Consider the following 222,405-nt stretch of genomic DNA (forward strand, 5'->3'; position numbering starts at 1 on the left):
GGGGCGCTGGCCGGCGCGATCATCGAAGGCGGTGCGCTCGGGTGGGATCATCCGGTCGTGGTCGCAGCCTTCGTCGGGGCCGCCGGTCTCGCCGCGCTCTTCATCTGGCGCGAGAGCCGCGCGGCGCAGCCGCCGCTGTCGCTGTTCGGCCACCGGCTGTTCGCGCTGACCTCGCTGGTCGGCCTGCTCGTCAACATCGCGATCTACGGCCTGATCTTCGTGCTCAGCCTGTACTTCCAGCGGATCAACGGGCTGTCGGCGTGGTGGACCGGGCTCGCCTTCGTGCCGATGATGGCGGCGGTGCTGCCGGTCAATCTGCTGGCGCCGCGCCTCGCCGAGCGCATCGGCCCGTGCCCGACCATCGTCGTCGGTGCCAGCGTGTCTGCGGTCGGCTGTCTCGGCCTGCTGTGGATCGAAGCCGACACCAGCTATTGGGCGATCTGCGCGCAGATGATCGCGATCAGTGGCGGACTTGGGCTGCTGGTTCCGCCGCTGACCTCGACCTTGCTGGGCAGCGTCGACAAAGCGCGCTCCGGCATCGCGGCGGGCGTTCTGAACGCGACGCGGCAGACCGGCAGCGTGCTCGGCGTCGCGCTGTTCGGCTCACTGGTGGCCGCGGAGGGGGCGTTCATGGCGGGCCTGCATCTAGCGCTGGTCGTGTCCGCGTCCGTCCTGCTGCTCGCCGCCGTCGCGATCGGCCTCGGTGCGCCGGCGCGAGGATGAACAATCCGAGTGAATGAACACATCTTCCGTTCACCATTGCCGCAACAGGCGCGTAGCCGGTTACCACCTGTCCATATTGATCGGGTCAAGTGCGGGTCCATCAGAGGCCTGCGATGCATCAAATTCTCTACTGTCTCACCGAACAGCACGATTGGCGGCTCGTCGCGCTTGGCGGCGCGGTGTGTCTGCTCGCCAGCGCGGCGGCCATCAGCCTGTTCCACCGGGCGCGCGCGACGCACGGCGTCGGCCGTCTGGCCTGGCTCGGCCTCGATGCCGCCGTCAGCGGCTGCGGCATCTGGGCGACGCATTTCATCGCGATGCTGGCCTATGGACCGGGAGGCGCGGGCGCCTACAACATCCCGGTGACGATCCTGTCGTTGGTCTTTGCGATCTCCGTGACCTTCGTGGGGCTGAGCATCGCCGTGTCGTCCTCGCGGGCGGTCGGGATCGTCCTCGGCGGCGCCATCGTCGGCACCGGTGTCGCGGCGATGCATTACACCGGCATGGCGGCGCTGGAGATACCGGCGCGCGTGGACTGGATCGGAAGCACGGTCGCCGCCTCGGTGTTGTCAGGAATTGTCTTTGCGGCACTTGCACTGTTCGTGGCCGCGCGGCGCGACGACCTCTTCCATGCGCTGACGGCGACGGTCCTGCTGACCGTCGCTATCGTCGCGCATCATTTCACCGCAATGGGCGCGGTGCTGCTGACGCCGGATCCGACGCTCGCGATCGGCGGTCTGTCGATCCCGCCGGCCTCGCTGTCCTTCCTCACGGCCAGTGCGGCGGTTGCGATCATCGCGATCGCGCTCGTGGCCGCGCTGCTCGACCGCCGCGCCAGGAGTGAATTGGGCGCCCAGCAAATGGTGCTGGATACGGCGCTCGAGAACATGTCGCAGGGTCTGTGCATGTTCGACGCGGACGGCAAGGTCATGCTGTTCAACGAGCGCTATGCCGCCATGCTCCGCCGCACCGACATTGCGCTGACTGGCCGCCTGTTGGTCGACGTGCTCAGGGACGAGCAGGCCAAGGGCCAGTGGCAGGGCGACGCGGATGAATTCTTCGCCCGCCTCGTGGCCGACGCGCGCGAGGGGCGCACCACGACCGACATCGTCAGCCGGTTCGGCCGCTCCATCCGGGTCGTCAACCAGCCGATGCAGGGCGGCGGCTGGGTCGCGACCTTCGAGGACATCACCGAATGGCTGGAGGCGCAGGCCAAGATCTCGCACATGGCGCGCCATGACGCGCTGACCAGCCTGCCGAACCGCGTGCTGTTCCACGAGCAGCTCGAGCAGGGACTGCGCCGCACCAGGTCGGGCGATCAGCTCGCGGTGCTTTGTCTCGATCTCGACCACTTCAAGGACATCAACGACTCGCTCGGTCATCCCATCGGCGACGCGCTGTTGAGGGAGGTCGGCCGCAGGCTGAAGGCGACGGTCGGCGAGAGCGACACGGTGGCGCGACTGGGCGGCGACGAGTTCGCCGTGGTCCAGATCGGTCGTTCCGAGGAAACCGCTGCGAGATCGCTTGCCGGCCGCCTCGTCGAGGTCATCTCGGCGCCCTACGAGATCGAAGACCATCAGATCGTGATCGGCGTCTCGATCGGCATCTCGCTGTCTCCGCAGGACGGCAGCGATCCGAGCGAACTGCTGAAGAACGCCGACCTCGCGCTCTACCGCGCCAAGGCGGACGGCCGCGGCACCTATCGCTTCTTCGAGACCGGCATGGATGCCCGCGCGCAGGCGCGGCGCCTCCTGGAAATGGACCTGCGCGCGGCGGTGCAGCGCGACGAGTTCGAGGCGTATTATCAGCCGATCCGCGACGTCGCCAGCGGCCGCGTCGTTGCCTTCGAGGCGCTGCTGCGCTGGAACCATCCGCAGCGTGGCCTGATCGCACCCATCGACTTCATCCCGCTGGCCGAAGAGACCGGACTGATCGTCCAGCTCGGCGAATTCGTGCTGCGCTCGGCCTGCACCGATGCCGCCACATGGCCGGACGATGTCGACCTCGCCGTCAATTTGTCGCCGGTGCAGTTCAAGAATCCGAACCTGATCGCATCCGTGATCGCGGCGCTCGCAGCTTCGGGACTTGACGCGCGCCGCCTCGAGCTCGAGATCACCGAATCCGTGCTGCTGCAGAACAGCGAGGCGACGCTGACCACGCTGCATGATCTGCGCGCCATGGGCGTGCGCATCTCGCTGGACGATTTCGGCACCGGCTATTCGTCGCTGAGCTATCTGCGCAGCTTCCCGTTCGACAAGATCAAGATCGACCGCTCCTTCGTGTCGGAGCTGGCGACGCGCGAGGATTCCATGGCGATCATCCGCGCCGTGACCGGTCTCGGCCGCAGCCTCGGCATCGTCACCACCGCGGAAGGCGTCGAGAACGACGCGCAGCTCGAACTGCTCAGGCGCGAGGGCTGCACCCAGGCGCAGGGCTATCTGTTCAGCAAGCCGCGGCCCGCCTCCGACGTGGCGATCATGCTGAACCGCCCGCGGCTGCTTGCATCGGCTTGAGGACCCTATCGTTTGGGCATGATCTATTCGGAAAACCGCTTCGCACTTTTCCGGATCATGCTCTAGCCGCGGCGCAGGGCGAAATGGGCGCCGCAGAATGCCATGACCGCGCCGAGGCACAGCGCGGCGAGCCCGGCCAGCACGCCCGAGACGGTCGGGACCGGGCTCGGCGCCGAGGCCACCTGGCCCGCACCGGCGAGCAGCAGCACGCCGACCGCGATCAGGAACTGCCGCATCCGTTGCGGGATCTGGCCGTTGGCGGCGCTCTGCATCAATGTCGCCGTGAAATAGCCGCCGGAGAAGCCGACCGTCGCGATCAGCCACCACGCGATCGCCGCGCCCGCGGGTATGAACTCGTGCGTGTCGGAGCGCCAGAGACCGCCGAGGTCGAGCCCATAGCGCGCGCCCAGCATGTGCACCGCGAGCGCGAGCAGCACGCCTGATATCACGGCGGCGCCGAGAATCAGGCGGCGCGGAAAAAAGGTCGTCTCAGCCATGCCTCGCTTGTAGGATGGGCGAGGGCGATCGCGCAAGCGGATCGCGGGCGGGATTGATGAATCGAGATGCAGGTCTTGGAAGCCGAGGTCACGTCAGTCACGAGCTATGCCTATAAGGCGTCGCTGATCGGCTCGGCGCATCGCTTCGAGCTGACGGAGCAGGGGCTGTCCTGGCACATCGGCGGCCGCACCTCACTGTGGCCTTATGACGAGATCAGCGCGATCCGGCTGTCGTTCCGCCCGGTGTCGATGCAACAGCACCGCTTTCGCGCCGATGTCACTCACAGCAGCGGCCGCCGCATCGCGATCCTGTCGACGAGCTGGCAGACCGCGGCACTGATGGCGCCGCAGGACAACGGCTTTCGCGCGTTCATCCTCGCGCTGCACGCTCGGATGGCGAAGGCGGGCAGCCGTGCGGTGCTGACGGCGGGGCTCGGCCGCACGGCCTATGCGGCGGTGCTGGCGTTCCTGGCGGTGCTGACGGTGGCGATGGCGGGCCTGTTGATCCGCGCCCTCGTGAGCGGCGAGTTCGCCGGCGCGCTGTTCATCCTCGGCTTTGCCGCGCTGTTCGCCTGGCAGGTCGGCGGCTTCGTCCGGCGCAACCAGCCGCAGAGATACAGCTTCGATCAGGTGCCGAAGGCCCTGCTGCCTTAGACCGATCGCTACTCCGTGGAGTCGAAATCCTCTTCCTTGGTGCCGAGCAGCGAGACGATCGTGCGCAGGCCGGAATCGAGCTGCTCGAAGGTGGGCGGCGCGAGGGCGAGGCGCACCGCGTTCGGTGCATGGCCATGGGCGATCGCGAAGGTGGAGGACGGCGTCAGCGCGATGCCGCGCCTCGCTGCTGCTCCGACGAAGGTCTGGGAGCGCCAGTGCGGCGGCAGCGTCAGCCAGAGATGATAGGAGCGCGGATCGGCCGCGTGCTGGTAGCCGGCCAGCAGCCTTGCGGCGGTCTGCTGCCGCCGCGCGGCGTCGATGCGCTTCAGCCGCGTCAGCTCGGCGACGGTGCCGTCGGCCATCAGCCGCTGCCCGGCCGCCAGCGCATGGCCGGAGGCGATCCAGCCGCCGGTGCGCACCGCGCTCATCACGCTCTCGCGCAGGTGAGGCGGCGCGACGAGGATGCCGAGCGCAAGGCCCGGCGCGACCTTCTTGGACAGGCTGTCGATCACGATGCAGCGGTCCGGGCCGAGCGCGGCGAGCGGCGTGTCGTCGGCGAGGAAGCCGTAGACGGTGTCCTCGATGATGGTGAGGTCGAGCTTTTCGGCGACGCGCATGATGTCGGCGCGCCGCGTCGCGTTCATGGTGACGCCGAGCGGGTTCTGAATGATGGGCTGCAGATACAGCGCCGACAGATGCGCCTCGCGATGCGCTTTCTGGATCGCATCGGGACGTGCGCCGAATTCGTCCATGGGAATCGGGACCAGCGTGATGCCGAGCCGCGCCGCGATGCTCTTGACGTAAGGGTAGGTCAGCGCTTCGACGCCGCAGCGGCCGCCGGTGGGGACGAGCGCCGCGAGCGCGGCGGCGAGCGATTGCTTGCCGTTGGCGGTGAAGACGATCTGCTCGGCCTGCGGCGCGAAGTCCTTGCGCGCGAGATAGGCGGCGGCCGCGTTGCGCGCGCTCTTGGTGCCGGTGCTGGTCGAGACGCGCAGCGCGGATTCGAGCGCGTCGACGCGCTCGAGCCCCGCAAGGCTCTTGGCGATCATCGCCCATTGCTGCGGCAATAGCGGATAATTGACCTCGAAATCGATCCGCGCATCGCGCGGCTCGCTCAATGCTTCGACCTCGCGCCTGATGTCGCCGGAGATGAAGGTGCCGCGGCCGACCTCGCCGACGACGAGCCCGCGACGAAGCAGCTCCGTATAAACCCGGCTCGCGGTCGAGACCGCGATGCCACGGTCATAGGCAAAATTGCGCTGCGGCGGCAGCCGATCGCCGGGCCTTAACGTGCCGTTAGAGATATCCGAGGCAATGGCATCGGCAAGCTTCACGTACTCGAACTTTGACATTATTGCACCGAGAGCAATGTTTTACTTGCTCCGAGCAGTGTACTGGAGCATTTAAGTTCCATCAAGTTCCACGATTGAGCCGAGGAGAGCGAGAGCAATCCGACGGCAAATGAGGTGCAGACGCTGACGGCGTCGGCGCCAACGGCACCTGCTTCGCCGCGCGGGACAACAGGCCGGAGAAGAAACATGACCACGATCTCGCAAACTGCCGGGCGGAGTTTACGCCCATCCTCAACGGGCGGATTTTTTGCAACGCTCGCCCAGGGCGCCTATGCGCTGTTCAACCGCCTCGAGCGCCGCTCGGCGGTGAAGACATTGAACGAGCTCGACGACCGCGCCCTGCGCGACATCGGGATCACGCGCAGCCAGATCGAGGACGCCGTCTACGGGCAGGTCAAGGCCGAACTGACGCGGTATCTGTGAGGCGAACTCTCTCGTGTCCCGGACGCGCTGCAACGCGTAAGCGTTGCTGCGCAGAGCCGGGACCCAGAGGGCCACAACGCGTGCTGCCACATGGGCCCCGGCTCTGCAGCGCACCGCCGAAGAGGCGCTGCGCTGCGTCCGGGGCACGAGACCTTTGTTCAACGATAGACATGGTTCGTCATCCTCGCGGCGCAGCTCGCCCGAGCTTTGCTTCATCTCTTCACCCTCATAATTGAAAGAGGGCGCAGGGAAGGCCGGGAGCCGGCTGGCACCCGCGGTCCACTGTGCGATGTTGCAGTAAGGAAATCTGCACAGCGGCATACAGGTGTAGCCAGGACATCCCGGCCTTCCCTGCGCAGTGGCTTTACGGCTTATGTCGTGCTCTCCCCGGGGAGCGTTGCACTATTGCCCCCGTCGCCTTGCGGATGGCTGACGGATGCGTCCGGTTGGACGACACCCATCACCGCAACACTTGACGCACAGACCCCGGGCGTCAGGACCACACGGTTTTGCCGTACGCCGATCACACCGGTCGTGTGCGCGAGGTCTTCGCTCACGGTTACCCGCCCTGCAAAACCCTTCGCGCCGATGTGACCCACGTCCACCGCCGCCCGGCCCGCGTTCGTGACGATCGCGATACGCCCCTCTTCCTTGGGCCGGGTTGTCGCGACACATACGTGATTTCCGAATTTCGGTAAAGTGGAATATTTTGGCCACCGCACGTTGACCGATAGACGGTGTGTTTTGCCCGTCGGGCAACGCAAGGTCTGGTAGCTCGCGTGTCCCGGACGCGCTGCAACGCCCTTCGCGTTGCTGCGCAGAGCCGGGACCTAGCAGGCCACGCAATCCGCCGATGCATGGGCCCCGGCTCTGCAGCGCACCGCTGAAGTAGCGCTGCGCTGCGTCCGGGGCACGAGAGCGGAGTTTCCGACGCACACCAGCATCGTCACACTCGCAATGACGGGAATAGGTCAGAGCCTAGTGCCTCACCACCAGCACCGAGCACTTGGCGTAGCGCACGACGTGTCCGGCGTTGGAGCCGAGGAAGTAGGTGCGCATTGCCGGCCGGTGCGAGGTCATCACGATCAGATCGGCCTTCATGTGCACGGCTTCCTCCAGGATCTCGTGGTAGATGCCGCCCTGGCGCACCACGCTGGAGATGCGGGAAGCCTCGATGCCGGATTCGCGTGCGACGATGGCGAGGGCTTCTTCCGAGGTCTGGCGCTGCTGCTCGTCGAAATCGGCCGGCACGTATTCGGCCAGCATCACCGGCGTCATCGGCAGCACGTGGAGCAGGCGCACCTGGCCGCTCCAGGTCTGCGACAGCGTTGCCGCGGTCGCGATCGCCGGCTTGGCGAGGTCGGTGTCGGCGAGGTCGATGGGCACGAGGATGGACTTGAACATCTGCGCCTCCAAATCTTCCAGTCAGCAACTTTTGCCGGTCGTCGCGATCATCCCGATCGAAGCAGCTTGGGGCTGGTGAACAGCACCAGCTTGCCGCGGCGGTAGGCCACGTCACCCCAATCCTTGACGTCAAAATCGAAGATCGCAAGCCCCGCGGTGGGCAGATTGTCAGCGAGCGCCCTGGCGCCATCAGGATCGCCGCCGCCCATCAGCATCAAGGCGGCCTCGTGCATGCCGGGATTGTGGGCGACCAGCAGCAATTGCTTCGGGTCGGCCGGGGCGGTTGCGGTGCGAATGGACTCCAGGATCTGCGCGGGATCGGCGCCGTAGAGCTCCGGCAGGATCTCGACCTGCGGCGTCGGGACGCGGTCCTTCATCGCCTCCCAGGCGATGTCCCAGGTCTGCCGGGCCCGGACGGCGTGCGACACCAGCACGGTCTCGGGGAAGGGCGGGTGGGCGGCGATCCAGTCGCCGATCCGGGCGGCATCCTTGTGGCCGCGATCATCGAGCCGTCGGTCCTGGTCACGGCCGCTCGGCGCGTCGGTCTCGGTCTTGGCGTGACGCAGCAGCATCAAACGGCGCATGGCATTCTCGAATCGTTACGGTCGCTGATAATGTACAGACGCGGGTGAGGACAAGGTGACAAGCGCCCGCTCAGTCCTCTAAGAAAACGGCATGAGCGAGACTTTCACAAGCGTGTCCCAGGAAGAAGCCGGCTTTCGCGACCGTGTGCGGCTGTCGTTCGATCTCGACGCCGACATCTGCGTCATCGGTGCCGGGCTTGCCGGGCTCTCCATCGCGCTGGAGGCGGCCCGGCTCGGGGCCAGCGTCGCGGTGCTCGAAGGCCGTCATATCGGCTGGAACGCCTCCGGCAACCAGCTCGGCACTGTGCTGCCGGGCTTTGCGCTGCCGCTCACCGACCTGATCGAGCGCATCGGCTTCGAGGACGCGCGTGAATTGTGGACGCTGTCCAAGGAGGGGGCCGAGTTCGTCCGCGCCAACGCCACGGAAGAGAACATGCCGGGGATCGCCCCGAGCAATGGCGTGCTGGAGGTCTCCAACGTCGACGCCGGCGACCGTCTGATCAGCCGGTTGCAGATGCTGAACGAGGATTTCGACACCGAGGTCGAAGGCTGGCAGGTCGATCGCGTCCGCGAGGTGCTCAGGACCGATCGCTATTTCCACGGCGTGTATTATCCCAAAGCGTTCCAGGTCGACGGCCGCAAATATGTGCACGGCCTTGCGGCGCTGGCGCGGCGGGCAGGCGCCCGCATCTTCGAGGACACGCCGGTCGTCAGCATCGATCATTCCGGCATCCGCAAACGCATCGTCACGCCGTCGGCGCGTATGCGCGCGACCCACATCGTGCTTGCCGGCAACATCCATCTCGGCGCGCCCTTGCGGCGCCTGTCGGAGACGCTGCTGCCGGTCTGGCGCTATGCCGGCATCACCGCGCCGCTCGGCGAGCGCGTGCACGAGATCATCGCCTTCAAGGGAGCGGTGATGGATTCCGACGGTGTCGACCATTTCCGCATCGTCGACGGCGACCGGCTGATGTGGGAGAGCCCGGAGACCACCTGGGCCGCGCGTCCGCAGCGCTTTGCAGGCAGCGTCAGGCGGCGGATACGTACGATCTTTCCGGAGCTCGGCAATGTCGAGGTCACTGATATGTTCGGTGGCGCCACCGGCCAGACCGTGCACGGCATGCCGCAGATCGGCCAGTTGCGCAAAGGCCTGTGGGTGGCGAGCGGGTTCGGCCGCCAGGGCATGAACACCTCCGCCATGGCCGGGCAGATGATCGCGCGCAGCATCCTGTGGGGGGATGAGCGCTGGAAGCTGTTCTCGCCGTTCGAGCTGGTCTGGGCGGGCGGCGCCACGGGGCGGGTCGCGGGCCAGCTGGTCGGGATCTGGGGCAGGGCGAGTTCCGCCGCCGCAGGCTCGCTCGCCCGCTACCGCGAGCGTGCCAGGGTCAAGGACAGGGAGCGCGAGGCGCGGCTTGCCGAGGCCAACCGGGCCGCCGGCACTGGTCCGCGCCGCCCACCGTCCGGCGTCAGGCCGCGACCGGCCCCGCCGCCGAAACGCCCGGCCCGGGAGGCAGAGCAGGTTGTGGAACCGGCCTCGCATGATGGCGCCGTCTCCCAATAAGTTGAGAGAAATTCCGCCCGGACGTGTAACTTCGGCCGACAGAAGCCCGTATCTCAGGGCGTGGATTGCCCGCGCACGGAGAATGAGATGTTTGACCGCCGCATCCTGTTGACGACTGCCGCCGGCCTGTTCGGCCTTGGGGCCTTCCGCTGGCTGAGAGCAACGCCCGCCGAGGCTGGCGAGAAAGCCGCGGAAAAGTTCGAGATCACGAAGACGGAGGCTGAATGGCGCGCCCAGCTCACGCCGCAGCAATATGAGATTCTGCGCAACCACGGCACCGAGCGGCCCGGCTCCAGTCCGCTCTTGAAGGAGCACCGCAAGGGGACCTTCGCCTGCGCCGGCTGCGACCTGCCGCTGTTCGCGTCCGAGACCAAGTTCGAGAGCGGTACGGGCTGGCCGAGCTTCTACCAGCCGATCGAGGGCAATGTCGGCAAGACCGAAGACCGGGCCTACGGCATGGTTCGCACCGAGGTGCATTGCCGGCGCTGCGGCGGCCATCTCGGCCACGTCTTCGACGACGGTCCGAAGCCGACGGGATTGCGCTATTGCATTGACGGTTTCGGGCTGGTTTTCCACCCCGCGGCGGCGTCAGCGACGTAGAGTTCACCTTGTCATTCCGGGGCGGTCCGCAGGACCGCAGGACCGAACTATGGTGCGCGCTTGCGCACCTGAGAATCTCGAGGTTCTCAGGTACGCAATTGCGCACCAGAATTCGATGCTGACGCTCGCTCCGGAACGACAATTTCTCCCGGCAATTGTTGCCGGTCCCGGCAAATGTGCCCCGGTCATCAGGCCGGGGCTTTTTTGTTAAGTCATTGATTTTCTGAAGATACCCGCATTGGCATAGCCCTTGCGACTGTCTCCTTCGACTGCGGCCATGTCGACCCGCCGCCGAGATCGGATTTGGAGACAAAGTTATGGGTATCTTCGATGCAATGAACACCTCGGTGGGTGGCCTGCAGGCGCAGTCCTACGCGCTGCAGAACATCTCCGGCAACATCGCGAACTCATCCACCACCGGTTACAAGGGCATCGGCACCAGCTTCGTCGATCTCATCCCCGACTCCTCGGTCCCGAGCAAGCAGGTCGCGGGCGGCGTGACGGCCAACGCCAAGGCCACCATCACCACGCAGGGCACGATCTCGGGCTCCACCGTCGCCACCAACATGGCGATCACCGGCGACGGCTTCTTCTCGATCCAGAAGGCGAGCGGCGTCGTCGACAACGTGCCGGTCTTCACCGGCGTCACCTATTACACGCGGCGCGGCGACTTCCAGCTCAATGCCAACGGCAATCTGGTCAACGGCGCCGGTTATTACCTGATGGGCGTCACGGTCGATCCGAAGACCGGTAACCCGACCGGCAGCGTGGCAAACGTGCTGCAATTCCAGAACAACTTCATTCCGGCGCAGGCGACCACCTCGATCCAGTACGCTGCGAACCTGCCGACCCAGCCGAACACGGTGGCGAAAACGACCGCGTCGAGCGGCACGCTGCTGGCGGCCGGCGGGCTGAACCCGTCCGATTTCGCAGCCAACCCGCTGCCGGTCGGCACACCTCCCGCGCCCTATGCCAACGCATTGGTGTCCGGCGCGGCTGCAACCGGCAACGTCCGTTCGGCCTACTCGTCGACGACGGGCACGGGCACGGTCGCACTCCAGAACAATTCGTCGGCGGTGGCCTCGACCACCACATCGCTCGATAACGCGGTCGGCACGCATCTCGCCTCCAGCATCCTCACCGCCTTGAGCGGCCAGACGCTGACCATCAATGGCAACACCATCACGTTCAACGGCGGCACGACGGTCTCGACCGTCGGCAACAACACCACGATCGGTCTCGGCGCGGGCACCACGGCGACGGTCGCGGACATCCTGAACGGGATCCAGACTGCGGGCGGCGCCGGCGTCACGGCCTCGCTCTCCGCCAGCGGCAACATCGTGATCTCCAGCGGCACCGGCACCGACGTGGCGGTCGGCAGCGGTACGGCCGCCACCGCGCTCGGCATCAGCAGCGTAACCCGCGGCGGCAACGTGCTGTCCTCGCCCGCGATCTCGGGTGCAACGGTGCTGAGCGGCAGCGCGACCGCCGGTGGCGCCCAGGTGCTCTCGTCCGGCTTCGCCGCCGGCGATACCATCACCGTCAACGGCCAGACACTGACTTTCGTCTCGCCGCCTACGGTTCCCAGCGCCGCTCAGATCCTCACCACCGACAATGTCACGACTCTGCTCGGCAAGATCGACGCGCTCTCCGGCGCCTCGGGATCGTCGGTCAGCAGCGGCGGCGTCATCACGCTGAACACCGGCACCGTCTCCAACCTCTCGGTGTCCAGCTCCAACAGCGCTGCCTTCTCGGCGCTCGGCTTCACCTCGACCATCACCAAGAACCGCGACGGCGGCGGCACCGCCGGCACCGGTGGCGTGATCGGCAACGACATCGCGACCTTCACCAAGGAATCGATCAGCGGCGGCGCGGTGACCGCCTACAACGCCGCCGGCACGCCGGTGAACCTGCAATTGCGTTGGGCCAAGACCGACAGCGCCTCGCTGGGCGCGGGTCATTCGGATAGCTGGAACCTGTTCTACCAGACCGATCCGAACGCCACCGGCACGACCGTCGGCTGGGTCAATACCGGCCAGACGTTCACCTTTGCCAGCGACGGCTCGCTGACCTCGCCGAGCGGCTCGGGCATCACCATCAACAATGTCAGCGTCAGCGGCCAGTCGCTCGGCTCGGTCGCCTTCAACATCTCCTCAGGCGGACTGACGCAATATGCCAGCACCAGCGGCGCGGTGACCATCAACACCATCACGCAGAATGGCTATGCCGCCGGTCAGCTTCGCTCGGTCGCCGTCAACAACAACGGCATCGTGGTCGGCACCTTCTCCAACGGCCAGAACCTCAACCTCGCTCAGGTTCAGCTGTCGCACTTCAACGGCACCAATTATCTGAAGGCGATGGACGGCGGTGCCTATGCCGCGACCGAGCAGTCGGGTGACGCGATCGACGGCGCTTCGGGCACCATCAGCGGCTCGTCGCTGGAGGGATCCAACACCGACATCGCCGACGAATTCACCAAGCTGATCGTGACCCAGCAGGCCTATTCGGCCAACACCAAGGTGATCACGACTGCGAATTCGATGGTGCAGGACCTCTTGAACGTGTTGCGCTGATCGGCGCGTAACGTAACCAAAGGCGGCAAGTAACATGGGTTTGAGTTCAGCCCTCGCCAGTGCGATGAGCGGTCTGCGTGCCAACCAGGCCGCGCTCTCGATCGTTTCCTCGAACGTCGCCAATGCGCAGACGCCGGGTTACGTCGTCCAGACCCCGAACCAGATCGAGGTCACCACCGGCGATTTCGGCTCGACGGCGATGACGACCGGCGTCAGCCGAGAGCTCGACACCTATGTGCTGAACCAGCTGCGCACCGAGACCGGCGGCAGCGGCTACGCCGATCAGATGGCCAACATCCTGAAGCAGCTTCAGAATGTCTATGGCACGCCGGGCAACAGCGGCACGCTCGAAACCGCGCTGAACAAGTTCACCACGGCGCTGCAGGCGCTGTCGACCAGCTCGGGCGCCTCATCGGCGCAAACCGTGGCGCTCGGTGCGGCGCAGGCGCTGGCCACGCAGCTCAACGTCACCACCAAGGGCATCCAGTCGCTGCGCTCCAATGTCGAGCAGGATCTCGGCAACTCGGCGCAAGCGGCCAACGTCGCCATGCAGCAGATCGCCGACATCAACACCAAGCTGCAGGGCCTGTCGGCCAACGATCCCTCGGCCGCGACGCTGATGGACCAGCGCGACCAGGCCATCAACACGCTGTCGAAATATGTCGACGTCCGCGTCACCACCGACGGTTCGAACCAGGCCAACATCTACACCACGACGGGCATCCAGCTCGTCGGCGCCGGGCTCGCCTCGCAATTCACCTTTGCTTCCGCCGGCGCGCTGTCGGCGACCTCGCTCTACAACATCGATCCGGCCAAGTCCGGCGTCGGCGCGCTCAACATCGTGCTGCCGAACGGCTCGAAGGTCGACGTGGTCGCCAACAACGTGGTCTCCTCGGGCCAGATCGCAGCCGATCTGAAGCTGCGCGACGAGACGCTGGTGCAGGCGCAGAACCAGATCGACCAGCTCGCTGCCACGATGTCGAGCGCGCTGTCGGACAAGACCACCGCCGGCACCACGGTGTCGGGCCCGCCGGCCGGCTTCGACATCGACCTTGCCGGGGCGCTGCCGGGCAACACCGCCACCTTCACCTACACCGACACGGCGACCAACACGAAGCGCCAGGTCACCCTCGTCAACGTCACCGATCCGGCGGCGCTGCCGCTGCAGAACGCCACCAACGCCAATCCGATGCAGATCGGCGTGAACTTCTCCGGCGGCATGGGCGCGATCGCTTCGGCGCTCAACACGGCGCTCCCCACCTCGCATTTGACGTTCTCCGCCGCGCTGCCGCCGGCGAGCGCCACGACGCTGCGGATCACGGACGACAACAGCGGCCTTGCCAAGGTCAATTCGTCCTCGATCACCAAGACGATCTCGTCGCTGACCTCGGGCAATCCACAACTGCCGCTGTTCACCGACGGCGGACAGGCGCTCTACACCGGCGCGATCACCGCCTCGGGCTCGCAGATGACCGGCCTTGCCGGACGCATCGCCGTGAACACGCAGCTGGTCAACGACCCGACCAGGATGTCGGTGTACAACACCTCGCCGGTGACGCCTTCGGGTGACACCGCGCGTTCGGACTATCTCTACTCGCAGCTCACCTCGGCGGTGTTCTCCTATTCGCCAACGAGCGGTCTCGGCTCGGCGAGCCAGCCCTTCACCGGCAGCGTTTCGAATTATCTGCAGCAGTTCCTGAGCGTCCAGGCCAATTCCGCGACCCAGGCCACCCAGCTCCAGCAGGGCCAGAGCGTCGTGGTCTCGACGCTCCAGGCCAAGTTCGATTCGACCTCCAAGGTCAATCTGGACTCGGAGATGTCGAACCTGATCCAGCTGCAGAATGCCTATGCCGCCAACGCCCACGTCATGTCGGTGGTGCAGAGCATGATGAATACGTTGCTCCAGGCTCAAGTGTAACAAGTAACAGGGCTCTGAAACATGTCGATCAGCAGCATCAACTACTCTTCGTCGATTCTCGGCTCGCAGATCCGCAACATCAATCAGCAGCTCACCGACCTGTCGACGCAGCTCTCGACCGGCAAGCTGTCGCAGAACTATTCCGGGATGGGCACCAACGAGGGCTTTGCGATCGCCGGGCGCGCGCAGCTCTCCAACATCGCCGCCTATACCGACACGATCACCAACGTCAATGTCAGCATCAACCTCGCCAACACCGCGCTGCAGTCGCTGACCAAGATCCGCAGCACGGTGCAGACGGGCGCGGCCAACACCGCGCAGGATCTCAACGTCAACGGCCAGACCATCGCGCAGAACACCGCCGCCGCCCAGTTCGGCTCGATGGTCGGCGTGCTCAACACGCAGACGGGCAACCGCTATCTGTTCTCGGGGACCGCCGTCAGCACGCAGTCGGTCGCGGATGCCGGCGACATCATCAACGGCACCACGACGCAGGCGGGGTTCAAGACCGTGATGGCGGAGCGCCAGGCCGCCGACCTCGGCGACGGGATGGGTCGTCTGGTGCAGTCGACGCTGCCGTCGGGCGCGATACAGGTGTCCGAGGACGTTGCCGGTTCGCCGTTCGGTCTGAAGGTCTCGGCGGTCTCCTCGACACTGACGGGCGCCACCATCACCGGTCCGAGCGGCTCGCCGGTGTCGTTCTCGGTCAATCTCAACGGCGTCAATCCGAACAACGGCGACAAGCTCAGCGTTCAGTTCACCTTGCCGGACGGCTCGACCGAGCAGATCGACCTGACCGCCTCGACGGCTACGCCGACCCCGGTGGGCAGCTTCGCGATCGACGCAAGCACCCCCGTCAACCCGGCCAACACCGCGACGAATCTCAACACGGCGCTGAACACCGCGATCAAGAAGCTCGCGGGCACCTCGCTGGTGGCGGCATCCGCGGTCACGGCGGGCGACAATTTCTTCAACACCGCCAGCTCTGCGATCGGCACGCCCAAGACCAGCCAGGCGGGCCCACTCGTACCGATCAGCGGAGCGACAGCGCTGTCCGGTGCGAGCCCCACGGACTCGATCTCGCCGGGTTTCGTCGCCGGCGACACCATCACCGTCAACGGCACCACGCTGACCTTCGTGGCCTCGGGCGCGACCGGCAATCAGCTCAACGTCGGCGACAGCGTCCAGACGCTGATGGGCAAGATCGACGCGATCACGGGGACGTCGAAGCCGTCGACAATCCATGGCGGTTCGATCACGATCAACACGGACGATGCGGCGAGCCTGAACATCACGAGCTCGAATACCGGCGCGCTCGGTTCGCTCGGTTTCAGCGCGACGCCGGTGACCGCGACGCAGCCGCCGCTGCGCGTCGGCTCCTCGCCCGCGAGCTCGGCGACGACGCTGGTCAACGGCTCGGCCAACACCGTGAAGTGGTACACCGGCAATGACGGGCCCGGCCCGGCGCGCTCCACCGCGATGGCGCGGGTCGACGATTCCGTCACGGTGCAGTACGGCGCCCAGGCGAACGAGGACGCGATCCGCCGGCAGCTGCAGGCAATCGCGGTGTTCGGGACCTTCTCGACCTCGCCGACCGGGCAGTATTCGGGCGGGCAGGTCGCCGCGCTGAGCCTGCGCACCACCCAGGCGCTGACCCAGCAGCCCGGCCAGCAGCGCATCGAGGACATCCAGACCGACATCGCGATGGCCCAGAACACGATGAAGGACGCGAGCACGCGCCAGACCCAGGCCAAGGCGCAGCTCCAGACCATCATCGACCAGGCGGAATCGGCCTCGCCGGACGAGGTCGCGAGCCAGCTGCTGGCGCTGCAGAACGCGCTCCAGGCGTCCTACCAGGTGACCTCGAACCTCGCGCAGCTGTCGCTCGTCAAGTTCCTGTAAGGATGCGTTAAGGCGCCGTTAACCATGCCTCTTTACCTCTTGGTGAGGATTGGAGCGGGGCGGAGCTGCCGATGTCGGACAGGATGCAATTGGTAGTGGCAACGCCGTGCTTCGGCGGGCAGGTGTCGAGCATCTATGCGAGCTCGATCTTCGCGCTGCAGCGGGCCGTGCACGGCATGTCCAATCTCGAGCTCAAGGTGCTGCTGCGCGACGGCGATGCGCTGATCACCCGCGCGCGGGCCAATCTGGTCGCGATGTTCCTGGACGATCCCAGGGCGACGCATTTCCTGTTCATCGATGCCGATATCGGCTTCAAGCCGGAGCAGGTGTTCAGGCTGATCGAATGCGGCGCGGACGTCGTCGCCGGCTGCTATCCGATCAAGCGGGTCAATTGGGATAAGGCAAAGCGTGCGATTGACGCCGGCCGCACCGACGTGCCGGCCGCCTCGCTCGATTACGTGCTCGAGATCGAGGACCCCGATCGCATCGTCGTGGTCAACGGCTTCACCCGGGTGCGTTATGCGGGCACCGGCTTCCTGATGATCCGGCGCCAGGCGCTGGAGGCGATGTGCCGCCATCCGGACTATGCGGCCTTGCAGTTCTTCCGCGAGCATTCGCACGATACGCTGGCGGCGAGCCAGAACCGTTTCGCGCTGTTCGAATGCATGATCGATCCGGCGACCGGCACGTATCTTTCCGAGGACTTCGCCTTCTGCAAGCGCTGGACCGATATCGGCGGCGAGATCTGGGCCGATATCCAGAGCTCGCTCGATCACGTCGGGCCGTCGGTATTCCACGGCGACATCGCCTCGCAATTCGCGCCGGCGCCCGCGGCGGCGGCCGATGCGGCGTGAGCCTTCCGGGATGAGCGCCGGCGCATCCCGTCTGTCAGGTCAGGAGCGCGCCCCCGACGGCGGCTCGCGTTATCGCCTGCGCGATCTCTTCACGCCACTGGACACGCTGCTCGTCTCCGGCGGTGATCCGCGGCTGGCGCTCGACGCCAGCGATCGCGTCAACGGCTATGGCTGCGCGGCTTCGCCGGAGCCGGAGATCTGGAATTTCGCCTCCTCGACCGCATCGACGATCTCGCAAATGGCCTACGACCGTGCCGCGCTGGCGCGCGAAGAGCTGATGCACAAGTGCCTGTTCGACGAGGTCGAGGTCGCCTTCGATGCGCGCTGCGAGGACATGCGGGACGAGCTGCGCGGCCATCTCCAGCTCTCGCCGCGCGTCGACGTCGTGTTCTCGCCCTCCGGCACCGACTCCCAGCTCCACGCCCTGTTCCTGGCGCGCGCGGTGCTCGGCGCGCCGCCGGTGACGATCGTGGTCGGCGCCGACCAGACCGGAAGCGGGACGATCCACACCGCCCGCGGGCACCATTTCAGCTCCATGACGGCGAGCGGCCTCGCGGTTCGCAAGGACGGTGCGGTTGCGGGGCTCGCCGGCGCCAGTCTCGCATTGCCGCTGCTCGGGACCGCGCCGGGGATTGCGATGCGCGCGGACGCGGATGCCGCGGTGCTGCATGCGATCGAGGCCACGATCGCGCAAGGCGCGCCCGTGCTGCTCCACATCATGGACGCATCGAAGCTCGGCTGGCGCGCACCGAGCGCGGCCTGTCTCGACGAGATGGCGCGCCGCTGGCCGCGCAAGGTCCAGATCGTCGTTGACGCCTGCCAGGCCCGGCTCGGCCGCCGCCGGCTGCGCTCTTATCTCGACCGCGGCTATATGGTGCTGATGACAGGCTCGAAATTCTTCGGTGGGCCCGCCTTCAGCGGCGCGGTGCTGGTGCCGAAGGGCCTTTCGCGGTCGCTCGACCGGGTCGAGGGGTTTGCGCCTGGTATCTTCGACTATGCCGGCCGTTGCGATTGGCCGGTGGCCTGGACGGCGCTGCGTTCGCGCTTCGAACGCCGTCCGAATTTCGGTCAATGGCTGCGCTGGGAAGCGGCGCTGGCCGAGATCGGCCGCTACTACGCCGTATCAGGGGCTTTCCGCGCCGAGATGCTCGCCGAGCTCGCCGCCGGCATCGACAGCATGATCGCGCTGTCGCCCTCGCTTCGCCCCGTCCCATCCGCGATCGGGACCGCCGGCGTGGATGATGAGGAATTTGCACAAACCACGATCTTTCCGTTCATTCTGCTGCGCGACGGCAAGCCGGTCTCGATCGCCGAGACCGCGGCCGTTCATCGGGCGCTGGCGCGTGACATGAACGAGGCGATCGGCGGCAGTGCGGCGGACCGGCAGGTCGCCGTGCAGCGCTGCCTGATCGGCCAGCCGGTCCGGCTGGAGCGGCAGGACGAGGCACCGCAGGCCGTGCTGCGCCTCTGCGTCGGCGCACGGCTCGTGACCGAGGCCTGGTCGCCGGACATGGCGCAGGCGCAACGCAACGTGCAGCAGATTCTCGATCGCATCGCCCATGTCCTGGTAAAGATCGAGCTGCTGCTCGACCGTGGCGCGGTTGCGGCCGTGCCGGTAAACTCCGCGTTCGAGGTGTGAGATGCAGCATCCGGTTTCCGCGCCGCTTCGCATGACGGCGGCGAACTACGCCGATCGCATCGGCTTTGCGCAGCTGACGCGCCAGGCCTTCGAAGGCGTCGACCTGCATCCGTTGCGCGACCAGCTGCTGGCGCGGATCGCGGCGGGGACCGCACTGGCGGGCGAAGGGCTGGATCTGTCGTTGATCACCCAGCTACTCGGCGACAAGGATCAGGGGCTTGCGATCCAGTCGGAGGTGCTGAGCTTCCACCAATTGTTTCGCACGCCGGGCGCTGCTCCGAAGCCGGGCTTGCGCGTGCTCGCGCTGGCAGCCGACATCGACATGGGCGGCAACACGCCGATCGATTTTCTGCTCGAAGACTCCGACATCGAGCTGTTGACGCTCTACGTGGTCAAGGGCGTCGGTCTGCCGGAGAATTTGCCCGAGCATGACGTCGCCATCGTGGTCGCCTCCGATTCCGAGGAGTGCCGAGATGCGCTCGCCTCGATCGAGAAGGCCGCGCCGCACTGGCCGCGGCCGCTGCTCAATCGTCCCGATCGCATCGGCAATCTCGATCGCGACAAGCTGCATCGGCTGCTGGCCGGCGTGCCGGGTCTCGACATTCCCGCGACCATCCACGCGACGCGCGCGCAATTGTCCGAGCTTTCGCGAGGGCAGATCGCCTGCCGGGACATCGCGGCCGAACTGCGCTTTCCGATGATCGCGCGGCCGCGCGGATCGCATGCCGGCGTCGGACTCGCGAAGCTCCACGATGCGGCCGCGCTCGCAGCCTACCTTGCCGAGCGTGATGAGCAGGATTTCTTCGTCGCGCGCTTCGTCGACTATGTGAATCCCGACGGGCTCTACCGCAAATATCGTCTCGCGATGGTCGACGGCAAACCCTACGCCTGCCACATGGCGATCGCCGACCGCTGGGACATCTGGTATCTCAACGCCTACATGGCGTTCAGCGAGGAGAAGCGGGCAGAAGAAGCGATCTTCATGCGCGACTTCGATCACGCCTTCGCCGCGCGCCACGGACGCGCGCTCGACGAGATGAGCAGGCGTGTCGGCCTCGATTATTTCATCGTCGATTGCGCCGAGAACCAGGACGGCGAGCTCCTGGTGTTCGAGGCCGACAACACCGCCGTCGTGCACAACATGGATTCGCCGGTCGTGTTTCCCTACAAGCCGCCACAGATGCGAAAGATCTTTGCGGCGTTCTCGGCGATGCTGTCGCGGCATGCAGGAGCCGGCGAGGGGAGTGCAGCATGAACGAGATCATCCGCAACGCGCAAAGCTCCGTCGCGCACGCCTCGCTCGACCCGCAGGACTGGAGCGAATTTCGCGCGCTCGCCCATCGCATGCTCGACGATGCGATCGACGGCATCGCCAACGTTCGGGCGCGTCCGGTCTGGCAGCCGATTCCCGATGCGACCCGCGCGGCCTTCAAGGCCGACGTGCCGCGCGAGGCGAGCGACCTCGCCGAGGTCTACCGCGAATTCGCCGATCACGTCGCGCCGTATGCGACCGGCAACGTCCATCCCGGCTTCATGGGCTGGGTGCATGGCGGCGGCACCGCGGTCGGCATGATCGCGGACATGCTCGCAGCCGGCCTCAACGCCAATCTCGGCGGACGCGACCACATGCCGATCGAGGTCGAGCGCCAGATCGTCGACTGGATGCGCCGCCTGTTCGCCTTTCCGGACAGTGCGAGCGGCATCTTCGTCACGGGCACGTCGATGGCCAATCTGATGGCGGTGCTGGTGGCGCGTAACGCTGCGCTCGGCACGCTGGCGCGGCAATACGGCATCGGCAATGACGGCGCGCTGCTGACGGCCTATACGTCGCAGGCCGCGCATGGCTGCGTCTCCAGGGCGATGGACATCGCCGGGCTCGGCACCGACGCGCTGCGCAAGATCGGCGTCGATGCCGATCATCGCATCGACGTAGCCGCGCTGCGCGCGCAGATCACAATCGATCGTGAGGTCGGTTTCAAGCCGTTCCTGGTCGTTGCCTCTGCCGGCACCGTCGACATCGGCGCGATCGACGACCTCGAGGCGATCGCGGAGCTGTGCCGCGAGGAGGGAATCTGGTTTCACGTCGACGGCGCTTTCGGCGCGCTCGCGATCTTCTCGCCCGAGCTCGCGCCGCTGCTCGGCGGCATCGAGCTCGCAGATTCCATTGCACTCGACTTTCACAAATGGGGGCAGGTGCCCTACGACGCTGGCTTCCTCCTGGTGCGCGACGGCGAGCTGCATCGGCAGGCCTTCGCGCAGCCCGCGGCCTATCTGCGCCGCGAGGCGAGGGGGCTTGCGGCGGGCGCGGTCTGGCCCTGCGATCTCGGCCCCGATCTTTCGCGCGGCTTCCGTGCGCTGAAGACGTGGTTCACGCTGAAGACATTCGGCACCGATCGGCTGGGTGCGACGATCACGAGAAGCTGCGCGCTGGCGAAATATCTGGAGGCCCGCGTAATGGCTGAACCGCGGCTGGAATTGCTGGCGCCGGTCAACCTCAACATCGTCTGCTTCCGCTATCGTGCCGATGATGCGGTCAATCGCGAGATTGTCGCCGACATCCAGGAGTCCGGAATAGCAGCTCCCTCGAGCACGACGCTGGGCGGCAGGTTTGCGATCCGCGCCGCGATCGTCAATCACCGCACCGAGGAGGCGGACATCGATGCGCTGGTCGCGGCTGTGCTGGAGTTCGGCGGCCGGCGGTGCGGCGACGGGATGATCGAGGTCGAGGCACCGCCGCTCGCGGCGCAATAGCACTGGTGCATGGCTGAAACGACAACGGCCCCGGAGACGATCCGGGGCCGTTGTCGTTTGCGGACTGGGTCGTTCGCGTGGCGCGGCCGCGCGAACGCGCGCGGTCAGGCGGCGGAGCTCACGTCCTTGGCCGCTTCCGTCTGGGGGTGGGTGGCCTCGAATTGGCTCCGCAGCTTCTCTTCATAGGCGATCAGCTTGCGGGCATCCTTCAGCGCCCGGTAGAGGTCGCCGTTCAGGATGTTATTGTTGATGCCCTCGATGATCGGCCAGGCGCTCGGCACCGCGGTGACGATGTCGCGCACCAGGTTGAAATAGGTGCCGTGCTGGCTCTGCGGATCCGGCGAGATGTACATGAGCTGGACCGCCAGATAGACGAGCTTCGCCGGCGAATCCGCGGTCTCCGGCGTGAGGATGTCGCGCTCGCGCAGGATCGGCACGTTGTCGCCGTCGATCAGGAGGCGCGCGCGCTGGTCCGTGTTGGTAATCACGCAGTTGCCGACGATGATGCGTTCGTGCGGTCTGAGCTCGACCTTGAGGGCCATTGCCTGTTCTCCATCAACGCTTTCGTAACCGAGCGCTCGTTGCGGCCTATTAAGACGTGATTCTCGCTCGGAATTAGTTAACGACCTGTAAATTCCCGCCGTTCACGCGGGAAACCGCAATATTTTCAAGCTCGTACCCTTGCGGCTGCGCGGCGATCTTGCGCGGCGTCCCCGGCCGAATCACGCGAAACCCGGCAAAGGCACGGATTTCATTTCATGTTTCGTTAGAGGTCTCGGCGCCACGGTCCGCCGGTCGCTGGGTCACTCTCGATCCAAGCAGACGAGTAACAGTTGCGTCGTTTACCAGAAAGGTAACAGAGTTATGTCAGGCATCGTCCTCTCCGCGTCGGTTCGCCAGAACCTCCTCTCCCTCCAGTCCACTGCTGATCTTCTCGCCACCACGCAGAACCGTCTGTCGACCGGCAAGAGTGTCAATTCGGCCCTGGACAATCCCACCAACTTCTTCACCGCCCAGTCGCTCGACAACCGCGCCAGCGACATCAACAATCTGCTCGATGGCATCGCCAACGGCGTGCAGGTGCTGCAGGCTGCCAACACCGGCATCACCTCGCTGCAGAAGCTGATCGACTCTGCGAAGTCGATCGCCAACCAGGCGCTGCAGACCACGGTCGGCTACTCCACCAAGTCGAACGTCTCCGCCACCATCGCCGGTGCGACGGCGGCCGACCTGCGCGGCACGACGAGCTTCGCCAGCGCGACCGCTAGCAGCAACGTTGTGTTTAGCGGCGCGGCCGGCGGCACCACGGCGGCGAGCGGCACCACGACCCTCGGCGCCACCATCGGTTCCTTCACGGGCACTGCGGGCACGGCCGGCGACGGCACCACGGCCCTGACCGGCGCCATCACCCTGATCGCGACCAACGGCACCACCGCCACCGGCCTGGCCAGCAACGCCCAGCCCGCCGACGGCGACACGCTGACCGTGAACGGCAAGACCATCACCTTCCGCTCGGGCTCTGCTCCGGCCTCGACTGGCGTTGCGTCCGGCTCGGGCGTCAGCGGCAACCTCGTCACCGACGGCAGCGGCAACACCACTGTCTACCTCGGCACGGCGGGCACGCCGGCTGCGACCGTCAGCGATCTGTTGACCGCGGTCGATCTGGCCAGCGGCGTCAAAACGGCATCCATCACCGCGGGTGCTGCGACGCTCGCCACCAGCTTCAACCAGACCGCTTCGAGCGTTGGTGCGGGCGCCGTCACGCTGAAGAGCTCGACGGGTGCGGATCTGAGCGTCACCGGCAAGGCTGACCTGCTCAAGTCTCTCGGCCTGACCTCGTCTGTGGGCGGCGGCAACGCCACCGTGAGCGTCAACCGGACCACGAGTTCGGGCTCGCTCGGTGCGACGATCACGGACGGCTCGACGCTGAACGTCGACGGTCACGTCATCACCTTCAAGAACGCGCCGATCCCGGGTTCGACCGGTGCTCCGAGCGTTCCGAGCGGGTATGGTGCGAACGGCAACGTTCTCACTGACGGCGCCGGCAACTCGACGGTCTATCTGCAGGGCGGCACGATCAACGACGTCTTGAAGGCGATCGACCTTGCCACCGGCGTGCAGACCGCGACGGTCAATGCCAACGGCACCGCGACGCTTGCGACCGCCACCGGCCAGACCAACTCGTCGATCAACGCCTCCGGCCAGCTCAAGCTCTCCACCGGCGTCAATGCTGACCTGTCCGTCACCGGCACCGGCAACGCGCTGAACGCGCTCGGCCTCGCCGGCAACACCGGGACTGCGACCGCCTTCACCGCGGCCCGCACCTCGGGCGTCGGCGGCATCAGCGGCAAGACCTTGACCTTCTCGTCCTTCAACGGCGGCACGGCGGTCAACGTCACCTTCGGCGACGGCACCAACGGCACGGTCAAGACGCTCGATCAGCTCAACACGAAGCTTCAGGCCAACAACCTGACGGCGACGATCGACGCCAACGGCCTGCTGACGGTCTCGACCACCAACGACTATGCGTCCTCGACCATCGGTTCGAGCGCCGCGGGTGGTGCGATCGGCGGCACGCTGACCTCGTCGCTGACGTTCTCGACGGCTTCCACCCCCGTCCAGGATACGGTTGCGCAGACCTCGCGCGCCAATCTGGTGTCTCAGTACAACAACATCCTGAACCAGATCGACACCACCTCGCAGGACTCCTCGTTCAACGGCGTCAACCTGTTGAACGGCGACCAGCTCAAGCTGGTGTTCGACGAGACCGGCAAGTCGAACCTCAGCATCACCGGCGTGACCTACAACTCCAAGGGTCTGGGTCTTGCCGCGTTGACCAGCGGTGTCGACTTCATCGACAACTCCGCGACCAACAAGGTGCTGTCGAACCTGAACGCCGCGTCGAGCACGCTGCGCTCGGAAGCCTCGAGCCTCGGTTCGAACCTCTCGGTGGTGCAGGTTCGTCAGGACTTCAACAAGAGCCTGATCAACGTGCTGCAGACCGGTTCGTCCAACCTCACGCTGGCCGACACCAACACCGAGGCGGCCAACAGCCAGGCGCTGTCGACCCGCCAGTCGATCGCGGTCTCCGCGCTGTCGCTGGCCAACCAGTCGCAGCAGAGCGTGCTGCAGCTGCTCCGCTAACAAGCGGACGACATCGCAAGCAAGATCCGGCGGCGGGGCTTCGGCCCCGCCGCTTTCTTTTTGGGTCGGCATCAGAACGCCGCTTGGCAAGTCGGGACGATGCGTTCGAGTCCAGCGAATTGCTCACTCTGAGTTATGGTTGACAAGTGGCAAACGCGTCGCCGCTGCACCAAAAAGCATCATGTGATCATGATGATACGACGAAGCGCGGTCCGGCTCCGATCGCGCACATGGTGAATCCGCGGAAGGACTGGAGCGACACGCTTCATGCTTTGTTAGCCGTCTGCGTTCACCGTCCCGGCATCGATTAATCCTAATCGAAGTTTGTTTGTTGCGTTGCGTACCAGAAGGGTAACACTCAATGTCCGGTATCGTCCTCTCTTCGTCGGTTCGTCAGAACCTGCTCTCCCTCCAGTCCACCGCTGATCTTCTCGCCACCACGCAGAGCCGTCTGTCGACCGGCAAGAGCGTCAACTCGGCCCTGGACAATCCCACCAACTTCTTCACCGCACAGTCGCTCGACAACCGCGCCAGCGACATCAACAATCTGCTCGACGGCATCGCCAACGGTGTGCAAGTGCTGCAGGCTGCCAACACCGGCATCACCTCGCTGCAGAAGCTGATCGACAGCGCCAAGTCGATCGCCAATCAGGCGCTGCAGACCACGGTCGGCTACTCCACCAAGTCCAATGTCTCCACCAGCATCTCGGGCGCAACGGCGGCCGACCTGCGTGGCACGACTTCGTTCGCCAGCGCGACGGCGAGCAGCAACGTGGTGTATAACGGCGCGGCGGGCGGCACCACGGCGGCGAGCGGCACCACGACCCTCGGCGCCACCATCGGTTCCTTCACGGGCACTGCGGGCACGGCCGGCGACGGCACCACGGCCCTGACCGGCGCCATCACCCTGATCGCCACCAACGGCACCACCGCCACCGGCCTGGCCAGCAACGCCCAGCCCGCCGACGGCGACACGCTGACCGTGAACGGCAAGACCATCACCTTCCGCTCCGGCTCTGCTCCGGCCTCGACTGGCGTTGCGTCCGGCTCGGGCGTCAGCGGCAACCTCGTCACCGACGGCAGCGGCAACACCACTGTCTATCTCGGCACGGCGGGCACGCCGGCTGCGACCGTCAGCGATCTGTTGACCGCGGTCGATCTGGCCAGCGGCGTCAAGACGGCATCCATCACCGCGGGTGCTGCGACGCTCGCCACCAGCTTCAACCAGACCGCTTCGAGCGTTGGTGCCGGCGCCGTCACGCTGAAGAGCTCGACGGGTGCGGATCTGAGCGTCACCGGCAAGGCCGACCTGCTCAAGTCTCTCGGCCTGACCACGTCTGTGGGCGGCGGCAACGCCACCGTGAGCGTCAACCGGACCACGAGCTCGGGCTCGCTCGGTGCGACGATCGCGGACGGTTCGACGCTGAACGTCGACGGTCACGTCATCACCTTCAAGAACGCGCCGATCCCGGGTTCGACCGGTGCTCCGAGCGTTCCGAGCGGGTATGGTGCGAACGGCAACGTTCTCACTGACGGCGCCGGCAACTCGACGGTCTATCTGCAGGGCGGCACGATCAACGACGTGCTGAAGGCGATCGACCTTGCCACCGGCGTGCAGACCGCGACGGTCAATGCCAACGGCACCGCGACGCTTGCGACCGCCACCGGCCAGTCGAACTCGTTGATCAATGCTTCGGGTCAGCTCAAGATCTCGACCGGTGTCAATGCCGATCTGTCGATCACCGGCACCGGCAACGCGTTAAATGCGCTTGGCTTCGCCGGCAACACCGGGACCTCGACCGCCTTCACCGCGGCGCGCACCTCGGGCGTCGGCGGCATCACCGGCAAGACCTTGACCTTCTCGTCCTTCAACGGCGGCACGGCGGTCAGCGCCACCTTCGGCGACGGCACCAACGGCACGGTCAAGACGCTCGATCAGCTCAACACGAAGCTTCAGGCCAACAACCTGACGGCGACGATCGACGCCAACGGCCTGCTGACGGTCTCGACCACCAACGACTACGCGTCCTCGACCATCGGTTCGAACGCCGCGGGTGGTGCGATCGGCGGCACGCTGACCACGGCGCTGACGTTCTCGACGGCTTCCAGCCCCGTCCAGGATACGGTTGCGCAGACCTCGCGTGCGAATCTCGTCAACCAGTACAACAACATCCTCCAGCAGATCGATTCGACTGCTCAGGACTCCTCGTTCAACGGTGTCAACCTCTTGAACGGCGACCAGCTCAAGCTGGTGTTCGACGAGACCGCCAAGTCGAGCCTGAGCATCACGGGCGTGACCTACAACTCCAAGGGTCTGGGCCTCGCTGCGTTGACCAGCGGTGTCGACTTCATCGACAACGCTGCCACCAACAAGGTGCTCACGAACCTGAACTCCGCCTCGAGCACGCTCCGTTCGGAAGCCTCGGCTCTGGGCTCGAACCTGACCATCGTGCAGGTTCGTCAGGACTTCAACAAGAACCTGATCAACGTGCTGCAGACCGGTTCGTCCAACCTCACGCTGGCCGACACCAACGTCGAGGCGGCCAACAGCCAGGCGCTGTCGACCCGCCAGTCGATCGCGGTCTCCGCGCTGTCGCTGGCCAACCAGTCGCAGCAGAGCGTGCTGCAGCTGCTCCGCTAACAAGCGGACGACATCGCAAGACGTTAGGGCGGCGGGGCCTCGGCCCCGCCGCTTTTTTGTTGATCGCCCGAGGTTTTGAGAGGGCAGATGACGCTCCGAAAAGTAACCAGCGGTTATGGTTAATGGAGCGTAAGCGCAAAGAATTGCCAATGATTTCAGGCTGATTGCCATCTCGCTCCGCGCGTCCCGCCCGCTCATGGTGAACCGGCGCTTACGCAGGCGATGCTCGTTTCACCCTTTGTTAGCCATGTCGCGGCACGCTGGCCCCGTCACTCGATCCGAAGCGATCGAACGAAGACGCGTAAGCCAGAAGGGTAAGAGTCATGTCAGGTATTGTTCTCTCTGCGTCGGTTCGTCAGAACCTCCTCTCTCTCCAGTCCACCGCCGACCTCCTCGCCACCACACAGAACCGTCTGTCGACCGGCAAGAGCGTCAATTCGGCCCTGGACAATCCCACCAACTTCTTCACGGCACAGTCGCTCGACAACCGCGCCAGCGACATCAACAATCTGCTCGACGGCATCGCCAACGGCGTGCAGGTGCTTCAGGCCGCCAACACCGGCCTGACCTCGCTGCAGAAGCTGATCGACAGCGCCAAGTCGATCGCCAATCAGGCGCTGCAGACCACGGTCGGCTACTCCACCAAGTCCAACGTCTCCACCACGATCGCCGGCGCGACGGCGGCCGACCTGCGCGGCACGACGAGCTTCGCCAGCGCGACCGCGAGCAGCAACGTGCTGTATAACGGCACGGCCGGCGGCACCACGGCGGCGAACGGCACCACGACGCTCGGCGCCACCATCGGCACCTTCACGGGCACTGCGGGAACGGCCGGCGACGGCACCACGGCCCTGACCGGCGCCATCACCCTGATCGCCACCAACGGCACGACCGCCACCGGCCTGCTCGGCAACGCCCAGCCCGCCGACGGCGACACGCTGACCGTGAACGGCAAGACCATCACCTTCCGCTCCGGCTCTGCTCCGGCGTCGACTGGCGTTCCGTCCGGCTCGGGCGTCAGCGGCAACCTCGTCACCGACGGCAACGGCAACACCACGGTCTATCTCGGCACGGCGGGCACGCCGGCTGCGACCGTCAGCGATCTGTTGACCGCGGTCGATCTGGCCAGCGGCGTCAAGACGGCATCCATCACCGCGGGTGCTGCGACGCTCGCCACCAGCTTCAACCAGACCGCTTCGAGCGTTGGTGCCGGCGCCGTCACGCTGAAGAGCTCGACGGGCGCGGATCTGAGCGTCACCGGCAAGGCCGACCTGCTCAAGTCTCTCGGCCTGACCACATCTTCGGGTGCAGGCAATGCCAGCTTGAACGTCAACCGGACTACGACCGCGGGCTCGCTGGGTGCGACCATCGCGGATGGTTCGACGCTGAACGTCGACGGCCACGTCATCATCTTCAAGAACGCGCCGACCCCGGGCACGACCGGAGCTCCGAGCGTTCCGAGCGGGTATGGTGCGAACGGCAACGTCGTCACGGACGGCAACGGCAACTCGACGGTCTATCTGCAGGGCGGTACGGTCAATGACGTGCTGAAGGCGATCGACCTTGCCACAGGCGTGCAGACCGCGACGATCAACGCCAGCGGCGTCGCGGCGCTTTCGACCGCCACCGGCCAGTCGAACTCGACGATCAACACGTCCGGCCAGCTCAAGATCTCGACCGGCATCAACGCCGACCTGTCGATCACCGGCACCGGCAACGCGCTGAACGTGTTCGGCCTCGCCGGCAACACCGGAAACGCAACGGCCTTCTCCGCCGCCCGCACCTCCGGTATCGGCGGCCTCAGCGGCAAGACCTTGACCTTCTCCTCCTTCAATGGTGGCACGGCGGTCAACGTCACCTTCGGCGACGGTACCAACGGCACGGTCAAGACGCTCGATCAGCTCAACACGAAGCTTCAGGCCAACAACCTCGCGGCGACGATCGACGCCAACGGCCTGCTGACGATCACGGCGTCCAATGACTACGCCTCATCCACGCTCGGCTCCACGGCCGCCGGCGGTGCGATCGGCGGCACGCTCACTTCAGCGCTGACGTTCTCGACGGCTTCCACCCCCGTGCAGGATGCGGTCGCACAGACGGCGCGTGCCAATCTGGTGTCTCAGTACAACAACATCCTGAACCAGATCGACACGACCTCGCAGGACTCCTCGTTCAACGGCGTCAACCTCCTGAACGGCGACCAGCTCAAGCTGGTGTTCGACGAGACCGGCAAGTCGAGCCTGAACATCACCGGCGTGACCTACAACTCCAAGGGTCTGGGCCTCGCCGCGCTGACCGTCGGTGTCGACTTCATCGACAACGCGGCGTCCAACCGGGTGCTGACCAATCTGAACGCGGCGTCGAGCACGCTGCGCTCGGAAGCCTCGAGCCTCGGTTCGAACCTCTCGGTCGTGCAGATCCGTCAGGACTTCAACAAGAACCTGATCAACGTGCTGCAGACCGGCTCGTCCAACCTGACCCTGGCCGACACCAACGTCGAGGCGGCCAACAGCCAGGCGCTGTCGACCCGCCAGTCCATCGCGGTCTCCGCGCTGTCGCTGGCCAACACCTCGCAGCAGAGCGTGCTCCAGCTGCTTCGCTAATAAGCGACTGAAATCACTAAGTAAATTGGGCGGCGGGGCTATCTGTCCCGCCGCTCTTTTTTGCGTCCGGAGACGGGCAGGGGCGTTCATCGGCCATTAACCCTATCCCTTAAACCGGCGTTAACCATACTTTAAAGGAGACCCCCTAAGACTGGACAAAAGCCCGCTTTGCAGACCGCGCGGCCGATTCGTATCCGGTTCAAGAGGAAGACTCGCCAATGTCCAACATCGTTCTCTCGGCGTCCGTTCGCCAGAACCTGTTGTCGCTGCAGTCGACGGCCGACTTGCTGGCCACGACGCAGGAGCGGCTGTCGACCGGCAAGAAGGTCAACACCGCGCTCGACAATCCCACCAACTTCTTCACGGCGCAGGGGCTCGACAACCGGGCGAGCGACATCAGCAACCTGCTCGATGGCATCAACAACGGTGTCCAGGTGCTGCAGGCCGCCAACACCGGCATCACCTCGCTGCAGAAGCTGATCGACAGCGCGAAATCGATCGCCAACCAGGCGCTGCAGACCACGGTCGGCTATTCCACCAAGTCGAACGTCTCCACCACCATTCCCGGTGCGACGCCGGCCGACCTGCGCGGCACGACCTCCTATGCGAGCGCGACCGCCAAGAGCAACGTGCTTTATACCGGTGCTGCCGGTGGCACGACCCCGGTCACCGGGACTGCGGCGCTCGGCGCGTCGCTGGGTTCAAGCGCGGGTACGGTGGTCGGGTTCGCCGCGACGGCGGCCGACGGCACCACCGCACTCTCCGGCACCGCCACACTGGTCGGCACCACCGCATCCACCACATTCGGGAGTGCGCCTGCGGATGGCGACACCATCACGGTGAACGGCAAGACCATCACCTTCCGCACCGGCATCGCTCCGAGCACGCAACCGACCGGCTGGGGCCTCGACGCCAGCGGGCATATCGCCACCGACGGCAACGGCAATTCGATCGTCTATGAGGGAACGGCGGCTGCGCCCGGTGCGACCATCAACGACGTCCTCAGCGCGATCGACCTCGCCAGCGGCGTCAAGACCGCCACGATCAGCGCGAGCGCGGCGACCATCGCGGTCAGCGGTTCGGCGGGTCCCGTCGGTACGCTTCAGGTGGCATCGTCCATCACGGCGGGCGCTGTTACATTGAAGAGCTCGACCGGCGCCGATCTGAGCGTGACGGGCAAGGCCGACTTCCTCAACAAGCTCGGTCTGACCGCGGCGACCGGCGCAGGCAATGCGAGCGTGACCGCGAACCGGTCGACGACCGCCGGCTCGCTCGGCTCTCTCGTTCAGGACGGCTCGACGCTCAATATCGACGGTCACACCATCACGTTCAAGAACGCGCAGACGCCGCAATCGGCGGCGAGCGTCACGTCGGGTGGCGTCAGCGGCAACATCGTCACCGACGGCAACGGCAACTCGACGGTCTATATCCAGAGCGCGACGCTGACCGACCTGCTCAACGCGGTCGACCTTGCCACTGGCGTCAAGACCGCGAGCATCTTCAACGGCGCGGCGGCGCTGTCGACCACCGCGGGCCAGATCCCGTCGTCGGTCAACAGCAGCGGTCAGCTTGCGCTCTCCACCGGCATCAACGCCGATCTCTCGATCACCGGCACGGGCAACGCGCTCAGCGCGTTCGGTCTCAGCGGCAACACGGGAACGGCGACCGCCTTCACCGCTGCGCGGACCTCCGGTGTTGGCGGTGTCAGCGGCAAGACTCTGACCTTCTCCTCCTTCAACGGCGGTACGCCGGTGAACGTCACCTTCGGCGACGGCACCAACGGTACGGTCAAGACGCTCGACCAGCTCAATGTGCAGCTGCAGGCCAACCACCTGACGGCGACGATCGACGCCAACGGCGTGCTGACGGTCACCACCGTCAACGAATACGCCTCCTCGACCCTTGGCTCGACTGCCGCGGGCGGCGCGGTCGGTGGTACGCTCACCGGCGTGCTCGCCTTTACCACTGCACAGCCGCCGGTTCAGGATCCCGTCGCGCAGACGGCGCGTTCGAGCCTGGTCAGCCAGTTCAACAACATCCTGGCGCAGATCGACACGACGTCGCAGGACTCGTCCTTCAACGGCATCAACCTGCTCAACGGCGACACGCTGAAGCTGGTCTTCAACGAAACCGGCAGCTCCACGCTCGGCATCAACGGCGTCGTGTTCAACGCGGCCGGCCTCGGCCTCAGCAATCTCGTTCCCGGCACGGACTTCATCGACAACGGCGCCACCAACAAGGTGCTGGCCAGCCTGAATGCCGCCTCGAGCAGGCTGCGCTCGGAAGGATCTTCGCTCGGTTCGAACCTCTCGATCGTGCAGGTGCGTCAGGACTTCTCCAAGAACCTGATCAACGTGCTGCAGACCGGCTCGTCGAATCTGACCCTCGCCGACACCAACGAGGAAGCGGCCAACAGCCAGGCGCTGTCGACCCGCCAGTCGATCGCGGTGTCCGCGCTGTCGCTGGCCAACCAGTCGCAACAGAGCGTGCTGCAGCTGCTCCGCTAATCTCGCAGCGCAAGATCGCCACACGATATATCGCGGCGGGGCTAACGCTCCGCCGTTCTTTTGAGGGAGATCGCTAGGACAAGATTAGCTGAGATCGACACGCATCACGCGAGCGAGTTTACATCGTGCGTGCGTGGATCTAGCGTTGCGCTGACGAAGAGCTCCGCGACCCGTAATTATCCGGAGTGCTTCCAAGCACACATGTAAGCAAATCTTAAGCGGTGCTGCCTAGGGTTGGGAAAGAAATCCTTAAGCGCGTCCAACGCGCTAGGTAACCTCCAGGGTGTGATTGATGTCGAATTCCGCTGCCTCGGCTTACGCGCGCGTTGCAACGACCACTGCATCTCCTCGCGACATCGAGGCGCAGACCCTGCTCAAGGCCGCGAACAAGCTCCAGGATGCGGTGAACAACGCCGATCCGCTCAGCGAGCAGACCATGCAGGCGCTGATGTTCAACCGCAAGCTCTGGACCATCTTCCTGAGCGAGGCGATGCGCGACAACAATCCGCAGCCGATCGACGTCCGGCAGAAGATCGCCAACATCAGCGTGTTCGTGCTGAGCCAGACCGCCGCGCTGCAGATGAGCCCGCAGTTCGATCACTTCCGTCCGCTGATCGAGATCAACCGCAATATCGCCGCGGGCCTGTCCGGGCGACCGTGACGGCGACTCGTGATGGCCGCATCACGAGAATCCCAGACTAACTGTCCTTCGGAAACACGAATTTCGCGCTGACCGGTGCCGTCAGACGCAGAGCGTCGTTGCCGATCTCCCGATCGTCAGGCGCTGACGTCCGTGCTGAGCGGACGCGAGGGCTCGGACTTCATATCCAATGCATGGAAATAGGCCCGCCGGCGCAGCATCGCTTCGTCAGGGAACTGGTTGACCACCGCTTCGGTCTTGTCGTTGACGACCTGGAAGACCATGGATGCCGACGCCTGGTCGAATACGACCTGGCGCGAGACGTTCTCGTGGTTCGGCAGATCGTTGCGCACGGGTGCGCTCGTATCCGTCGCGGCGACCGTCTGGTTCACCGGAAGATCGGTTTGCACAGCCTCGTTCGCCGCCGCATTGGACGTCGTTACGATCTGCACGGGTGCCGGGATCCCCACCGGCCTGATGCTGAAATCTGTACTCATGGCAGCCTCCTGGTTGCCTAACGTGAGTCAAATCCCAACCCCTCTAATAACGCAACCATGGAACACCAGGACTGAAGACCCGGTAAGGAAACGTGACTAACCGCGCGACGATTTCGCCGCGCGGTTTTTCGTAAAATTGTCGGTTGTTTTTGTGCGCGCCCAGCTCAGAGCGAGCGGCTGACCGCGAGCGGCGTGATGTGACGCGGACCAGGAGCTGCGCGGCGACCTGCGGCAGTATAGGTGTTCGGCACGTTGCGCTTCTGGATCTCGGCATTGACGCCGCGCACGACGCTTTCGGAGACGGCGTGCGCGGTCGCGAGCACGGTGAGATTGACCTGCAGCATCGCGCGGAACGCATCGTGATGCCGGTGCAGCGTCGAGAGCAGCTCCGGCGCGGATTTCGCGAGCTGTGCCTGGTTCGCCTTCAACTGGCTGACGGCGCCGACATAGTTTCGCGACAGCTCCTGCTTCTTGCTCTCGAGCGTCATCGCCTCGCGGACCTTGCCGGCGCGAACGAGCTCGGTCTCGCGCTCGATCAGTCCGAGCAGGGCGCTCATCGCGTCCATCAGGTCTTCGGCGAGCTTGCGCGCCTCGGCGCTGCCGGGCGCGGTGTTCGGGCGCTGTTGCAGCTGCTGACGTGAGGCGTTGAAATGGTTCATCTCGTTTGACCTTATGCCGTGCGGATCGTTTTCGCCTGCTGCATGATGAGGGTGCGGTAGACTTCGGTGGCGACGCCGACGCCGCCGGCCTTGGCGAAGTTCTTGGAATATTGCTCGGTCAGCATCGAGCGCCACACGCCGGTGCCGGGCGTGTCGCCGAACGGGCCTTCGCCCTTCAGGCCCGAGGTCATCTGCGAGAACATGCTGTTGAGGAACATCGCCTCGAAGTCGGTGGCGGTCTTCTGCGCCCTGGCCTGCTGCTTCGGCGAGACCTTTTGTAGGGCGGCGGCGAGCTCGAAATCGGGCCGGCCGTTGCGGCTCTCGACCGAGAAGGCCGACGAGGTGGCAAGGCGCGGTGTGTTGATCGTGCCGGTCTGCATCACATCACCTCGATGTCGGCTTCGATGGCACCGGCGGCCTTGATCGCCTGGAGGATGCTGATCATGTCGCGCGGACCGATGCCGAGGCCGTTGAGGCCGTCGACGAGCTGCTGGAGCGAGACGCCGTCCTTGACGACGGCCAGCTTCTTGCCGTCCTCGGTGACGGTGACGCTGCTGCGCGGCGCGACCACGGTGCGGCCGCGCGACAGCGGGTTGGGCTGGCTCACCTGCGGGCTCTCGGAGATGGTGACGGTGAGGTTGCCCTGCGCGACCGCGACGGTGGCGACGCGGACGTCGCGCCCCATCACGATGATGCCGCTGCGTTCGTCGATGACGATCTTTGCGGCGAGATCGGGGTCGACCTGGAGCTGCTCGATCTCGGTAAGGAAGGCGACGACGTTGCCCTTGAACTCGGGCGGGACCGAAAGCTGCACCGTGGAGGGATCGATCGGTTCGGCGGTCTTGACGCCGAGATAGTCATTGACCGCGGCCGCGATCCGTTTGGCCGTGGTGAAATCGGCGTTGCGCAGCGCCAGGCGCACGTTCGGCAACCGATTGAGCGCGAACTCGATCTCGCGCTCGATGATGGCGCCGTTGGCGATGCGTCCCACGGTGGGAACGCCGCGCACGATCTTGGCCGCCTCGCCCTCGGCCTGGAATCCGGAGATCGCGAGCGAGCCTTGCGCCACCGCGTAGACATTGCCGTCGGCACCCAACAGGGGGGTGACGAGCAGGGTGCCGCCCTGGAGGTTCTTGGCATCGCCGAGCGCGGAGACGGTGACGTCCATGCGCGTGCCTTGCGTGGCGAAGGCCGGCAGATTGCCGGTCACCATGACGGCTGCGACGTTGCCGGTGCGGATGGTGGCGCCGCGGATGTTGACGCCCATGCGCTCGAGCATCGCCTGCAGCGACTGCTTGGTGAAGGGGATGTTGTTGAGCGTGTCGCCGGTGCCGTTGAGGCCGACGACGAGGCCGTAGCCGATCAGCTGGTTCTGCCGCACGCCTTCGATATTGGCGAGATCCTTGATGCGCGAGGTCGCAGCCGCCGGCGCGAACGACAGCACCAGCGCCGACAGCGCCGCGCAGGCCACCCCAACAATCCTCACCCAACGAACGCTTGGCATCCTCTGCTCCCCAAGGATCCTCAAAAGGCTCCTCAAATCGGAAGGACCTGCACGACACTCCCATGACGAGCTGGTCCGGCGCTGTCCTTGCGAGGGCTGTGCCAACCCGGGGCGGCGGGGATAGGCCGCTGAATAGGTTGAATAAATCTGTTTCGACCGGTGTCAGCCGGCGTTGTCCCTGAGGAGCGAAACTGCCGCCCGTCGGCAGATTTTGCCGGGCCGTTTACGCGCCGTTAACCATAAGACGGCGAAGGTGACCGCATCGATCACCCGGATTCCCTCCGATGCGCATCTACGGACCGAACGGCACGACGCTTGGAACGCCGGCCAACCAGGCCAGGCGGACCGGCTCCGGCACCTTCGTGTTGCCTGACACCTCGTCGGCGCAGGAGACCCGGAGCGCTGCCGCACCGAAGGCCGCCACCAACATCGACGGGTTGCTGGCGCTGCAGGGCGTCGAGGAGGACCCGGTCGAGCGCCGCAAGCGCTCGGTCACCCGCGGCAGGACCGCGCTCGACGTGCTCGACGATCTCAAGATGGGGCTCTTGGCCGGCAATCTCGACGCCTCGACCGTGATGCGCCTGCGCGATGCTGCGGCGAACCTGAAATCATCCTCCGGCGACCCTGGTCTCGATGCGGTGCTCTCCGAGATCGAGCTGCGCGTCGAGGTTGAGCTCGCCAAGGCCGGACGGGCCTAGCAGGCTGTCGTCGCCCTGGCTTGACCGGGCGACAGTCGTTTTCGAATCGAGAAGCCGCAGCGTACTCGATGCCCCGGTCGAGCCGGGGCATGACAGCGGAATTTAGAATGAGCGTGCGGCACTACCAAGAAAGCGCCCCTTACGCCGCTTCCTCCTTCTGCTGCGCGTCGTAGCGGCGCTGGGCGGCGAGAACGTCTTTCAGATTCTGCTCGGCCCAATCGCGCAGCGGATCGACTGCGCCGGCGAGCGTCAGCCCGAGCTGCGTGATCGAATACTCCACCGTGACGGGAACGGTCGCGATCGCATGGCGCCTGATCAGGCCGTCACGTTCGAGCGATTTGAGAACCTGGCTCAGCATCTTCTGCGAAATGCCTTCGATCGTGCGGCGCAACTGATTGAAGCGCATCGGCTCCTCGCGCAGCAGCAGCAGGATCAGCACCGCCCATTTGTCGCCGATGCGATCGAGAATCTGGCGGGTGGGGCAGTTCGCTGCATAGACGTCGGGTTTCATCGTCGGTCCTCGGAATCCGTTTTCGTCGCTCGCGGTGCGTGGCGGTTACCCTTGCGTAATCAGGTAAGCACAAAGTGCTCTCTTAACACCAGCATTCTTTGCGATATCTAGTCACTGTTAGTTACCACAGAAGCAAAGGAGCCTTCCATGAAAATCGCAGTTGCCGGCGCCTCGGGTCGGGCCGGGTCGGAAATCACCAAGGAACTGTCCTGCCGCGGCCATGCGGTCACGGCCATCGCCCGGAACCCCGAGAAGATCGCGGCCCTGCCCAACGTCACGCCGACCAAGGGCGACGTGCTCGACCAGGCGGGGCTTGCCAAGCTGTGGACCGGGCATGACGTCGCCGTGAGTTCCGTGCACTTCCTGGCCAGCGATGCGCGCAAGCTGATCGGCGCGGCGAAGGACGCCAAGGTTGGTCGCTACCTCGTCGTCGGCGGCGCCGGCAGCCTCGAAGTCGCGCCGGGCGTGAAACTGGTCACGACTCCCAATTTTCCGGCCCAATACAAGGCGGAAGCGGAAGCGGGCTCGGTCTTCCTCGACCTGCTGCGGCAGGAAAAGGATCTGAACTGGACCTTCATTTCGCCGTCGGCGCTGTTCATCGAGGGGGAGCGCACGGGGAAGTTCCGGCTTGGCACCGATCAGCTTCTCGCAGATGCGAACGGGAAGAGCTGGATCACCTTCGCCGACTACGCCGTTGCGCTCGCCGATGAGATCGAAAAGCCGGCCTATCTGAGGCAGCGTTTCACGGTCGGCTACTAGGCCTTCGGCCGCCCCCGGGCCCTCCAGGATAAACCTTCCTGTGCAAGGGCTTGGGGGCGCTAACCGGTTGCTCAGGGAAACATTGTCTGTCACAGGTGGCCGCTATATAAGGCCCCGCTCAACGGACCCCGTTCCGTTTGCGAGTCGTTGATTAGACAGATAGGCCGCCCTTGGAAAAGTTGAAAAACTACCGACCGACCGAAAAAGAGCCTTTCATGAACGACCGGCAGAAGGAGTACTTCCGCTTGAAGCTCCTCGCCTGGAAGGATGAGATCCTCAAAGAGTCCAAGCTCACCCTGCAAGCCCTGCAGGAGGAGAACGTCAACCACCCCGATCTCGCCGATCGGGCATCGTCCGAAACCGACCGTGCCATCGAGCTCCGCGCCCGCGACCGCCAGCGCAAGTTGATCGCCAAGATCGACGCCGCGCTCCAGCGTATCGAGGACAACACCTACGGCTATTGCGAGGACACCGGCGAGCCGATCTCGTTGAAGCGGCTCGAGGCCCGGCCCATCGCGACGCTCTCGGTGGAAGCGCAGGAGCGCCACGAGAAGCGCGAGAAGGTCTATCGCGACGAATAGAGCCCGAGCCGCCGCGTGCGGCTCTTTTGTTTTTGGCTCACGGCGTCGCTTGAACGCCGCTGGTCCGGCGCGTAGATTCGCGCCGTCATGATGATTTGCACTCTCAACATCGCATCGGTCTTCTTCCTGGGCTGAGAGCAGGCGCCTCCGTCGCGGAGGCATTGCGTCCCGCAAGTTCGACTTGCGGCCTCCCAACCGATTGAGCCAGCCGGTTCCGCAGCGAGCGGACGATGAGGGCTGGCGAGCCTTCGAGAGATCATCATGACTGCCAATCCGCGCGCGTTCGACGACGCGCAAATAGCTAAATTCATCCGCGACGGCTTTGTCCGGATCGACAATGCTTTCCCCCGTGAGCTCGCCGAGGCGGCCCGCGTCATCATCTGGCGCGATCTGCCATGCAGCGAGCACGATCCCGCGAGCTGGACCCGGCCCGTGGTGCGGCTGCCCTATTATGGCGGCCCGCCGTTCCGGGATGCCATCAACACCGGAGTGCTCCATGCCGCCTTCGACCAGATCGTCGGGCAGGGGCGATGGCGGCCGCGACGCGATATCGGCACCTTTCCGGTGCGGTTTCCGCATCCGGACGATCCGGGCGACGACGGCTGGCATGTCGATCTCAGCTTTCCCGGCGAGGCCAGCAACCCGAACGAGACGCAGGATTTCTCGGCCTGGCGCGTCAACATCACCTCGCGGGGGCGAGCGCTGCTGCTGCTGTTCCTGTTCTCCGATGTCGGTGACGACGATGCGCCGACGCGGATCCGGGTCGGCTCGCATCTGCCGATGGCGCGCTACCTGGCGCCAGCCGGCGATGCGGGCCGGGCGCACATGCTGCTGGAGCAGATGGGGGCCGATTGTCCGGTGGCGCTCGCGACCGGTGCGGCCGGCACTGTCTATCTCTGTCATCCCTTCCTGGTTCATGCCGCGCAGAAGCATCGGGGAACGCGACCGCGCTTCCTGGCGCAACCACCGCTGCATCTCGCCGAGCCGTACCGGCTGGAGCGGAGCGAGGGCGACTACTCGCCGGTCGAGGTCGCCATTCGCCTCGCGCTTGGACGCATTTGACGGAAGCGTTGTCATTGCACGCGGCGTTGTGGCGGGTTCCTCCGCCACAACGCCGCTGTCGTCCGATGCCAATTGCCGCGATCGCGAAAAATGAATCGCGATCAATGGGCTAGAGTCGAATCCTGCATGCTCACGTGAGTTCGCATGAGAAAAAGCCTTCACTTCAGGTGCGGGAAGTTTTGCGAGTCGCATCAAGGAGATCGACCGGCATCTTGAGACGACGGCGCAGCGGCTTCACGCATCGCTGCAATCAGGGTCTCGTTCCGCGCGGGCCGGGTGGGCCTGGCGCGTGGCTCCATAAAGACCGGACCAACTCAATATTTCCTTAAGCGGCGGGAGCCCCCCGGTATTCGGCCCGGCTGAGCGCCGACCAGCGCTTGTCAGGCGCGGACGGGGATGCTGAACTGAGCGGCAATGTTGCGTAGCGTGGGAGGCGGCGCCGATGGATAAGATTCTCGAAGCCGCAAAGGCGATCGCGCTGGCGCGCCGCAACCATGCGCCGCTCGCGGCGCTGGAACGTCCCCCCATGGATGAGGCCGAGGGCTACCAGGTCCAGCGCGCGCTGCACGATCTGCTGCTGCCGCATCTCGGGCCGCTGGTCGGCTACAAGATCGGCTGCACCAGCCAGGTGATGCAGGACTATATCGGCATCCCGCATCCCTGCGGCGGCGGCGTGTTCCAGAAGGGCGTGCACGACACCGGCGCCAAGCTCGCCGCCTCCAACTATGTCCGGGTCGGGGTCGAATGCGAGATCGCGGTGCGGCTGAAGCGCGACCTTGCCGCCGGCGAGGCGCCGTTCACGGCCGAATGGGTCGGCGAGGCGGTCGAAGCCTATCATCCCGCCATCGAGATCGTCGACGACCGCTACGTGAAGTGGGAGGCGATGGGCGCCCCGACGCTGATCGCCGACGATTTCTTCGCCGCCGGCTGCGTGCTCGCCCCGGCGGTTCCGCGCTCGTCGGTGCCGGACCTGAAGGCGGTCAAGGGTCGCGCCATCCTCAACGGCGAGGAGGTCAGCCACGGCACTGGCGCCGACGTGCTCGGTCATCCCCACAACGCGCTCGCCTGGCTCGCCAACCATCTCGCCGCCGAAGGCAAGGGTCTACACGCGGGACAGCTCGTGCTCACCGGTAGCTTGGTCAAGACGCTGTGGCTGAAGGCCGGCGACAAGGTGCGGATGGAACTGGACGGGCTGGGGGCGGTAGAGGTGAAGTTTACCTGAGGGTGCGTTGCGATCTCCGTGCCCCGGACGCAGCGCAGCGCAGCCCTGGCGATGCGAAGCATCGTCCAGGGAGCGGTGCGCTGCAGAGCCGGGGCCCATGCAGCAGCGTGTTGCGCGGCTATCTGGGTCCCGGCTCTGCGCCGCATCGCTGACGCGCTGCGTCTTGTCCGGACAGGCGAGGGATGAGTGTCCGGCAACAATCTCGGCTTTTCCATTAAGACCACAATCACGGACACGCCTCCGCATCCTCGCGGCATCTTCCGCCCGAGTTTTGCTGTCGGCTTGCCCTCCTGAAGATCAAGAAGGCGCAGGGAAGGCCGGGCGCCGGCTGGCACCCGCAATCCCGTGTGCGAAGGATACGCGCACGGGTGGATCACAGGTGACGCCGGGACATCCCGGCCTTCCCTGCGCGATGGTTTTCACGGTGTCCTTCGTGCTCTCCTCGGGGAGCGATGCACTATTGCCCCCGTCGCCTTGCGGATGATCGATGCGCGCACCGGTTGGCCGCCACATCACCGCAAGCTTGACGCACAGACCCCGGGCGTCAGGACCACACGACTTCTCCGTCCGCGCACATCTTCGCCGGCCCCTCGATGGCTGGCGTGCGCTCGCCATCGAGACCAAGCGTAAGACGTTGTCAGCGCCGTGTCGTATCGCGCCTGCCGCTGCTCACGGTTTCCCGCCCTGCAGCGAACATCGCGCGCCGACGCCGTCGCGGCCACCGCATTCCATCCCGCGCTTCGTGACGATCGCGATACGCCCTCTTGTGGAATGGAACGAAACGAGAACATAATGAGGTGGTCGGAGCGTGTCAACAAGAATTTCTAAAATCCGAAAATTCTGAAATTGAAAATTGGTAACGTGTGTGGTACCAAATGATCAGGATCGAAGAATATATCGTCAACGATCGTAGCCCGTTCCGCGATTGGCTCGAACGACTTGATCCGCAGGCACGTGTGATGATTGCGGTCGCGATCGAGCGGTTGGCCGACGGCAACACATCGAACGTCAAGTCCATTGGGGAGGGGGCCGCCGAGCTGAAGATCAATCGCGGCCCTGGCTATCGGGTGTATTTCGGCTGGAATGGCAATTTGCTGGTCATTCTGTTGGGAGGCGGCACCAAGCAGAGACAGCAAAACGACATCGATGCGGCGCTGCGACGATGGCGGGATTACAAGTCAAGAGCAGGACAGGGGAATAGGTGATGCCATTGACCCGGAGTTTTCGTGACACCGTCCGCGCGATGGCCGAGCGCGATCCCGCCTTTCGCGAGGCGCTGTTCCTGGAGGCGATGCAGGGCCTGTTGCAGGGGGATGTCGACTATGGCCGCACCGCGCTGCGGACCTACATCAATGCCACCATCGGTTTCGAGCGGCTCAGCGAGGTGCTCGACCGTCCGCAAAAGAGCCTGATGCGGATGTTTGGGCCGCGCGGCAATCCTACGGCCGAGAACCTGATGGCGGTGATCCACGCGCTCCAGAAGGAGACCGGTGTGCATCTGGAAATACGCGCCGTCGCCGATGCGGCGTGAGGTGACGCTAGCGTTCACCGCCATTGTTGCGAGCGCAGCGACTTGTCCGCCGAAGCCTGAGCGAAGGCGGAAGCAATCCAGAGTCTTTCCACGGAGGCAGTCTGGATTGCTTCGTCGCGAAGGGCTCCTCGCAATGACGTGGATGGGACATCGCTCTTATGGGACCATCCGACGCGCAGCTGCTTCCATCCCCAAAATACATGCGGCCTCCGGCAGGGGAGCTACCGGAGGCCGCGTAGTACATCGTCGTTCGCGCCTAGGTTCGCGAACACGATGTGGGAGCTCTTGAAGAGGGTTAGAAGGGCAGCAGCACGTCCATCACCTGCTGGCCGTAGCGCGGCTGCTGCACGTCCATGATCTGGCCGCGGCCGCCATAGGCGATGCGGGCCTGCGCGATCTTGGTTGAATCGATGGTGTTGTCGCTCTGGATGTCTTCGGGGCGGACGATGCCCGCGACCACGAGCTCGCGGATCTCGTAATTGACGCGGATCTCCTGCTTGCCCTCAACCACGAGGTTGCCGTTCGGCAGCACCTGGGTGACGACCGCGGCGACGTTGGTCTGCAAGGCTTCCGTGCGGTTGACGGAGCCCTTGCCGTCGCTGGACGCGGTGGAGTCGGCGGTGAGGATGCGGCCGGGCAGCACCTTCTGGGCCTGCGCGCCGAGCGTCTTCGCGCCGATGAAGTCGGTGATGCCTGAGTCTTCCGAATTGGTGCGGCTGCGCTGGGTCTCGTTGGCGATGTTGGCCTTGTCGGTGATGTTGACGGCCACGGTGAGGAGGTCGCCGACCTGGCGGGCGCGCTGGTCCTTGAAGAACGCGCGGCTGCCGTTGCGCCACAGCGAGTTCGGATTGTAGGAGGCGACTTCCGGCTTCGGCATCGGCATCTGCACCGGCTTGTAGCCGGGCTGCGTCGTCGGATTGTCGATCGCGGACAATTTCGGCTGCTCGCCGATCTGCGACAGGCGGTCGATCGAGGAGCAACCGCCCAGCGCGCAAGAGGCCAGCAGCAGGGCAGAGATCGCGATGCGACGAAGGCGGAAAGCCGAACTGAACGGGGACATGACGAACTCTTACTTGGCTTGAGCTTGCGAGACGCGAGCTTGCGGGATCTGGGCTTCTGCGATCTGGGCCGGCGACGCGGGGGCCTGCACCAGGTTCCGGAGGAGGGCTGCAGTGTCGACGGGGGCGGGCGCCTCATCGCGCTTGAGTGAGGAGGTCTGCTCGACCGCGGGCGCCATCGGCGCGGATTGGCTCGCGCCATGGATCGTCACCTGGCCGCGGCCGGTGACCACCCCGGTCAGCGTGCGCTTGGATTGCAGATTGAGCACGCTGACGGTGTCGCCCTCGGCGCCGCTCTCGACCGCCTTGCCGCGCGTGGTGAGATAGAGGCCGGGCGCCTGGAAGATGACGGTCACGGCCTGGTCGCGCACCACGAAATCAGGCTTGACGATGTCGGCGGCCCGAAGCGGCGTGCCCGCCCGCATCGCGCGGCGCAGCTGCATGCCGACGCTGCGCTCGCGCGAGGCCGGCTCGCCGGTGACCTCGGCCTTCGGCCGGCGCTCCAGCGCGACGTCGGAGGACTTCAGCGTATCGGCACGATCGATGTCGCGCGTCAGCACGGCCACTTCCACCGTCTCGATCGCGGTCCCGGTGAAGCGCAGCTTGGTCGCGGTCGGATTGCTGTCGTTGGCGATCTCGAAGGCGATGTCGAACCGGCCGCTGCGGGCGTCGTAGCGGGTTGCGACCGGCTGGAGCGCGCCGGAGTTGGAGGCATCCAGCCGCATCTCGGCGACGCCGCGGTCGAAGGTGACGGTGATGTTGGCGGCGTCCCCGAGGCCGAAGCGGCGCTCGAGCGCCGAGGCGACGGCGGTTTCGAGATCCTTGTTCGCGAGCGTGCGGGCAAGGCGGGTGACCTGGACCTCCTTGAGGTCGCCGGTCATCACGCCGATCACCTGCTTTGCGCGGAGCACTGACAGCACCTGCGCGACCGTCAGCGTGCCGGTGGTGCCGAGATCGGGCGAGCGGTAGACCGGGATCAGCGCGGCCGATCCGGCATTGTCGATGAGATCGCCGACCCGCACCACGTCCGAGGTCACGGTGACGCTCGCGCGCAGTGTCGGCGAGGCGATGAAATCGTCCGCGGCCGCTGCCGGCAGGGCCAGCGCGAGCAGGGCGGAGATGGTGGCGAGGGTGGTGCGGATCATCGTCATTGCCTCAGCGGAACAGCGCCGTGGTCGATTGCATCATCTGGTCGGCGGCGCTGATCACCTTGGCGTTCATCTCGTAGGCGCGCTGGGCGGCGATCAGGTCGCTCATCTCCGAGACGACGTCGACATTGGCCTGCTCGAGGCTGCCCTGGGTGATCTTGCCGTAGCCCTCGGAGTTCGCGGTGCCGTCCTGCGGCGGGCCGGACGACGGGGTCTCGGTGAACTGGTTGCTGCCGACCGGCTGCAGGCCCGCCTTGTTGATGAAGCGGGTCACGCCGATCTGGCCGACGATCGAAGAGGTCGACGAGCCCGGCAGCGTCACCGAGACCTGGCCCTGTTCGCTCACGCTGATGCCGGACGCGTTTTGCGGGATCGTGATGCTCGGCTGCACCGGGTTGCCCTGGGCGGTGACGACGCGGCCCTGATTGTCCATCTGGAAGGTGCCGTCGCGGGTGTACTGGTAGGTGCCGTCGGGCATCAGGATCTTGAAGAAGCCTTCGCCGGACATCGCGAGGTCGAGATCGTTGCCGGTCTGCGACAGCGTGCCCTGCGTCATGCTGCGCGGCGTGCCGACGGTCTTGACGCCGCCGCCGATGTCGACGCCGACGGGCAGGATGGTGCCCTGGTCCGAGGCCTGCGCGCCGACGCGGCGGACGTGCTCGTAGATCAGGTCCTGGAACGCCGCGGTCTGCTTCTTGAAGCCGGTGGTGCGCAGGTTGGCGATGTTGTTGGAGATCACCTGAACGTTGAGTTCCTGTGCCGCCATTCCGGTCGCTGCGGTGTGAAGCGCCTGCATGTCAGTTCTCCCTCAATCAGGCCGGAACGTCGGCGAGCTTCTCGATCGCCGATTTGTGGAGGTCGCTCTGCTGCTGGAGCAGATTGGCGATGGCGGTGTAGCTGCGCATGACTTCGACCATGCGGGTCATCTCGCCGACCGAATTCACGTTCGACTTCTCGACATAGCCCTGGCGCACGCTGCTGGATTTGGCATCGGGCTGCAGGGTGGCGGAGCCGGCGGCATAGAGATTGGCGCCGAGCTTGGTCAGCTTGGTCGGATCGTCGAACGAGGCCATGCGGATCTTGCCGCGGATCGAGTCGGTCTTGGCGGTGCCCTCGAGCACCGTGATGGTGCCGTCGGGCGCGACGTTGATGTCGTGATCGGTCGGCTGGAAGGTGATCGGGCCGCCGGTGCCGAGCACCAGATTGCCGTCGGGGGTGACGAGCTGGCCAGTGGCGTTGAGCGAGAACTTGCCGTCGCGGGTGAACATCTCGCCGCCATTGGCCTGCACCGCGAAATAGGCGTTGCCGTCGATCGCCATGTCGAGCGGGTTGTTGGTCGGCTCCATCGGCCCCTGGCCGATGTCGCGGTAGGTGCCGCGGTCCTGCACATAGGAGACCCGGCGGTCCGCGCCGATGAAATTGTCCTCACGCGCGTTCGAGTTGAGGTACTCCTCGAACAGCGAATGGTCGGCCTTGAAGCCGTTGGTGTTGGCATTGGCGACGTTGTTGGCGATGACATCCATCTGCCGTTCCAACGTCATCTGCCGTGACAAGCCGATCAGAAGCGCGTTCTGCATCGGAAATCTCCCCTGAGCGGATCTGCCATTTCGCTCTCCCAAGCGCCTTGGCGGACCCCGTGAACGAGACCGTCGGGTTCTCCCAAACCGTCGGGTCTCGGTCCTTTCTCAGCGAAAGCCGTGCCAACCTGGAAAACTTCGTAATTTCAGTGGCTTGCTGATTTTGAAGGGGCGCTGGAGGGCGGCAGAAAGGTTCTGTTAGCCATGTCTGCCCGGCAGATTTTTCCTAGTGGAGGCCCAATCGAAAGATTCCGTTAACCATTATTACCGTAGCGTTTGCCATGAAGAGGAGCGCATTGCGCCGGGGCATTTGTATCGCGTCCTTGTCTTAAGGCTTCGCTCTTTCGACCCCTTTGAGAGATCCGGGCGCGGCGACCATGGCAGAGAATGAAGCGGAAGGCGGCGCAGCCACTGAGGGCGCGGAAGCCGCTCCGCCGAAGAACAAGCTGAAGCTCATCATCATGGCCGTCGGCCTGCTCGCCGTTCTCGGCGGCGGTGCTGCGACCTGGTTCTTCTTCTTCCGGCACGGCGACGACGAGCATCATGCCGAGGCCGCGCCTCCGCCGAAGCCGCCGTCCTTCGTCGACGTTCCCGACATCATGGTCAACCTCGCCGGTGCGCCCGGCGAGCGCGTGCAATATCTGCGGCTGAAGATCGTGCTGGAGCTGAAGGAAGAGAAGCAGATCGAGGCGATCAAGCCGACGATGCCGCGCGTCACCGACATCTTCCAGACCTATGTGCGCGAGCTGCGCCCCTCCGACCTCAACGGTTCCGCCGGCATCTTCCGCCTCAAGGAGGAGCTGACCAAGCGCGTCAACGCGGCGGTCGCTCCGGTCCAGGTCAGCGCGGTGCTGTTCAAGGAAGTCGTGATCCAGTGAGGACGCTGCGGAAGGTGATGGGCTAGCGTCATGGCCGGCAACGAGCAAATGGACCAGGATGCGATTGCCGCCCAATGGGAGGCATCGCTCGATTCCGAGGATCCCGCCGAGGCCGCGAAGGCTGCGGCCGAGAACGAGCTGTCGGAGACCATGGCCCTGCAATGGGCCGCCATGGTCGAGGACGGCAGCCGCGATCTCGGCAGCGGCAAGAATTCCGGCGAGCGGGTGCTGTCGCAGGAGGAGATCGACAATCTCCTCGGCTTCACCGTCGGCGACGTCACCCTCGACGACCATTCCGGCATCCGCGCGATCATCGATTCGGCGATGGTCTCCTACGAGCGTCTGCCGATGCTCGAAATCGTCTTCGACCGCCTGGTGCGGCTGATGACGACGTCCCTGCGCAATTTCACCTCCGACAACGTCGAAGTCTCGCTCGACCGCATCACCTCGGTGCGTTTCGGCGACTACATGAACTCGATCCCGCTGCCCGCCGTCCTCACCGTCTTCAAGGCCGAGGAATGGGAAAACTTCGGCATGGCGACGGTCGATTCCAACCTGATCTATTCGATGATCGACGTGCTGCTCGGTGGCCGCCGCGGCACCAGCCAGCTCCGCATCGAGGGCCGGCCCTACACCACGATCGAGACCGAGCTGGTCAAGCGGCTGGTCGAGGTGGTGCTCGCCGACGCCGAGCAGGCATTCCGGCCGCTGTCGCCGGTGACCTTCACGATCGACCGGCTCGAGACCAACCCGCGTTTCGCCGCGATCAGCCGTCCCGCCAATGCCGCGATCCTGGTGCGCCTGCGCATCGACATGGAAGACCGCGGCGGCAACATCGAGCTGCTGCTGCCTTATGCGACCATCGAGCCGATCCGGGGCGTCCTGCTCCAGATGTTCATGGGCGAAAAGTTCGGCCGCGACCCGGTCTGGGAAGGCCATTTCGCCACCGAGATCGTGCAGGCCGAGATCGCCGTCGATGCCGTGCTCTACGAGGCCGACATCCCGCTCAAGCAGCTGATGCGGCTCAAGGTCGGCGACACCCTGCCGCTGGACATGCGCGCCGACGCCAACGTCACCGTGCGCTGCGGCGACGTCACGCTGACCGAGGGGCGGATGGGCCGGGTCGGCGACCGCGTCGCGATTCGCGTGACGAAACCCTTGCGCAAGCCAAGTACGACACTTGCGATGTTCGAGAAGGTGGACGAGCAGAACAAGATGATGGAGGCCCCATGAACCACTCCCTGGGAATGGCGATCGAGACGCTGGTGGCTATCCTGCTGATGCTGACGATCGTTTATTGCGTCATGCTCAACAAGCGGCTGACGCGGCTGAAGGCGGACGAGCATTCGCTGAAGGCGGTGATCGGCGAGCTGATCACCGCGACCGAGATCGCCGAGCGCGCGATCGGCGGGCTGAAGCTGGCGGTGCGCGACGTCAACGAGAATCTCGGCAGCCAGCTCGCGGCGGCGACGCAGATGTCGGACCAGCTCTACAAGCAGCTCGGCGAGGCCGACAACGTGGTGCGCCGGCTGTCCAAGATCGCGATCGCCGCGCGCCCCATGACCGGTCCGGAAACGGTCGTCGCACCCGCAGCCAAGCCATCGACGGCGAAGGCGGTGGCGGCTGCGGCCGAAGCCTTCTCCGAGCGCCGACGATCCAACGGCCTTGCCGCATGAAGTCAGGGGTATGAAGTCCTTTCGTAACATCCGTGTCATCCCGGTCGTCCTGGTTGCCGTCGCAGGCCTCGCCACGCTGAAGGTGGCGGGTCTCGTGATCAATGGCGGCTATGTGTTCGACTACAAGCCGAACCAGACCAGGAAATCCTGGGCGCAGGAGAATCTGAACTTCCCGACCGGCCGCGAGGAGCCGGAGATCATCACCGGCTCGACCCATGGCGCGCCGAAGGAGGCGCCCAAGCCGGCCGCGCCGGAGACCAAGCCGGAAGGCACCGTGGTCAAGGTCGACGAAGCCCAGCCGCAGGTCTCGGCCTCCGAGCGCGCGATCCTCGAGCGGTTGCAGGCGCGCCGCCAGGAGATCGAGGCCCGCCAGCGCGAGATCGACATCCGCGAGAGCCTGCTCAAGTCGGCCGAGAAGCGCATCGAAGGCAAGGTCGAGGAGATGAAGGCGGTGGAAACCCGCATCTCCGCGACGCAGGCCGAGCAGAAGGCCGCCGAAGCCCAGCGCATGAAGGGCCTCGTGACCATGTACGAGGGCATGAAGCCCAAGGACGCCGCACGGGTGTTCGACCGGCTGGAGATGGGCGTGCTGATCGAGATCGCCTCGGCGATCGCGCCGCGGAAGATGTCGGACATCATGGGACTGATGTCGCCGGAGGCCGCCGAGAAGCTGACGGTCGAGATGGCCCGCCGTGCCAATGGCGGCGGCGATCAGTCGGCCTCGGCCGGCGAGCTGCCCAAGATCGACGGCAAGCCGACGCAAAAGCCGAATTGAGGGCGCGAGGCGAAGAGGGCTATCGCGACCTGGCGCGTTGTCGCGTGGCCAGTTCGACCGGCGCCCAGCGAGAGGCCTTGCGGGTCTAGTTCGCGAAGACCTGTTGCACCCTGCGAACAGGCGCCTGCTTCTCCAGCCGAGGAAGAGTATCGACCTGCTGCTTGATTAGCGCTGCCTTCGTGACGCGAGTCACGAGCTGCAGGGTGCTATGGCAACAGGAGCACTCATATATTTTCAGGGCATATCCTCTGGCGATCGGAACGATCGCTACGACCGCTCTTGCCCTGCTACACACAATGCAACCGGCTTCTCCGCTCATTGATTACCCCCAAAGCTAACCAATGCGATTCGCATCGCCGAGGTCACATCTGATTCAGAGTCGCGCGCGAACCGCAACGCTCCGAAGGTTGTGAGTGCGCGCGCTCAGCAACTCCTCAAGGCGGCAGATCAAGCTCCCGCGGCGGATGCAGTCGAAGCTGGCGGCATCTTCTGAGACTGCGATGAGTTGACGCGCGCAGGTGTGAAGTGGCGTACAGTGGCGCCCAAGGCCCGGTCCTACGCTTTGGCCAGTCGCAATCGGCAGCGCAGGAGGAGGCCATGAACTACTCGTCCGCAGCAGAACGCGTCATCGAGGCCCTCAACCGGCTGCTCATAGCGGCGATGACATCGGCGTGGACATCCGCCCTCAGCCATCAGCATGCAGCGCCGCCAGAAGACGACGACGGCAACGATGATGAATCTTCTCTCGACGAAGACAGCTCCTCGGCACCGGAAGGTGCCGGCAAGCAACATTGAAGCCGCAATCGGCTTAAGGCCGTCACACGATCAGATCGTGCGACACATGGCCGTGAACGGTACCTGCCGAGAAAGGTGGATCGACATCGGACGGCGATGTTTCAGGCATGAATGCCGGCTCGGATCCATGGAATTCCCCAGCGTGCCCGTGATGACCGACGAAGTCCGAGAGCTGATCCAGCATCGCGCTATGCAGCGAGCCCTGCGACGCGTCATCCCGGAACTGGAACGAGTCGCCGAGCTGCTGCGGATCGGCAGGCTTTGATCCAGACGCTCCCCCGGACGGGTTGTGCTGGTCCGCCCCGCTTGAGAGCGAATGGTTGGCACCGCCGGTCGATGACTTCAGAAGGCTGGGGTTGAGCGAAGTGTCTGCCGCTTCGTGGGAATGAGCCGCCTGGGCGGCGCCTCTTGGTGATGAGACGCCGTCATTCCCAGCGTCGCTTCCGAGCGCAAGCCCGCTACCGGCGTGCTGTCCGGCAGCGCCATGGGCAAAATTCAGCATGGCGATGTCGGGCACCTGGCCGCTTGCGGCAATCGCGCCATTCTTGCCAGCCAATGAGGCTGCGTCGAGCCCGGCCGGGTTGGTGAAGACAAAGCTGGCCTCGGTGAGCGGGACCACGTGTTGCACGATCACAGACAGTCCGCCGGCTGAGGGAGTTGCCGCGTCGCCGCGGGGCGTTTCGGTCGCGAGCGTTTGCACTTCGTCTGAACTGGACAAGCTGGAATATCCGGTCTGTCCGATCTGGTCCCAGTTCGAATCGAGGCTGGTGGTCGCCTCGGTCGATTGGATTGTCGAACTTCCCGCAGCGAGAAGCGTGCCGTCGCCGCTGCCGGACTCGGACAAGCCTTCGGAAGTGATCGTCATCACGGCGGTCGCGTCACCCTGCGAGGTTGCGATGGGGTCGAGCAGCTCGCCGGCAGCCGCCGTCACAGGTGCCGCTGCCGGCGCCGTGATGAAGTCCGACGCGTCGATGGTTGCGATGCCCTGCAAATGGATTTCGAGCAGACTGGAATCGCCGACGTGCAGGGTCTGGTCCGTTGAATTGACGTACACGATCGTTTCATTCGCCGCGCTGTCATAGAGCCAGGCGATCGTATGTGCCGGCACGGCCGTGCTGGTCGAGCTCAAGGCCAATATGGCGAACCCAAGCGCGCCCATGGCAGTCAAGTCGATCTTGTCCGCTCCCGATGCAAAGTCGGTGATGGTGTCGAACTGGCTTGCGTTGGAGTCGGCTACGAACAAGTAAGCGAAACGGTCGTTCCCATTGCTGCCGGTGAGCTGATCCGCACCAAATCCGCCCGTTATGGTGTCGGCGCCGTTGTTGCCGTTGATGGTATCGCTGCCCGAGCCGCCGTAGATGGTGTCATCCCCATCATTGCCTTTGATCGTGTCATTGCCCGAGCCGCCATAGAGAACGTCGGCCTTTCCGGTCCCATTGACCGTGTCGCTGCTGGCCCCCGCGTAGATGATCTGACCTGTGTTGCCGCCACCGGCAATCGTTTCGCTCCCCGGCGTTCCATACACGTTGGGGGGATCTGAGATCACGGCAGATCCGGTGGCCAGGTTATCGAAATCGTTCGGGTCTGCGTCGCTGGCACCATGAATGGCGACGGTCACCGTCTGCGTCGTACCGTCGATGGCAGTTATCGAGAAGGTGTCCGTCAGGGTTTCGCCGGCCTCGAGCGCCTGAACCACGGTGTTGTTGTTATCGAGGGTGTAAGTCCATACGCCGGCTGCGGTCATCGTGAAGGTGCCGTATCCGCCGTCGCTAGCAGCCGGCGAAGAGACTGCGGTGAACGTGTTCGGAGCGTTGTCGACGTCCGTATCGGTGAGCGTGCCGGTCGTGACGGGAATGCCGGGCGAGAAAGTTCCTGCCTCTGTCACTGAGCCGGTCGTGGTGCCGGAAATAAGGGCGGCGTCGTTGCTGCCCTGAATGGTGATCGTCACCACCTGCGGCGTACCGTCGAGGGCGTTGACGGTGAAACTGTCGGTGAGCGTGCCGCCGACATTGAGCGCCTGCACCGCGCCGCTGGCGTTGTCCAAGGTGTAGGTCCACACGCCGGCGGCGGTTATCGTAAAGGTGCCATAACCATTCGTGCTTGCCTTGGGCGAACTCACCGCGCTGAAGGTATTGGACGGATTGTCGACGTCGGAGGCAAAGAGCGTGCCCGTTGTGCTCGGGCTGCCGGGTGTCGCGTTGGCAACGCCTCCGGCCTCGGTCACCGAGGCGGTCGTGGTGCCGGAAACGACGGCCGCATCGTTGGCGCCATGGATGGTGATCGTTACCACTTGGGCCGTTCCGTCCAGAGTGGTCACTGTGAACGTGTCGGTCAGTGTCTCGCCGGTATTGAGCCCCTGCACCGCGCCGTTGGCATTGTCGAGCGTGTAGGTCCACACGCCCGCTGCCGTCATGGTGAAGGTGCCATAGCCGGCGGCGCTCACCGTCGGCGATCCGACGGCCGTGAAAGCATTGGCGGTCGTGTCGACGTCGGCGTCGGTGAGGGTGCCGGTCGCGGTGGGTGTGCCGGGGTTTGCGTTGGCGACGTCGCCAGCCTCGATCACGTCGCCGGTCGTCGCGCCGGAAATGATCGCAGCGTCACTGGTCCCGTGGATGGTGATCGTCACCACCTGTGGGGTGCCTCCGATCGAGGTCACCGTAAAGCTGTCGGTCAGCGTCTCGCCGGCATTGAGTGCCTGCACTGCGAGGTTGGCATTGTCCAAGGTGTAGGTCCACACGCCGGCCGCCGTCATCGTGAAGGTGCCATAGCCACCGGCGCTCGCGGTTGGCGAACTCACGGCGGTGAACGTATTGGGCGGATCGTCGACATCGATGTCGGTGAGGGTGCCGGTCGCAAGCGGCGTGCCGGGCGTTCCGTTGGCGATGCCGCCAGCCTCGATGATCGAACCGGTCGTGGTGCCGGAGATGATTGCAGCGTCATTGACACCGTTGATGGTGATCGTGAAGGTCTGGGTGACGGAGGTGAGTCCGTCGGAGACGGTGATAACGAAACCGTCGGTCGTAGGCGCCTTCAGCGCGTTGATTGCGGCATTGTCGGGCACGAACGTATAAGCGCCGCTCGTGCTGTTGACGTAGAGAATCCCGTAGGAACTTGTCTTCGACAGATCGTACGTCACTCCATCCAGAACCGTACTGCCGGCGCTGGCCCCGATGATGCCGAAGGTCAGATTGCCGCCGCCGCTGGTGCTACTGGCACTGAAGGTTCCCGTCGTCGCCGTGAATGTGTCAAACACGACCGTATCGAGCTCGATTGGCCCAGCCCCGGTGCTGAGAGTCGGCGGTACAGGGTCCAAGAGCGCGAAAGTGATGAGTGGCAACGTCGTCGGCAAGATCTGCAGCGTGGGCGCATCCGGCTGAATGAAATTGATCGGCTGCAGTGGCTGGGGTTTGACGAAGAAAGGCGTGCTCGAGCCACGGGGCCCTTGTTCTCCTAGATTGGCGAGCACATCCTGTTGGGCGGCGCGCAACTCCTCCATGCGAGCCGCCGTGTTCGCGACGTGATTGACGCTGATGGTGGATCCCACCTTCTTGATGACGATCGTCTCGCCGGGATCTTCGACGATGATGCGTCGCGGGACCCGCTCCTTGGTCACGAGCTCAAATGCGCCGTGCGCAAGGTCCTTGTAGGTAATGGAGTCGTCATCCAGGAATGTGACATCCGGGTCCGCGGCCTCGGCATGCTGCGCGGCCGAGAAGGTCAATGCTGCAAGTGTCAGCATCCCGAAACCGCCCGCGTGGCCCCGGGCGCGAATGCCTGCAATGGGCGTATTCAGCTGGAGCGCCCCGGTTTCCGCCAGCCGGCCCGGTACGAAACTGAAGCTCCCTCGGGTCACGTCGAACAAGGCTGCAGGTGGCATGCCTTCGACGTCGAAGACAAACTCGCTCAGCACAACGTGAGTGCTGCAGGCGATGTTGAAGAAAGTACCGTCGATGAAGCAGATTGTGATCTGCCCGTCGGCGTCGGTCTCCAGCACGTCGCCCCGGTAGATGGGCGCACCAGCTACGGCCTGTGTGGCGACGCAGCTCGCTCGCGTAAGCGCACAGCAACCGATCACTCTATGAATATGGCCGATGAGTTCGACGGGCAGGGCCATGGCGGCCCCGCTGTCAACCTGGATGCCGGATGCAACTAACATGGCTAGACCTCGCCCGGGTGATCGATTCAGGCTCGGCGTGCTGCCAAAACCTTGCTGGGGCCCTCGCCAAGGGACAAAATTTCCTGGGCGCTGGCAGCCCCGAAGGCTTGCCCGCCGAAAAAATCAAGTCGATCGAGAGAGATGCATTGCGCGGGAGAGAGCGACGCGTACCGCCATTCCCGCCGTGCCCCCTCCCGCCAATGTGATTAAATTGACAAACGAGACGTATTTAATTTGTGGCGCTCGTGTAGCGCTGGAGATAAATTAGGCTAGTTAATAAAATTAAACAACAATTATAGTTATTCTGGCAGCGCTGCGCGGTTCAAGAATGGGCCGCCGATAGCGACGAGATCTTCTCAGAAAGGGGGGATCATGTGCAGACCTGCGATAGCCGCTTTGACGACCGGCCTGGTTTTGGCCCTTGCCAATTTCTTGCCGAGTGAGGCTCGAGCGCAAATCGATTCCGCCAAGCCCGCCGTCGCTGCCTCGTCATCGAAACCGATTGGGAAGGTGGTGGTGGCCACAGGCTCGGTCACGATCGAACATGCGGGCGCCGTGGTCGTTCAGGCGAATGTCTCGAGTGACCCTGGCCGGGCCAACACGGGTGATCCCGTATATCTTGGTGACGTGGTGCAGACGGGGGCCGACGGCCGCGTCGGCATCAATTTTACCGACGGCAGCTCGTTCAATTTATCGAGCAACGCCCGCATGGTGTTGGATCACTATGTGTATGAGCCGGCCGGCAAGTCCAATGCGACCCTATTCAATCTCGCCAGGGGAACGTTCACTTTTGTTGCGGGCGGTGTCGCGAAGACCGGCGACATGAAGGTCGATACTCCCGTCGCCACGCTGGGGATCCGAGGCACGACGCCGCATGTCGAGATTTCGGACGATGGGTCGGTCAAAATTTCGACCCTGATCGAAGAGGGCAAGAGTAAGCTCTTGAAGAAACCGCCGACATCGGCGGCGCCGGAGCCCGATCGAACCAGCAATCGGAGGCTCAACATCTGCCGGGGATGCTGAGAAACTTGCTAGGCCCGAAGCCGCCGTGATGCCGCAGTGCCGGCCGGGCAGGGAGACCAGGATTGGCGCTTCGTTCGCTGTCGGAGCCGGACACTTGGTGTGGAAATGATTGCAAGAGCCAGTTTCATCAAGGCCGTGATGCTCATTCTTGTCCTTGTGCTGTCCAGTTCGTCGGGCTGGGCGCAGAAGAAGGGCAGCTCCCTCAAGAATGTTGAACTGTGTAACGGCTCAGACCGCGTGTCACCCGAAGCTCGGATCGATGGCTGCAAGGCGTTTATCGATGCGGGCGAGGGAGCGGTGAACGGCTTCGTTGTCGCCTACAACAACAGGGGGAATGCCTATAGCGCCAAAGCCGACTACGAACGCGCGATCAAGGATTTCGTTGAAGCGACCAGGCTTGATCCGAATTATGCGAAAGCGTTCAACAACCTCGGCGTGGCCTATCTGAGAACGGGGGCGCGCGATCTGGCGATCGGCGCCTTCGACGAGGCGCTCAGGCTCAACCCGAACTACGGCTCCGCTTTTGCCAACCGTGCGGCGGCCCACCTGCAAGGGAACGCGTACGACCGCGCAGCGCGGGACTATGACGAGGCAATTCGCCTTGATCCGAAGCTGGAGGCGGTGCGGAGCGGACGCTGTTGGACCCGAGCCGTCCTTGGCGATTTGCAGGCTGCGCTGGAAGACTGCGATATTGCGCTTCGATCGGGAGCAAACAACGCGGCAACATACGATTCGCGCGCTCTCATAAATCTGAAAATGGGGCAATTCTCCGCGGCGATGCATGACTACAACTCAGCGCTGCGGTTCGCGCCCAAGCTTGCGAGCGCGCTCTACGGCCGAGGGATTGCCAAATTCAAGCTCGGCGACACAGATGGTAGCCATAGCGATATCTCGGCGGCCAGAAAAATCGACGCTGGAATCGACCAAGCCTTTGACCGCTATGGGGTGCCCGTGAAGGGACAGGTCAACCGCGACGGCACCGTTTTGCAGGTGTTAACGAGGCCTTAACCATCGGCGTCTCAAATTCAGACGCCCGCCCACGCTCGATGCGGCACGGCGTGCTGCCTCCAAAGCAAATCAAGATATAGCATTAACAAGTCCTTAATTGGCGAGACCTACAGTCGACGGCATGGGCCGGCCTTAGTGCCGGCATGGACCGCCGAACCGGAAGAAATGCCGCCAATGGCGCGAAAGGCTGCCGCTGGATTTGTGACGCGAGCCCGCGCCTTGGCGTCGGGGCTGTTGCGTCATGTCCGAACAGCGGGCGTGCTGGCGGCCTGCCTGCTGACCGGTCTCGGTGCGCCTGCCCGGGCGGCCGATCCGATCAGGGGCGAGGCGAGCTTTTCGGCCGGTGGCGGCTTTGCCCGTCTCGTCATCAAGCTCGGCGAGGACGTTCCCTCCGAGGTGACGACCGCAGGCTCCATCCTCATCATCCGGTTCGACCGGGCGGTCGACGTTCCCGTCGACCGCGTTCCCGAAGGCGCGCCCGATTACGTCAACTCCGCGCGCCGCGATCCTGACGGCGGTGCCATCCGCCTGTCGCTGGCGCGGCGCGTCACCGTCAACACCATGAATGCCGGCGAGCGCACCTTCGTCGACCTGTTGCCCGAGGGCTGGAAGGGACCGCCGCCGAGCCTGCCGATGGACGTGGTCAAGGAGCTCGCCGAGCGCGCCCGCGTGGCCGAGCGCGCGTTGCGTGCCCAGCGCGCCGCGGCGGAGACCAAGAAGCGTCCGCAGATCCGCGTGCGGGCCTCGGTGCAGCCGACCTTCGTGCGCTTCGTGTTCGAGATGCCCGACGGCGTCGGCGTCTCCTCCGTGCTCAACGAGCAGAAGCTCACACTCGCTTTCAACGCCAACCTCAATTTCGATCTGGCGGACGCGGTCGTCGCGGCGCCGCCGAACGTCGCCTCGATCAAGCAGAAGGCCGACATCGATCAGACCAATGTCGAGATCGCGCTGATCGGCGATTCCGACGTGCATTCGTTCCGCGACGAGAAGAACTACGTCGTCGACGTCTCTTTCCAGCCCGACAAGGGCAAGACCGCCGCGACGCCCGAGGCGGCGATCGCGCAGATGAAGCCTGTCGGTCACGGACCGGCCCCCGACAAGCCCGCGGCCGAGAAGCCGAAGGACGCCCATCGCGAGATCGCGCCGCCGACCTCCGAGACGATCGCGCGCGAAGCCAAGATCGAGGTCAAGCCCGAGGTGAAGCCCGAAGCGCCCGCCGCGATGCCGCCCGCTGAAGCGCCGAAACCGGCGCCGGCCGCCGCGACTGAGGCTGTGCACGCTCCGGAAGCGCCCAAGGAAACTGCCAAGGAAACTGCGAAGGAAACTGCGAAGCCCGCGCCGCCGGTTTCCGAAGCGGCGGCCACGCCTGCCAAGCCGGCGCCTGCCGAAGCGCCCAAAGAGGCCGTGAAGGAAGCCGCCAAGGCTGCGCCCGTTGAGGCGCCGGCCGCGCCGCAGCCCACGATCGCCAGCGTCGATGCGCGCCGCGACAGCGACGGCCTGCGCGTGACGTTCCCAATTCAGGTCGCAACACCGGCGGCCGCGTTCCGCCGCGGCGACACGGTGTGGCTGGTGTTCGATACGCCGAAGCCGATCGACGTCGAGGCGATCCGCGCCAGGGGCGGGGCGATGATCGGCGAGGTCGGCCGCATCCCGCTCGACAAGGGGCAGGCGGTGCGGATCCGTCTCACCCGCCCGCTGGTCTACTCGCTGGCGAGCGAGGAGGTCGGCAAGGAGACCAACTGGCTGCTGACGCTCGCCGACAAGATCCAGTCGACGCCGCTGCCGCTGATGATGTCGCGCAACATCACCGACCCCGCGCTCGCCAACATCGCCATCCCCTTCGCCAATCCCGGCCTGCTGCACAAGCTCACCGACCCCGATGCCGGCGACGCGCTCTATGTCGTCACCGCGCAGCGGCCGGTGCGCGGCTTCATCAAGCGGCAGGATCTCGTCGATCTCTCGCTGCTGGAATCCGCGCACGGCATCGCGATCCGGCCGAACTCCGACGAGGTCGGCGTCGAGGTCGGCGCCGACAAGGTGATCCTCGGCAAGAAGGGCGGACTGACGCTGTCGCCGGTCGACATCTCGGCCGAGCGCGCGCCGACCGCGGTGCGCCCGATCTTCAGCCCCGAAGGCTGGCGCAAGGGCCAGTCGGACAACTTCATGGCGCGCCAGGCCGAGCTGATGACGGCGATCTCGGCCGTCGAACCGGCGCTGCGTTCCCTGCCGCGGCTCGATCTCGCGCAGTTCTACATGTCGCGCGCGATGTATCACGAGGCCAAGGCCGTGACCGAGCTGATGCTGAGCGATCCGCTCAACAAGGAGGAGAGCGGCGCGCTGATCATGCATGCGATCGCCAGCATCCTGATCGGCCGGCCGGCGCAGGGCCTGAAGGACCTCGCCAATCCCGTGATCGGCAACAGCCACGATTCCCAGCTCTGGAAGGCGCTCGCCTATGCTCGCCAGGGCAAATGGGCTGACGCGCGCGAAAAATTCAAGAACGTCGAATTCGCCATTGCCTCGCTGCCGCTCGACATCCAGCGCATCGTGACGATGGACGCGATGCGCGCCTCACTCGAGGTGAAGGACTACGCCGGCGCCTCCAAGCGCCGCAGCGAGCTCGAGGTGGTCGGCGTCTCGCCCGAGGCCGCGCCCGGCTTCGCCGTGCTGCGCGGCCGGCTCGCCGAGGCGCTCGGCCACGACAAGGACGCGCTCGACGACTACAGGTTCGCGGCGGCCTCGGCCGATCGGCCGGCTGCGGCCGAGGCCAAGCAGCTCGAGGTTGCGCTGCGGCAGAAGCGCGACGAGATCAGCAAGGAAGACGCGCTGCGCGAGCTCGAGACCCTGTCCATGACCTGGCGCGGCGACGCGATCGAGGTCAAGACGCTGCAGATGCTGTCGCAGATGTTTGCCGAGAACGGGCGCTACCGCGATGCGCTCACCGCGGCGCGCACCGCGACCAGGCTGCAGCCGAACGCCGAAGCCTCGCGCCAGGCGCAGGATCTCGCCTCGGACCTGTTCACCAAGATCTTCCTGGGACCGAAGGGCGACGAGCTGCCGCCGGTCGAGGCGCTCGGGATGTTCTACGAATTCCGCGAGCTGACGCCGATCGGCCGGCGCGGCGACGAGTTGATCCGCCGTCTCGCCGACCGTCTCGCCTCGATCGACCTGCTCGACCAGGCCGCCGAGCTGCTGCAATACCAGGTCGATCACCGCCTCGAAGGCGCCGCGCGCGCCCAGGTCGCCGCGCGCCTGTCCATGATCTATCTCGCCAACCGCAAGCCCGACATGGCGATCACCGCGCTGCGCGCGAGCCGCATCAGCGATCTCTCCGGCGAGCTCAGGCAGCAGCGCCTGCTGCTGGAGGCGCGCGCCCAGAGCGACGTCGGCCGTCACGATCTCGCGCTCGACATCGTCTCCAACGTCTCCGGGCGCGAGGTGCTGCGCCTGCGTTCCGACATCTTCTGGGCGGCACGGCGCTGGCGCGAGTCCGCCGAGCAGATCGAGCTCTATTACGGCGAGCGCTTCCGCGACTTCAAGCCGCTCAACGCGGTGGAGAAGAGCGACATCATCCGCGCCGCCGTCGGCTATGCGCTCGCCGACGACTCGATCGGCCTGTCGCGCTTCCGCGAGAAATACGCGCCGCTGATGAGCGAAAGCGCCGACCGTCTCGCCTTCGACATCGCCAGCAAGCCGGCCGCGGCCTCCAGTGCCGAATTCGCCGAGATCGCCAAGCTGGCTGCCAGCGTCGACACGCTCGACGGCTTCCTGCGCGAGATGAAGCAGCGCTTCCCCGACGCCACCGCCCGCGCCCCTGGCTCACCGCAGGCCAAGGAACAAGTCGACCACACCGGCTCGCTGCCGACGATCCCCGTCGTGCGTCAGATCAAGATGACGCGGTAGGAAGGCTGCCGCGCCAAGCGCGGCCCGCGACGGCTCCACGTTCTCGTCGATGACGAGAGGGAGCGGAGGCGGTCGCTGAGGGCGGAGGGGGCGCATCGCCCGATGCCTGCCTCACCCTCCGTAACTCTGCACCAGGCTCCCCGCCACCAGCGACCAGCCGTCGACCAGCACGAAGAAGATCAGCTTGAACGGCAGCGAGATCGTTGCCGGGGGCAGCATCATCATGCCCATCGACATCAGCACCGAGGCAACGACGAGGTCGATGATCAGGAAGGGCAGGAACAGCAGGAAGCCGATCTCGAAGGCGCGCTTCAGCTCGGAGATCATGAAGGCGGGGACGAGGATGCGCAGTGCGAGGTCGTCGGGGGTGGCCGGCGGCGCCTCGCCCGAGAGATCCAGGAACAGCTTGAGGTCCTTCTCGCGCACGTTCTTCTGCATGAAGCCGCGCAAGGGAACGGAGGCGCGCTGCAGCGCGTCCTCGACGCCGATCTGGTTGGCGACCAGCGGGCGGATGCCGTCGTCGTAGGATTTTTGCAGGACCGGCCCCATCACGAAGAAGGTGAGGAACATCGCCAGCGCGATGATCACCGAGTTCGGCGGCGCGGTCGCCGTGCCCAACGCGGTGCGCAGCAGCGACAGCACCACCACGATGCGCGTGAACGACGTCATCATGATCAGGATCGACGGCGCGATCGACAGCACGGTGAGCAGCGCGATCAGCTGGATCGCGCGCTCGGTGACGCCGCCGCCGCCAGCGCCGCCGCCGAGATTGATGCTGATGTCCTGCGCATGCGCCGGCATCGCTGCCGATGCCGCGCCGATCAGGACAGAAAGGAAAACAACTCTACGCGGGAGGGACGGCAGCCTCACGAAGACGGCTTCGGACGGCCGAGCAGAGAGGCCATCTCGTCTTCGAGATTCTCAAAGCTGGTCTTTTCCGCGGCAGGCTTTGCGGGCGGGGCCGGTGGTGCCGGCGGCTCGCTGCGGGCGGCGCGGGGTGGCGGCGGCGCAGGCGGTTCGGGCGCAACCGGAGGCGCGACCGTCTCGCCGGCCGGGCGACGCAAGGCTGCCTCCAGCCGCTGCGCCATTTCGGCGAGATTCTGCTCGGCGCTGGAGGGGGCCGCGGCGGGAGCCGGCGGCGGAACGGGGGGAGCCTGCGGCACCGGCGGAGGCGGCGGCGGCGCAGCGGCGCGCTCGGCGCGCACCGGCGGCATCTTCGGCGGCTCACTCTGGCGCGGCGGCCGCGGCATCAGTGGCGGCTCGCTGCGCGGAACGCGCGGGGGCAGCGGCTCGGGCCGGGGTTCGCGCTCGGGGCGCGGCGCGTTCGGCTCGGCCGTAAAGCCGGCGAGGGGATCGCTGCGGCGTTCGGCCAGCGCGGGAGCGGGCCGGCGCACCTCGTCGGCGAAGGACGGGCGCGCGGGCCGCGGCGGCGGCTCGGGCATCTGCGGCTCGGGATGATCGAGGAGTTCGGGCCGCGGTGCTTCGTCGGCCCAGCTGCTGGTATCCGGCATGGGCGCGAGCCGCGGCGGTTCCGCGGCGTTCGGACGCTGCGGAAGCTGGTCGCGGCCGGGCGCGGCGCGAACGATATTGGGCTCGACGACGATATCGGTCGGCCCGCCGATCATCAGGAGATGCTCGACATTGTCACGCCGGACCAGCACCAGGCGGCGCCGACCGTCGACCGCGGCAGCGTCGATCACCGCGAGCCGGGGCATCCTGCCGCGCTGGGTGTTGGCGCCGACCCGGCTGCCGGCGAATCGGCGAACCAGCCAGGCAGCGACGCCGATCAACGCCAGAACGACGATGAACGCGACGATGAAGGTGATAGGGCTGCCTTGCATACTTGTCCCCGACAAATGGCGCTGTTCTCGTGCCCGTGGTCAGACGCGCACCACCGGCTTAACGATGCCCCAAACTGCGATCTCTTAACGTCCCACGGCAAGTTTTGCCGTCCCCAACTCTTAATAACCTATGAATCGCTCGATCCAAAACGACTTCTTGGCCCGTGAATGCGCCGCCAAATGGTTGGGTTAATGCCATTTTTGGAGGCGTAGAATCACGGGGCGCAAAATAGTGTCCCGCCCGGGGACACGCCTCGAGGGCGTCCTTAACCAGCCGTTAACCATACACGCGGCAAATTCTGCCTAGTTGCGGACCTCAAGGTTCGCAAGAGGCGGAAGGAGCCGCGACGATGTCCATCAACGACCTCCCGGTGCTGTCGGCGCTTCGGACCAAGATGCAGTGGCACCAGGAACGCCAGCGCGTCCTGTCCGAGAACGTCTCCAATTCCGACACGCCTAAATTCCGGCCGCGCGACCTGGTCGAGCCGAAGCTCGACAAGTCCGGGGCCGTCACAGGCTCGATGGGCCCCCTCGCGCTCGCCCGCACCAGCGGTTCTCACATGACGCCGTCAGGGGCTGCTTCGGGATTCGACCAGAACAAGAATGCGGGGTTCGAGACCCGCCCCGCGGGCAACGCCGTCAATCTCGAAGAGGAGATGATGAAGGCGGCCGGCAACCAGATGGACTACGCGGCGGCGACCTCGCTCTATTCGAAGAGCCTGCATCTGCTCAAGACCGCGATCGGCAAGGGCTAGCCGCATGATCCGGGAACAGAAGAGCTAGAGGAGGCGCATCATGGCCAATGACAGCAGCGACTTTGCCCGCTCGATGGCGATCGCGACCTCCGGTCTGCGGGCGCAAGCCGGCCGCATGCGGGTGATCTCGGAAAACATCGCGAACGCGGATTCGACCTCGCAGACCGCAGGCGGAGATCCCTACCGGCGCAAGGTTCCGACCTTCTCCTCCGCGCTCGACCGCACGCTCGACGCGCAGGTCGTCACCCTCGGCAGGATCAAGCCGGACCAGTCGAACTTCCGCGTCAAATACGAGCCGAACAATCCGGTCGCTGACGCCAGCGGCAACGTCAAATATCCCAACGTGAACTCGGTGGTCGAGATGACCGACATGCGCGACGCGCAGCGGTCCTACGAGGCCAATCTCAACATCATCAGTGCGACGCGCCGGATGATCCAGCGCACGCTCGACATCCTCAAGAGCTGAACAGGACAATTGAGCCATGGCATCACCGACAATCGCGGCCAACGCTTATGCCAACCTCGCCCGGGTGCTGGAGAACAGCGGTGCCGGCAAAGCCACCGAGGCAGGCGGGCAATCCTTTGCCTCGATGCTGAAGGACGCCGTCGGCAGCGTCATGGAGTCCGGCCGCAAGTCGGATGCGCAGACCGTGGCGATGGCCTCCGGCAAGGCCAACGTGATGGACGTGGTGACGGCGGTGGCGGACACCGACGTCGCGGTGTCCACGCTCGTCTCGGTCCGCGACCGCGTGATCGCGGCGTATGAAGACATCATGAAGATGCCGATCTGACGCGCACTGTCATTCCGGGGCGCGACGAAGTCGCGAGCCCGGAATCCATGGTGCGACCAACGCTGCGGCCCGATGGATTCCGGGTTCTCGCTTCGCGAGCCCCGGAATGACGACAAACAATTCAGAGTAGGAATTCAAATGACCGGACCCGAAACCCTCGACGTTGCGCGCGATGCGATCTGGACGATCGTGATCGTGTCCTCCCCCCTGATGGTGGTCGGTCTGGTGGTCGGCGTCATCGTGTCGCTGTTCCAGGCGCTGACGCAGATCCAGGAGCAGACGCTGATCTACGTGCCGAAGATCCTCGCCATCTTTGCCACGATGCTGCTGGCGCTGCCGTTCATGGCGGACGCGCTCCACGCCCACATGCTGCGGATCTCGTCGCGAATCATCGGCGGCTGAGGCAAGATGCGTCAATCATGCGCATCGACGTCTCGCTACTGCCGGCGCTCGCCGCTTCCTTCATGCTCGCCTTCGCCCGGGTCGGCGCGATGGTGATGCTGTTGCCGGGGCTGGGCGAGACCAACATTCCGACGCGGATCAAGCTGTCGATCGCGCTGGTGCTGACGCTGATCATCCTGCCGCTGCATCGTAACGCCTACCAGGTCGACATGGGATCGCTCGCGCCGCTCCTGGTCCTGATGCTGCATGAGATCGCGATCGGAATCGTGCTGGGCGCGACCGCGCGCGTGACGCTCTCGGCGCTCCAGGTCGCGGGATCCGTGATCGCACAGCAGATGGGACTCGGTTTCGTCACCTCGGTCGACCCGACGCAGGGCCAGCAGGGCGTGCTGGTCGGCAACTTCCTGACCATCCTCGGGGTAACGCTGCTGTTCGCCACCGACAGCCATCATCTGGTGATCGCGGCGCTGAACGACAGTTACACGATCTTCTCGCCGGGCGAGACCGTATCGAGCGGCGATGTGGCCTCGCTCGCAACGCGCGCCTTTGCCGCCGCGTTCCGCCTCGGCCTGCAGCTGTCGGGGCCGTTTCTGGTGTTCGGCCTGGTCTTCAACATCGGCCTTGGCGTGCTGGCGCGGCTGATGCCGCAGATGCAGGTCTATTTCGTCGGTGTGCCGCTCTCGATCTTCGCGGGCTTCCTGGTGCTCGCCGTGGTGCTCACGGCGATGATGGGCACCTATCTGGATTACTTCATCGGTGTCATGCACCAGTTGATGCCGCTGAGGTCACGGTAGATCGATGTCAGAAGACAAGGACCCAGAGAGTCAAACCGAAGACCCGACGCAAAAGCGTCTGGACGACGCGCTCGAACGCGGCGACGTCGCCAAGAGCCAGGAGATCAACACCTGGTTCATGATGGCGGGCGGCACGCTCGTGGTCTCGACCTTCTCGGGCTCGGTGGGCAGCGGGCTGCTGGCGCCGATGCGGGGCCTGCTCGCCAATTCCTGGATGATCAAGACCGACGGCAAGGCCCTGCTCGCGCTGATGCAGCAGATCGAATTCGCCCTGCTTGCGGCGATCGGCGTGCCTCTCTTGATGCTGATGCTGGCGGCGATCGCCGGAAACATGCTCCAGCACCGCCTGGTCTGGTCGACCGAATCCCTGACGCCGAAGTTCAGCAAGATCTCGCCCGGCGCCGGCTTCAAGCGCATCTTCGGTAAGCAGGCGGCGGCCAATTTTCTCAAGGGCATCGGCAAGCTCGTGCTGCTCGGCGTGGTCATGACCATGATCCTCTGGCCGGAGCGGCACCGCATGGAAGCGATGGTCAGGCTCGATCCGGCTGCCATGCTCGGCGCCAGCACCAGCATGACGATCCATCTGCTGGGTGCGGTGGTCGCAGCGCTCGCGATCGTCGCCATTGCCGACTATTTTTTCCAGTACCGCAGCTGGTTCCAGCGGCAGAAGATGTCGCTCCAGGAGATCAAGGAAGAGTTCAAGCAGTCCGAAGGCGATCCGCACATCAAGGGCAAGCTCAGGCAGTTGCGGCAGCAGCGCGCCAAGAAGCGCATGATGGCGGCGGTTCCCAAGGCCTCGGTGATCATCACCAACCCGACCCACTATTCGGTGGCGCTGTCCTACGAGCGCGGCATGACGGCTCCGATCTGCGTCGCCAAGGGCGTCGACAATCTCGCCTTCAAGATCAGGGAGATCGCGCGCGAGCACGACATCCCGATCGTGGAGAACGTGCCGCTCGCCCGCGCGCTCTACGCCACCGTCGAGATCGACCAGGAAATCCCGACCGAGCACTACCATGCGGTCGCCGAAGTCATCGGCTACGTCATGCGGCTGAAGCGCGGATTCAGCGCCGGGCGAGAATAAAACACCCGAAAAGTACCGGAAATGGCCGTAATCTGGGAATCAGCGTACCTTTCGCCCCTGCTGCCCTTGCACCTCAGGGTCCGATTCAGGCAGGGAGGACCCCACGCGCCCCGTAGCGCGTTGATTCTCTGCCGACAGGCTGCGCCAGCTCGAGAATGACCGCCGAGACCGACCACGACCTCACCCGCGAGCCCGTTGCGACGCACGAGCCGTCGCCGCGCTCGGGTAGCATTGCGTTGGTGCTGCTGGTGGCCGCCGGCCTCGTCGCCGTCGCCGTCGGGCTGATGACGCTCGGGCGCGCGCAGGCGCAGCCCTATATCCTCGGCATCCTCGCCGTGCTGGCCATGGTCGGCCTGTTCAACCTGTTCGCCTTCGCCGCCGGGATCATCCGCTTCGCCGACCGCAGTCTCGATGATCCGGTCGTGGGCCGCATCGCCGATCATGGATTCGACGGGCTCGCGGTCACCGATGCCCGCGGCCACGTGGTCTATTCCAACGCCGCCTATCTGACGCTGACGGGCGCGACCGGGCCGCAGGACGTGCGCCCGGTCGAGCGTGTCTTCATCGGCAACCCCGACGTCTCCGAAGCCGTGTTCCGCCTGCTCAAGGCCGCGCGCGAAGGCAAACGGCAGCAGGAAGAGGTCCGCATCTCCGGCCAGGACGGCAGCCAGGGCCGTTGGTTGCGCATGCGGGTGCGCCCGCTCGGCACCGGCAAGCGCGAGGCGAAATACGCGGTGTGGTCGATCGCCGACATCACCCGCGACCGCGAGCGCCAGGAGGACGTGTTCCAGGAGCTCCAGCACGCGATCGAATATCTCGACCACGCGCCGTGCGGCTTCTTCTCGGTCAATCCGGCCGGCGAGCTCGCTTATGTCAACGCGACGCTGGCGAACTGGCTCGACTACGACCTCGCCGAGATCGGCTCGGGCGGCCTGAAGCTGACCGACATCGTCTCCGGCGACGGCGCCTCGCTGCTGACGTCGATCGTGGCGGTGCCGGGCGAGGTGAAGACCGAGGTCTTCGACATCGACCTGCGCATGCGCACCGGCAAGACCATGCCCGTGCGGCTCTATCACAAGCTCGCCTTCGGCGCTGACGGCGCGCCGGGGCCGTCGCGCACGCTCGTCATCAGCCGCGCCCGCGACGAGCGCAGCGATCCCGATCGCGCCGCCGAAGTGCGCTTCATGCGCTTCTTCGACCATACGCCGATGGCGATCGCGACCGTGGACCGCGCCGGCAACGTGGTGCGCGCCAACGCGCGCTATGCCAAGCTCGGGCAGGCGCTCGGGCTCGACAGCTCCTCCAAGTCGATCTTCCGCGCGGTGAATTCGCGCGACCGTCACCTCCTGATCGCGGCCATCAACCAGGCCGCCGATGGTCAGGCCGACGTCGCGCCGGTGGAAGTAGCGCTGGAAGGGCCGAGGGAGCGCTGGGGTCAGTTCTTCGTCACGCCGGTCGATGCCGCCGAGAATGAGGCGGAAGCCGCCATCGTGCACATGCTCGAGACCACCGAGCGGCGCGCGCTGGAGAACCAGATCAACCAGTCGCAGAAGATGGAGACGGTCGGCCAGCTCGCCGGCGGCATTGCCCACGACTTCAACAACGTGCTCTCCGCCATCATGATGGCGAACGACTTCCTGCTGAACGCGCACAAGCCGACCGACCCGTCGTTCCAGGACATCATGCAGATCAAGCAGAACGCGACGCGGGCCGCGACCCTGGTGCGGCAGCTGCTGGCGTTCTCGCGGCGGCAGACGCTGCGGCCGCAGGTGCTCGATCTCGGCGACGCGCTGTCCGATCTCGCCATGCTGCTGCGCCGCCTGATCGGCGAGAAGGTCAAGCACGAGACCATCCACGGCCGCGATCTCTGGCCGGTCAAGGTCGACGTCTCCCAGTTCGAGCAGGTGATCGTCAATCTCGCGGTGAACGCGCGCGATGCCATGCCCGACGGCGGCAAGCTGATCATCCGCACCGCCAACGTCACCGCGGAACAAGCGGCCAAGCTCGCCTACAAGGGCATGCCGGCCGCGGATTATGTCCGGATCGAGGTCGCCGACACCGGCACCGGCATTCCCGCCGACATCCGCGACAAGATTTTCGAGCCGTTCTTCTCGACCAAGGAAGTCGGCAAAGGTACGGGTCTTGGCCTTTCCACGGTCTACGGCATCGTCAAGCAGACCGGCGGCTTCATCTACGTCGATTCCGAGCCGGGCCAGGGCACCTCGTTCCACATCTTCCTGCCGCGTCACCACGCCGAGCCTGAAGCGCAGGTCGAGCAGCCGGCGGCTGTGGTGAGCGCGACCAGCGGCGCCGGGAAGGACGCCGCGGCGGCCGAGGCCAAGCCGCGCACCGATCTCACGGGGCAGGGCACCATCCTGCTGGTCGAGGACGAAGAGGGCCTGCGTGCGCTGAACGCACGCGGCCTGCGCTCGCGCGGCTACACCGTGGTCGAGGCCGAGAACGGCGTCGAGGCCATGGAAATGCTGGAAGAGCAGAGCGGCGCGATCGATCTCGTCGTCTCAGACGTCGTCATGCCCGAGATGGACGGCCCGACGCTTTTGAAGGCGATGCGGGAGAAAAATCCCGACATCAAGTTCATCTTCGTCTCCGGCTATGCCGAGGACGCCTTCGAGAAGAGCCTGCCCGAAGGCCAGCAGTTCGACTTCCTGCCGAAGCCGTTCACGCTCAGCCAGCTCGTGGCGGCGGTCAAGGAGACGATGGCGAAGCAGGGGTGAGGATAGGCGGCGCACGCCGTTCGCCCCTCCGTCATTGCGAGGAGCCCGCGACAAAATTGCGTAGCAGTTTTGCGCTGGTGCGACGAAGCAATCCAGAGTCTTTCCGCTGAGGCAGTCTGGATTGCTTCCGCCTTCGCCGAGGCTTCGGCGGACAAGTCGCTACGCTCGCATGACGGGGAAAGAGCGGAAATCTCGGCCCAAACCGCCGGTATCCCGCGACCACGGTTCCCCGGCGCGTCCGGCCAAGCCCCCGCCAAATATGGGCTTTTGCCACATCCCCGCGACTGAGGGCCGCAGCCATAGGTTCCGAAACCGGCTTCACTTTTCGGGAAGTCTGCCCATCTTAGGCGCACGTCCCCATGCCGGGGATTTGGGAAACGCACATGAATTTCTCGCTACGCTCCCGCAGTCTCTTCAAGACCATCGCTGTCGTGCTGGCGCTTGCGCTGCCGACTGCGCTGGCGATCTCGTCTGCCGACGCGCGCGTCGGCGGTGGCGGCTCGTCGGGTTCACGCGGCTCGCGCACCTATTCGGCCCCGCCCTCGACCACGACGGCGCCCGGCTCGGCCTCGCAGTTCAACCGCACCTACACCCAGCCGGGTCCAGGCATGAACTCGGCTGCTTCCGCGCCCGCGCGCGGCGGCCTGTTCGGCCGCGCCGGCGGCTTCATGGGCGGCCTTGCGGCCGGCTTCCTCGGCGCCGGCCTGCTCGGCATGCTGTTCGGCGGCGGCCTGTTCGGCGGCCTCGGCGGCCTGTCCTCGATCCTGGGCCTGATCATCCAGATCGCGCTCGTGGTGCTGGTGGTGCGGCTGGCGATGTCTTGGTGGCAGCGCCGTCACACGCCGCAGGCGGCCTATGCCAATGCGGAGGCGGGCGCAGGTTCCGGACCGCAGCCGAACCAGCGCGGCGGCCTTGGTGGCGGTCTTGGCGGCTTCGGCTTCGGCGCGAACGCCAACAACGCGCCGCTCGAGATCAAGCCGGACGATTACGAGGCGTTCGAGCGCCTGCTCGGCGATGTCCAGACCGCCTGGTCGAACGAGGACGTGGCCAAGCTGCACACGCTCGCGACACCGGAGATGGTCTCCTATTTCGAGCAGGACCTCGCCCAGAACCGCGCGCGCAACGTCATCAACAAGGTGACTGGCGTCAAGCTGCTGCAGGGCGATCTCGCGGAAGCCTGGCGCGAAGGCGAGACCGACTACGCCACGGTGGCGCTGCGCTTCGCGCTCACCGACAAGACGCTGGATCGCAACAGCGGCACGGTCGTCGCCGGCAGCGAGCAGCCGGGCGAAGTCACCGAAGTCTGGACCTTTGCCCGACGGCCCGGCAGCGGCTGGGAATTGTCGGCGATCCAGCAGACCAACTGATCGCAAAGCGATGGAGAACAAAGGGCGTCGTGCTTAGGCACGACGCCCTTTTCTTTTGTGCCCCATTCATCGCGGCACCGGAATAAGTGGCGGCGCATCGGGTTGAAATCAGGCGGCCAACGACAAACACAACGGGAGGACAAGATGATCCGTATCAAGAGATCCGTGACGATTTCAGCGCTCGCTGCGGCCTCGCTTGCATTGCTTGGGGCGCCAGCCGTGCAGGCGCAGTCGGCCGACATGACGTTCTTCGTGACGTCCAACGGCCCGGGCAAGGGCGCCGATCTCGGCGGCCTGGAGGGAGCCGATGCGCAGTGCGCGAGGCTCGCACAGACCGCCGGCGCCGGTGCCAAGACCTGGCGCGCCTACCTCTCGACGCAGGCCGCCGACGGCAAGCCGGCCGTCAACGCGCGCGATCGCATCGGCAAGGGACCGTGGCAGAATGCAAAGGGCGCGGTCATTGCCAAGGATGTTGCCGAGCTGCACGGCTCCGCCAACAACCTCACCAAGCAGACGGCGCTCAGCGAGAAGGGCGAGGGTATCAACGGTATGGGTGACCAGCCGAACCGGCACGACGTCCTCACGGGATCGCAACCAGACGGCACCGCGTTTGCCGGTCCGGACGATCGCACCTGCAAGAACTGGACGTCGAGCACGCAAGGCACCGCGATGGTCGGCCATTTCGATCGCAAGGGCCTGCGCGATGACGAGCCGTCAAAATCCTGGAATAGCTCGCACCCCTCGCGCGGTCCCGATGGTGGCTGCTCGCAGGCCGATCTGAAGAGCACGGGCGGCGACGGCCTGCTGTATTGTTTCGCTGCGAATTGAGAGGCCGAGCTCCCTCGGCTCGTCATTGCGAGCGTAGCAATCCAGACTATCTCCGCGGAAAGGCTCTGGATTGCTTCGCTAACGCCCGCAATGACGTGTGGGGCCGACGTTCCGCCTCATCACGACGGAACTTGCGCCGCATGCTAGGCTTGTCCTGCCTGCGTCTCAAAGGACCTCTCCCATGAAATACGAGCTCTACTACTGGCCCGAGATCCAGGGCCGCGGCGAATATGTGCGGTTGGCGCTGGAGGAGGCGGGGGCCGCTTATGTCGACGTCGCGCGCGGACCACGCGGCACAGCTGCGATGATGAAGATGATGGATGCACAGAAAGGCACGCCGCCCTTTGCGCCGCCGTTCCTGAAAGCCGGCAAGCTCGTCATCGGCCAGACCGCCAATATCCTGCTCTATCTCGGTAGCCGCCATGCGCTCGCGCCGAAGACGGAAGCCGGCAGACTCTGGGTGCACCAGCTTCAGCTCACCGTCACCGACCTCGTGGTCGAGATCCACGACACCCATCATCCGCTCGGACCCTCGCTCTATTACGAGGACCAGAAGCCGCCGGCGAAGAAACGCACGGCCGATTTCTGGGAGGAGCGGGTGCCGAAATATCTCGGCTATTTCGAGCAGCTTCTCACCGGGAATGGTGGCGCCTATGTCACCGGCCGGCGGCTGACTTACGTCGATCTCTCGCTGTTCCAGATCGTCGCGGGGCTGCGCTATGCCTTCCCCAGGCGCATGAAGGCGTTCGAGACAGACATTCCGGGCCTCGTTTCCCTGCACGACCGCATCGCCGCGCGGCCGAACATCGAGGCCTATCTGGCAAGCGAGCGCCGCATTCCCTTCAACGAGCAGGGCATCTTCCGCCGCTATCGCGAGCTGGATGGCTAGTCTAGTCCATCCGCTCGAGCGAGCCCGCAGCCAGCGCTTCCCGCAGGCGGAACTTCTGAACCTTACCGGAGGCCGTCAACGGAAATTCGGAGCAGGCGAACCACAATATCGGCGTTTTATGTGGGGCCATTGCGTCGCGGCAATGCGCAGTCAGTCGCTCGGCGCATCCTGAAGCGCTTGACGACAGGCGAACGGCTGCTGCGACGACTTCGCCCCATTTCTCGTCCGGCGCCCCGAACACGGCGACGTCGGCGACCTCCGGATGGCGCAAGAGGCAGGCTTCGATCTCGACGGGATAGATGTTCTCTCCACCGCGGATGATCATGTCCTTGAGGCGACCGGTAACGCGGATATAGCCGCCCTCGTCGATCGTTCCCAGATCGCCGGTACGCAGCCATCCGTCGGACGTGATAGCCTGTTGGGTGTCGTCCGGTGCGTCGAAATAGCCGATCATCGTCTGGTACCCGCGGACTTGAATTTCGCCCTCTGTACCCGTCGGCAAGACACGAAAATCGCCGGGATCCGCGATGCGCACCTCGACGTTCCATAGCGGCTTTCCTACCGTATGAAGCCGTTCAAACTCCGGATCGTCGTCGCTCGTCTGCGCGACGATCGGGCTGAGCTCGGTCTGACCGAAGACGGTGACGACCGGAAGACCAAGCGCATCTTTCACGCGACGGTGTATCTCCGGCGAGACCGGAGCGCCCCCGGACAGCGCCACACGCAAGGACGACAGATCGTGCGGGGTGGCCTTCATCGCCTCGATCAGCGCGAGCAGCATCGTAGGAACGCCGAAGAGGACCTGCGCCCTGGACGCTTCGATGGCCTGCAGGACCGTTGGCGGATCGAAAAAGAGCGGGAGCACCAGTGTCGCGCGTGAGGTCATGCAGCCGAGCACGCTCATGACCGACCCGGCGGTGTGAAAGAGCGGCATCGGACTCAGCAGTACGCTGTCTTCTAGACCTGCTCTGGCCGCCACATAGCTCGCGTTCGTCACCAAGCCGCGGTGATGGAGGAGCGCCCCTTTAGGCTTGCCCGTGGTCCCGGAAGTGTACTGGATCTGCGCCGGATGCTGCGAATCGATCTCCGGCAACGCCGCTTCCGGCGTGTTGCGGATCTCGTCAAGCCAGCCTTCGAAGCAATAGCGGTGGATGCCGAGACCTTCCAACTCGCGGGCGATGGCACCTGTATCGACTTCGCGGAAACTCGATAGATGAAAGAGAGCTGATGATCTGGACTGCCGAAGAACGAATTCGAGCTCGCTCGGCTTGAACGCGGGATTGGCGGTGACCAGGATCACGCCGGCAAGCGCCGCCCCGTACTGCAAGACAACCCACTCCGGCACGTTCGGGGCCCAGACGCAGATGCGGTCTCCGCTCTCGACCCGTTGTAGCAGCCAACTCGCGCAACGCTGCGCATCGTTGTACAATTGAGCGTACGTCCACCGACGGTCAGTGCGTGAGGCCCCGACTGGGGAGGCCATCGATGACGGAACGACTTCGACCAGCGCTTCGCGATCAGGCACGGTGCCGGCAGCGGACGTGAGAGCACGACCGATGCTGACGTCGAGGATCGGCCGCGACGGATCGGCGGGATAGTAGGAATTGCGAAGCCTCGTTTCGTCCATGTCTAAGCCCCCTGACTCTTTTGTCTGTTTCGGACGTTGGATTTCGTCTCGAGAACCGTCCGCATCGCTTCTGCCCAGGCGGCGATGAGGCGCTCGCGCTTTCGCGCCGAGCTTCGGAGGTTGTCCGAGATCGCCAACCCCCTGATGAAATGGAGCGTCAGCGCCACGAATTCATCGTAGGCTTCCGATTCCGTCCATTTGCCAAAGAGCTGCAAATAGACTCGTTCGAGATCACGACGCGCGCCGCGCTCGGCCGCGATGAGCGCCTGCTTCAAAGCCGCGTCCGTGCGTGCGACGGCCCAGAGTTCAAGCTCGGCGAGATAGGCGGGCTGATGGGCGGCGAAGGCCAAGGCCTCGATGGCCGACTGCAGGGAATCCGACGATGCGCCGCTCGCCGCGCGGGATTGCGACACCGCCCGCTCATTGCGGCGGACAAGCTCCGCGACGGTCGCGGCCAGAAGCGATGCATGGTTGGGGAAATAATGCAGCAGGGCGCCCCGGCTAACTTCTGCCCGATGCTGGACAGCGAGGGTGGTCGTGCCGGCTACGCCGTGTTCGATCAGACATTCGACCGCGGCGTCGAGCACTCTCGATCGCATGGTCTCGGAGCCTTCAGACCCGCGCACGGACTTCGCCGCTCTGGACATGCACTTCCTCCTATCGACAGTCAGCGTTGACTGTAGCATGAGATGTGCTACAGTCAATGATGACTGTTTATGCCCGGAGGATACTATGCCGAATTTTTCGACGCTAAGCATCGTGACCCGCGAGGACGCTCCGCGCATCGCTCGCCTCGTCCTCAACCGCCCGGAACGCTTCAATGCCATCGACGATGCGATGCCGGCCGAAATCCGCGCCGCCGTGGAGTGGGCCGAGAAGAATGACGACGTGCATGTCCTCGTTATCGAGGGCGCCGGCAAGGGCTTCTGCGGCGGGTACGATCTCGTCGCCTATGCGGAAAGCGAGATCGAGCATCCATGCCAGCAGGAGAGCGAGCCTTGGGATCCGCTCGTCGATTACGCAGTCATGAAGAAGAACACCGAAAACTTCATGAGCCTATGGAAATGCTCCAAGCCGACGATCGCAAAAATCCACGGCGCGGCGGTAGCTGGCGGTAGTGATATCGCGCTGTGCTGCGACCTGATCGTAATGGCAGAGGACGCCCGGATCGGCTACATGCCGACGCGGGTCTGGGGATGTCCCACCACCGCAATGTGGACATTCAAGCTCGGCCCGTCGCGCGCGAAAGAGCTCATGTTCACCGGCAACATGATCGACGGCCGGACGGCGGCCGAGTGGGGTCTGGCCAACGCCTGCGTGCCGATGGAGCAGCTCGAGAACGCGACCAGGAAGCTTGCGGACCGGATCGCCGGGGTGCCGAAGAGCCACCTTGCCATGCATAAAATGGTGGTCAACCAAGTCATGCTGAATATGGGATTGGAGCAGACGCAGTCGCTCGCCACCCTGTTCGACGGCATCACGCGTCACAATCCCGAGGGTCTGTGGTTCAGGCGGTACGCCCAGAAGCACGGCTTCAAGGCCGCGATCGAGTGGCGCGACAGCGGACGTCCGATTCCGGAGCGCGACGAGGCACGCAAGCAGATCAGCGAGTTGAAGAGCGGCACCTAGCGTGTTGCGCGAGAAGCGATCGATCGCGGCGCGATTTTCCCTTCTTCGAGAACGTCGCCGAAAGTGGACAGTCCGTCTCAGCCATCGACCCCCTGAACGATGATCGATCGATAGTCCGCGCCCAAAAAGCGGTGTCGGACGGCAGCTTGGTATCGGGGGCTGTCATAGAAGGTGCGCGCGGTCTCCATGGTCGGGAAGCTGACCATCGCCACGCCTTCAGGCGAAGGCCCCTCCAGAACGTCCTGAGCGCCGTAGGCCGCGAGAACCGTCGCTCCCGAATTCCCCAGTAGGGGGGTGACCATTTCGGCATAGGTCTCCAGTTCACCCGCGTTGCGGGTGCGTTCGCGAATGAAGATGGCATAGACGCTCATCGATTAAAATCTCCGTTGAGGGTTCAAGATGAAATCAGTGCTGAACGACGATCTTGCCGAACACTTGGCGTCGACCCAGGTGTTCGATCGCCGCTCGCGCCTCCTCGAAGATGAAGGTACTGTCGATGACGGGTTTCAGGCCAGTTCGAGCGACGAAGCGCGTGAGCTCCTCAAGATCGCGGCGGCTGCCGGTCGTGATCGTCTGGAAGCGAGCAAAGCTAAAAAACATCGCCGTGTAATCGACGCTGCCCGCAAAGCCGCCGAGCACGCCGACCAGCGAAATCTGTCCGCTGGGAGCGATTGCCTTGATGGACTGCGCAAGCGAGGTCGCACCGCCCGTCTCCACGATACGGTCAATCCCACGATCGGTCATTGCGCGTGCCGTGGAGCCCCAGTCCTGATCGGCGCGATAATCGATGACCTCGTCAGCGCCCAGCGCTCGCAGACGATCGGCCTTTTCCGCGCTTGAGGTGGTGGCGATGACACGCGCACCCAACGCTTTGGCCAATTGCACTGCGAAGATTGAAACGCCGCCCGTGCCTTGCGTCAGCACGATGTCGCCCGCCCGGACGCCGGCAAGAGCCGACCAAGCAGTGACGCCCGCGCAGGTCAGAGCAGCGGCCTCTGCGAACGACAAAGTATTGGGCGCGGCGACCAGGGCTTCGGCGTCGACGACCTTATACTCGGTCAGCCAGCCATCCCGTTCGACCGAATATTGCTCTGCACCAGCCTCGAACGCGCCACCGAACCAGGTCGGAAAGAAGCTGCTGACAACGCGGTCGCCGATTGCAAAGCGGGTTACATCCGATCCTACCGCCTCGATTTCACCAGCCGCATCAGACAGCGGAACGACGTCCGCCTTGGCGGGAGCAGGGAATATCCCGGTGAGAAGGGCGAGGTCGCGAAAGTTAAGGGCCGTGGCGCGGACCCTGACCCGAACTTGTCCAGGTCCGGGAACGGGAAGATCCTCCTCGATGATCTTCAGGTCGTCGAGCGATCCAATCTTATTAGCTCTGTAGCTTCGCATGTCCCTCTCCAATCGATGAGGTGGGATAGATAGACTGGCTCGATCGTATGAGTAATGGCCCAAGCGCCTTGATTCCTGACCGATCGTCCGATATCGAATCGGGATGGATCCCTTCGACGACGTTGTGAGCGCGATGAGCGTGGCGAGTTCGCTCTATGTGCGATTCCGCTTTACCGCGCCGTGGGGTGTGGCATTCGATACCGGCTATCAGGCCCGGCTGGTGATGATCGCAGAAGGTGTGGGCTGGTTGCTGTCCGAGGGTGAGGTTCCCCTACCAGTGGCCAAGGGCGATTGTCTCATCGTCAAGGAAGGCACGCGGTTCGCGCTGGCGGATCGGCCCGACAGTGCCCTCGTGGATTGTGTGAACCTGTTTGCGGACCTGCCCGGCTTCTCGGAAGGGACCGGCTTCACCACCATCCCTGACCGCACGGTCAACTATGGCGGTAACGGCGCGCTGATGGAAATGGTATCGGCGCGTCTTTCATTCGATCCGATCGCGGCCGAGCCCTTGCTCGCCTTGTTGCCCGATCTGCTCCACGTTCGCTTGGCGCATGGTGACCTCGATCTGCTCGAGACCACCCTAGGCCTGATTGGCCTGGAAAGCCGCGCAGATGGGCTCGGCGCGGACTTAGTGGTAGAGCGACTGACGGACGTGTTGTTCATTCAAACGATCCGCGCGTGGGTTGCGGCGGACGGGACACGGGCCGGCGGGTGGCTTGCTGCGCTGAGGCACAGATCCTTGGCCAAGGTTATTCGCTCCGTTCATGCGGACATCGCACGCGACTGGACGGTCGAGGAGATGGCTCGTGTCGCAGGCGTCTCGCGCTCCACCTTCGCTCAGAACTTCCGTTCGGTTCTCGGAGAGACGCCGCTGAGCTATGTGACGCGGTGGCGGATGTATCGCGCCAAAACCCTGATGCGGAAGGGCGCGGCCTTGGCGGAAGTGGCGGTCAGGGTCGGGTATGACTCCGATACCGCGCTAAGCCGCGCCTTCCGGCGTGTCGAGGGACTGGCGCCTGGAGAGTGGCGGCGCACCTTGGCTGCGGAGGCGAACAGGCCTGCGTTATGATCCGCGGCGTGCGGCCGGGTCCAGATCTTCGTCAATATTGCGGGCCTCTCAACCCTTCTCGACTGCGCTCCAGCTAGAGCGTTTTCGAGCGAAGTGGATACCGGTTCGCGTCAAGAAACGCGTCAAAAAATAGAAACTTAGCCGGTCCGGAGGGAGGCTGGCGGCAGCCCCCGTTCCGGACCGGCCGCTTCGGGCGCGATCAATCGCCCGAAAACGTCATGGCTGCCGCCGGGCTGCGCGTGCGCCGGACCAGGATGACCGTCTGAAGCATCGGGAGCGGAAGAAAGCTCTGGCTGGTCGGGGCAGGGCGGCTTGCAGAACATCGTCGCGTCTTTCGTTGCGTTGCGTGCCGCCGCTGTCTAGCGAAGTCCGCTTTCGGCGGCGTCAGCCGTTCGGAGGAGGCAGCGCAATGCGCGCTCACCAAACGCCGGGCATCAGGCGATAGCGCACCCGCGCCGCATAATCGGCATAGCCCGGCAGGCCCTCGCGCAAGGTGCGCTCCTCGATTCCGATTCGGATCGCGAACAGGAGGACCAGGAGCGGGACCATCACGAGTCCCCACCACGAGCCCAGCAGCAGCGGCACGCCGGCGAAGAACAGGACCATGCCGCTATACATGGGATGACGCACATGGGCGTAGGGACCGCTCGAGATCACGCGCTGGGCGCGCTCAGCCTGCAGTTTCACCACCGGCGCAGCGAACGAGTTTTCGCGGAACACCCACATCGTGGACAGTGTCGAGGCCAGGAACAGCGCAAGGCCGAACGCCTGGAGTGCGACCGGCATGTCGGACGATTGAAGGCGCCGGTCGACGCCGATCAGCACCAGCCAGGCCAGCATCGCGACGACGAAGACGCTCATGAACAATTTGTCGGCTGCTGGCTGATCCTTCTGCAGCACCGGCCGCAGCCGCTCGGCCAGCAGCGCCGGATCGATCCGGTAGAGCCACCAGCCGCAGAGCGGGCCGAGCAGGGTGCCTGTCGCGAGGAACACCCAGGCCGAAGGCCAGCGCAGCGTCCCTGCGGAGGCGAACAGCAGCGCGCCCATCGCGGCGGTGGTGATCGTGTTCTGCAGCAGCAGTCTGGCGATCATTGGCGATCTTGTTCTGTCCCACGCCGGCGTATTGATAGCCTGCTTTCCGGCAAACATGCGGCGCGAGGCGACAGGGACCGGGTTCAGACCTTGATCGGCGGTGTAAAGGCCGCGATGAGCCGAACCAGATCCGCCTGTCGTTTGGTTCCGGTCTTGGCGAAGATCCGGGCGAGATGGGTCTTGATCGTGGATTCGGCGATGCCCATGCTCCTGGCCACGTCGGGAACCCCGCCGATCTCGACGATGGACAGGAAGACGCGCAGCTCGGTCGGCGTCAGCCTGAACAGCTTGCGGATGAGGTCGGGCGCGACGATCGTATCGAGCGCTGCCTTGCTGACGAACAGGACGGCGCAGGCGTCGTAGCTCGCTGCGAACCTTTGCCGGCGCCCGGCGGTCAGCGGCAGGAGATGCGCGACAAAATGCGCGCCGTCGCGGGCCGTCAGATGCAGCGAGATGCTCGCGCTCGTCATCGCGCGGTCGCCGACAACCGTGCCCGCCAGCGCCTGCCGCAGCACGCGATCGGCATTCGGCTCGGACGTCACCAGCCGGCCACGGACCGAACGAAGCACGTCGGCCTCGTCCAGGATGTCGCGCGCGCTGGCATTGGCGTGCGTGATACGAGCCTCGGCATCGAGCAGCAGGATGGCGGTTCGCAGGGCGTCGAGCGTGCGCATCGACGTCGTCTCCAATGCGTTCTGCTGCTGCAGCTTCTGCCTGACGACCATGGCCCGTTGCAGGTGCGGCGTGAGGTGGGAGATCACCTGGTACATCCTGCGGTCGACGGGGCCGCCGGCCTTCATGATCGAGAGGCGGGATATTCCCTCAGGCGATTTGTCGAGCAGGATATTGGCGGCGTCCTCGAGGCCCTGCGGCCGCGTCCATTCGTTGTAGAACATGGTGGTGCGGAATTCGTCGACGTCGATCCAGTCCCTGATGGTCTGGATCTGGCCGACCGGCGCGTGGAGCACGCTGCGCGACGGATCGAACGGTTCATAGGTTTCGATGTAGGACTGAACATAGGCCGGCTCGACACCAACGGCATGCGCGATCACGGCCTCGCCGTCTGCTCCGATCCGGACCAGACCGCCGCTTTGGCCGCCCGCCAGGTCGACGATGCAACGAAGCGTCGCCGACCATCGGGAATCGTCGAGCGCTGCATCGTAGATGCCCGCCACCAGCGACAGCAGCTCTTCATTCAGTTCCATGGTTTGTCCCATCGACGCATGCTCATTCGGCCTCGCAGATGAGCACGCCGCATGCGGAAATTTGATGAGCCGGATCACACTTGAAGGCCGCGCCGAGCTGGAGCGGTGGTTTTCGGGCCAATCGTGCGCGTAGGGAAAATGGCCGCGGTGGGGCAGGCGGGCCGGGTGCAAGGTTCGCGTGGACGCGAACAATCGCGCGCCCATGGCGGCAACGAGCGTGGTGTCAAGCAACGGCCGTCTTGCGATCATGCGCAGGTCCCGGGGTGGCCGCGCATGATGTTCCCGCTATCCGGCGAAGATGCGCCGGACACGAAACAGGCCCGATCGACCGGATCGGGCGATTCGTCCTTCGAGAAGATCGATCAGGCGAGCTGATCGATCCGCGTGCCCTGACCCGGCGGCAGCGGTGCGGGCGGCTGCGGCTTGTAGGTGGGGTCGGCGTCCTTGGTCTTGGTCTGATCGTCCTGCTGCTTGGTCGTGTCGTAGCTCGGAACCACGATCGCGATCGGCGGCGGCGCAACGGTGGAAACCTTCATCCGCAAATCCTCACACATGGAAACAATTGACCCTGCGCTGCGAGAAGCGAAAATTCCTTCAAGGCAATCGTTAAAATGCGAGCGATTGGTGTGGTAGGAGGCGCTGTTCGTGCCCTGCATCGTGCCTTATGCGAGCGACGACTAAAACCCTCCTCGTCATTGCGAGGAGCTCTTGCGACGAAGCAATCCAGACCGTCACCGGAAGGATTCTGGATTGCTTCCGCCTTCGCCAAGGCTTCGGCGGACAAGTCGCTCCGCTCGCAATGACGGAGTACGAAGCGAGCTGCGTCGCGTCGCAATTGCACCTTGTCCGCAGCAAGTGCGGAAGAGGGCCTCCGCCTATTCGTCCTTGCCGCGCGTGATCGCGATGGACGCGTCCTTCTTGGTGCGGGTGCATTCCATGTTGAGTCGCCGATAGCGCATGCTGATCTTGTCGCCGCGCAGCAGACCCATCCGCTTCAGGCAGCGTGTCGCGCCCGTCGTGGTGTCGTCCTTGGTCACGGTGAAGACGATCGCCGCCATCGACCCCACCAGCGCATAGAATTCCGGCGTCGGCTTGCGATCACCCTTGGCATAGAGCTCGATGGAATATTTGTCGCCGCGGCAACCCACGGACAGCTCCTTGGCCGCCGGGTGCGTCAGGTAGACGGTGTTCGCAGCGCGGAAGTTCACCTTGAGGCGATCGACCTGGTTCGCCAGCTCCTTGGCACTGTCGTCGCAGCGGTCGGCGCGTGCGGGCGAGGTGAGGGTCACAAGGCCGGTGATGGCGGCGGCGACCAGGATCGCGCCGCGGACGTTCAAGTTCAATGTCATGATGAAAAGCCCCTTAGGGCGCGCATTCAAGCGTCGTCGGGCGCGAAGCGCAAGGGTGGGAACGGGCATTTCCCCGTGCGGCTTGGCTGTTCTCTCGCCTGCAATCTGCTATACTTGATTGTATGACCAAGCTCCTGGACGAGGCTATCCGTCAGGTCGTGCAGCTTCCCGAAGGCGAGCAGGATGCCGCCGCGGGGGCGTTGCTCGACTATGTCAAACACATGCGGGACATCCAGCTGACCGAGGAGCAGATCGCCGAAGTGCGCCGTCGCCGAGCCGATCCAAACCGCAAATTCCTCTCCCTGGATGAAGTGCGTGCGCGCGTCGAGCGCTTTGGGTCCTGAGGGGCCATGGAGCTGATCTTCGATGATCAGGCGGTTGCTGATCTCGAAGGCATCTTCAACTGGGTTTCACAGGATAGTCCGGCCGCTGCCCGGAAGGTGACCGATCGGCTGCTCAAGAGTATCGGGCAGTTGACGTCCTTCCCCTTTATGGGGCACGTCGGGCATGATCCCCAGACATTTGAGTGGGTTGTGCCCCGGCTCCCCTATGTCGTGATCTATGAGGTCGATGTGTTACGCGCACGAGTTGTCGTAACTGCAGTATTTCACGGCGCACAGGCCCGAGATTCTTGAGTGGGCGCCTGCCCCCTTGCCGGGAGACAGAATGGGGTCTCTTCCATGCGCTCCGCTCACTTCCCTTTGCAGCAAAAAAGCTTAGAACGCTTCTATGCTGAGAGGCCCGCCAGGGCTCCAAAACCCCGAGATTCGCTCCATGAACGCTCCGACCGCCTTCCCCGACCCGTCAAAGCCCGTTCCGCCCTACAAGCACACCCCGCTATTCCCGCTGGGCAAGGACGAGACGCCCTACAAGAAGATCACGGCCGAGGGTGTCAGGGTCGAGAAGGTCCTGGGCAAGGACATGCTGGTGGTGTCGCGCGAGGCGCTGCGGGCGCTGTCGGAGGCGGCTTTCGGCGACATCAACCATTATTTGCGCCCCGGCCATCTGAAGCAGCTCCGCGCCATCCTGGAGGACGGCGAGGCCAGCCCGAACGACAAGTTCGTCGCGCTGGACTTTTTGAAGAACGCCAACATCGCCGCCGGCGGCGTGCTGCCGATGTGCCAGGACACCGGCACCGCGATCATCATGGGCAAGAAGGGTTGCAACGTCGTCACCGACGGCGACGACGAGGCGGCGCTGTCGGAAGGTGCGCGCGACGCGTATCTGCGCCGCAATCTGCGCTACTCGCAGGTCGCGCCGCTCTCGATGTACGAGGAGAAGAACACCGCCAACAACATGCCGGCGCAGTGCGAGATCTACGCCGAGGGCGATGACGCCTACAAGTTCATGTTCATGGCGAAGGGCGGCGGCAGCGCCAACAAGAGCTTCCTGTTCCAGGCGACGCCCTCGGTGCTGACCAAGGACCGGCTGCTCGCGTTTCTCAAGGAGAAGATCCTGACGCTGGGCACCGCGGCGTGCCCGCCCTACCACCTCGCGATCGTGATCGGCGGCACTTCGGCCGAGCTCTGCATGAAGACGGTGAAGCTCGCTTCCGCCCGCTATCTCGATGCGCTGCCGACCCACGGCTCGCCCGACGGCAACGCCTTCCGCGACGTCGAGATGGAGAAGGAAATCCACAAGATGACGCAATCGCTCGGCGTCGGCGCGCAGTTCGGCGGCAAGTACTTCTGCCACGACGTCCGCGTGATCCGCATGCCGCGTCATGGCGCATCGCTGCCGATCGGGCTCGGCGTTTCGTGTTCTGCCGACCGCCAGGTGCTCGGCAAGATCACCAGGGACGGCGTCTATCTCGAGGAGCTCGAGCACAACCCGGCGCAATATCTGCCGCAGGTCGAGCAGGCGCTCGGCGGCGAGGTCGTCAAGATCGATCTCAACCAGCCGATGAAGGACATCCTGGCGACGTTCTCCAAGCATCCGATCAAGACCCGCGTCTCGATGACCGGCACCATGATCGTCGCGCGCGATAGCGCCCACGCCAAGCTGCGCGAGCGACTGGAGAAGGGCGAGCCGCTGCCGGACTATTTCAAGAACCACCCGGTCTATTACGCCGGCCCGGCCAAGACACCCGAGGGCTACGCCTCCGGCGCGTTCGGTCCGACCACGGCGGGCCGCATGGATTCCTTCGTCGACCAGTTCCAGGCCGCCGGCGGCTCGATGGTGATGGTAGCCAAGGGCAACCGCGCGCCGGCCGTGCGCGAGGCCTGCAAGAAGTATGGCGGCTTCTATCTCGGCTCGATCGGCGGCGCCGCGGCGAACCTTGCCGAGCACTGCATCAAGAAGGTCGAGGTGCTCGAATATCCCGAGCTCGGCATGGAAGCGATCTGGCGCATCGAAGTCGTCGACTTCCCCGCGTTCATCATCATCGATGACAAGGGCAACGACTTCTTCAAGGAGCTGAACCTGGGCTAGCCAGTCCTGCGTCGTCCGCCGGTTCTCGAACCGGCGGACGATTTACGCAGCGCGCGCTCAGCGCTTTATTGTGAACGACATCGCGCCGCCATTTTCGGCGCTGTCGAACATGACAAGCACACGGATGTTGGCTGCGTCTTCCTCGAGGGGAAGCAGAATTTCCGCTTTCGCCTCTTTTGGGGCTGTGCTCAGATCGAGCGTCGCCAGGGATTTGGCAGTCTTGCTGCTGCCGTCCCACAGCCAGACGCTATAGGGAACGTCTTCGTCACGCGTTGGCCCTGCGAGGATCAAGATGCCGTTGTTCACCACGGCAAGGTCGCGGATGCCGGTATTCTCCCCGAGATCGAGCGGCGTCGAGGCGGGTTTGAGATCGTCGTCCTTGGTAAAGAGCGCGCTTGCATCGACGCTGAGCACAAAGGCCTGACGGTTCAGCGATGGACCTCGCAGCCCGAAGTAAATGCGGTCGTTCCTGATTGCAATCCCTTCGACGTTGACACCGCCTTCCGCGAGCGGCTTGTTGAACTTCGATCCGACGTCGTTACTCTTTTCAATCACTTCGCGCAGCCGCGGGCTCGGCTCGACGCCTTCGACCTTCTTGGCGTTGGGTTCGGTCTTGGGTGCGCCGGTTTGCGGATCCACGGCAATCCGAAACACGACGTAGCTCGACAGATTCTCCTTGTCGCTCTTGCGGCTTCGGCCGTGCGAGCCGGTTACATAGAAGAAGCCCTTTTCATACGCGACGCCTTCGGCATCGGGGTCCTTGTCGTCATCCGAAAGCCGGATGAGCTTCCGCGGAACGAGGACGTTGCCTTCGATCGAGAAGAACTGTGCGTATTTCTTCTCATCATTGGCGATCAGGCATGACGTGAACTTCGGCGTGGTGGGCACGCACGCCGCTCCGCTCAAATTCATGCGTGGCTGATCCTTGAACTTGTCGTCCTTGTCGTCTTTCTCGAAGATCGAGGCGGGCTTCCAGGCGGTTGCCTCCGGGGCAATCTTCGGCGGCAATTGTTCGCCGCGCCCGGCCGACATCGCTGCTCCGAGCAGAATGCAAACGAACGCGGCTGTCAGTGATCGATGAAATGCATGCATGATGCTGTACGGCATTCTTCCCTCCCGGGTGCAATGCTCAAATACAATCCTGAATTGTTAAGAAGACAAGAGCGAGAATGTCGCGGAGCGCTCTCTTCTCAGCTGCAATTCGTGACCTGGTTCGAGCAGAGCGCGCGCCACCAGCCGCGGACGCCGTCATGGCTCTCGACCAGACCCCAGAAGCCGCTGCAGGCGAACAGGCGCTTCGGGCCGCCGTCACCATCGATCGGGCCGCCGAGCTCACGCTGCGCCGGCATCCATTTGGCATCGACGAAGGGAGCCTGGAACAGCCCGCCTGCGCGCGTATAGCCATTGGCGTAGCTCGCGCCGACCTTGTTGGACGCAACCCAGCCGCGCCCGGCATAGGGTTTGGGCGCGCTCCGCGGATATCTCTTCTCGTCCTCGTAGTCCTTGCCCGGCGGCTTGGCGCCTTCGATCAGAAACCAGCCGCTCTTGAAGCCGATGATGCGGAATTCGGTGAGCCAGCCGCCGTCGGGCGTGTTCTCAGCGCCGCCTAACTTCAAGCGGTAAGGCGGCGGCAGCGTGCCGAGCACGCGCGCCATCGCCGACGGCTCGGCGCGCACGTTGAGGCCACCGGGGTCCTTGTCGATGGACCAGGCGCCGAGACTGCAGGGCTCGGTGCCATCGGGCAGCTTTGTTCGTCCGGCGGCGAGATCGGCGTGCAGCTTTGAGAAATCGCTGTCGTCATTGTCCGGATCGGGCTCCGCGCGCGGCTTCAACTCGGCTGAAACCGCGCGTGTCGCATCCGGTGTCAGCTTGACCACGAGGGCCTCGCGCGCAGCGAACACGCTTGCCGGTGTTTTTGGATCGTTCGATGGCGCGGGATAGACGGCGAGATATCCCATCGAGCCATCGGTTCGATAAGCGGCGCCGGCGACATAACCTGCCGGGACCAGGGCGAGCGCGCTTGCGCGCCACGCCGGTTCGGTGTCATCCGCGCGCGCCGCTTGTGTCGCGACGCACAGCATCGTCGTCGCGATGAGACGAAGCGCGCGCATGATGCTGCGCGGCCTTACGCGCGGGCGCCCGTGAACGGGAAGCTGCCCATCGGGCCGATGCCCATCTCGCCGTTCATGCTGTCGCCGGAGACGGTGCCGGCGAATTCGAGCGTGAGCGGCATCGGGTTGGTGATCGAGACCTTCCAGGAGACGTTGTCGCCAGCGACGGTGCCGTCGAAGATCTCGGCGGTATTACCTTCCGCGCCTTGCGTGCCCGTGAGCGTGCCGCCGGCGGCCTTGAGGCTCAGCGTCGCCTGGCGCTCGCCCATCGGCGTCGTCATGGTCAGATTCCAGTTGCCGTCTACGGCCATTCCCGTCTCCCCAACAAATCCCGGCGGACCGCGACGATCCGCGGCCAGTCCCGGACGAGCCTATAGCCCAACTCGCAGCTCCTGCCTAACGCTCCATTTGAGGCATGGAAACATGATCCCGAAAAGTGCGTAGCGGTTTTCGGAAAAGATCATGCTCAGACAACAACCTGAAGCGCGATCACATCGCGCTTTAGGCGCGGGCTGCAGCGCGCCTGCGGCTGGTGACGATGAGCCTTAGAACGACATACTGCACGGCAAAGGCGAGGATCTTGGCGCCGCCGGCGACCACCGTGAGGTAGAACGCCCACAGCTTCAGATCGCCCGTGGAGGCGACGAGGATCATGCCGACGCCGATCACGAACATCAGCGCCGCCCAGGCATAGCCTGCAGCCGTCACATATTCCGGAACGGTCTCGACGACGATCGGCGGCATGTAGCGCAGCATCCAGCCGCGCTTGAGCATGATCGCGCCGATGGCGAAATGCGCGATCGAAGGCTTTGCCATCATGAAGCGGGGATCATTGGTCAGCAGAGTGATCCCGCCCAGTCCGACGACGAGCGCGAGGCTCGCATAGGTCATGTAGTTGAGTTGCTGCCCCTTGATGCGGGCGTGGATCACCTGCGCGATCGCGCCGGCGATCGCCACTGACGTCGCCAGGATGACGTTGTCGGTGGCGAGATAGACGACCAGGAAGACGATGGCGGAGAAGAGGTCGGAGCCGAGGCGGGCGAATACGTCCTTCATCGTCAATCCTGTTCAGCGGGCGGTGGGCAATGCGCGGGCGGGCCTACCGTACTTGATCTGGCGATACTCGGGATACCATTTTGTGAAGTAAATCGCGCTGTTGCGGGCGGCGAAGGCGACTGCAAGGCTCGACCAGAGCGGCAGGCCGGGGACGTAGAGCAGCACGAGATTGCCAGCCGCCATCAACAGCGCGGCCACGGTCCAGGCGCCGGTGATGACGTAATTGGCGGTGAGAAAGCCGGGCATCGCCGCGGTCTCGGCCGGCACTGATTCCAGCGCATATTGCAGCGTGAAGGGACGGCGGACCAGCAGCGAACCGAGCGAGATGACGAAGATGCCGATATCGACCGACAGCTTGACGCCGAGCGTTCCGAGCTGCGGGTCGAGCAGCGCCAGGTAGAGGCCGATTGCGGCGAACACGATCGCCGAGCCCGCGGCCAGGGTCTTCACCGAGCGCCCGCGCGCCACATCGATTGCGACGGTGGCGAGGCAGATCGCGGAGGCCACGAACACGCTGATCGCGGCCGACGTTACCAGCATCAGGAAGCTGTAGGCGCCGTAGGGCGCAAGGATCAGGAAAATCGCCATTACCTACCTCGGTCAGGCCGATCTTTACGATGTAAAGATCAATAGGTCAGAGGCGAGACCGGGTCAAGCGAAATCTTTACAGTGTCAAAATGATGTAGGCGGCATGTAAAAGTTGAAGTGCCGCAACGGCTTGGTCGGACGCCTCGTCAGCCAATTCCGCCCAGGGCAGGCGCGACAGAATGGGGAGCGCGCAGGCGATCGCGAGGCCGAGGGCGAGCAGGATGCCGCCGTTGAAGAGGACTTGGCCGCTCCGCCGCAGATGGACCACCTCGAGTGTGAGCGCGGCGCAGACCATGGCGAGGATGGCGAGGAGGTCTGCGGTGATGGAGGGCATCTGCATACGGGCCTCTTTGGTGACACGTCCGTGCTGTGGCTCCGGGCGGGCGCCACGTGGCGCGCCCCGGAATGACGGGAGCTACTGCGCCCCCACCCAATTGCCGTGAAAACCATCCGGCACGCGATGGCCGAGCTGCACCAGCGCGACGGGACCCGCTTCGACATCGGTGGCGTTGAACACGGCGAGGTCGCTGCGGTTCTCCCGCGCCCGCCAGACCACGGCGAGCAGCCAGCCATCGCCCTCAGTCGCATCCTTCGATCGCTCGACGAACACCGGCTCGGAGATGGTGTCGCCGGCGGGCAGCAGGTAATGGCCGAGACGTCTTCCGTTGCCGTCGACATGGACGACGCCGGAGAGCGCGCCGAACATCGGCAGTTTCGGATTGGCGCAGGCGTACCAGCCGTGACGGTTCTTCAGCCCGGCGCGGCGGTCGTCGATGCGCGGAAATTCGCCGGTGAGATCGTCGAGATAGGTCTGCTGGAAGCGATCGGTATTGCCGGAGAGATCGAAGGTCCAGCGGCAGTGCCGGGCGCGCGACTTGTCCGGATCGGTCGGCCGGCCGTCGGGATGCGGAAACAGCGGTGCTTCCTCGAACTGCATGACGTCGGCGATGATGCGGTTCTCGTCCTCCCACGCGTTCATGATGTGGAAGACGTAGCAGGCTTCACCGCGAAACCAGACGATGTCCTTTGCGGTGCCGCTCCGCTTCATCACGCCGACATAGGCGCCCTTGTCCGGCTCCCAGGCGTAGGGCGGCTGCCCGCGCATCGCGCGCTCCATGCTGCCGGTGATCGGCAGGATCGGAAACAGCACATGGTTCGCGGTGACGATGAAGTCGTGCACCATGCTGGCATAGGGCGCCTCGAACCGCTCGAAGCGGGTCGCCTTGCCGGAGGCATCGATCGAGCCGTAGGAGAGGGCAGGGCTCAACGGACCCGCGGCGTTGTAGCCGAAGAACACGAGCTCGCCGGTGACGGGATCGATCTTCGGATGCGCCGTAAAACTGCCGGCGACGCGGCCCTGGTAGTTGTGATAGCCGCGCGTCGCCAGCGTGCCGGGCTCGATCTCGGTCGGCAGATGTGCCTCTTCCAGCGCCAGCAGCTTGCCGGCATGGAAGATGATATTGGTGTTGGCGACGCCGCCGTCGGTGAGATTAGCAGGGGCATCGGGCAGCTTGCGGCCGAAGCCTCCGAACAAGGCGCGGCCGGCGTCGTGCTCGGCGAGCCATTTCGGCGTGCGGACCCAGCGGTTGCGATAGCTGGCGCGCCCATTGTCGAGGTGGAACGCGTGCAGCATGCCGTCGCCGACGAACCAATGGGCGCCGGGGGAATCGAACTGCGGATTGGGACCGTTGCGATAGAGCGTGCCGTTCAGCTCGCGCGGCAATTCGCCGATGATCTTCAGGAATGGCGCGTCCGCTTCGAACGGGATCGGCGCGATGTTGTTGCGGCGCTCGGCGACGGCGTCGTGCTGCACGGCGTATCCCTCTCTATCTTTACATCGTAAAGATCGGATAGCGCCGATTGCCGCATCGGTCAAGCGAAATCTTTACACTGTCAATATTGCGTCATATAGCTTGCAAATGGCCAAGATCGACACCAAGACCGATACCAAGAGCGAAACGGCGCGACGCGCGCGTGCCCCCAGAAAGACGACGTCGACTGCGGCATCGCGCCCAAGGCGCGGTGCGGCGAGCGCGAAGTCCGAGACGCCGTATCACCACGGTGCCTTGCGCGAGGCGTTGCTGCAGGCTGCCGAACGGGTGCTGGAGCGCGACGGACTCGCCGGCCTCACCTTGCGCGCGGTGGCGCGGGAGGCGGGCGTCTCCCATGCCGCACCCACCCACCATTTCGGTGATCTCACCGGCCTGCTCAGCGAGCTCGCGGCCGTCGGCTTCCGCCAGTTCAACGCGGCGATGGCGGCATCCTGCAGTGCCGCCACCACGCCGCTCGAAGCCGCGCTGGCGCGGCCCAAGGCCTACGTCGCCTACGCGCAAGCCCATCCCGGCATGTACAGCATCATGTTCCGTACCGAGCGCCTGGACTATTCCAGGCCCTCGCTGCACGAGGCGGCCGAAGCTTCCTTCGCCGGGCTGGCGAATGCGATCGGCATGATGCGGCAGGAGCAGATCAGCGGTGACGCGCTGACGCTGAGCCAGGGTGCCGCGATCGCACGTGCCTGGTCGATGGTGCATGGCTTCACCATGCTGCTGCTCGACGGACGGCTCGAGGATATCTTGGGACGTCTGCCCGAGGGAACGACGGCCGAGCGGCTAATGGAGGCGATGCTGATGGCGCCGGTGGCCACCAAACACCCCGCATAGCGGTCGTGGGCCGCCAAGGCCTAAAGCATGATCCGGAAAAGTGCGCAGCGGTTTTCCGAAAAGATCATGCTTAAACAACAACCTAAAGCGCGATGACGATTCGTCCTAATCGCATCGCGCCTTAGCGCATCGTCGCAAGCTCGACGGCGCGGCCGCGCGTGCCGATGATCTTCACCTCGTCCTTGCCGCAAGCGAAGCCACGGGCGAAATCGTCCGCGGCCTTGCGCGCAAGCTCGTTGGTGGTGGGGTTTGCGATCGCATCGACATAAGCAACGTGACAGACCGGGCCCGGCGGGAGCCGGGTCACGACCAGCATGGCCTTGGTGTTCGGCCGGCCCTGCTTGTCGGGATCGGCATTGTCGGCGATGTGCCAGCGCTGGATGATCGCGAACGGCTTTGCGCCCACGGCACGCCATTCGATCGTGGTCTCCGACGAATTGAACGGTGCGAACCAGACCTTGGCTGCCGGTTCCTCGGCCGCCTGCTTGCGATTGCGGCCGACCGAGACGATTTCGCGAAGATCGTCCTCGGCGATCAGCACCAGGAGGCCGTCCTTGCCCGGACAGATGCGCGTCGTGCTGCCGTCGAGCTCGCTGGGCTTGCCGATCTGGCGGCAATCCTTGGGCGCGGTCGAGGTGTAGGTGCTGCCCACGGTTTGGGCGGCGGCGCTGTGCAGGCCGATGCAGATCATCAAGACGGCCAGGCCTGTGCAGGTGATGCGGTTCATCATGAGGGCTTCGATCGCAGGGAACTCCGCACCATCAGACGTCTTCATTGTGGGCAAGGTTCAAACAGGGGTGGGATAGACCTGACAGCGGCGCGGAATCGTTCTAGAAGAGCGGCTTCGCTTGGGCTCCTCCAGCCTCGTTCGCGTCCTCCTTTACTTGATCATGCCAGCCATCTCCTCGCAAAAACCCTATCGCGTCGGCCGCTCCAAGACCGGGCTCGGCCTCTTCGCCACCAAGCCGATCAAGAAGGGCACCCGGATCATCCGCTATTTCGGACCGATCCTGGATTCGCGGATTCCCGAGCAGGACGACATCGAGAACAAGTACCTGTTCGAGCTCAACGGCCGCTGGACCATCGACGGCTCGGTCCGCAAGAATCTGGCCCGCTACATCAACCATTCCTGCCGGCCCAACGCCGAGTCCGACGTCCGGCCGCGCGAGCGCAAGGTCTTCATCCGCGCCATCAGGAACATCGAGCCGGGTGACGAGATCAACTATGATTACGGCACCGACTATTTCAAAGCCTATCTGAAGCCGATCGGTTGCAAGTGCGAGTCTTGCGAGAAGAAGCGCAAGAAGCTGCGAGCCGAGGCGCGGGCGGAAGCCGCCAAGGTGAAGGCGCGCACGGAAGCCAAGGCCAAGAAGGCGGGCACGAAAAGCACGGCGAAAAAGAAGAAGCTGAACGGCAAGCACTTCGCCGGCAAGGTCGGCCGGGCGAGGGCGTAGTCGCAGGCGATGGCCGCGATTGGTGCGCGGCCAGGCCGGGCCTCACGCCGCCACCGCGCTCGCACTTCTCCGCAATCCCACATATTGCAGCTCGGCAAACACGCCGGTGGCGATCGCCTGCGCCACGACCATGAGCGCGCCGGCAAGGTTCGGCGACACCGCGCCCGAGAGCAGCAGCGCAATGCTGCCGACCGTCCAGGCCGCATTGCCGACCACGACCAGCAGCACGAGCGCCTTCGCCACCGAGGCGCGTGACGCCAGCCAGCCGACCAGCGCGGCGTAGGCGATCAGGAACAGGCCGGTCTCGCGCAGCAGCGCTTCGGGCAGGTTGAACAGCGCAGCGAACGCGCTCGCGCCGAAAGTGAAGCCGAGGGCGGCGACGCCGCTGAAGATGGCATCGGCGAGCAGCGCGCGGCGCAGGAAGGCGGAAGCGTCGATCATCAGAGGTCTCCATGGTTGGGGTGGGCTCGGGGGTGAAACTCAGTGCCGTCCGCGCCACCAGACGCGAAGCAGGCGGGCGAGGCGGAACGGACAAAGGCTCCTGCCGACGCCGTGCTCGAAGGCCGTGACCTGCGCGAGCACATAGTCGCCGGTCGAATGCACCAGCGGCTCCGGCATGTTGAGGCTGCGCGCCAGCATCCGCGTTGCGAAGGCCATGGCCCAGGGAACAAGGTGGTCTGCGACGGTCCGGTAGAGCAGCAGCGCGATCATGGTCATCTCCTGTCGCCACTGAAGATGCGCGCGCCGGCGCGCCAATTCGATTACCTCGCGGGTAATGGAAGGGCAGAAATCCGCATGCTAGGTTTCTGGTCATGAACGCACATGCATCCACGGCACAGGCCGACCGCAGCCAGCCGGTTCACATCGGCGACCATTTGCGCGAATGGCGGCAGCGCCGCCGCATGAGCCAGCTCGATCTCGCGGGCGAAGCCGAAATCTCGGCGCGTCATCTCAGCTTCGTCGAGACGGGCCGCGCCGCGCCCTCGCGCGACATGGTGCTGCGGCTCGCCGAGCGTCTCGACGTGCCCTTGCGCGAACGCAACGTGCTGCTGGTCGCCGCCGGCTATGCGCCCGCGTTCCAGCAGCGCCCGCTGGAGGATCCCGCCTTGAAATCAGCCCGCCAGGCGATCGATCTCGTGCTGAGGGCGCACGAGCCCAATCCCGCGCTCGCGGTGGACCGGCACTGGAACCTGGTGTCGGCCAACCGCATGGTGGCGCCGCTGCTCGATGGCATTCCGCAGCGGCTGCTTGGCCAGCCCTTCAACGTGCTGCGGCTCGCCTTTCATCCCGAGGCGCTGGCGCCGCGCACGGTCAATCTCGCGGAGTGGTGCGGCCATCTTCTGGAGCGTCTGCACCGGCAATGCGAGGTGACGGCCGATCCTGAGCTGATCAAGCTCTACAACGACCTCAAGAGCTACCCCATCCCGGCGCGCGCGGGGCCGCTGTCGAGCGACAATGTCGCGATCCCGTTCAAGCTGCGCCACGGCGGGGAGATACTAAGTTTCTTCTCCACCACCATGGTGTTCGGCACGCCCGTCGACATCACCCTGTCGGAGCTGGCGCTGGAGACGTTCTTCCCGGCCGACGAGCGCACCGCAGAGCGGCTGAAGCAGATCGCGGCAGCCATGACCTAGAGCCCTTGACCTAGAGCCCTTGGCACCCTTGCCTCCGAGCGGCTTCGGCTTATCTTTGGGCCAACCTTGATCGCCCGAAGGAGGCGCCTGACATGAGCACGCTGAAACCGCTCCAGATCGATGTCGTCTCCGATGTGGTGTGCCCCTGGTGCTATATCGGCAAGCACCGGATCGAGAGTGCGCTGGCGCTCGTGCCGGACGTTCCCGTCAAGCTCAATTTCCGCCCGTTCTTCCTCAATCCCTGGGTGCCGCGCGAGGGCATCAGCCGCGAGGCCTATCTCACCCAGAAGTTCGGCTCGGTCGAAGCCTATAAAGGGATCGCGGGGCGCGTCGTTACGGCCGCAAGCGAGGAGGGCCTCCTCTACAAGCCCGAGCTGGTCGCGCGTCAGCCCAACACCACCGACTGCCATCGCCTCATCCTGTGGGCGGAAGCGATCGGCAAGGCGCCCGAGATGAAGCAGCGCCTGATGGAGCTGTATTTCCGCGACGGCGGCGATCTCACCGATGTGAACGTGCTGGTGCAGGCGGCCGCCGATATCGGCCTCGACGCCGAGGACGTGCGCCGGCGCCTTGCCACCGACGAAGACGTCGCGCGCGTCTCGGCCGATGCGCAGGAGGCCGCCGAGAAGGGCATCTCCGGCGTGCCGACCTACGTGTTCGCGCAGAAATACGCCGTCTCCGGTGCGCAGGACCCGACCCTGCTCGCGCGCGCCATCCGCCAGGTCTCGGAGGAGATCAACGCGCAGGCGGCGGAGTAGCTTTCGCTGATTTGCGGAGCCGGCGGACCACGTGTCGCGCGCCCTCGTGCGCGGCATTGAGTCCGGCCAGTGCTGCGTGAATCAGGGCCACGACCGGATCGTGCCGCCGCAGCGGGATCAGCACGTCGCCGACTGCAAAACGCCCGCGCCAGATCGGGTTGATCATGGGGTGATCGGCGCTCGCGGTGGAATCCGCGCTTGCGATGGCGGGATCGGCGCAGAGATGGCGGGTGAGCTCGATTGTGAGCTGCACGCCCGGCGAATATTTCGCAAAGCGTTCGTCAATGCCGAGCTTGAAGAAGAAAGCGCGGTCCTGATGGCGCAGCACGATGCCGGCGGCGACCGGGGTCGTCCCGGCGCGAAGCGTGATGATTTCGCACTGCGCGGTCTCCGCCAGCGCCGGCACCGCGCGGCGAATGAAGGTCGCATCGCCGACATGCTGCACCAGCGCGGTGCCGCGCTTGCCTTTCCAGCCGCTGGCTTCGAGCTGCAGGAATGTTTCGAGTGCGGGCCCGATCTCGTCAGGCCGGCGTGCGACGTCGAACGTAACAGGGCCGTGCTCTTCGAGGCGATGGCTTTGTCGGCGCAGCTCCTTGAGCTTCTTGGTGCCGAGTGCGTCGCGCAGTAGCGTTTCGTCATCCTGCGTCGCATCGAGGCTGGCGCGGATGTAGGAGGAAAGCACGCGCGGCTTCAGGCCGTCGCGGGCCAGGACCTGCTTAAGCGCAGTCATCGCAGCGCCGTCGAGCGCGACGTCGTTGAGCACGAGCGCATGCGCGCCGGCCTCGCGCGCCCGCCGCAACAGTTGCGTCGCCGCCTCGATCGGGGCGTCGCGGTCGATCAGCGGACTGCACAGGGTGCCGTAGGGATGCGCGCTCACCAGCGCGGGCAGGGGAATCTTCAGGGCGCGCCACAGCGAGATCACCGGCATCAGCCCGATCAGCCGGGTCGACGCGCCGTCGAAAGCGGGCAATGCCGAAGCTGCGGTGCGGCCGCGCGCGGTGGCGCTGACGGCGAGCTCCCAGGCGGGCAGGTAATATCCGTTCGGCTCGATCGCGCGCTGCGCGAGCGCGCGCCATTGGCCGGGATCGATCGCTGTAAGCGGGACGCGCGCCGCCATGGCATCCTTTCTCGATGCCGCATGGATCGCTGCCTGCTGCGCGATGTCGACCACGTCCCCTCGTCCCGTTCACGCGGGCAAATGCCGCGTCACGTGGCCATGCTTAGCCCAAAGATTGGAAAATACCGTTGGGACGCGGCTCCAATTCGACCGGTAATGTTAACGTCTCGTTGAGCATCCGGTGCCGGATGCTCAACGCAGATCCCTATTTGTCGCCGGGCAGGAAGTGATCACGGGCGCTCGCCCGTCCGCCGCTGGCGGTATCGGTGATCGTGACCTCGACATCGCGCGAGCTCTTCGGCAGATCGGCAGGCCCGACCTGCACCGACAGCCTGACCTCGCGGGTCTGGTCCTGCCCGACTTCTACGACGGGCTTGCCATCCGGAGCGACTTCAACGCCTGCGACTCGGATGTTCGCGCCGGGCAGTCCGGAGACCTCGATCGCAAACGATCGCTGTGCGCCCTTGTTGAGAATGCGCACGGTGTAATCGTTGCGGACCCCGCCGTCCGAGAGCTGAACGAACAGCGGATTGCGCTCGTGCAGCACGTTGACGTCCATGGTCGCGCGCGTGGCGAGGGTGTAGACCATGATGGTGCCGACGATGGCAATGGCTGCGGTATAGATCAGCGTGCGCGCGCGGACGATGCGATAGATCGGCGGCTTGCCGTCGCGCCGGCGCTGCATGTTGATATCGGTATCGTAGCCGATCAGGCCCTTGGGCCGGCCGATCTCGCGCATGACGTTGTCGCAGGCATCGATGCAGAGGCCGCACTGGATGCAGCCGAGCTGGATGCCGTGGCGGATGTCGACGCCAGTCGGGCAGACGTTGATGCATTGGTGGCAGTCGACGCAATCGCCGGCGAAATCGCCATGGGCGCGGGCAGCTTCCGCCTTCTTCACCGACATGCGCGGCTCTCCGCGGTCGCGGCGATAGGTGACGTTGAGCGCCCATTCGTCGGTCAAAGCCGCCTGGATGCGCGGCCACGGGCACATGTAGATGCACATCTGCTCGCGGGCGTGGCCGGCAAAGACATAGGTCGTCGCGGTCAGGATGCCGATCCAGAGATAGGCGATGAACGGGGCCTGGAAGGTGGCGAGCTCCTTCACCAGCGTCGGCGCGTCGTCGAAATACAGCACCCAGGCGCCGCCGGTCCACCAGGCGATCATGATCCAGAGAAAGTGCTTCAGCGCCACCTTCCGGATGTGGTCGAACGTCCAGTAGCGCTTGTCGCCCTGCATGCGCTCGCGCCGGTCGCCTTCGACCCAGCGCTCGACGGCGTAGAACAGGTCGGTCCACACCGTCTGCGGGCACAAATAGCCGCACCACAGTCGCCCCGCGACTGCATTCATCAGGAACAGGGCCATCGCCGCGATGATGAGCAGACCGGTGAAGTAATACACCTCCTGCGGCCACAGCTCGATGAAGAAGAAATAGAAGCGGCGATGCGGCAAGTCGATCAGCACGGCCTGGTCGGGCAGGCCGGGTCCGCGATTCCAGCGCATGAATGGCAAGAGATAATAGATCCCGAGCGTGACGCACAGGATCGCCCATTTGATGCGGCGGAACGGGCCGTGGACCGATTGAGGATAGACCTTCCTGCGCTTCTCGTAGAGAGGTCCTTCGATGAAGGTGTCGTCGGTCATGCCGCGCTCCCGCGTTTGCGCCGGCGAAGTCCTAGGGTGCGCAGAAGAGGCGGTACAGCGTCTCCAGCACCGCGCGGACTTCCCGGCTCGCGATGCTGTAGTATATCGTCTGGCCGTCCCGCCTGGGTTTGACCAGGCTCAATGCGCGCATCTTGCCGAGATGCTGCGATAGCGCCGCCGAGGACAGGCCCGCGATCTCGGCGAGTTCGCCGACGGACTTTTCGCCGTCCAGCATGTTGCAGAGAACCAGCAGGCGCTTGGGATTGCCCATAGCGGTGAGGAGGCGGGAGGCCTCTTCGGCCTTCTCCTCCAGAGCGAGCAATTCCTGATTGCGGGGCTTGCGGTTCATGGTCGGCTAGTATATTAGTATATTCGAAAATAAGAAACAACTGAAATAAGGGTATCGCCGCCCGTGAAGGGCACTCTCAGTCCGGAGGGTCGAATGGTTGCAACGTCTTTCACGCCAATGGCTTCGCTCGTGGGCGGCGCGCTGATCGGCCTGCCCGCCGTTCTGCTGATGTGGGCGAAGGGACGGGTCGCCGGCGTCAGCGGCATCGCGGCAAGGTTGTTTCCGCCCTATGAGGACGGCGAGTTCGCCGGACGGCTGGCCTTCGTCGCCGGTCTTGTCGCCGCACCCGTGCTGGTGCGGCTCGCCACCGGAAGCCTGCCGTCGCAGACGATCGAGGCGGGCACGGCAATCCTGGTTGTCGGCGGCCTGCTCACCGGCTTTGGCTCGGTGTGGGGCAGCGGCTGCACCTCGGGCCACGGCGTCTGCGGCCTGTCGCGGCTCTCCACGCGTTCGCTGGTCGCGACCGTGACCTTCATGGCAGCCGGCATGGCGACCGTCTTCGTGATGCGGCATTGGAGCTGACGCCGATGGCCATTCTCGTTCAATTCGTGATCGGCCTGGTCTTCGGTCTCGGCCTAATCGTCTCCGGAATGTCCGACCCGGCGAAGGTTCTGAACTTCCTCGACGTCGGCGGCATTCCGGCGGGGACGTGGGATGCGAGCCTTGCCTTCGTGATGGCCGGCGCGGTGGCCGTGACCTTCATCGGCTTCAATCGCGTCCTGCGGCGCGCGCGTCCGTTCTTTGCCGAACGATTTTTCCTCCCGACGCGAAACGATATCGATCTCAGAATCGTCGCAGGTCCGGCGATCTTCGGTATCGGCTGGGGACTGGCCGGCTTCTGTCCGGGGCCGGCGCTGACCGCGCTCGGGTTCGGGTCTTCTTCGGCCTTCATCTTCGTCGCGGCGATGTGTGCCGGCATGGTGCTCGCACGCTTTGTCGCTCACCTGCCGTCGCTGACGCGCTTCGTCGCGCCGGCCGATCCGCTCGAAACCTGAAGTCACTGCAGAGAGTAAAGACCATGGACAAGAACTATCCCGACATCGTCAGGCAAATCTCCGCCAATATGCGCAAGCTGCGGAGCGACATTCCCGAGACAATGAAGGGATTTTCCGCACTCGCCCAGGCCGCCACGCGGGACGGCGCGCTGGACAAGAAGACCAAGGAGCTGATGGCGCTGGCGCTCGGTGTCGCCGCGCGTTGTGACGGCTGCATCGGCTTTCACACCGAAGCCCTCGTCAAGCTCGGCGCGACGCGTCAGGAGGTCGAGGAGACGCTCGGCATGGCCGTCTACATGGGCGGCGGACCGTCGCTGATGTACGCGGCGGACGCGATCGCGGCCTACGAGCAGTTCCAGCAGCAATCCGTCGCCGCCTGATCCGATTCAATCACGTGACGGGACCGGGCGATTGTCTCGCCCGGTCCCGCCCATGCTGGATCTAGCAACTACCAGCGGTCGCCGACACCGACGCCCACGCTGACACCGGGCGCGCGAATGCCGACGCCGCCGCGCGGCCCGTCATCCCAGTCGCGATAGGTGCGTCGCTCATAATAGCGATCGCGCGGCATGGAATTGTAGGAATCGCGCACGATCACGCGCGAACCACCGCGCGTGCGATAGCAGCGGCCGGCGTCGTCGCAGACAAGCCGGACCTGCTGGACGAGATCCGAATTGGTGTACTCGCTGCTCGTGTAGATATCGGAAGCCTTCGCACTCGACGCCGCCGCCAAAGCACCGACGCCAGCCAAAAGCGCAATCGTAAACGTCTTCATCCTGTCCTCCACCGAAACTGCCCTCGGCGGTAACAAGAAGGGGAGGCGGCGATCGTTCCCGATTGCGATGCTGGTTTTTCCCGGAACCGGAGCTTTGTTGCGCGGATTCGCTGCTAGATCGGCTCGTAGGTCTCCGTTCCGCAGATATCGTCGGCTTCCGCCCGGCGGCGGTCGACCACCTTTCCGCCCGATATCGTCACGATGTAGGTCTGGGCGCCGAGCGAGGTGCCGGTCGCGGAGGTGAGCTGGGCGCGGACGCAGGCGGTCCAGCCGGGCCCTCGTACCTCGCGATGGGGCGAAGCGACGTGCACCTCGCGCGGATAGGAGGTGGCGAGGAAGACGACGTCGATCTGCTCGCGCACCAGGCGCTTGACGTCGGGAGGCGCTTCGGGCGGCGGCTGCTCGGTTTCCTTCATGCGCATGAATTCCGGCACTGGGGCGCGGCTGTCGGCAACGCCGCAGGCGCCGAGCGCGAGCGCGCCGGCGAGCAGCGCCGCATGAGCAATGATCCGCAACATCCGTGAAGGTCCCCTGCGGGCCAACAGATAGGCAGGAATGCGATCCGGCGAAGTCCCCGGCGATCAAGATTTGCTGAAGTCTTTATGGAAGCCTTGATGGAATCCTTGGAACTCGCGGCATTTCATATTCCGGAATTGCAGGCTAAGTTTGTACCCCAGACGAGGGGGATTGCACCAATGAGGATTTTGGTCATCGCGGCCGCGGTCATGGCGCTGACGGTTGCCTCGGCGCAGGGGCAGGGCCGGCGGCCACCCAATGACGGAGCCAAACCGGCGGACAACAAGCCCAAGGTCGACGAGAAAGCCTACAAGGCCGCGCTCGAGCGCATTCCCGAGCCCAAGGACAAGTACGACCCTTGGGGCGGGGCCCGGCCGAGTGAGCCCGCCAAGAAGCCGAAATAGAGCGAGGGAAGCGTTGCGGAGCAGCCTGCGAATTCCGATCGGGCTCGTTGCGCTGCTGCTGATTGCCGTGCGGCCAAGCGCGGCCTGGGAGAGTTGGGGCGGCGATGCCGGCGGCTCGCGCTTCTCGCCACTGCAACAGATCACGCCCGACAATGTCGGCAATCTGGTTCGGGCCTTCGAATTCCGCACCGGCGATCTTGCGGTGCGTCCGCCGGAGGTGATGCGGCGAACCAAATTCCAGGCAACGCCGCTGTTCGTCGAGGACAGCCTGATCTTCTGCTCGCCCTTCAACGAGGTGATTGCGCTCGATCCCGGCACAGGCGCGCAGAAATGGCGTTACGATCCGAAGATCGCGACCAATCAGCGTCCCGCCAATCGTTACGTCTGCCGCGGCGTCACCCACTGGACCGACGATGAGGCGCCCGCGAATGCCGCCTGCCGATCGCGCATCTTCATGGGCACGAACGACGTCCGCCTGATCGCGCTGGACGCGAAGACGGGAATTCCCTGTGCCGGTTTCGGCAATGGCGGCGAGGTGAACCTCGATATCGGCATGGCCCTGGAATGGCCCGGCGAGTTCCAGATCACCTCGCCGCCCGCCGTTGGCCGGGGTGTCGTCGTGGTGGCTCCTCGATCTCCGACAACCGACGCGTCGATGCGCCGAGCGGCGTCGTACGTGCGTTCGACGCGCGCAGCGGCCGGGCGCGCTGGACCTTCGAGCCGCTCAAGCGTGACGGCATCGAAGCCGGGCACGCCAACGTCTGGGCGCCGATGTCGGTCGACGCGGCGCGCGGCCTGGTGTTCCTGCCGACGTCCTCGCCGTCGCCGGATTTCTGGGGCGGCAAGCGGCCGGGCAACAACGAACACGCCAATTCGGTGGTCGCTTTGCGTATCGAGACCGGCGAGCTCGCATGGGCATTCCAGACCGTGCATCACGACGTCTGGGATTACGATCTGGCGGCGCAGCCGACGCTCGCGCGCCTCGATGCCGGTGACGGCCAGCGCGACGTCGTGATCCAGCCGACCAAGCAGGGTTTTGTCTTCGTGCTCGACCGCGATACCGGCAAGCCGGTCTGGCCGGTGGAAGAACGCGCGGTGCCGCAGGGCGGCGCGGACGGGGAGGCGTTGTCGCCGACGCAGCCGTTTCCGACGCATGTGCCGGCGCTGACGTCGCAGACGATCTCGACCGACGACGCGCTCTCGCCGTTGCCGGAACTGCGCCGCTCGTCCTGCGAGCGCCAGTTCACGGAGGCGCGCAACGAGGGTCTGTTCACGCCGCCTTCCGTGCGGGGCACGCTGGAGTTTCCCTTCACCGGCGGCGGCGTGAACTGGGGCGGCGCGGCCTTCGATCCGGTCCGGCAGATTCTCTACGCCAACACCGGGCGCGCCGTTCATCTCATCAGGCTGATCCCGCGCGCGGAGGCCGCCGGATTCAATCCGCCGCCGGGTCATGATTTCGGCCAGCAGCGCGGCGCGCCGTTTGCGATGTCGCGCGCGGTGATGATGTCGCCGCTCGGTCTGCTCTGCAACAAGCCGCCCTGGGGCGAGATGGTTGCGGTCGATCTGAAGGCCGGCAAGATCCTCTGGCGCTCGACGGTCGGCACCACCGAAGATCTGGCGCCGCTCGGCGCGCCGCTGCCCTGGGGTGCGCCTCTCGTCAACGGACTGGCGGTCACGGCGGGCGGTCTCGTCTTCACCGGCGCGATGGATGCTTATCTGCGCGCCTTCGATGCGCGAAGCGGCAAGGAGCTGTGGCAGGGACGGCTGCCGGTGCCCGGCGTCGCCAATCCCATGACCTATCTGTGGAAGGGCGAGCAATATGTCGCGATCGGCGCCGGCGGCCACTCCGAAGCTGGCACCTCGATCGGCGACAGCGTGGTTGCGTTCCGCTTGGCGCGGCCGGGCGAGGCGCCGACATTGTGGTCGCGCACCATCGATCGTCCCGGTGGACGATTTTTTTGGGCATCCGCAGTGATCGGAATCGGGATCGCCGCGCTCGTGATCGCAAGCCTGCGCTGGCGTCGCCGTCGTCGTATCACGCAATCATAATCGTGTTGTGGATGCGATGCGAACGTTCGTTCACATCGAGCGCGCTATTGCACGAAGGCGAGGCCGACGCGCTTGTCACTGCGCCAAACTGTGCGACAATTCCGGACGAAATCGTCGCGCGCGATCGATAGCGTGAACGATTGCGGCAATGTGACGGGGGTGTCGAGGTCGATCGCCGCGCCGCCCGCTGACATGTTTCGCACAGTGCAGGGAATGCCGCTGCTTTCAAAGGTGATCGTTCCACCCTTGAAAACACGGTACCGCTGCGCTTCACGCTTCTCGATCATCCGCATTGGTCCATCATGTTGATTGTGAAGTAGTGCATAGAAATTACGTTGAACTAAACTCAATACTGGCGCTACTTGCACAGCGCTTCAGACTTCGTTTACGACGTTGACGCGGAGAGTCTCTCCGCCGACTTTCCTCACACGTTTTTCTTTTGTGGCGCTACGCGCCAATGGAGATACTGATGAAGACCACGCTTTCGATTTTGCTCGCCGCCGCGTTCTCGCTGTCGTCGATGCCCGCCCACGCCGTCAAGTGGGACCTCTCGACCATGAGCTGCAAGCAGTTCCTCGAGAGCGGCGAAGACAATATCCAGGTCGTGCTGACCTGGATGGACGGCTGGTACAAGGGCGACGAGGACAACGCGATCATCGACACCGACGTGTTCATCGAGAACGCCAAGAAGTTCGGTGCTTATTGCGGAAAGAATCCGACAGCCAGCATCGTCACCGCGGCCGACGAAGTGCTCGGAAAATAATCCCGGCAAGTCATGAAGCGTGCGGACCGAAGCGAGGATGCAATCGCGCTTCGGTCTCTTGCTTCGACACGATCGTGATGGAGAGCCGCGGTGCGCTTTACGCCCACGCGGCTCTCTTCGTTTGAGATGCTGCTCAGCCCGGCAGCATTGCGAACGCGCTCGATACCATCGCGACCGGCTTGTTGTCGGCGGCCGAGAGCAGCGTGACGCGGCCAAAGCTCATGGTGCGCCCGAGCCGCACCACGCGCGCGTCCGCCAGCACGTCCGACGAGGACACCGCGCGCATGAAATGCGTGGTCTGGTCGACCGTGGTCATCGGGCGGTAACCGCGATTGGCAGCCAGGATCGCGATCACCATCGCGGTGTCGGCGAGCGCCATCAGGGCCTGGCCGCAGACCACGCCGCCGTTCCGGCACAGCCGCTCCGAGAACGGCATGCGCAGCAGCGCGCCCGGCTGCCAGTGCGGCGCATCCGCCGGCTGCACGTGCTCGAGGCGCTCGACGGCGAGATTGAGATCCTGGACCCAGGGCGCAAAAACCTCGCCGAGGATGCGTCTGGCGTCGGAGAGGCCGAATTCGGTGTCTGGCTGCATTTGCATTGCTGGCGCGCTCTCCTGTATTGCCGGATGTTTCGGCCCATTGTGCGCGCATCGGCGCGGCAAAGTCACCCGGTCTGGCGCCGGTCCCGTCGGCTTGAAAATGCCTGACTTGGTCCGATATGATGGCTTGCTCGGGGTATGGGTGGATGATGTTGCGTCGGTGTGTCCTCGTCTTTTGTATGGCCGCGCTCGGCCTGGCGCTGAGCGGCTGCACCAAATGCGGTCCGATCTGGGACGACTGGCTGCACGCGCCGAAATCGTGCAGATCGGATCGGCTCTAGCGAGCCCGGACGGCCTCGGCGGTCGCGACCGGCCGCGACAAGGATGACCAGGCGCGGGCGATCCGTGCCTCCATGGATGATCAAGGAGTAGACGATGAAGCTTTTCCGTTTGGCCGCGGTGCTGGCCGTGCTGGCGGGACCTGCCTATGCGCAAATGCCCAATCTGAATTTGCTGCAGGACGCCCCGAGCAAGACCCCCGAGGAAAAGGCCGCGGAAGCCGAGCGTGACAAGGCCTACAAGGAAACGCTGAAGAAGATCCCGGATTCCAAGACCTCCAACGATCCCTGGGGCGGCATGCGCTCCGATCCGCCGAAACAGCCGGCGGCGCCGAAGGCCTCGGCCGCAACCAGCGCGCCGAAGAAGTCCAAGAGCGGCACGGCCGCCAACTGACCCAGCTCCGTTCGGGAGGCGGTGCAACGCTTTTCGGACGGGACTCCTCTTCACCCGGCTCACGCCCTACATTGGGCTGAGCGTAGTGCGTAGAGGAGGAGGACATGGCCGACCGTCCGCGGGATCTCGCCGAGCGGATGGCGCGCCGGCGCAAGATCGCCGGCAAGCCGGGCCAAACGGTTCGGGACGGCTATCTGCGCGAGACCTTCACGCTGCCGCGCGCGGCGGCGCGGGAAAGGGCGCAGGCCTTCTTCGCCCGCTACCCCAAGGCCGGCTATATGAGCGTTGTCGAGAGCTGGCGCGAGCTGCCCGGCGGCGATATCGAATTCACCATGCGGCGGCTGCCCAGCGCGGACTAGAGCATGATCCGGAAAAGTGCCCAGCGGTTTTCCGAAAAGATCATGCTCAAACAACAACCTAAAGCTTGATCCGGAGACCTTGCTAGTCGAGGGTTTCGGCAACGATGCGGATCCGGAACACGGGCTCCTTGGTCTCGTCCAGCAGCTCCATGTGCCATTCGGAATTTTCCTGGAGCTTGCGGGCAATGCCTGCGGTCATGTCGGCGCAGACATTGGTCATCTCTTTCCAGGCCGAATTGCGATCGGCAAATTCCGTCGCCTGATCGGCGCAGCCGGAGTAACTTCCATTCCGGATCCGAAAGAAATACAACGGCATAGCTGGCACCGATCGCGCGCGTGATGGCCTCGCCCCCAAGGCCATGGGCGCGCGCAGTCCAATCCCAAACGACCGTCAGATCAATTCCGGGCGGCTACGGATGATGTTCCGCCGCAACCGCCAGCCGTGGTGCAGCGGGCGCAGAAGGCGCCATCCGATGCCGACTTTCATCCGGCCGGTTCACGCCGCCGGGCCGATCGCTTCAGCTCACGGTCGATACGCAGCTGCACGCGCCGGATCGCCAACAGGTCGATTTTCGTCTCGGTCTTGCCGGTCTTGACCTGCTCGCCAATGCGGAACTGCCACTGCCAGATTCCGGGAATCGCCGTCTTGGCGACGGTGAACTCGATGCCCCTGTGATTCATGGCGACCTCCCACGATTCACTCTCCATGACTGCAAACATGTTCGGCGTCCCAATATTCCGGAGACAAGCAAATTTTGTCGGTAAGCCCTAGATAGTTCGGGGGTATCTCGAAAGCGCGCCTGCGCCGAAACAGGCGAGGCCGGCTCTCGAAAGACGCCGGTCCGTGAGACAGTGAGGCTGTCGCATACCCGTGGTTCTCCGACCATGAACAAAGTTCCTGGGCTGCACCCGGCTGCGTCGGTACGCCGATCGGACGGGCCGCGGGGGGCCCGCCGAGGGGGTTACCGGTTTCCCTGCAAGCGGCGGCATATGCCTTGCTTGGTCTGGCGATGGCAAAAACAGCAAGGGTCGTCATGCTGGGCATTCCCCGCCGCTACAGTCATTTCGTCTTCGGCATCATCCAGTCCGGGCTGACGTCGCTGATCGCGGCGGGGATCGCCAGCCTGCCCGCAGGCAGCGCGATGAGCTTCGTCGGGCACTGGATGGTGTCGTGGCTGATCGCATGGGCCGCGATGTTGCCGATCGTGCTGCTGGCTGCGCCCGCGATCCGCGCCTTCTCGCTGCTCCTGACGCAGGAGGAGCGGGACTCGCGAACCGCCCGACAGGCATGAAAAAGCCCCGCCTGGGGAGAGCCAGACGGGGCAAAAAGTTATTGGAGGCTGAGGTGCTGGGCTGCAACACCATAGCGGCATCATCCTAGCCGGCTCCGCTTACGGCAGCCTGACAGGCGTCAGATTTCCGGACTCAACGCCGAGGCCGCAGACTGGCCCCGCACCGGTCCCAATTTCGACATCCGTTCGCACAACTGCGGACACACCGGTCGGCAAGATTCCACAGCGTTCGGCGCAGCCATGGGGGAAACGTGGCACGCCGACCACGGGGTGGCATCATGGATAACGTAGAGCGGTCATTCGCCGCCGCGACAGCGGCTGGCTTCGTGGTGCTGGTGATCGGCCTCGTGCTGCTGGCGCTGCTTTAAGGACAGGCACGCGAGCGGCAGCCTTTCCCTGGATGACGGGGGTACAGGGCATGCCGCAAAACTGGAAAACAACCCCATGCACAGTAGGCTGCATGGAAGTTCCGTTGTGCTTTCAATGGCTTAAACTTGGCGATACCGTCAACGCGCTACGCTCTCTTGTCGGCTTCGGAAGCCCCCGGTTGGGTCTAGTGGATCTTGATTACATTCAGGGGAAGGTGGAGCTCGGCGGCGCGCTCTTGGCGGTCCTTCTTGCGGAATTCGTTTTCCTGGCGCTCGAACTTCATCAGCTCCTCATGCGCCGCCTCCAGCAGGGGATTGCGCCTGATCGTATCGCGGTTCGTGGTGTCCGTCATGACTGAGGTCCCCAGAGTTGCGGTCCCATCCTGGAGAAGGCTCGAGACCGCGAAAAGGTTCGGTGCCGCAGGATTGCGGAATTCTGACGGCGGCCGGCGGCTGCGTCTTTGATGAACGTCAGCTTCGGCCGGGGAATGACGTTGCGACAGCCCTGCTATTTCGGCGGTTGCAGCCCGGGGGATATGACCCAGTCGTGCAGATGATTGGCGACATCGGCCTGGCGGGCCTTCTTGAGCAGGGCGTCCCGCTCGGGCCCGGGCGGAAGCCTGGCGGCCTCTTCCTGGACCTGCTTCACCCATGCGGAGAGCCGGTCTTGAAGGGTCAACTGCTGCTTGAAACGTCGCCGCTTGAGCATGGCGCGCTCCTTTTCATGCGATGAAGGCGGGAGCGCAATCGGCGTTCTCGTCACCGATAGTGGCCACGGTTGGGGCGGTGATGGCCCATTGAGGACCATTAACGGGAGCCGCGTCTGTCCAGTTGTGTGCACAACGCGAATGGGGAGGGGGACGTGGCGATGCTCACGGACAAAGCCTCAAATCCGCAAAAGAACATATTGCGAACCTAGAACAAATAGGGTACGTTGCTTTTATCGACGAGCCGCCTCGCCAATCGTTTGTCCCTCACGCGAATCCTCGCCATAAGGAGCACGACCCAATGTCCGCCACTGCCCTGCGTATCGTCGAAGGATCTTCCATGGACAAGAGTAAAGCTCTGGCCGCCGCGCTCTCTCAGATCGAGCGCCAGTTCGGCAAGGGCTCGGTGATGAAGCTCGGCAAGAACGACCGGTCCATGGACATCGAGGCGGTGTCGTCAGGCTCGCTCGGGCTCGATATCGCGCTCGGCATCGGCGGCCTGCCGAAGGGGCGCATCGTCGAGATCTACGGGCCGGAATCCTCAGGAAAAACCACGCTGGCGCTGCATACGGTGGCCGAAGCGCAGAAGAAGGGCGGCATCTGCGCCTTCATCGACGCCGAGCACGCGCTCGACCCGGTCTATGCGAGGAAGCTGGGCGTCAACATCGACGAGCTCCTGATCTCGCAGCCCGACACCGGTGAGCAGGCGCTGGAGATCTGCGACACGCTGGTGCGGTCGGGTGCGGTGGACGTGCTGGTGATCGATTCGGTCGCGGCGCTGGTGCCGAAGGCCGAGCTCGAGGGCGAGATGGGCGATGCGCTGCCGGGTCTGCAGGCCCGCCTGATGAGCCAGGCGCTGCGCAAGCTGACGGCCTCCATCAACAAGTCCAACACCATGGTGATCTTCATCAACCAGATCCGCATGAAGATCGGTGTGATGTACGGCTCGCCGGAAACCACCACCGGCGGCAACGCGCTGAAGTTCTATGCCTCGGTCCGCCTCGACATCCGCCGCATCGGCGCGATCAAGGAGCGCGACGAAGTTGTCGGCAACACCACGCGCGTCAAGGTCGTCAAGAACAAGCTGGCGCCGCCCTTCAAGCAGGTCGAGTTCGACATCATGTACGGCGAGGGCGTCTCCAAGATGGGTGAGATCCTCGATCTCGGCGTCAAGGCCGGCATCGTCGAGAAGTCAGGCGCCTGGTTCTCCTATGACAGCCAGCGTCTCGGCCAGGGCCGCGAGAACTCGAAAGCGTTCCTGAAGGCCAACCCCGACATCACCGCCAAGATCGAGACCTCGATCCGCCAGAACTCCGGCCTGATCGCCGAGCAAATTCTCGCCGGCACGCCGGAGCGCGACGCCGACGGCGAGGAGCCGGCGGACGAGTAAGACCTAACGCGAAAGTTTTTCGCGAGGAGCGGGCGCTGAAGACGTTGAGTTGCCGACGTCGTCAGTGCCCGTTTCGTTTTGCGTAAGGGTGAGGTGCGCCGACGATGAAGCGTGTGATCCTGACCAGTTCGGCGGGCGTCGGTCTTGCCCTCGCCGATCGCGCCGACATGGTCATCCCGTTCATCTATCGCTTCGTTTCGGGGCCACTTCCGACGGCTGACCACCTCATCCGCTATCTCGGCTGGCGGGAGTCCAGGACGTGGGTCGACCAAATGCACTGGTCGGATTGCGTCCCCGTGCGTCAGTCGCCCCTCATCAGGCGCCAGGATCGAGCCGGTGCCCTGCTCTGGGTCTGCAAGAATTACGGGGTCGATCTCATTGAACTGTGGTTCGACCCCGAACCCAACAGTCAATTGCAGCTGATCTGGATCCTCGATTACCTGCGTTTCGAGCCGTCACTTACTGAGAGTCTGAGACTACGACTCGTCGATTTCGATCTGCGCGGAGCAGATCCCTCAGAGCTTCGCCATCGTGACGTGAAGCAGTTCGATATCGCGGAAAGCGATCTTGAAAGCGCGACCCTCGCGTGGGAGGCCTATCGCGCGCCGACGCCCGAGCTCTGCGTTGGGCTGCTCGATAGGCCGCTCGGCAAGCTGTCTTTCCTGAAACCGGCCATGGAAGACCTGCTCTCAGAACTGCCGTCGCCGGGGCGACCGAGACGCGGCTTCTCGAACTCATCGCAAGCGGACGCAGTCGCACCGATGAGCTGTTTCGGTCAGGCACCTCTGAGGCTCGTGTGTTCGATCCGTGGGAGTTGGGCGCGCTGCTCGAAGGGCTCGCATTCGGCCCTGCGCCAGCGGTTGCGGGTCTGGACGGCAAGCTGGCGACACTCGATCCGGACAACGCGCGCGGTCGCAACGCCGCCTTTCGCCGGAGCCGGCTGTCGCTGACGGAGTTTGGCAAAGCAGTTCTGGATGGTCGGGAGGATTTTCGCCGTCACAATCCGATTCGGCGCTGGTGGGGCGGTACGTTGCTGACCAATGATCGACTGTGGCGGTGGGAGGCGGAGAGTCGCTCGTTGATCGCGCCTTAGGTCAGGAGCCGTAGGGTGGGCAAAGGCGCGTAAGCGCCGTGCCCACGATCTTTCACATCATGCAGGCGGTGGGCACGCTTCGCTTTGCCCACCCTACGAGACCTCCGTCGCGTCTTACTCTGCCGCCTCCGCGTAATCGCTCACCGGCGGGCAGGAGCATACCAGGTTGCGGTCGCCATAGACGTTGTCGACGCGCCCCACCGGGCTCCAGTATTTGTCGGTGCGCGAGGTGCCCGCGGGGAAGCAGCCTTCGGCGCGGGTATAGGCGCGCTTCCAATCGTCATCCGCGATGTCGTGCACGGTGTGCGGAGCATGGCGCAGCGGTGACGCCTCGATCTTGAAGCGGCTGGCCTCGACCTCGGCGATTTCTTTCCGGATCGCGATCATGGCATCACAAAAACGATCCAGCTCGGCCTTGGATTCCGATTCGGTCGGCTCGATCATCAGCGTGCCCGGCACCGGGAAGCTCATGGTCGGCGCGTGGAAGCCGTAGTCGATCAGGCGCTTGGCGATGTCGTCGACAGTGACGCCGCTCGTATTCTTCAGCGGACGGGGATCGACGATGCACTCATGCGCGACGCGGCCCTTCGCATTCTTGTAGAGCACCGGGAAGTGGGGATCGAGCCGCGCTGCGATGTAGTTGGCGTTGAGGATCGCGATCTCGGTGGCGCGCTTCAGGCCTTCACCGCCCATCATCAGGATGTAGATGTAGGAGATGGTGAGGATCGAGGCCGAACCGAACGGCGCGGCCGAGACCGGGCCGACCGGTGCGTCGCCTTGGGTCGCCGGATGACCCGGCAGGAACGGCGCCAGATGCGCCTTCACGCCGATCGGGCCCATGCCGGGGCCGCCGCCGCCATGCGGGATGCAGAAGGTCTTGTGCAGGTTGAGATGGCTGACATCGGCGCCGTAATCGCCGGGCCTGCTAAGGCCGACCTGCGCGTTGAGGTTGGCGCCGTCCAGATACACCTGGCCGCCATGGCCGTGCACGATGTCGCAGATCTCGCGGATGTGCTCCTCGAACACGCCGTGCGTCGAGGGATAGGTGATCATGACCGCAGCGAGATCATTGGAATGCTTCTCGGCCTTTGCGCGGAGATCATTGACGTCGACGTCGCCGTTCTTCTCGCAGGCGACCACCACCACGTCCATGCCGACCATCGCGGCCGAGGCCGGATTGGTGCCGTGGGCGGAGGAGGGGATCAGGCAGATCTTGCGATGGCTTTCGCCGCGCGCGGCATGGTAGCCACGAATGGCAAGAAGTCCCGCATATTCGCCCTGCGCGCCCGAATTCGGCTGCAGCGAGATGGCGTCATAGCCGGTGATGTCGCACAGCCATTTTTCCAGCCGCGCGAACAGCGCGTGATAGCCCTTGGCCTGCTCGCGCGGGACGAACGGATGCAGCGAGCCGAACTCCGGCCAGGTCAGGGGCATCATCTCGGTGGTCGCGTTCAGCTTCATGGTGCAGGATCCCAGCGGGATCATCGCACGGTCGAGTGCGAGGTCGCGGTCACTGAGCTTGCGCATGTAGCGCAGCATCTCGGTCTCCGAGCGATGCGCGTGGAAGACGGGATGGGTGAGGAATGAGGTCGCGCGCTTCAGCGCCTCCGGCAGCGCCTCGCGCGTGGTCGCCTCTAACTCGGCATAGGCCAGCTTGCCGCCGAAGGCGCGCCAGACCGCTTCGACCGTCGCGGGCGTCGTGGTCTCGTCGAGCGCGATGCGCAAGCTGGTGGCGCCGACGCCGAGATTGATCTTCTCGGCCGCCGCGCGCGCGACGATCTCGGCTCGCCTGGCGCCGGCATCGACGCTGATCGTGTCGAAGAAGTTCTCGCCATCAGGCGCGAAGCCGAGCTTGCGCAAGCCGCTCGCGAGCACGGCGGCGCGGCGATGCACATTGCGGGCGATCTGCGTCAGCCCTTCGGGGCCATGATAGACCGCGTACATCGAGGCGATCACGGCCAGCAGCACCTGCGCGGTGCAGATGTTCGAGGTCGCCTTCTCGCGGCGGATGTGCTGCTCGCGGGTCTGCAACGCGAGGCGATAGGCCGGCATCCCGCGGGAATCCACGGAGAGGCCGACGATGCGGCCGGGCAGCGAGCGCTTCAGCGCATCGCGCACCGCCATATAGGCCGCGTGCGGTCCGCCATAACCCATCGGCACGCCAAAACGCTGCGCCGAGCCGATCGCGATGTCGGCGCCGAGCTCGCCGGGCGAGGCGAGCAGCGTCAGGGCCAGCAGGTCGGCGGCCACGATCGCGAGCGCGCCCTTGGCCTTCAGCGTTGCGATCGCGGGCCTGAGGTCGCGCACCGCGCCCGAAGAGCCCGGATATTGCAGCAGCGCGCCGAGCACGTCGGCCTTGTCGAGATCGGTGAGGGGATCGCCGACGATCAGGGTCCAGCCCAGCGGCTCGGCGCGGGTGCGCATCACAGCGAGCGTCTGCGGATGCACGTCCTTGTCGACGAAGAAGGCTTGCGCCTTGACCTGCGAGTGCCGCTCCGCGAGCGCCATCGCTTCGGCCGCGGCGGTGGCCTCGTCGAGCAGCGAGGCGTTGGCGACGTCGAGCCCGGTGAGGTCGCAGATCATGGTCTGGAAGTTGAGCAGCGCCTCCAGCCGGCCCTGGCTGATCTCGGGCTGGTAGGGCGTGTACGCCGTGTACCAGGCCGGGTTCTCCAGGATGTTGCGCTGGATCACCGCGGGCAAAATCGTGCCGGAATAGCCTTGGCCGATCAGCGAGGTGAAGACCTGGTTCTGGGCTGCGAGTTCGCCCATATGCGCGATCGCCTCGGTCTCGCTGAGCGGCTTGCCGAGATCGAGCGGGGCGGCCTGCCGGATCGAAGCCGGCAGTGTCTCCGCCATCAGGGCGTCGACGCTCTTGGCGCTGACGGTTTCGAGCATGGCGGTGACATCGCGCGCCGACGGGCCGATATGGCGGCGAACGAAGCTGGCGGCGGTGTCGCCGTTGGTCTTGCGGTGCGCGGTCATCGCTTGCTCCATCGTCCTTAAGCCGTGTGCGCCTTGTAGGCGGCTTCGTCCATCAGGCCGCCGAGTTCGCTTCTGTCGGCCATCTTGATCTTGAAGAACCACGCCTTGCCTTGCGCGTCCGAGTTCACCAGCGCCGGCTCGGCTGCGAGCTCGGCGTTGGTCTCGAGCACTTCGCCTGTCACGGGTGCGTACACATCCGAGGCCGCCTTGACGGACTCAACCACGGCGGCGGCTTCCGCCTTCTTCAGCGCGCGGCCGACCTTGGGCAGTTCGACGAACACGACGTCGCCGAGCTGCTGCTGGGCGTAATCGGTGATGCCGACGGTGGCGACGTCGCCCTCGATGGCGAGCCATTCATGGTCGGAGGTGTACAGCGTCGTGGTCATTCTCGAATCCTCAGCGTTTGTAGGTGTTCTTGACGAAGGGCATGGCCGCGACAGCGACCGGCAGACGCTGGCCGCGCACCTCGGCGAAGAGTTGTGTGCCGAGCGCGCTCGATGCGGTGGGCACATAGCCCATCGCGACCGGCGCATTCAGGCTTGGGCCGAAACCGCCCGATGTGACTTGTCCGATCGGCTCGCCGCCCGCGCTGTCAGCAAACAGCAGCGCGCCCTCGCGCACCGGCGCGCGTCCCTGGGCGAGCAGGCCGACGCGGCGGCGGGCCGCGCCGTTGTCGAAATGGGCGAGGATTTTTTCGGCACCGGGAAAGCCGCCGGCGCGCGCGCCGCCGCTGCGGCGGCTCTTCTGCACCGACCATTCCAGCGCGGCCTCGACCGGCGTGGTCGCGGTGTCGATGTCGTGGCCGTAGAGGCAGAGCCCGGCTTCCAGCCGCAGACTGTCGCGGGCGCCCAGGCCGATCGGCAGCACGTCGGGGTTTTCGAGCAGCGCTTTGGCGAGACGTTCGGCATCGGCCGCGGGAACCGAAATTTCAAAACCGTCCTCGCCGGTGTAGCCGGAGCGTGAGACGAAACAGTCGAGGCCGGCAACCTTGCGGGGACCGGAATCCATGAACTTCATGGCGGGCGCCTCTGCACACAATTTCGCCAGCGCCGCCTCGGCCCTCGGCCCCTGCAGCGCGATCAGCGCACGGTCTGTGAGGGAATCGATGCCGCAGTCACCCGAGAGATTCGCGCGCAGATGCGCCTCGTCGGCTTCCTTGCAGGCGGCGTTGACGACCAGGAAGAGGTGATCACCGAAATTGGCGACCATCAGGTCGTCCAGAATTCCGCCATCGGCGTTGGTGAACTGGGCGTAGCGTTGCCGTCCCGGTGCAATCGCCACGATATCCTGTGGCACCAGCCGTTCCAGTGCGCGGGCGGCGTCCTCGACCCTGCCGGATTTCGGCCTGAGCGCGATCTGGCCCATATGGGAGACGTCGAACAGGCCGGCTGCGTTGCGGGTATGGAGGTGCTCCTTCAGGACGCCTGCGGGGTATTGCACGGGCATGTCATAGCCCGCGAACGGCACCATCTTGCCGCCCAGGGAGACATGAAGCCCATGAAGGGGCGTACGTTTCAGGGAATCTTGGTCGTCGCGCGCTAGCATCACAGGGGCCCTCGGCGGTTCCCCCGGGACGATTCCCTGAGGACACCAGTCGAAGCCCCATCTGTCGCTGTGCCTGAGAGTATTATCCCGTCGGCGGGAGCCATCCGGGTCTAAACCCGTCGGCGCCTCTTTCCAGATGCTGTCAAAGCCACGCGGTCCTTTTGCCTGAGAGTTTCCGGGGCGGTTGCTCCTTCGGCGCCGGCTGCCTAAAGCCGGTCTCTCCCGACGTGGCCGTACGATACAGATGGGTACAGACCACAGGGCGGCCAAGCCTGTCAACGCGTCCGCTTGCCCTATCAACGGGATTGCAAAGGGGATTGAGCGCCTGCGGCAACCCTCTGATCTCCTTGCACAGTTTCTGGACAGCGAAGCTGGCCTTGTCTAAAAGCGCTGTGGCCCGCAGATATCAGCCTAAATGTCAGGTTTGGATGGCCTATAGCGGGTCCAAGCACACCCGATTGGATGAACATGAGCGGCGTCAACGAGATCAGGTCGACCTTTCTGAACTTCTTTGCCGAGAACGGCCACGAGATCGTGTCGTCCTCGCCATTGGTGCCGCGCAACGATCCGACGTTGATGTTCACCAATGCCGGCATGGTGCAGTTCAAGAACGTCTTCACCGGCGTCGAGAAGCGGCCCTATCAGCGCGCCACCACGTCGCAGAAATGCGTGCGCGCCGGCGGCAAGCACAACGACCTCGACAATGTCGGCTACACCGCGCGCCATCTCACCTTCTTCGAGATGCTCGGCAACTTCTCCTTCGGCGACTATTTCAAGGAGCGCGCGATCGAGCTCGCCTGGAAGCTGATCACGAAGGACTTCGGGCTCAACAAGGACAAGCTGCTCGTCACCGTCTACCACACCGACGACGAAGCGCACGGGCTCTGGAAGAAGATCGCGGGCTTCTCCGACGACCGCATCATCCGCATTCCGACCTCGGACAATTTCTGGGCGATGGGCGACACCGGCCCGTGCGGCCCGTGCTCGGAGATCTTCATCGACCGCGGTGATCACATCTGGGGCGGACCTCCGGGCTCGCCGGAAGAGGATGGCGACCGCTTCCTCGAATTCTGGAATCTCGTGTTCATGCAGTACGAGCAGGTGACGAAGGAGGAGCGCGTGGATCTGCCGCGTCCCTCGATCGACACCGGCATGGGCCTCGAGCGCATGGCCTGCATCATGCAGGGCGTCGACAGCGTGTTCGAGACCGACCTGTTCCGTCATTTGATCGATGCGACCTCGTCCGCGCTCGGGAGCGGGCCGAATGAGCAGACCGTGGCCTCGTTCCGCGTCATCGCCGACCATTTGCGCTCCTCGGCGTTCCTGGTCGCGGACGGCGTGCTGCCCTCGAACGAGGGCCGCGGCTACGTGCTGCGCCGGATCATGCGCCGCGCGATGCGCCATGCGCAGTTGCTCGGTGCCAAGGAGCCGCTGATGCATCGTCTGGTCTGGGCGCTGGTCCGCGAGATGGGCCAGGCCTATCCCGACCTGATGCGCGCAGAAAACCTGATCGAGGAAACGCTGCGGCTGGAAGAGACCCGGTTCCGCAAGACGCTGTCGCGGGGCCTCGCCATCCTCGACGAGAAGAGCGCGTCCTTGAAAAAGGGCGACATGTTCGATGGCGACATCGCCTTCACGCTGTACGACACCTACGGCTTCCCGCTCGACCTGACGCAGGACGCGCTGAAGTCGCGCGGCATCGGCGTCGACCAGGCTTCCTTCTCCGATGCGATGGAGCGCCAGAAGGCCAAGGCGCGCGAGTCCTGGAAGGGTTCTGGCGAGGCGGCTTCCGAAGCGATCTGGTTCCCGCTGCGCGAAAAGCTCGGCGCTACCGAATTCCTGGGCTACGAGACCGAGAGCGCTGAAGGCGTGGTCTCTGCGCTGGTGAAGGACGGTGCAGAGGTCGCCAGCCTGAAGGCCGGCGACACCGGTGCGATCGTGCTGAACCAGACGCCGTTCTACGCGGAGTCCGGCGGCCAGGTCGGCGACACCGGCGTGCTCACGGGCGAGGGCGGCATCAAGTTCCGCGTCACCGACACGCAGAAGAAGCTCGGCGATTTCTTCGTGCATGTCGGCACGGTGGAGAGCGGGGAGCTCAAGCTCGGCACCGCGCTGCAACTCGAGGTCGATCATTCCAGGCGCTCGTCGATCCGGGCGCATCATTCGGCGACGCATCTCATCCACGAGGCGCTGCGCCAGGTGCTGGGCGACCACATCGCCCAGCGCGGCTCGATGGTTGCGCCAGATCGCCTGCGCTTCGACTTCGTGCATCCGAAGCCGATCTCGGCGGAGGAGCTGGCCCGGGTCGAGGACATCGCCAATGACGTGGTGCTGGAGAACGACGAGGTCACCACGCGTGTAATGGGCGTGGATGAGGCTCGCGAAGCCGGCGCGCGCGCCCTGTTCGGCGAGAAATATGGCGACGAGGTCCGCGTCGTCTCGATGGGCCGGACCGCGCGCGAGCGCGGCGCCAACGCGCTCGGCTGGTCGGTCGAGCTCTGCGGCGGCACGCATGTGCGACGCACCGGCGATATCGGCCTGATCACGCTCACCGGCGAGAGCGCGGTCGCCTCCGGCGTGCGCCGCATCGAGGCGCTGACCGGCAATTATGCGCGCAGGCACGCCAACGAGACCATGGCGCTGGCCAAGACCGCGGCGAACGAGCTGCGCACCTCGCTCGACGACGTCCCGGCGCGCATCAACGCGCTGATGGAGGAGCGCAAGAAGCTCGAGCGCGAGCTTTCCGACGCCCGCAAGAAGCTGGCGATGGGCGGCGGCGCTTCGGCCGGCAGCAATGGCGCAGCCAGCGGCGTGCGCGAGGTCGGCAACGTCAAGCTGATGGCGCGCGCGGTCGAGGGCATCGAGATGAAGGATCTCAAGAGCCTCGCCGACGACGGCAAGAAGCAGATCGGCTCCGGCGTGGTCGCCATCGTCGGCGTCACCGAGGACGGCAAGGCCGGCATCGTGGTCGGCGTCACCGCGGACCTCACCGCGCGCTTCAACGCGGTGAACCTCGTGCGTGTCGCCTCCGAGGCGCTCGGCGGCAAGGGCGGCGGTGGCCGGCCCGACATGGCCCAGGCCGGCGGACCTGACGGAGCCAAGGCGTCCGAGGCGCTGAGCGCGATCGAAAAAGCGATGGCGGGCGCGTGAGGCCGTGCGCCCCGTTCCGCGAGGACGTGGCTCAGCCGATCCGAATTTGAGGGATCGCCTGTACGAATTGCTGGAGCACGATCCGCTGGCCTATTCAGCCGGGTCGCGCTTCATCCAGGTCATCATCGGCGTCATCGTGCTCAATGTGGCCGCGATGATCCTCGCCTCGGTGCCGGAGCTGGACGCGCAGTTCGGCGTCGTGTTCTCCGCGATCACCATTCTGTCGGTGTTCGTGTTCGCGCTGGAATATGCCGCGCGGCTGTGGACGGTGGCGGGCCACACCCAGCGCAAGGGCTCCGCGCTGTCCGACCGGCTCGGCTATGCCTTCTCCGCGCTCGGCATCATCGACCTCATGGCGTTCCTGCCCGCTTCCATCGTGCTCGCCACCGGCCGGCACGCGACGCTGGCGGCGCTCGGCGTGCTGCCGTTCTTCAAGCTGATCCGCTATTCGCCGGCGATGCGCTCGCTGCTCGCCGCCGTGCATGCCGAGCGTCGCGCGCTGATCGGCTGCATCGTCATCCTGATCGGCGCGGTCCTGACGTTCGCCTCGCTGCTCTACGCCATCGAGCGCGACGTGCAGCCGGACAAGCTCGGCACTATCCCGCAGGCGATGTGGTGGGCGATCGTGACGCTCGGCACCGTCGGCTATGGCGACGTCGTGCCGGTGACGCCGCTCGGCAAGCTGGTCTCCACCTTCGCCATCATCAGCGGCTTCGCCATGATCGCGCTGCCGGTCGCGATCATCTCCACCGCCTTTGCCGAAGAGGTGAAGCGGCGCGATTTCGTCGTCACCTGGGGCATGCTGGCGCGGGTGCCGCTGTTCTCGCATCTGTCGGCCGCGGAGATCGCCGACATCATGCGGCTGTTGCGGGCGCGCACCATCGAGCAGGGCGAGATATTGGTCCGCCGCGGCGATGCGGCCTCGTCGATGTATTTCATCACCGCCGGCGAGGTCGAGATTGCGCTGCCGAGCCAGCATGTGCACCTCACGGACGGCACCTTCTTCGGCGAGATCGCGCTGCTGCATAAGACAAAACGCAGCGGCACGGTGACGGCGACGCGCAAGACGCGCCTCCTGGTGCTCGACGCCCAGGATTTTCATGCCTTGATCGCGCGCATGCCGACGCTCGCCGACCACGTCCACACCACCGCCAAGGCGCGGCTCGCCGACAGCGGCGATCTCGCGGCGGCAGAGCTGGCGCAGGCCGAGAAGGACGACACCGACCGCTGAGCGGTCAGCCTTTCTTCAGGAAGACATATTCGGCGGAGTAGGGCGCGCTTCTGAACTCGCCGGCCTTGTCGCACGCACCGTCGAGCTTGCCGCCATGGGTGTTGATGCGCTGGACGGTGGTGACGGGCGTCAGGGTGCCGCTGCCGCGATGGGAGGTGACCTCCAGCTTCAGCCAGGGGATATCGGCAACCGTTGCGCCGGGCGCGTTGCCGATGGCCTTACCGACGACGGCGCTGGTGTCGGCAAGCTCCCAGTTGGGGCCGGCATAGTGGCGGCCGATGGTCTTGCCCTCGGACAGCAGCGTCGCGACCGGCTCGCGGAAGGCCCAGGCGAGCTTGCCGTCGGCGGCGGCCTTGCACTCATAGACTTGCGCGCCCTCGGCGTGAAGGCTCACCACCACGCTCTCGCCAGGTGCTGCGATGGCGTCGGGAAGCGGCTCGGCAGCTCCGGCCGGTCCGATCAGGGCCGCGAGCAGCAGTGTGGGGCCGGCAAGCTTGATGAACATGGTGGTATCTCCGCGCAAGGTCTCAAAAAGAAACGGGCCGCGCTTTGAGCGCGGCCCGCGATGATGTCTGGCCCAGTCGGGCGAAATTGCGGTCGGCTCAGGCCGCCAGCTCCTTGGTCAGGTTCTCGGCGACCTTGTCGAGGAAGCCGGTGGTCGAGAGCCAGCGCTGGTCGGCGCCGACCAGGAGCGCGAGGTCCTTGGTCATGTAGCCGGCCTCGACGGTGTCGACGCAGACCTTCTCCAGCGTGTTGGCGAACTTGGCGAGCTCGGCATTGTTGTCGAGCTTGGCGCGGTGCGACAGGCCACGCGTCCAGGCGAAGATCGACGCGATCGAGTTGGTCGAGGTCTCCTTGCCCTTCTGGTGCTCGCGGTAGTGGCGGGTCACCGTGCCGTGGGCAGCTTCGGCTTCCACGGTCTTGCCGTCGGGGGTGAGCAGCACCGAGGTCATCAGGCCGAGCGAGCCGTAGCCCTGCGCGACCGTGTCGGACTGCACGTCGCCGTCGTAGTTCTTGCAGGCCCAGACATAGCCGCCGGACCATTTCAGCGCCGAGGCCACCATGTCGTCGATCAGGCGGTGCTCGTAGGTCAGGCCCTTGGCCTCGAATTCCTTCTTGAATTCGCGGTCGTAGATGTCCTGGAAGATGTCCTTGAAGCGGCCGTCATAGACCTTCAGAATCGTGTTCTTGGTCGAGAGGTAGACCGGGTAGTTGCGCAGCAGGCCGTAGTTCAGCGAGGCGCGGGCGAAGTCGATGATGGAGTCGTCGAGGTTGTACATTCCCATCGCGACGCCGGCGTCGGGCGCCTTGAACACTTCCTTCTCGATCACGGTGCCGTCCTCGCCGACGAACTTCATCGACAGCGTGCCCTTGCCCGGGAACTTGAAATCGGTGGCGCGGTACTGGTCGCCATAGGCGTGGCGGCCGATGATGATCGGCTTGGTCCAGCCGGGAACCAGGCGCGGCACGTTCTTGCAGATGATCGGCTCGCGGAAGATCACGCCGCCGAGGATGTTGCGGATGGTGCCGTTCGGCGACTTCCACATCTGCTTGAGGTTGAACTCCTTCACCCGGGCCTCGTCCGGGGTGATGGTTGCGCACTTGACGCCGACGCCGACCTTCTTGATCGCCTCGGCGGCGTCGATGGTGACCTGATCGTTGGTGTGGTCGCGGTACTCCATGCCCAGGTCGAAATACATCAGCTCGACATCCAGGAACGGGGTGATCAGCTTGTCCTTGATGTACTGCCAGATGATCCGGGTCATCTCGTCGCCATCGAGTTCGACGACGGGATTGGATACCTTGATTTTTGCCATGATCGGGGAAGCCTCTTGGGAACGGCGCTTTTGGCGCGCCACGGGAATATCCGCCGCCTCTTAGCACCCGGACGCGGCGGGCGAAAGCCAAGGGATTATGCACTTTTAGCTCATCCAGCTTCCCCAGACGTGGGGGCAGGGCCGCCCTGCCGCAGGGCCGGATCCGAGGATCCGGAGGAGATTCAAAAGTCGATTCCAACCCGTTATTTCCCTTGAGAATTTCGTCAGGACAGGCAAACGAGGCGGACAGCGCCGGCCGGCCCAAGGACGACTTGGGAAAGGCCGGCTTGAATCAATTCCTGAGAGTGCCCTGGCAAGGCCTTGAGACGAAGAGTGAAAGCGAAACGAGATGTCGGGGACTGACAAGAGCAAGGCGGGTTTGTCCCTCGACGGTCCCATCGTGATCCTGGTCGAGCCGCAGCTCGGCGAAAACATCGGCATGGCCGCGCGCGCCATGGGGAATTTTGCCCTGGGCGCCTTGCGCATCGTCAACCCCAGGGACGGTTGGCCCAACATCGCAGCCCAGCGCGCCGCGGCCGGCGCCGACCACATTCTGGAAAAGGTCGAATTGTTCGAGACGGTGGAGCAGGCGGTCGCCGACCTCGACCTGCTGTTCGCTACTACCGCACGTCCCCACGACCAGGCCAAGCCGGTGGTCGGGCCGGAGGCGGCGGCCAGCGAGATCGCGGGTCACGTCGCGACCGGCGGCAGGTGCGGTATCCTGTTCGGCCGCGAGCGCTGGGGCCTGACCAACGAGGAGGTCGGGCTCTCCAACCGCATCATCACCTTCCCGGTCAATCCGGGCTTCGCCTCGCTCAACCTCGCCCAGGCCGTGCTGCTGGTCGGCTATGAATGGTTCAAGCGAGCAACGTCCGGCGAACTGCCGCACGCCATGCCGGAGCGCTCCGAGCGCGCCTCGCAGCACCAGATGCAGGCGTTCTTCGACAACCTCATCCGCGAACTCGACAAGGTGGAATTTTTGCGCCCCGCCGAGAAGCGCGACACCATGCTGGTCAACCTGCGCAACATCTTCAGTCGGATGGAGCCGACCAAGCAGGACATGCACACCCTGCACGGCGTGATCATGGCGATCGCCGAGGGACGCAAGGGCCCGGCCAAGGGCGGCGTGCTCGACGGCGAGCAGGCCACGCGGCTACGCGCGCTGCTCGCCGAGCACGGGCAGGGCGGCGGCGTGCCCGACAGCGGCTCGACCGTGCGCGGCCTCGCCCGCCTGCTTCGCCGCAACCCGACCGACGCCGAGCGTCTGCTCTGGCAGGCTTTGACCCGCGACCGTCGCTTCGCCGGCCAGTTCAAGCGCCAGACCCCGGTCGGCCGCCACATCCCGGACTTCGTCTCGTTCCCGCATCGGATCGCGATCGAGCTGGTGAATCCGGGCGAGGGCGAGGCCATCGCGGCGGACCGTGCGTCAAGGCGTGCGTGGCTGGAGGCGCGGGACTATCGCGTGCTGGAGATCCGGGCGGCGGATGTAGAGCGCGATCTTGAGGCGGAGCTGGTGCGGCTGCAGGGGATGATGGAGCAGAGCACGTAGCTGTCGTCGAGCGCCGGTCTCGTAGGGTGGGCAAAGCGGCTTGTCCGCCGTAGCTCGAAGAGCGAAGGCGGAAGCTTGCCCACCTATGTCGATCGACGAAGCTCAGACAGAGGTGGTGGGCACGGCGCTACGCGCCTTTGCCCGCCCTACGAGTTGGGAGTGCCAAGAGCACACGTCGTCTAGGGAAGGCTAGCGTTGGCGTAACCACCACTTCTACCGCCAGTTGACGCAGGCGTGGCGGCCACGCCCAGGCGAGCGAACGGCGCTGCGCCCAAGACCATCCAGCCCCATTGATGCAGGTCAAGGAACATCGAACCCCGCCCGTTACGGTTTTGAGGCAACAGGGAGGGTTCGATATGTCAATCAGCCGTCGCCAAGCACTTGCCGCCTTCAGCGCCGCTGTATCGGCGCTCGCGATTTCCCGCACCGCACGTGCCGAGTTTGACGGTCCTGTTGTCAGGGCCCTGGAGGGCGGCGAAGATTTCTGGCTCGCCCAGGATGCCTATATCTACGGATATCCTCTCGTGACGATGGAGATGACCCGCCGGGTCATGACGAACGTTGCGGCGGTGGAAGGCACACGCGGGCCGATGGGGCAATTCGTCAAGCTCCGTAAGTACCCTGATGCCACCTTCAAGGATGTCACGGCACCCAATGCCGATACGCTCTACACGACGGCCTGGATCGACGTGGGAGACGAGCCCTGGGTCCTGAGCATGCCGGACATGAAGGACCGCTACTTCCTGTTTCCGATGCTGGACGGCTGGACCAATGTCTTCCAGGTGCCTGGCAAGCGCACCACCGGCACCAAGGCGCAGACCTATGCGATCACCGGCCCGGGCTGGAAGGGAACGCTTCCCGCCGGCGTCAAGGAATACAAATCCCCCACGTGCATGGTGTGGATCTTGGGCCGCATCTACTGCACCGGTACGCCGGAGGACTACGCGGCCGTGCACGCCGCGCAGGACCAGTTCAAGCTCGTGCCGCTCAGCGCATACGACAAGTCCTTTACGCCCCCGGCAGGCAAGGTCGATGCGTCGATCGACATGAAGACGGCGGTGCGCGAGCAGGTCAACCGCCTGGACGCCGCGGCCTATTTCACCCTTCTCGCGCAATTGATGAAGCGCAATCCGCCGGCCGCCGTCGACGCAGCTGAGGTCGCCAAATTCGCGAAGATCGGTCTTGTCCCCGGCAAGGATTTTGACGCGAGCAAATTCGATGCTGCCTTCGCCAAGCGCGTCCCGCAGGTGGCATTCGACCGCATCATGCTCCAGTTCAAGGTCAACAAGGCGATCAAGAACATCAACGGCTGGGCCTTCGACAGCGAAGCCGGTATCTACGGCACCAATTATCTCAACCGTGCGCTTGTCACGGCCATCGGCCTTGGCGCCAACCGGATCCAGGATGCGTGCTATCCGACATCCCAGAAGGACGCCGACGGGAAAGAGTACGTCGGCAGCAACAAATACGTGATGCGTTTCCCGAAGGGGCAGCTTCCTCCGGTCGGAGGCTTCTGGTCGATCACGATGTATGACGAGAACTACTTCTTCGTCGCCAATCCGATCAACCGCCAGTCGATCAGCGCCCGCCAGAATCTCAAAGCCAATCCGGACGGTTCGGTCGATCTCTACATCCAGAAGGACAGTCCCGGCCCCGACAAGGAGAGCAATTGGCTTCCCGCGCCGGCGGGCAAGTTCGTCCTGATGTTGCGGATGTACTGGCCGAACGAGAAGTCACCCTCGATCGTCAACGGGACCTGGAAGCCGCCTCCCGTCCGGCAAGTGACGAGCAGCTAGGGAGATATCCTGCTCAGCCGGTGAACGATGGCGCGGGAGGCGAGATGCTGTTTCCGGATACCCCGTGGGTCGAGCAATTGTCGCAGGTGATCGTTCAAGTCACCGCTCCTTCCTTCGTTCTCGGAGCGGTTGCCGGGTTTGTCTCGCTGCTGATCGCCCGCATGAACCGGGTCAGCGACCGGATTCAAGCGCTCAATGCTGTCCTGGATGGTGACGGCGCCAGGTTGAGGCTCAACAAGGATCTGCCTCAGCTGCGGCGTCGTGCCGAATTGCTGAACCGGGCTATCCTGTTCTCCGGAACAAGCGCGATCCTGACATGCCTACTCGTGATCGTGGCGTTCATCAGCGCATACTATCAACTGCGACACGAATACGGTGTCGCGGTGCTTTTCGTCATTGCTCTCGGGTTTTTCACCCTGGCGCTGATAAATCTCGTCCGCGAGATCAGGGTTTCCGTGCACGAGTACGATCTGGGGAACTAGTGCCGCGGAAACCGCCGCCTGCGCATGTCCGTCGGCGGCGAATTACCCGCGCCCGAGCTGCACGTCGCGCTCCACCGCAATCCATGTCGTCCGGGCCAACGCCAGCAATCTGCCGGCTTCATCATGAAGCGCGGCGTCGGCCGTGCGCTTGCGGCCGTCGCGGCCGGTGGGCCAGGCCGTGACGATGCAGAGCTCGCCGGGGCGGGGGCGCGCTTCGATGCGGGCTGACATCCGTCCGAGCAGGAGCGGGGTCTTCTCGAAGCTGCCGCTCTGCTGATCGTAATTGCAGGCAAAGCCGGTGGGGCAGTCGAGCGCGGACCAGAGGAATTCGGGCGCGATGAGGCCATCCCCGGCCGTGAGATTTGGATCGGGTGCCCAGCTCGCGGCGAGAACGGGAGTTTGTGCTTGACGGCGGAGCGGGCCGGCGAAGATGCGCAGGCCGTCGCCCTTCGCCCTTGCGGGACCGCAGACGAAACAGTGTGGCAGCGGATGTTCGTGCGGCCTGGACAGCGCATGCAATTCGGCCGCACGTGCTTCCAGCAAGTCAGCTGTCTCGATCTGCGCAAGCTCGACGCTCACGGCGCGGGCGGTGGCGACGGCTTTGCCGCCATCGCGAAGCTCCCATGTGCCGTCGTCCGTCGCGATGGCATCGAGCGGCGAGTCCAGCGGGGGCGGCGCGCGCAGCGTCACCTCTGCAGCCCCGGGAATGTGACGGGCGAGCCGGCCGCAGACATAGCCGCCGTTGCCGGAGTTCGGAGGACCGCAATAGCGCTTGTCGATGATGATCGAAGCCATGGCGCACTCTATCTGATTTTGAGCACAATTCGTCCCTGAACTGTCCGGTTGGCCACGGCGCGCATGGCGTCGCCGGCCTCCTCCAAAGGGAGGACGCGGTCGATATGCGGGCGGATTTGTCCTTCGGCCAGCAATCGCATCAGCGTGGCGTTCATGCGCGCTGCCTCGTTGGAGAATTTCTCCGCCCAGGCGCCGGCAAAGACGCCGATGATGGAATAGTTCTTCAGCAGCGGCAGGTTCATCGGGATGGAGGGAATCTCGCCGCCGGTGAAGCCGATCGGCATCAGCCGTCCGCCCCATTTCATCAGCCGGGCCATCTGCTCGAAAATCCCACCGCCGACATTGTCGAAGCCGACATCGATGCCGTCTCCTGACGTGATCGACTTGATCCGGTCGCGCAGATCCTCGCTGCGATAGTTGATGACCTCGCTGGCGCCGTAGCTGTGGACCAGCGCCGCCTTGTCGTCAGAGCCGACGCCGGCGACGATGCGCAGGCCGAAATGCCGGCCGAGGTCGACGGCGGCCAGTCCAACCCCGCCGGCAGCGCCGGTGACGAACAGCGTTTCGCCGCGCTCGGCTCGTGCCCGTTCGACCAGCGCATAATAGGCCGTGCCGTAATTGTGCAGGATGGTTGCCGCCGCTTCGAACGCGACGCCGTCCGGCAAGCGAACGCTCTTCGATTCCTTGGCAATCATTCGTTCGGCGTAGCCGCCAGTCCAGCTGCTGCATGCCACGCGATCGCCGGGCGCGAACCTTGTCACCTTGCCGCCGACCGCGACGACGGTTCCGGATGCTTCCGTGCCGGGCACGAAGGGCGTCTGCGGCCGCATCTGGTAGAGGCCCGAGACCAGCAACTGGTCCATGAAGCTGACGGAGGCCGCGTGGACGTCGATGAGGATCTCATCGCCGGCAGGCTTGGGCGCATCGATCTCGCCGAGGCGCAAATCGCCGGGACCAGTGAACGAATGGCACAGAATGGCTTTCATCGGGGCACTCCGATGCTCCGGGCCACGTCATGGTCTTTCGTCCGGGTCCGCGCGAAAAGGCGCGGCACCAGCATCGGAACGCGGCGGCGATATTGCCGGTAGGTTTCCCCGAACTCCGCGATCAGATCGCGCTCTTCGAACTGCAGCGCGGCCAGGATATAGGCGGTGTTCGCGAGCGCGAACAGCAGATGGCCGGCGGTCATCTCGGGCGTGGCCCAGAATGCGAGGAGGAAGCCGAGCATGATCGGATGCCGCACGATCTTGTAGAGCAGCGGCGCCTTGAAGGAGTGATCCTCCGGCTCGGTCCCGCGCAGCGCCGAGAAGGCCTGGCGCAGGCCGAACAGGTCGAAATGATCGATCATGTGGGTCGAGGCGAATGCGATCAGCCAGCCGAGCCAATGGACGCCGGTCAGTAGCCACGCCACGATTCCGCTGGTCTGCCAAACCGGTATCGGGATCGGACGCCACTGCCAGAACAGCAGGAGGAGGATGAGGCTGGAGAGCAGCACGTAGGTGCTGCGCTCGCAGGCCACGGGAAGAACTTTGGTCCACCAGCGTTTGAAAGCCGGGCGCGCCATGACGCTGTGCTGGATCGCAAACAGGCTCATCAGCAGCAGGTTGACGAGGATGGCCTCGGTCAGGCTGCCGACGTCGGTCCCCTGATCGATCGACTTCGGTACGACATAATTGCCGACGAAACCGAGTGCATAGAGGAAGGACACCGTGAATACGGCATAGCTCACGATTGCGTAGAGCAGGATTGCGAGGCGTGAGAACATGGTTTTTTCCTATTGTGCCTGATCCAGCGGTGCCGCATGCAGAGCTCGAGGCGGTCGCTGGCGAGCCGGCTCGAAATGGCTACCGCGGCGCCGTCCCCTGTGCGTCCCCTGGGGGCGTCCCGAGGGGGAGAGAGGATTTCCATGACGGCTTTCTCGCTGGAGACATTCGGGTTCCCGGAGGTCCATGCTGACGGCCGTCCGATCAAGTTGAACCTGCGCAAGGGTCTTGCGCTGCTCGTCTATTTGGCGGAGGCCAAGGCGGCGGTCGCGCGCGACGTCGTTGCCACGCTGCTCTGGCCTGAGACCGATCGCGAGACGGGCCTTGCGCGGCTGCGGCGGCTGCTTCATCGCGTCGAGCTCGCGCTCGGTCAGCCGGTATTCGAGACCGACCGCACCAGCGTGCGGTGGTCTCCGGCGACCGTGCTGAAGGCCGATGCGCATTCATTCGAGAGCGCCTGCGACCGCGGCGACTTTGAAGCGGCCTGCCGGATCTATCGCGGCGACTTCCTTGCGGGCTTCGCTCTCGACGATTGCCCTGAATTCGACGATTGGGCGTTCTTTCGCCGGGAGGCGCTGAGGGGACGGCTCATGCATGCGCTCGAGCGTCTCGTGCAGGACAAGAATGCCGCCGGCGACCATTTTGCCGCGGCCGCGCATGCGGGACGCCTGGCTGAACTCGATCCGCTCAGCGAGGTCTATGGCCGGCATCTGATCCGCAGCCTGTTGCTGGCCGGCGACCGCAGCGCGGCCGAGCGTCAGCATGCTGCCCTGACACAGCGGCTGCGGGACGAACTCGGGGTTGCGCCGGAAGCCGAGACCGAGGCGCTGATGAGTCCCGCAACGGCGCTGCACACTGTTCCAACCACGCGCTATGTGAAGGGTGCCGGCGTGCATCTGGCGTATCAAACCTATGGCAGCGGTCCGCTCGATATCCTGGTGATGCCCGGCTTCGTGTCGCATGTGGAGCGGGCCTGGGAGAGCCCTGCAAGCCGGACGTTCCTGGCGTCGTTGATGAAGCTTGGACGGCTGATCGTGTTCGACCGTCGCGGGATCGGGCTGTCCGACCGGGTCGGATCGGCCCCCGGCATCGACGTCACCGCGGAGGATATCGGCACCGTGCTGCGGGCGGTGGATTCCCGCCGCGTCGTGCTGTTCGGCGCCTCCGAATGCGGGCCGGCCTGCGTCAAATTTGCGGTCGACGAACCGCGCCGCGTGGCCGGGCTCATCCTGTTCGGCGCACTGGCCAAGGGATGTTGGGCGGAGGACTATCCGTACGCGTTGCGCGCCAGCCAGTATGACGCCTGGAGCAGGCAGCTCGTCGCACAATGGGGCGGCCCGGTCGGGATCGAGACCTTTGCGCCGAGTCTGGCCGGTGATCCCCAGGCATGCGCCTGGTGGGCCGGGTTATTGCGCGCGGCGTCCAGTCCCGGCGGTATCTCGGCCGTGCTCGAGGCCTTTCGCGACGCCGACGTCCGGCATCTCCTGGCGCAGATCGCGGTGCCGACGCTGGTGCTGCACCGGCGCGGCGACCAGGCGGTGCGGATCGCGGCCGGCCGCGATATCGCGAGCCGGATCAGCGGTGCGGAGTTCGTCGAGCTCGACGGCGACGATCATTGGTTCTTCGCGGGTGATCAGCAGCCGGTGCTGGCTGCCATCAAGCGATTCACGGATGCGCTGCCGCTTCGGAGGGCGTAACCCACCACTTCCATTGCTCGCTGTTTCGATTTGGTGGATTACGCTTTGCTAATCCACCCTACGAGCTCCGCCTCAGGCCGCGCTTGGGAGAGGGGTTTTCGGGCTCTGCTGGAGCTGGCGCAACGCCGCGAGGTTGGACTCGACCGACGCCAGGCAGCAACGCGATTTGCCGCCCGACTTCGCCTGGTAGAGCGCGGCATCGGCGACCGCCGCAATTCGGCGACGTCGGCGCCATGATCCGGTGACAGCGCGATGCCGACGCTGGCGCCGATGCAGGCGTGCATTTCGCCGCTGAGCTCATAGGACAATGCGACCTCGCTGCAGGAAGATGCGGTTTGGTGCAGGTGTGGCGGTGGAGCGTGGGACCTAAGGCTGCGTCGAATGCAGGCTTCGAAGGGTGGGCAAAGCAAAGCGTGCCCACCATCTCGATCGACGAAGCTGAACGAGTTTGGTGGGCACGGCGCTTTGCGCCCTTGTCCACCTTACGAGATCTACGACACGGGGTGGGAGGCGATCACACCGCCTCCAGCTGATCCGCCGCGCGCTTCTTCTTCGACTTGGATTGGCCGAGCAGGGGGCCGGCCGTCAGCGCCGCCGTATCTGCGACGCCGGGATCACGCGAGATCATCGCGGCGACGATCGCGCCGTCGATCAGGAGGCCGAGCTGATGGGCGAGCACCGCGGGCTCGCTCGAGCCGAGCTCACCGGCGAGCTTCTCGATGTGGCCGAGCACGATCTTCTTGTGCTTCAGTGCGATGTTGCGGAACTGCTTGGCGTCCTTGTCGTGCTCGCCGACCGCGTTGATGAAGGGGCAGCCGTAGAAGCGCTCTTCGGCAAACCAGCTCTTCAGGGCCGGGAAGATGCGCGCCAGCTTGGCCTGCGCATCGCCGCCGCCGTCTTCCATGGCGCCGATGAACCATTCGCGCCATTGCTTGCCTTCGCTCTCCAGCACCGCGTTGACGAGGTTGGTCTTGGAGCCGAACAATTTGTAAAGCGTGGTCTTCGCGGTCCCGGCCTCTTCGATGATCGCATCGATGCCGGTGGCGTTGATTCCGTTCTTGCAGAACAAATGCGAGGCGGCGCTGAGCAGGCGCCCGCGCGCGGATTCGTCATCGCCCGCGCCTGAATGCGGCGCGTTCTTCTTCGACGACATCTTGTTCAGTGAGGGCTTTTTCAGTGAAGGTTTGGCCATGGATTGCAACTTAATCGCAGCCGCGCGGTATCATCAAGCCGCATCTGCTTCGCGCTAAAAAGATTCGCATCGGCCATCTCAGCTGCATCGCCTTTGAGCAGAGCGCGGCTGATCAATCCGCAGGCAGCCATCGCTAAGCGGCTCCAATGCCTCGCATTTCGTTTTCGGCCTCTTCTGGCACGCTCCATGCAAGGAAACAGACCGTTCGGTATCCTGCCGTTTTCCACGGCTGCCAGGGAGAAGATGATGACTGCCGTCGTTCAAAAGACAGTGCTGACGGGGTGCCTTGCGCCCATCGACAAGAATGGCCTCGAGCAACTGATCGCGAGCGGCAAGGCCAATCCGAAGGTCGTCAAGACCTTGAAGTGCAAGACGGTCGCGGAAGGCAAATTCCGTCACGCCAACTACATCCGCAATCTGCCGCCCTATATCGTCGACGAGCCGCCGGGCCTTTTGGGTGACGACACCGCGCCCAATCCGTCGGAAGCCTCGCTTGCCGCGCTCGGCTCGTGCCTCGCCGTCGGCCTGCACGCCAACGCCGTGCATCGCGGCTGGATCGTCAACAAGCTCGAGCTCGAGCTCGAAGGCGACCTCAACATCACCGCGGTCTGGGGCACCGGCGATACCTCGGACAAGCCGGTCGGCTTCACCGACGTGCGGGTCAAGGTCGACATGGCGTGCGAGGGCGTCTCGCAGGACGAGATCAACGCGCTGGTCGCCCATGTGAAGAAATGGTCGCCGGTCGCCAACACCTTCACGCGCCCGGTCAATCTCGAGGTCGGCGTCTAGCTGATCGCAACCAGGACAAGGTGCGGGAGACGATCATGGGTTCACTGGCTTTATCGCGGGCCGAAAGTTTGGATCAGCCCGCACCGTCCATTGCAGGGGAGGTGGCGCGGATCGCGCGCGAAGATCTCGCGCCGCTCGCCGCCGGCATCGACGACGGCTCGGTCTATCCGGCCGAGGTGTTGCGCAAGTTCGGTGCGGTCGGCGCCTGGGGCAGTCACGTGCCGCACGAAGGTCCCGCCGATTTGCGCTGCGCGATCCAGGCGATGGCCGCTATCGGCGAGGTCTGCGGCGCCACGGCTTTCATGGCCTGGTGCCAGAACACGCTGGTCTGGTACGCCGCCAACTCGACCAATCTGAAGCTCGCAAAGCGTTTCGGCGATGCCTTCTCGACCGGCCGCGTGCTCGGCGGCACCGGGCTCTCCAACCCGATGAAGAGCTTTTTCGGCATCGAGAAGCTGAAGCTGAAGGGGCGCAAGGTCGAGGGCGGTTATATCGTGCGCGGCGCGCTGCCCTGGGTCTCCAATCTCGGTCCCAATCATTATTTCGGCACCATCTTCGAGCGTGAGGACAATCAGGGTATCGCAAGCGGCGAGCCCGGCACGGTCATGTTCCTGGCCGATTGCTCCGATCCCGCGATCACGCTGACGCCGTGCAAGCCGTTCATGGCGATGGACGGCACCGGAACCTATGGCGTGCAGTTCCGCGACGTCTTCGTGCCGGATGAGCTGATCCTCGCCGATCCCGCCGGCCCCTTCGTCAAGAAGATCCGCGCCGGCTTCATCCTGCTGCAGGCCGGCATGGCGCTGGGGGTGATCCGCGACTGCATCAACATCATGGACGAGGTCGGTGGTCCGCTCGGCCATATCAACCGCTATCTGCCGCAGCAGCCGGTGCATTTCCGCGACCTCGCCGCCGAGCTCGAGGCCGAGACCATGGCGCTGGCGCGCGATCCCTACAACGAGGACGAGACCTACTGGCGCAAGGTGATCGCGCTGCGCCTGCGCGCAGGCGAGGCCAGTGTCGCGGCGGCGCATGCGGCGATGCTGCATTGTGGCGCGCGCGGCTACCTCAGGAGCCACCGCGCGCAGCGGCGGCTGCGCGAGGCCTATTTCGTCGCGATCGTCACGCCGGCCACCAAGCAGCTGCGCAAGATGCTCGCCGAGTCCTGAGCTTCACGAGTCCACCCCAGACCACCACTTAACCTCAACGGAGAGGCTGCCAATGACGGACGTTCTGATCTCTGCCAGCGAACTTGCCGATCTCTTGAAGCTCGAACCCTGTGTCGTCATCGACACCCGCAATCCCGATGCCTATGGCGCCGGGCATCTGCCGGGCGCGGTGAACGTGCACGAGATCTTCACGTTTCTCGCGACCTCGACGCCGGAAGGCATGAGCGAGCTGAAGACCAAATTCGCCGACGCCTTCGGCGCTGCCGGTCTCTCCGGCAAGGAGACCGCGGTGATCTACGAGCAGTCGATGAATTCCGGCTTCGGCCAGTCCTGCCGCGGCTATTATCTGCTCACCATGCTCGGCTATCCCAAGGTCAAGGTGCTGCATGGCGGCTTCGATGCGTGGTCGGCCGCGGGTCTTCCGGTGACCAAGGATGTCCCGGCGCCGGCGAAGGCCTCGTTCGCGATCGTGCCGGAAGCCGGCGAGATCCTGATCGACGCGAAGACCATGCTTGCCGCGGTCGGCAAGCCCGGCATCGCCATTCTCGACGTGCGCGATGTCGACGAATGGATCGGCGACAGCTCTTCGCCCTATGGCAAGGATTTCTGCCCGCGCAAGGGCCGCATCCCCGGCGCGGTGTGGCTGGAATGGTACCGCATGATGAAGCCGACCGCCGAAGGGCCCCGCTTCAAGTCCAAGGACGAGATTTTGGCCGAATGCGCTACCGTCGGCATCACGCCGACGACGCCAGTCTATCTCTACTGCTTCAAGGGTGCGCGCGCTTCGAACACCTTCCTGGCGCTGAAGAACGCCGGCGTGAAGGACGTGCGGATGTATTTCGGCTCCTGGAACGAATGGTCGCGTGACCCCTCGCTGCCGATCGAGCAGGGGTTGCCCATTGCTGCCCAGGTAACGGGCAAGGCGGCATAGAACCTGCATGTTTTCAATGGCCCGGCTGCGCAAGCGGTAGCCGGGCCACGATGGAATTCTGACCTGACGCGGCGGACAACGGCGTCCGCCGCGCAGTGTGACAAAGGGGCGCAGCAGCATGTCCATGTTCGACGATCCGTTCGATGCCGACCGCAATCTCGGGGCGGGCTGCGTTTGCGGCCAGCACCGTTCGGCGAGGGAGCACGAGCAGGCGGCGCTGCGCTGCGAGCCGGTCGAGAGCGAGGAGAAACGCTACGAGGGCGTGATTGCGTCGGCCGTGATGCGCGCGATGTTCCCGCAGGATGTGGCACGGCGGGCGTTTCTGAAGTCGGTCGGGGCGTCCACCGCACTGGCCGCGCTGTCGCAGTTCTTTCCGCTGCAGACCGCAACCGAAGTATTCGCGCAAGCCGGTGTGCCCGAGAAGAAGGACCTCAAGGTCGGCTTCATCCCGATTACTTGCGCCACGCCCATCATCATGGCGGCGCCGATGGGCTTCTATGCCAAGCACGGTCTCAACGTCGAGGTGGTCAAGACCGCCGGCTGGGCCGTGATCCGCGACAAGACCATCAACAAGGAATACGACGCCGCGCACATGCTGGCACCGATGCCGATCGCGATCTCGCTGGGCCTCGGTGCGAACGCCATTCCCTTTGCCGTGCCGGCGATCGAGAACATCAACGGGCAGGGCATCGTGCTGGCGGCCAAGCACAAGGACAAGCGCGACCCGAAGGACTGGAAGGGCCTGAAATTCGCGATCCCCTTCGACTATTCCATGCACAATTACCTGCTGCGCTATTATCTCGCCGAGCACGGGCTCGATCCCGATACCGACGTGCAGCTGCGCTCGGTGCCGCCGCCGGAGATGGTCGCCAATTTGCGTGCCGACAATATCGACGGCTTCCTCGCCCCCGACAACATCTGCCAGCGCGCGATCTATGACGGCGTCGGCTTCATGCATCTGTTGTCGAAGGAGATCTGGGACGGTCATCCCTGTTGCAGCTTCGCCGCCAGCCGCGAGTTCATCACGTCAGCGCCAAACAGCTTTGCGGCGCTGACCCGCGCCATCGTCGATGCGACCGCCTATGCCTCGAAGGCGGAGAACCGCAAGCAGATCGCGGAAGCCATCGCGCCGGCCAATTACATCAACGCGCCGGTGACGGTGCTGGAGCAGGTCTTGACCGGCACCTATGCCGACGGCCTCGGCGGCGTGAAGACCGATGCGAAGCGCGTCGATTTCGATCCATTCCCCTGGCAGTCCTTTGCGGTGTGGATGCTGACGCAGATGAAGCGCTGGGGCCAGATCAAGGGCGACGTCGACTACAAGGCGGTGGCCGAGCAGGTGTATCTGGCGACCGACACCAAGAAGCTGATGGCCGAGATGGGGCTCACACCGCCTGCGAGCGCGTACAAGTCGTTTGCGGTGATGGGCAAGACTTTCGATCCGGCCAAGCCGGAGGACTATGTCGCGAGCTTCAAGATCAGGAAGTCGTCGTGATGAGATCTCTCTCAGCATCGTCGTCCCGGCGAACGCCGAGACCCATACCGCGGAATCCATCGATTGCTATCGATGGGAGTACCGAACGACGAGTCTTCGCCAAACTTCTCCCTGGGGTTATGGGTCCCGGCGTTCGCCGGGACGACGGGCGGAGAGGTCTCGCGCGATGACTTCTTCTCTCCGCCTCCGCGCCGGTCTCGTCTCCATCGCGCTGCTCGCTGCATTCCTCGGCATCTGGCATCTCGCCACGCGCTCGACAGGCCCCGTCGCCACGATGAGCCCCGAATACGCCAAGCTGATGGGGCTGACCGCGACGCAGGGCAAATCGGCGATGCCCGGGCCGCTCGATGTCGGCGCCAAGTTGTGGGAGCATTTGCGGCGGCCGTTCTACGACAACGGGCCGAACGACAAGGGGCTCGGCATCCAGCTCGGCTACTCGATCGCGCGGGTCGGCACCGGCTATCTGCTGGCGGTGCTGGTCGCGATCCCGCTCGGATTTCTGATCGGCATGTCGCCGCTGCTGAGCAAGGCGCTCGATCCCTTCATCCAGGTGCTGAAGCCGATCTCGCCGTTGGCCTGGATGCCGCTCGCGCTCTACACCATCAAGGATTCCTCGATCTCGGCGATCTTCGTCATCTTCATCTGCTCGATCTGGCCGATGCTGCTCAATACCGTGTTCGGCGTTGCCAGCGTGCGCAAGGAATGGATCAACGTCGCGCGCACGCTCGAGGTCGGCACCATCAGGCGGGCCTTCACCGTGATCCTCCCCGCGGCGGCGCCGACGATCCTGACCGGCATGCGCATCTCGATCGGCATCGCCTGGCTCGTCATCGTCGCCGCCGAAATGCTCGTCGGCGGCACCGGCATCGGCTATTTCGTCTGGAACGAGTGGAATAATCTGTCGATCACCAACGTGATCATCGCGATCCTGCTGATCGGGATCGTCGGCATGCTGCTCGACCAGATCCTGGCGCGCTTCACGCGCATGGTCACGTTTCCGGAGTAGGGGCGATGACCGACAAATTCATCTCCATCGAAGCCATCGCGAAGCGCTATCCCGGCGCCGGCGGCGCCACGACCACCGTGTTCGAGAACCTGTGGCTGTCGATGGCGCGCGGCGAGTTTGCCTGCGTGATCGGGCATTCCGGCTGCGGCAAGACCACGGTGCTCAACATTCTCGCCGGCCTCGATGCGCCGAGCGAGGGCGCCGTCATCGTCGACGGGCAGGCGATTTCGGGCACCAGCCTCGACCGCGCCGTGATCTTCCAGAGCCACGCGCTCTTGCCCTGGCGCACCGTGCTCGGCAACGTCACCTATGCCGTCAGCTCGAAATGGCGGAGCTGGGACCGCGCCAAGGTGAAGGCGCACGCGCAGACCTTCATCGATCTCGTCGGCCTGACCGGCTCCGAGCACAAGCGGCCGTCAGAGCTGTCGGGCGGCATGAAGCAGCGCGTCGGCATCGCGCGTGCGCTCTCGATCACGCCGAAGATCATGCTGATGGACGAGCCGTTCTCGGCGCTGGACGCGCTGACGCGCGGCACGCTGCAGGACGAGGTGCGGCGCATTTGCCTCGAGACCGGGCAGACCGCGTTCATGATCAGCCATGATGTCGACGAGGCGATCTATCTCGCCGACAAGATCTTCCTGATGACCAACGGACCCGGTGCGGTGCTGGCCGAGGTCGTCGAGAACCCGCTGCCGAGGGACCGCGGCCGCACTGATCTGCACCGCCACCCGCTCTACTACGCACTGCGCAACCACATCATCGATTTCCTGGTGACGCGCAGCAAGACGTTTACCGCCGAGACACCCGATCACGATCCGCGTAATGTGCCGCTGGTGCATATCGGCAAGCCCGGACTGACGATCGCATCCAGTGGTGACGAGCAACGCCAGGCCTGGACGCCCGGGACCAGTCCCGGACTGACTGCTTGAAAAAGGAGACCCTGACATGAAACGCGAAGACCTCACTGAGAAGCTGCTCGACATCAAGCGCGAGAAGGGCTGGAGCTGGAAGCACATCTGCGACAAGATCGGGGGGTATTCCGAGGTCCTCATCGTCGGCGCCATCCTCGGCCAGATGAAATTGACGAAACCGCAGGCGGCCAATGTCGGCGAGCTGTTCGGCCTGTCGAAGGCGGAAGTTGCGATGCTCAACGAGGTGCCGATGCGCGGCACCGGCACGCCGATGCCGCCGACCGATCCCCTGATCTATCGCTTCTACGAAATGGTGATGGTGAACGGCCCGGCCTGGAAGGCGCTGATCGAGGAAGAATTCGGCGACGGCATCATGTCGGCGATCGACTTCGACATGGCCATGGAGCGCGTCGCCAACCCGAAGGGCGACCGCGTCAAGATCACCATGAGCGGCAAATTCCTGCCGTACAAATATTACGGCGCCAGCGGCAACGTGCCGGAATACGGCTTCAAGGAGGAGTGACCGACGCAGTTAACCGCTGGTGAAGCGGCGGCCCGGTGTTTGCGGTCCATGGTTTGCCTGACGGCAACCTCTGGAGGCTAGGTAACGGGCCTCGCTTCAACCACAGGTACCCGTGATGAAATTTCGCTCGCGTTTTGTCTTGGCAGGCGTTGGTCTGCTGGTCGTGATAGCTCCCGCCAAGGCCCAGTCCCAGCGTGTCATCGCCGAGCAAGGCGGCGGTGGTCTGCGGCAGGAAGGATCGGTGCGTGTGCAGACTTCGATCAACTTCTTTGTCGCCGGTCCGACCGGGGACAGCGAGGAGGCCCAGAAACTGCGCGACCGCGCGCGCCGCACAGTCTACGAGATGGCGGCGCGCGAATGTGATCTCCTGCGCGAGGTGCTCGCCCGCGATTGCCGGATGGAGTCGGTCAACACCAACATCAACCGGCAGTTCGGACCGCAACAAGCGGAGGGATTCAATATCAGCGGATCGATGGGTTTTCAGATCACGCTGAAATAGAGCCAGACGGCGGGGTCACTTCCCCGCCTTCACCTCGGCGGCCGCCACCGCGAGCAGCTCGCTCATCTTGGCGCGAATCGCCTGCTCGGTGACGGCGACGTTCTTGGCGGTGAAATCGGCCGTTATCTTGCGCAGGACGTCGGCATCGCCGGCCTCCTCGAAATCGGCCGCGACCACCTCCTTGGCATAGGCGGTGGCGGCATCGCCTGACATGCCGAGCTTTTCAGCCGCCCACAGCCCGAGCAGCCGGTTGCGGCGGGCCTCCGCCTTGAATTTCTGCTCCTCGTCGAGGGCGTATTTCTTCTCGAAACCTTCCTGGCGCTTGTCGAACTCGCTCATGCCTTGTTCCAAATCCCCTGCTGAATGGAGCGGGAGCCTTCCGTTGCGGCGACCCGACTGCATGCCTACATAGATAGCACGAATCGGCAAAACAACGGGCCGTTAAGCCGCAGGCAAGATGGTATAAGTTGGCGCCGGACGGCCGGATCGATTGTGCTCGGTCAGCCAATCGGATAGGTTGCCTGAAGGCTTGGTTCCCGTTCTGTTTCCAAGGGTTATGGACGGGGTTCCGGGTCGTTCACGGCAGCTCCGCTGTGGGTCGTAAATCCTAGTAACCGGAGCACACCAAATACATGGATTTCAACAAAACACGGTACATCCCCATGAGCCGGCGGCGTCGCATTTATGAAGGCAAGGCAAAGGTTCTGTATGAAGGCCCGGAGCCCGGTACCCTGATCCAGCACTTCAAGGACGACGCGACCGCGTTCAATGCGAAAAAGCATCAGGTAATCGAGGGCAAGGGCGTCCTCAACAACCGGATCTCGGAGTACCTGTTTCAGCACCTCAACGACATCGGGGTGCCGACCCACTTCATTCGCCGTCTCAACATGCGCGAGCAGTTGATTCGCGAGGTCGAGATCGTGCCGCTCGAGGTGGTGGTGCGGAACGTCGCCGCGGGCTCGCTGTCGCAGCGCCTCGGCATCGAAGAAGGCACCCAGCTGCCCCGTTCAATCATCGAATTCTACTACAAGAACGACCAGCTCAACGACCCCATGGTGTCGGAAGAGCACATCACGGCCTTCGGCTGGGCGACGCCCCAGGAGATCGACGACATCATGGCGCTCGCCATCCGCGTCAACGACTTCCTCACCGGCCTCTTCCTCGGAATCGGCATCCGCCTCGTCGACTTCAAGATGGAATGCGGACGTCTGTTCGAGAACGAGATGATGCGCATCATCGTCGCCGACGAGATCTCGCCGGATAGCTGCCGTCTGTGGGACATCAAGTCGAACGAGAAGCTCGACAAGGACCGTTTCCGCAGGGATCTCGGCGGCCTGCTCGAGGCCTATACTGAAGTTGCAAAACGTCTCGGCATCCTCATGGAGAACGAGCGTCCGCAGGGCTCCGGCCCGGTGCTGGTGAAGAGCTGAGGGGATTTTCGACGTGAAGGCACGTGTCACCGTTACCTTGAAGACGGGCATCCTCGATCCGCAAGGCAAGGCCATCGAAGGCGCGCTGAAGTCGCTCGGCGTCGACGGCGTCGCCAGCGTCCGCCAGGGCAAGGTGTTCGACATCGAGCTCGCCGGCGCCGACAAGACCAAGGCGGAAGCCGCGCTGAAGGAAGCCGCCGACAAGCTGTTGGCGAATACCGTGATCGAGAACTATCGGGTCGAAATCGTCTAGGGCTGTCCGCCATGGTAGCCCGGATCGCGCTTCGATCCATCCGGGCTACGAAGCGATTTCCTCATAGCCATCCGGCGCGACGAAAACGCCAGTACAGCGCGGTGCACGCCGTCAGCATCACGCCGAGCAGCATGTAATAGCCGTAGTCCCATTCCAGCTCCGGCATGTGCTTGAAGTTCATGCCGTAGATGCCGGCAAGCGCGGTCGGGATCGCGATGATCGCGAGCCAGGACGCGAGCTTCTTGGACACCGCCGTCTCCTGCGCCTGGCCGACCAGCAGGCTGGCCTCGAATGCGAAGGCCAGCACCTCGCGCATGGAATCGATGCGCTCCTGGATGTTGCGGACGTGGTCGGTGACGTCGCGAAATAGCGGCTGCATGGCCTGCCGCACCATCGACAGCTCGTCATGCTCCAGCCGGCGGCAGACCTCCACCAGCGGCCCGATCGCGTTGCGCAGCCGCAACAGGTCGCGGCGCAGCATGTAGAGCCGCTCGATCTGGGCTTTGCTGATCGCCTTGGACAGCACGTCGTCCTCGATACCCTCGACTTCGTCGTGAATGCTCTCGAGCACGGGCGAGTAATTGTCGACGATGAAATCGAGGATCGCATAGAGGATGTAATCCTCGCCGCGGGCGAGCGCCCGCGGGCAGCTTTCGCAGCGTTCGCGCACCGGCCTGTAGGACGTCGAGGCGCCGTGGCGCACCGAGACCAGATAACCTTCGCCGACGAAGATGTGGGTTTCGCCGAAGACGATGCGGCCCTCGACCAGCTGCGCCGTCCGCGCCACGATGAACAGGGCTTCGCCATATTGCTCGATCTTGGGCCGCTGATGGGCGTGGTTGGCGTCCTCGATCGCGAGTTCGTGCAGGTCGAATTGCTTCTGCACCGCGCCGAGCAGCGCCATGTCGGGCTCGTGCAGGCCGATCCAGACCACGTGGCCGGGCTTGGCCCGCCAGCTCGAGGCCTCGCTGATGGCGATATTGGCGATACGGCGGCCATCGACATAGGCGCCGGCGGCGACGACGCCCTCGGTGGACACGGGCTCGGAGGGGGACGTGGGCAGCGACGGGACGTTCATGGCTTCAATCCCGGGCAAGATCGTCGGGCAAAAGTGCCTCGGCTATGGCCTGTGTACAAGGCCGTCCGGCAAGGCTAGCACTGGTAAAATCCCCGTCAAATGGCTATGTCTCTTCGCGAATTGGCCCTTTGGCCAGCCCGATTCCCATCACCGTCGGAACTTTTGCCATGAAAGCCGCGATCCTCGTCTTTCCCGGAATCAACCGCGAACGCGACATGGCGCGGGCGCTGAGGATGATCTCGGGCAGCGAGCCGGCGATGGTCTGGCACGCCGAGCCGTCGCTGCCCGCGGGCACGGATCTCGTGGTGGTGCCGGGCGGCTTCTCCTACGGCGACTATTTGCGCTGCGGCGCCATCGCGGCACGCGCGCCGGTGATGGACGCGGTGCGCGACTATGCGGCCAAGGGCGGCCTCGTGCTCGGCGTCTGCAACGGTTTTCAGATCCTCTGCGAATCCGGCCTGTTGCCGGGCGTGTTGATGCGCAACGAGCGGCTGAAATTCATTTGCCATGACGTGCATCTGCGCGTCGAGCGGTCCGACACGCCGTTCACCCGCGGCTACAATGCCGGACAGGTGATCCGCGTGCCGGTCGCCCATGGCGAAGGCAATTACGAGGCGGACGAAGAGACCATCAAGCGGCTCGAAGGCGAGGGGCGGGTGCTCTATCGCTATTGCTCCGCCGAGGGCGTGGTGGACGAAGCTCACAACATCAACGGCGCCGCGCATTCGATCGCCGGCATCGTCAACGACAAGGGCAACGTGCTCGGCATGATGCCGCATCCGGAAAACCACGTCGAAGACATCATGGGCTGCACCGACGGCCGCGGCTTGTTCGCGGGCCTGACCGCGCATCTGGAAAAAGCCGCGTGATTGCGTTCGCGGTGAAGCGGGCTCTCGCTGCGATCGCGGCGCTGGCATTCGCGACGGCCGCGTTCGCGCAGGATTATCCAAAACGTCCGGTTACCATGATCGTGCCGTTCGCGGCCGGCGGCACCTCGGACGTGATCGCGCGCGCGGTGGCCGAGCAGATGGGCATCGCGCTCGGCCAGACCATCGTGATCGAGAACGTCGCCGGGGCCGGCGGCTCGACCGCGCTGGCGCGCGCCTCCCGTGCCGAGCCCGACGGCTACACCATCGCAATCGGCAATGCCGGCACCAATGCCGCGACCTACACGATCTATCCCAAGCTGCCGTTCACGCCTGATTCCTTCGTGCCGATCGCCATGGTGGCGAAGACGTTCGGCATCATCGCGCTGCGCAAGGACTTTCCGGCGAAGGACCTCAAGGAGTTCATCGCCTACGCCAAGGCCAATCCCGGCAAGATCAATCTCGGCCATGCCGGCGTCGGCTCCTCGAACTATCTGATCTGCAAGAGCTTCGTCACCGCCGCCAGCATCGACGCGACGCTGGTCGGCTATCGCGGCGCCGCGCCCGCGCTGACCGATGCCGTCGGCAGCCAGATCGACGGCGTCTGCGATGCGGCGGCCTCGGTCTCGCAATCGATCAACGAGAAGCTGGTGAAGGGGCTCGTGGTCGGCTCGACCGTGCGGCTCGCCACGCTGCCGGACCTGCCGACCTCGACGGAAGCGGGTCTGCCCGAATTCGAGGCGCAAGGCTGGAACGGTCTGTTCGCGCCCAAGGGCACGCCGCCGGCCGTGATTGCCAAGCTGAACGCCGCGGCGCGCACGGCCGTCGAGACCGACGCGGTCAAGAAGCGCTTTGCCGACCTGTCGACCGTTGCGCCCGATGCCAATGAGCATACGCCGGAGCTGCTGCAGCAGCTCGTGACACGGGACGTCGAAAAATATCGGAAAATGCTGGCGGACGACGCCAAGTAGTAGGCCGCTCCTGCCGGCTCCCGCATTGGCGGGAGTCGGCTTTGCGCGACTCAAGGAATCCGCGCGACGACCTTGATCTCGAAGTCGAACCCGGCAAGCCAATTCACGCCAACAGCCGTCCAATTCGGATAGGGCGCGTCGCCGATCTCGGTGCTGCGGACAGCCATCACCGTATCGATCTGTTGGGCAGGATTGGTGTGAAACGTGGTGACATCCACCACATCGTCCGCATTGCCTCGCCTTAATTGTTACCGGATCCTAAGCCGTTGCCTCACGTAAATTGCTCCCCTGGACCGGGAACGAGCGAGGGGCGGAGATGGGGTGGCTAAGCATGGCAACGCGGAAGGAACTGACGGCGGCGGCAGGCGTGCGCTATCGGCGGTCGGATCGCGCGAAGAAGGCGCGGATATTGGACGAGTTCGTCGACATCACCGGATTCCATCGGAAGCATGCGATGCGTCTACTTCGAAACCAGGAAGGCGTACATCCGGGCCGACGGGCGCGACGTCGGATATATAATGAAGCAGAACACACCGCACTCGTGCTGCTTTGGGAGGCGTCAGACCGCATCTGCGGGAAGCGACTGAAAGCATTAATGCCCGCGCTGATTGAGGCGATGGAACGGTACGGGCACCTCGACCTTGCCCCTGAGATTCGCACCAAACTTTTGGCGATGAGCGCTGCGACGATCGACCGCGCCTTGGTGCGGGTTCGAGAAAAATTGGGTCGCAAGCGCCGGCGGCACGCGGGGCATTCCCTGCGTCGCAGTATTCCAATACGGACTTCGGCAGATTGGAATGATCCGGCGCCGGGATTCGTCGAGGCCGACCTTGTAGCGCATAGCGGTCCATCTGCGCGCGGCAGCTTCATCCAGACCCTCGTGCTCACCGACATTGCTACCGGCTGGACAGAGTGCGCACCTCTGATCGTGCGCGAACAGACGCTGGTGAGCACGGTGCTGACGGAATTGCGCAAGCAATTGCCTTTTGCGCTGCTCGGCTTCGACACGGACAATGACACCGTGTTCATGAATGAGACGTTGAAGGCCTACTGCGAGGCGGCCAACATTGTCTTCACGCGTTGCCGTCCCTACCGGAAGAATGACCAGGCGTTCGTCGAGCAAAAGAACGGCGCCGTCGTGCGCAGGATGGTCGGCTATCGTAGGTTCGAAGGCCTGGAGGCGGCCAAGCTACTGGCGGAACTCTATCGGTCAGCGCGGCTGTTCGTAAACTTCTTCCAACCTTCGTTCAAACTGTTAGCCAAGCAGCGCGACGGTGCTCGTGTACGTAAGACATACAGCGCGCCGGCAACACCCCACCAGCGCCTGTCAGCGGACGCCCGCACGCCTGATGCGGTCCGCCACCATCTCCAGGAAATCTATACCGCTCTCGATCCGGTCACGTTGTTGCGCGACATCCGCGACGTGCAGGAGCGCCTCGCGGCGCTCGCGGATATCCAACCATCCGCCCATCCTGCTGCGGCATCACAATCGATTGATCGCTTCCTGGCAAGCCTGCGAACGGCCTGGAAGGACGGCGCCACGCGCCCGACGGATCGGCCAATCGTGAAGGCTAAAAGGGGCCGGCGTCGTCCCGATCCGCTTATCCGGGCAACGTCAGATTTGAGAAAATGGTTTGAAGCCGAGCCTTGGCGGACCGGCAGCGAACTGCTCTCGCGCCTGCAGGTGGAATATCCTGGAGACTATCCGAACAAGCTTCTTCGAACCCTTCAACGTCGGTTGAAATCCTGGCGCAGCGAGCAAGCGAATGCGCTGCTGTTTGCTTCAGAAAAAATGCCGCCAGGGCATGAGGTCACAACACCCCAATGACGTGCGAGGTGCCAGCGGAGGAGGCCGGGCGCTCCGAAACCCCGGCCATCTCCGCACCCGGCCTCCTCCTCAACTCAGGCCAGGAGCAAAATAAATGAGGCAACTGATCGCGCCCGGGAGCATCGATATGTGAGGCAATACGCGTCCAGCGTGCATCCGGCAGCTGCGAGCACCGCGCGCAAATTGGCAAACGCACGCCGGACCTGGTCCTCGAACACGGGCTCGGGTGAGCCGTCCTCGCGGCTGCCGACCTGTCCCGAGACGAACAGCAAGTCGCCGGACCGGATCGCGGCCGAATACCGATGAGCTTCATAAAGTGCGTGACGGTGAGCAGGGAAGATGGCCTCGCGCTGGAGCATGTGACTGTGCCTTTCGAAAGATCAGGGGCAGGGACCGCGAATTGCCTTGCGGCGCCGGTCGTGACATTGTTCATATACGGTTCGTATGTGAGCTTATTGCTCACATACGGGGCGTATGTCAACAGAAAATGGGTCGAGCATGATCGAGGGAAAACGTGCCGCAGCCATGGCGGAAAATCGGGCCAAGCTCATCCGCGCTGCGCGCAAGGCTTTCGCCACGCAGGGTTATGCAGAAGCGTCGATGGATGAGCTGACGGCCTCGGTCGGGCTGACACGGGGCGCGCTCTATCACAATTTCGAGGACAAGAAGGGGCTGCTCTGGGCCGTCGTCGCGCAGATCGATGGCGAAATGGCGGAGCGGCTGCGCGCGATCCGGGAGCAAGCGCCAACCTTGTGGCAGGGCCTGCTTGCAGAGGGCAGTGCCTATATCGAAATGGCGCTCGATCCTGAAATTCAGCGCATCATGCTTCTGGATGGACCTGCCGTACTCGGTGATCCGTCCAAATGGCCCGGCGAGAACGCCTGCCTGGATATCACCATGCGAACGATCCGGTCACTGATCGACGAGAAGGTGGTGAAGCCTTTGGATGTTGAAGCAGCCGGGCGACTGCTGAACGGCGCCGCGCTCAGTGCCGCATTATGGGTCGCCGCAGCCAACGATCCGAAAGTCGTGCTGAACAAGGCCGTGGACGCGTTTCGACAGTTGGCGAGCGGATTGCTGCGCGACTCGAATGGCCGCGCATGATGCAAATTTCGCTCGTGAACCTCCGTCACGCTTGAGGCGACTGACTCCTCGTCGCCATCACGGCGCGTGCGTCCGGGGTCGCTGATTTTCTGCAAGGGGAGCAACTCAAAGTTGTTCCGCCGCTGCAATTGCGATATCACGGAGCGTGCGCTGTCGCTGTGCCCGTGGATGTCACATGCCCGTTGCCCTGATCGTTCTGCTGCTCGATCTCACGCTGATCTATCACGCCTCGCGAACCGGGCGGTTGCGGCCCTGGGCCTTCATTATCCTGCTGGTGCCGATGATGGGCGCGCTCGCCTATATCGCGGTCTAGCTCATTCCCGAATGGTTTTCCAGTCACGGTGCCCGGCAGGCGCGCCAGCGCGTCGCCAACCGGCTCGATCCGGAGAAGCGTATCGCGAATTGTCGGACCGGCTGGCTGACGCCGACACCATCGCCAACCGCGCGGCGCTGGCGGACGAGTGCGCGAATATCGGCCGGTTCGCTGAGGCCGAGCAGCATTATGACCACATCCTGAAGCTGCCGATGGGGCACGATCCCGCCTATGCGTTTCGCAAGGCGCAGGCCGAGTTTTCCGCCAAGCGTCCGGCCGACGCGCTTACGACGCTCGACGATCTCCAGAAACAATGGCCCGACTTCGATTCCGCGGATGCGCATCTGCTCTACGCCCGCGCGCTCGTCGAGGTCGGCCGGACCGACGAGGCGCTGGAGGAATATCACGCTCTCGCCGGCTACTACCCCGGCGCCGAAGCGCGGGTGCGCTACGGCCTGCTGCTGCAGGTGGTCGGCCGCACCGCCGAGGCGCGAATGGTCTTCAACGAGTTGCTGATCCAGATGCGCCGCGCACCGAAATATCTGCGCAACGCGCAGGCGGAATGGCTGTCGATCGCCGAGAAGCAATTGTCGGCGTCGCGCTAGTTGCCTTCGCGCTTTAGAACCAGCGCGAAATTCCGGCAAACGCGACCAGGTCAACGAGGTAATGCGCGAGCACGACCGGCCAAAGGGCGCCTGACCGCCGATACATCACCATGAAAAGGATGCCGAATATTGTGGCGAGAAGGATGTTCCCGACCCCGGACCACCAATGATGGGCACCGAACATGAGAGAACTGATGAGAACGGCAAAGGCGCCGTCACCCAGGTAAGGTCGGGCGGTGTTCCGAAGCAATCGCCTGAAGATGATCTCTTCGCTGGCCGCGATCAGTATCAGGCCAACGACAAGATCGAAGACGTTGAGCCAGCCGATTGGGTGCGGATACTTGCCGACGATGGTCGCCGGAAATGTCGCATTCATGAGACGTAGCGGCCACTGACCCAACCGGTCCAGCAGCACTGACCCAGCAATCCAGACCCCGATTTCGAGTAGAGAGATCCGGCGTTTCTCCCTGCGATAGGCGATAGCGCGTGCTGCCGGAATCGCCGCAAGGATGACCAGAGCGGCGACTCGGCCGGCATAGTCCCAGACGAGCCAGCCCGCGGCACTATGCTGATGCAGTCGCATCAGTTGGGATGCAACGAGCGGGAAGAGCGCGAGCGCAAATCACCAGAGGCTGGGCGCGCGATCGGCCTTTGAATCGCCAATGGCGTCCGGTGAACGACTTTCCATGCTGGGCCCTGAGGGAGGGATGCGTCACGACAGGCTTGCGCCCGACTACCTCATATTCGTCCCGCGTGTGTCAATCGAGCTATGCCCGCGCTGGCGCTCAAAGCCCGCGCAATCGGCCTAGCGCAGCTTGAACTTCTCCGCCGGCACGGTCATCGCGGCGACACCCGCCATCACCAGCACTAGCCCCAGCGCCAGGTTCGACGGCACGCTCTCGCCGAGCAGCAGCACGGAGAGGCCGACGCCGATCGGAATGCGCAGATACCCTTGCGCATTCGTGGTCAGCGTACCGAGGCGGCCGAGGCAGACGTAGAACAGCATCAAGCCCAGCGCGCTGGAGACGATGCCCATGACGATGGTGGCGACGATCGCGGTCGGCGTCGGCTGCAGCGTCCAGGGCTGGTCGATGATCAGCGATGGCGGCAGCAGGATGAGACCGCCGAACAATAGCGAGCCGGCCGCCACCACCATCGGGTCGTATTCGGAGAGGCGAAGGCCGAAGATCGTGGCGCAGGCAAAGGAGATGGTGGCGAGCAGGATCGCGATCTCCGCCACGATCTCGGTCCCGAAGCCGCGCAGTGCATCGAGGCCGACGATGAGAATGGTGCCGGCGAGGCCGAGGATCGCGCCGGCGAGCTTGAGCAGCGTTGCCGGCTCATGCCGGGTGATCAGCGAGGTGATCAGGAAGGCGAAGATCGGCGTGGTCGAGGCCAGCACCACGGTGTTCGACGCCGGCACATAGAGCTGCGACCAGGTGATGATCAGGAACGGAAAGGTCGAGTTGATCAGCTGCTGGGTCGCGAACAGCTTCCACGCCTTCGCGTCGGTCGGGACGCTGATGCCGCGCATCCACAGGATCGCGAACAGGAAGGCAGCCGCGATCAGCGAGCGTGCCGAGATGAAGGTGATGGGCGGGACGGTAGGAAGCGCCAGCTTGGCCAGCGGGTAGGTCGAGCTCCAGCAGCAGGCGAGCGCGAGCAGCAGCGCATAGTCGCGCCAGTTGCGCGCGCCGGTGGCGGCCATGGCCGGCAACGGCGATGAAACGGAGGCCGCTGAGCGCCCCGCCTCCGATGTGCTCTGCGGCACCTTGTTCCTGCTCCCCGGCGCGACAGCGCTTGCCGGGAAGTCTGGGCGAGGGGGCGCGAAAAGGGAAGGCGCCGAGCTATGCGTTTGGCTGAGGTAGCGCCTTCCGCTTCATCCGCTTGATCGTGCCGGAAAAGGTGAGCAGCACCCGCGTCCCGGACATCATCTTGCCGCGCAGGAAGATCAGCGAGCCGCCGGCGCGGGTGACCTCGCCGGTGCATTCGATCAGCTCGCCCTCGCGTGCCGCGTCGAGGAATTCACAGGCAAAATTGGTCGTCACCGCCCGGCTGTCCAGGACATGGGTGGCGATCGCAAACAGGGAGTAGTCGGCAAAGGCCATGTAGCAGCCGCCGTGGACGTTCCCGGAGCCGTTAAGGTGCTTTTTCTCGACCCGGAAGGCGCTGCGGACGTTGCCATCCGCCTCGATCCGGTGCCAGAAGGGGCCGACATGGGACTCAAAACTGTCGCGAATCCAGGTCCGCCAGCCCACAAACTCGCCCTCGGTGGCGACGTGGAGGTCAGGGCGGCGGGGTAGGGGCGCTTTGGTCAATTCGTGCAAGGAAATGGGCCTTCAATTGCGGGTCTTCAGCCCTTAAATCCGATCCGTCCGCGCCGTGCAATTCCTGTTCCCGCCGTCCCCGCCTGCAAAACGTGGGACAGCGGGAAAATGCGCCATAAAGGGCTTTTCGCGAGCCCTGGATGTTCCTAAGAACGGCCAAACCGCCGCCGAAAGCCTGGAATCCATGAAGAACGAACCCAAGATCACCCCCGAACTGGTTGCCGCCCATGGGCTCAAGCCCGACGAATATGAGCGCATCCTGAAGCTGATCGGGCGGGAGCCGACCTTCACCGAGCTCGGCATCTTCTCGGCGATGTGGAACGAGCACTGCTCGTACAAATCCTCGCGCATCCATCTCAAGGGCCTGCCGACCAAGGCGCCCTGGGTGATCCAGGGCCCCGGCGAGAATGCCGGCGTGATCGACATCGGCGACGGCCAGGCCGTGGTCTTCAAGATGGAAAGCCACAACCACCCGAGCTACATCGAGCCCTACCAGGGCGCCACCACGGGAGTCGGCGGCATTTTGCGCGACGTCTTCACCATGGGCGCGCGTCCCATCGCCTGCCTCAATGCGCTCAGCTTCGGCGCGCCCGAACATGCCCGGACTCGGCATCTGGTCTCCGGCGTCGTCGCCGGCGTCGGGGGGTACGGCAATTCCTTCGGCGTGCCGACGGTGGGCGGCCAGGTGCGCTTCCACACCCGCTATGACGGCAACATCCTCGTCAACGCGATGGCTGTCGGCCTCGCCGATGCCGACAAGATCTTCTATGCGGCGGCGTCCGGCGTGAACATGCCGATCGTCTATCTCGGCTCCAAGACGGGGCGCGACGGCATCCACGGCGCCTCGATGGCCTCGGCCGAGTTCGACGACAAGTCCGAGGAGAAGCGCCCGACCGTGCAGGTCGGCGATCCCTTCGCCGAGAAGCTGCTGTTGGAAGCCTGCCTCGAGATCATGGAGAAGGGCTGCGTCATCGCGATCCAGGACATGGGCGCGGCGGGCCTGACCTGCTCGGCGGTCGAGATGGGCGCCAAGGGCGACCTCGGCGTCGATCTCGATCTCGATGCGGTGCCGACCCGCGAGACCGGGATGAGCGCCTACGAGATGATGCTCTCGGAAAGCCAGGAGCGCATGCTCATGGTGCTCAAGCCCGAGAAGGAAAAGGAAGCCGAGGCGATCTTCAAGAAGTGGGGCCTCGACTTCGCCGTGGTCGGCTACACCACGCCGAGCAAGCGTTTCGTGGTCAAGCATGGCGGCGACGTCATGGCCGACCTGCCGATCAAGGAGCTCGGCGACGAGGCGCCGCTCTACGACCGTCCGCATGTCCCTTCCGCCGCGTTGCCGGTCGTGCATGCGCGCGATGTGCCGGCGCCGATGGGCGTAGGTAGCGCGCTGGAGAAGCTGATCGGCACGCCGGACATGTGCAGCAAGCGCTGGGTCTGGGAGCAGTACGACCACGTCATTCTCGGCAATACCATGCAGCGTCCCGGCGGCGATGCCGCCGTGGTGCGCATCGAGGACGGGCCGAAGGGGCTGGCGCTGACCGTTGACGTCACGCCGCGCTATTGCGAGGCGGACCCGTTCGAAGGCGGCAAGCAGGCGGTGGCGGAAGCCTGGCGCAACATCACCGCGGTCGGCGGCAAGCCGCTCGCGATCACCGACAACCTCAACTTCGGCAACCCTGAAAGGCCCGAGATCATGGGCCAGTTCGTCGGCTGCCTGAAGGGAATCTCGGAAGCCTGCCGCACGCTCGACTTCCCGGTCGTCTCCGGCAACGTCTCGCTCTACAACGAGACCAACGGCCGCGCGATCCTCCCCACGCCCTCGATCGGCGGCGTCGGCCTGCTCGACGATTTCACCAAATCTGCCTCGCTCGCCTTCAAGGCCGAGGGCGAAGCGATCCTCCTCATCGGCGAGACCCATGGCTGGCTCGGCCAGTCCGTTTACCTGCGCGACATCTGCGGCCGCGAGGAGGGCGCGCCGCCGCCGGTCGATCTCGCCGCCGAGAAGCGCAATGGCGATTGCGTGCGCGGCATGATCCATGGCGGCACCGCGACCGCCGTGCACGACCTCTCCGACGGCGGCCTCCTGATCGCACTGGCCGAGATGGCGATGGCGGGCGGCATCGGGGCCAAGCTGCTGGCGGCGCCGACTTCACTGGTCTCGCAGGCCTATTGGTTCGGCGAGGACCAGGCGCGCTATCTCGTCACCGTGCCGGAGACCGAAGCCGGCCGCGTGCTGGCCAAGATGCGCGGCTGCGAAGTGCCCTGCGTGCGAATCGGCACCACCGGCGGCGATGCGATCGCGATCGCGGGCGAAGCGCCCGTGGCGATCGACAGCTTGCGCAAATCGTTCGAGCGCTGGCTGCCGGAATATATGGGCGGGAAGGCGGCCTGAGCTGCTGCCACGCACTCCGTCATTGCGATGAGCGAAGCGACGAAGCAATCCAGACTACCTCCGCCGAGGGACTTTGGATTGCTTCGCTGCGCTCGCAATGACGCGTGGAGGGACCTCGTGCCTCACAACACGTGGGACGCCCCCGGAATCTTCCGCAATGCCGCCGTCAGGCCCCAGCTCAGGATCACCGTGAGCACGAGGCCGATCGTGGCCTTCACGATCGCAGGCCACGCATAGTCGAACAGCGCGTACTGGATCCACAGCGCGATCGGGTAGTGCACCAGGAAGATGCCATAGGCATCCGCCTGCATGCGGTCGAGCAGGGTCGGCCCCGGCGCCTTCGAATACAGGAAGAAGGCGAGGATCGCGAGCAGGATCGAGGCCGAGAACAGCACGAAGAACGTGCCGTAGAACACGTGGTACCAGTGCGGCAGGTGATCGGGATTCCCGAGGATCTCGCGCTTGATGTAGATCATGCACCACATCAGGCAGTAGGGGATCAGCGTGACGATCACCCATAGCCAGCGCTGCTTCGGCAACTGACCGTCGGCGCTGAGGATGCCGCGATCGAAATTCGCCGAACCGACGCTGGCGCCGATGAAGAAGTAGCTGAAGTAGAGCAGGATCCGGCTCGCCTGCACCGAAAACGGTCCGAACTCGAACCATTTGTTGGTACCGAAATAGAGCAGCGCAGGCAGATAGACGATGACGCTTACGGCGACGAGCATCAGCCAGAACACGGCCGGCTGCTGAAATCCGAGCAACGAGACGCGGTTGCCGGGATCGACCAGATGCGCCGAGACCCGGTAGAGCAGGCTCGCGGTCAGGTCGAAGGCGAGCAGCACCCATACGAACCAGATCGGGCCGCTCGGCCATGGGCCCGACGTCACCGTCTTCCACCAGAACGCTGCGAAGGTCAGCTCGGGCTCGGCCCGTAGCGCGATGGCGTAATAGGCGAGCGGGATGATGGTGAAGGCCGCGATCGCGAACGGCAGCCCGAGCCGCAGCAGGCGGTCACGCAAAAAGACCGACGGCGCCTTGCGCGCGATGCCCGGCCAGGTGAACAGGCCCGACAGGAAGAAGAACATCGCCATGAAGAAGCTGTCGGTGGCGAGCACGATCATGTCGAAACCGGCAAAGGAGGCCGGATCGGTGTGACCGAAATGCGTGTAGGGGATCACCGCATGATGCAGCAGCACCACGAGGGTCAGGAAGGTGCGGGCGCGATCGAGCGACAAATTGCGCGCTTTGGTTTTCGGCGCGGCGTGTGCCTCCGCGCCGATCGTCGCTGAATCCGCCATCGTCATCATGGTCCCCCGCGCGCCTGCCCCGGGCCGGACTGTGCCGCCGCGAGCCCGATTCAGCAAGGCTCGTTTGCGCCGTAGTTGAGGCCCCACTTGAGCCCCAACCTGGGTCCTGACACCCGTAGGAACCCGTTCCGAACAGCGAAGTTAGCGTCTGCCGAAGGGAAGGGCTGACGGCCGCGAGGAGCGGCACAATTCGGAGCTGGCAATGACGATCCTGAAATGGGCGTTGATCTTCCTACTTGTCTCGATCGTGGCCGGCGTGCTCGGCTTCAGCGGCATTTCGGCCGTCTCCGCCGATATCGCCCGCTTCCTGTTTTATGTCTTCGTCGTGATCTTCCTGGTGTTGCTGATACTTGGGCTCACGATCTTCAGGGCGTAGCCGGGCGGCTGCACCAGTCCTCAGTGGGCTGCGAACGGCATGACGCGGGCCATCAGCTCGGCCAAGAATTCATCAGGACGATCGAACGGAATGAAATGGTCGCCGCCGCGAATCCGAGCAAACTCCTTGTGCGGGGCGGTGACCTCCTTGAAATATTGCTCGGCGGGTTCGCTCGGCGCGACGCCATCCGCATCGCCCTCGATGAAGAACATCGGGATCGAAAATTCGAACCCGAGCGAGGCCATATCGCTCTGAAACATCGGCCCGTTCCGTCCCGTCAGGTACTTTGCTGAGAAGGCGGCGCCCCTCCGCCAATTGTACAGATCAAGCAGCGAGACATCCGGCATGAAGAGCGGCGGGATGGGACCGGCGAGCTGGAAGCCGTCGGCGAGCGGCAGACCCAGCACATTGCTCCATTTGTCCGCAATCAGGCGATTTTCCGGGGTGAGGACCGGTTGTGAAGCGATCGGCGCCAATTCGGCCAGGGCCTCTCTGTTGGTGGCCGCTGCCGCAAGCCGTTGCAAACGCGCGATGGTGAGTTCGAAGGCCTTCTCGAAGGTCGCCTTGCCGACCACCTGGCCTGTGCCGACATAGGCCGAGAACAGATCCGGACGTTGCTTCGCCATTCGAATTCCCAGGAATGAGCCCCAGGAATGCCCGACTAGGACGATCTTGTCCTTGTGCAAATGCGTGCGCAGGTGCTCGGCCAGTTCGATGCCGTCTTGCGTCATCCGCTCCAGTGTCATCGTGGGGGCGAGCGCGTCTCCAGCTGCGCCAAAGGTGCGCCCGGTGCCGCGCTGGTCCCATTGGACGACAGTGAAATGCTCTTCCCAGGGGCGCCAGCCCGACGAGATCGGCAGGGTGGATCCGCCGGGGCCGCCGTGGACGAACAGGAGAACCGGGTTATCCCGATCCTCACCGCGGATTTGAATCCATTGCTTGATGCCGCCGATCTCGATGAACTGTCCCTCCTGCACGCCGGCAGGAGAGCGGATCGCGAGAGTTTGGGCAGCAAGGTGCTGTCGATAGGCACGAAAACCCAGCCCGGCAGCAGCGAGCACAATAAGGATGCCGGACAATCCCAGCAACGAGACCCCAATCAGTCTTGTGGCCCGGCGCGGCATCGCGTGCCTTGTGTCGACTGGAAGGAGGCGATCCAGGATCGCCCCGGCGTCACAGCGCGTGCGCCTACCCCACTTCCTCGATCTTCACCTTGTCCGGATAGAAGGCGAGATGGCCGGAAATCTCGCTCATCGCGGGAAAGGGCGTCTCGTAGGTCCAGATCGCATTATCGAGCACCTTGCCTTCGGCCTTTACGCTGTAATAGCTCGCATCCCCCTTGTAGGGGCAGTGGGTGACGCGGTCGGTGCGCGCCAGCAAGGCCATGTTGGTGTCCTCCCGCGGCACATATTGCACCGCCGGATATTTGGCCTCCTTCAGCGTCAGCGCCTTGCTGGTCTCGGCGATCACGATGTCGCCGGCGGTCACACGGACGCGCCGGGAATTTTGGGTGATGGTGATGGGATGGTCGGGCCCTGGAAGCTTCATGATTTCACGCCTTTTCGATCAATCTGCCGCGCGCGGCACTTTGTCGTGCCTTTATCCTGATGGGATCATGGATATAGTGCCGGAAAGCGTGACGCAGAAGTCCGTTCACGCTAAGTTTGGCGCTGCCGGCGAGGGGACCCCGGCAGCGATTCGAGACCAGAAGGAGCGAGACCCGAATGCCCATGGACGCCCACGATATCGAGGCGATGATCAAGGCGGCGATCCCCGATGCCGAGGTGACCATCCGTGACCTCGCCGGCGACGGCGATCACTATGCCGCGACCGTGATCTCGGAATCCTTCCGCGGCAAATCCCGCGTCCAGCAGCACCAGATCGTCTATCAGTCCCTGCGCGGCCAGATGGGCGGCGTGCTGCACGCGCTGGCGCTGCAAACCGGCGTGCCGGGCGCCTGACCTGATCGCGCGACGGGAGACGACGATGGCTGCGGACAATTCTCGCGGCGCGATGTTTCGCGTCATCGTGCCGAACCAGCACAGCCGCGTCACCAATGTCGAGCTGTTCTTCGACCTCGTCTTCGTCTTCGCCGTCACGCAGGTGTCGCATACGCTGCTGCACCATTTCACGCCGCTCGGCGCGGTGCACGTCACGGTGCTGTTTCTCGCGGTGTGGTGGGTGTGGGTCTACACCGCCTGGGTCACCAATTGGCTCAATCCGGAGCTGACCCCGGTCCGCGTCATGCTCTTCCTGATGATGCTGGGCGGGCTGGTGCTGTCGACGACGATTCCGACCGCTTTCGAGGGGCGGGGCCTGTGGTTTGCGATCGCCTACGCGGCGATGCAGCTCGGGCGCACCGCCTTCTGGCTGTTCGCAACGCCGCGGCATCGGACCGCGGTCCGCCACAACGCGATCCGCATTCTGAGCTGGCTCTCGATCTCCGCGGTGCTGTGGATCGCGGGCGGCCTGTCCGAAGGCGAGACGCGGCTATGGCTGTGGATTGCGGCGGTCACGTGGGAATACGTCTCGCCGGCGGCGCGCTTCTGGGTTCCCAAACTCGGCTTCTCGTCGGTCGAAGCCTGGGCCGTCGAGGGCGGCCACATGGCCGAGCGTTGCTCTCTCTTCGTCATCATCGCGCTCGGCGAAGCCGTCGTCGTCAACGGGGCGACCTTTGCCGAGCTGGAGTGGACCGCGGACAACATCATGGCCTTCGTCTCCGCATTGGTCGGCGCCATCGCGATGTGGTGGGTCTATTTCCACAAGGGCGCCGAGGCCGGCTCGGAGCGGATCTCGAAGTCCGCCGAATCCGGCCGCCTGGCGCGGCTCGCCTATACCTATCTGCACACGCCGATCATCGCCGGCATCATCCTGACCGCGGTCTCGGACGAGCTGGTGCTGAAGCACCCGACCGGCCATTCCGATATGAGGACGGTTCTGAGCACGATCGGCGGGCCGCTGGTGTTTCTGATCGGCACCATCCTGTTCAAGCACGCGATCCGCGGCTTCCTCCAGCTCTCGCACGGCATCGGCATCATGCTGCTGCTGGTGCTGTGGTGGTTCGCAGCCGACCTCCCGCCGCTCTGGCTGTCGATCGCGTCGACGGTGATCATGATCGTCGTCGCGGTGTGGGAATCGGTTTCGCTGGGGGCGGACAGAGAAGAGGCCAAGGAACATTGAACTGCGAGCGGCCTGAGCAAGCGCCTCGTCCTTCGAGACGACCGCTGCGCGGTCTCCTCAGGATGAGGCTATTTGGCGTCGGCGCTCGTTGAAACTGCCTGCCACGCACTCCGTCCTCATCCTGAGGAGCCCGCCTAAGCGGGCGTCTCGAAGGATGCGCTGCGGGGAAAGCGCTCTCGCGGATAACCGCCGGAGCGTTTACTCCGCCACCTCCAGCGCATGCACCGAGAACATCTTCGCCGCATCCGTCCAGCTCTCGCGCACCCGCCAGCCGGCGCCCTGTGCCAGCGCAGCAAAACGCTCGATGCTGTATTTGTAGCTGTTCTCGGTGTGGATGCTCTCGCCGGGGCGGAACGAGAAGCTGGTGCCGAGCAGGCGCACGGTCTGGCTCTTCCTGCTGATCAGATGCATCTCGATGCGGTGCCGCTCGCGATTGTAGATCGCGCGGTGGGTGAAGGCGGAGAGGTCGAAATTGCCGCCAAGCTCGCGGTTGATCCGCACCAGAACATTGAGGTTGAAGCGCGCGGTGATGCCGGCGGCATCGTTATAGGCATCGTGCAGCACCCGCTCATCCTTTTCGAGGTCGGCGCCGATGATCATCTGCGCGCCCCGGCCCAGGATCTGGCGTGCGCTCTTCAGGAAAGCCTGGGCTTCATGCGGCTCGAAATTGCCGATGGTCGAGCCGGGGAAGAAGCCGACCTTGGGCATCGACGCGACCGCCCTCGGCAACTCGAACGGCGTGGTGAAGTCGGCAGCCACCGGATAGATGCCGAGCGAGGGGAAATCGCGCTTCAGGCCGTTCGCCTGCGCCTTGAGGAAGTCGCCGGAGATGTCGACGGGGACATAGGCCGCAAACCTGCAATGGTTGAGCAGCAGGCGGACCTTCGTCGTCGCGCCGGCGCCGAACTCGACCAGCGCGGCATGCTCGGGAATGATCTTTGCGATCTCGCTGCCACGGTCCTTCAGGATCGAGAGCTCGGTCCGCGTCGGATAGTATTCCGGCAGGCGCGTGATTGCCTCGAACAGCTCCGATCCGGTCGCGTCGTAGAAATATTTCGGCGACAGTGTTTTGGGCTGCTGCGAGAGGTCCTTGATCGCCTCGCGGGCGAAGGCGGTGGTCTGCTCGTCGGGAAGATGGGCTTCGGCCAAAGCGCTGGCGTGCACATTCATGATACTCTCCTGAACGCGCTGTCCGGCGCGCATTTGTCGTCGGATGAGAACTAGTCGTAATCGGCGAGCCGCAGTCCCGTGAACTGCCAGCGGTGGTGCGGATAAAAGAAGTTGCGATAGGTGATACGGCTGTGGCCTTCCGGAGTTGCAAGCGAAGAGCCCCGCAGCACCAGTTGGTTGACCATGAACTTGCCGTTGTACTCGCCGAGCGCGCCTTCGATGGCGCGGTAGCCGGGGTAGGGTGCGTACGAGCTGCGGGTCCACTGCCAGACGATGCCGAAGGCATCGTTGAGCTGGCCGGCGCGGGCCGCGACCTCCCACTCCATCTCGGTCGGCAGATGCTTGCCGGCCCAGCGCGCGAAGGCGTCGGCCTCGTAGTAGCTGATATGACAGACCGACGCGGTGGGATCGACCGGCTTCACACCGGCCAGCGTCATCACGTGCCACTGGCCATCGATCTCGCGCCAGTGACCCGGGGCCTGCCAGTCTTCCTGGCTGGCTGCAGCAAAGCCGTCCATCAGCCACAGCGTTGCGGTCCGGTATCCGCCGTCCCGCATGAAGGCCAGCCACTCGGCATTGGTGACGAGATTGCGCGCGACCCGGACCGGGCCAACCAGGGCGCGATGCGCCGGCTTCTCATTGTCGAAATGAAAGCTGTCGTCGACATGGCCGACGGTGTGGATGCCCTCGTTCAGCGTCAGCCAGTCATCGCCGGCGCGCGTCGCGGCCGGAAAGCGCCAGTCCGGGTCGTAGGCCGGATAGACGGGGTTCTGCGCGAAGGCGTGCAGGATGTCGGTGAATATCAATTCCTGGTGTTGCTGCTCGTGGTTGAGCCCGACCTCGACCAGCGCTGCGATCGCGCGAAGCTTGTCTTCCCCGGCCTCGCGGAAGAATTTGACGACGGCCGCATCGACATAGTTGCGATAGACGCCGACCTCGTTTGCGCTGGGACGGGTGATATCACCGCGATGATTGCGCGCGTGACGCGGGCCGGCGCTGACGTAATAGGAATTGAACAGGAATGCGAAATCGGGGTGGAACGGCCGGTAGCCGGCCGCGTGCTCGCCGAGCAAAAATTGCTCCCAGAACCAGGTGGTATGGGCCCGGTGCCATTTCGTCGGGCTCGCATCGGGCATGGACTGGATCTGCTGGTCCTCCGGCGACAGCGGCGCAGCCCGGCGTTCGGTCTCGTTGCGGACGGCGAGAAAAGCATCTTCCAGCCGCTGGGCGAGGTTACCGGCGGAGGACAGTGACGAAAGCGAGGTGGCGGCCGTAGCGGAGGCTTGTTTCGTCACGTTTTTCTCCAGACAGGACAAGAGAACGTTGTTGGCGTTGCCCGGTTCCAAAACCTGGGTTCGTCCTAGATAGGGGCTCCGTTACGGTATGAAAGTCCTCCCCGGCGATGATATTGATGTCATCAGCCTATGGATCTGGCTGGGGGGCAAACCGGCCAGCGGGGCGTGTCGCCGCCATTTTACTTTGGATGCACAACGGTTTGGGCTACATATATAGGCAGGTATCGGGTTAGATCGGCGGAGCCAGCCCGAATTGATTGGTGAGGGCTCCGCCCCAGAAGGACACGGAAATGAGCATCGAGGAATTCATCGCCAACGAAGTGAAGTCGAACGACGTGGTTCTGTTCATGAAGGGCACGCCGCAATTTCCGCAGTGCGGTTTCTCCGGCCAGGTCGTCCAGATCCTCGACCATATCGGCGTCGGCTATAAGGGGCTCAACGTTCTCGAATCCGCCGAACTGCGCAACGGCATCAAGACCTTCTCCAACTGGCCGACCATCCCGCAGCTCTATGTGAAGGGCGAGTTCGTCGGCGGCTGCGACATCGTCCGCGAGATGTTCCAGGCCGGTGAATTGCAGCAGCTTTTCACCGAAAAGGGCGTCGTCGTCGCGGCCTGATAGGTGACCCAGCTGACGCGCCGGATCGGCGGCGCCGAGCTCGAGGTCATTGTCGCAGACATCACCACACTGAGCGTTGACGCCATCGTCAACGCGGCCAATACGTCGCTCCTTGGTGGGGGCGGCGTGGATGGTGCGATCCATCGGGCCGCAGGGCCCGATCTGGTCGCCGAATGCCGCATGCTCCACGGCTGCAAGACGGGTGATGCCAAGATCACCAAAGGCTACCGGCTCAAGGCTGCCCATGTGATCCACACCGTCGGACCGGTCTGGAATGGCGGCACGCTCGGAGAGGACGATCTGCTCGCGTCCTGTTATCGCCGCTCGATGGAGCTGTGCGGGAAGCACAAGCTGACCTCGGTGGCATTCCCCGCGATTTCGACCGGCATTTTCCGCTTCCCCGCCGGCCGGGCGGCCGATATCGCCGTTCGTACCACAATCGAAGGGCTCGCCGTGGCGCCGTCCGTGGCCCGCGTGGTGTTCTGCTGCTTCGCCGAGCCGAGCGCCAAGCTCCATGCCGAGGCACTTGCGCGACACGCCGGCCCTTGTGCCTGATGACGCGGTCGGTACACTCCGCCGGACCATGTTCCGGGGAGGGGATATGATTTCACAGTCTGGACTGCGTGCGCTGGTCTGCGGCGCGCTGGTGTCGCTCGGTGCGATGTCGCTGGCGCGAGCGGAGGGCACCTACGAGATTCCGGCCGGTGCGCATTTCAATCAGGACAAGCTCGGCAAGGTCAGCGAATTCTTCAAGAACGAGGTTGCGACCGGCAAGATCGCCGGCGCGACCGTGCTGATCCGGCAGCATGGCAAGCCGGTCTATCACGAAGCCTTCGGCGTGCAGGACGTGGTCAGCAAGGCGCCGATCACGGACAAGACCATCTTCCGCCTGTTCTCGATGTCCAAGGCAATCACTTCGGTGGTCGCGATGCAATTGGTCGAGGACGGCAAGATCAAGTTGGATGATCCCGTCTCGAAGTACATTCCGTCCTTCGCCAACGTGAAGGTCGGCGTCGAGAAGAAGGCGGAGGACGGCACCAAGTCGCTCGAGCTGGTGCCGCCGAACCGGCCGATGACGGTGCACGATTTGATGACGCACACCTCCGGCATCACCTACGGCTTCTATGGCGACAGCCTGGTCCGCAAGGCCTATCGCGATGCCAACATCTACGCGGGCGATTTCGACCTCGCCGAGTTCGCCGAGCGTATTGCCAAGCTGCCACTGCACAACCAGCCGGGCGCGCTCTGGCAATACGGCCATTCCACCGACGTGCTGGCACGCGTGATGGAGATCGCGGCCGGCAAGCCGCTGATCGACATCATGCGGGAGAAGCTGCTCGATCCGCTCGGCATGGTCGACACCGGCTTCTTCGTCACCGCTCCCGAGAAGCAGAAGCTTCTGGCGCAGCCGGTGCCGAACGACAGCGACTTCCGCGTTGGCCGGATCAACGATCCGACCGTGGTCAAGAAGATGCAGTTCGCCAGCGGTGGCATGGTGACGACCATGGCCGATTATGAGCGCTTCGCGCAGATGCTGCTCAACGGCGGCAGCCTCGACGGCAAGACCATTCTCAAGCCCGAGACGTTCAAGCTGATGACGACCGATCAGCTCGGCCCCAAATCAGGCGTCGACCGCGACTATTTCTATTTCCCCGGCGACGGTTTCGGCTTCGGCCTCGGGCTCGCGGTGCGCACCGATCCCGGCAACGCCAAGCCGCCGCCGCCCGGCAATCTCGGCGAGTTGAAATGGGACGGCGCCTCCGGCTGCTATTTCGTGATCGATCCCAAGCAGGACATGTTTTTCGTGCTGCTGGAGCAGACCCCGACCGAGCGCCAGCGCGTGCAGCGGACATTGAAGCAGCTGGTCTATGAAGCCATGGAGAAGTGACATGTTCGGGCGCCGCGCGCTGATCGCGGCGCTCGCCTTTCTGTTCGGTGTCGTGAGTGCGCAGGCGAGCTCCGAGCGCGCCGCGCGCAACCTCTCGCCCGAGGGCCTGGCAAAGGTTTCCGACTACATCCGGAACGAGATCGCCACCGGCAAGATTCCCGGCGCCATTCTGCTGCTCCAGCAGCATGGGAAGCCGGTCTATTACGAGAATTTCGGCGTTCGCGATGTCGCGACCGAGAGTTCGATGAGCGCGGACACGATCTTCCGTCTCTATTCGATGTCGAAGCCGATCACATCAGTCATGGCGATGATGCTGGTCGAGGAGGGCAAGCTCGCGCTCGACGATCCGGTCTCGAAATACATTCCTGCTTTCGCCGGCATGAAGGTCGGCGTGGAGAAGAAGGCCGAGGATAGCAAGGTCGCTCTGGCGCTGGAGCCGCTGGAGCGTCCCGTCACGATCAAGGACCTCTTGCGCCACACCTCGGGGCTGCCTTACGGCTATCATGACGGCGGCGCAGTGCGCGAGCTCTATGCCGAAGCCAATCTCTTCAACAGTAATCTCAGCAATGCCGACTTCGCCGCGAAAATCGCCACGCTGCCGCTGGTCGAGCAGCCGGGCACGGTGTGGGACTACGGCTTCTCCACCGACGTGCTCGGCCGCGTCGTCGAGGTGATCTCAGGAAAGACGCTGCTCCAGTTCGAGAGAGAACGGCTGCTCGATCCGCTCGGCATGACCGAGACGGCGTTCTTCGTCGCCGATCCCGCTAAATTTCCGCGCATTGCCGAGCCGATGCCGGAGGATCGCAACATCAATCCGACGACGCAGGTTCGCGATATCAGGCGGCCGGTGAAGTGGGAATCGGGCGGCGGGGGGATGGTCGGCACAGTCGGCGACTACGCCCGCTTCGCGCAGATGCTGCTGAATGGCGGCAGCTATGAAGGCCGGCGCTATCTCAAGCCCGAGACCATCGTGCTGATGGCGTCGGATCACATCGGGCCGGAAACGAAGATCGCGCGCGATCAGAACTATTATCCGGGCGGCAGCTCCGGCTTCGGCCTCGGCTTTGCGGTGCGCACCTCGGTGCCGCCGGGGACGTCATGGCCGCTTGGCGAATATCGCTGGGACGGCGTCGGCGGCACCTTCTTCTTCATCGATCCCGAAGACGATCTGTTCGGAATCTTCATGGTGCAGACCCCGTCGCAACGCGGCCGGATCCAGCTGGCGTTGAAGACGCTGATCTATCAGGCGATGGGGCGGTGATCACGCCCCGCGCACGATCTCTCTGACGTACCCGATCGTCTCCTCGATCTGAGCCGCATTGACGTCGAGATGGGTGCAGGCGCGGATGCGGCCGTCCATCATCGCAAGCGTCACGCCGCGCTGGCGCAGCGCTGCAACCATCTTGTCGCCGGCAATGCCGGCGCCGTCGGGCTTGAAAAACACGAGATTGGTCTCGGGCTCCTGCACCTCGACGCCGGGGATCTGCGACAGCCCGCGGGCGAGCGCGCGCGCATTGGCGTGGTCGTCGGCGAGGCGGTCGACGTGATGGTCGAGCGCGTAGATGCAGGCGGCGGCGCAGATGCCGGCCTGCCGCATCGATCCGCCGAGGCGCTGCTTCCACTGCCAGACCGCATCGATGAAGGCGCGCGAGCCCGCGAGCACCCCGCCGATCGGCGCGCCCAGGCCTTTGGAGAAGTCGATCCAGGCCGAGTCCCAGCCGGCGGTCATGTCGCGCGGAGAGATGCCGCTGGCGACGGTGGCGTTGAGCAGGCGCGCGCCGTCCATGTGGGTGACGAGCCCGTGCTGCTTGGCGATCGCGACGATCTCGTCGAGCACGGCCTTCTTCCAGATCGTGCCGCCGCCGATATTGGCGGTCTGCTCGACGCTGACGACGGTCTGCGGCGGCTGGTAGCGCGTGCGGGGATGCAGGGCTTTCCGGAACGTCTCCGGCGTGAACTGGCCGTCGGGGCCCTTCAACTGGGTGACCTGGAAGCCGCCGATCGCGGCATGCGCGCCGCCTTCGCGGGCGATGATGTGCGCGGTCTCGTGCGCCAAAATCTCGTCGCCGGGACGGCAATGCACCAGGGTCGCGGTCACGTTGCACATCGTGCCCGAGGGCATATAGACCGCGGCTTCCTTGCCCATCAGCGCGGCGACGCGCTCGCACAGCGCATTCACGGTCGGATCGTCACCGACCTGCTCGTCGCCGACCTCTGCCCGCGCCATGGCGTCGCGCATCGCGGCCGTCGGCTTCGTCTGCGTGTCCGAGAGCAGATTGATGCGCACCGGCGGCGCCTTGGGATCGATGGGGGGAGGGGTGTAGAGCATGCGACGCCTCCTGCAGGCATGACGGCCACTGAAGTGTGGCTCTTAAGCAAAAAGGCCCCGGCGAACCGGGGCCTTCGATATTCAGATCTTAGCGCGAATAGAATTCGACGACCAGATGCGGCTCCATCTGCACCGGGAACGGCACGTCGGAGAGGCCGGGGATGCGCACGTACTTCGCGGTCATCTTGCCGTGGTCGACTTCGAGATAGTCGGGAGTGTCGCGCTCGGGGAGCTGGCTGGCTTCGAGCACATGGGCGAGCTGCTTGGAGGCTTCCTTGACCTCGATCACGTCGCCGACCTTGAGCTGATAGCTCGAGATGTTGACCTTGCGGCCGTTCACCTTGATGTGGCCGTGGTTGATGAACTGACGCGCGGCGAAGATCGTCGAGACGAACTTGGCGCGGTACACGACCGCGTCGAGACGACGCTCCAGCAGGCCGATCAGGTTCTCGCCGGTGTCACCCTTGAGGCGGCTCGCCTCGACATAGATGCCGTGGAACTGCCGCTCGGAGATGTTGGCGTAGTAGCCCTTCAGCTTCTGCTTGGCGCGCAGCTGCACGCCGAAGTCCGAGAGCTTGCCCTTGCGGCGCTGGCCATGCTGGCCGGGGCCGTATTCGCGGCGATTCACGGGGCTCTTCGGGCGGCCCCAGATGTTCTGGCCCATACGGCGATCGAGTTTGTACTTCGCCTCACTGCGCTTAGTCATCGCGTCCTCTTCAGGTACATGGTTTGAGGAAACGCGCCCTCCTGTGTGACGGGCTAGCCCGGCACTGACAGGTCCGATCCCCAAAGCTTCAAGGGAGAGGACCACGGGTCGCGAAACGCTTCGCGGGCCGAAATCGGCCCGCGAGCAGGCGGCTTTTAGGGGAGTTTGGGCCGTTCTGTCAATGCGAATGGGCCCGGAATCATGTCCCGACCACTCTTATCGGCTTCGCGCCGGCCGCCCGCAATTCGGCAGCGATTTCAGTGTTCAGGACTTGTTCCAGCCGGGTCAGGACCCGGGCGATCGGGGCCGCATCGGTAACCCGGTGGTCCCAGCGGATCACGACATGAATGGTCTGGTCGGGCTCAACCAGGCCGTAGCTGACGATGAAGGGGCCCGGTGTGATCGGGTGGAGCTCGCCGCCGCCATAGGCGGCCACCGAGCTCACCGCAAAGCTGCCGAACCAGTTGCCGCGCTGGCGGCCGAAATTGAGGCCGATCGCCCAGGACAGGCGCCGCAGCGGTAGCGGCAGCCGGGTTGCCCGCATGATCTTCCGGAACATCGGGACGTCGTCGATCGGCGCCGTCTTGCCGCGCCGGATCTCGGCATCGACCGCCGCCAGCGCCATGGCCTCGGGGGCCGCGATTCGCTGCGGCATCACGCATTCCTCGCCATCCTCGACCCGGGCGATCGCCACCGACGCCACGCTGTTCGGCAATTCGTAGAACGTCGGCCACGGCCATTTGGCGTAGACAGTGCGCAGGATCGGCTCGTCCCTGGCGACCAGGGCGAACGCCTTGACGAAGGTCGCAGCCCAGCCCGCTGGCGCGGCAGCTGCGGCGCGTGCCTCGAGCAAGGGGCGGATATTGAGTGAACGGGAAAGCGAAACGAACGGCACGTCCATCGACGCGCGCATGAGGTCGCAAATCAAGCGGCGCGGCAGCGAAATGGGCTTTGGCGTCCCCCGCATCGGTCTTCGGTTCCCATAGATGAAAAAATGTGCAGCGAGCGGGCTCCCGCTCGCCGTTCCTTTAGCACGAACCAACCCGCCAGGGGTTGAACGGTTCGACCAGTCAGGGAGCCGGCGAAGCCAGCGGCTTGGTCTTGTCGACGACGTAAACTCCCAGCACTTTCATGGCCTTATCGCCATGAGCCTTGGCGTCGTGCACGACGCCTGCCGGGATCTGGTAGGAATCACCGGCTTTCAGGGTTTTCTCCGGCTGACCGTCGATCAGGAGGTTCAGCTCGCCTTCGAGCACGAGCAAAGTCTTCTTAAGCATGGTTTTTCCTCCCGATGCGGCCGACCCTAGCAGGGCCGCAGTTCCCGGCAAGGTGGCAATCAGCCTGCTCAGCGCCTGATGCCCTCGAACGCCGCCAGGATGCCGCGCTGGAGCAGCGACCAGTCGAAGCCGAGCGCGATGGCGCGGTAGCCGCGGTCGACCAGGGCGTTGGCCTGGTCGGCAGTGCGGGCCACGCCGCCGATCGGCACGCCGCTTCTGAGGATGCCGGCCTCGGCGCGCGCGACCAGCTCCAGCAGCTCCGGATCGTCCATCTGTCCGCGCTTGTTGATGGAGGTGGCGAGATCGCCAGGGCCGATCACCGCGACGTCGATGCCCGGCGTTGCCATGATCTCGTCGATGCGGTTGACGGCATCGACATGCTCGATGGTGATCATGCAGATCATCTCGTCGTCGGCGCTTGCCATGTAGTCCGGCATCGACTGGCCCCAGCGGAAAGGGGCGTGGAACGGGCCCCAGAGCCGGTCGCCGCGCGGCGGGTAGCGCACGCTGCGGACCGCCTTCTCGGCATCACTGCGGTTCGTGATCATCGGAAAGTTGATGCCGAAGGCGCCGATGTCCATCGGGGCTTTCGCAAGCCACGGCTCATTCGCCGCGATCCGAACCAGGGGCGTGCACGGCGTGCCGGTCGTTGCCGCGATCATTGCGTGTGCTTCGGTCAGCCCGATGGGGCCATGCTCGAGATCGACGATGATCCAGTCGAGCGAGCGCGCCATGATCTGCACCATCTGCACGCTCGGGATGGTCGCTATCGCGCCGAAAGCGGGGCGGCCATCGCGCCACAATTGGCGGAGGCGGTTGAGCGGCGGGATCTGGACCGACATGGAAAGGCCTGCGGTGAGGTGACGACGGCAAAACCTAGCAGCGCGGCGCCGATGCGCAAAGTCAGGCCAGCGCGCGGCCGCCGAAGAACGGCGTCAGCGTGGCCGAAAGGCCGTGCACGCGGTTCGAGGTGAAGATCATCTCGGCACCGGCCTGTGCGATGCCGCCGATGCGCGGGCCGAGCAGATCCGAGACGCGGCGGGCGATCGCCGGCGCGGGATCGATCCAGTCGACCGGCCAGGGCGCCAGCCGCTTCAGCCGGTCGAGCAGCAGCGGATAATGTGTGCAGGCGAGCACGACGGTGTCGGTGCGCGAGGTCGCGTCTTCGCCGACGAAGCAGGGGGCGAGTTCGGCCAGGATGTCGCCGTCGCTGACGGAAGTGCCGCTGAGCTCAGCTTCAGCCAGCGAGGCAAGCTCGGGCGACCCGACCAGCGTCACCTCGCAGCCCTGCGCGAAATCGCGGATCAGGGCCTTGGTGTATTCGCGCTTCACCGTGCCCTTGGTGCCGAGCACCGAGACGCGACGGGTCCTCGATTGCGCGCAGGCCGGCTTGATCGCCGGCACCGTGCCGACGAAGGGCACCGAATAAGCGGCGCGCAAGTGGGACAGGACCAGGGTGGACGCCGTGTTGCAGGCGATGACGACGATATCAGGGTCATGCGTGCCGATCAGTTCACCCATCAGCGGCACGACGCGGGCGATGATCTCGTCCTCGCTGTGGTGGCCGTAGGGGAAGAAGGCGTCGTCGGCGACGTAGGCAAAATGGGCGTCCGGACGCGCGGCGACAACCTCGCGGAGGACCGTAAGCCCGCCAAGGCCGGAATCGAACACCAGGATCGTCGGAGAATTGGTCACGTCATTACCCTAGCCCGCCATGGTTACCATTCGGTTTTTAGGGCGATTTTGCGGCGGGCCGTTTGGGGGAGGCTGGACGCGCTGCGGACAGGAAAAACCCGGCTGGATGGGCCCTTCTCTGCAGCGCACCGTCGCCGAGGGCGCTGCGCTGCGTCCTGGGCACAAGACCGAGATCCCACCCCTGGCAATGGCTGCTATATGCGTCGTCACGACGTGCCCAACTTACCGCTGCAGGAGGCCTCATGCTCACCGTCCATCACCTCGGCAAGTCTCAGTCCGAGCGCATCGTCTGGCTGTGCGAGGAACTGGGGCTTCACTACGAGCTGAAGCGCTATGCCCGCGATCCCGTCACCATGCTGGCGCCGCCGGAGTACAAGGCGCTGCACCCCAGCGGGGCAGCGCCGGTCGTGACCGACGGCGATCTCGTGCTCGCGGAGTCCGGCGCCATCGTCGACTACATCGTCGCAAAGTACGGCAACGGCCGTCTGGTGCTCGGCCCCAATGATCCCGCCTTCCCGCAGTTCCTGTACTGGCTTCACTTCGCCAATGGCACCTTGCAACCCGGCATGGGGCGGATGATGATTCTGAACCGGCTCGATCTTGCACAGGACAACCCGACCCTGCTTGCCATGAAGGGACGGCTCGATCGCTCCTACGATCTCCTCGACGCGCACCTTCGCGACGCCGAATATCTGGCGGGCAACGCCTTCACCACCGCCGACATCATGATGGGCTTTTCGCTGACGACGATGCGCTACTTCCAGCCCTATGATGTCCAGCGCTGCCCGAACGTGGTCAAGTATCTCGGCCGCGTCAGTGCCCGCCCGGCCTACCGGCGCGCGATGGAGAAGGGCGATCCCGGCATGGCGCTGCTGCTAGGCTGAGCAGCGGCGATCACGCGATCCTGTTCGTCGTGGCCGCCCGCTCCGTGGCGAGCTGCTTCTGCAAACGATCGATGTTCTGCAGCAGGCGCTGGCTGGTCAGGACCAGGAAGTAATAGCCGAACTGCGGGTCCTGGAAGTAGATCTCGAGCAGCCGGTCATAGGTGATCGTCAGCACCTGACCGTCCTCGACGCATTCGATGGTTCCGGTTCGCCGGTTGTCGGGCGTCAGGAAGCCGAGCTCGCCCATGAGAGCTCCGGGCCCGATCTCGACATTGATCTCCTTGACCAGGAACTTGCCGGTGACCGTGAGGAGCATCTCCTTGGCGGGATCGCCCAGTTTGAACAGCGTATCGCCGCTTCGATATTTGCGCTCGGTCATGAATGGCTTGAGCCATTCGATCGACATGTCGCCTTCGGCGGCATGGCGCGCCTTCTTGACCAGCTTGAGCATCTGCCGCAGCCGAAGGGCGTTGATCGGAAGCATCAGCAGATAGAGCAGGAACGTCGCGACGTTGGCGGAGAGCGCGCCGAAGACGGCGAAGAATACGCAGCCGATCATGTTGGCGACGCGCAGCGGCACCATCGTTCGCATCAAGAGGGTGGCGACGAAGAAGCCGGCCCCGACCACGGCGAACAGATTGGCGAACGTGATGTTGTGGACGAAGATCTCCAGCAGCCGGTTAAAGATCGCGTCGTAGGTGACGTCGTTGGGATCGAGGCCCATCTGCACCAGGATTTTCGCGATTCTGAGATTATCCGTCGCCGCCTCAAGAATGCGGTCGAGGATCGAGGAAATGTCTGCGCTGCCGGACGGCATGGTACTAACCCCGCGTAAGGCTTTCAGTCCTGGTCGGTATGCTCGACACGTATAGCCGAAATCGAATGACGGCCGCCTGAAATGAAGCCTTTGGCCGTCACGCCGCAAGAGGCAAATTTTAGCCTGATCGGGCGTTTCGGCAATTGCCCGTTGGTTGTGCGTCCGGCCGCAACGCGGCCGTGATTCGGGGCGGGCTTCGGCGTCGCGGAACGGCCGGATGCCCCGGGTGGGGCGCGTCTGACGATCTTCGCCTTATGGCTTGGCGGCGGGTTGGATGACCTGCTGCTCGACGAGGCCAAGACGTCCGGGCAGCGAGCCGGCGCGCAGCAGCATGGCGACGCTGTTCGCCTCTTCCAGAGTGAAGTTGCCGGAAATCTGGCCTGAGCCGCCGGTGATGGGCTCGCGGATCACGGGGGCGGAGATCACCTTGTCGTCGAGCGCGATGGCGAAGGGCATTCCAACATTCTCTGCGGTGATGTGAGCGAAGCGCCGCGTACCGCGGCCGTTGAAGCGGAACGAGGCGATCGGCTCCTTGGTGTCGCTCGTGAATCCCGGTCCCGCGTAGCTGATGTCGTCACCGTCGAGCGCGCTGGCCTTGACGAGATAGGGACGCTTGTCCTTGAAGCCGAACATGACTTCCGTGCCCGCCGGAGGCGTGCCGGATTGCGCCTGCTCCGCCGACATTGTGACATCGATCAGGCGGAAGCTGACCTTGACCTTCCTGGCGAAGATCGCGGTGATGCGCTCGGGCTCCATCGTACCCGGCAGGAAGATGCGGATGCGGTCGGTTCCCTCAGGCTGGACGCTGGCAAGTGTGACGCCGGCGTCCTTGAGGCGCTGCTCGATCATGGCGATGGAATCCTCGACGAGATCGCGCAGCCGTGCGGCGGATGCGGCATCGGTCGGCGCAAGCCTGGTCAGCCCGTCTCCGGCGTCGGTCACGGCGAGCGCGTGCGTGGGCAATCCCTCTGCCGCCGAGGCGAGCTTGCGCGTGAGCAGTTCGCGGCCCTTGGCGTCCGCGATCTTGACATCGACGCCGCCGTCACGAATCGCAAGGCCGGAGAAGGCGATCCGACCCTCGCGCAGGGTCTTATAGACGTCGTCGCGCAGATCCGTGGTGACCGCCTCCCGCAAGGCATCACTGTCCACCTTGTAGATGATGCGCGATCCGCCCAGCTTCTCCATCTTGTCGGTGATGAATGCCGCGATCTTGGCGCGCATCTTGTCGAACTGGCCGTCCGCGGCGAGCGCCGCGCGGGGCAGCGCGATCGTCGATGCGATGGCGAATGCGGCGATCAGCCGTGTGACGCGGTTCCGCAGGGGCGTCGTCATGATGACCTCAAGTCTTGCGGCAGGGCGCTGGCGAGCGAATTCAGCGCCAGTTCTTGGTCCCCGGATCGGCCGCGGAGGTTCAAACGCCGCTCAGGTTGCGTTCGATCGCCGGAGCCGTTGGCGATGGACGAACGCCAAATCATCCATCATTCTGTCCGCGCCGGGCCGGCCATCGGTCGGGGCCGCGCCGACCCAAAATGTCAAAAGACAGGGGGCGGGGACATGTATCTGAGGGAGGACGGAATTCCATGGCGGGCATCCACGCGCTCGATCGGCTCATTGGCAATGACTATCCGGATCTTTTGACCGACGAGGAGGTCCGGGCGTTCGAGCGGGTCCCCTATGCGGACCGCATCGCTGCCGAGAGCACGTTTGACGCCATCAAATTGGGCGCGGCGCGCAATCCCGACGGTGCGGCGATCCAGTTTCTGCAAAACGCTGATCCCGCCGACACGCCGCTAGTGGTCACCTATCGCGATTTCATTGCGCGCGTCACGCAGGCTGCCAACATGTTTCACGCGCTCGGCGCGGAGAAAGACGACGTCATCAGCTTCATGCTGCCGCTGGTGCCGGATGCCTTCGTGACGCTGTTCGGCGCGGAGGCCGCCGGCATCGCCAATCCCGTCAATCCGCTCTTGGAGCCGCACCAGATTGCGGAGATCCTGGAAGCTGCGAACACCAAAATCCTGGTGGCGCTCGGGCCGATGCCGGGCACCGACATCTGGCAGAAGGTCGAGCAGATCCGCCCGCAACTCAAGCACCTCAAGGCGATCGTGCAAGTGTTCGGCGGCGGCGATCCGGCGAATGGCATCTTTGCTTTCAGCGACCTGATCAAGCAGCCGCCGTCGGATCGGCTTGTCAGCGGGCGCAAGATTTCGGGTGCCGACATCGCGGCCTATTTCCACACCGGCGGCACCACCGGCACGCCCAAGCTGGTGCGGCACACGCATACCAACCAAGTCTATCAGGCATGGGCGCTCAACCTGCTGCTGAGAGCGAAGCCCGGCGCCAATTTGCTGTTCGGCATGCCGCTGTTTCACGTCGGGGGATCGCTGACACAGGTGCTGACGATGCTGTCGAGCGGCGGCTCGCTGGTCGTGCTGTCGCCGAGCGGCTGGCGCAATCCGAGTGCGGTGAAGAACATCTGGCGCCTGGTCGAGCGCTTCAAGCCGGAAGCGCTGTCGAGCGTGCCGACGGTGCTCGCCGCAACGCTCGCGGTGCCGCCTGATCATGCCGACATCTCCAGCCTCAAATATGCCGCCGGCGGCGGCTCGGCGATCCCCGTCGCGGTCGGCTCGGCGATCCAGGACAAGCTGAAGCTGCCCGTGGTCGAGGTCTACGGCATGACCGAGACCTCGAGCGTGCACACGCTGGCCTATCCATCACGGCCGATCCGGCTCGGGTCGGTCGGCCTTCCCATGCCTTATGCGCGCGTGCGCATCGTGCAACTCGATGCCGATGGCCGCCTGATCCGCGACTGCGCGCCTGATGAGATCGGCGTCGTCATCATGGCAGGGCCCGGCGTGTTCGGCGGCTATCTCAATGACGAGCACAACAAGGCCGCGTTCGTCGACGAGGTCTGGGTCAATTCCGGCGATCTCGGCCGGCTCGACGCCGACGGCTATCTCTGGATCACCGGTCGCGCCAAGGATCTCGTGATCCGTGGCGGCCATAACATCGATCCCGCGCCGGTGGAGGAGATCATGTTCCGGCACCCCGCGGTCGGCTTCGCCGCCGTCGTCGGCCAGCCCGACGCCTATGCCGGCGAACTACCGGTGGGATACGTGCAGCTGAAGCCCGGCGCGACCGTGGAGCCCGGCGAACTGGAATCCTGGGTTCGCGAGCGCACGCCGGAGCGGGCCGCCGTCCCGGTGCAGGTGATTCCGATCGACCCGATGCCGGTCACGGGTGTCGGCAAGGTGTTCAAGCCGCAGTTGCGCTGGGACGCGGCTGAGCGCGTGTTCACCAAGGTGCTCACGCCGCTGGTCGAGCGCGGCATCGATTGCAGGGTCAAAGTCGGTGCCCATGGCAGTCACGGATCGATCGCCACCGTGACCCTTGCCGGCCTGCCGTCGGAGCAGCGCGAGGCGGTTGCGAGCGAGGTACACGCGCTGCTTGCACCCTTCGTGATGCGCCACGAGGTGGTGCAAATATAGCGGCCCCGAAAGACGGCGGCGTCACCTGGAAAGACCAGGGTGACGCTTCGCCGCATTATCCTTACCCCCGTTAGACCGGCTTGTGTGACGGAAATCACATAGGAAGAATTAGCAATCGGCGACGCTAGCGAATAGTCTCAGGGAATTGCATCCGGGGGGACGCAAGTGATTCCGTTTCGGCTGTTTGTCTTGTTGATATTCGCGATTGGCCTTGCCTGCGGACCGGCGCATGCCGACCGGCGGGTCGCGCTCGTGATCGGCAATTCCGCTTACAAGAGCGCGCCCAAGCTCAGCAATCCCGTGAACGATGCCACGCTGGTCGGCGGCATGTTCAAGAAGGCGGGCTTTGATTCCGTCGACGTCAGGCTGGATCTCAGTGCCAGCGAGATGCGGCGCATGCTGCGCGAGTTTGCCGGCAGGTCGCGCGATGCGGACATGGCGGTGATCTATTACGCCGGCCACGGCATCGAGCTCGATGGAGCCAACTATCTCATTCCGACCGACGCGACACTGGAGACGGATGGCGACGTTCTCGACGAGACCATTCCGGTCGAACGCGCGCTGTTCGCGGTCGAGCCGGCCAAGCAGCTGCGCCTGATCATCCTGGATGCCTGCCGCGACAACCCCTTCGCCAAGTCGATGAAACGCACGCTGGCTTCACGTGCCGTCGGGCGCGGCCTGGCCAAGGTCGAGCCGACCAGCCCGAACACCATGATCGCCTTCGCGGCCAAGGCAGGATCGACGGCGTCCGATGGCGATGCGCGAAACAGTCCGTTCGCCGCTGCGCTGGTCGAGCATCTGCCGAAGCCGGGCCTTGATCTGCGCAAGGCCTTCGGCTTCGTGCGCGACGACGTGCTCAAGACTACCGGCTACAAGCAGGAGCCCTATGTCTATGGCTCGCTCGGCGGCGACGACGTGCCCCTCGTCGTGAGGCCCGCCGCGACCGGTCCGCAGGCCAACCCGCAGGATGCCATTCGCAGGGATTACGAGCTCGCGCTTCAGCTTGCGACGCGCGACGGCTGGGAAGCGTTCCTGGCGGCGTATCCGGACGGTTTCTACGCCAACCTGGCCAAGGGCCAGTTGAACAAGATCGGCGCCGAAGAGACGCGCGCGTCGGCCGAGCAAAAGGCCAAGGCGGCCGAGCAGGAAAAGACGAGGCTGATCGCCGAGCGCGCCCAGAAGGCCGAGCAGGAGAAGGCAGCAGCAGCTGCCAAGGCGGCGGAAGAGGCGCGGATCGCCGCAGAGAAGCAAAAGCAGATCGAGCAGGCGAAAGCGGAAGCGGCCGAGCACCAGCGCAAGGTAGCTGAGGCGGCGGCTGCGAAGGCGCTTGCCGAGAAGCAGGCCGTGGAGAAGGCCAAGGCCGAGCTTGCCGCAAAGCAGGCGGCGGAGAGGGCTGAGCAGGCCGCCAAGCCGACGGCCGATCGGCAGATGCCCGAAGTCGAGAACCAGAAAGTCGCTGCGCTCTCGCCCGCGCCGGCATCCACGTTATCGGCGGCTGATTTGACAAAATCCGTGCAGAGCGAATTGCGCCGCGTCGGCTGCCTGTCCTCCGTCGCAGACGGCGACTGGAGCGCGACGTCGCAGCGCTCGCTGGCGCTGTTCAACAAATATGCCGGCACCCAGTTCGACGTGAAGCTCGCCAGCGTGGATGCGCTCGACGCGCTGAAGGCGAAGCCGGGGCGGGTCTGCCCGCTTGTTTGCAATTTCGGCTTCAAGGCCGACGGCGACCAATGCGTCAAGATCACCTGCCGCGCCGGTTATCGCGTCGGCGACGACAACGAGTGCGAGAAGGTCCAGGAGAAGAAGCCGGTCGCGACGCGCGAGGAGTCGCGGAGGCGGGATACGGATCGAAAGCAAAGGGAGGCCGCGCCGGCCGCGCCGCAAGCCTCGGGACAGATGATCTGCAATGCCGCCGGATGCAGGCCGATCGCCAAGGGATGCCGGCTCGGGACCGCTAATCATCCTTCCAATCCCGCGGCTAAGATACCGGCTGAAATATGCAACTGATGATGAAGCACATCTTTCGGGCTTGCTCCATCGCGCTGACGGCCCTTGCTTTTTTTGCTCTTGCAGGCTGTCTCGCCTGCAGCCCGGCGCTCGCCGACAAGCGCGTCGCGCTCGTCATCGGCAATTCCGCCTACAAGAGCGTGCCGAAGCTTGCCAACCCCGCGAGCGACGCCGGCTTGATCGGCGGCATGTTGAGGAAGGCCGGCTTCGATACGGTCGACGTCAGGCAGGACTTGAACGCGTCTGAAATGCGCAAGGCGCTGCGCGAATTCGGCGGGCGGACCCGGGATGCCGATGTCGCGGTCATCTACTATGCGGGCCACGGCATGGAGGTGGACGGCACCAACTATCTGATCCCGACCGATGCCGCGCTCGAGACCGACACCGACGTCTACGACGAGGCGTTGCCGATCGATCGCGTGCTGGTGAGCATCGAGCCTGCCAAGCAGCTTCGGCTCGTCATCCTCGATGCCTGCCGAGACAATCCCTTTGCGAAGACGATGAAGCGCACGGTGGCCTCGCGCGCGATCGGCCGCGGCCTCGCCAAGGTCGAGCCAACAACTCCGAACACGATGATTGCGTTTGCGGCCAAGGCCGGTTCGACGGCGTCCGATGGAGACTCCCGGAACAGCCCGTTCGCCACGGCTCTCTCGGACCACCTGCCAAAACCCGGCCTGGATCTGCGCAAAGCGTTCGGCTTCGTGCGCGATGACGTGCTGAAGAGCACGGCCAACAAGCAAGAGCCATTCGTGTATGGCTCGCTCGGCGGCGACGACGTGCCGCTCGTTCCTGCCAAGCCCGTTGCGACCGGCCCGCAAGCCAATCCGCAGTCTGAGCTCAGGCGAGACTATGAACTTGCGCTCCAACTCGGCACCCGTGACGGCTGGGAAGCGTTCCTGGCGCAATATCCTGACGGATTCTATGCGAATCTCGCCAAAGGCCAGTTGAACAAGATCGGCGCCGAAGAGACGCGCGCTGCGGCCGAGCAGAAGGCCAAGGCGGCCGAGCAGGAAAAGGCGAGGCTCGTTGCCGAACGCGCCCAGAAGGCCGAGCAGGACAAGGCGGCCGCTGCGGCCAAGCTTGCCGAAGATGCCCGCATTGCCGCAGAGAAGCAGAAGCAGATCGAGCAGGCGAGGGCCGAGGCGGCCGAGCAGCAGCGCAAGGTCGCCGAGGCGGCCGCAGCGAAGGCATTGGCCGAGAGGCAGGCGGCGGAGAAAGCCAAGGCCGAGCTTGCCGCGAAGCAGGCGGCAGAGAAGGCGGAGCAGGCCGCGGCCAGGCCCGCCGCCGATCGGCAGCTGCCGGAGGTCGAAAATCAGAAGGTTGCCGCGCTTTCGCCGGGGCCGACTTCAACGTTGTCTGCAGCTGATCTCGCCAAATCCGTGCAAAGCGAACTGCGTCGCGTCGGCTGCCTGACCTCGTCTACGGAGAGCGAGTGGACGGCGGCCGCGCAACGTTCGCTGACTTTGTTCAACAAATATGCCGGCACGCAGTTCGACGTGAAGCTCGCCAGCGTCGACGCGCTCGACGCACTGAAAGCAAAGCCGGGACGCGTCTGTCCGCTGGTGTGCAATTTCGGCTTCAAGGCCGATGGCGATCAATGCGTGAAGATCACTTGCCGCGCCGGCTATCGTCTTGGCGACGACAATGAGTGCGAGAAAGTATCCGAGAAGAAGCCGGTTGCCACGCGTGAGGATACGAGGAAGCGCGACCAAAGCCGAAAGGAAGCGGAAACCGCTGCCCCAAAATCGGAAGCCTCAGGACAGATAATCTGCAGGAGTGGTGTATGTAGGCCGGTCGCGAAAGGATGTCGCATCGTGCGAGATCCTACCCCGGGTGGCGCGGGCATGGGTCAAGCGGAAGTGTGCAACTAGCCTTCGAATGGTCACATGAAATGCATCAAGGCTGACAGGTAATGTGCCTGAATATTGTTCGATCTTTCTGCGCTTTGATCGTTACCGCTCTCGTAACTTGCGCGCCGGCGCAGGCCGAGAAGCGCGTCGCGCTCGTGATCGGCAATTCCGACTACAAGAACACGCTGCGGCTCACCAATCCCGTGAACGATGCCGCCCTGATCGGTGACATGTTCAGGAAAGCCGGCTTCGATGCAGTCGACGTCAAGACAGACCTCAATGCCTCCGAGATGCGGCGGACGCTGCGTGACTTTGCCGGGCGGGTTCGCGACGCCGACATGGCGGTGATCTACTACGCCGGCCATGGAATCGAGCTCGACGGCAACAACTATCTCATCCCGACCGACGCGATGCTGGAGACCGATGGCGACGTCCTCGACGAGACGGTTGCGCTCGATCGTGCGCTGTTCGCGGTCGAGCCGGCCAAGCGGCTGCGCCTCGTCATCCTCGACGCCTGCCGCGACAATCCCTTTTCCAAGACCATGAAGCGCATGGTGGCCTCGCGCGCGATCGGGCGCGGTCTTGCCAAGGTCGAGCCGACCAGCCCGAACACGATGATCGCGTTCGCGGCCAAGGCGGGATCGACGGCGTCCGACGGCGACTCCCGCAATAGCCCCTTCGCCACGGCGCTGGTCGAGCACCTGCCGAAGCCCGGGCTTGATCTACGCAAGGCGTTCGGCTTCGTGCGCGACGATGTCCTGAAGAACACCGGCAGCAGGCAGGAGCCCTATGTCTACGGCTCGCTCGGCGGCGACGACGTACCGCTGGTGCCGGCGAAGCCGGTCGCCGTTGCGGGACCGCAGGCCAATCCACAGGACAGCGTGCGCAGGGACTATGAGCTTGCGCTTCAGGCCGGCCTGCGTGAGGCCTGGGAAGCCTTCCTGCAGACCTATCCGGACGGCTTCTATGCCAATCTCGCCCGCGTGCAGCTGAAGAAGATTGCGGCCGAGGAGGAGCGCACGGCGGCGACCGAGAAGGCCCGGCAGGCCGAGCAGGAGAAAGTGAAGCTCGCCGCTGAACGGGCCCACAAGGCGGAGCTGGAAAAGGCCGCCGCTGCCGCCAAAGCCGCCGAGGACGCGCGGATCGCTGCGGAGAGGCAAAAGCAGATCGAGCAGGCTAAGGCTGAAGCGGCCGAACGCGAGCGCAAGGTAGCCGAAGCCGCGGCTGCGAGGGCGCTCGCGGAAAAGCAGGTCATGGAGAAGGCGGCGGCCGACGCCGCCGCGAAGCAGGTTGCGGACAAGCAGGCCAGTAATGCCGAGAGCAAGAAGGTTGCAGCGCTTTCGCCGCCGCCGAGCTCAGCTCCGGCGCAAGATCTGCCGAGGTCCGTGCAAGTCGAGCTGCGGCGCGTCGGCTGCATGAAGGCCGAGCCGTACAGCGAGTGGAGCGAGACGGCGCAACGCTCGCTGACGCTGTTCAACAAATACGCCGGCACCAAATTCGATGCGAAGATTGCGAACGCCGATGTGCTGGACGCCCTCAAGGGAAAGTCGGGGCGGGTGTGTCCCCTGGTTTGCGATCACGGTTTCAGGGCGGATGGAGACCAATGCAGCAAGATCGTGTGCCGTGCTGGTCACCGTATCAGCGACGACAACGAATGCGAAAAGATCCCGGAGAAGAAGCCCGTCGCGACGCGCGATGAACCCGCAAGGCGTGACTCGGACCGGAAAAAGAGTGAGTCATCGCCGGCTGCTTCACAAGCGAATTCGTCCGGCCAGATCGTATGCACGAATGCCGGCTGCCGGCCCCTTCGTCCCGGCTGCAAGCTGGGACGATCGCCGAGCGTTGCCATTAACGGTGGCGGCTTGACCGAGGTCTGCAATTGAAGCGGCCCCCGCTGATGCGAGGGATTACCTCGCCGGCATCCGCGTCTCGACCAGACGCGCCCAGAACGAGGCGCCGTGGCCGAGGATGTTGTCGTTGAAGACATAGGACGGGTGGTGGCACTCGTTGCCGTCGCCCATGCCGACCAGCACCATCGCGCCGGGACGCGCTTCCAGCATGAAGGAGAAATCCTCTGCGCCCATCATCGGGATGAACTTGTCGTTGACGCGATCGGTGCCGACGATGTCGCGGGCCACGTCCGCGGCAAGGCCGGCCTCGCGCGCATGGTTCATCGTCACCGGATACATCCGCGTGTATTTCGTCTCGGCCGAGCCGCCATAGGCGCGCGCGACGCTCTCGGCGACTTCGCCGATGCGGCGCTCGACGAGATCGCGCACCTCGGGATCGAGCGTGCGCACGGTACCGCCTAGCTCGGCGACCTCCGGAATGATGTTGAAGGCGGTGCCGGAGTGGAATTGCGTGATCGAGATGACCGCCGACTTCAACGGATCGACGTTGCGCGCCACGATCGATTGCAGCGCGTTGACGATCTGCGAGCCGATCAGCACGCTGTCGACGGATTTGTGCGGACCCGCGCCGGCGTGGCCGCCCTTGCCGTGGACCGTGATCTGGATGTTGTCGGAGGAGGCGAGCATCGCACCGGGGGTCGTGGCGAAGTGACCTTCCGGCAGGCCCGGCATGTTGTGCATGCCGTAGACCTCCTGGATGTTCCAGCGCGTCATCAACCCGTCCTCGACCATGGCCTTGCCGCCGCCGCCGCCTTCCTCGGCGGGCTGGAAGATCATGATCGCCGTGCCGTCGAAATTGCGCGTCTCGGCGAGATATTTGGCGGCACCCAGCAGCATCGCGGTGTGGCCGTCATGGCCGCAGGCGTGCATCTTGCCGGGGACCTTCGACGCATAAGGCACGCCCGAGGTCTCCATGATCGGCAGCGCGTCCATGTCGGCGCGGAGCCCAATGGTCTTGCCGGAGGCGGATTTGCGGCCGCGGATCACCCCGACGACGCCGGTGCGGCCGATACCCGTCACCACCTCGTCACAGCCGAATTCGCGCAACTTCTCGGCGACGATGCCGGCGGTGCGGTGGACCTCGTAGAGCAATTCGGGGTTCTCGTGGAAGTCATGGCGCCAGGCGGCCATTTCGTCGGAGAGGGCGGCAACGCGGTTGACGATGGGCATGAAAGGGTCCGTTTCTTCTGTGTTCGCAGGGGCGATGGGCTGGAAGCGTACTCCGCGGCATCGCGGTCCGCAAATGGTCGCCGGGCTTTCGTCGCCCCGCTCCGTGGCTATAAGGTGAGGCAGCGGTACGGTAGGGACGAGGGCAGGCCATGAAGTTCGGACGCGACATTCTTGTGCTGGCGGCCTGCTTCTCGCTCATGGCGCGCCCGGCCTTCGCCTGCGATGTCGGCCCGGCCACTGCCGTGATTGGATCGATCAGTCAGAAGATCCAGGCGGGGCAGATCAAGCGGATCGATCTTCAGAAGATCTCCGATCGGCTGCTCGCCAGCATCCCGATCTCGCCGGAGCATTTTTCGAGCTACGGGAGCGAACGCAAGACGCAGGTTCTGACCGCGACCGACGCGACCGAACTGGCGGCAGCCGTCAAGACGCTGGCGCCTGTACAATTGTCTTACCAGCCCGATTTGCGCTGGCAGCTCGTCTTCCTCGATGACGCTGGCAACAAGCTGCACACGATCTTCTTCAGCAAGCGCTACGTGCAAGGGCGCGGCCGCGCGGGCTATGTCGACGGCAATATGTGCGGCTTCATCACCGCCACCATCGGCAGCCCCGCGCTCGTGAAATGGCTGCAGAAGCGACTATAGACCGCAATTGCACGAGCCCCGGCAGCCACGAGCGTGGCTCCTGGGCGACGCAAGCGGTGCTCAGCTTTCGCCGAACACGCGCTTGAAGATCGTGTCGACGTGCTTGAGGTGATAGCCGAGGTCGAACTGCTCCTCGATCTCGGGGTCGGTCAGATATTTCTTCACCTCGGCGTCCTTCTTCAGCAGAACAAGGAAATCGCCTTCGCCGCGCCAGACCGGCATCGCGTTGCGCTGCACGAGCTTGTAGGCGTCCTCGCGGCTCGCGCCCTTCTGCGTGAGCGCCAGGAGCACGCGCTGCGAATGGACGAGGCCGCCGAGGCGGTCGAGGTTTTTCTGCATGTTGGCGGGATAGACCAGGAGTTTGTCGATCAGGCCGGCGAGGCGCACCAGCGCGAAGTCGAGCGTCACGGTGGCGTCAGGGCCCATCATGCGCTCGGCCGAGGAGTGCGAGATGTCGCGCTCGTGCCAGAGCACGACGTTCTCCAGGGCAGGCGTCACATAGGCGCGCACCATGCGGGAGAGGCCGGTGAGGTTCTCCGACAGCACCGGGTTGCGCTTGTGCGGCATCGCCGAGGAGCCCTTTTGTCCTTCCGAGAAGAACTCTTCGGCCTCCAGCACTTCGGTGCGCTGCATGTGGCGGATCTCGACCGCGATGCGCTCGACCGAAGAGGCGATCACGCCGAGCGTCGAGAAATACATCGCATGGCGGTCGCGCGGGATCACCTGGGTCGAGATCGGCTCGGGGACAAGGCCCATGGCTTTCGCAACGTGCTCTTCGACGCGCGGATCGATCTGCGCGAAGGTGCCGACGGCGCCTGATATGGCGCAAGTCGCGACTTCCTTCCGCGCCGCGATCAGGCGCTCCTTGGCGCGCGAGAATTCGGCATAGGCATAAGCGAGCTTGAGGCCGAAGGTCACGGGCTCGGCATGGATGCCGTGGCTGCGTCCGATGGTCGGCGTCATCTTGTGCTCGAAGGCGCGCTTCTTGAGTGCGGCCAGCACCTTGTCGAGGTCGGCGAGCAAGAGGTCGGCGGCGCGGGTGAGTTGGACGTTGAGGCAGGTGTCGAGCACGTCGGACGAGGTCATGCCCTGGTGGACGAAGCGCGCCTCGGGGCCGACGATCTCGGCGAGGTGAGTGAGGAAGGCGATGACGTCGTGCTTGGTCTCGCGCTCGATCTCGTCGATGCGGGCGACGTCGAAGGTGGCGTCCTTGGCCTTGGCCCAGACCGTTTTGGCGGCCTCTTTGGGGATGGTGCCGAGAGCGGCGAGGGCGTCCGCCGCATGCGCCTCGATCTCGAACCAGATCTTGAACCGGGTCTGCGGCTCCCAGATCGAGGCCATTTCCGGGCGGGTATAGCGGGGGATCATCTGACGGCTCCAGGAAGGTGGGCGGGCGGTCCCAAGGGGCGGCGCCGGCCAAAATGCTTTTTACGCCGTGATTTAACAGAGCAGGCAGGGCGAAACAAACGGTCTGGGTCCCGGGAGAGGGGGATCGCCGAGCTATCCACCGGACCGGATGGCCGGGGATGGCGACGCCAGCCGCAAATATTAACTGTCAATCACGGATCATTGACTGACAGATATTGAAATCTGTCAGCGGGACGTGTATATTCCTTCTCGGACGCTCCGATTGGGTGTCCCGCGGTCACCTCCAGGGGGGAGCCCGACATCCGAAATACCTCTCGGATCGAAGGTCGCCATCGAAGGGCGAGGGCCGTGGACGAATGGAGACATAAGAAAATGACGACCGAAATCATCAATCTCACCGGGGCGATTGGGCATTGGCTCAATTTGCTGGTGGCGCGCCAGATCGCGGCGCAGGCTGCAAAACTGCCTCATTAAGGCGAAAGCTTTCCGAAACGGCCGGCATGGGCGCTTCGGAAGCAGCTCTATCGCCGGATAACTGAGCCCAAACGGGAACATGGTGCTGGCATGAATGAAGCCGTTGTCTTGACGCCGGAGCGGATCCTCGAAGTGACCGAGGACGTCTTGCGGCGTTACGGACTTGCCAAGGCCACCGTGGTCGACGTTGCCCGTGCGCTCGATGTGAGCCACGGCAGCGTGTATCGCCATTTCCCGAGCAAGGCCTCGCTGCGCGAGGCCGTTGCCAAACGCTGGCTGGACCGCATCGACGCGCCGCTCCGCCAGATCGCTGCGGAGCAGGGCCCGGCGCCGGCGCGGCTCGACCGCTGGCTGCGGACGCTGTTCGCCGCCAAGCGTTCGCGTGTGCTCGACGACCCCGAGATGTTCGAGACCTATCTGACGCTGGCGCGCGAGGCCTGCGCGGCCGTCAAATGTCACAAGGACACCATGATCGACCAGATCTCGGCGATCCTGACTGACGGCGTGAAGCAGGGCGCATTCGCCATCGGCGACGTCAAGACCACTGCGCGCGCGATCTTCGATGCCACCGTCCGCTTCCACCATCCGGCGCATGCCGACGAGTGGAAGGATGCGGATCTCTCCGCGCGCGTCGATGCGACGCTCGCGCTGCTGCTGCGCGGCCTGAAGGCGGCCTAGACCCGGAGGCCTATCTCACCCTCTTGCCTTGTGAAGAAGCGCACTCTCCCGAACGGGGGGCGCGGCTGTCGCGTGCCTGCGCGGCTGAAACGCACCGCCGTTGGTCGCCGGTACGACTGGCGGGCTCTCCGGATATGCATTGACCGCGATTTCAACGGCATCCTTTGACCGCTTTCGAAGGCGGTAGAATGTCAGCTCCTGCTCGAGCATGGGGCAGCGGAAGTGGACGACGGCCGTATCGGGCAGGCGGCAAAGTTCATCGATGAGCTCGCCTACGGTGATGATCGGGGGATGGTCGACTGCCTTGTGATGAGCCTTACTCATGGCGATTCCTCCACTCTACTCCTAACCGGAGCCGGATGGCCTCCGTTCCATCGGGCCCGGCAGATTCGAAATCTTCAAGTGACGTGGGGAAAGCGGCAGCCCCGCTGCTAGATCTTCGTCAGCCCGCAGGTCGCGGCGAGCCGCACCAGCTGCGCGTCGGTGCGCGCGCCGGTCTTGGTCTTGATCAGATAGTGGTAGTTCTGCACTGTCTTCACACTGAGATTGAGGTGCGTCGCGATCTGCTCGGTGGTGGCGCCGCCGGCGAACTGGCGCAGGATCTCGATCTCCCGCTCGCCCAACTGATCCAGCGCTGAGCCCGCCGACAGACTGTCCTCGGCGAGGATATGCGCGATATCGTCGCTCATGGCCCGCTCGCCGCGCGCGACGGCGCGGATCGCGGTGACGACGGCGGACGGTTCGCTGCTCTTGGTGACGAAGCCGCTGGCCCCCGCGCTGAAGGCGGCTTTCACCAGCACGGCCTCGTTGTGCATGGTGAAGACGAGGATCCGCGCCCGCGGACTGCGCGCGCGGATGTTGCGGATCGCCTCCAGCCCGCTCGCGCCGGGCATCGAGATGTCGAGCAAGACGACATCGGGATCATGCGCCTTGAACGCACTGTAGGCGTCCGCGGCGTTGTCGGCCTCCGCCACGACATGCAGATCGCCTTGGCTTTCCAGCACGCGCCGATAGCCTTGGCGGACGATCGGGTGGTCGTCGACGAGCAGCACGGAGATGCCTGTTGCTGCAACCTCGCTCATTCCGCCCTCACGCGGCGAGCGGGATGGTGGCGGCGACACTGAGGCCGCCGCGGGCGGGCAGGATCGAGAGCGATCCGCCGGCCGCCGTGACGCGCTCGCGGATGCCGGTCAGGCCGAAGCCGGCAGATTGCGAGACGCGCTCCGCATCGCCGCCGCCGTCGTCCTCGACACGGATGAGCAGCGCGTCATCCTCGCCGGCCCGGCGTTCGATGCGCAAAGAGATCTCGCGCGCCGTACCGTGACGCAGCGCGTTGGTCAGGCATTCCTGTGCCACGCGATAGGCCGTGGTGGCGGCCGGACCGCTGATGTCAGTGAGGTCACCCCTGAGATCGAGCTGGATCGTCGGCCGCGCCGCGCTCTGTGAGCGCCAGCTGTCGACGAGATTGACGAGGCTTGCCTCGAGCCCGAGCTCCTCGGGCAGGGGATTGCGCAGACGCTTCAGCGCATCGCGGAGCGAGGCCATCAGATGATGGGTGGCCTGCGAGATCATGCGCGCGTCCTGCGCGATGCCATTATCCCGATTGTCCTTCGTGCTCGCCGTTTCGATCGTGTTGGCGAAGGCGAGAATGGCGGAAAGATTCTGCCCGAACTCGTCGTGCAGCTCGCGGGCGAGGGCGCGGCGCTCGTCGTCGCGGATCTCGATCAGGCGCCGCGTCAGCGCGGCGCGCTGCTCTGTGGCTTCCTCCAGCCGGCCGCCGAGCTCGTCGACGGCGCCGCCGATCATCGCCAGCTCCATGGAGCGGAAACGCGGGAGTTTGGTGCGATACTGCCCGCGCGCCATGCGCTGCAGGGCGGTCACGATCGTGCGCGCCGGTGCCAGCGCATGCGCGATCGCCAGCGAAGCCAGTAGCGCGATCGCCGCCGCCATCAACAGCGCGACGTCGATCACGTTGAGGATGTATTCCCAGGCGAGTGAGACGGCGGCCGCGGCATCCGGCGTCGCGACCACGGTGCCGGCGGTCGCGGCGCGGGGACTGACCGGCCGGACCACCTCGGCGTGGCTGCCGAGGAAGGTCGGCACGATCGCGGCGAACCAGCGCGGCGGGGTCTTGCCCAGCCCCTCGCTCTGGCCGCAGAGCGGCTTCTCGAATGCGGCAGCCGGCTGGAACTCGACGCAGACGCCGGGCGAGATCAGCTTCATGGTCTCCAGGGTGCGCCAGTCCGGAACGGGCAGGAGGTGCTCGCGCGCTCTGCTGCTGCGCAACAAAAGCTCGCGCCAATACAGCGCCTGAAGCGCCTGCGCGACCCGCTGCGCCGAGGCCGCAGTCGACCGGTCGACGCTGCGATAGGCGTCGAATGTGGCCCATATGGTTGCCGCGCCAAGGCACAGGGCTACGATAAGCAGCAGACGGGCGACAAGCTGAAGCACGAGGCGCATGCGATCACCCTCGACGTTTGATAAGCTCAGCCTAACAATGCCGCCGCGCCTTGCCAATTGCGGGGTGTGGCGGGATTGCAGCTCGGGCAAATTTCCCAAGCCGGATTGGGCATGGGTCTTTGGACCTGATACGACGGCTTTGATCTAATCGACCGGAAATCTTTGCAGGCCAATCGTTGCGGGCCGGGAGCAGTGCAGCATGAGTTCGATCACGATTGGACCGATCGCGGGAACCGCGACCGACCCATCCGAGCGCAGCGCGCTCCTGTTCTGGATGATCTTCACGGGGCTCTCGGTCTTCGCCGTCGTGCTGCTGTGGCGGTTCGGCCTGATCCATCTGATGCTGACCTCGGACCGGACCTACATTTCGAGCGTCATCGCGGTGCTCTATGTCCTGACCTGCGGCCACTGCTTCCTGCGCACGCGGGCGATCGCGCGTGAAGGCGCAGCGGCGCGGCGCTGCCGCGAGGCGCTCGCCGCGCCTGAGGGCGGCAAGGTGCTTGACGCGAGCGCGGCGGTGCTGCCGCGCGGGCTGGTGCGCGACCACATCCAGAGCCTGGTGACGAAAGCGGCCGCGCAGGACTACCGCCCGGTCGACCAGACGCTGCTGCTGCGGACGCTCGCGGACCGGCTGCGCGGCTCCAATGGATTCGGCGCCTTCGTCTCGGATACGCTGATGAAGCTCGGCCTGCTCGGCACCATCGTCGGCTTCATCATCATGCTGGCCCCGATCGCGGGGCTGGATGCCGCCGACAAGGTCGCGATGCGCTCCTCGATGGGGCTGATGAGCGACGGCATGGCGGTCGCGATGTACACGACGCTCGCCGGCCTCGTCGGCTCGATCCTGGTCCGTATCCAGTACTATATGCTGGATGCCGCGACCCAGCGGGTGTTCTCGGATGCGGTGGTGCTGACCGAGACCTATGTGACGCCGGTGCTGGAGCGCAAGGGGTCTGGAATCAAGGGTGTCGGAATCCCGTCATGATGGATGATTTCGGTCTCTATCCGCGCGAGGAGCCGTTCGATCCGCTGGGCGTGATGCTGTTCAAGGCGCTCCAGGTGATCGCGTTCCTGTTCTTTCTTGCGCTGCTCGCGGTCTCCCCTGATGCCAAGGAGGGCAAGATCGATTCCAAGGCCGAGTTCATGATCACGCTGGACTGGCCGGATAGCCACCCCGACGACCTCGACCTGTTCGTGCAGGATCCCGTCGGCAATATCGCCTGGTACCGCCATCGTGAGGCCGGCTTCCTGACCCTCGATCGCGACGACCGCGGCGGGGCCAACGACTTCATCATGGTCAACGGCAAGAAGATCGCCTCGCCGATCCGCGAGGAGATCGTCACGGTGCGCGGCATCGTCGCCGGCGAATACACCGTCAACGTCTCGCATTTCGTGGCGACGACCGGCGAACCCGTCACGGCCAATGTGAAGGTGCAGAAGCTCAATCCGACCGCGCAGGTGGTCTTCGACAACAAGTTCACGCTCGACCACACCGGCGACGAGAAGACCGCGGTGCGGTTCCGGCTCGATGCCGAGGGCAAGGTCGTCAATGTGGACCAGCGGCCGAAATCGCTGCTGGAGACGTTCCGCACCGGGTGGCGCAACGGCGCCGATCTCGACCCGAGGACCGGTGTGAGCAACAACGCTGCGAGGGTGCGCCGTGACTAGCCTGCAAACGGTCATCCTCACGCTGTCGCTCGCCTACGCCGTGATCGGCGCGCTGCTGCTGGTCGTGCTGGTCTACGCGCGGCTGCACTGGTCGCTGAAGGCGATCGCCGTGGTCGTGACCAGCGCCTTCTACGTCGTCAGCTTCACCGAAATGCGCGGGCTGCTCGGTTGGGCCAGTGCCGACCGGCTGCCGGCGACTTTCAAGCTGCTGAAGGCCCGCATCGTCGAGCCGCATTCGCTTCAGGGTGATCCCGGCTCGATCTATCTGTGGGTCGAGCAGCTCGACGAGGACAATCGCCCGAGCGGCATCCCGCGCGCCTTCCGCGTGCCCTACGACGACAGGCTCGCCGACAAGACCCATGCCGCGGAGAACGAAATCGCGTTGGGACATCCGCAAGGCGGCCGCGCCGCTGATTTCGGCGGCGGCGATGGCAGCCTCATCGACATGGTCCGCGAATATGTGACGCCCAAGACCATTTTGGAGACCACCGGCGGCGATTCCTCGACCGGCGAATTCATCGCCCCGCCGGCCGGCGCGCAAGGCGTGAGCTTCACCCCGCTGCCGCCGCCCCGGATGCCGCCAAAGGACGAGCAATAGGCTCATCATCATCACCGCAAGATCATCACCGCAAGGCTGCGCTGGTAATCGGCGCGGCGCTGGCGCATGGTTTTGACCTCCCTCAATTTGGCCTTACCGGCCTTCAATAAGAATTGGAGGGTGGAGGGTGCGTGCTCCTAGCTGTCTTTTCGGATATCCACGGCAACAGGCAGGCCTTCGAGGCCTGCCTGAAGGTTGCCCGTGCGAAGGGCGCTGAGCGGTTCGTCCTGCTCGGCGATTTCGTCGGCTATGGCGCCGATCCGGAATGGGTGGTGGATACCGCGATGGAGCTCGTTGCCCAGGGTGCGATCGCCGTGCGCGGCAATCACGACCAGGCGGTCAATTCCCCGACGGAGACCATGAACGCCGAGGCGCAAATCGCGATCGAATGGACCCGCGGCCGGCTTGATAGCGCGCAGAGGCGGTTCCTGACCGAACTGCCGATGCTGGTGGAGGATAGCGATCGTCTCTTCGTGCATTCGGAAGCCTCCAGCCCCCAGCGCTGGCACTATGTCCGCTCGACGGTGGACGCCGCCAAGAGCCTGATTGCAACGCCCGCTCATGTCACGTTTTGCGGCCACATCCATCGTCCCGCGCTCTATTCGATGTCGGTGACGGCCAAGATGACGAGCTTCGTCCCGAAGACCGACGTCCCGGTGCAGCTTCTGCGCGGCCGGCAATGGCTCGCCGTGCTCGGCGCGGTCGGCCAGCCCCGCGACGGCGATCCGTCTGCGGCCTTCGTATTGTTCGACACCGAGACGTGCCAGATCACCTACTGCCGCGCGCCCTATGACATCGAGACCGCGGCGGACAGGATTCGCGACAACGGCCTGCCGCACTGGCTCGCCGACCGGCTCTCGCAGGGGCGCTGACGGCGATGCCGAAGCCCCTGGTCAAATCCGGCGCGTTGATCGATGGTTACACCATCGGTGAATGCGTTCATGCCGGCGGCATGGCGACGTTGTGGACGGTCACCCATCCCGGCATCGACGTGCCCTTGCTGATGAAGATTCCGCGGGTGTCGGAGGGCGAGGATCCCGCCGCGATCGTCTCCTTCGAGATGGAGATGATGATCTTGCCGCGGCTGGCGGGTCCGCACGTCCCGGCCTGTTTCGGCACCGGCGATTTCGCGCACCAGGCCTATGTCGTGATCGAGCGCATCGGCGGGACCACGCTCTACAAGCGGCTGCCCGACCTGCCGTTGCCTTACGACGAGGCGCGGCAGCTCGTCGCCAAGATCGCAACCGCGCTTGCCGATCTCCACCGCCAGAACGTGATCCATCACGACATCAAGCCGAGCAGCATCATGTTCCGCGATAGCGGCGAGGCGGTTCTGATCGACTACGGCCTGTCGCATCACAACCACCTGCCGGATCTCCTGCAGGAGGAATTCCGCCTGCCTTACGGCACCGCGCCCTACATGGCGCCCGAGCGGCTGTCAGGGGTGCGCGACGATCAGCGCAGCGATCTGTTTTCGCTCGGCGTGCTGCTCTATTTCTTCACGACTGGCGAGCGGCCCTTCGGCGAGGGCGAGACGATGCGCGCGATGCGGCGCCGGCTGTGGCGCGATCCGTATCCGCCGCGAAGCTTGCGCGCCGACTACCCGCCCTGGCTTCAGGAGGTGGTGTTGCGATGTCTCGAGATCGAGCCGGTGTGGCGCTATCCGACGGCGTCGCAGCTCGCCTTCGATCTCGCCCATCCGGACCAGGTCAAGCTCACCGCGCGCTCGGAGCGGGTGAAGCGCGACCCCATCGGCGTCGCTTGGCGGCGCCGCTTCAACCAGGGCGTCATGGCGCCGCGCGCGAAATCGGATGTCGCCGCCCAGATCGCATCGAGCCCTATCCTCGCCGTCGCGCTCGACACCGTGGAAGGCGCACCGGAGTTGAACGAGGCGCTGCGTGTGACCACCGAGCGCATCCTTGCCACCTTGCCGTCAGCGCGGCTTGCCTGTGTCAACGTGCTCAAACTGAACCGGATCGCGATCGACCGTACCCTGGACGAGCAGGGGTCCAACAAGCATATCGACCGCCTGGTCGCGCTCAGGCATTGGGCGACGCCGCTCAAGCTGGATGAGAGCCGGCTGTCGGCTCATGTGCTGGAGGCGGTCGATCCCGCCGCCGCGATCCTGGAGTTCGCCGAGGTCAACCAGGTCGACCACGTCATCATCGGTGCGCGGCAGGGCTCGTTCAGGCGCACGCTGCTCGGCAGCGTCTCGGCCAAGGTGGCTTCGGAAGCGGCCTGCACCGTCACCGTGGTACGGCCGCCGCGGATGGCGGGGGAAGCCGGCGAGCCCAATGCCGGCGAAGTGCCGGGATAGGCCGCCTGGCCGATTTGAGGCTGGATCAGGCCGCGTGGGCGGAGTGAGCGGTGCGCTTGCGGCGGATCGGCCAACAGAATTGCGGGCCGGGCCCGCCGTGATCCGCGCTGCCGCCGAAATACTGGATGATCTCGCGGCAGGGCTCGCAACTGAACAGGTTACGCGACGCGGATGCCTTGGTCATTTCCTTGAGGCAGTTCGGGCAGTGCGGTTTCATGGGAGGTGGTCCGGAAAAGAGTGTCTCAGTGTCGGCGCTGCGACGGAAACGAATGATCGAGGTCCGAATTGTCGAGCCCGGCATCGTCGCCGAGTGCGCCATCGGCACGCTCGAGGCGGCCGAAGAAATAGTCGAGGCCCGGATGCGGGCGGCGGGGGATGCGGCACCTGCGCTTCGGCTGGCGCTTCACGAGTGCGATCTGCATGGCGCTCAGCCACGACGACGAAGGTGGATGATGCGGGCGGAAGCCGCGGCCTTCACTGGTCGTGCGACAAAGAGGCTGCGAGTTGCAATCGCCGCGTTGAACCCGAACCACAACGCTACGCCAGTCCAAACCAGGGTCGTCGTCATGATGTGCTCCCGTCAAAAGCAGGCAGGAGTCACTTGCGGTGATTTGCGCGAATCAGTGAAGTCCGGATGAGTACGGATCGAGAGTGCAATTTTAGGCAATACGCGTCACAACACCCGTAAAAGCCGCGGGATTTTCCCCCGTCCGCCCATGCCGTTTGATCCAGCTCAAATCGCTTCGCCGCGAGCTCCTAGCGCGGCATTGCGGATCGCGGCGATGTTGGTCTTGTAGGCTTCCTGCGTGCCGCCCCTGAACACGGATGTGCCGGCGACGAAGGCGTTGGCGCCGGCCGCGGCGAGCGCGCCTGCAACATCGGGGCCGACGCCGCCATCAACCTCGATATCGATCGGGCGTCCGGCCGTCATCGCGCGGATGTCGCGGATCTTGCCGATCGCGGAAGGGATGAAGGCCTGGCCGCCGAAGCCGGGATTGACCGACATCACCAGCACGAGGTCGACGAGGTCGAGGACATATTCGAGCGTGCTGACCGGGGTGCCGGGATTGAGCGAGACGCCGGCCTTCTTGCCGAGCGCGCGGATCGCCTGGAGCGAGCGGTGCAAATGCGGACCGGCCTCCGCATGCACGGTGATGTGGTCGCAGCCGGCTTTCGCAAAGGCCTCGAGATAGGGGTCACAGGGCGAGATCATCAGGTGCGCGTCGAACACCTTCTTCGTGTGCGGGCGCATCGCCTTGATGACGTCGGGACCGTAGGAGATGTTGGGAACGAAGTGACCGTCCATCACGTCGAGATGGATCCAGTCCGCGCCGGCGGCGTCGACGCTGCGCACCTCCTCGCCCAGCCTGGAGAAGTCCGAGGCCAGGATCGAGGGCGCGATTGCCAGGGGGCGGGGGGCGAAGGCTTGGGTCATGGCGCGGTTTCCCGTGGCGGCCGAAAGAAGATTGGGCCTCGCCTAACATGGGCCTCCGTGGCGGGCAATGCAGGGCAGGCGTGCTTCCTGTGGGCGGAAATTTCTGCCGCGGCCGGCATGAATTGCCGGTGTTCCCGCGCCGTCCAAGGCGCGGTGGCGGCGGATTTCATTGAACTTTTTGCGCTGGCACGACGCTTGCTGACGTTACCCGACAGAACATTGGCCGCGGCATGCCGCGTCGGTTGGAGTTGTGCAATGCTGTTAGCCCTTGGCGCCGTGTCCAGCGCGCTCGACGCGATCCAGTCGCTGACGAACTCGAAGTCGTCCTCGTCGACGCAGAAGGCCGGGTCAACGCAGAAGGCCGGATCTTCGCAAGGCGCAACCAACCCGTTCGCGATCGACAGCAGCACGGGCAGCATGACGACCTCATTGGTCGGCTCAGGCAGTCCTCCACAGATCGCGCCGGAGACCATGAACGCGCTGCTCGCCGCGCAGAGCCAGTCGACCGACGGCGCGAGCAGTTCGGCGAGCTCGACCTCGTCGAGTTCGTCGTCCTCGATGTCGAAGGGCCGGGAGACTGCGCTCAAGGATCTGTTCTCGCAGATCGATGCGGACGGCGACGGCAGCATTACCAAGTCCGAGTTCGAGGACGCGCTGGGCGCCGGCGGCACCAACCTCGCGCAGGCCGACGATGTCTTCTCGAAGCTGGATGCGAATGCCGACGGCAACGTCAGCCTTGACGAGATGTCGAAGGCGCTGAAGAGCGGCCACGGACACCATCACGCGCAAGGCGCCGGCGGCGCGGGCGACGGATCGGATTCCTCGTCGAAGTCCGGCGGCGGATCGACCTCGACCACGACGACCGCGGCCGACGGCTCGACCACGACGACCGTCACCTATGCCGACGGCTTCAAGATGTCGACGACGGTGCCGGGCGCCTCCAGCCCCCGCAACTCGGCTTACGATCTGTTCGCGCAGTTGATGCAGCAGCAAGGCGGGCAGGGTTCTTCGGCGGCTGCCGGTTCGTCGATGTCGATGAGCGTGTGAGCGGCATCCGAGATTAGCCGGCATATTCCTGCGTGATGTCACGATAGGCGTACCGGTCGCGGATTTCGTGGTTGAAGAACGCCCCCTTTGAGCGCGTTTCCCTGAACGCGGCGGCGACCTCGGGCGGAATATCCTCGTAGACATAGAGGCGTCCGCTGACGAAAGCCACCTTCAGCTCGCGCGTATCCGGCGCATAGCAAAAGAAGCGGATCACGGAAGACGGCATGGCGGTACACCTTGGCCCGCCAGGATAACGCCGTATCCGCCGTTTCGGTTTCTAGCCGAACCGGTCCTTCCAGGACGGCTGCGCCCCCGGGAACGGCAGCGCGGCCGCGCTATAGACGCCGCGGGCGATTGCGCGTGCGACCACGTTGGCCGCGACGGTGCCGAGTTCGGTGAGGCCGACCAGCGGATCGATCGGCTTCTCACCGGTCGCGGCCGCAAACAGCACGTCTCCGTCGGTCGGTGCATGCACCGGATAGATCGCCCGGGCGAATCCGGTGTGCGCGATCATCGCGAGCCGCTTGGCCTGGGGCTTGGTCAGCACTGCGTCGGTGACGACGGCGCCAATGGTGGTGTTTTCGCGCGCGTTCGCGGAAGGACCGCCCTTGATGCGCATGCGGAGCATGTCGTCGGTGAACTTGTCCGGCAGGCCACGTCCGCCGAACTCGCCGTTCACCTCGAACGGCGCCGCCCAGAACCAGGGTCCGTTGCCGACGGTGACGCTTCCCACCGCGTTGACGGCGACGATCGCGGCGACCTTGACGCCATCAGGCGTTACCGCCGAGGCCGAGCCGAGCCCGCCCTTGAACGTTGCGGTGGTGGCACCGAGGCCGGCGCCGGCGCTGCCGATCGCAAAGTCAGTGCCGGCGGCGGCCGCCGCGGCGTAGCCGAGGTCGCGATAGGGCGAGAACCGTCCCCAGGCCTTGTCGCCCCCATTGAGCAGATCGAACAGGATCGCGCCCGGCACGATCGGGATCAGTGCTTCCCGAACCCGGTGGCCGCGGCCCTGCTCGGCGAGCCAGGCCTGCACTCCGCCGCCGGTATCGAGGCCAAACGCGGAACCGCCTGACAGTGCGATCGCGTCGATGCGCTCGACGGTGTTGGCGAGATCGAGCAGCGCGTCCTCGCGCGTGCCGGGGCCGCCGCCGCGGACGTCGATCGCCGCGACCGCCGGCTGGTCGAAGATGATCGCGGTCGTGCCGGAGGCCACTTTCGTATCTTCGGCATGGCCGACGCGGACGCCGGCAATATCGGTGAGCAGATTTTTCAAGGCGGCCTCATCGTTGAGTGCAGTTCGCGAACTGCGATAGCGCAGAGAGGACGCAGGCTCAACTCGCCAGTGCCGTCCTGAGCATCTTGGCAAGCTCGGACTTGCGGTAGGGCTTTGCCAGCAGCAGCACGCCGGAATCCAGCCGGCCGTGGTGGACGATGGCGTTCTCGGTGTAGCCCGAGGTGAACAGCGTCTTGAGGTCGGGGCGGCGGCGGGCGGCTTCATCGGCAAGCTGGCGGCCGTTCATGTTGCCCGGCATGATGATATCGGTGAAGAGCAGGTCGATGGTCTTGTCGTTGTCGATGATGGTCAGGGCCTCCGCGCCGTTGGCGGCCTCGAGCGCGGTGTAGCCGAGGCTCTTGACCTGGGTCACCACGTATTGCCGCACCAGTGCGTCGTCCTCGACGATCAGGATCTTCTCGTCGCCGCCCGTGATGGGCGCGTTCTGGAGCACTTCGATCTCGGTCTCCTGCACGCCGCTCGAGCGCGGCAGGTAGATCTTGACGCTCGTGCCGTGGCCTTCCTCGCTGTAGATCTTGATGTGGCCGCCGGACTGCTTGACGAAGCCGAACACCATGCTGAGCCCAAGCCCGGTACCCTTGCCAACCTCCTTGGTGGTGAAGAAGGGGTCGAACACCCGGTCGATCAACTCCGGCGGAATTCCGGAGCCGGTGTCGCTGACCGCGATCATCACGTAACTGCCGGCGACCATGTCGGCATTCATGCTGGCATAGCCGTCGTCGAGGAAGACGTTGCGGGTCTCCAGCACCAGGGTGCCGCCATCGGGCATCGCGTCACGCGCGTTCAGCGCGAGATTGAGGATCGCCGTGGAAAGCTGGCCGGGGTCGACCAGAGCCGGCCATGCATCCTCGGTGAGCTGCGGCATGATGGTGATCTGCTCGCCCAGAGTGGGGTGCAACAGCTTGGCGGCTTCGAGTGCCAGCGCATTGACGTCGATCTCGCGGGGCTGGAGCGGCTGCTTGCGGGCGAAGGCAAGCAGGTGCTTGGTCAGCTGCGCGCCGCGCTCGGCGGCGTCGTCGATCAGCTTGGTGATCGCAGCCAGCTCGGGCCGGTCGGCGACCGCGTCGGACAAGATGCCGATCGTGCCGGTGATGACGGTCAGCACGTTGTTGAAATCGTGAGCGACGCCGCCGGTCAACTGACCGATGGAATCCATTTTCTGGACCTGCCGGAACTGGGCTTCGGCGGCCTGCTTCTCCGTGAGATCCCGGCCGATGAAGAAGTGACGCTTCACCGGCTCGGACCAGGTGCCCATCCAGTTCAGCGTGACCTCGTGACCGTCGTAGTGATAGTAGCGCGCCTCGAAGCTGCGCTTGACCGCGCCGCGCCGCGCCGCGCGCATCTCCTCCCGGGTTCTATCGAGGTCGTCGGGGTGAATGAACTCGGTGGCGCTGTGCCCGATCAGATCTTCCGGGCTGAAGCCCAGGATGTCCTTCACGCTTGGGCTGACCTGGATGAAATTGCCGAAACCGTCGGTGACCAGGATCAGGTCCTGCGAAGTCTCGAAGATGCGCTGGCGCTCCTCGATCTCGCGGCGAAGCTTTTCCCTGGATTGCTTCTCCTCGGTGATGTCGTGGGCGATCTTGGAGGCGCCGATGATCTCGCCGCTCTCCGCCCGAAGTGGCGAGACGTTGAGGACGACGTCGAGCGCGCGACCATCCTTCCTGAGACGGACCGTCTCGTGCTGGGCAATCGACTCGTTGCTGCTGATGCGATTGAGAATGCTCCTGACTTCGGGCTTGCGATCCTCAGGCACGATGATGTCGATCGGCTTGCCGACGGCCTCTGCGGCGGAATAGCCGAACAGGTGCTCGGCGGCACGGTTCCAGCCGGTGATGGCGCCGTTGAGCGACTGGGTGATGATGGCGTCGTTGGAGGATTCGACGACGGCGCCATACAGGGCGAGGCGCTTGCCGTAGAAGTCGCGATCCGACGCCGATTGCTCGCGCAGCCTGCCGACAAGACCCACCGTCCGGGCCTGGAGGCGAACGTTCTCGATCAACAGCACCGCCAGCACGAAGCTCGACGCGCAGAGGCCATAGAGACGGCCGGCGTAGAAACCGAGATCGAAGCGCACGACGTTGACGATCGCAGACAGCGCGATGTCGAACAGCCATGCGCACATCACGACCATGAGCCATATGTCGATCACCGAATGCGGGCGCCTGAACCACAGTGAAACGAGCGCGGCGAAGCTCAGCGACCAAACAAAAGACACGACCCCGATCATGGTCGGTGTGTATCGGCTGTCGCGGAGCAGGACCGGCAACAGATCGTGCTGGGCGGTGACGACCCAGGTGAAGGCAGCCATGGTCGCGACGACGCCGAGCACGATGGCGTAGATCACGTTGCTTGTCGTGCCCCGGACCCTGGGGCCGCCATCCTTTTCCTTCAGCCAGGCATAGCCCAGCACGAACAGCGGGAAGGCGCCGTGCCAGACCATGTAGAGCCAGACCGTGGTCTGACTGCCGGCGCCAAACAGCCCGGTCGGCGCGAACAGGCCGGGAAAGGTGAGGGCATGGACCAGCGCTGCCGCGGCGGTGAACAGGTAGCCGGTCGACAGCCACAACAGGGCGCGGGTCCGCAGCACCGAAAACTGCGACAGCAGCAGCACAGCCGTGATGATGTCGCTCACCGCCAGGGCGGATTGGTAGCTCGCGACGAAGGCGGGGACCGGCGGCAGCTGGATACCTGCAAACGGCACGGCCAAGGCGAACAGGATCGAAGAGATGCCGACGATCCACATTGCCGCGGTCCGGTCGGCCGATGCGGCCGGCAGAGTTGAAAGAAATGTGCTTCGGTCGATCGCAGGCACGTTCATCTCATGCAGACCCGTTTTGAGCATCTCCGCAGTTCCAGGATACGGCAGTCTTGATTCCACGGCCCCCACGGTAGCCCGTTCCGGGCGCGTGTCGTGAACTGTTGCAGTGACGACTCAACCGAAGGTTACAGCTTACTTAATTTTGGTGGGAGCGCGGAATAGGGATCGGGTAAGATGCGCTTTACTGGGCGGTGTCACAATGCCCTGCCGCCGCGGCGGGTTCCAGGTTTGAATCATACGATTTGGATCAATCTGTGGGGGTCATTCCCATGCCTCGTGTTCTCATCATCGACGACCAGAAGGACGTGCGCGCGATGGTCGCGATCGTGCTTCGGGTCAACCGTTACGAGGTTGCCGAGGCCGACAGCGGTGCGGCCGGGCTGAAAACCTTCGCGGAAGGCTCTTTTGACGCGGCGATTGTCGATATTTTCCTTGGCGACGTCAGCGGTGTCGACGTCATCGCGACCCTGCGCGAGCAGGCGCCGGGGCTTCCCGTCGTTGCGGTGTCCGGAATGACGGCGCTGGATTTCATGGAGCAGTCGTCCCACCTGGCCAGCGTGGTCTGCCTGCAGAAACCGTTTCGGCCGAACGATCTCCTGCAAGCGCTTCGGAAAGCCCAGGCCGCGGCCAGCGGCGAGCTGCCTGCAGCCGTCTGAACCCGCTGCGAAAAGAAACGCCCCGGGCAAGCCGGGGCGTGGTGACGATCGTATGGCGGTCCGAGGGCGCGGCAAGCGGGCTTAGGTGCCGTTGCCCTTGATCTCGGCATAGTTGCCCTTGGCGTCCCATTTGTAGACGACGTAGTCGATCTGCTTGATGTCGCCCTTGGCGTCATACTCGACCGGACCGATCACGGTGTCCCACTTGCCGGCCTTCATCGCCTCCATGACCTTCTTGGCGTCGGTGGTGCCGGCCTTCTTGGCCGCCTGCGACCACACCTGCATCGCCGCGTAGGTGTAGAGGGTGTAGCCCTCCGGGTCGATATTCTTGGCCTTGAAAGCCTCGACGATCTTCTTCGCGGTCGGCTTGTTGCGCGGATCGGGGCCGAAGGTGAACAGCGTGCCTTCGCCGGCCGGGCCGGTGATGGAGGCGTACTCCTTGTCGGCGAGCGCGTCGCCGGCCATCAGCACGGTCTTGAGGCCCTGGTCGCGCATCTGACGCAGGATCAGGCCGCTCTCCTGATGGTACCCGCCGACATAGACGAGGTCGATGTTGTCGCGCTTCAAGCGCGAGACGATCGCGTTGAAGTCCTTGTCGCCCTTGTTGTAGGACTCGTACATCTTCTCGGTGACGCCGGCCTTGTTGAGCGCCTTCTTGGTCTCATCGGCAAGACCCTTGCCGTAGGTGGTCTTGTCGTTGAGGATCGCGATGTTCTTGCCCTTGAAGTTCTTGGCGATGTACTGCGCCGCGATCAGGCCCTGCTGATCGTCACGACCGCAGACGCGCGCCACGTTCCAGAGCTTGCGCTCGGTGAACAGCGGATTGGTCGAGGCCGGCGTGATCTGCAGCACGTTGCCGTCGGCATAGGCTTCCGAAGCCGGGATCGACGACGACGAGCAATAGTGCCCGGCTACGAATGGGATTTTCGCGCCGGCGATCTTTTCGGCGATCGAGCGCGCCTGCTTCGGGTCGCAGGCGTCGTCCTCGACGGAAAGCGCGAGCTTCTTGCCGTTGACGCCGCCTGCGGCATTGATATCGGCCACGGCCATTTCGGCGCCGTTCTTCATCTGGCGGCCGAAGGCGGACTCGCCGCCGGTCATCGGGCCTGCGACTGCGACGGTGACATCCTGCGCGAACGCCGCGCTCGACAGCGCGATCGACGCGCCGAATGCCAGACCGATGAGCTTCAGTGACTTCATGAGATACCTCGCGGGTGGTCGCCTGTGGAAGTTGCCGGGCGTGCCCGGTCCAAACCGGCGCCATTCTCGAATGAATTTACCGAGAAGTCACCGGCAAAATACGGGCATCGGCAGAGATATCTCGCCACATTCGGCCGCACGCGGGTCGGGCTTGCCGGCCGGTCAGCCGTGCCGGCCGCCCTCCAGGTAGGCAGCGCGAATCTCGGGGCGCTGCAACAATTCGGCGCCGGTACCGGCCAGCGTGATCAGGCCATTGACCATGACGTAGCCGCGATGGGCGAGCTTGAGGGCGTGGTTGGCGTTCTGCTCGACGATCAGGACGGTCAGGCCGTCCTGCCGGTTCAGGGTGCGGATCGCATCGAAGATCTGGCGCGCGATCAGCGGCGCAAGGCCAAGCGAGGGCTCGTCGAGCAGGAGTAGGCGGGGACGGCTCATCAAGGCGCGGCCGATCGCCAGCATCTGCTGCTCGCCGCCGGACAGCGTTCCGCCGCGCTGGGCGTAGCGTTCCTTCAGGCGCGGAAACAGCGTGAAGACGCGTTGCAGCGTCGCCTCGCGTTCGCCCTCCGTGCATTCGGTGGCATCCGCCCCCATCTGGAGGTTTTCCGCCACGCTCATGCGCGGGAAGACGCGGCGGCCCTCCGGCGATTGCGCGATACGCAAATGCGCGATCTCGTGGGTGGGGACGTCGGTGATGTCGCGGCCTTCATACAGGATCTGGCCGGCGCGGGCGCGCGGCTTGCCGAAGATCGTCATCATCAGCGTCGACTTGCCGGCGCCGTTGGCGCCGATCAGCGCCACGATCTCGCCGGCATTGATCTCGACGTCGACGCCCTTCAGCGCCTCGATCTTGCCGTAGGCGGCGCGCAAGCCCCGGATCGCGAGCAGGGGAGAGGGCGCCGCGGTCACGACCCGCCCTCCATCACGGCTGCCGCCTCTTCCTCGTCGGCGCCGAGATAGGCGGCGATCACCTTGGGATCGTCGCGGACCTCGCGCGGCGTGCCTTCGGCGATCTTGACGCCATGGTCCATCACCACGATGTGGTCGGAGATCTCCATCACCACCGACATGTCATGTTCGATCAGGAGGATCGAGGTGCCGAGCTCGTCGCGGATCGAGAGCAGGAGCTCGCTCAAGGCCGCGCTCTCGCGCGCATTGAGGCCGGCGGCGGGCTCGTCCAGGCACAGAAGCGCGGGCTCGGTGCACATTGCGCGCGCGATCTCGAGCCGGCGCTGGTCGCCATAGGCGAAATTGCCTGCGGCATCGTCGGCGCGGTCGAGCAGATTGACCCGCTTGAGCCAGTCCGTGGCGAGATCGATCGCGCGCTTTTCGGCATCGCGATAGCCGGGAGCGCCGATCAGGCCGAGGAAGGTGAAGCCGGAGGCGCGCATCAGTGCGTTGTGCTGCGCCACCATCAGGTTTTCCAGCGCGGTCATGCCGGGAAACAGCCGGATGTTCTGGAAGGTGCGAGCCACCTTGGCTTGCTTGGCGATGCGGAAATCGTTCAGCCGCTCCAGCGCGATCGTCCTGCCGCCGTCATGGCTGAGGCGAATGGCGCCGCCGCTCGGTTTGTAGAACCCGGTGATGCAGTTGAAGACGGTGGTCTTGCCGGCGCCGTTCGGCCCGATCAGCGCGGTGATCTTCTTCCGCTCGGCGGCGAAAGAAAGGTCCTGCACGGCAACGATGCCGCCGAAACGCATGGCGAGCCGGTCGACGCTGAGAATCTTGTCGCCGCTCATCCGTGCCCTTCCTTGACGAGGTCGGAGGAGATCGCTTGCGCCTTGGTCAGATACACGGTCGGTGCGCGATGGCCGATAAGGCCGCGCGGCCGCCAGATCATGATCAGCACCATGGCCATGCCGAACACCAGCATGCGATAGCCCTCCAGGCTTCGGAACAGTTCGAAGCCGCCGATCATGGCGAGCGCGGACAGCGCGACGCCGAGCTGCGAGCCCATGCCGCCGAGGACGACGATGGCGAGCACCAGCGCCGATTCCTGGAAGGTGAAGGATTCCGGGCTGATGAAGCCCTGCCGGGTGGCGAAGAACGCGCCGGCAAAGCCGCCGAACATCGCACCCGTCGCGAACGCCGTGAGCTTGGTGGTCGTGGTGTTGATGCCGAGCGCGCGGCAGGCGACCTCGTCCTCGCGCAAGGCTTCCCAGGCCCGTCCGATCGGGAGGCGGCGCAGGCGGATCGTCGCCCAGTTGGTGAGCAGCGCCAGCGCCAGGATCAGGTAGAACAGGAAGACGATGCGGTGCGTCGGCGAATATTCGATGCCGAGCCTGGCGGCGAGCCCGTCGTCGCTGTTGTCGAGCGGGATGCCGAAGAAGGTGGGGCGGGGAATGCCGGAGACGCCGTTGGGGCCGCCGGTGAGATCCTGCCAGTTGATGATGACCAAGCGGATGATCTCGCCGAAGGCGAGGGTCACGATGGCGAGATAGTCGCCGCGCAGGCGCAGCACGGGGAAGCCAAGCAGGACGCCCCAGAAGGCGGCGAGGATGCCGGCGAGCGGCAGGCAGATCCAGAACGACCAGCCGAAATTGGTGGCGAGCAGTCCGTAGGAATAGGCGCCGACAGCATAGAAGGCGACGTAGCCGAGATCGAGCAGGCCCGCGAGCCCAACCACGACGTTCAATCCCCAGCCCAGCATGACATAGGTGAGCACCAGGATCGCGAGGTCGAGGATGTAGCGCTGGTTATAGAAGATCACCGGCACCAGCAGCGTGAAGATCAGGAGCGCCGGCGCGAGGTAGCGGCCAATGAACGATATGCCGCTCTGCACCGTCGGCGGCACCAGCTTCTCGGCGCCGGTCGGGCCGATCCATTGCCGAAGCAGCTCGATCGCGATCGAGCCGCCGAACACGGCGGCGACGATGGACGCGAGGTCGCCGAAGCGGGTCCAATAGGTGAGCTGCCCGGAGGAGCCCGCCTCGGTGCGGATGCCGATCATCAGCGAGAACAGCACCAACGCGATCAGCGCGTTGACGAAAGCCGTCTTCAGGAGAGCGGAGATGCCAGTTGCAGGTTTGGCCGTGTTGGTCGAGGGAGCTGTCACGCGCGCGACCGTCAGACTTTTTCGACTTCGGGACGGCCGAGCAGGCCGGTCGGCATGAAGATCAGCACCACGATCAGGATCGAGAACGCTGCGACGTCCTTGTACTCGACCGAGAAATAGGCCGACCAGAACGTCTCGATCAGGCCGATCGCGAGGCCGCCGAGCATGGCCCCCGGCAGCGAGCCGATGCCGCCGAGCACGGCAGCGGTGAACGCCTTGATGCCGGCGACGAAGCCCATGAAGAAATCGACGAGGCCGTAATAGAGCAGGTACATCAGGCCCGCGACCGCGGCGAGCGCGGCACCAATCACGAAGGTCATGGAGATGGTGCGGTCGACGTCGACGCCGAGCAGCGCCGCCATGGTCTGGTCCTGCTCGCAGGCGCGCATGTCGCGTCCGAGCCGGGTGCGCGATACCAGCCAGGTGAAGATCGCCAGCAGCACGATAGTGGTGATCACCACCATGATCTGGATGTTGGAGAGCTGGATCACGAAGCCGTCCGTGCTCTCATGCAGGGTGTAGCCACCGGTGATGAAGGGGGGGATCGGCTTGACGCGCGCGCCCTGCGCAACCTGCGAATAGTTGGTCAGCACGAAGGACATGCCGATTGCCGACAGCATCGGGGCGAGGCGGAAGGAATGGCGAAGCGGCCGGTAGGCGATGCGTTCGATGGTCCAGCCATAGAGCGCGGTGATCGCCATCGAGACCAGCAGCACGACCAGCAGGATCAGTGGGATCGCGGTCAGTCCGAACGAGATCAGGATCAGGAAGGTGATCAGGGCGATGAAGCCGCCGATCATGAAGACGTCGCCATGGGCGAAGTTGATCATGCCGACGATGCCGTAGACCATCGTGTAGCCGATGGCGATCAGGCCGTAGATCGAGCCCAGAACGAGACCGTTGATGAGCTGCTGGGCGAAGTAATCCATCTGCTGCCGTACCAAACCTGACGCGGGCTCAAAAGGAGCTCTTAGGAGAGTGGGTTTCTTGGGCCGTTTCTTGGGCCCCGGCAGCCCCTAAGCATTCTTCCGGATTTGTAACAGGAGGGAACTGGCGGCTGCAACAGCTCACGCTCTGGCAGAAGGTCTTGTACAGAGCTCATTTGGCCGTCGGTTCCGCAACTGCGAGGAACCGGGTTCCTCGGGCAACCAAAGCGGATGCCGGCCGTTATCTCGCCTCTGACGTCCAACAAGGGAGTTCTCCGAATGACGAAGCAGCAGAACCAGAATCCGGGTCAGCAGAGTCAGAACCCCGGCCAGCAGCGCCCAGGTCAGCAGCCGGGCCAGCAGCAGGGCGGCGGTCAGAAACCTGGACAGCAGCAGCAGAACGATCCGATGCGCCAGGGCGATCGCCCCGGCCAGCAGCAGGGCAGCCAGCAGGATAAGTAATTTGGGAGCCCGAGAAAGAAGGGTAGTGAGGAGGCCCCGCCGCAAGGCGGGGTCTTTTTTTGGCAGTTGGTTGCCGCGTCAATGCTGCGCATTGCCCCGGAACGACCGGGGGCAGGGCAGTTAAGGTAAACAAAGGGTTTAAATTGCCGCCACAGTCTGATGCGAGTTAGCTCCCGGCAAAGCCTTCCCAGCGGAAGGCGCGTGGTCGACGAAGCGGGAAGCGGCATGTTCAGGAATTGGCGGATAGGCTCGGTCAACGGCGCGCTGCTGGCGGCCTATTTCATTCCGGCCTGGACCATCGTCGCCTTCAACATCATTGTCGCACCGGTGCATGGCCTCTACGAGCGGCCGAGCGTCGCCGTCGCGCTGTTCCTCAGCGACCATCTCCAGATGGCAGGGATGAGCACGGTGCGCGCGGCCTGGCTGCTTGCGCTGGGCCGGCTCACCGTGGTGGCGTTCTTTGCGATCTATCTGGCTCTGCTCTGCGTCCCCCGGACCCGCAAGTCCGGCAGCAGCGACGAGGCGCTCGGGATCGCGCTGGCGATCGGCAGCCTGATCTCGTTTGCCAGCATGGTGATGGCTTCGAAGGTCGGCGAGATGGCCGCGCTCCGGCTGCACGCCACCGAGCTGCTGCTGCTGCTCGGTGCTGCCATCGTGATCCTGATCGAGCGGCCCGATGCGGCTCCGCAGAGCGTCGAGACCCCTGCCGAGATCCCTGCGTCGCTAGGTCTTGAGCAGGCCGAGCTCCTGCACAATCGCTGAGGCTTCCTTGACGGCGTGGTTCGCCGCCGGCACGCCGCAATAGATCGCCTGCTGCAGCAGGATTTCCTTGATGTCGTCGGGGGTGAAGCCCCCCTCCGCGAGCGCCGCACGCACATGCAGGCGAAACTCGTCCCATTGCCCGAGCGCGACCATGGTGCCGATCACCAGCACACGCCGCGTGCGCTCGTCGAAATGCGGCCGGGTCCAGATTTCGCCCCAGGCGTAGCGGGTGATCATGTCCTGGAAGTCGGTGTTGAACGCATTGCGGTTCGCGATCGACTTGTCGACCCAGGCATTGCCCAGCACCTTTCGGCGCACGTTCATGCCGGCATCGCGGCGCTTCTGGTCGTCCATTGTGGTGCCTCCAGTCAATCATTCCGGGGCGATGCGAAGCATCGAACTATGGTGCGCAATTGCGCACCTGAGAATCTCGAGATTCCGGGTTCGCCTCTTCGAGGCGCCCCGGAATGACGGTGACAACAACTAGCGCTGCGTCAAGAACCCCACCACCGCGTCCGTAAACGCGTGCGGCTGCTCGACGTTGGAAATATGCGCGGCGTCGATGATGGTCATGCTTGCGCCCGGAATATTCGAGCGGATCAACTCGCCCGCCGAGATCGGCGTCGCCATGTCGTGACGGCCGGCGATCACCAGCGTTGGGCTCTTGATCTTCGGCAGCAGCGCGCGCTGGTCGAGCGTCGACAGCGCCTCGCAGCAGGCGAGGTAGCCTTCGACGGGGGAGGCGAGCAGCATCGACTTCATCCTCGCGGTGATGTCAGGCTCGCGCTCGCGGAAGTCCTGCGTCAGCCATCCCGCGATCACGGCATCGGCGACCGCGGCGATGCCGCCCTTCTTCACGGCGTCGATGCGCTCCAGCCATTTGGTCGGCTCGGCATAGTAGCAGGAGGTATTGGCGAGGATGAGCTTGCCGAAGCGCTCCGGCGCGTTGGCGCCGAGCCATTGCCCGACCATGCCGCCCATCGACAGGCCGCACCAATGCACCTTCTCGATGTTGAGGTCGTCGAGGATCGCGAGCACGTCGCGGCCGAAGCGCTCCATGGTGTAGGGGCCGGGCGCAACGTTTGACTTGCCGTGGCCGCGGCGGTCGTAGCGGATGACGCGGAACACCTGCGTCAGCGCCTTCATCTGCGGCTCCCACATCTGCAGCGTGCAGCCGAGCGAGTTGGACAGCATCAGCGTCGGCCCGCCGTCGCGGCCCTCGACGGAGACGTTGAGCAGGCAACCGTCGGCATCGATCATGGGCATGCGGCGTCTCCGTCGTGCTTTGCGGTTCTTATTCGCGGTCGAGGCTGTCGAGCAGCCGGTCGATCAAGGCTTGGGAAGCCCCTTGATAGGCCATCGGCTCGAACAATGCCGCAATTTTTTCCGGAGAAAGATGGGCAGTGACCTGCGAATCGGCCGTCAGCACCTCGCGCAAATGTTTCTTCTCGGCGACCGCGCGCTTGCTGGCGGTCTCGATGAGATGATGCGCATCGCTCTTGCCGATCTTGTCGGCCAGCGCGAAGGTGACAGCTTCCGCCATGATCAGGCCGTGCGTCGCATCGAGATTGCTGCGCATGCGCGCGGCGTCGACGTCGAGGCCTTCGGCGATGTCGACGATGGCCGCCAGCGCGCCTGAGGCGACCAGCATCAATTGCGGCAGCGTCGGCCATTCCGCGTGCCAGGGGCCCGCGCTGCGCTCATGATCCTGCACTTGGGCCGCAAATATCGTCGCTGCAAGCTGCGGGGCCATTGTGGCGGCGCCCAGCGCGCTTGCGGCGGCGACCGGGTTGCGCTTGTGCGGCATGGTCGAGGAGCCGCCGCGGCCTTCGCCCGCGGGCTCGAAGGCCTCCGCGACGTCGGTCTGCATCATCAGCGAAACGTCGCGCGCGATCTTGCCGCAGGTTCCAGCCAGAATAGCGAAAGCCGAAGCGGCCTCCGCGATGCGGTCGCGATGGGTGTGCCAGGGCGCTTCCGGTAGCGGCAGGTTCAGCTCCTGCGCCAGCCGCCCGGCCACCGCCAGCCCCTTGTCGCCGAGGGCCGCCAGTGTGCCGGCGGCGCCGCCGAATTGCAGCGCGAGGCCCTCGCGGGAGAGCCGCCGCAGGCGGCAGCGGGCGCGAGCGAGGCCTGCGGCATATTCGGCGGCTTTCAGGCCGAACGGCATCGGTAGCGCGTGCTGCAGCCAGGTCCGTGCCACCATCGCGGTGTTGCGATGGCTGCGCGCCAGCGCGGCGAACCCCTTGATGGCGCGGCTGAGGTCGGCGTCCAGCGCATCGAGGCCGGCGCGAAGCGTGAGCATGGTCGCGGTGTCGATGACATCCTGGCTGGTGGCGCCCCAATGCACGTAGCGCGCGGCCTCGGTGTCGGCCCTGCCGACATTGGCGGTCAGCATCTTGACCAGGGGAATCGCCAGATTGCCCGATCGCGTCGCGGCCTCTGCCAGCGCCGCCATGTCAAAGAAATCGGCCTTGCATGCGGCCTCGATCGAGCCCACCGCAGAGGCCGGAATCACGTCCGTGGCGGCCTCCGCGCGTGCCAGGGCTGCCTCGAAATCGAGCATGTTCTGCAGGGTCGACCGGTCATCGCAGACCGCGCGCATGGCGGCGCTCGACAGCATCGGTGCGAGCAGGGGGGAGAGGGATGTGCTCATATTGCGCGCGACCTAATCATCATGGCCCGGCTGTGCCAATCCCCAACCGCCCGCACACGTCTTTTTGCAGTTGCGAATTTGCATTGCACTTGACCGGGTGTCGCCCTTTCCTTTGCCGCGTGCCTGCGTTACTTGATCAGCACTATAAGTTACGCGATCCGGGAGGCACCCTCATGGCCATGACGATGAACGGCGAAGTCCAGCTTGCGGCGCCGCGCGAGGCCGTGTGGGCCAAGCTCAATGATCCCGAGGTGCTGAAGGCCTGCATCCCCGGCTGCGAGGAGCTCGAGAGGACCGAGGACGGCGGCTTTCGCGCAACGGCGAAAATGAAGGTCGGCCCGGTGTCGGCACGCTTCAAGGGCAAGGTCACGCTCTCCGATCTCGACCCGCCGAACGGCTACAAGATCTCGGGCGAGGGTGAGGGCGGGGTCGCCGGCTTCGCCAAGGGTGGCGCGGTGGTCAAGCTGGCGGAGAAGGACGGCGGCACGCTGCTGTCCTACGATGTCGAGGCGCAGATCGGCGGCAAGTTGGCGCAGCTCGGCCAGCGCCTTATCAACGGCGCCGCCAAGAAACTCGCCGACGAATTTTTCGCGAACTTCGCCAAGGCAGTACAGGGCTGAAGGTCCAGTACCTTTAGCATGGCGCCTTCGGCATGGCACCTTGCGTCCCGGGCGATGTTGCCCCGGGGCATAATGGCCCATATGATGGGTTGGAATAATTATAAGAACCGCTTCGACGGGACCCGTCGGGGCGCTGATAGAGAGTGCTTATGGCAAAAATCTCCCTCATCGTGAACGGCAATCCAGTCACCGCCAACGTCGATCCCCGCACCCTCCTGGTGCAGTTTTTGCGCGAGAATCTGCGCCTGACCGGCACCCATGTCGGCTGCGACACCTCGCAGTGCGGCGCCTGCGTCGTGCATGTCGACGGCAAGGCCGTGAAATCCTGCACCACGCTTGCGGTGATGGCCGACGGCCACGAGGTCAAGACGATCGAGGGGCTGGCCGCAGACGGCGCGCCGCTGCATCCGATGCAGGAGGCCTTCCGCGAGCACCATGGCCTGCAATGCGGCTTCTGCACGCCGGGCATGATCATGACCGCGATCGACATCGTGCACCGCAAGGGCAACGAGCTCGACGACCATACGATCCGGGAAGAATTGGAAGGCAATCTCTGCCGCTGCACCGGCTACCAGAACATCGTCGCCTCGATCTCCGCCGGCGCCAAGGCGATGGCGAAATCCGACCTCGCGTAACGCGCATCCCGCGATCAGGACATTCAGATGTACGAATTCAAATATCATCGCCCCGGGACCGTGCGGCAGGCCGCCAACCTACTGGTGAAGAACGAAGACGCCAAGGTGATCGCTGGCGGCCACACGCTGATTCCCGTCATGAAGCAGCGCCTCGCCAGCCCCCCGCACCTGGTCGACCTCTCCCATATCGAGGGGCTCAATACGATCGAGATGAAAGGCCGTTCGCTGGTGATCGGCGCCACCGCCAAGCACGCCGAGGTCGCGACCTCCGCCATCGTCGGAGAGGCAATCCCGGCGCTCGCGAATCTTGCCGGCGGAATCGGTGATCCCGCCGTACGTCACAAGGGCACGATCGGCGGCTCGCTCGCCAACAACGACCCGACCGCGGACTATCCGGCCGCCGTGCTCGCGCTGGGCGCGACCATCGTCACCAACAAGCGGCGCCTCAAGGCCGAAGAGTATTTCCAGGGCCTGTTCTCGACCGCGCTGGAAGCCGACGAGATCATCACGAAGGTGATGTTCCCGCTGCCGAAGAAGGCGGCCTACGTCAAGTTCCGCAACCAGGCCTCGCGCTATGCGCTGGTTGGCGTGTTCGTGGCGCGGCGTCCGTCCGACGTGCGGGTTGCCGTCACCGGCGCCGGCTCCGAAGGCGTGTTCCGCGTCACTGCGTTCGAGGAAGCCCTGAAGAAGCGCTTCGCCGCGAAGGCGCTTGACGGCATCGAGGTGCCGGCCGAGGGCCTCAACAGCGATATCCACGGCAGCGCCGAATACCGCGCGCATCTCATCGGCGTGCTGACCCGGCGCGCCGTCGACGCCGCCAACGCCAAGGAGTGAGGTGACCTCACGCCTCGGCCCAAACTTGTCCCCGGTGAGGGCGTAGCGAGACTGGCTTTTTCATGACTTCAGCGGCCAATACTTCCGGGGCCAATACTTCAGTTGGGTTGCCGGCATCGGTCGATGCGATGCTCGAACTCCTGACGTCGCGCGGCTACCTCGCGGAGCGGTCGCTGGCGACGGTGACGTATCTCTCGCTGCGCATGGGCCGGCCGCTGTTCCTGGAAGGCGAGGCCGGCGTCGGCAAGACCGAGATCGCCAAGGTCCTGTCCGCTGCGCTCGGGCGGAAGCTGATCCGCCTGCAGTGCTACGAAGGCCTCGACGTCTCCTCCGCGGTCTACGAGTGGAACAGCGCCGCGCAGATGATCGCGATCCGGATGGCGGAAGCCGCCGGCGACACCGATCGCGACCAGCTCTCGAGCGACATCTTCGCCGACCGCTACATGATCAAGCGGCCGCTGCTCCAGGCGCTGGAGCCCGACGTCGCGGGACCACCGGTGCTGCTGATCGACGAGCTCGATCGCGCCGACGAGGCGTTCGAGGCATACTTGCTCGAAATCCTCAGCGACTTCCAGGTGACGATCCCCGAATTCGGCACCGTCAAGGCGCCGAGCCCGCCGATCGTCATCATCACCTCCAACCGCACCCGCGAGATCCACGACGCGCTGAAGCGGCGCTGTCTCTATCACTGGGTCGATTATCCCGCCGCCGAGCGCGAGCTCGCGATCGTCAAGACGCGCGTGCCCGGCATCTCCGCCAAGCTGTCGCAGCAGGTCGTGCGCTTCGTGCAGGCTTTGCGCAACCAGGACTTCTACAAGTCGCCGGGCGTCGCCGAGACCATCGACTGGGCCACCGCGCTGTCGGAGTTAGATGCCCGCTCGCTGACCCCGCAAGTGGTCGGCGACACGCTGGGCGCGCTGCTCAAATACCAGGACGACATCACCCGCATGCAGGGCGACACCCTGCAAAAGGTGCTGAAGGACGCGACCAGCGAGAATTGATTTCGCGCCACAATCGAGCTCGTCATTCCGGGCGCGACGAAGTCGCGAGCTATGGTGCGCAGTTGCGCACCTGAGAATCCATAACCACGATCGGGAGTATGGATTCCGGGCTCGCGACAAGTGGCGCGTCCCGGAATGACGAGGGGATGGATACGAGACCATGGCCATCAACCACCTGGCGCCCGCGCAGACCGAGCAATTCGCCGACAACATCGTCGGCTTCGCCCGCGCGCTGCGCTCTGCGGGCATGCCGGTCGGGCCGGGCGCTGTCATCGACGCCATGAGCGCGCTCCAGGTGATCGACATCGGCAACCGCGCCGATGTCTTCACCACGCTGGAGGCGATCTTCGTCAAGCGTCATGAGCACGCGCTGATCTTCAAGCAGGCCTTCAACCTGTTCTTCCGCGCCTCGGAAGAATGGAAGCACATGCTGGATTCGGTGCCGCTGCCTGACCAGGCCAAGAAGAAGCCGCAGGCGGGCTCCCGCCGCGTGCAGGAGGCGATGTCGCAGCCGCGCATGACCGAGACGCCGCAGCACCAGGAGCAGGATCTGCGCCTGTCGGTGTCCGACAGGGAGATCCTTCAGAAGAAGGATTTTGCGCAGATGAGCGCCGCCGAGATCAGCGAGGCGCTGCGTGCGGTCGAGCGAATGCATCTGCCGCAGGCCGAGCTTCTGACGCGCCGGCACCGGCCTGATGCGCGCGGGCTTCGCCTCGACCTGCGCCGCACGCTGCGCGCCTCCTTGCGCACCGGCGGCGACATCATCGACATCCATCGTCTCGGGCGGATCGAGAAGCCGGCGCCGATCGTGGCGCTGCTCGATATCTCGGGCTCGATGAGCGAGTACACCCGCCTGTTCCTGCATTTCCTCCATGCCATCGGCGATGCGCGCAAGCGCGTCTCGGTGTTCCTGTTCGGCACCCGGCTGACCAACGTCACCCGCGCGCTGCGCCAGCGCGATCCCGACGAGGCGCTGGCGAGCTGTTCTGCCTCGGTCGAGGACTGGGCCGGCGGCACGCGGATCTCGGCCTCGCTGCACAACTTCAACAAATTGTGGGCGCGGCGCGTGCTGAGCCAGGGCGCCATCGTGCTCCTGATCTCCGACGGGCTGGAGCGGGAGGCGGATTCCAGGCTCGCCTTCGAGATGGACCGGCTGCACCGCTCGTGCCGGCGGCTGATCTGGCTCAACCCGCTGCTCCGGTTCGGCGGCTTCGAGGCCAAGGCCCAGGGCATCAAAATGATGCTTCCGCACGTTGACGAATTCCGCCCGGTACATAATTTGAGTTCGATCCAGGAGCTGATCACGACGCTCTCCCGGCCGCTGCCGCCGCATCACCGCAGCCTGATCCGCTCCGCAGCTTGAGAGGCACCCCATGCTCGATCGCGACGAGGATATTCTGAAGGCGGCGGAGGACTGGCAGAAGGCCGGCCGTGGCGTCGCGCTCGCCACCGTGGTGGAGACGTGGGGCTCGGCGCCGCGCCCGGCAGGCTCCAGCCTCGTCATCAACGACGAGGGTACGTTCCTGGGGTCGGTTTCCGGCGGCTGCGTCGAGGGCGCCGTCGTCACCGAGGCCATGGACGTGATCCAGAGCGGCAAGCCGAGGATGCTGGAGTTCGGCGTCGCCGACGAGACCGCCTGGAATGTCGGGCTGTCCTGCGGCGGCACCATCCGCGTCTTCGTCGAAAAGGTCGGTTAGCCGTGAAGCTCGAGATCCTGCACGAACTCAACGCCGAGCGCGCCGCGCGCCGGCCGGTGATCCTGGTGACCGACACCGAGAGCGGCGAGCAGCGCCTGGTGAAGGCGAAGGATTTTGCAAAAGATCCCTTGCGCGCCGAACTCGACAAGCAACTCCGCATGGGCAAGAGCGCCAGTGTCGAGGCCGGCGGCAAGAAGCTTTTCCTCAACGTCTACGCGCCGACCGCAAAACTCGTCATCGTCGGCGCGGTCCATATCAGCCAGGCCTTGGCGCCGCTGGCGCGCTCGCTCGGCTACGACGTGACCGTCGTGGATCCGCGCACGGCGTTCGCCAGCCCCGAACGCTTTCCCGACGTTCCGCTGGTGGCCGAATGGCCGGACACCGCGCTGCCGCCGCTCAATGTCGATGCCTACACCGCCTTCGTCGCGGTGACGCACGACCCCAAGATCGACGACCCCGCGCTACTGCACGCCTTCGAGCGCGGCTGCTTCTATATCGGCGCGCTCGGCTCGCGGAAGACGCACGCCAAGCGCGGCGACCGGCTGCGGGCGCAGGGCGCCAAGGAAAGCGACATCGCGCGCATTCACGCGCCCATTGGCCTTGCGATCGGCGCGGTCTCCCCGTCCGAGATCGCGGTGTCGATCATGGCGGAGATCACCGCGGTGCTCCGCCTGCCACCCAAAGAAAAAGAAGAAGCGGCATGAAGTTCGGCTCGGCGAGCCCCAAGGATGCAATCGGCGGGGTGACCGTCCACACCCTGCGCCAGGGACCGCTGGTGCTGAAGAAGGGCACGACGATCGGGCCTGCCGAGGTCGAGCAGCTCACGCGCGCCGGCATCAAGGACATCGTCGTGGTGCGCATGGAGGCGGGCGACGTCTCCGAGGACGTTGCGGCCGCCGGCATCGCGCTGGCCGTCGGCGGCGAGGGCATTCATGTCGAGCGTGCCTTCACCGGCCGTGCCAATCTGTTCGCCGCACGTCCGGGTGTGCTGGTGATCGACCGCGCCGCGGTCGACCGCATCAACAACATCGACGAAGCCATCACCTTTGCGACGCTCACCGCCTACAAGCCGGTGGTCGAGGGCGAGATGGTCGGCACCGTCAAGATCATCCCGTTCGGCGTCGAAGGCAGTTTGCGCGATGCCGCGGTGAAGGCCGCAGGCAAGGACGTGCTGAAGGTCGCGCCTTACGTGATCCAGCGCGTCGGCGTGGTCTCGACGCTGCTGCCGGGCCTGTCATCCAAGGTGATCGACAAGACGCTGCGCGTCACGGCCGAGCGGCTCGCACCGGCCGGTGCCAGCATCATCGCCGAGCGGCGGGTCCAGCACGACGAAGCCGCGCTGTCGGCGGCGATCAAGGAATTGCTCGGCCTCGGTGCGGAGCTCGTCATCGTGTTCGGCGCGTCCGCGATCGCCGACCGCCGCGACGTGATTCCGGCGGCCGTCACGGGGATCGGCGGCGAGATCGAGCATTTCGGCATGCCGGTCGACCCCGGCAATCTCTTGCTGATCGCGCGGGCCGGCGACGTTCCGGTGCTGGGCGCACCGGGCTGTGCGCGCTCGCCGGTCGAGAACGGTTTCGACTGGGTCTTGATGCGGCTCCTCGCCGGCATCAAGGTGACGCGCTCGGAGCTGATGGGTATGGGCGTCGGCGGCCTCCTGATGGAGATCGTGACGCGGCCGCAGCCGCGCGCACAGCCCGAGACCGAGGGCAATAGCCAGGTCGCCGCCATCGTGCTCGCGGCGGGCCGTTCGACCCGGATGGGCGGGCCAAACAAGCTGCTCGCCGAACTCGACGGCAAGAAGCTGGTGCGAATCGCGACCGAGCAGGCGCTGGCCTCCAGGGCATCCGAGGTGATCGTGGTCACCGGCCACCAGACCGAGCTGGTCGAGCAGGCGCTGCAGGGCCTGAGAGTGAAGTTCGTCAGGAATCCGGATTTTGCCGGCGGGATCGCCAGCTCGGTCAAGGCCGGCATCGCTGCCGTCCCAGAAGCTTGCGACGGCGCCGTGGTGTGCCTGGGCGACATGCCGCTGATCGATGCCGGCCTGATCGATCGTCTCATCGACGGCTTCGCACCGGATCGCGGCAATCTCATCGTCGTGCCCGTGAGCGAGGGCCGCCGCGGCAATCCCGTGCTGTGGTCGCGCCGCTTCTTCAAGGAGCTGATGACGCTCGACGGCGACGTCGGCGCGCGCCATCTGATCGCCAAGCACACCGAGGCCGTAGCCGAGGTGCCCGTCGACGGCGAAAGCGCCTTCCTCGATATCGACACGCCGCAGGCGCTGGAAGCTGCGCGAGGCGGATGACGGTGCCGTAGCTGCGTAGGGTGGATTAGCCGAAGGCGTAATCCACCACCTGTGTGTCTGCGCGGAGACAAAAGAGGTGGATTGCGCTTCGCTAATCCACCCGTGCGCGCACGATTTCAACCACCCGTTCACCATCTGGAAACGACCGCCGCTTAGAGTCGCCTCCACCTGCCTTGGGGGGAGGGGATTTTCCATGGCTTCGAACGTCGTCGCGCGCCGTTGCGCGATGTTTTGCTTTGTCTTGTCAGTTGCCGTCACGGGCGCCCGCTACATCACCGAAGCCCATGCCGCCGGCGCGATTGCAGTCGGCAAATGCGGCGCTTATGGCCAGGCCTTTGATTACGGCCACGAGCACGAGGCGCGTGCCGCGGCGCAGAAGCAGTGCAAGGGCGATTGCACGACCGTGACGATGAAGCGCGCCTGCGCTGCGATGTCGGTCGATCTCGCCAACCCCTGCGGCGCTTATGGCTATGCCGTCAAGCCGAAGATCTCTGCCTCGCTCAACGCCGCCACGCGCGAATGCTACAAATACGGCGGCAAGGAATGCGTGATCCGCGCCTGGGCCTGCGACGCCAAGGGTTGATTTCCTCTTGCTGTCATTCCGGGGCGATGCGTAGCATCGAGCTATGGTGCGCAATTGCGCACCTGAGAATCTCGAGATTCCGGGCTCGGTCCTTTGGACCGCCCCCGAATGACAGTGGAAGGAATAGATGCAGTTCGACACCAAGATCGCGGTCGTGATCCGCACCGATCTTCAAGCCTGGCAGAAGCTTAACGTCGCGTCCTTCCTCACCAGCGGCATTGCCGCGGCTTTTCCCGAATGCATTGGCGATGCCTATGAAGACGCCTCGGGCACGAACTATCATGCGTTGATCGGCCAGCCGATCCTGATCTACGGCGCCGACGGGCCGGCACTATCGCGCGCGCTGGATCGTGCGCTCGTGCGCAACGTCAAGCCGGCGGTCTATACCGAGGACATGTTCAGCACCACGCACGATGCCGCCAATCGCGAGGCGGTGAGGGCCGTGGCGCGCAACGATCTCAATCTCGTCGGCATCGCCATGCGCGCCGAGCGCAAGGTGATCGACAAGATCGTCGACGGCCTGAAGTTCCATAGCTGACACGCCGGCATCGGCGCGGCGTCATCGTGGTGTCATGATGGGGCCGCCTTGCGCAAACTTTGTGCTGTTTGACGCCCATCAAAGGAGCGCGGCGCGGGGTCGTTATTCTGCTCCAAAATGCAGAGGAGCAGACAGATGCCGACCATGAAAGCCGCAATCGTCAAGCAATTCGGCAAGCCGCTGGTGATCGAGGGCGTGCCGGTTCCGCAGCCCGGCCCCGGCGAGATTCTGGTCAAGGTGAAGGCCTGCGGCGTCTGTCACACCGATCTGCATGCAGCCTCCGGCGACTGGCCGGTGAAACCGGTACCGCCCTTCATTCCCGGCCACGAGGCGGCCGGCACCGTCGCCGCGCTCGGGCCCGGCGTGAAGAATCTGAAAGTCGGAGATGCCGTCGGCGTCGCCTGGCTGCACGACGCCTGCATGTCTTGCGAATATTGCGAGACCGGCTGGGAGACCCTGTGCGAGCACCAGCACAATACCGGCTACAGCGTGAACGGCGGCTTCGCAGAATATGTGATCGCCTCGGCCGCCTTCGCCGCAAAGCTGCCGGCGACGGTCGATTTCGCCGCCATCGCGCCGATCCTGTGCGCCGGCGTCACCACCTACAAGGGATTGAAGGAGACGGAGGCCAGGCCCGGCGAGTGGGTGGTGATCTCAGGTGTCGGCGGGCTCGGCCATGTCGCGATTCAGTACGCCAAGGCGATGGGGCTCAAGGTCGCTGCCGTCGATATCGCCGAGGACAAGCTGGAGCTGGCGCGCGAAACCGGCGCCGATCTCGCGGTCAATGCCCTCACCGCTGGTGCGGTGGACCAGGTTCTTGCGGCAACCGGCGGCGGGGCCCACGGCGTGCTGGTGACGGCGGTCTCGACCGCCGCGTTCGCCCAGGCGCTCAAGATGGTGCGCCGGAAGGGCACCGTCAGCCTCGTCGGCCTGCCGCCGGGCGAATTCCCGACGCCGATCTTCGACGTCGTCCTCAAGCGCATCACGGTGCGCGGCTCCATCGTCGGCACGAGGCGCGACCTCGACGAAGCCGTCGCATTCGCCACCGATGGCAAGGTGAAGGCCGAAGTGACGAAGGTGCCGCTAGCGCAGATCAACGATGTCTTCGAGCGGATGAAGGCCGGCAAGATCGACGGTCGCATGGTGCTTGATTTCGGCTAGCGCCTCATCCAGGCGGCATGCCTTCGAACGTTACCAGGCTGGGATCGAGGCGATCCCAGTCATGGCCGCGCGCGGCGAAAGTGACTGCCTGCGGCTTGTAGCGGGCAGGCTCGTCGAGGCTCGCGGCGCGGATTGTGAAGACGTCGGGCTGCGCCGCGAAGGTCATGTACACAGGCACGCCGCACTGCGTGCAGAAGCCGCGCGTCTTCACGTTGCCGCTGTCGGCGACCATATCCCAATGCTTCGCCTCGCCGGTTAGCGTGACGCCGGCTCGTGCGAACGTCGCGTATGAGCCATGCGCACTGCCGCTTTCGCGCTGGCAGTCCCGGCACTGGCAGTGATTGCTGAACAGGGGTTCGCCGGCAATCGAATAGCGGATCGCGCCGCAGGCGCAGCCGCCGGTATAGGGCTTGTCCATTTAAGTGCTTCCCTACTTGTCTTCGCCGGAGATGGCATCCAGCCGCTGCAGCACCTTGACCCAGCCGTCGCTCATGTTGCGATAAGCGGTGTCGTTCGTCGGCGTCACGAAGCCGGAGTGCACCACGCGCACGCGCGTCCCTGCTTCGACCGGCGTGAGGGACCAGGTGACGACGGTGTCAAGCGCCGAGCCGTAACCGGTGTTACCCTCGTCGCCACCCTTCCAGGCATAGGCGAAGCGTTGGTCCGGCACGACTTCCAGAACGCGGCAATGGATCGTGCCATCCCACGCGCCGGCCGGGTTGGTCTTGAACGTGAAAGTGTTGCCTTCGACGGCCTCGAAACCGGTCGGCGGCATCAGCCAGCGTGCAATCAGCTGTGCGCTGGTCAGCGCCTTCCAGATCGTCGCGACGGCGTGAGGGAAGACCTCGTCGATGACGATGTCCTGGGTCTGGATCTTGGAAGCAACAGCACTCACGGATCGATCTCCTTCAATAGGTCACGCAGATTCTGGAAGCGCTCGCGCCAGAACACGCCGTAATGGTCCATCCAGGTTACCAGCGGTTCGAGCCCCTGCGGCGCGGCGCGGTAATAGACGTTGCGGCCCTCTGCGCGCTCGGCGACGAGGCCCGCCTGTTTCAACGACTTCAGGTGCTGCGAGATGGCGCCCTGAGTTACGCCGCTGCCGCGCGTCAGCTCGGCGACGGTGATCTCCTTGCTCTCGAACACGCGCTCGAACACCGCCCGGCGCGTCGGGTCGGCGAGGGCGCGCATCACAGTGGTGACGGGGTTTGGAGCGGTTTCGATCATGTCGTTCAATTAGTCGATGCTAATTCATTAGTCAATACTAATTCTTCTGAGTCTACCCAGATAACAGCCTCAACTTGACTATGACTGACTAGTCAGTCATGTTCATCTAATAATGAAGAAGTCGACCAAGCTCGCCAACAAGTCGGCACAGGGCGCGGAGCCTGCGTCAGCCCGCCGAGAGGTGCCTGCATCGAACCGTGCTGCGCGCGCGCAGGAGCGGCGCGCGGCGATCGTGGACGCCGCGATGGAGGAGTTCATCGCCCGCGGTTTTGCCGCAACGCGCCTCGACGACATTGCCAAACGCGCCGGCGTCGCCAAGGGCACGATCTACCTGCACTTCAAGGACAAGGAATCGATGTTCGAGGAGCTGGTGCGCGTCGTGATCGTGCCGGTCGTGGCGCGGCTGACCGCGCTGCCGCCGCCGACGGGCTCGGTGCGCGACCTCGTCGAGGCCTTTGCCAGCAATTTCCTGAAAGAGGTCATCGGCACCAGGCGGGGTGATCTGGTACGCCTGATTGTGGCGGAGGGCCCGCGCTTTCCGTCCGTCGCCGACTTTTACTACCGCGAGGTCGTCTCGCGCGGGATCGCCGCGATGCGCACGCTGATCGAGCTCGGCATCGCCCGCGGCGAGATCCGGGAGAAGGACCTCGCGCGCTATCCGCAGATCCTGGTCGCGCCCGCGATGATTGCGGTGATCTGGCAAAGCCTGTTTGCGCGGCACGCGCCGCTCGACGCGCAGGACATGCTGCGCGTTCATCTCGATTTGATTTTTGGCGAACGGAGGACGACATGACGTCGTCACGAACCATCTCTCACCTCATCCTGAGGAGCGCGGAACGCGCGTCTCGAAGGATGCAGGCCCGGCTGTGGCTTCCCGCCCTTCGAGACGCCGCTTCGCGGCTCCTCAGGGTGAGGGATCGACAGCCGAATCTGCCGCGCCTCTGTGCGATCGCGGTTCTGGCACTCGCCACCGGTCTCGCCGGGTGCAACGAGAAGCGTGATCCCGGCTTCCAGGGCTGGGTCGAGGCCGACATGATCTTCGTCAGCCCGGACGAAGCGGGGCGGGTGACGAAGCTCAATGTCCGCGAGGGCGACGAGGTCAAGGTCGGCGATGCCCTTTATTCCGTCGACGACGACCTTCAGCTTGCCGATCTCAATCAGCAAAAGGCGACGCTCGCCAACGCACAACAGACCTATGACCGCGCGGCCTCGCTGAGCAAGACCGGCTCCGGCACGCAGGCCAATCTCGATTCGGCCGTGTCTGCCTTGCGCGTCGCGGAAGCGCGGGTGGCGACGTCGGAGACGCGGATGGCGCGGCGCAAGGGCTTTGCGCCCGTTGCCGGCACCATCCAGCAGATCTATTTCCGCGAGGGCGAGATGGTAGCGGCGCAGCGCCCGGTGCTGTCGATCATGCCGCCCGGCAACATGAAGCTGCGCTTCTTCGTGCCAGAGACCGCGCTGCCGAAGCTTGCGATCGGCGACACGGTGCGGATCGGCTGCGACAATTGCGCGGCCGATCTCACCGCAAAGATCTACTTCATTGCGACCTCGGCCGAATACACCCCGCCTGTCATCTACAGCCTCGATGAGCGCAACAAGCTGGTCTATTTGATCCAGGCGCGGCCGTCGCGCCCCGACGCGCTGCGGGTCGGACAGCCGATCGACGTCTATCTCAATCCGAAGACACCGGTGGCGGACAAGCGATGAATGGCGAGAGCGGCATCGCGATCGACGTCAAGGGCCTGACCAAATCGTTCGGCGGCCGCGAGGTCGTGCACGATCTGTCGATGCAGGTGAAGCGCGGCTCGATCTACGGCTTCCTCGGGCCCAACGGCTCGGGCAAGACCACGACCATCCGTATCCTCTGCGGTCTCCTCACCCCGGATAGCGGCGAGGGCACCTGTCTCGGCTACGACATCCGCCGCGATGCCGAAAAGATCAAGCGCCAGGTCGGCTATATGACCCAGCGCTTCAGCCTTTATCAGGATCTTTCGGTGCGCGAGAATCTCGAATTCGTCGCGCGGCTCTATGGCTTGGCCGATGCGCGCGGGGCAGCGCGCGACATGATCAAGCGGCTCGGGCTCTCGGGACGCGAGGAGCAGCTTGCGGGCGAGCTTTCCGGCGGCTGGAAGCAGCGGCTGGCGCTGGGTGCCTGCACGCTGCCCAGTCCGAAACTGTTGCTGCTGGACGAGCCGACCGCCGGCGTCGATCCCAAGGCGCGGCGTGACTTCTGGAACGAGATCCACGCGCTTGCCGCCGAGGGCCTCACCGTGCTGGTCTCGACCCATTATATGGACGAGGCCGAGCGCTGCCACGAGATCGCCTACATCGCCTACGGCCATCTGCTGGTGCACGGCACCGTGGAGGAGGTGATCGCGAAATCCGCGCTGACGACCTACACCGTGACGGGCGAAGACCTGAACGAGCTCGCGGCCGAGCTCACCGGCAAGCCCGGCGTGGATATGGTGGCGCCGTTCGGCACCTCGCTGCACGTTTCGGGGCGGGACGTTGCCGCGCTCAAAGCCAGCATTGCGCCGTGGCGCGAGCGAAGCGGCCTGCACTGGCAGAGGTCGCATCCCTCACTGGAAGACGTGTTCATCGAACTGATGGGGCGCTCCAAGGACAATTTCCAATGAGTGCCGTCGATCATCCCGCACCACAGCACGAAATCCGCGAGCGCTTCGGCTTCCTGCGGCGCTCCTATGCGATGCTGATCAAGGAGTTCATCCAGCTGAGGCGCGACCGCGTCTCGTTCGCGATGATCGTGATGCTGCCGGTGATGCAGCTGATGCTGTTCGGCTATGCCATCAACACCACGCCGCATCATCTGCCGAGCGCGGTGCTGCTCCAGGAGGACTCCGATCTCGCCCGCTCGATCCTGAAAGCTCTGGAGAACACTGCCTATTTCCGCTTCCTTTACGAGGTGCACGATGTCGAGGATTTCGACAATCTGCTGAAATCCGGCAAGGTGCTGTTCGGTGTCGAGATCCCGCGCGGCTTCGAGCGCGCGGTGCGGCGCGGCGACAGACCGGCGCTGCTGGTTGCGGCCGATGCCACCGACCCGGTGGCGGCGAGCGCGGCGATCGGCTCGCTCGGCATGGTCGTGCAGACCGCGCTCAAGCATGATCTCTACATCGGCGATCCCCCGGAGATGCCGTTCGAGATCCGCGCGCATGCCCGCTATAATCCGGCCGCGGCCTCCAGCCTCAACATCGTGCCGGGCCTGGTCGGCACCATCCTCACCATGACCATGCTGATCTTCACCGCGCTGTCGGTCACGCGCGAGGTCGAGCGCGGCACCATGGAGAGCCTGCTGTCGATGCCGATCAAGCCGGTCGAGGTGATGTTCGGCAAGATCGTGCCTTACGTGCTCGTCGGCTTCGTGCAGGCGTTTCTCATCATCGGCATCGGGGTTGGCCTGTTCGGCGTCCCCGTGCTCGGCAATCTGTTCCTGCTGGCACTGCTCTCGACGCTGTTCATCACCACCAATTTGTCGATCGGCTACACCATCTCGACCGTGGTGCAGAACCAGCTCCAGGCCATGCAGATGTCGATGATGTTCTTCCTGCCGAGCATTCTGCTGTCCGGATTCATGTTTCCCTTCGCGGGCATGCCGACCTGGGCGCAATATCTCGGCGAATGCCTGCCGCTGACGCATTACCTTCGCATCGTCCGCGCCATCATGCTGAAGGGCGCGACCATGCAGAATCTGCATTTCGACGCCCTGGCACTGGCGATCCTGATGGCGCTCGCCATGACCATCGCCGTGACGCGCTTCCGCCGCACGCTGGATTGAGGCACAATACCCCGGAATCGAGGGGCGGAATGGTCAGATTTGCCAGCAGGAGGACACGGCAGCACGCCGTGCTATCGGAGGATTTCGAGCGCGAGCTGACACGCGAAGTGCTTCGCACCGAGCTGCTCCGGGTGCGGGCGCTGATCATGACGGGCTGCGTCATGATGGTGCTGCTCACCGCGATCTATTTGATCGACCCCAGTGTGGTGAACCGGGTGTGGCGCGGAACGGAAGGGCTTGTCGAGGTCTACGGCCTGCTCGGCGGCTTCATCCTGTTCGAGGTTTGGGTCCACACCCAGATCAGGAAGAACCTCCGGCTCGATCGCGATCTGCCGGTGATCCGGCGCTATATCGGCACGCTGATCGAGACTTCGCTGCCAACGGTGATCCTGATCCTGCAAACCCGCACCATGGGTGCGAGCCAGGCGCTCGGTTTCGCCGTGCCGCTGATGTACTTCATCTTCGTCATCCTCTCGACCTTGCGGCTCGACTTCTGGCTCTCTGCGTTCACAGGCTTCGTCGCCGCAGCCGGGCTTCTGTCCGTCGCGCTGCTCTACAACGCGGCCGACGAGGCCGGCGAGCCCCTGATCTATTTCCACGCTGTGCGCAGCATCGTCATCCTGATCTGTGGCGCGCTGGCGGGCGCGGTCGGCGCTCAGCTGCGCCGCCAGTTCGCCGCGAGCATCGCGGCGGCGACCGCACGCGACCGGGTGACGAACCTGTTCGGCCAGCACGTCTCTCCGCAGGTGGTGGAGCGGCTGATGGCGGCGGGAACCAGCGGTGGCGGCGACGTCCGCCGCGTCGCTGTGATGTTCGTCGATTTCCGCGGCTTCACGGCGGGCGCGCAGTCGCGCACCCCACAGGAGGTGGTCGACCGGCTCGATGGCGCCTTTGCGGTGCTGGTCGACGTCCTCGATCGCCACGGCGGTATCGTGAACAAGTTTCTCGGCGATGGCTTTCTCGCGCTGTTCGGCGCGCCGCTGGAAGCCTCCGACGCCGCGCATCGCGCGGTTGCCGCAGGCCGCGAGATGCTGAGTGCGATGGACCGCATCAACGCACAGACGAGCTGGCCGCTGCGCATCGGCATCGGCATTCATTTCGGCGAGGTCGTCGCCGGCAATATCGGCTCGCCCCGGCGCAAGGAGTACACGGTGATCGGTGACACCGTGAACTTCGCATCGCGCCTGGAGGCGCTGAACAAGGAGTTCGGCTCGCAACTGCTGATTTCAGCGACCGTGCGCGAGGCGCTGGGCAACGATGGTGACGATGCCGTTGCGCTCGGCGAGGTCGAGGTGCGCGGCTATGAGCGGAAGGTGGCGGTGTTTCAGCTCGGCTGAGGGGCCTTCAAATGTGAGTCGCGTTTCGTGGAAGCGAGCCGCGGTTCGTTGAAGGCTTCTAGAATCTCTTCCGCGATTGCTCCGATTGCTCCGAATTTTGGGGCATGACGAGCGATGTCGCCGGCCTATAGACTGCCGCCCGATGCGGCCGGTCGCGGCCGCAATTTGCATGAGGAAGTGACGATGCAGCGCCGCTACATCACCGTCGACGTGTTCACCGACCGCGCCTTCGGCGGCAACCAGCTCGCCGTGGTGCTCGACGCCGGCGGGCTCACGACGGCGCAGATGCAGAGGATCGCGACCGAGTTCAACTATTCCGAGACCACCTTCGTGCTGCCGCCGCGTGACAAGGCCAACGATGCCGAGGTGCGTATCTTCACCCCGGTCCGGGAGATGCCCTTTGCGGGCCATCCCAATATCGGGACCTCCTTCGTGCTGGCGAGCCTCGCCAAGGAGCCGAAGCCGCGCCTGCTATTCGAGGAGAAGGCCGGGCTCGTGCCGGTCGATATTTTTCGCGAGCAGGGACGGGTGGTCAGCACCGAGCTCACCGCGCCGCAGCCGCTGTCACGGCTTGCGCAGCTTTCTGCCGAAGACGTCGCGGCCTGCATCTCCCTGAGCGCCGATGACATCAGGACCGATCGCCATGCGCCGCAGGTCGTCGGCGTCGGAACGCCCTTCGTGGTGGCGGAAGTACGTTCGCGCGATGCGCTGAAGCGGGCCAGGTCCGACGCGGCGGCCTTCGGCAGGCTCTTGCCGCGCGACGGTGCAGTCTCGGTGTGGTTCTATACGCGCGATGTGCCCGCGGCGGAGGCGCCTAGCGAGATCCAGGCGCGGATGTTCATGCGCGGCGCCGGCGGCTACGCTGAGGATCCCGCCACCGGCAGCGCCACGGTTGCCGCGGCCGCACTGTTCGCCGATCTCGATCCCGTGCGCGATGGCGAGCTCAAGCTCACGGTCGGCCAGGGCTTTGACATGGGCCGGCCGAGCCTGCTGCTGACGCGCCTGCGCAAGCAGGACGGCAAGATCATCTCCGCCCATGTCGGCGGCAGCTGCGTGCAAATGATGGAGGGGACGTTCAAGCTGGCAGGGGAGGGATAGGAACCATCATCCCCGCGCAATGGCGAAGCCGTTGTCGCTGGAGATGCGAGCCCTTGCGAGCCTCGAAGGATGCGCGGCCGAGGTGCAACCTGGGGCACGCCGTCGTGGTTTCGTTCCCCGCCCGAGCTCCGGCTACACCTGCCGTCCCGCCAAATTCTTCACCGCAACCCCATCGCGCTCCTCGATGATCTCCGCGATCATTTGGCGGTGGCAATGCGTGTGATCCCTCTCGTAGCAGAGCAGGCAGACGGGGCCGGCCTTCTTCACCAGCGCCGAGAGCTCGTCCATCGCCTCTTTGGCCTCGGGCGCCTTGAGGTGCTTTGAGAAGATCTTCTCCAGCACATCGTACTGACCGCTGCGTGCGGCGAGCCGGCCTTCCTTCGGCGTGCCGAGCGCGGCGAGGTGGACATAGGCGATACCACGTTCGTCGAGCCCTGCCGAAAGCTGCTTCTTGGAAAAGCCCGGCCGGCGCGAGGATGTCACCGCGCGCACGTCGACCACGAGCTTGACGCCGGCCTCTACCAGCTCATCCAGCACCGCCTTGGGCGGCGTCTGCTCATAGCCGATGGTGAACAGCTTTTTCGCCTTTGCCATGGCGCACCTCAGCTCACCCTTGCGATCAGTTCCATGGCGCCGGCCGGTGCGCGCACCTTGCCCTCGTGGATGACGTAGGCGAACACGTCGCGTGGCTCCTTCTTTGGCTTGGCCTTGTCAACTTTGGGCAGGTCGTCCGGTTCACCGCCCGAAGCCCAGGCCTGAAGGCGCTCGGCCCAGGCATCGAGCTGCTTGGGCGGGTAGCAGGTCTTGATCTCGTCATTGCCCTTCTGCAGCCGGGCATAGACGAAATCACCGGCGACGTCGGCGATGGCGGGATATTTGCCGTGCTCGGCGAACACCACGGGCGTCTCGAACTCGCGGATCAGCGCCACGAAGTCCGGTGTGCAGAAGCTGTCGTGGCGGACCTCGACGACGTGGCGCAGCGCGCGTCCCTCGAGCTTGCGCGGCAATAGCTCGAGGAACTTGCCGAAATCGGCGCCGTCGAATTTCTTGGTCGGCGCGAACTGCCACAGCACCGGCCCGAGACGGTCGCCGAGCTCCAGCACGCCGGAATCATAGAACCGCTTGATGGAATCGCCGGCTTCCGCCAGCACCCGGCGGTTGGTGGCGAATCGCGGTCCCTTCACCGAGAACACGAAGCCGTCGGGCACCTCGCTCGCCCATTTGCGAAAGCTCTCCGGCTTCTGCGAGCCGTAATAGGTGCCGTTGATCTCGATCGAGGTCAGCTTCGAGGCCGCGTAGGACAGCTCCTTCGCCTGCGTCAGCTTCTCCGGATAGAACACGCCGCGCCACGGCTCGAACGTCCAGCCGCCGATGCCGATGAAGATGTTGCCTGACTTTTTGGACGCAGTTTTTGCTTTGGCCACGGAAGGATCTCGCATCGACGTGGAGGGGATGCCG

Annotated in this window: 221 protein-coding genes, 4 pseudogenes and 1 riboswitch (1 of these 226 running past the window's edge); of the genes and pseudogenes, 125 read left to right on the forward strand and 100 right to left on the reverse strand. The window is 64.8% G+C overall.

What is annotated here, in order from left to right:
• Positions 1-723, forward strand: the 3' portion of a protein-coding gene (locus CIT37_RS14555) for an MFS transporter (RefSeq protein ID WP_095425591.1). Its footprint begins 681 nt before the window's first position; the window shows 723 of its 1,404 coding nt (coding positions 682-1,404); its start codon lies beyond the left edge, outside the window; it ends in the stop codon at positions 721-723.
• Positions 724-836: 113 nt separating this feature from the next.
• Positions 837-3,236 (forward strand): EAL domain-containing protein, encoded by a 2,400-nt coding sequence (locus CIT37_RS14560; RefSeq protein ID WP_095425590.1) that lies wholly within the window; start codon positions 837-839, stop codon positions 3,234-3,236.
• 62 nt (positions 3,237-3,298) lie between these two features.
• Here CIT37_RS14560 and CIT37_RS14565 read toward each other — a convergent pair whose 3' ends face one another.
• A complete protein-coding gene (locus CIT37_RS14565) occupies positions 3,299-3,733 on the reverse strand; it encodes a hypothetical protein (protein ID WP_038973689.1) in 435 nt (144 codons plus the stop codon).
• A 66-nt stretch (positions 3,734-3,799) separates the two neighbouring features.
• Between CIT37_RS14565 and CIT37_RS14570 the strand changes: the two genes are divergently transcribed.
• Positions 3,800-4,387, forward strand: coding sequence for a hypothetical protein (locus CIT37_RS14570; RefSeq protein ID WP_028144326.1), 588 nt, complete (start codon positions 3,800-3,802; stop codon positions 4,385-4,387).
• An 8-nt stretch (positions 4,388-4,395) separates the two neighbouring features.
• On the opposite strand, the gene CIT37_RS14575 is transcribed toward CIT37_RS14570, so the two are convergent.
• Positions 4,396-5,739 (reverse strand): aminotransferase-like domain-containing protein, encoded by a 1,344-nt coding sequence (locus tag CIT37_RS14575; RefSeq protein WP_038951240.1) that lies wholly within the window; start codon positions 5,737-5,739, stop codon positions 4,396-4,398.
• Between the two features lie 186 nt (positions 5,740-5,925).
• Between CIT37_RS14575 and CIT37_RS14580 the strand changes: the two genes are divergently transcribed.
• Entirely contained in the window at positions 5,926-6,162 is a 237-nt protein-coding gene (locus tag CIT37_RS14580) for a DUF1127 domain-containing protein (RefSeq protein WP_026201826.1), read from the forward strand.
• A gap of 978 nt (positions 6,163-7,140) precedes the next feature.
• Here CIT37_RS14580 and CIT37_RS14585 read toward each other — a convergent pair.
• Together CIT37_RS14585 and CIT37_RS14590 are read right to left on the reverse strand one after the other, a co-directional pair.
• Positions 7,141-7,566 carry a universal stress protein gene (locus tag CIT37_RS14585; protein WP_095425732.1) on the reverse strand — a complete coding sequence of 142 codons (426 nt, stop codon included), beginning with the start codon at positions 7,564-7,566 and terminating at the stop codon, positions 7,141-7,143.
• 47 nt (positions 7,567-7,613) lie between these two features.
• Positions 7,614-8,150 (reverse strand): SixA phosphatase family protein, encoded by a 537-nt coding sequence (locus tag CIT37_RS14590; protein ID WP_028144328.1) that lies wholly within the window; start codon positions 8,148-8,150, stop codon positions 7,614-7,616.
• A gap of 91 nt (positions 8,151-8,241) precedes the next feature.
• Here CIT37_RS14590 and CIT37_RS14595 point away from each other — a divergent pair, with 91 nt between their 5' ends.
• The 9 genes from CIT37_RS14595 (at position 8,242) to CIT37_RS14635 (ending at position 21,948) form a co-directional block, all read left to right on the forward strand.
• Entirely contained in the window at positions 8,242-9,711 is a 1,470-nt protein-coding gene (locus CIT37_RS14595; RefSeq protein WP_028144329.1) for an NAD(P)/FAD-dependent oxidoreductase, read from the forward strand.
• Between the two features lie 87 nt (positions 9,712-9,798).
• On the forward strand, positions 9,799-10,311 hold the full coding sequence (gene msrB / locus CIT37_RS14600) for a peptide-methionine (R)-S-oxide reductase MsrB (RefSeq protein ID WP_028144330.1): 513 nt from the start codon (positions 9,799-9,801) through the stop codon (positions 10,309-10,311).
• A 317-nt stretch (positions 10,312-10,628) separates the two neighbouring features.
• Positions 10,629-12,884, forward strand: a complete 2,256-nt coding sequence (locus CIT37_RS14605; RefSeq protein ID WP_028144331.1) for a flagellar hook-basal body complex protein — start codon at positions 10,629-10,631, stop codon at positions 12,882-12,884.
• A 34-nt stretch (positions 12,885-12,918) separates the two neighbouring features.
• Positions 12,919-14,802, forward strand: coding sequence for a flagellar hook-associated protein FlgK (gene flgK / locus CIT37_RS14610; protein WP_038973686.1), 1,884 nt, complete (start codon positions 12,919-12,921; stop codon positions 14,800-14,802).
• 21 nt (positions 14,803-14,823) lie between these two features.
• Entirely contained in the window at positions 14,824-16,704 is a 1,881-nt protein-coding gene (locus CIT37_RS14615) for a flagellar protein (RefSeq protein ID WP_038973685.1), read from the forward strand.
• Positions 16,705-16,775: 71 nt separating this feature from the next.
• Positions 16,776-17,558 carry a hypothetical protein gene (locus tag CIT37_RS14620; protein ID WP_028144334.1) on the forward strand — a complete coding sequence of 261 codons (783 nt, stop codon included), beginning with the start codon at positions 16,776-16,778 and terminating at the stop codon, positions 17,556-17,558.
• The gene (locus tag CIT37_RS14625) at positions 17,548-19,197 is read left to right on the forward strand and encodes a hypothetical protein (protein WP_161966409.1); all 1,650 of its coding nucleotides are present in this window, start codon (positions 17,548-17,550) and stop codon (positions 19,195-19,197) included. The genes CIT37_RS14620 and CIT37_RS14625 overlap by 11 nt, the downstream gene beginning before the upstream one ends.
• Before the next feature lies 1 nt (position 19,198).
• Positions 19,199-20,452, forward strand: a complete 1,254-nt coding sequence (locus tag CIT37_RS14630; RefSeq protein ID WP_038951234.1) for an ATP-grasp domain-containing protein — start codon at positions 19,199-19,201, stop codon at positions 20,450-20,452.
• A complete protein-coding gene (locus tag CIT37_RS14635; RefSeq protein WP_095425588.1) occupies positions 20,449-21,948 on the forward strand; it encodes a pyridoxal phosphate-dependent decarboxylase family protein in 1,500 nt (499 codons plus the stop codon). Before CIT37_RS14630 ends, CIT37_RS14635 begins: the two co-directional genes overlap by 4 nt.
• A gap of 104 nt (positions 21,949-22,052) precedes the next feature.
• Here the strand turns inward: CIT37_RS14635 and flbT are convergent, their stop codons facing one another.
• Positions 22,053-22,490: a flagellar biosynthesis repressor FlbT gene (gene flbT / locus CIT37_RS14640; RefSeq protein ID WP_028144338.1), complete on the reverse strand. Its 438-nt coding sequence runs from the start codon at positions 22,488-22,490 to the stop codon at positions 22,053-22,055.
• A 322-nt stretch (positions 22,491-22,812) separates the two neighbouring features.
• Here flbT and CIT37_RS14645 point away from each other — a divergent pair, with 322 nt between their 5' ends.
• From CIT37_RS14645 to flaF, 5 genes are all read left to right on the forward strand, one after another.
• Positions 22,813-25,092: a DUF1522 domain-containing protein gene (locus CIT37_RS14645; protein WP_109866597.1), complete on the forward strand. Its 2,280-nt coding sequence runs from the start codon at positions 22,813-22,815 to the stop codon at positions 25,090-25,092.
• A gap of 361 nt (positions 25,093-25,453) precedes the next feature.
• Positions 25,454-27,733, forward strand: a complete 2,280-nt coding sequence (locus CIT37_RS14650; RefSeq protein ID WP_095425750.1) for a DUF1522 domain-containing protein — start codon at positions 25,454-25,456, stop codon at positions 27,731-27,733.
• 323 nt (positions 27,734-28,056) lie between these two features.
• A complete protein-coding gene (locus CIT37_RS14655; RefSeq protein ID WP_038974412.1) occupies positions 28,057-30,336 on the forward strand; it encodes a DUF1522 domain-containing protein in 2,280 nt (759 codons plus the stop codon).
• 218 nt (positions 30,337-30,554) lie between these two features.
• Entirely contained in the window at positions 30,555-32,843 is a 2,289-nt protein-coding gene (locus tag CIT37_RS14660) for a DUF1522 domain-containing protein (RefSeq protein ID WP_028142743.1), read from the forward strand.
• A gap of 292 nt (positions 32,844-33,135) precedes the next feature.
• Positions 33,136-33,504: a flagellar biosynthesis regulator FlaF gene (flaF, locus tag CIT37_RS14665; protein WP_008554779.1), complete on the forward strand. Its 369-nt coding sequence runs from the start codon at positions 33,136-33,138 to the stop codon at positions 33,502-33,504.
• Positions 33,505-33,620: 116 nt separating this feature from the next.
• On the opposite strand, the gene CIT37_RS14670 is transcribed toward flaF, so the two are convergent.
• From CIT37_RS14670 to CIT37_RS14685, 4 genes are all read right to left on the reverse strand, one after another.
• Positions 33,621-33,980 (reverse strand): hypothetical protein, encoded by a 360-nt coding sequence (locus tag CIT37_RS14670; RefSeq protein WP_028142744.1) that lies wholly within the window; start codon positions 33,978-33,980, stop codon positions 33,621-33,623.
• Positions 33,981-34,144: 164 nt separating this feature from the next.
• On the reverse strand, positions 34,145-34,639 hold the full coding sequence (locus tag CIT37_RS14675; RefSeq protein ID WP_028142745.1) for a hypothetical protein: 495 nt from the start codon (positions 34,637-34,639) through the stop codon (positions 34,145-34,147).
• A gap of 11 nt (positions 34,640-34,650) precedes the next feature.
• The gene (gene flgJ, locus CIT37_RS14680) at positions 34,651-35,019 is read right to left on the reverse strand and encodes a flagellar assembly peptidoglycan hydrolase FlgJ (protein WP_028142746.1); all 369 of its coding nucleotides are present in this window, start codon (positions 35,017-35,019) and stop codon (positions 34,651-34,653) included.
• Positions 35,019-36,143 (reverse strand): flagellar basal body P-ring protein FlgI, encoded by a 1,125-nt coding sequence (locus CIT37_RS14685; RefSeq protein WP_028142747.1) that lies wholly within the window; start codon positions 36,141-36,143, stop codon positions 35,019-35,021. Before CIT37_RS14685 ends, flgJ begins: the two co-directional genes overlap by 1 nt.
• 284 nt (positions 36,144-36,427) lie before the next feature.
• Between CIT37_RS14685 and CIT37_RS14690 the strand changes: the two genes are divergently transcribed.
• A complete protein-coding gene (locus CIT37_RS14690; RefSeq protein WP_018321841.1) occupies positions 36,428-36,841 on the forward strand; it encodes a flagellar assembly protein FliX in 414 nt (137 codons plus the stop codon).
• 139 nt (positions 36,842-36,980) lie between these two features.
• Here the strand turns inward: CIT37_RS14690 and CIT37_RS14695 are convergent, their stop codons facing one another.
• The gene (locus CIT37_RS14695; protein ID WP_028142748.1) at positions 36,981-37,352 is read right to left on the reverse strand and encodes a winged helix-turn-helix transcriptional regulator; all 372 of its coding nucleotides are present in this window, start codon (positions 37,350-37,352) and stop codon (positions 36,981-36,983) included.
• A gap of 147 nt (positions 37,353-37,499) precedes the next feature.
• Here CIT37_RS14695 and CIT37_RS14700 point away from each other — a divergent pair, with 147 nt between their 5' ends.
• The 6 genes from CIT37_RS14700 to CIT37_RS14725 all read left to right on the forward strand — a co-directional run bounded on the left by CIT37_RS14700 (position 37,500) and on the right by CIT37_RS14725 (position 42,507).
• Positions 37,500-38,111: an NAD(P)-dependent oxidoreductase gene (locus CIT37_RS14700; RefSeq protein ID WP_095425279.1), complete on the forward strand. Its 612-nt coding sequence runs from the start codon at positions 37,500-37,502 to the stop codon at positions 38,109-38,111.
• Positions 38,112-38,326: 215 nt separating this feature from the next.
• A complete protein-coding gene (gene dksA / locus CIT37_RS14705; protein ID WP_008554760.1) occupies positions 38,327-38,692 on the forward strand; it encodes an RNA polymerase-binding protein DksA in 366 nt (121 codons plus the stop codon).
• Positions 38,693-38,953: 261 nt separating this feature from the next.
• The gene (locus CIT37_RS14710; RefSeq protein WP_028142750.1) at positions 38,954-39,754 is read left to right on the forward strand and encodes a phytanoyl-CoA dioxygenase family protein; all 801 of its coding nucleotides are present in this window, start codon (positions 38,954-38,956) and stop codon (positions 39,752-39,754) included.
• A gap of 442 nt (positions 39,755-40,196) precedes the next feature.
• Positions 40,197-40,976, forward strand: coding sequence for a 2-keto-4-pentenoate hydratase (locus CIT37_RS14715; protein ID WP_038948120.1), 780 nt, complete (start codon positions 40,197-40,199; stop codon positions 40,974-40,976).
• A gap of 875 nt (positions 40,977-41,851) precedes the next feature.
• A complete protein-coding gene (locus CIT37_RS14720; RefSeq protein ID WP_038971602.1) occupies positions 41,852-42,181 on the forward strand; it encodes a type II toxin-antitoxin system RelE/ParE family toxin in 330 nt (109 codons plus the stop codon).
• A complete protein-coding gene (locus tag CIT37_RS14725) occupies positions 42,181-42,507 on the forward strand; it encodes a helix-turn-helix domain-containing transcriptional regulator (RefSeq protein ID WP_038971603.1) in 327 nt (108 codons plus the stop codon). Before CIT37_RS14720 ends, CIT37_RS14725 begins: the two co-directional genes overlap by 1 nt.
• A 295-nt stretch (positions 42,508-42,802) precedes the next feature.
• On the opposite strand, the gene flgH is transcribed toward CIT37_RS14725, so the two are convergent.
• The 4 genes from flgH to flgF are packed head-to-tail and all read right to left on the reverse strand — an operon-like array spanning position 42,803 to position 46,290.
• Entirely contained in the window at positions 42,803-43,567 is a 765-nt protein-coding gene (gene flgH / locus CIT37_RS14730; protein WP_095425278.1) for a flagellar basal body L-ring protein FlgH, read from the reverse strand.
• 9 nt (positions 43,568-43,576) lie between these two features.
• Entirely contained in the window at positions 43,577-44,710 is a 1,134-nt protein-coding gene (flgA, locus tag CIT37_RS14735) for a flagellar basal body P-ring formation chaperone FlgA (RefSeq protein ID WP_161966410.1), read from the reverse strand.
• Between the two features lie 10 nt (positions 44,711-44,720).
• Positions 44,721-45,509 (reverse strand): flagellar basal-body rod protein FlgG, encoded by a 789-nt coding sequence (gene flgG / locus CIT37_RS14740; RefSeq protein ID WP_028142756.1) that lies wholly within the window; start codon positions 45,507-45,509, stop codon positions 44,721-44,723.
• A gap of 16 nt (positions 45,510-45,525) precedes the next feature.
• Positions 45,526-46,290, reverse strand: coding sequence for a flagellar basal-body rod protein FlgF (gene flgF, locus CIT37_RS14745; protein WP_028142757.1), 765 nt, complete (start codon positions 46,288-46,290; stop codon positions 45,526-45,528).
• Between the two features lie 377 nt (positions 46,291-46,667).
• Here flgF and fliL point away from each other — a divergent pair, with 377 nt between their 5' ends.
• The 5 genes from fliL to CIT37_RS14770 all read left to right on the forward strand — a co-directional run bounded on the left by fliL (position 46,668) and on the right by CIT37_RS14770 (position 50,414).
• On the forward strand, positions 46,668-47,168 hold the full coding sequence (gene fliL, locus CIT37_RS14750; RefSeq protein ID WP_028142758.1) for a flagellar basal body-associated protein FliL: 501 nt from the start codon (positions 46,668-46,670) through the stop codon (positions 47,166-47,168).
• Positions 47,169-47,198: 30 nt separating this feature from the next.
• Positions 47,199-48,401 carry a flagellar motor switch protein FliM gene (gene fliM / locus CIT37_RS14755; protein WP_018321852.1) on the forward strand — a complete coding sequence of 401 codons (1,203 nt, stop codon included), beginning with the start codon at positions 47,199-47,201 and terminating at the stop codon, positions 48,399-48,401.
• A complete protein-coding gene (locus CIT37_RS14760; protein WP_028142759.1) occupies positions 48,398-48,844 on the forward strand; it encodes a DUF6468 domain-containing protein in 447 nt (148 codons plus the stop codon). Before fliM ends, CIT37_RS14760 begins: the two co-directional genes overlap by 4 nt.
• Before the next feature lie 10 nt (positions 48,845-48,854).
• On the forward strand, positions 48,855-49,619 hold the full coding sequence (locus CIT37_RS14765) for a MotE family protein (protein ID WP_028142760.1): 765 nt from the start codon (positions 48,855-48,857) through the stop codon (positions 49,617-49,619).
• A gap of 597 nt (positions 49,620-50,216) precedes the next feature.
• Positions 50,217-50,414 carry a hypothetical protein gene (locus CIT37_RS14770; protein ID WP_109866598.1) on the forward strand — a complete coding sequence of 66 codons (198 nt, stop codon included), beginning with the start codon at positions 50,217-50,219 and terminating at the stop codon, positions 50,412-50,414.
• Between the two features lie 22 nt (positions 50,415-50,436).
• Here CIT37_RS14770 and CIT37_RS14775 read toward each other — a convergent pair whose 3' ends face one another.
• Positions 50,437-54,570, reverse strand: coding sequence for a VCBS domain-containing protein (locus CIT37_RS14775; RefSeq protein ID WP_244611242.1), 4,134 nt, complete (start codon positions 54,568-54,570; stop codon positions 50,437-50,439).
• A 396-nt stretch (positions 54,571-54,966) separates the two neighbouring features.
• Here CIT37_RS14775 and CIT37_RS14780 point away from each other — a divergent pair, with 396 nt between their 5' ends.
• The 3 genes from CIT37_RS14780 (at position 54,967) to CIT37_RS14790 (ending at position 60,504) form a co-directional block, all read left to right on the forward strand.
• Positions 54,967-55,593 carry a FecR family protein gene (locus tag CIT37_RS14780; RefSeq protein WP_312017544.1) on the forward strand — a complete coding sequence of 209 codons (627 nt, stop codon included), beginning with the start codon at positions 54,967-54,969 and terminating at the stop codon, positions 55,591-55,593.
• 105 nt (positions 55,594-55,698) lie between these two features.
• Positions 55,699-56,601 carry a tetratricopeptide repeat protein gene (locus CIT37_RS14785; protein WP_063711743.1) on the forward strand — a complete coding sequence of 301 codons (903 nt, stop codon included), beginning with the start codon at positions 55,699-55,701 and terminating at the stop codon, positions 56,599-56,601.
• 174 nt (positions 56,602-56,775) lie between these two features.
• The gene (locus CIT37_RS14790) at positions 56,776-60,504 is read left to right on the forward strand and encodes a tetratricopeptide repeat protein (RefSeq protein WP_161966411.1); all 3,729 of its coding nucleotides are present in this window, start codon (positions 56,776-56,778) and stop codon (positions 60,502-60,504) included.
• A gap of 111 nt (positions 60,505-60,615) precedes the next feature.
• Here CIT37_RS14790 and fliP read toward each other — a convergent pair whose 3' ends face one another.
• Positions 60,616-61,374: a flagellar type III secretion system pore protein FliP gene (fliP, locus tag CIT37_RS14795; RefSeq protein ID WP_028142765.1), complete on the reverse strand. Its 759-nt coding sequence runs from the start codon at positions 61,372-61,374 to the stop codon at positions 60,616-60,618.
• On the reverse strand, positions 61,371-62,345 hold the full coding sequence (locus CIT37_RS14800; RefSeq protein WP_038971613.1) for a flagellar biosynthetic protein FliO: 975 nt from the start codon (positions 62,343-62,345) through the stop codon (positions 61,371-61,373). The genes fliP and CIT37_RS14800 overlap by 4 nt, the downstream gene beginning before the upstream one ends.
• Before the next feature lie 350 nt (positions 62,346-62,695).
• Between CIT37_RS14800 and flgB the strand changes: the two genes are divergently transcribed.
• The 10 genes from flgB (at position 62,696) to CIT37_RS14850 (ending at position 71,990) form a co-directional block, all read left to right on the forward strand.
• Positions 62,696-63,100, forward strand: coding sequence for a flagellar basal body rod protein FlgB (gene flgB / locus CIT37_RS14805; RefSeq protein WP_038971614.1), 405 nt, complete (start codon positions 62,696-62,698; stop codon positions 63,098-63,100).
• Between the two features lie 40 nt (positions 63,101-63,140).
• Positions 63,141-63,566, forward strand: coding sequence for a flagellar basal body rod protein FlgC (gene flgC / locus CIT37_RS14810; protein WP_018321863.1), 426 nt, complete (start codon positions 63,141-63,143; stop codon positions 63,564-63,566).
• Positions 63,567-63,582: 16 nt separating this feature from the next.
• Entirely contained in the window at positions 63,583-63,891 is a 309-nt protein-coding gene (gene fliE, locus CIT37_RS14815) for a flagellar hook-basal body complex protein FliE (protein WP_018321864.1), read from the forward strand.
• 138 nt (positions 63,892-64,029) lie between these two features.
• Positions 64,030-64,293, forward strand: a complete 264-nt coding sequence (fliQ, locus tag CIT37_RS14820) for a flagellar biosynthesis protein FliQ (protein ID WP_018321865.1) — start codon at positions 64,030-64,032, stop codon at positions 64,291-64,293.
• Between the two features lie 17 nt (positions 64,294-64,310).
• Complete coding sequence (gene fliR, locus CIT37_RS14825) at positions 64,311-65,087, forward strand: flagellar biosynthetic protein FliR (protein WP_028142768.1); 777 nt, start codon at positions 64,311-64,313, stop codon at positions 65,085-65,087.
• Between the two features lie 4 nt (positions 65,088-65,091).
• Positions 65,092-66,171, forward strand: coding sequence for a flagellar biosynthesis protein FlhB (flhB, locus tag CIT37_RS14830; RefSeq protein ID WP_028142769.1), 1,080 nt, complete (start codon positions 65,092-65,094; stop codon positions 66,169-66,171).
• A gap of 155 nt (positions 66,172-66,326) precedes the next feature.
• On the forward strand, positions 66,327-68,906 hold the full coding sequence (cckA, locus tag CIT37_RS14835) for a cell cycle histidine kinase CckA (RefSeq protein ID WP_038948109.1): 2,580 nt from the start codon (positions 66,327-66,329) through the stop codon (positions 68,904-68,906).
• A gap of 359 nt (positions 68,907-69,265) precedes the next feature.
• Positions 69,266-70,273: a Tim44 domain-containing protein gene (locus CIT37_RS14840; protein ID WP_038948107.1), complete on the forward strand. Its 1,008-nt coding sequence runs from the start codon at positions 69,266-69,268 to the stop codon at positions 70,271-70,273.
• 144 nt (positions 70,274-70,417) lie between these two features.
• On the forward strand, positions 70,418-71,101 hold the full coding sequence (locus CIT37_RS14845) for a lectin (protein ID WP_038971617.1): 684 nt from the start codon (positions 70,418-70,420) through the stop codon (positions 71,099-71,101).
• Between the two features lie 181 nt (positions 71,102-71,282).
• A complete protein-coding gene (locus tag CIT37_RS14850; protein ID WP_095425274.1) occupies positions 71,283-71,990 on the forward strand; it encodes a glutathione S-transferase in 708 nt (235 codons plus the stop codon).
• 1 nt (position 71,991) lies between these two features.
• On the opposite strand, the gene CIT37_RS14855 is transcribed toward CIT37_RS14850, so the two are convergent.
• A complete protein-coding gene (locus CIT37_RS14855) occupies positions 71,992-73,617 on the reverse strand; it encodes an AMP-binding protein (RefSeq protein WP_095425273.1) in 1,626 nt (541 codons plus the stop codon).
• Positions 73,618-73,619: 2 nt separating this feature from the next.
• Positions 73,620-74,264, reverse strand: a complete 645-nt coding sequence (locus CIT37_RS14860) for a TetR/AcrR family transcriptional regulator (protein WP_028142775.1) — start codon at positions 74,262-74,264, stop codon at positions 73,620-73,622.
• An 85-nt stretch (positions 74,265-74,349) separates the two neighbouring features.
• On the opposite strand from CIT37_RS14860, the gene CIT37_RS14865 reads away from it, so the two are divergent.
• A complete protein-coding gene (locus CIT37_RS14865) occupies positions 74,350-75,246 on the forward strand; it encodes a crotonase/enoyl-CoA hydratase family protein (RefSeq protein WP_028142776.1) in 897 nt (298 codons plus the stop codon).
• Positions 75,247-75,323: 77 nt separating this feature from the next.
• Here the strand turns inward: CIT37_RS14865 and CIT37_RS14870 are convergent, their stop codons facing one another.
• Positions 75,324-75,617, reverse strand: a complete 294-nt coding sequence (locus tag CIT37_RS14870) for a DUF1330 domain-containing protein (protein WP_095425272.1) — start codon at positions 75,615-75,617, stop codon at positions 75,324-75,326.
• A 34-nt stretch (positions 75,618-75,651) separates the two neighbouring features.
• Complete coding sequence (locus CIT37_RS14875; RefSeq protein WP_038948104.1) at positions 75,652-76,644, reverse strand: zinc-dependent alcohol dehydrogenase family protein; 993 nt, start codon at positions 76,642-76,644, stop codon at positions 75,652-75,654.
• A gap of 103 nt (positions 76,645-76,747) precedes the next feature.
• Between CIT37_RS14875 and CIT37_RS14880 the strand changes: the two genes are divergently transcribed.
• The gene (locus tag CIT37_RS14880) at positions 76,748-77,713 is read left to right on the forward strand and encodes an AraC family transcriptional regulator (RefSeq protein WP_038971620.1); all 966 of its coding nucleotides are present in this window, start codon (positions 76,748-76,750) and stop codon (positions 77,711-77,713) included.
• 417 nt (positions 77,714-78,130) lie between these two features.
• Here the strand turns inward: CIT37_RS14880 and CIT37_RS14885 are convergent, their stop codons facing one another.
• The 4 genes from CIT37_RS14885 to CIT37_RS14900 all read right to left on the reverse strand — a co-directional run bounded on the left by CIT37_RS14885 (position 78,131) and on the right by CIT37_RS14900 (position 81,359).
• Positions 78,131-78,805 carry a methyltransferase family protein gene (locus CIT37_RS14885; protein WP_095425271.1) on the reverse strand — a complete coding sequence of 225 codons (675 nt, stop codon included), beginning with the start codon at positions 78,803-78,805 and terminating at the stop codon, positions 78,131-78,133.
• A gap of 83 nt (positions 78,806-78,888) precedes the next feature.
• Complete coding sequence (locus CIT37_RS14890) at positions 78,889-80,010, reverse strand: helix-turn-helix transcriptional regulator (protein ID WP_095425270.1); 1,122 nt, start codon at positions 80,008-80,010, stop codon at positions 78,889-78,891.
• A 362-nt stretch (positions 80,011-80,372) separates the two neighbouring features.
• The gene (locus CIT37_RS14895) at positions 80,373-80,546 is read right to left on the reverse strand and encodes a hypothetical protein (protein WP_018321873.1); all 174 of its coding nucleotides are present in this window, start codon (positions 80,544-80,546) and stop codon (positions 80,373-80,375) included.
• Between the two features lie 339 nt (positions 80,547-80,885).
• Positions 80,886-81,359 (reverse strand): hypothetical protein, encoded by a 474-nt coding sequence (locus tag CIT37_RS14900; RefSeq protein WP_095425268.1) that lies wholly within the window; start codon positions 81,357-81,359, stop codon positions 80,886-80,888.
• 122 nt (positions 81,360-81,481) lie between these two features.
• Here CIT37_RS14900 and CIT37_RS14905 point away from each other — a divergent pair, with 122 nt between their 5' ends.
• The 3 genes from CIT37_RS14905 to CIT37_RS14915 all read left to right on the forward strand — a co-directional run bounded on the left by CIT37_RS14905 (position 81,482) and on the right by CIT37_RS14915 (position 83,789).
• The gene (locus CIT37_RS14905) at positions 81,482-81,703 is read left to right on the forward strand and encodes a hypothetical protein (RefSeq protein WP_028142783.1); all 222 of its coding nucleotides are present in this window, start codon (positions 81,482-81,484) and stop codon (positions 81,701-81,703) included.
• Positions 81,704-81,709: 6 nt separating this feature from the next.
• Complete coding sequence (locus CIT37_RS14910) at positions 81,710-81,994, forward strand: type II toxin-antitoxin system RelE/ParE family toxin (protein ID WP_095425267.1); 285 nt, start codon at positions 81,710-81,712, stop codon at positions 81,992-81,994.
• A 139-nt stretch (positions 81,995-82,133) separates the two neighbouring features.
• Positions 82,134-83,789, forward strand: coding sequence for a fumarate hydratase (locus CIT37_RS14915; protein WP_095425266.1), 1,656 nt, complete (start codon positions 82,134-82,136; stop codon positions 83,787-83,789).
• Between the two features lie 57 nt (positions 83,790-83,846).
• Here CIT37_RS14915 and CIT37_RS14920 read toward each other — a convergent pair whose 3' ends face one another.
• From CIT37_RS14920 to CIT37_RS14950, 7 genes are all read right to left on the reverse strand, one after another.
• Complete coding sequence (locus CIT37_RS14920; RefSeq protein WP_161966412.1) at positions 83,847-84,821, reverse strand: DUF3616 domain-containing protein; 975 nt, start codon at positions 84,819-84,821, stop codon at positions 83,847-83,849.
• A gap of 158 nt (positions 84,822-84,979) precedes the next feature.
• Positions 84,980-85,900 carry a hypothetical protein gene (locus CIT37_RS14925; protein ID WP_095425264.1) on the reverse strand — a complete coding sequence of 307 codons (921 nt, stop codon included), beginning with the start codon at positions 85,898-85,900 and terminating at the stop codon, positions 84,980-84,982.
• 14 nt (positions 85,901-85,914) lie between these two features.
• A complete protein-coding gene (locus CIT37_RS14930) occupies positions 85,915-86,211 on the reverse strand; it encodes a hypothetical protein (RefSeq protein WP_028142787.1) in 297 nt (98 codons plus the stop codon).
• Between the two features lie 190 nt (positions 86,212-86,401).
• On the reverse strand, positions 86,402-86,956 hold the full coding sequence (locus tag CIT37_RS14935; protein WP_028142788.1) for an inner membrane-spanning protein YciB: 555 nt from the start codon (positions 86,954-86,956) through the stop codon (positions 86,402-86,404).
• A 12-nt stretch (positions 86,957-86,968) separates the two neighbouring features.
• Positions 86,969-87,544, reverse strand: a complete 576-nt coding sequence (locus CIT37_RS14940) for a hypothetical protein (RefSeq protein ID WP_095425263.1) — start codon at positions 87,542-87,544, stop codon at positions 86,969-86,971.
• Between the two features lie 76 nt (positions 87,545-87,620).
• Complete coding sequence (locus CIT37_RS14945) at positions 87,621-87,884, reverse strand: hypothetical protein (RefSeq protein WP_028142790.1); 264 nt, start codon at positions 87,882-87,884, stop codon at positions 87,621-87,623.
• Between the two features lie 75 nt (positions 87,885-87,959).
• A complete protein-coding gene (locus CIT37_RS14950; RefSeq protein WP_095425262.1) occupies positions 87,960-89,357 on the reverse strand; it encodes a carotenoid oxygenase family protein in 1,398 nt (465 codons plus the stop codon).
• A gap of 106 nt (positions 89,358-89,463) precedes the next feature.
• On the opposite strand from CIT37_RS14950, the gene CIT37_RS14955 reads away from it, so the two are divergent.
• Positions 89,464-90,204 (forward strand): TetR/AcrR family transcriptional regulator, encoded by a 741-nt coding sequence (locus tag CIT37_RS14955; RefSeq protein WP_038948093.1) that lies wholly within the window; start codon positions 89,464-89,466, stop codon positions 90,202-90,204.
• 121 nt (positions 90,205-90,325) lie between these two features.
• On the opposite strand, the gene CIT37_RS14960 is transcribed toward CIT37_RS14955, so the two are convergent.
• Positions 90,326-90,931 carry a hypothetical protein gene (locus tag CIT37_RS14960; protein ID WP_038948092.1) on the reverse strand — a complete coding sequence of 202 codons (606 nt, stop codon included), beginning with the start codon at positions 90,929-90,931 and terminating at the stop codon, positions 90,326-90,328.
• A 163-nt stretch (positions 90,932-91,094) separates the two neighbouring features.
• Between CIT37_RS14960 and CIT37_RS14965 the strand changes: the two genes are divergently transcribed.
• Positions 91,095-91,658: an SET domain-containing protein gene (locus CIT37_RS14965; protein ID WP_038948090.1), complete on the forward strand. Its 564-nt coding sequence runs from the start codon at positions 91,095-91,097 to the stop codon at positions 91,656-91,658.
• Between the two features lie 42 nt (positions 91,659-91,700).
• Here the strand turns inward: CIT37_RS14965 and CIT37_RS14970 are convergent, their stop codons facing one another.
• Both CIT37_RS14970 and CIT37_RS14975 read right to left on the reverse strand, forming a co-directional pair.
• The gene (locus CIT37_RS14970; protein ID WP_095425261.1) at positions 91,701-92,099 is read right to left on the reverse strand and encodes a hypothetical protein; all 399 of its coding nucleotides are present in this window, start codon (positions 92,097-92,099) and stop codon (positions 91,701-91,703) included.
• Between the two features lie 39 nt (positions 92,100-92,138).
• Positions 92,139-92,369 (reverse strand): hypothetical protein, encoded by a 231-nt coding sequence (locus CIT37_RS14975; protein ID WP_095425283.1) that lies wholly within the window; start codon positions 92,367-92,369, stop codon positions 92,139-92,141.
• A 101-nt stretch (positions 92,370-92,470) separates the two neighbouring features.
• On the opposite strand from CIT37_RS14975, the gene CIT37_RS14980 reads away from it, so the two are divergent.
• Together CIT37_RS14980 and CIT37_RS14985 are read left to right on the forward strand one after the other, a co-directional pair.
• Complete coding sequence (locus CIT37_RS14980; protein WP_028142797.1) at positions 92,471-93,292, forward strand: helix-turn-helix domain-containing protein; 822 nt, start codon at positions 92,471-92,473, stop codon at positions 93,290-93,292.
• 92 nt (positions 93,293-93,384) lie between these two features.
• On the forward strand, positions 93,385-94,050 hold the full coding sequence (locus tag CIT37_RS14985; protein WP_028142798.1) for a DsbA family oxidoreductase: 666 nt from the start codon (positions 93,385-93,387) through the stop codon (positions 94,048-94,050).
• On the opposite strand, the gene CIT37_RS14990 is transcribed toward CIT37_RS14985, so the two are convergent.
• The 3 genes from CIT37_RS14990 to CIT37_RS15000 form a co-directional block, all read right to left on the reverse strand.
• Complete coding sequence (locus CIT37_RS14990) at positions 94,028-95,221, reverse strand: GNAT family N-acetyltransferase (RefSeq protein ID WP_095425260.1); 1,194 nt, start codon at positions 95,219-95,221, stop codon at positions 94,028-94,030. The genes CIT37_RS14985 and CIT37_RS14990 overlap by 23 nt on opposite strands.
• Before the next feature lie 151 nt (positions 95,222-95,372).
• Complete coding sequence (gene ccoG / locus CIT37_RS14995) at positions 95,373-96,812, reverse strand: cytochrome c oxidase accessory protein CcoG (RefSeq protein ID WP_038948086.1); 1,440 nt, start codon at positions 96,810-96,812, stop codon at positions 95,373-95,375.
• A gap of 31 nt (positions 96,813-96,843) precedes the next feature.
• On the reverse strand, positions 96,844-97,161 hold the full coding sequence (locus CIT37_RS15000; RefSeq protein ID WP_038948085.1) for an ArsR/SmtB family transcription factor: 318 nt from the start codon (positions 97,159-97,161) through the stop codon (positions 96,844-96,846).
• A gap of 93 nt (positions 97,162-97,254) precedes the next feature.
• Between CIT37_RS15000 and CIT37_RS15005 the strand changes: the two genes are divergently transcribed.
• From CIT37_RS15005 to CIT37_RS15015, 3 genes are read left to right on the forward strand one after another with little or no spacing between them, the layout of a single operon-like run.
• Complete coding sequence (locus CIT37_RS15005; RefSeq protein WP_095425259.1) at positions 97,255-97,683, forward strand: YeeE/YedE family protein; 429 nt, start codon at positions 97,255-97,257, stop codon at positions 97,681-97,683.
• Between the two features lie 5 nt (positions 97,684-97,688).
• Positions 97,689-98,156 carry a DUF6691 family protein gene (locus CIT37_RS15010; RefSeq protein WP_038948084.1) on the forward strand — a complete coding sequence of 156 codons (468 nt, stop codon included), beginning with the start codon at positions 97,689-97,691 and terminating at the stop codon, positions 98,154-98,156.
• 23 nt (positions 98,157-98,179) lie between these two features.
• Positions 98,180-98,536: a carboxymuconolactone decarboxylase family protein gene (locus tag CIT37_RS15015; RefSeq protein WP_038948083.1), complete on the forward strand. Its 357-nt coding sequence runs from the start codon at positions 98,180-98,182 to the stop codon at positions 98,534-98,536.
• A 68-nt stretch (positions 98,537-98,604) separates the two neighbouring features.
• Here the strand turns inward: CIT37_RS15015 and CIT37_RS15020 are convergent, their stop codons facing one another.
• Positions 98,605-98,931 (reverse strand): hypothetical protein, encoded by a 327-nt coding sequence (locus CIT37_RS15020; protein ID WP_028142805.1) that lies wholly within the window; start codon positions 98,929-98,931, stop codon positions 98,605-98,607.
• Positions 98,932-99,044: 113 nt separating this feature from the next.
• Positions 99,045-99,449 carry a hypothetical protein gene (locus CIT37_RS15025; RefSeq protein ID WP_028142806.1) on the reverse strand — a complete coding sequence of 135 codons (405 nt, stop codon included), beginning with the start codon at positions 99,447-99,449 and terminating at the stop codon, positions 99,045-99,047.
• 177 nt (positions 99,450-99,626) lie between these two features.
• Here CIT37_RS15025 and CIT37_RS15030 point away from each other — a divergent pair, with 177 nt between their 5' ends.
• Together CIT37_RS15030 and CIT37_RS15035 are read left to right on the forward strand one after the other, a co-directional pair.
• Positions 99,627-99,851 (forward strand): hypothetical protein, encoded by a 225-nt coding sequence (locus tag CIT37_RS15030; RefSeq protein WP_038971667.1) that lies wholly within the window; start codon positions 99,627-99,629, stop codon positions 99,849-99,851.
• Between the two features lie 55 nt (positions 99,852-99,906).
• Positions 99,907-101,900, forward strand: a pseudogene (locus CIT37_RS15035) (pyrroloquinoline quinone-dependent dehydrogenase).
• Positions 101,901-101,944: 44 nt separating this feature from the next.
• On the opposite strand, the gene CIT37_RS15040 reads toward CIT37_RS15035, so the two are convergent.
• Positions 101,945-102,193 (reverse strand): PilZ domain-containing protein, encoded by a 249-nt coding sequence (locus tag CIT37_RS15040; protein ID WP_370092662.1) that lies wholly within the window; start codon positions 102,191-102,193, stop codon positions 101,945-101,947.
• Between the two features lie 176 nt (positions 102,194-102,369).
• On the opposite strand from CIT37_RS15040, the gene CIT37_RS15045 reads away from it, so the two are divergent.
• Complete coding sequence (locus CIT37_RS15045; protein ID WP_026201704.1) at positions 102,370-102,663, forward strand: HdeA family protein; 294 nt, start codon at positions 102,370-102,372, stop codon at positions 102,661-102,663.
• A 133-nt stretch (positions 102,664-102,796) separates the two neighbouring features.
• Here CIT37_RS15045 and CIT37_RS15050 read toward each other — a convergent pair whose 3' ends face one another.
• Positions 102,797-103,261, reverse strand: coding sequence for a PaaI family thioesterase (locus tag CIT37_RS15050; protein WP_095425258.1), 465 nt, complete (start codon positions 103,259-103,261; stop codon positions 102,797-102,799).
• Positions 103,262-103,636: 375 nt separating this feature from the next.
• Here CIT37_RS15050 and CIT37_RS15055 point away from each other — a divergent pair, with 375 nt between their 5' ends.
• Both CIT37_RS15055 and CIT37_RS15060 read left to right on the forward strand, forming a co-directional pair.
• Positions 103,637-103,933, forward strand: a complete 297-nt coding sequence (locus CIT37_RS15055; protein WP_018316631.1) for a hypothetical protein — start codon at positions 103,637-103,639, stop codon at positions 103,931-103,933.
• 104 nt (positions 103,934-104,037) lie between these two features.
• Entirely contained in the window at positions 104,038-104,292 is a 255-nt protein-coding gene (locus CIT37_RS15060; protein ID WP_095425257.1) for a hypothetical protein, read from the forward strand.
• Between the two features lie 82 nt (positions 104,293-104,374).
• Here the strand turns inward: CIT37_RS15060 and CIT37_RS15065 are convergent, their stop codons facing one another.
• Complete coding sequence (locus tag CIT37_RS15065; RefSeq protein ID WP_028142812.1) at positions 104,375-104,608, reverse strand: DUF6894 family protein; 234 nt, start codon at positions 104,606-104,608, stop codon at positions 104,375-104,377.
• Between the two features lie 167 nt (positions 104,609-104,775).
• Positions 104,776-104,973, reverse strand: a complete 198-nt coding sequence (locus CIT37_RS15070) for a hypothetical protein (protein WP_095425282.1) — start codon at positions 104,971-104,973, stop codon at positions 104,776-104,778.
• Positions 104,974-105,326: 353 nt separating this feature from the next.
• Here CIT37_RS15070 and CIT37_RS15075 point away from each other — a divergent pair, with 353 nt between their 5' ends.
• On the forward strand, positions 105,327-105,584 hold the full coding sequence (locus tag CIT37_RS15075; RefSeq protein WP_095425256.1) for a DUF2798 domain-containing protein: 258 nt from the start codon (positions 105,327-105,329) through the stop codon (positions 105,582-105,584).
• A gap of 553 nt (positions 105,585-106,137) precedes the next feature.
• Here CIT37_RS15075 and CIT37_RS15080 read toward each other — a convergent pair.
• Both CIT37_RS15080 and CIT37_RS15085 read right to left on the reverse strand, forming a co-directional pair.
• Positions 106,138-106,305, reverse strand: a complete 168-nt coding sequence (locus CIT37_RS15080) for a hypothetical protein (RefSeq protein WP_167456565.1) — start codon at positions 106,303-106,305, stop codon at positions 106,138-106,140.
• A gap of 155 nt (positions 106,306-106,460) precedes the next feature.
• A complete protein-coding gene (locus CIT37_RS15085; protein WP_028142815.1) occupies positions 106,461-106,661 on the reverse strand; it encodes a hypothetical protein in 201 nt (66 codons plus the stop codon).
• Positions 106,662-106,960: 299 nt separating this feature from the next.
• Here CIT37_RS15085 and recA point away from each other — a divergent pair, with 299 nt between their 5' ends.
• Positions 106,961-108,049 carry a recombinase RecA gene (gene recA / locus CIT37_RS15090; protein WP_028142816.1) on the forward strand — a complete coding sequence of 363 codons (1,089 nt, stop codon included), beginning with the start codon at positions 106,961-106,963 and terminating at the stop codon, positions 108,047-108,049.
• Positions 108,050-108,153: 104 nt separating this feature from the next.
• Positions 108,154-108,999, forward strand: a complete 846-nt coding sequence (locus CIT37_RS15095; RefSeq protein WP_244611243.1) for a hypothetical protein — start codon at positions 108,154-108,156, stop codon at positions 108,997-108,999.
• Between the two features lie 257 nt (positions 109,000-109,256).
• Here the strand turns inward: CIT37_RS15095 and gcvP are convergent, their stop codons facing one another.
• Genes gcvP through gcvT form a run of 3 tightly spaced genes read right to left on the reverse strand, consistent with a single transcriptional unit; the run spans position 109,257 to position 113,669 of the window.
• Positions 109,257-112,124 (reverse strand): aminomethyl-transferring glycine dehydrogenase, encoded by a 2,868-nt coding sequence (gene gcvP, locus CIT37_RS15100; protein WP_095425280.1) that lies wholly within the window; start codon positions 112,122-112,124, stop codon positions 109,257-109,259.
• 17 nt (positions 112,125-112,141) lie between these two features.
• The gene (gene gcvH / locus CIT37_RS15105) at positions 112,142-112,510 is read right to left on the reverse strand and encodes a glycine cleavage system protein GcvH (protein WP_038948077.1); all 369 of its coding nucleotides are present in this window, start codon (positions 112,508-112,510) and stop codon (positions 112,142-112,144) included.
• A gap of 10 nt (positions 112,511-112,520) precedes the next feature.
• Positions 112,521-113,669 carry a glycine cleavage system aminomethyltransferase GcvT gene (gene gcvT / locus CIT37_RS15110; protein WP_095425255.1) on the reverse strand — a complete coding sequence of 383 codons (1,149 nt, stop codon included), beginning with the start codon at positions 113,667-113,669 and terminating at the stop codon, positions 112,521-112,523.
• Positions 113,670-113,813: 144 nt separating this feature from the next.
• Positions 113,814-113,904: riboswitch (glycine riboswitch) on the reverse strand.
• A 233-nt stretch (positions 113,905-114,137) separates the two neighbouring features.
• Between gcvT and alaS the strand changes: the two genes are divergently transcribed.
• Positions 114,138-116,819 (forward strand): alanine--tRNA ligase, encoded by a 2,682-nt coding sequence (gene alaS, locus CIT37_RS15115; protein WP_161966413.1) that lies wholly within the window; start codon positions 114,138-114,140, stop codon positions 116,817-116,819.
• Between the two features lie 4 nt (positions 116,820-116,823).
• A complete protein-coding gene (locus CIT37_RS15120; protein WP_038971639.1) occupies positions 116,824-118,050 on the forward strand; it encodes a cyclic nucleotide-gated ion channel in 1,227 nt (408 codons plus the stop codon).
• Between the two features lie 4 nt (positions 118,051-118,054).
• Here CIT37_RS15120 and CIT37_RS15125 read toward each other — a convergent pair whose 3' ends face one another.
• Positions 118,055-118,555, reverse strand: coding sequence for a DUF3455 domain-containing protein (locus CIT37_RS15125; protein ID WP_095425253.1), 501 nt, complete (start codon positions 118,553-118,555; stop codon positions 118,055-118,057).
• Positions 118,556-118,652: 97 nt separating this feature from the next.
• Complete coding sequence (locus CIT37_RS15130; protein WP_028142824.1) at positions 118,653-119,867, reverse strand: NADP-dependent isocitrate dehydrogenase; 1,215 nt, start codon at positions 119,865-119,867, stop codon at positions 118,653-118,655.
• A gap of 349 nt (positions 119,868-120,216) precedes the next feature.
• Here CIT37_RS15130 and CIT37_RS15135 point away from each other — a divergent pair, with 349 nt between their 5' ends.
• From CIT37_RS15135 to CIT37_RS15145, 3 genes are all read left to right on the forward strand, one after another.
• Positions 120,217-121,416: a TrmJ/YjtD family RNA methyltransferase gene (locus tag CIT37_RS15135; RefSeq protein ID WP_095425252.1), complete on the forward strand. Its 1,200-nt coding sequence runs from the start codon at positions 120,217-120,219 to the stop codon at positions 121,414-121,416.
• Positions 121,417-121,772: 356 nt separating this feature from the next.
• On the forward strand, positions 121,773-123,212 hold the full coding sequence (locus CIT37_RS15140; protein WP_095425251.1) for a DUF1254 domain-containing protein: 1,440 nt from the start codon (positions 121,773-121,775) through the stop codon (positions 123,210-123,212).
• A gap of 44 nt (positions 123,213-123,256) precedes the next feature.
• On the forward strand, positions 123,257-123,694 hold the full coding sequence (locus CIT37_RS15145) for a DUF2721 domain-containing protein (RefSeq protein WP_095425250.1): 438 nt from the start codon (positions 123,257-123,259) through the stop codon (positions 123,692-123,694).
• Between the two features lie 42 nt (positions 123,695-123,736).
• On the opposite strand, the gene CIT37_RS15150 is transcribed toward CIT37_RS15145, so the two are convergent.
• Genes CIT37_RS15150 through mddA form a run of 3 tightly spaced genes read right to left on the reverse strand, consistent with a single transcriptional unit; the run spans position 123,737 to position 126,254 of the window.
• The gene (locus CIT37_RS15150) at positions 123,737-124,489 is read right to left on the reverse strand and encodes a hotdog fold domain-containing protein (RefSeq protein WP_028142827.1); all 753 of its coding nucleotides are present in this window, start codon (positions 124,487-124,489) and stop codon (positions 123,737-123,739) included.
• Between the two features lie 8 nt (positions 124,490-124,497).
• Positions 124,498-125,475 carry an NADPH:quinone oxidoreductase family protein gene (locus CIT37_RS15155; RefSeq protein WP_028142828.1) on the reverse strand — a complete coding sequence of 326 codons (978 nt, stop codon included), beginning with the start codon at positions 125,473-125,475 and terminating at the stop codon, positions 124,498-124,500.
• On the reverse strand, positions 125,472-126,254 hold the full coding sequence (gene mddA / locus CIT37_RS15160; RefSeq protein ID WP_028142829.1) for a methanethiol S-methyltransferase: 783 nt from the start codon (positions 126,252-126,254) through the stop codon (positions 125,472-125,474). The genes CIT37_RS15155 and mddA overlap by 4 nt, the downstream gene beginning before the upstream one ends.
• Positions 126,255-126,395: 141 nt before the next feature.
• On the opposite strand from mddA, the gene CIT37_RS15165 reads away from it, so the two are divergent.
• On the forward strand, positions 126,396-127,949 hold the full coding sequence (locus CIT37_RS15165) for a bifunctional AfsR/SARP family transcriptional regulator/alpha/beta hydrolase (protein WP_095425249.1): 1,554 nt from the start codon (positions 126,396-126,398) through the stop codon (positions 127,947-127,949).
• A gap of 514 nt (positions 127,950-128,463) precedes the next feature.
• On the opposite strand, the gene CIT37_RS15170 is transcribed toward CIT37_RS15165, so the two are convergent.
• Positions 128,464-129,141, reverse strand: coding sequence for a TetR/AcrR family transcriptional regulator (locus CIT37_RS15170; RefSeq protein ID WP_038948066.1), 678 nt, complete (start codon positions 129,139-129,141; stop codon positions 128,464-128,466).
• Positions 129,142-129,387: 246 nt separating this feature from the next.
• Between CIT37_RS15170 and CIT37_RS15175 the strand changes: the two genes are divergently transcribed.
• The 8 genes from CIT37_RS15175 (at position 129,388) to CIT37_RS15210 (ending at position 136,464) form a co-directional block, all read left to right on the forward strand.
• Positions 129,388-129,930 carry an OsmC family protein gene (locus CIT37_RS15175; RefSeq protein ID WP_028142832.1) on the forward strand — a complete coding sequence of 181 codons (543 nt, stop codon included), beginning with the start codon at positions 129,388-129,390 and terminating at the stop codon, positions 129,928-129,930.
• A 35-nt stretch (positions 129,931-129,965) separates the two neighbouring features.
• Entirely contained in the window at positions 129,966-131,099 is a 1,134-nt protein-coding gene (locus CIT37_RS15180; RefSeq protein WP_161966414.1) for an acyl-CoA dehydrogenase family protein, read from the forward strand.
• 52 nt (positions 131,100-131,151) lie between these two features.
• Positions 131,152-132,030, forward strand: coding sequence for a sulfurtransferase (locus CIT37_RS15185; RefSeq protein ID WP_028142834.1), 879 nt, complete (start codon positions 131,152-131,154; stop codon positions 132,028-132,030).
• 118 nt (positions 132,031-132,148) lie between these two features.
• A complete protein-coding gene (locus CIT37_RS15190) occupies positions 132,149-133,525 on the forward strand; it encodes a CmpA/NrtA family ABC transporter substrate-binding protein (protein ID WP_028142835.1) in 1,377 nt (458 codons plus the stop codon).
• Positions 133,526-133,691: 166 nt separating this feature from the next.
• A complete protein-coding gene (gene ntrB, locus CIT37_RS15195; protein WP_038948064.1) occupies positions 133,692-134,531 on the forward strand; it encodes a nitrate ABC transporter permease in 840 nt (279 codons plus the stop codon).
• Between the two features lie 5 nt (positions 134,532-134,536).
• Positions 134,537-135,460, forward strand: coding sequence for an ABC transporter ATP-binding protein (locus CIT37_RS15200; protein ID WP_038948063.1), 924 nt, complete (start codon positions 134,537-134,539; stop codon positions 135,458-135,460).
• A gap of 16 nt (positions 135,461-135,476) precedes the next feature.
• Entirely contained in the window at positions 135,477-135,965 is a 489-nt protein-coding gene (gene cynS, locus CIT37_RS15205) for a cyanase (RefSeq protein WP_095425247.1), read from the forward strand.
• Positions 135,966-136,080: 115 nt separating this feature from the next.
• Entirely contained in the window at positions 136,081-136,464 is a 384-nt protein-coding gene (locus CIT37_RS15210; RefSeq protein WP_028142838.1) for a hypothetical protein, read from the forward strand.
• 15 nt (positions 136,465-136,479) lie between these two features.
• On the opposite strand, the gene CIT37_RS15215 is transcribed toward CIT37_RS15210, so the two are convergent.
• A complete protein-coding gene (locus tag CIT37_RS15215; protein ID WP_028142839.1) occupies positions 136,480-136,803 on the reverse strand; it encodes a DUF1476 domain-containing protein in 324 nt (107 codons plus the stop codon).
• A 323-nt stretch (positions 136,804-137,126) separates the two neighbouring features.
• On the opposite strand from CIT37_RS15215, the gene purC reads away from it, so the two are divergent.
• Positions 137,127-137,894, forward strand: a complete 768-nt coding sequence (gene purC, locus CIT37_RS15220; protein ID WP_173015815.1) for a phosphoribosylaminoimidazolesuccinocarboxamide synthase — start codon at positions 137,127-137,129, stop codon at positions 137,892-137,894.
• Positions 137,895-137,907: 13 nt separating this feature from the next.
• Positions 137,908-138,147, forward strand: a complete 240-nt coding sequence (purS, locus tag CIT37_RS15225) for a phosphoribosylformylglycinamidine synthase subunit PurS (protein WP_028142840.1) — start codon at positions 137,908-137,910, stop codon at positions 138,145-138,147.
• A gap of 61 nt (positions 138,148-138,208) precedes the next feature.
• On the opposite strand, the gene CIT37_RS15230 is transcribed toward purS, so the two are convergent.
• The gene (locus CIT37_RS15230; protein WP_028142841.1) at positions 138,209-139,225 is read right to left on the reverse strand and encodes a magnesium and cobalt transport protein CorA; all 1,017 of its coding nucleotides are present in this window, start codon (positions 139,223-139,225) and stop codon (positions 138,209-138,211) included.
• Positions 139,226-139,392: 167 nt separating this feature from the next.
• Between CIT37_RS15230 and purQ the strand changes: the two genes are divergently transcribed.
• Entirely contained in the window at positions 139,393-140,094 is a 702-nt protein-coding gene (gene purQ / locus CIT37_RS15235; RefSeq protein WP_028142842.1) for a phosphoribosylformylglycinamidine synthase subunit PurQ, read from the forward strand.
• Positions 140,091-141,062 carry a tripartite tricarboxylate transporter substrate binding protein BugD gene (locus CIT37_RS15240; protein ID WP_028142843.1) on the forward strand — a complete coding sequence of 324 codons (972 nt, stop codon included), beginning with the start codon at positions 140,091-140,093 and terminating at the stop codon, positions 141,060-141,062. Before purQ ends, CIT37_RS15240 begins: the two co-directional genes overlap by 4 nt.
• 50 nt (positions 141,063-141,112) lie before the next feature.
• Here the strand turns inward: CIT37_RS15240 and CIT37_RS15245 are convergent.
• Positions 141,113-141,289, reverse strand: a pseudogene (locus CIT37_RS15245) (Rid family hydrolase); the annotation flags it as partial.
• Positions 141,290-141,378: 89 nt separating this feature from the next.
• On the opposite strand from CIT37_RS15245, the gene CIT37_RS15250 reads away from it, so the two are divergent.
• Entirely contained in the window at positions 141,379-142,890 is a 1,512-nt protein-coding gene (locus CIT37_RS15250) for an ISNCY-like element ISBj12 family transposase (RefSeq protein WP_011084703.1), read from the forward strand.
• Between the two features lie 143 nt (positions 142,891-143,033).
• Here CIT37_RS15250 and CIT37_RS15255 read toward each other — a convergent pair.
• Positions 143,034-143,249 (reverse strand): annotated as a pseudogene (locus tag CIT37_RS15255) (Rid family hydrolase); the annotation flags it as partial.
• A 139-nt stretch (positions 143,250-143,388) separates the two neighbouring features.
• Between CIT37_RS15255 and CIT37_RS15260 the strand changes: the two are divergent.
• Together CIT37_RS15260 and CIT37_RS15265 are read left to right on the forward strand one after the other, a co-directional pair.
• Positions 143,389-143,994, forward strand: a complete 606-nt coding sequence (locus tag CIT37_RS15260) for a TetR/AcrR family transcriptional regulator (RefSeq protein WP_028142845.1) — start codon at positions 143,389-143,391, stop codon at positions 143,992-143,994.
• A gap of 175 nt (positions 143,995-144,169) precedes the next feature.
• Positions 144,170-144,912 (forward strand): annotated as a pseudogene (locus CIT37_RS15265) (tetratricopeptide repeat protein).
• Between the two features lie 13 nt (positions 144,913-144,925).
• Here the strand turns inward: CIT37_RS15265 and CIT37_RS15270 are convergent.
• The 3 genes from CIT37_RS15270 to CIT37_RS15280 form a co-directional block, all read right to left on the reverse strand.
• Positions 144,926-145,495, reverse strand: a complete 570-nt coding sequence (locus CIT37_RS15270) for a CPBP family intramembrane glutamic endopeptidase (protein ID WP_244611246.1) — start codon at positions 145,493-145,495, stop codon at positions 144,926-144,928.
• A gap of 222 nt (positions 145,496-145,717) precedes the next feature.
• Positions 145,718-146,683, reverse strand: coding sequence for a DMT family transporter (locus tag CIT37_RS15275; protein WP_028142848.1), 966 nt, complete (start codon positions 146,681-146,683; stop codon positions 145,718-145,720).
• 76 nt (positions 146,684-146,759) lie between these two features.
• A complete protein-coding gene (locus CIT37_RS15280) occupies positions 146,760-147,239 on the reverse strand; it encodes a PaaI family thioesterase (protein WP_161966415.1) in 480 nt (159 codons plus the stop codon).
• Positions 147,240-147,423: 184 nt separating this feature from the next.
• Here CIT37_RS15280 and purL point away from each other — a divergent pair, with 184 nt between their 5' ends.
• On the forward strand, positions 147,424-149,634 hold the full coding sequence (gene purL / locus CIT37_RS15285; RefSeq protein ID WP_095426136.1) for a phosphoribosylformylglycinamidine synthase subunit PurL: 2,211 nt from the start codon (positions 147,424-147,426) through the stop codon (positions 149,632-149,634).
• Between the two features lie 122 nt (positions 149,635-149,756).
• Here purL and CIT37_RS15290 read toward each other — a convergent pair whose 3' ends face one another.
• Positions 149,757-150,944 (reverse strand): acyltransferase family protein, encoded by a 1,188-nt coding sequence (locus CIT37_RS15290; RefSeq protein WP_095426137.1) that lies wholly within the window; start codon positions 150,942-150,944, stop codon positions 149,757-149,759.
• Between the two features lie 202 nt (positions 150,945-151,146).
• Between CIT37_RS15290 and CIT37_RS15295 the strand changes: the two genes are divergently transcribed.
• On the forward strand, positions 151,147-151,320 hold the full coding sequence (locus CIT37_RS15295; RefSeq protein ID WP_028142852.1) for a DUF1328 domain-containing protein: 174 nt from the start codon (positions 151,147-151,149) through the stop codon (positions 151,318-151,320).
• Between the two features lie 20 nt (positions 151,321-151,340).
• Here the strand turns inward: CIT37_RS15295 and CIT37_RS15300 are convergent, their stop codons facing one another.
• Together CIT37_RS15300 and CIT37_RS15305 are read right to left on the reverse strand one after the other, a co-directional pair.
• Positions 151,341-152,408, reverse strand: coding sequence for an alpha/beta fold hydrolase (locus CIT37_RS15300; RefSeq protein ID WP_244611247.1), 1,068 nt, complete (start codon positions 152,406-152,408; stop codon positions 151,341-151,343).
• A gap of 100 nt (positions 152,409-152,508) precedes the next feature.
• Positions 152,509-152,868 (reverse strand): DUF427 domain-containing protein, encoded by a 360-nt coding sequence (locus CIT37_RS15305; RefSeq protein ID WP_095426139.1) that lies wholly within the window; start codon positions 152,866-152,868, stop codon positions 152,509-152,511.
• Positions 152,869-153,044: 176 nt separating this feature from the next.
• Here CIT37_RS15305 and CIT37_RS15310 point away from each other — a divergent pair, with 176 nt between their 5' ends.
• Both CIT37_RS15310 and CIT37_RS15315 read left to right on the forward strand, forming a co-directional pair.
• Complete coding sequence (locus tag CIT37_RS15310) at positions 153,045-153,281, forward strand: BolA family protein (RefSeq protein ID WP_018316584.1); 237 nt, start codon at positions 153,045-153,047, stop codon at positions 153,279-153,281.
• 25 nt (positions 153,282-153,306) lie between these two features.
• Entirely contained in the window at positions 153,307-154,500 is a 1,194-nt protein-coding gene (locus CIT37_RS15315; protein ID WP_028142855.1) for a low temperature requirement protein A, read from the forward strand.
• A gap of 198 nt (positions 154,501-154,698) precedes the next feature.
• Here CIT37_RS15315 and egtD read toward each other — a convergent pair whose 3' ends face one another.
• A complete protein-coding gene (gene egtD, locus CIT37_RS15320; protein WP_028142856.1) occupies positions 154,699-155,670 on the reverse strand; it encodes an L-histidine N(alpha)-methyltransferase in 972 nt (323 codons plus the stop codon).
• Between the two features lie 50 nt (positions 155,671-155,720).
• Positions 155,721-157,016: an ergothioneine biosynthesis protein EgtB gene (egtB, locus tag CIT37_RS15325; RefSeq protein WP_161966416.1), complete on the reverse strand. Its 1,296-nt coding sequence runs from the start codon at positions 157,014-157,016 to the stop codon at positions 155,721-155,723.
• Between the two features lie 239 nt (positions 157,017-157,255).
• Here egtB and grxD point away from each other — a divergent pair, with 239 nt between their 5' ends.
• Genes grxD through CIT37_RS15345 form a run of 4 tightly spaced genes read left to right on the forward strand, consistent with a single transcriptional unit; the run spans position 157,256 to position 160,731 of the window.
• On the forward strand, positions 157,256-157,582 hold the full coding sequence (grxD, locus tag CIT37_RS15330) for a Grx4 family monothiol glutaredoxin (RefSeq protein WP_018316580.1): 327 nt from the start codon (positions 157,256-157,258) through the stop codon (positions 157,580-157,582).
• Between the two features lie 3 nt (positions 157,583-157,585).
• Complete coding sequence (locus CIT37_RS15335; RefSeq protein ID WP_038948047.1) at positions 157,586-158,137, forward strand: O-acetyl-ADP-ribose deacetylase; 552 nt, start codon at positions 157,586-157,588, stop codon at positions 158,135-158,137.
• A 46-nt stretch (positions 158,138-158,183) separates the two neighbouring features.
• Entirely contained in the window at positions 158,184-159,470 is a 1,287-nt protein-coding gene (locus tag CIT37_RS15340) for a serine hydrolase domain-containing protein (RefSeq protein ID WP_028142859.1), read from the forward strand.
• A 1-nt stretch (position 159,471) separates the two neighbouring features.
• Positions 159,472-160,731 carry a serine hydrolase domain-containing protein gene (locus tag CIT37_RS15345; protein ID WP_038948045.1) on the forward strand — a complete coding sequence of 420 codons (1,260 nt, stop codon included), beginning with the start codon at positions 159,472-159,474 and terminating at the stop codon, positions 160,729-160,731.
• Here the strand turns inward: CIT37_RS15345 and CIT37_RS15350 are convergent, their stop codons facing one another.
• The 6 genes from CIT37_RS15350 to murI form a co-directional block, all read right to left on the reverse strand.
• Positions 160,732-161,799 (reverse strand): threonine aldolase family protein, encoded by a 1,068-nt coding sequence (locus tag CIT37_RS15350; RefSeq protein WP_028142861.1) that lies wholly within the window; start codon positions 161,797-161,799, stop codon positions 160,732-160,734. It lies immediately after the preceding gene.
• Positions 161,800-161,887: 88 nt separating this feature from the next.
• Positions 161,888-162,505 carry a 30S ribosomal protein S4 gene (gene rpsD, locus CIT37_RS15355; RefSeq protein WP_018316575.1) on the reverse strand — a complete coding sequence of 206 codons (618 nt, stop codon included), beginning with the start codon at positions 162,503-162,505 and terminating at the stop codon, positions 161,888-161,890.
• Positions 162,506-162,704: 199 nt separating this feature from the next.
• Positions 162,705-163,472: an acyltransferase gene (locus CIT37_RS15360; protein WP_028142862.1), complete on the reverse strand. Its 768-nt coding sequence runs from the start codon at positions 163,470-163,472 to the stop codon at positions 162,705-162,707.
• Between the two features lie 103 nt (positions 163,473-163,575).
• Entirely contained in the window at positions 163,576-163,905 is a 330-nt protein-coding gene (locus tag CIT37_RS40195; protein WP_404517042.1) for a cupin domain-containing protein, read from the reverse strand.
• The gene (locus tag CIT37_RS15370) at positions 163,851-164,624 is read right to left on the reverse strand and encodes an HpcH/HpaI aldolase family protein (protein WP_038948042.1); all 774 of its coding nucleotides are present in this window, start codon (positions 164,622-164,624) and stop codon (positions 163,851-163,853) included. The genes CIT37_RS40195 and CIT37_RS15370 overlap by 55 nt, the downstream gene beginning before the upstream one ends.
• 61 nt (positions 164,625-164,685) lie before the next feature.
• Positions 164,686-165,477: a glutamate racemase gene (murI, locus tag CIT37_RS15375; protein WP_028142865.1), complete on the reverse strand. Its 792-nt coding sequence runs from the start codon at positions 165,475-165,477 to the stop codon at positions 164,686-164,688.
• A 242-nt stretch (positions 165,478-165,719) separates the two neighbouring features.
• On the opposite strand from murI, the gene CIT37_RS15380 reads away from it, so the two are divergent.
• Complete coding sequence (locus tag CIT37_RS15380) at positions 165,720-166,361, forward strand: glutathione S-transferase family protein (RefSeq protein WP_095426140.1); 642 nt, start codon at positions 165,720-165,722, stop codon at positions 166,359-166,361.
• Positions 166,362-166,371: 10 nt separating this feature from the next.
• Here the strand turns inward: CIT37_RS15380 and CIT37_RS15385 are convergent, their stop codons facing one another.
• Both CIT37_RS15385 and CIT37_RS15390 read right to left on the reverse strand, forming a co-directional pair.
• On the reverse strand, positions 166,372-167,178 hold the full coding sequence (locus CIT37_RS15385; RefSeq protein ID WP_038948040.1) for a Crp/Fnr family transcriptional regulator: 807 nt from the start codon (positions 167,176-167,178) through the stop codon (positions 166,372-166,374).
• A 252-nt stretch (positions 167,179-167,430) separates the two neighbouring features.
• Positions 167,431-168,510 carry a SecDF P1 head subdomain-containing protein gene (locus CIT37_RS15390; RefSeq protein ID WP_095426141.1) on the reverse strand — a complete coding sequence of 360 codons (1,080 nt, stop codon included), beginning with the start codon at positions 168,508-168,510 and terminating at the stop codon, positions 167,431-167,433.
• A 248-nt stretch (positions 168,511-168,758) separates the two neighbouring features.
• On the opposite strand from CIT37_RS15390, the gene CIT37_RS15395 reads away from it, so the two are divergent.
• The 4 genes from CIT37_RS15395 to CIT37_RS15410 all read left to right on the forward strand — a co-directional run bounded on the left by CIT37_RS15395 (position 168,759) and on the right by CIT37_RS15410 (position 176,406).
• Positions 168,759-170,666: an acyl-CoA synthetase gene (locus CIT37_RS15395; protein ID WP_095426142.1), complete on the forward strand. Its 1,908-nt coding sequence runs from the start codon at positions 168,759-168,761 to the stop codon at positions 170,664-170,666.
• A gap of 165 nt (positions 170,667-170,831) precedes the next feature.
• Positions 170,832-172,673 (forward strand): caspase family protein, encoded by a 1,842-nt coding sequence (locus CIT37_RS15400; protein ID WP_028142872.1) that lies wholly within the window; start codon positions 170,832-170,834, stop codon positions 172,671-172,673.
• Positions 172,673-174,544 carry a caspase family protein gene (locus CIT37_RS15405; RefSeq protein WP_095426143.1) on the forward strand — a complete coding sequence of 624 codons (1,872 nt, stop codon included), beginning with the start codon at positions 172,673-172,675 and terminating at the stop codon, positions 174,542-174,544. The genes CIT37_RS15400 and CIT37_RS15405 overlap by 1 nt, the downstream gene beginning before the upstream one ends.
• A gap of 41 nt (positions 174,545-174,585) precedes the next feature.
• Positions 174,586-176,406 (forward strand): caspase family protein, encoded by a 1,821-nt coding sequence (locus CIT37_RS15410; RefSeq protein WP_095426144.1) that lies wholly within the window; start codon positions 174,586-174,588, stop codon positions 176,404-176,406.
• A 24-nt stretch (positions 176,407-176,430) separates the two neighbouring features.
• On the opposite strand, the gene CIT37_RS15415 is transcribed toward CIT37_RS15410, so the two are convergent.
• Complete coding sequence (locus CIT37_RS15415; protein WP_095426145.1) at positions 176,431-177,603, reverse strand: M20 aminoacylase family protein; 1,173 nt, start codon at positions 177,601-177,603, stop codon at positions 176,431-176,433.
• A gap of 149 nt (positions 177,604-177,752) precedes the next feature.
• On the opposite strand from CIT37_RS15415, the gene CIT37_RS15420 reads away from it, so the two are divergent.
• A complete protein-coding gene (locus CIT37_RS15420; RefSeq protein ID WP_095426146.1) occupies positions 177,753-178,247 on the forward strand; it encodes a hypothetical protein in 495 nt (164 codons plus the stop codon).
• A 60-nt stretch (positions 178,248-178,307) separates the two neighbouring features.
• Here the strand turns inward: CIT37_RS15420 and purB are convergent, their stop codons facing one another.
• Complete coding sequence (purB, locus tag CIT37_RS15425) at positions 178,308-179,615, reverse strand: adenylosuccinate lyase (RefSeq protein ID WP_028142876.1); 1,308 nt, start codon at positions 179,613-179,615, stop codon at positions 178,308-178,310.
• A gap of 564 nt (positions 179,616-180,179) precedes the next feature.
• On the opposite strand from purB, the gene CIT37_RS15430 reads away from it, so the two are divergent.
• Complete coding sequence (locus tag CIT37_RS15430; protein ID WP_028142877.1) at positions 180,180-180,767, forward strand: TetR/AcrR family transcriptional regulator; 588 nt, start codon at positions 180,180-180,182, stop codon at positions 180,765-180,767.
• A 431-nt stretch (positions 180,768-181,198) separates the two neighbouring features.
• On the opposite strand, the gene CIT37_RS15435 is transcribed toward CIT37_RS15430, so the two are convergent.
• On the reverse strand, positions 181,199-181,849 hold the full coding sequence (locus CIT37_RS15435; protein ID WP_028142878.1) for a response regulator: 651 nt from the start codon (positions 181,847-181,849) through the stop codon (positions 181,199-181,201).
• Between the two features lie 7 nt (positions 181,850-181,856).
• Positions 181,857-183,227, reverse strand: a complete 1,371-nt coding sequence (locus tag CIT37_RS15440) for a sensor histidine kinase (RefSeq protein ID WP_028142879.1) — start codon at positions 183,225-183,227, stop codon at positions 181,857-181,859.
• 199 nt (positions 183,228-183,426) lie between these two features.
• Between CIT37_RS15440 and CIT37_RS15445 the strand changes: the two genes are divergently transcribed.
• The 5 genes from CIT37_RS15445 (at position 183,427) to CIT37_RS15465 (ending at position 187,810) form a co-directional block, all read left to right on the forward strand.
• Complete coding sequence (locus tag CIT37_RS15445; protein WP_028142880.1) at positions 183,427-184,212, forward strand: MotA/TolQ/ExbB proton channel family protein; 786 nt, start codon at positions 183,427-183,429, stop codon at positions 184,210-184,212.
• Positions 184,209-184,895: a DUF2135 domain-containing protein gene (locus tag CIT37_RS15450; protein WP_028142881.1), complete on the forward strand. Its 687-nt coding sequence runs from the start codon at positions 184,209-184,211 to the stop codon at positions 184,893-184,895. The genes CIT37_RS15445 and CIT37_RS15450 overlap by 4 nt, the downstream gene beginning before the upstream one ends.
• Entirely contained in the window at positions 184,888-185,493 is a 606-nt protein-coding gene (locus CIT37_RS15455; protein ID WP_028142882.1) for a hypothetical protein, read from the forward strand. The genes CIT37_RS15450 and CIT37_RS15455 overlap by 8 nt, the downstream gene beginning before the upstream one ends.
• A 131-nt stretch (positions 185,494-185,624) precedes the next feature.
• Positions 185,625-186,365 carry a metallophosphoesterase family protein gene (locus CIT37_RS15460; RefSeq protein WP_038948027.1) on the forward strand — a complete coding sequence of 247 codons (741 nt, stop codon included), beginning with the start codon at positions 185,625-185,627 and terminating at the stop codon, positions 186,363-186,365.
• Positions 186,366-186,370: 5 nt separating this feature from the next.
• Positions 186,371-187,810: a serine/threonine protein kinase gene (locus CIT37_RS15465; RefSeq protein ID WP_028142884.1), complete on the forward strand. Its 1,440-nt coding sequence runs from the start codon at positions 186,371-186,373 to the stop codon at positions 187,808-187,810.
• 25 nt (positions 187,811-187,835) lie between these two features.
• Here CIT37_RS15465 and CIT37_RS15470 read toward each other — a convergent pair whose 3' ends face one another.
• From CIT37_RS15470 to CIT37_RS15490, 5 genes are all read right to left on the reverse strand, one after another.
• A complete protein-coding gene (locus tag CIT37_RS15470) occupies positions 187,836-188,027 on the reverse strand; it encodes a hypothetical protein (RefSeq protein ID WP_028142885.1) in 192 nt (63 codons plus the stop codon).
• Positions 188,028-188,052: 25 nt separating this feature from the next.
• Positions 188,053-188,232, reverse strand: coding sequence for a hypothetical protein (locus tag CIT37_RS15475; protein WP_038971663.1), 180 nt, complete (start codon positions 188,230-188,232; stop codon positions 188,053-188,055).
• 5 nt (positions 188,233-188,237) lie between these two features.
• Positions 188,238-188,378, reverse strand: a complete 141-nt coding sequence (locus CIT37_RS15480; protein ID WP_162832251.1) for a hypothetical protein — start codon at positions 188,376-188,378, stop codon at positions 188,238-188,240.
• A gap of 165 nt (positions 188,379-188,543) precedes the next feature.
• Positions 188,544-189,245, reverse strand: a complete 702-nt coding sequence (gene rpe / locus CIT37_RS15485) for a ribulose-phosphate 3-epimerase (protein WP_028142886.1) — start codon at positions 189,243-189,245, stop codon at positions 188,544-188,546.
• Positions 189,242-189,664 carry a hypothetical protein gene (locus CIT37_RS15490; protein ID WP_240536400.1) on the reverse strand — a complete coding sequence of 141 codons (423 nt, stop codon included), beginning with the start codon at positions 189,662-189,664 and terminating at the stop codon, positions 189,242-189,244. The genes rpe and CIT37_RS15490 overlap by 4 nt, the downstream gene beginning before the upstream one ends.
• Between CIT37_RS15490 and CIT37_RS15495 the strand changes: the two genes are divergently transcribed.
• On the forward strand, positions 189,552-190,292 hold the full coding sequence (locus CIT37_RS15495; RefSeq protein WP_244439156.1) for an EF-hand domain-containing protein: 741 nt from the start codon (positions 189,552-189,554) through the stop codon (positions 190,290-190,292). The two genes, CIT37_RS15490 and CIT37_RS15495, sit on opposite strands and share 113 nt — an antisense overlap.
• Before the next feature lie 13 nt (positions 190,293-190,305).
• Here the strand turns inward: CIT37_RS15495 and CIT37_RS15500 are convergent, their stop codons facing one another.
• From CIT37_RS15500 to CIT37_RS15510, 3 genes are read right to left on the reverse strand one after another with little or no spacing between them, the layout of a single operon-like run.
• Positions 190,306-190,518 carry a KTSC domain-containing protein gene (locus tag CIT37_RS15500; protein ID WP_095426147.1) on the reverse strand — a complete coding sequence of 71 codons (213 nt, stop codon included), beginning with the start codon at positions 190,516-190,518 and terminating at the stop codon, positions 190,306-190,308.
• Positions 190,519-190,569: 51 nt separating this feature from the next.
• Positions 190,570-191,565, reverse strand: a complete 996-nt coding sequence (locus CIT37_RS15505; protein ID WP_028142889.1) for a P1 family peptidase — start codon at positions 191,563-191,565, stop codon at positions 190,570-190,572.
• Between the two features lie 58 nt (positions 191,566-191,623).
• The gene (locus CIT37_RS15510; RefSeq protein WP_095426148.1) at positions 191,624-194,431 is read right to left on the reverse strand and encodes a PAS domain S-box protein; all 2,808 of its coding nucleotides are present in this window, start codon (positions 194,429-194,431) and stop codon (positions 191,624-191,626) included.
• Positions 194,432-194,676: 245 nt separating this feature from the next.
• Between CIT37_RS15510 and CIT37_RS15515 the strand changes: the two genes are divergently transcribed.
• Positions 194,677-195,063: a response regulator gene (locus CIT37_RS15515; RefSeq protein WP_095426149.1), complete on the forward strand. Its 387-nt coding sequence runs from the start codon at positions 194,677-194,679 to the stop codon at positions 195,061-195,063.
• An 81-nt stretch (positions 195,064-195,144) separates the two neighbouring features.
• On the opposite strand, the gene CIT37_RS15520 is transcribed toward CIT37_RS15515, so the two are convergent.
• The 5 genes from CIT37_RS15520 to CIT37_RS15540 form a co-directional block, all read right to left on the reverse strand.
• Positions 195,145-196,263 carry a branched-chain amino acid ABC transporter substrate-binding protein gene (locus CIT37_RS15520; protein ID WP_028142892.1) on the reverse strand — a complete coding sequence of 373 codons (1,119 nt, stop codon included), beginning with the start codon at positions 196,261-196,263 and terminating at the stop codon, positions 195,145-195,147.
• A gap of 162 nt (positions 196,264-196,425) precedes the next feature.
• Positions 196,426-197,169, reverse strand: a complete 744-nt coding sequence (locus tag CIT37_RS15525) for an ABC transporter ATP-binding protein (protein ID WP_026201689.1) — start codon at positions 197,167-197,169, stop codon at positions 196,426-196,428.
• Positions 197,166-197,999: an ABC transporter ATP-binding protein gene (locus tag CIT37_RS15530; RefSeq protein WP_095426150.1), complete on the reverse strand. Its 834-nt coding sequence runs from the start codon at positions 197,997-197,999 to the stop codon at positions 197,166-197,168. Before CIT37_RS15530 ends, CIT37_RS15525 begins: the two co-directional genes overlap by 4 nt.
• On the reverse strand, positions 197,996-199,315 hold the full coding sequence (gene livM / locus CIT37_RS15535; RefSeq protein WP_095426151.1) for a high-affinity branched-chain amino acid ABC transporter permease LivM: 1,320 nt from the start codon (positions 199,313-199,315) through the stop codon (positions 197,996-197,998). The genes CIT37_RS15530 and livM overlap by 4 nt, the downstream gene beginning before the upstream one ends.
• Positions 199,316-199,326: 11 nt before the next feature.
• A complete protein-coding gene (locus CIT37_RS15540) occupies positions 199,327-200,244 on the reverse strand; it encodes an ABC transporter permease subunit (protein ID WP_028142895.1) in 918 nt (305 codons plus the stop codon).
• Between the two features lie 276 nt (positions 200,245-200,520).
• On the opposite strand from CIT37_RS15540, the gene CIT37_RS15545 reads away from it, so the two are divergent.
• Positions 200,521-200,703: a hypothetical protein gene (locus CIT37_RS15545; protein WP_161966417.1), complete on the forward strand. Its 183-nt coding sequence runs from the start codon at positions 200,521-200,523 to the stop codon at positions 200,701-200,703.
• A gap of 225 nt (positions 200,704-200,928) precedes the next feature.
• Entirely contained in the window at positions 200,929-201,465 is a 537-nt protein-coding gene (locus CIT37_RS15550) for a hypothetical protein (RefSeq protein ID WP_038948021.1), read from the forward strand.
• On the opposite strand, the gene CIT37_RS15555 is transcribed toward CIT37_RS15550, so the two are convergent.
• The 3 genes from CIT37_RS15555 to CIT37_RS15565 all read right to left on the reverse strand — a co-directional run bounded on the left by CIT37_RS15555 (position 201,427) and on the right by CIT37_RS15565 (position 204,115).
• Entirely contained in the window at positions 201,427-201,819 is a 393-nt protein-coding gene (locus CIT37_RS15555; RefSeq protein ID WP_028142897.1) for a carboxymuconolactone decarboxylase family protein, read from the reverse strand. The two genes, CIT37_RS15550 and CIT37_RS15555, sit on opposite strands and share 39 nt — an antisense overlap.
• Positions 201,820-201,948: 129 nt before the next feature.
• Positions 201,949-202,731 (reverse strand): 3-oxoadipate enol-lactonase, encoded by a 783-nt coding sequence (pcaD, locus tag CIT37_RS15560; RefSeq protein WP_028142898.1) that lies wholly within the window; start codon positions 202,729-202,731, stop codon positions 201,949-201,951.
• 28 nt (positions 202,732-202,759) lie between these two features.
• Positions 202,760-204,115 (reverse strand): 3-carboxy-cis,cis-muconate cycloisomerase, encoded by a 1,356-nt coding sequence (locus tag CIT37_RS15565; RefSeq protein WP_095426152.1) that lies wholly within the window; start codon positions 204,113-204,115, stop codon positions 202,760-202,762.
• Positions 204,116-204,288: 173 nt separating this feature from the next.
• Here CIT37_RS15565 and CIT37_RS15570 point away from each other — a divergent pair, with 173 nt between their 5' ends.
• The 11 genes from CIT37_RS15570 to adhP all read left to right on the forward strand — a co-directional run bounded on the left by CIT37_RS15570 (position 204,289) and on the right by adhP (position 213,489).
• On the forward strand, positions 204,289-204,735 hold the full coding sequence (locus CIT37_RS15570; protein ID WP_028142900.1) for an SRPBCC family protein: 447 nt from the start codon (positions 204,289-204,291) through the stop codon (positions 204,733-204,735).
• A 149-nt stretch (positions 204,736-204,884) separates the two neighbouring features.
• Positions 204,885-205,370: a (2Fe-2S)-binding protein gene (locus tag CIT37_RS15575; RefSeq protein WP_026201687.1), complete on the forward strand. Its 486-nt coding sequence runs from the start codon at positions 204,885-204,887 to the stop codon at positions 205,368-205,370.
• 27 nt (positions 205,371-205,397) lie between these two features.
• Positions 205,398-206,204 (forward strand): FAD binding domain-containing protein, encoded by an 807-nt coding sequence (locus CIT37_RS15580; RefSeq protein ID WP_028142902.1) that lies wholly within the window; start codon positions 205,398-205,400, stop codon positions 206,202-206,204.
• Positions 206,205-206,266: 62 nt separating this feature from the next.
• Positions 206,267-207,205, forward strand: coding sequence for an AAA family ATPase (locus tag CIT37_RS15585; RefSeq protein WP_028142903.1), 939 nt, complete (start codon positions 206,267-206,269; stop codon positions 207,203-207,205).
• Between the two features lie 160 nt (positions 207,206-207,365).
• A complete protein-coding gene (locus CIT37_RS15590) occupies positions 207,366-208,568 on the forward strand; it encodes a vWA domain-containing protein (protein WP_028142904.1) in 1,203 nt (400 codons plus the stop codon).
• A 10-nt stretch (positions 208,569-208,578) separates the two neighbouring features.
• Positions 208,579-208,902, forward strand: a complete 324-nt coding sequence (locus CIT37_RS15595) for an XdhC family protein (RefSeq protein ID WP_007602422.1) — start codon at positions 208,579-208,581, stop codon at positions 208,900-208,902.
• A 2-nt stretch (positions 208,903-208,904) separates the two neighbouring features.
• Positions 208,905-209,606 carry an XdhC family protein gene (locus CIT37_RS15600; protein WP_038948018.1) on the forward strand — a complete coding sequence of 234 codons (702 nt, stop codon included), beginning with the start codon at positions 208,905-208,907 and terminating at the stop codon, positions 209,604-209,606.
• Positions 209,603-211,207, forward strand: a complete 1,605-nt coding sequence (locus CIT37_RS15605; protein WP_038948017.1) for an NTP transferase domain-containing protein — start codon at positions 209,603-209,605, stop codon at positions 211,205-211,207. Before CIT37_RS15600 ends, CIT37_RS15605 begins: the two co-directional genes overlap by 4 nt.
• 193 nt (positions 211,208-211,400) lie before the next feature.
• Entirely contained in the window at positions 211,401-211,790 is a 390-nt protein-coding gene (locus CIT37_RS15610) for a DUF4189 domain-containing protein (RefSeq protein WP_028142907.1), read from the forward strand.
• Between the two features lie 127 nt (positions 211,791-211,917).
• Positions 211,918-212,328 carry a PTH2-like family protein gene (locus CIT37_RS15615; RefSeq protein WP_038948016.1) on the forward strand — a complete coding sequence of 137 codons (411 nt, stop codon included), beginning with the start codon at positions 211,918-211,920 and terminating at the stop codon, positions 212,326-212,328.
• Positions 212,329-212,463: 135 nt separating this feature from the next.
• Complete coding sequence (gene adhP / locus CIT37_RS15620; protein WP_095426153.1) at positions 212,464-213,489, forward strand: alcohol dehydrogenase AdhP; 1,026 nt, start codon at positions 212,464-212,466, stop codon at positions 213,487-213,489.
• Positions 213,490-213,493: 4 nt separating this feature from the next.
• Here the strand turns inward: adhP and CIT37_RS15625 are convergent, their stop codons facing one another.
• Genes CIT37_RS15625 through CIT37_RS15635 form a run of 3 tightly spaced genes read right to left on the reverse strand, consistent with a single transcriptional unit; the run spans position 213,494 to position 214,716 of the window.
• Positions 213,494-213,907 carry a GFA family protein gene (locus tag CIT37_RS15625; RefSeq protein ID WP_038948014.1) on the reverse strand — a complete coding sequence of 138 codons (414 nt, stop codon included), beginning with the start codon at positions 213,905-213,907 and terminating at the stop codon, positions 213,494-213,496.
• 12 nt (positions 213,908-213,919) lie between these two features.
• Entirely contained in the window at positions 213,920-214,384 is a 465-nt protein-coding gene (locus tag CIT37_RS15630; RefSeq protein WP_038948012.1) for an SRPBCC family protein, read from the reverse strand.
• Entirely contained in the window at positions 214,381-214,716 is a 336-nt protein-coding gene (locus CIT37_RS15635; RefSeq protein ID WP_028142912.1) for an ArsR/SmtB family transcription factor, read from the reverse strand. The genes CIT37_RS15630 and CIT37_RS15635 overlap by 4 nt, the downstream gene beginning before the upstream one ends.
• 109 nt (positions 214,717-214,825) lie before the next feature.
• Between CIT37_RS15635 and CIT37_RS15640 the strand changes: the two genes are divergently transcribed.
• From CIT37_RS15640 to CIT37_RS15665, 6 genes are all read left to right on the forward strand, one after another.
• A complete protein-coding gene (locus tag CIT37_RS15640) occupies positions 214,826-215,509 on the forward strand; it encodes a TetR/AcrR family transcriptional regulator (protein WP_038948011.1) in 684 nt (227 codons plus the stop codon).
• Positions 215,506-216,423, forward strand: coding sequence for an HlyD family secretion protein (locus CIT37_RS15645; RefSeq protein ID WP_244429110.1), 918 nt, complete (start codon positions 215,506-215,508; stop codon positions 216,421-216,423). Before CIT37_RS15640 ends, CIT37_RS15645 begins: the two co-directional genes overlap by 4 nt.
• Positions 216,420-217,352, forward strand: a complete 933-nt coding sequence (locus tag CIT37_RS15650; protein ID WP_095426154.1) for an ABC transporter ATP-binding protein — start codon at positions 216,420-216,422, stop codon at positions 217,350-217,352. Before CIT37_RS15645 ends, CIT37_RS15650 begins: the two co-directional genes overlap by 4 nt.
• Entirely contained in the window at positions 217,349-218,512 is a 1,164-nt protein-coding gene (locus tag CIT37_RS15655; protein ID WP_038948008.1) for an ABC transporter permease, read from the forward strand. Before CIT37_RS15650 ends, CIT37_RS15655 begins: the two co-directional genes overlap by 4 nt.
• A 29-nt stretch (positions 218,513-218,541) precedes the next feature.
• On the forward strand, positions 218,542-219,849 hold the full coding sequence (locus tag CIT37_RS15660) for an adenylate/guanylate cyclase domain-containing protein (RefSeq protein ID WP_028142917.1): 1,308 nt from the start codon (positions 218,542-218,544) through the stop codon (positions 219,847-219,849).
• 183 nt (positions 219,850-220,032) lie between these two features.
• Positions 220,033-220,947 (forward strand): PhzF family protein, encoded by a 915-nt coding sequence (locus CIT37_RS15665; protein ID WP_095426283.1) that lies wholly within the window; start codon positions 220,033-220,035, stop codon positions 220,945-220,947.
• Positions 220,948-221,079: 132 nt separating this feature from the next.
• On the opposite strand, the gene CIT37_RS15670 is transcribed toward CIT37_RS15665, so the two are convergent.
• Complete coding sequence (locus tag CIT37_RS15670; protein ID WP_028142919.1) at positions 221,080-221,541, reverse strand: DUF488 domain-containing protein; 462 nt, start codon at positions 221,539-221,541, stop codon at positions 221,080-221,082.
• An 8-nt stretch (positions 221,542-221,549) separates the two neighbouring features.
• Positions 221,550-222,386 carry a DUF72 domain-containing protein gene (locus CIT37_RS15675; protein ID WP_085967720.1) on the reverse strand — a complete coding sequence of 279 codons (837 nt, stop codon included), beginning with the start codon at positions 222,384-222,386 and terminating at the stop codon, positions 221,550-221,552.
• Positions 222,387-222,405: the final 19 nt, after the last annotated feature.

The organism is Bradyrhizobium ottawaense (genome assembly GCF_002278135.3).
GTDB classification, from domain to species: domain Bacteria; phylum Pseudomonadota; class Alphaproteobacteria; order Rhizobiales; family Xanthobacteraceae; genus Bradyrhizobium; species Bradyrhizobium ottawaense.

Bases quoted from the DNA above. Each gene is read 5' to 3' on its own strand.
- CIT37_RS14560 (WP_095425590.1), top strand. From the start codon at position 837: ATGCATCAAATTCTCTACTGTCTCACCGAACAGCACGATTGGCGGCTC.
- CIT37_RS14565 (WP_038973689.1), bottom strand. From the start codon at position 3,733: ATGGCTGAGACGACCTTTTTTCCGCGCCGCCTGATTCTCGGCGCCGCC.
- CIT37_RS14570 (WP_028144326.1), top strand. From the start codon at position 3,800: ATGCAGGTCTTGGAAGCCGAGGTCACGTCAGTCACGAGCTATGCCTAT.
- CIT37_RS14575 (WP_038951240.1), bottom strand. From the start codon at position 5,739: ATGTCAAAGTTCGAGTACGTGAAGCTTGCCGATGCCATTGCCTCGGAT.
- CIT37_RS14580 (WP_026201826.1), top strand. From the start codon at position 5,926: ATGACCACGATCTCGCAAACTGCCGGGCGGAGTTTACGCCCATCCTCA.
- CIT37_RS14585 (WP_095425732.1), bottom strand. From the start codon at position 7,566: ATGTTCAAGTCCATCCTCGTGCCCATCGACCTCGCCGACACCGACCTC.
- CIT37_RS14590 (WP_028144328.1), bottom strand. From the start codon at position 8,150: ATGCGCCGTTTGATGCTGCTGCGTCACGCCAAGACCGAGACCGACGCG.
- CIT37_RS14595 (WP_028144329.1), top strand. From the start codon at position 8,242: ATGAGCGAGACTTTCACAAGCGTGTCCCAGGAAGAAGCCGGCTTTCGC.
- msrB (WP_028144330.1), top strand. From the start codon at position 9,799: ATGTTTGACCGCCGCATCCTGTTGACGACTGCCGCCGGCCTGTTCGGC.
- CIT37_RS14605 (WP_028144331.1), top strand. From the start codon at position 10,629: ATGGGTATCTTCGATGCAATGAACACCTCGGTGGGTGGCCTGCAGGCG.
- flgK (WP_038973686.1), top strand. From the start codon at position 12,919: ATGGGTTTGAGTTCAGCCCTCGCCAGTGCGATGAGCGGTCTGCGTGCC.
- CIT37_RS14615 (WP_038973685.1), top strand. From the start codon at position 14,824: ATGTCGATCAGCAGCATCAACTACTCTTCGTCGATTCTCGGCTCGCAG.
- CIT37_RS14620 (WP_028144334.1), top strand. From the start codon at position 16,776: ATGTCGGACAGGATGCAATTGGTAGTGGCAACGCCGTGCTTCGGCGGG.
- CIT37_RS14625 (WP_161966409.1), top strand. From the start codon at position 17,548: ATGCGGCGTGAGCCTTCCGGGATGAGCGCCGGCGCATCCCGTCTGTCA.
- CIT37_RS14630 (WP_038951234.1), top strand. From the start codon at position 19,199: ATGCAGCATCCGGTTTCCGCGCCGCTTCGCATGACGGCGGCGAACTAC.
- CIT37_RS14635 (WP_095425588.1), top strand. From the start codon at position 20,449: ATGAACGAGATCATCCGCAACGCGCAAAGCTCCGTCGCGCACGCCTCG.
- flbT (WP_028144338.1), bottom strand. From the start codon at position 22,490: ATGGCCCTCAAGGTCGAGCTCAGACCGCACGAACGCATCATCGTCGGC.
- CIT37_RS14645 (WP_109866597.1), top strand. From the start codon at position 22,813: ATGTCAGGCATCGTCCTCTCCGCGTCGGTTCGCCAGAACCTCCTCTCC.
- CIT37_RS14650 (WP_095425750.1), top strand. From the start codon at position 25,454: ATGTCCGGTATCGTCCTCTCTTCGTCGGTTCGTCAGAACCTGCTCTCC.
- CIT37_RS14655 (WP_038974412.1), top strand. From the start codon at position 28,057: ATGTCAGGTATTGTTCTCTCTGCGTCGGTTCGTCAGAACCTCCTCTCT.
- CIT37_RS14660 (WP_028142743.1), top strand. From the start codon at position 30,555: ATGTCCAACATCGTTCTCTCGGCGTCCGTTCGCCAGAACCTGTTGTCG.
- flaF (WP_008554779.1), top strand. From the start codon at position 33,136: ATGTCGAATTCCGCTGCCTCGGCTTACGCGCGCGTTGCAACGACCACT.
- CIT37_RS14670 (WP_028142744.1), bottom strand. From the start codon at position 33,980: ATGAGTACAGATTTCAGCATCAGGCCGGTGGGGATCCCGGCACCCGTG.
- CIT37_RS14675 (WP_028142745.1), bottom strand. From the start codon at position 34,639: ATGAACCATTTCAACGCCTCACGTCAGCAGCTGCAACAGCGCCCGAAC.
- flgJ (WP_028142746.1), bottom strand. From the start codon at position 35,019: ATGCAGACCGGCACGATCAACACACCGCGCCTTGCCACCTCGTCGGCC.
- CIT37_RS14685 (WP_028142747.1), bottom strand. From the start codon at position 36,143: ATGCCAAGCGTTCGTTGGGTGAGGATTGTTGGGGTGGCCTGCGCGGCG.
- CIT37_RS14690 (WP_018321841.1), top strand. From the start codon at position 36,428: ATGCGCATCTACGGACCGAACGGCACGACGCTTGGAACGCCGGCCAAC.
- CIT37_RS14695 (WP_028142748.1), bottom strand. From the start codon at position 37,352: ATGAAACCCGACGTCTATGCAGCGAACTGCCCCACCCGCCAGATTCTC.
- CIT37_RS14700 (WP_095425279.1), top strand. From the start codon at position 37,500: ATGAAAATCGCAGTTGCCGGCGCCTCGGGTCGGGCCGGGTCGGAAATC.
- dksA (WP_008554760.1), top strand. From the start codon at position 38,327: ATGAACGACCGGCAGAAGGAGTACTTCCGCTTGAAGCTCCTCGCCTGG.
- CIT37_RS14710 (WP_028142750.1), top strand. From the start codon at position 38,954: ATGACTGCCAATCCGCGCGCGTTCGACGACGCGCAAATAGCTAAATTC.
- CIT37_RS14715 (WP_038948120.1), top strand. From the start codon at position 40,197: ATGGATAAGATTCTCGAAGCCGCAAAGGCGATCGCGCTGGCGCGCCGC.
- CIT37_RS14720 (WP_038971602.1), top strand. From the start codon at position 41,852: ATGATCAGGATCGAAGAATATATCGTCAACGATCGTAGCCCGTTCCGC.
- CIT37_RS14725 (WP_038971603.1), top strand. From the start codon at position 42,181: ATGCCATTGACCCGGAGTTTTCGTGACACCGTCCGCGCGATGGCCGAG.
- flgH (WP_095425278.1), bottom strand. From the start codon at position 43,567: ATGTCCCCGTTCAGTTCGGCTTTCCGCCTTCGTCGCATCGCGATCTCT.
- flgA (WP_161966410.1), bottom strand. From the start codon at position 44,710: ATGATCCGCACCACCCTCGCCACCATCTCCGCCCTGCTCGCGCTGGCC.
- flgG (WP_028142756.1), bottom strand. From the start codon at position 45,509: ATGCAGGCGCTTCACACCGCAGCGACCGGAATGGCGGCACAGGAACTC.
- flgF (WP_028142757.1), bottom strand. From the start codon at position 46,290: ATGCAGAACGCGCTTCTGATCGGCTTGTCACGGCAGATGACGTTGGAA.
- fliL (WP_028142758.1), top strand. From the start codon at position 46,668: ATGGCAGAGAATGAAGCGGAAGGCGGCGCAGCCACTGAGGGCGCGGAA.
- fliM (WP_018321852.1), top strand. From the start codon at position 47,199: ATGGCCGGCAACGAGCAAATGGACCAGGATGCGATTGCCGCCCAATGG.
- CIT37_RS14760 (WP_028142759.1), top strand. From the start codon at position 48,398: ATGAACCACTCCCTGGGAATGGCGATCGAGACGCTGGTGGCTATCCTG.
- CIT37_RS14765 (WP_028142760.1), top strand. From the start codon at position 48,855: ATGAAGTCCTTTCGTAACATCCGTGTCATCCCGGTCGTCCTGGTTGCC.
- CIT37_RS14770 (WP_109866598.1), top strand. From the start codon at position 50,217: ATGAACTACTCGTCCGCAGCAGAACGCGTCATCGAGGCCCTCAACCGG.
- CIT37_RS14775 (WP_244611242.1), bottom strand. From the start codon at position 54,570: ATGTTAGTTGCATCCGGCATCCAGGTTGACAGCGGGGCCGCCATGGCC.
- CIT37_RS14785 (WP_063711743.1), top strand. From the start codon at position 55,699: ATGATTGCAAGAGCCAGTTTCATCAAGGCCGTGATGCTCATTCTTGTC.
- CIT37_RS14790 (WP_161966411.1), top strand. From the start codon at position 56,776: ATGGCGCGAAAGGCTGCCGCTGGATTTGTGACGCGAGCCCGCGCCTTG.
- CIT37_RS14800 (WP_038971613.1), bottom strand. From the start codon at position 62,345: ATGCAAGGCAGCCCTATCACCTTCATCGTCGCGTTCATCGTCGTTCTG.
- flgB (WP_038971614.1), top strand. From the start codon at position 62,696: ATGTCCATCAACGACCTCCCGGTGCTGTCGGCGCTTCGGACCAAGATG.
- flgC (WP_018321863.1), top strand. From the start codon at position 63,141: ATGGCCAATGACAGCAGCGACTTTGCCCGCTCGATGGCGATCGCGACC.
- fliE (WP_018321864.1), top strand. From the start codon at position 63,583: ATGGCATCACCGACAATCGCGGCCAACGCTTATGCCAACCTCGCCCGG.
- fliQ (WP_018321865.1), top strand. From the start codon at position 64,030: ATGACCGGACCCGAAACCCTCGACGTTGCGCGCGATGCGATCTGGACG.
- fliR (WP_028142768.1), top strand. From the start codon at position 64,311: ATGCGCATCGACGTCTCGCTACTGCCGGCGCTCGCCGCTTCCTTCATG.
- flhB (WP_028142769.1), top strand. From the start codon at position 65,092: ATGTCAGAAGACAAGGACCCAGAGAGTCAAACCGAAGACCCGACGCAA.
- cckA (WP_038948109.1), top strand. From the start codon at position 66,327: ATGACCGCCGAGACCGACCACGACCTCACCCGCGAGCCCGTTGCGACG.
- CIT37_RS14840 (WP_038948107.1), top strand. From the start codon at position 69,266: ATGCCGGGGATTTGGGAAACGCACATGAATTTCTCGCTACGCTCCCGC.
- CIT37_RS14845 (WP_038971617.1), top strand. From the start codon at position 70,418: ATGATCCGTATCAAGAGATCCGTGACGATTTCAGCGCTCGCTGCGGCC.
- CIT37_RS14850 (WP_095425274.1), top strand. From the start codon at position 71,283: ATGAAATACGAGCTCTACTACTGGCCCGAGATCCAGGGCCGCGGCGAA.
- CIT37_RS14855 (WP_095425273.1), bottom strand. From the start codon at position 73,617: ATGGACGAAACGAGGCTTCGCAATTCCTACTATCCCGCCGATCCGTCG.
- CIT37_RS14860 (WP_028142775.1), bottom strand. From the start codon at position 74,264: ATGTCCAGAGCGGCGAAGTCCGTGCGCGGGTCTGAAGGCTCCGAGACC.
- CIT37_RS14865 (WP_028142776.1), top strand. From the start codon at position 74,350: ATGCCGAATTTTTCGACGCTAAGCATCGTGACCCGCGAGGACGCTCCG.
- CIT37_RS14870 (WP_095425272.1), bottom strand. From the start codon at position 75,617: ATGAGCGTCTATGCCATCTTCATTCGCGAACGCACCCGCAACGCGGGT.
- CIT37_RS14875 (WP_038948104.1), bottom strand. From the start codon at position 76,644: ATGCGAAGCTACAGAGCTAATAAGATTGGATCGCTCGACGACCTGAAG.
- CIT37_RS14880 (WP_038971620.1), top strand. From the start codon at position 76,748: ATGGATCCCTTCGACGACGTTGTGAGCGCGATGAGCGTGGCGAGTTCG.
- CIT37_RS14885 (WP_095425271.1), bottom strand. From the start codon at position 78,805: ATGATCGCCAGACTGCTGCTGCAGAACACGATCACCACCGCCGCGATG.
- CIT37_RS14890 (WP_095425270.1), bottom strand. From the start codon at position 80,010: ATGGAACTGAATGAAGAGCTGCTGTCGCTGGTGGCGGGCATCTACGAT.
- CIT37_RS14895 (WP_018321873.1), bottom strand. From the start codon at position 80,546: ATGAAGGTTTCCACCGTTGCGCCGCCGCCGATCGCGATCGTGGTTCCG.
- CIT37_RS14900 (WP_095425268.1), bottom strand. From the start codon at position 81,359: ATGACATTGAACTTGAACGTCCGCGGCGCGATCCTGGTCGCCGCCGCC.
- CIT37_RS14905 (WP_028142783.1), top strand. From the start codon at position 81,482: ATGACCAAGCTCCTGGACGAGGCTATCCGTCAGGTCGTGCAGCTTCCC.
- CIT37_RS14910 (WP_095425267.1), top strand. From the start codon at position 81,710: ATGGAGCTGATCTTCGATGATCAGGCGGTTGCTGATCTCGAAGGCATC.
- CIT37_RS14915 (WP_095425266.1), top strand. From the start codon at position 82,134: ATGAACGCTCCGACCGCCTTCCCCGACCCGTCAAAGCCCGTTCCGCCC.
- CIT37_RS14920 (WP_161966412.1), bottom strand. From the start codon at position 84,821: ATGTCGGCCGGGCGCGGCGAACAATTGCCGCCGAAGATTGCCCCGGAG.
- CIT37_RS14925 (WP_095425264.1), bottom strand. From the start codon at position 85,900: ATGCGCGCGCTTCGTCTCATCGCGACGACGATGCTGTGCGTCGCGACA.
- CIT37_RS14930 (WP_028142787.1), bottom strand. From the start codon at position 86,211: ATGGCCGTAGACGGCAACTGGAATCTGACCATGACGACGCCGATGGGC.
- CIT37_RS14935 (WP_028142788.1), bottom strand. From the start codon at position 86,956: ATGAAGGACGTATTCGCCCGCCTCGGCTCCGACCTCTTCTCCGCCATC.
- CIT37_RS14940 (WP_095425263.1), bottom strand. From the start codon at position 87,544: ATGGCGATTTTCCTGATCCTTGCGCCCTACGGCGCCTACAGCTTCCTG.
- CIT37_RS14945 (WP_028142790.1), bottom strand. From the start codon at position 87,884: ATGCAGATGCCCTCCATCACCGCAGACCTCCTCGCCATCCTCGCCATG.
- CIT37_RS14955 (WP_038948093.1), top strand. From the start codon at position 89,464: ATGGCCAAGATCGACACCAAGACCGATACCAAGAGCGAAACGGCGCGA.
- CIT37_RS14960 (WP_038948092.1), bottom strand. From the start codon at position 90,931: ATGAACCGCATCACCTGCACAGGCCTGGCCGTCTTGATGATCTGCATC.
- CIT37_RS14965 (WP_038948090.1), top strand. From the start codon at position 91,095: ATGCCAGCCATCTCCTCGCAAAAACCCTATCGCGTCGGCCGCTCCAAG.
- CIT37_RS14970 (WP_095425261.1), bottom strand. From the start codon at position 92,099: ATGATCGACGCTTCCGCCTTCCTGCGCCGCGCGCTGCTCGCCGATGCC.
- CIT37_RS14975 (WP_095425283.1), bottom strand. From the start codon at position 92,369: ATGATCGCGCTGCTGCTCTACCGGACCGTCGCAGACCACCTTGTTCCC.
- CIT37_RS14980 (WP_028142797.1), top strand. From the start codon at position 92,471: ATGAACGCACATGCATCCACGGCACAGGCCGACCGCAGCCAGCCGGTT.
- CIT37_RS14985 (WP_028142798.1), top strand. From the start codon at position 93,385: ATGAGCACGCTGAAACCGCTCCAGATCGATGTCGTCTCCGATGTGGTG.
- ccoG (WP_038948086.1), bottom strand. From the start codon at position 96,812: ATGACCGACGACACCTTCATCGAAGGACCTCTCTACGAGAAGCGCAGG.
- CIT37_RS15000 (WP_038948085.1), bottom strand. From the start codon at position 97,161: ATGAACCGCAAGCCCCGCAATCAGGAATTGCTCGCTCTGGAGGAGAAG.
- CIT37_RS15005 (WP_095425259.1), top strand. From the start codon at position 97,255: ATGGTTGCAACGTCTTTCACGCCAATGGCTTCGCTCGTGGGCGGCGCG.
- CIT37_RS15010 (WP_038948084.1), top strand. From the start codon at position 97,689: ATGGCCATTCTCGTTCAATTCGTGATCGGCCTGGTCTTCGGTCTCGGC.
- CIT37_RS15015 (WP_038948083.1), top strand. From the start codon at position 98,180: ATGGACAAGAACTATCCCGACATCGTCAGGCAAATCTCCGCCAATATG.
- CIT37_RS15020 (WP_028142805.1), bottom strand. From the start codon at position 98,931: ATGAAGACGTTTACGATTGCGCTTTTGGCTGGCGTCGGTGCTTTGGCG.
- CIT37_RS15025 (WP_028142806.1), bottom strand. From the start codon at position 99,449: ATGTTGCGGATCATTGCTCATGCGGCGCTGCTCGCCGGCGCGCTCGCG.
- CIT37_RS15030 (WP_038971667.1), top strand. From the start codon at position 99,627: ATGAGGATTTTGGTCATCGCGGCCGCGGTCATGGCGCTGACGGTTGCC.
- CIT37_RS15040 (WP_370092662.1), bottom strand. From the start codon at position 102,193: ATGCGGATGATCGAGAAGCGTGAAGCGCAGCGGTACCGTGTTTTCAAG.
- CIT37_RS15045 (WP_026201704.1), top strand. From the start codon at position 102,370: ATGAAGACCACGCTTTCGATTTTGCTCGCCGCCGCGTTCTCGCTGTCG.
- CIT37_RS15050 (WP_095425258.1), bottom strand. From the start codon at position 103,261: ATGCAAATGCAGCCAGACACCGAATTCGGCCTCTCCGACGCCAGACGC.
- CIT37_RS15055 (WP_018316631.1), top strand. From the start codon at position 103,637: ATGAAGCTTTTCCGTTTGGCCGCGGTGCTGGCCGTGCTGGCGGGACCT.
- CIT37_RS15060 (WP_095425257.1), top strand. From the start codon at position 104,038: ATGGCCGACCGTCCGCGGGATCTCGCCGAGCGGATGGCGCGCCGGCGC.
- CIT37_RS15065 (WP_028142812.1), bottom strand. From the start codon at position 104,608: ATGCCGTTGTATTTCTTTCGGATCCGGAATGGAAGTTACTCCGGCTGC.
- CIT37_RS15070 (WP_095425282.1), bottom strand. From the start codon at position 104,973: ATGAATCACAGGGGCATCGAGTTCACCGTCGCCAAGACGGCGATTCCC.
- CIT37_RS15075 (WP_095425256.1), top strand. From the start codon at position 105,327: ATGCTGGGCATTCCCCGCCGCTACAGTCATTTCGTCTTCGGCATCATC.
- CIT37_RS15080 (WP_167456565.1), bottom strand. From the start codon at position 106,305: ATGACGGACACCACGAACCGCGATACGATCAGGCGCAATCCCCTGCTG.
- CIT37_RS15085 (WP_028142815.1), bottom strand. From the start codon at position 106,661: ATGCTCAAGCGGCGACGTTTCAAGCAGCAGTTGACCCTTCAAGACCGG.
- recA (WP_028142816.1), top strand. From the start codon at position 106,961: ATGTCCGCCACTGCCCTGCGTATCGTCGAAGGATCTTCCATGGACAAG.
- CIT37_RS15095 (WP_244611243.1), top strand. From the start codon at position 108,154: ATGAAGCGTGTGATCCTGACCAGTTCGGCGGGCGTCGGTCTTGCCCTC.
- gcvP (WP_095425280.1), bottom strand. From the start codon at position 112,124: ATGACCGCGCACCGCAAGACCAACGGCGACACCGCCGCCAGCTTCGTT.
- gcvH (WP_038948077.1), bottom strand. From the start codon at position 112,510: ATGACCACGACGCTGTACACCTCCGACCATGAATGGCTCGCCATCGAG.
- gcvT (WP_095425255.1), bottom strand. From the start codon at position 113,669: ATGCTAGCGCGCGACGACCAAGATTCCCTGAAACGTACGCCCCTTCAT.
- alaS (WP_161966413.1), top strand. From the start codon at position 114,138: ATGAGCGGCGTCAACGAGATCAGGTCGACCTTTCTGAACTTCTTTGCC.
- CIT37_RS15125 (WP_095425253.1), bottom strand. From the start codon at position 118,555: ATGTTCATCAAGCTTGCCGGCCCCACACTGCTGCTCGCGGCCCTGATC.
- CIT37_RS15130 (WP_028142824.1), bottom strand. From the start codon at position 119,867: ATGGCAAAAATCAAGGTATCCAATCCCGTCGTCGAACTCGATGGCGAC.
- CIT37_RS15135 (WP_095425252.1), top strand. From the start codon at position 120,217: ATGTCGGGGACTGACAAGAGCAAGGCGGGTTTGTCCCTCGACGGTCCC.
- CIT37_RS15140 (WP_095425251.1), top strand. From the start codon at position 121,773: ATGTCAATCAGCCGTCGCCAAGCACTTGCCGCCTTCAGCGCCGCTGTA.
- CIT37_RS15145 (WP_095425250.1), top strand. From the start codon at position 123,257: ATGCTGTTTCCGGATACCCCGTGGGTCGAGCAATTGTCGCAGGTGATC.
- CIT37_RS15150 (WP_028142827.1), bottom strand. From the start codon at position 124,489: ATGGCTTCGATCATCATCGACAAGCGCTATTGCGGTCCTCCGAACTCC.
- CIT37_RS15155 (WP_028142828.1), bottom strand. From the start codon at position 125,475: ATGAAAGCCATTCTGTGCCATTCGTTCACTGGTCCCGGCGATTTGCGC.
- mddA (WP_028142829.1), bottom strand. From the start codon at position 126,254: ATGTTCTCACGCCTCGCAATCCTGCTCTACGCAATCGTGAGCTATGCC.
- CIT37_RS15165 (WP_095425249.1), top strand. From the start codon at position 126,396: ATGACGGCTTTCTCGCTGGAGACATTCGGGTTCCCGGAGGTCCATGCT.
- CIT37_RS15170 (WP_038948066.1), bottom strand. From the start codon at position 129,141: ATGGCCAAACCTTCACTGAAAAAGCCCTCACTGAACAAGATGTCGTCG.
- CIT37_RS15175 (WP_028142832.1), top strand. From the start codon at position 129,388: ATGACTGCCGTCGTTCAAAAGACAGTGCTGACGGGGTGCCTTGCGCCC.
- CIT37_RS15180 (WP_161966414.1), top strand. From the start codon at position 129,966: ATGGGTTCACTGGCTTTATCGCGGGCCGAAAGTTTGGATCAGCCCGCA.
- CIT37_RS15185 (WP_028142834.1), top strand. From the start codon at position 131,152: ATGACGGACGTTCTGATCTCTGCCAGCGAACTTGCCGATCTCTTGAAG.
- CIT37_RS15190 (WP_028142835.1), top strand. From the start codon at position 132,149: ATGTCCATGTTCGACGATCCGTTCGATGCCGACCGCAATCTCGGGGCG.
- ntrB (WP_038948064.1), top strand. From the start codon at position 133,692: ATGACTTCTTCTCTCCGCCTCCGCGCCGGTCTCGTCTCCATCGCGCTG.
- CIT37_RS15200 (WP_038948063.1), top strand. From the start codon at position 134,537: ATGACCGACAAATTCATCTCCATCGAAGCCATCGCGAAGCGCTATCCC.
- cynS (WP_095425247.1), top strand. From the start codon at position 135,477: ATGAAACGCGAAGACCTCACTGAGAAGCTGCTCGACATCAAGCGCGAG.
- CIT37_RS15210 (WP_028142838.1), top strand. From the start codon at position 136,081: ATGAAATTTCGCTCGCGTTTTGTCTTGGCAGGCGTTGGTCTGCTGGTC.
- CIT37_RS15215 (WP_028142839.1), bottom strand. From the start codon at position 136,803: ATGAGCGAGTTCGACAAGCGCCAGGAAGGTTTCGAGAAGAAATACGCC.
- purC (WP_173015815.1), top strand. From the start codon at position 137,127: ATGAGCCGGCGGCGTCGCATTTATGAAGGCAAGGCAAAGGTTCTGTAT.
- CIT37_RS15230 (WP_028142841.1), bottom strand. From the start codon at position 139,225: ATGAACGTCCCGTCGCTGCCCACGTCCCCCTCCGAGCCCGTGTCCACC.
- purQ (WP_028142842.1), top strand. From the start codon at position 139,393: ATGAAAGCCGCGATCCTCGTCTTTCCCGGAATCAACCGCGAACGCGAC.
- CIT37_RS15250 (WP_011084703.1), top strand. From the start codon at position 141,379: ATGGGGTGGCTAAGCATGGCAACGCGGAAGGAACTGACGGCGGCGGCA.
- CIT37_RS15260 (WP_028142845.1), top strand. From the start codon at position 143,389: ATGATCGAGGGAAAACGTGCCGCAGCCATGGCGGAAAATCGGGCCAAG.
- CIT37_RS15270 (WP_244611246.1), bottom strand. From the start codon at position 145,495: ATGCGACTGCATCAGCATAGTGCCGCGGGCTGGCTCGTCTGGGACTAT.
- purL (WP_095426136.1), top strand. From the start codon at position 147,424: ATGAAGAACGAACCCAAGATCACCCCCGAACTGGTTGCCGCCCATGGG.
- CIT37_RS15290 (WP_095426137.1), bottom strand. From the start codon at position 150,944: ATGATGACGATGGCGGATTCAGCGACGATCGGCGCGGAGGCACACGCC.
- CIT37_RS15295 (WP_028142852.1), top strand. From the start codon at position 151,147: ATGACGATCCTGAAATGGGCGTTGATCTTCCTACTTGTCTCGATCGTG.
- CIT37_RS15305 (WP_095426139.1), bottom strand. From the start codon at position 152,868: ATGAAGCTTCCAGGGCCCGACCATCCCATCACCATCACCCAAAATTCC.
- CIT37_RS15310 (WP_018316584.1), top strand. From the start codon at position 153,045: ATGCCCATGGACGCCCACGATATCGAGGCGATGATCAAGGCGGCGATC.
- CIT37_RS15315 (WP_028142855.1), top strand. From the start codon at position 153,307: ATGGCTGCGGACAATTCTCGCGGCGCGATGTTTCGCGTCATCGTGCCG.
- egtD (WP_028142856.1), bottom strand. From the start codon at position 155,670: ATGAATGTGCACGCCAGCGCTTTGGCCGAAGCCCATCTTCCCGACGAG.
- grxD (WP_018316580.1), top strand. From the start codon at position 157,256: ATGAGCATCGAGGAATTCATCGCCAACGAAGTGAAGTCGAACGACGTG.
- CIT37_RS15340 (WP_028142859.1), top strand. From the start codon at position 158,184: ATGATTTCACAGTCTGGACTGCGTGCGCTGGTCTGCGGCGCGCTGGTG.
- CIT37_RS15345 (WP_038948045.1), top strand. From the start codon at position 159,472: ATGTTCGGGCGCCGCGCGCTGATCGCGGCGCTCGCCTTTCTGTTCGGT.
- CIT37_RS15350 (WP_028142861.1), bottom strand. From the start codon at position 161,799: ATGCTCTACACCCCTCCCCCCATCGATCCCAAGGCGCCGCCGGTGCGC.
- rpsD (WP_018316575.1), bottom strand. From the start codon at position 162,505: ATGACTAAGCGCAGTGAGGCGAAGTACAAACTCGATCGCCGTATGGGC.
- CIT37_RS15360 (WP_028142862.1), bottom strand. From the start codon at position 163,472: ATGCGGGGGACGCCAAAGCCCATTTCGCTGCCGCGCCGCTTGATTTGC.
- CIT37_RS15370 (WP_038948042.1), bottom strand. From the start codon at position 164,624: ATGTCGGTCCAGATCCCGCCGCTCAACCGCCTCCGCCAATTGTGGCGC.
- CIT37_RS15380 (WP_095426140.1), top strand. From the start codon at position 165,720: ATGCTCACCGTCCATCACCTCGGCAAGTCTCAGTCCGAGCGCATCGTC.
- CIT37_RS15385 (WP_038948040.1), bottom strand. From the start codon at position 167,178: ATGCCGTCCGGCAGCGCAGACATTTCCTCGATCCTCGACCGCATTCTT.
- CIT37_RS15390 (WP_095426141.1), bottom strand. From the start codon at position 168,510: ATGACGACGCCCCTGCGGAACCGCGTCACACGGCTGATCGCCGCATTC.
- CIT37_RS15395 (WP_095426142.1), top strand. From the start codon at position 168,759: ATGGCGGGCATCCACGCGCTCGATCGGCTCATTGGCAATGACTATCCG.
- CIT37_RS15405 (WP_095426143.1), top strand. From the start codon at position 172,673: ATGATGAAGCACATCTTTCGGGCTTGCTCCATCGCGCTGACGGCCCTT.
- CIT37_RS15410 (WP_095426144.1), top strand. From the start codon at position 174,586: ATGTGCCTGAATATTGTTCGATCTTTCTGCGCTTTGATCGTTACCGCT.
- CIT37_RS15415 (WP_095426145.1), bottom strand. From the start codon at position 177,603: ATGCCCATCGTCAACCGCGTTGCCGCCCTCTCCGACGAAATGGCCGCC.
- CIT37_RS15420 (WP_095426146.1), top strand. From the start codon at position 177,753: ATGAAGTTCGGACGCGACATTCTTGTGCTGGCGGCCTGCTTCTCGCTC.
- purB (WP_028142876.1), bottom strand. From the start codon at position 179,615: ATGATCCCCCGCTATACCCGCCCGGAAATGGCCTCGATCTGGGAGCCG.
- CIT37_RS15430 (WP_028142877.1), top strand. From the start codon at position 180,180: ATGAATGAAGCCGTTGTCTTGACGCCGGAGCGGATCCTCGAAGTGACC.
- CIT37_RS15435 (WP_028142878.1), bottom strand. From the start codon at position 181,849: ATGAGCGAGGTTGCAGCAACAGGCATCTCCGTGCTGCTCGTCGACGAC.
- CIT37_RS15440 (WP_028142879.1), bottom strand. From the start codon at position 183,227: ATGCGCCTCGTGCTTCAGCTTGTCGCCCGTCTGCTGCTTATCGTAGCC.
- CIT37_RS15445 (WP_028142880.1), top strand. From the start codon at position 183,427: ATGAGTTCGATCACGATTGGACCGATCGCGGGAACCGCGACCGACCCA.
- CIT37_RS15450 (WP_028142881.1), top strand. From the start codon at position 184,209: ATGATGGATGATTTCGGTCTCTATCCGCGCGAGGAGCCGTTCGATCCG.
- CIT37_RS15465 (WP_028142884.1), top strand. From the start codon at position 186,371: ATGCCGAAGCCCCTGGTCAAATCCGGCGCGTTGATCGATGGTTACACC.
- CIT37_RS15470 (WP_028142885.1), bottom strand. From the start codon at position 188,027: ATGAAACCGCACTGCCCGAACTGCCTCAAGGAAATGACCAAGGCATCC.
- CIT37_RS15475 (WP_038971663.1), bottom strand. From the start codon at position 188,232: ATGCAGATCGCACTCGTGAAGCGCCAGCCGAAGCGCAGGTGCCGCATC.
- CIT37_RS15480 (WP_162832251.1), bottom strand. From the start codon at position 188,378: ATGACGACGACCCTGGTTTGGACTGGCGTAGCGTTGTGGTTCGGGTTC.
- rpe (WP_028142886.1), bottom strand. From the start codon at position 189,245: ATGACCCAAGCCTTCGCCCCCCGCCCCCTGGCAATCGCGCCCTCGATC.
- CIT37_RS15490 (WP_240536400.1), bottom strand. From the start codon at position 189,664: ATGCTGCCCGTGCTGCTGTCGATCGCGAACGGGTTGGTTGCGCCTTGC.
- CIT37_RS15500 (WP_095426147.1), bottom strand. From the start codon at position 190,518: ATGCCGTCTTCCGTGATCCGCTTCTTTTGCTATGCGCCGGATACGCGC.
- CIT37_RS15510 (WP_095426148.1), bottom strand. From the start codon at position 194,431: ATGCTCAAAACGGGTCTGCATGAGATGAACGTGCCTGCGATCGACCGA.
- CIT37_RS15515 (WP_095426149.1), top strand. From the start codon at position 194,677: ATGCCTCGTGTTCTCATCATCGACGACCAGAAGGACGTGCGCGCGATG.
- CIT37_RS15520 (WP_028142892.1), bottom strand. From the start codon at position 196,263: ATGAAGTCACTGAAGCTCATCGGTCTGGCATTCGGCGCGTCGATCGCG.
- CIT37_RS15530 (WP_095426150.1), bottom strand. From the start codon at position 197,999: ATGAGCGGCGACAAGATTCTCAGCGTCGACCGGCTCGCCATGCGTTTC.
- CIT37_RS15540 (WP_028142895.1), bottom strand. From the start codon at position 200,244: ATGGATTACTTCGCCCAGCAGCTCATCAACGGTCTCGTTCTGGGCTCG.
- CIT37_RS15545 (WP_161966417.1), top strand. From the start codon at position 200,521: ATGACGAAGCAGCAGAACCAGAATCCGGGTCAGCAGAGTCAGAACCCC.
- CIT37_RS15550 (WP_038948021.1), top strand. From the start codon at position 200,929: ATGTTCAGGAATTGGCGGATAGGCTCGGTCAACGGCGCGCTGCTGGCG.
- CIT37_RS15555 (WP_028142897.1), bottom strand. From the start codon at position 201,819: ATGGACGACCAGAAGCGCCGCGATGCCGGCATGAACGTGCGCCGAAAG.
- pcaD (WP_028142898.1), bottom strand. From the start codon at position 202,731: ATGCCCATGATCGATGCCGACGGTTGCCTGCTCAACGTCTCCGTCGAG.
- CIT37_RS15565 (WP_095426152.1), bottom strand. From the start codon at position 204,115: ATGAGCACATCCCTCTCCCCCCTGCTCGCACCGATGCTGTCGAGCGCC.
- CIT37_RS15570 (WP_028142900.1), top strand. From the start codon at position 204,289: ATGGCCATGACGATGAACGGCGAAGTCCAGCTTGCGGCGCCGCGCGAG.
- CIT37_RS15575 (WP_026201687.1), top strand. From the start codon at position 204,885: ATGGCAAAAATCTCCCTCATCGTGAACGGCAATCCAGTCACCGCCAAC.
- CIT37_RS15580 (WP_028142902.1), top strand. From the start codon at position 205,398: ATGTACGAATTCAAATATCATCGCCCCGGGACCGTGCGGCAGGCCGCC.
- CIT37_RS15585 (WP_028142903.1), top strand. From the start codon at position 206,267: ATGACTTCAGCGGCCAATACTTCCGGGGCCAATACTTCAGTTGGGTTG.
- CIT37_RS15590 (WP_028142904.1), top strand. From the start codon at position 207,366: ATGGCCATCAACCACCTGGCGCCCGCGCAGACCGAGCAATTCGCCGAC.
- CIT37_RS15595 (WP_007602422.1), top strand. From the start codon at position 208,579: ATGCTCGATCGCGACGAGGATATTCTGAAGGCGGCGGAGGACTGGCAG.
- CIT37_RS15605 (WP_038948017.1), top strand. From the start codon at position 209,603: ATGAAGTTCGGCTCGGCGAGCCCCAAGGATGCAATCGGCGGGGTGACC.
- CIT37_RS15610 (WP_028142907.1), top strand. From the start codon at position 211,401: ATGGCTTCGAACGTCGTCGCGCGCCGTTGCGCGATGTTTTGCTTTGTC.
- CIT37_RS15615 (WP_038948016.1), top strand. From the start codon at position 211,918: ATGCAGTTCGACACCAAGATCGCGGTCGTGATCCGCACCGATCTTCAA.
- adhP (WP_095426153.1), top strand. From the start codon at position 212,464: ATGCCGACCATGAAAGCCGCAATCGTCAAGCAATTCGGCAAGCCGCTG.
- CIT37_RS15625 (WP_038948014.1), bottom strand. From the start codon at position 213,907: ATGGACAAGCCCTATACCGGCGGCTGCGCCTGCGGCGCGATCCGCTAT.
- CIT37_RS15635 (WP_028142912.1), bottom strand. From the start codon at position 214,716: ATGATCGAAACCGCTCCAAACCCCGTCACCACTGTGATGCGCGCCCTC.
- CIT37_RS15645 (WP_244429110.1), top strand. From the start codon at position 215,506: ATGACGTCGTCACGAACCATCTCTCACCTCATCCTGAGGAGCGCGGAA.
- CIT37_RS15650 (WP_095426154.1), top strand. From the start codon at position 216,420: ATGAATGGCGAGAGCGGCATCGCGATCGACGTCAAGGGCCTGACCAAA.
- CIT37_RS15655 (WP_038948008.1), top strand. From the start codon at position 217,349: ATGAGTGCCGTCGATCATCCCGCACCACAGCACGAAATCCGCGAGCGC.
- CIT37_RS15660 (WP_028142917.1), top strand. From the start codon at position 218,542: ATGGTCAGATTTGCCAGCAGGAGGACACGGCAGCACGCCGTGCTATCG.
- CIT37_RS15665 (WP_095426283.1), top strand. From the start codon at position 220,033: ATGCAGCGCCGCTACATCACCGTCGACGTGTTCACCGACCGCGCCTTC.
- CIT37_RS15670 (WP_028142919.1), bottom strand. From the start codon at position 221,541: ATGGCAAAGGCGAAAAAGCTGTTCACCATCGGCTATGAGCAGACGCCG.
- CIT37_RS15675 (WP_085967720.1), bottom strand. From the start codon at position 222,386: ATGCGAGATCCTTCCGTGGCCAAAGCAAAAACTGCGTCCAAAAAGTCA.